At 67.3% G+C, this 225,547-nt stretch carries 213 protein-coding genes, 1 tRNA gene and 1 other RNA gene (1 of these 215 cut by a window edge); 89 read left to right on the top strand and 126 right to left on the bottom strand.

All coding sequences use genetic code 11. The annotated features are described in order from the left end of the window. The 4 genes from ACFVWG_RS30085 to ACFVWG_RS30070 all read left to right on the top strand — a co-directional run. A protein-coding gene (locus ACFVWG_RS30085; protein ID WP_391546805.1) for a sulfite oxidase crosses the window boundary here: on the top strand, window positions 1–809 show its 3' portion. The gene continues 289 nt to the left of window position 1, outside the view; 809 of the gene's 1,098 nt are visible here — the last part of the coding sequence; its start codon lies off the left edge, out of view; its stop codon occupies window positions 807–809. A gap of 79 nt (window positions 810–888) precedes the next feature. Further along, the gene (locus ACFVWG_RS30080) at window positions 889–1,107 is read left to right on the top strand and encodes a hypothetical protein (protein ID WP_391546803.1); all 219 of its coding nucleotides are present in this window, start codon (window positions 889–891) and stop codon (window positions 1,105–1,107) included. A gap of 67 nt (window positions 1,108–1,174) precedes the next feature. Beyond that, window positions 1,175–1,780 carry a winged helix-turn-helix domain-containing protein gene (locus ACFVWG_RS30075; RefSeq protein ID WP_391546802.1) on the top strand — a complete coding sequence of 202 codons (606 nt, stop codon included), beginning with the start codon at window positions 1,175–1,177 and terminating at the stop codon, window positions 1,778–1,780. Between the two features lie 9 nt (window positions 1,781–1,789). After that, window positions 1,790–3,016 carry an MFS transporter gene (locus ACFVWG_RS30070; RefSeq protein ID WP_391546801.1) on the top strand — a complete coding sequence of 409 codons (1,227 nt, stop codon included), beginning with the start codon at window positions 1,790–1,792 and terminating at the stop codon, window positions 3,014–3,016. Here the strand turns inward: ACFVWG_RS30070 and ACFVWG_RS30065 are convergent. From ACFVWG_RS30065 to ACFVWG_RS30025, 9 genes are all read right to left on the bottom strand, one after another. After that, entirely contained in the window at window positions 2,998–4,377 is a 1,380-nt protein-coding gene (locus ACFVWG_RS30065; RefSeq protein WP_391546800.1) for a multicopper oxidase family protein, read from the bottom strand. The genes ACFVWG_RS30070 and ACFVWG_RS30065 overlap by 19 nt on opposite strands. Window positions 4,378–4,411: 34 nt before the next feature. After that, the gene (locus ACFVWG_RS30060; RefSeq protein WP_391546799.1) at window positions 4,412–4,825 is read right to left on the bottom strand and encodes a DUF6220 domain-containing protein; all 414 of its coding nucleotides are present in this window, start codon (window positions 4,823–4,825) and stop codon (window positions 4,412–4,414) included. Then, window positions 4,822–5,232, bottom strand: a complete 411-nt coding sequence (locus tag ACFVWG_RS30055; protein ID WP_391546798.1) for a DUF1707 domain-containing protein — start codon at window positions 5,230–5,232, stop codon at window positions 4,822–4,824. The genes ACFVWG_RS30060 and ACFVWG_RS30055 overlap by 4 nt, the downstream gene beginning before the upstream one ends. Before the next feature lie 352 nt (window positions 5,233–5,584). After that, complete coding sequence (locus tag ACFVWG_RS30050; protein WP_391546797.1) at window positions 5,585–6,940, bottom strand: ABC transporter substrate-binding protein; 1,356 nt, start codon at window positions 6,938–6,940, stop codon at window positions 5,585–5,587. Beyond that, complete coding sequence (locus tag ACFVWG_RS30045; protein WP_391546796.1) at window positions 6,940–7,839, bottom strand: carbohydrate ABC transporter permease; 900 nt, start codon at window positions 7,837–7,839, stop codon at window positions 6,940–6,942. The genes ACFVWG_RS30050 and ACFVWG_RS30045 overlap by 1 nt, the downstream gene beginning before the upstream one ends. Continuing rightward, on the bottom strand, window positions 7,836–8,777 hold the full coding sequence (locus tag ACFVWG_RS30040) for a carbohydrate ABC transporter permease (RefSeq protein WP_391546795.1): 942 nt from the start codon (window positions 8,775–8,777) through the stop codon (window positions 7,836–7,838). The genes ACFVWG_RS30045 and ACFVWG_RS30040 overlap by 4 nt, the downstream gene beginning before the upstream one ends. A gap of 33 nt (window positions 8,778–8,810) precedes the next feature. Continuing rightward, window positions 8,811–10,928, bottom strand: a complete 2,118-nt coding sequence (locus ACFVWG_RS30035; protein ID WP_391546794.1) for an alpha-galactosidase — start codon at window positions 10,926–10,928, stop codon at window positions 8,811–8,813. A gap of 127 nt (window positions 10,929–11,055) precedes the next feature. Continuing rightward, entirely contained in the window at window positions 11,056–11,313 is a 258-nt protein-coding gene (locus ACFVWG_RS30030) for a hypothetical protein (protein ID WP_391546793.1), read from the bottom strand. Window positions 11,314–11,348: 35 nt separating this feature from the next. Next, window positions 11,349–12,266: a DNA polymerase beta superfamily protein gene (locus ACFVWG_RS30025; protein ID WP_391546792.1), complete on the bottom strand. Its 918-nt coding sequence runs from the start codon at window positions 12,264–12,266 to the stop codon at window positions 11,349–11,351. 179 nt (window positions 12,267–12,445) lie between these two features. Here ACFVWG_RS30025 and ACFVWG_RS30020 point away from each other — a divergent pair, with 179 nt between their 5' ends. From ACFVWG_RS30020 to ACFVWG_RS30005, 4 genes are all read left to right on the top strand, one after another. Further along, on the top strand, window positions 12,446–13,000 hold the full coding sequence (locus ACFVWG_RS30020; protein WP_391546791.1) for an ArsR/SmtB family transcription factor: 555 nt from the start codon (window positions 12,446–12,448) through the stop codon (window positions 12,998–13,000). Window positions 13,001–13,055: 55 nt separating this feature from the next. Beyond that, a complete protein-coding gene (locus ACFVWG_RS30015; RefSeq protein WP_391546790.1) occupies window positions 13,056–13,739 on the top strand; it encodes a hypothetical protein in 684 nt (227 codons plus the stop codon). Between the two features lie 100 nt (window positions 13,740–13,839). After that, complete coding sequence (locus ACFVWG_RS30010) at window positions 13,840–15,042, top strand: hypothetical protein (protein WP_391546789.1); 1,203 nt, start codon at window positions 13,840–13,842, stop codon at window positions 15,040–15,042. A gap of 142 nt (window positions 15,043–15,184) precedes the next feature. Further along, complete coding sequence (locus tag ACFVWG_RS30005) at window positions 15,185–17,062, top strand: FHA domain-containing protein (RefSeq protein ID WP_391546788.1); 1,878 nt, start codon at window positions 15,185–15,187, stop codon at window positions 17,060–17,062. On the opposite strand, the gene ACFVWG_RS30000 is transcribed toward ACFVWG_RS30005, so the two are convergent. After that, window positions 17,059–17,466 (bottom strand): MarR family winged helix-turn-helix transcriptional regulator, encoded by a 408-nt coding sequence (locus tag ACFVWG_RS30000; protein WP_391546787.1) that lies wholly within the window; start codon window positions 17,464–17,466, stop codon window positions 17,059–17,061. The genes ACFVWG_RS30005 and ACFVWG_RS30000 overlap by 4 nt on opposite strands. A gap of 82 nt (window positions 17,467–17,548) precedes the next feature. On the opposite strand from ACFVWG_RS30000, the gene ACFVWG_RS29995 reads away from it, so the two are divergent. From ACFVWG_RS29995 to ACFVWG_RS29980, 4 genes are all read left to right on the top strand, one after another. Continuing rightward, window positions 17,549–18,367: an MBL fold metallo-hydrolase gene (locus tag ACFVWG_RS29995; protein WP_391546786.1), complete on the top strand. Its 819-nt coding sequence runs from the start codon at window positions 17,549–17,551 to the stop codon at window positions 18,365–18,367. A 54-nt stretch (window positions 18,368–18,421) separates the two neighbouring features. Continuing rightward, entirely contained in the window at window positions 18,422–18,853 is a 432-nt protein-coding gene (locus ACFVWG_RS29990) for a MarR family winged helix-turn-helix transcriptional regulator (protein WP_391546785.1), read from the top strand. Between the two features lie 7 nt (window positions 18,854–18,860). Then, window positions 18,861–20,054 carry an epoxide hydrolase family protein gene (locus tag ACFVWG_RS29985; RefSeq protein ID WP_391546784.1) on the top strand — a complete coding sequence of 398 codons (1,194 nt, stop codon included), beginning with the start codon at window positions 18,861–18,863 and terminating at the stop codon, window positions 20,052–20,054. Window positions 20,055–20,158: 104 nt separating this feature from the next. After that, a complete protein-coding gene (locus ACFVWG_RS29980) occupies window positions 20,159–20,737 on the top strand; it encodes a Uma2 family endonuclease (protein ID WP_391546783.1) in 579 nt (192 codons plus the stop codon). Window positions 20,738–20,751: 14 nt separating this feature from the next. Here the strand turns inward: ACFVWG_RS29980 and ACFVWG_RS29975 are convergent, their stop codons facing one another. Continuing rightward, window positions 20,752–21,489, bottom strand: a complete 738-nt coding sequence (locus ACFVWG_RS29975) for a hypothetical protein (protein ID WP_391546782.1) — start codon at window positions 21,487–21,489, stop codon at window positions 20,752–20,754. Window positions 21,490–21,579: 90 nt separating this feature from the next. On the opposite strand from ACFVWG_RS29975, the gene ACFVWG_RS29970 reads away from it, so the two are divergent. Beyond that, on the top strand, window positions 21,580–22,998 hold the full coding sequence (locus ACFVWG_RS29970; protein WP_391546781.1) for an FGGY-family carbohydrate kinase: 1,419 nt from the start codon (window positions 21,580–21,582) through the stop codon (window positions 22,996–22,998). A gap of 62 nt (window positions 22,999–23,060) precedes the next feature. Continuing rightward, a complete protein-coding gene (locus ACFVWG_RS29965; RefSeq protein WP_391546780.1) occupies window positions 23,061–24,215 on the top strand; it encodes a serine hydrolase domain-containing protein in 1,155 nt (384 codons plus the stop codon). A gap of 538 nt (window positions 24,216–24,753) precedes the next feature. Here the strand turns inward: ACFVWG_RS29965 and ssrA are convergent. From ssrA to ftsE, 6 genes are all read right to left on the bottom strand, one after another. Continuing rightward, window positions 24,754–25,134: a transfer-messenger RNA gene (gene ssrA / locus ACFVWG_RS29960) on the bottom strand. Window positions 25,135–25,220: 86 nt separating this feature from the next. Then, window positions 25,221–25,781: a DUF1707 and DUF4870 domain-containing protein gene (locus ACFVWG_RS29955; protein ID WP_391546779.1), complete on the bottom strand. Its 561-nt coding sequence runs from the start codon at window positions 25,779–25,781 to the stop codon at window positions 25,221–25,223. 350 nt (window positions 25,782–26,131) lie between these two features. Then, window positions 26,132–26,611 (bottom strand): SsrA-binding protein SmpB, encoded by a 480-nt coding sequence (gene smpB / locus ACFVWG_RS29950; protein WP_391546778.1) that lies wholly within the window; start codon window positions 26,609–26,611, stop codon window positions 26,132–26,134. A gap of 21 nt (window positions 26,612–26,632) precedes the next feature. After that, window positions 26,633–27,967 (bottom strand): peptidoglycan DD-metalloendopeptidase family protein, encoded by a 1,335-nt coding sequence (locus tag ACFVWG_RS29945; RefSeq protein ID WP_391546777.1) that lies wholly within the window; start codon window positions 27,965–27,967, stop codon window positions 26,633–26,635. A 168-nt stretch (window positions 27,968–28,135) separates the two neighbouring features. Continuing rightward, complete coding sequence (gene ftsX / locus ACFVWG_RS29940; RefSeq protein ID WP_391546776.1) at window positions 28,136–29,047, bottom strand: permease-like cell division protein FtsX; 912 nt, start codon at window positions 29,045–29,047, stop codon at window positions 28,136–28,138. A gap of 30 nt (window positions 29,048–29,077) precedes the next feature. Continuing rightward, window positions 29,078–29,767, bottom strand: coding sequence for a cell division ATP-binding protein FtsE (gene ftsE, locus ACFVWG_RS29935; protein ID WP_132407842.1), 690 nt, complete (start codon window positions 29,765–29,767; stop codon window positions 29,078–29,080). A 208-nt stretch (window positions 29,768–29,975) separates the two neighbouring features. Here ftsE and ACFVWG_RS29930 point away from each other — a divergent pair, with 208 nt between their 5' ends. Further along, entirely contained in the window at window positions 29,976–30,185 is a 210-nt protein-coding gene (locus tag ACFVWG_RS29930; RefSeq protein ID WP_391546775.1) for a type II toxin-antitoxin system VapB family antitoxin, read from the top strand. Beyond that, on the top strand, window positions 30,182–30,619 hold the full coding sequence (locus ACFVWG_RS29925) for a PIN domain nuclease (RefSeq protein WP_391546774.1): 438 nt from the start codon (window positions 30,182–30,184) through the stop codon (window positions 30,617–30,619). The genes ACFVWG_RS29930 and ACFVWG_RS29925 overlap by 4 nt, the downstream gene beginning before the upstream one ends. Window positions 30,620–30,779: 160 nt before the next feature. On the opposite strand, the gene ACFVWG_RS29920 is transcribed toward ACFVWG_RS29925, so the two are convergent. Next, window positions 30,780–31,160, bottom strand: a complete 381-nt coding sequence (locus ACFVWG_RS29920) for a hypothetical protein (protein ID WP_391546773.1) — start codon at window positions 31,158–31,160, stop codon at window positions 30,780–30,782. Between the two features lie 124 nt (window positions 31,161–31,284). On the opposite strand from ACFVWG_RS29920, the gene ACFVWG_RS29915 reads away from it, so the two are divergent. From ACFVWG_RS29915 to ACFVWG_RS29905, 3 genes are all read left to right on the top strand, one after another. Then, entirely contained in the window at window positions 31,285–32,355 is a 1,071-nt protein-coding gene (locus ACFVWG_RS29915) for a carbohydrate kinase family protein (protein WP_391546772.1), read from the top strand. A 124-nt stretch (window positions 32,356–32,479) separates the two neighbouring features. Further along, window positions 32,480–33,748: an ABC transporter substrate-binding protein gene (locus ACFVWG_RS29910; protein ID WP_391546771.1), complete on the top strand. Its 1,269-nt coding sequence runs from the start codon at window positions 32,480–32,482 to the stop codon at window positions 33,746–33,748. Then, on the top strand, window positions 33,748–34,152 hold the full coding sequence (locus tag ACFVWG_RS29905; RefSeq protein WP_391546770.1) for a cytidine deaminase family protein: 405 nt from the start codon (window positions 33,748–33,750) through the stop codon (window positions 34,150–34,152). The genes ACFVWG_RS29910 and ACFVWG_RS29905 overlap by 1 nt, the downstream gene beginning before the upstream one ends. Before the next feature lie 2 nt (window positions 34,153–34,154). Here ACFVWG_RS29905 and ACFVWG_RS29900 read toward each other — a convergent pair whose 3' ends face one another. The 14 genes from ACFVWG_RS29900 to ACFVWG_RS29835 all read right to left on the bottom strand — a co-directional run bounded on the left by ACFVWG_RS29900 (window position 34,155) and on the right by ACFVWG_RS29835 (window position 53,225). After that, entirely contained in the window at window positions 34,155–34,484 is a 330-nt protein-coding gene (locus ACFVWG_RS29900; protein ID WP_391546769.1) for a helix-turn-helix domain-containing protein, read from the bottom strand. A 1-nt stretch (window position 34,485) separates the two neighbouring features. Then, window positions 34,486–34,854 carry a type II toxin-antitoxin system RelE/ParE family toxin gene (locus ACFVWG_RS29895; RefSeq protein ID WP_391546768.1) on the bottom strand — a complete coding sequence of 123 codons (369 nt, stop codon included), beginning with the start codon at window positions 34,852–34,854 and terminating at the stop codon, window positions 34,486–34,488. Window positions 34,855–34,896: 42 nt separating this feature from the next. Beyond that, the gene (locus ACFVWG_RS29890; protein ID WP_391546767.1) at window positions 34,897–35,892 is read right to left on the bottom strand and encodes a TIGR03842 family LLM class F420-dependent oxidoreductase; all 996 of its coding nucleotides are present in this window, start codon (window positions 35,890–35,892) and stop codon (window positions 34,897–34,899) included. A gap of 10 nt (window positions 35,893–35,902) precedes the next feature. Beyond that, window positions 35,903–37,309 carry a dihydropyrimidinase gene (gene hydA, locus ACFVWG_RS29885; RefSeq protein WP_391546766.1) on the bottom strand — a complete coding sequence of 469 codons (1,407 nt, stop codon included), beginning with the start codon at window positions 37,307–37,309 and terminating at the stop codon, window positions 35,903–35,905. Window positions 37,310–37,320: 11 nt separating this feature from the next. Next, a complete protein-coding gene (locus ACFVWG_RS29880) occupies window positions 37,321–38,163 on the bottom strand; it encodes a nitrilase-related carbon-nitrogen hydrolase (protein ID WP_391546764.1) in 843 nt (280 codons plus the stop codon). A gap of 166 nt (window positions 38,164–38,329) precedes the next feature. Further along, on the bottom strand, window positions 38,330–38,956 hold the full coding sequence (locus ACFVWG_RS29875; protein WP_391546763.1) for a hypothetical protein: 627 nt from the start codon (window positions 38,954–38,956) through the stop codon (window positions 38,330–38,332). A 68-nt stretch (window positions 38,957–39,024) separates the two neighbouring features. Continuing rightward, complete coding sequence (locus ACFVWG_RS29870) at window positions 39,025–39,213, bottom strand: hypothetical protein (protein ID WP_391546762.1); 189 nt, start codon at window positions 39,211–39,213, stop codon at window positions 39,025–39,027. Window positions 39,214–39,338: 125 nt separating this feature from the next. After that, on the bottom strand, window positions 39,339–39,671 hold the full coding sequence (locus tag ACFVWG_RS29865) for a hypothetical protein (protein ID WP_391546761.1): 333 nt from the start codon (window positions 39,669–39,671) through the stop codon (window positions 39,339–39,341). 17 nt (window positions 39,672–39,688) lie between these two features. After that, on the bottom strand, window positions 39,689–40,567 hold the full coding sequence (locus tag ACFVWG_RS29860) for a hypothetical protein (RefSeq protein ID WP_391546760.1): 879 nt from the start codon (window positions 40,565–40,567) through the stop codon (window positions 39,689–39,691). Beyond that, entirely contained in the window at window positions 40,564–47,238 is a 6,675-nt protein-coding gene (locus tag ACFVWG_RS29855) for a polymorphic toxin-type HINT domain-containing protein (protein WP_391546759.1), read from the bottom strand. The genes ACFVWG_RS29860 and ACFVWG_RS29855 overlap by 4 nt, the downstream gene beginning before the upstream one ends. Beyond that, window positions 47,238–50,723, bottom strand: a complete 3,486-nt coding sequence (locus tag ACFVWG_RS29850) for a LamG-like jellyroll fold domain-containing protein (RefSeq protein WP_391546758.1) — start codon at window positions 50,721–50,723, stop codon at window positions 47,238–47,240. The genes ACFVWG_RS29855 and ACFVWG_RS29850 overlap by 1 nt, the downstream gene beginning before the upstream one ends. 273 nt (window positions 50,724–50,996) lie before the next feature. Further along, window positions 50,997–51,668, bottom strand: coding sequence for a PhzF family phenazine biosynthesis protein (locus ACFVWG_RS29845; RefSeq protein WP_391546757.1), 672 nt, complete (start codon window positions 51,666–51,668; stop codon window positions 50,997–50,999). Window positions 51,669–51,671: 3 nt separating this feature from the next. Beyond that, a complete protein-coding gene (locus tag ACFVWG_RS29840) occupies window positions 51,672–51,851 on the bottom strand; it encodes a hypothetical protein (protein ID WP_391546756.1) in 180 nt (59 codons plus the stop codon). A gap of 243 nt (window positions 51,852–52,094) precedes the next feature. After that, window positions 52,095–53,225, bottom strand: coding sequence for a serpin family protein (locus tag ACFVWG_RS29835; protein WP_391546755.1), 1,131 nt, complete (start codon window positions 53,223–53,225; stop codon window positions 52,095–52,097). A 128-nt stretch (window positions 53,226–53,353) separates the two neighbouring features. Here ACFVWG_RS29835 and ACFVWG_RS29830 point away from each other — a divergent pair, with 128 nt between their 5' ends. The 3 genes from ACFVWG_RS29830 to ACFVWG_RS29820 are packed head-to-tail and all read left to right on the top strand — an operon-like array spanning window position 53,354 to window position 55,744. Beyond that, a complete protein-coding gene (locus tag ACFVWG_RS29830; RefSeq protein ID WP_391546754.1) occupies window positions 53,354–54,364 on the top strand; it encodes a permease in 1,011 nt (336 codons plus the stop codon). Continuing rightward, a complete protein-coding gene (locus ACFVWG_RS29825) occupies window positions 54,361–55,074 on the top strand; it encodes a TIGR03943 family putative permease subunit (RefSeq protein WP_391546753.1) in 714 nt (237 codons plus the stop codon). The genes ACFVWG_RS29830 and ACFVWG_RS29825 overlap by 4 nt, the downstream gene beginning before the upstream one ends. 37 nt (window positions 55,075–55,111) lie before the next feature. Further along, on the top strand, window positions 55,112–55,744 hold the full coding sequence (locus tag ACFVWG_RS29820) for a flavin reductase family protein (RefSeq protein ID WP_391546752.1): 633 nt from the start codon (window positions 55,112–55,114) through the stop codon (window positions 55,742–55,744). Here the strand turns inward: ACFVWG_RS29820 and ACFVWG_RS29815 are convergent. Further along, the gene (locus tag ACFVWG_RS29815) at window positions 55,656–56,582 is read right to left on the bottom strand and encodes an EamA family transporter (RefSeq protein ID WP_391546751.1); all 927 of its coding nucleotides are present in this window, start codon (window positions 56,580–56,582) and stop codon (window positions 55,656–55,658) included. The two genes, ACFVWG_RS29820 and ACFVWG_RS29815, sit on opposite strands and share 89 nt — an antisense overlap. Before the next feature lie 73 nt (window positions 56,583–56,655). Here ACFVWG_RS29815 and ACFVWG_RS29810 point away from each other — a divergent pair, with 73 nt between their 5' ends. Together ACFVWG_RS29810 and ACFVWG_RS29805 are read left to right on the top strand one after the other, a co-directional pair. Further along, on the top strand, window positions 56,656–57,564 hold the full coding sequence (locus ACFVWG_RS29810; protein ID WP_391546750.1) for a LysR family transcriptional regulator: 909 nt from the start codon (window positions 56,656–56,658) through the stop codon (window positions 57,562–57,564). 134 nt (window positions 57,565–57,698) lie between these two features. Next, window positions 57,699–59,615 (top strand): cellulase family glycosylhydrolase, encoded by a 1,917-nt coding sequence (locus ACFVWG_RS29805; RefSeq protein ID WP_391546749.1) that lies wholly within the window; start codon window positions 57,699–57,701, stop codon window positions 59,613–59,615. Here the strand turns inward: ACFVWG_RS29805 and ACFVWG_RS29800 are convergent. Then, window positions 59,608–60,522: a helix-turn-helix transcriptional regulator gene (locus ACFVWG_RS29800; protein WP_391546748.1), complete on the bottom strand. Its 915-nt coding sequence runs from the start codon at window positions 60,520–60,522 to the stop codon at window positions 59,608–59,610. The genes ACFVWG_RS29805 and ACFVWG_RS29800 overlap by 8 nt on opposite strands. 102 nt (window positions 60,523–60,624) lie before the next feature. Here ACFVWG_RS29800 and ACFVWG_RS29795 point away from each other — a divergent pair, with 102 nt between their 5' ends. Further along, the gene (locus ACFVWG_RS29795) at window positions 60,625–62,043 is read left to right on the top strand and encodes an MFS transporter (RefSeq protein ID WP_391546747.1); all 1,419 of its coding nucleotides are present in this window, start codon (window positions 60,625–60,627) and stop codon (window positions 62,041–62,043) included. Between the two features lie 179 nt (window positions 62,044–62,222). On the opposite strand, the gene ACFVWG_RS29790 is transcribed toward ACFVWG_RS29795, so the two are convergent. The 3 genes from ACFVWG_RS29790 to ACFVWG_RS29780 are packed head-to-tail and all read right to left on the bottom strand — an operon-like array spanning window position 62,223 to window position 64,746. After that, window positions 62,223–63,005: a pentapeptide repeat-containing protein gene (locus ACFVWG_RS29790; protein ID WP_391546746.1), complete on the bottom strand. Its 783-nt coding sequence runs from the start codon at window positions 63,003–63,005 to the stop codon at window positions 62,223–62,225. Beyond that, the gene (gene prfB / locus ACFVWG_RS29785; RefSeq protein WP_391546745.1) at window positions 62,989–64,110 is read right to left on the bottom strand and encodes a peptide chain release factor 2; all 1,122 of its coding nucleotides are present in this window, start codon (window positions 64,108–64,110) and stop codon (window positions 62,989–62,991) included. The genes ACFVWG_RS29790 and prfB overlap by 17 nt, the downstream gene beginning before the upstream one ends. Before the next feature lie 18 nt (window positions 64,111–64,128). Next, a complete protein-coding gene (locus tag ACFVWG_RS29780) occupies window positions 64,129–64,746 on the bottom strand; it encodes a TetR/AcrR family transcriptional regulator (RefSeq protein WP_391546744.1) in 618 nt (205 codons plus the stop codon). 70 nt (window positions 64,747–64,816) lie between these two features. Between ACFVWG_RS29780 and ACFVWG_RS29775 the strand changes: the two genes are divergently transcribed. Further along, entirely contained in the window at window positions 64,817–65,617 is an 801-nt protein-coding gene (locus tag ACFVWG_RS29775) for an SDR family oxidoreductase (protein WP_391546743.1), read from the top strand. Between the two features lie 106 nt (window positions 65,618–65,723). Here ACFVWG_RS29775 and ACFVWG_RS29770 read toward each other — a convergent pair whose 3' ends face one another. After that, window positions 65,724–67,010, bottom strand: a complete 1,287-nt coding sequence (locus ACFVWG_RS29770; protein ID WP_391546742.1) for a carbohydrate-binding protein — start codon at window positions 67,008–67,010, stop codon at window positions 65,724–65,726. Between the two features lie 170 nt (window positions 67,011–67,180). Here ACFVWG_RS29770 and ACFVWG_RS29765 point away from each other — a divergent pair, with 170 nt between their 5' ends. Both ACFVWG_RS29765 and ACFVWG_RS29760 read left to right on the top strand, forming a co-directional pair. Then, the gene (locus ACFVWG_RS29765) at window positions 67,181–67,741 is read left to right on the top strand and encodes a dihydrofolate reductase family protein (protein WP_391546741.1); all 561 of its coding nucleotides are present in this window, start codon (window positions 67,181–67,183) and stop codon (window positions 67,739–67,741) included. Window positions 67,742–67,838: 97 nt separating this feature from the next. Further along, the gene (locus tag ACFVWG_RS29760) at window positions 67,839–69,332 is read left to right on the top strand and encodes an MFS transporter (RefSeq protein ID WP_391546740.1); all 1,494 of its coding nucleotides are present in this window, start codon (window positions 67,839–67,841) and stop codon (window positions 69,330–69,332) included. A gap of 4 nt (window positions 69,333–69,336) precedes the next feature. Here ACFVWG_RS29760 and ACFVWG_RS29755 read toward each other — a convergent pair whose 3' ends face one another. From ACFVWG_RS29755 to ACFVWG_RS29720, 8 genes are all read right to left on the bottom strand, one after another. Continuing rightward, complete coding sequence (locus ACFVWG_RS29755; RefSeq protein ID WP_391546739.1) at window positions 69,337–69,735, bottom strand: pilus assembly protein TadG-related protein; 399 nt, start codon at window positions 69,733–69,735, stop codon at window positions 69,337–69,339. 35 nt (window positions 69,736–69,770) lie between these two features. Then, window positions 69,771–70,214 (bottom strand): hypothetical protein, encoded by a 444-nt coding sequence (locus tag ACFVWG_RS29750; RefSeq protein WP_391546738.1) that lies wholly within the window; start codon window positions 70,212–70,214, stop codon window positions 69,771–69,773. Then, on the bottom strand, window positions 70,211–70,561 hold the full coding sequence (locus tag ACFVWG_RS29745; RefSeq protein WP_391546737.1) for a TadE/TadG family type IV pilus assembly protein: 351 nt from the start codon (window positions 70,559–70,561) through the stop codon (window positions 70,211–70,213). Before ACFVWG_RS29745 ends, ACFVWG_RS29750 begins: the two co-directional genes overlap by 4 nt. 41 nt (window positions 70,562–70,602) lie before the next feature. After that, window positions 70,603–70,797 (bottom strand): hypothetical protein, encoded by a 195-nt coding sequence (locus ACFVWG_RS29740; RefSeq protein WP_391546736.1) that lies wholly within the window; start codon window positions 70,795–70,797, stop codon window positions 70,603–70,605. A 14-nt stretch (window positions 70,798–70,811) separates the two neighbouring features. Beyond that, window positions 70,812–71,750, bottom strand: a complete 939-nt coding sequence (locus tag ACFVWG_RS29735) for a type II secretion system F family protein (RefSeq protein ID WP_391546735.1) — start codon at window positions 71,748–71,750, stop codon at window positions 70,812–70,814. Then, complete coding sequence (locus tag ACFVWG_RS29730; protein ID WP_391546734.1) at window positions 71,747–72,607, bottom strand: type II secretion system F family protein; 861 nt, start codon at window positions 72,605–72,607, stop codon at window positions 71,747–71,749. Before ACFVWG_RS29730 ends, ACFVWG_RS29735 begins: the two co-directional genes overlap by 4 nt. Next, window positions 72,607–73,884, bottom strand: a complete 1,278-nt coding sequence (locus ACFVWG_RS29725; RefSeq protein WP_391546733.1) for a CpaF family protein — start codon at window positions 73,882–73,884, stop codon at window positions 72,607–72,609. The genes ACFVWG_RS29730 and ACFVWG_RS29725 overlap by 1 nt, the downstream gene beginning before the upstream one ends. A 196-nt stretch (window positions 73,885–74,080) precedes the next feature. Continuing rightward, window positions 74,081–74,824 carry a GntR family transcriptional regulator gene (locus ACFVWG_RS29720; protein ID WP_391546732.1) on the bottom strand — a complete coding sequence of 248 codons (744 nt, stop codon included), beginning with the start codon at window positions 74,822–74,824 and terminating at the stop codon, window positions 74,081–74,083. A gap of 258 nt (window positions 74,825–75,082) precedes the next feature. Here ACFVWG_RS29720 and ACFVWG_RS29715 point away from each other — a divergent pair, with 258 nt between their 5' ends. After that, window positions 75,083–76,078 (top strand): Gfo/Idh/MocA family protein, encoded by a 996-nt coding sequence (locus ACFVWG_RS29715; RefSeq protein WP_391546731.1) that lies wholly within the window; start codon window positions 75,083–75,085, stop codon window positions 76,076–76,078. Here ACFVWG_RS29715 and ACFVWG_RS29710 read toward each other — a convergent pair. Beyond that, entirely contained in the window at window positions 76,075–76,770 is a 696-nt protein-coding gene (locus ACFVWG_RS29710) for a hypothetical protein (protein ID WP_391546730.1), read from the bottom strand. The two genes, ACFVWG_RS29715 and ACFVWG_RS29710, sit on opposite strands and share 4 nt — an antisense overlap. 75 nt (window positions 76,771–76,845) lie before the next feature. Here ACFVWG_RS29710 and ACFVWG_RS29705 point away from each other — a divergent pair, with 75 nt between their 5' ends. Next, entirely contained in the window at window positions 76,846–77,721 is an 876-nt protein-coding gene (locus ACFVWG_RS29705; protein ID WP_391546729.1) for a LysR family transcriptional regulator, read from the top strand. 42 nt (window positions 77,722–77,763) lie between these two features. Here ACFVWG_RS29705 and ACFVWG_RS29700 read toward each other — a convergent pair whose 3' ends face one another. The 12 genes from ACFVWG_RS29700 to ACFVWG_RS29645 form a co-directional block, all read right to left on the bottom strand. Continuing rightward, entirely contained in the window at window positions 77,764–79,266 is a 1,503-nt protein-coding gene (locus ACFVWG_RS29700; RefSeq protein WP_391546728.1) for a CoA-acylating methylmalonate-semialdehyde dehydrogenase, read from the bottom strand. Between the two features lie 30 nt (window positions 79,267–79,296). Next, window positions 79,297–80,316, bottom strand: a complete 1,020-nt coding sequence (locus ACFVWG_RS29695) for a Gfo/Idh/MocA family protein (protein ID WP_391546727.1) — start codon at window positions 80,314–80,316, stop codon at window positions 79,297–79,299. Next, window positions 80,316–81,173, bottom strand: coding sequence for an ATP-binding cassette domain-containing protein (locus tag ACFVWG_RS29690; RefSeq protein ID WP_391546726.1), 858 nt, complete (start codon window positions 81,171–81,173; stop codon window positions 80,316–80,318). The genes ACFVWG_RS29695 and ACFVWG_RS29690 overlap by 1 nt, the downstream gene beginning before the upstream one ends. Beyond that, the gene (locus ACFVWG_RS29685; RefSeq protein ID WP_391546725.1) at window positions 81,170–82,216 is read right to left on the bottom strand and encodes an ABC transporter permease; all 1,047 of its coding nucleotides are present in this window, start codon (window positions 82,214–82,216) and stop codon (window positions 81,170–81,172) included. The genes ACFVWG_RS29690 and ACFVWG_RS29685 overlap by 4 nt, the downstream gene beginning before the upstream one ends. A gap of 9 nt (window positions 82,217–82,225) precedes the next feature. Continuing rightward, window positions 82,226–83,221 (bottom strand): substrate-binding domain-containing protein, encoded by a 996-nt coding sequence (locus tag ACFVWG_RS29680; RefSeq protein ID WP_391546724.1) that lies wholly within the window; start codon window positions 83,219–83,221, stop codon window positions 82,226–82,228. A gap of 85 nt (window positions 83,222–83,306) precedes the next feature. Then, a complete protein-coding gene (locus ACFVWG_RS29675; RefSeq protein WP_391546723.1) occupies window positions 83,307–84,200 on the bottom strand; it encodes a sugar phosphate isomerase/epimerase family protein in 894 nt (297 codons plus the stop codon). A gap of 3 nt (window positions 84,201–84,203) precedes the next feature. Next, complete coding sequence (gene iolD / locus ACFVWG_RS29670) at window positions 84,204–86,114, bottom strand: 3D-(3,5/4)-trihydroxycyclohexane-1,2-dione acylhydrolase (decyclizing) (RefSeq protein WP_391546722.1); 1,911 nt, start codon at window positions 86,112–86,114, stop codon at window positions 84,204–84,206. After that, complete coding sequence (gene iolB, locus ACFVWG_RS29665; protein WP_391546721.1) at window positions 86,111–87,022, bottom strand: 5-deoxy-glucuronate isomerase; 912 nt, start codon at window positions 87,020–87,022, stop codon at window positions 86,111–86,113. The genes iolD and iolB overlap by 4 nt, the downstream gene beginning before the upstream one ends. Then, complete coding sequence (locus ACFVWG_RS29660) at window positions 87,019–87,903, bottom strand: deoxyribose-phosphate aldolase (RefSeq protein WP_391546845.1); 885 nt, start codon at window positions 87,901–87,903, stop codon at window positions 87,019–87,021. Before ACFVWG_RS29660 ends, iolB begins: the two co-directional genes overlap by 4 nt. Before the next feature lie 986 nt (window positions 87,904–88,889). Then, window positions 88,890–89,831, bottom strand: coding sequence for a 5-dehydro-2-deoxygluconokinase (gene iolC, locus ACFVWG_RS29655; protein WP_391546720.1), 942 nt, complete (start codon window positions 89,829–89,831; stop codon window positions 88,890–88,892). 34 nt (window positions 89,832–89,865) lie between these two features. Continuing rightward, window positions 89,866–90,750, bottom strand: coding sequence for a sugar phosphate isomerase/epimerase family protein (locus ACFVWG_RS29650; RefSeq protein WP_391546719.1), 885 nt, complete (start codon window positions 90,748–90,750; stop codon window positions 89,866–89,868). A gap of 38 nt (window positions 90,751–90,788) precedes the next feature. Continuing rightward, window positions 90,789–91,775, bottom strand: coding sequence for a Gfo/Idh/MocA family oxidoreductase (locus ACFVWG_RS29645; RefSeq protein WP_391546718.1), 987 nt, complete (start codon window positions 91,773–91,775; stop codon window positions 90,789–90,791). Window positions 91,776–91,924: 149 nt separating this feature from the next. On the opposite strand from ACFVWG_RS29645, the gene ACFVWG_RS29640 reads away from it, so the two are divergent. Continuing rightward, window positions 91,925–92,662 (top strand): GntR family transcriptional regulator, encoded by a 738-nt coding sequence (locus ACFVWG_RS29640; protein ID WP_391546717.1) that lies wholly within the window; start codon window positions 91,925–91,927, stop codon window positions 92,660–92,662. Between the two features lie 7 nt (window positions 92,663–92,669). Here the strand turns inward: ACFVWG_RS29640 and ACFVWG_RS29635 are convergent, their stop codons facing one another. The 11 genes from ACFVWG_RS29635 to ACFVWG_RS29585 form a co-directional block, all read right to left on the bottom strand. Beyond that, a complete protein-coding gene (locus ACFVWG_RS29635; protein ID WP_391546716.1) occupies window positions 92,670–93,410 on the bottom strand; it encodes a hypothetical protein in 741 nt (246 codons plus the stop codon). Window positions 93,411–93,432: 22 nt separating this feature from the next. Then, a complete protein-coding gene (locus ACFVWG_RS29630; RefSeq protein WP_391546715.1) occupies window positions 93,433–99,750 on the bottom strand; it encodes an RHS repeat-associated core domain-containing protein in 6,318 nt (2,105 codons plus the stop codon). A gap of 84 nt (window positions 99,751–99,834) precedes the next feature. Next, a complete protein-coding gene (locus ACFVWG_RS29625; protein WP_391546714.1) occupies window positions 99,835–100,434 on the bottom strand; it encodes a TetR/AcrR family transcriptional regulator in 600 nt (199 codons plus the stop codon). After that, the gene (locus tag ACFVWG_RS29620; protein WP_391546713.1) at window positions 100,404–101,900 is read right to left on the bottom strand and encodes an FAD-dependent monooxygenase; all 1,497 of its coding nucleotides are present in this window, start codon (window positions 101,898–101,900) and stop codon (window positions 100,404–100,406) included. The genes ACFVWG_RS29625 and ACFVWG_RS29620 overlap by 31 nt, the downstream gene beginning before the upstream one ends. A 422-nt stretch (window positions 101,901–102,322) precedes the next feature. Further along, the gene (locus tag ACFVWG_RS29615) at window positions 102,323–107,182 is read right to left on the bottom strand and encodes an NAD-glutamate dehydrogenase (RefSeq protein WP_391546712.1); all 4,860 of its coding nucleotides are present in this window, start codon (window positions 107,180–107,182) and stop codon (window positions 102,323–102,325) included. Window positions 107,183–107,309: 127 nt separating this feature from the next. Beyond that, the gene (locus ACFVWG_RS29610; RefSeq protein WP_391546711.1) at window positions 107,310–107,519 is read right to left on the bottom strand and encodes a ferredoxin; all 210 of its coding nucleotides are present in this window, start codon (window positions 107,517–107,519) and stop codon (window positions 107,310–107,312) included. Beyond that, on the bottom strand, window positions 107,512–108,705 hold the full coding sequence (locus ACFVWG_RS29605; RefSeq protein ID WP_391546710.1) for an NADH-ubiquinone oxidoreductase-F iron-sulfur binding region domain-containing protein: 1,194 nt from the start codon (window positions 108,703–108,705) through the stop codon (window positions 107,512–107,514). The genes ACFVWG_RS29610 and ACFVWG_RS29605 overlap by 8 nt, the downstream gene beginning before the upstream one ends. Next, the gene (locus ACFVWG_RS29600) at window positions 108,702–109,259 is read right to left on the bottom strand and encodes a hypothetical protein (RefSeq protein WP_391546709.1); all 558 of its coding nucleotides are present in this window, start codon (window positions 109,257–109,259) and stop codon (window positions 108,702–108,704) included. The genes ACFVWG_RS29605 and ACFVWG_RS29600 overlap by 4 nt, the downstream gene beginning before the upstream one ends. Next, window positions 109,259–110,167, bottom strand: a complete 909-nt coding sequence (locus tag ACFVWG_RS29595) for an FAD:protein FMN transferase (protein WP_391546708.1) — start codon at window positions 110,165–110,167, stop codon at window positions 109,259–109,261. The genes ACFVWG_RS29600 and ACFVWG_RS29595 overlap by 1 nt, the downstream gene beginning before the upstream one ends. Beyond that, window positions 110,164–110,490, bottom strand: coding sequence for a hypothetical protein (locus tag ACFVWG_RS29590; RefSeq protein WP_391546707.1), 327 nt, complete (start codon window positions 110,488–110,490; stop codon window positions 110,164–110,166). Before ACFVWG_RS29590 ends, ACFVWG_RS29595 begins: the two co-directional genes overlap by 4 nt. Before the next feature lie 97 nt (window positions 110,491–110,587). Then, the gene (locus ACFVWG_RS29585; protein WP_391546706.1) at window positions 110,588–111,079 is read right to left on the bottom strand and encodes a MarR family winged helix-turn-helix transcriptional regulator; all 492 of its coding nucleotides are present in this window, start codon (window positions 111,077–111,079) and stop codon (window positions 110,588–110,590) included. 94 nt (window positions 111,080–111,173) lie between these two features. On the opposite strand from ACFVWG_RS29585, the gene ACFVWG_RS29580 reads away from it, so the two are divergent. Beyond that, a complete protein-coding gene (locus ACFVWG_RS29580; RefSeq protein ID WP_391546705.1) occupies window positions 111,174–112,151 on the top strand; it encodes an NmrA/HSCARG family protein in 978 nt (325 codons plus the stop codon). Between the two features lie 3 nt (window positions 112,152–112,154). Then, complete coding sequence (locus tag ACFVWG_RS29575; RefSeq protein ID WP_391546704.1) at window positions 112,155–112,337, top strand: hypothetical protein; 183 nt, start codon at window positions 112,155–112,157, stop codon at window positions 112,335–112,337. A 40-nt stretch (window positions 112,338–112,377) separates the two neighbouring features. On the opposite strand, the gene ACFVWG_RS29570 is transcribed toward ACFVWG_RS29575, so the two are convergent. Further along, entirely contained in the window at window positions 112,378–112,902 is a 525-nt protein-coding gene (locus tag ACFVWG_RS29570) for a flavoprotein (protein WP_391546703.1), read from the bottom strand. Beyond that, complete coding sequence (locus ACFVWG_RS29565) at window positions 112,899–114,119, bottom strand: helix-turn-helix domain-containing protein (RefSeq protein ID WP_391546702.1); 1,221 nt, start codon at window positions 114,117–114,119, stop codon at window positions 112,899–112,901. The genes ACFVWG_RS29570 and ACFVWG_RS29565 overlap by 4 nt, the downstream gene beginning before the upstream one ends. 195 nt (window positions 114,120–114,314) lie before the next feature. On the opposite strand from ACFVWG_RS29565, the gene ACFVWG_RS29560 reads away from it, so the two are divergent. The 6 genes from ACFVWG_RS29560 (at window position 114,315) to ACFVWG_RS29535 (ending at window position 117,831) form a co-directional block, all read left to right on the top strand. Then, a complete protein-coding gene (locus tag ACFVWG_RS29560) occupies window positions 114,315–114,473 on the top strand; it encodes a hypothetical protein (protein ID WP_391546701.1) in 159 nt (52 codons plus the stop codon). Window positions 114,474–114,560: 87 nt separating this feature from the next. Further along, a complete protein-coding gene (locus ACFVWG_RS29555) occupies window positions 114,561–114,836 on the top strand; it encodes a hypothetical protein (protein WP_391546700.1) in 276 nt (91 codons plus the stop codon). Window positions 114,837–115,154: 318 nt separating this feature from the next. Further along, a complete protein-coding gene (locus ACFVWG_RS29550; RefSeq protein WP_391546699.1) occupies window positions 115,155–115,415 on the top strand; it encodes a hypothetical protein in 261 nt (86 codons plus the stop codon). 74 nt (window positions 115,416–115,489) lie between these two features. After that, window positions 115,490–116,128, top strand: coding sequence for a DddA-like double-stranded DNA deaminase toxin (locus tag ACFVWG_RS29545; RefSeq protein ID WP_391546698.1), 639 nt, complete (start codon window positions 115,490–115,492; stop codon window positions 116,126–116,128). Further along, window positions 116,125–116,556, top strand: a complete 432-nt coding sequence (locus ACFVWG_RS29540; RefSeq protein ID WP_391546697.1) for an Imm1 family immunity protein — start codon at window positions 116,125–116,127, stop codon at window positions 116,554–116,556. Before ACFVWG_RS29545 ends, ACFVWG_RS29540 begins: the two co-directional genes overlap by 4 nt. Before the next feature lie 228 nt (window positions 116,557–116,784). Continuing rightward, entirely contained in the window at window positions 116,785–117,831 is a 1,047-nt protein-coding gene (locus ACFVWG_RS29535) for a hypothetical protein (protein WP_391546696.1), read from the top strand. Window positions 117,832–118,561: 730 nt separating this feature from the next. Here the strand turns inward: ACFVWG_RS29535 and ACFVWG_RS29530 are convergent. After that, window positions 118,562–118,665: transfer RNA gene (locus ACFVWG_RS29530), tRNA-Arg, on the bottom strand. Between the two features lie 309 nt (window positions 118,666–118,974). Between ACFVWG_RS29530 and ACFVWG_RS29525 the strand changes: the two genes are divergently transcribed. Then, window positions 118,975–121,161: a M4 family metallopeptidase gene (locus tag ACFVWG_RS29525; RefSeq protein ID WP_391546695.1), complete on the top strand. Its 2,187-nt coding sequence runs from the start codon at window positions 118,975–118,977 to the stop codon at window positions 121,159–121,161. Window positions 121,162–121,219: 58 nt separating this feature from the next. On the opposite strand, the gene ACFVWG_RS29520 is transcribed toward ACFVWG_RS29525, so the two are convergent. Continuing rightward, entirely contained in the window at window positions 121,220–122,203 is a 984-nt protein-coding gene (locus ACFVWG_RS29520; RefSeq protein WP_391546844.1) for a LuxR C-terminal-related transcriptional regulator, read from the bottom strand. Window positions 122,204–122,340: 137 nt separating this feature from the next. Here ACFVWG_RS29520 and ACFVWG_RS29515 point away from each other — a divergent pair, with 137 nt between their 5' ends. Then, window positions 122,341–123,246 carry a serine hydrolase domain-containing protein gene (locus ACFVWG_RS29515; protein WP_391546694.1) on the top strand — a complete coding sequence of 302 codons (906 nt, stop codon included), beginning with the start codon at window positions 122,341–122,343 and terminating at the stop codon, window positions 123,244–123,246. Here the strand turns inward: ACFVWG_RS29515 and ACFVWG_RS29510 are convergent. Further along, entirely contained in the window at window positions 123,235–123,684 is a 450-nt protein-coding gene (locus tag ACFVWG_RS29510) for an Lrp/AsnC family transcriptional regulator (protein WP_391546693.1), read from the bottom strand. The genes ACFVWG_RS29515 and ACFVWG_RS29510 overlap by 12 nt on opposite strands. A 79-nt stretch (window positions 123,685–123,763) precedes the next feature. Between ACFVWG_RS29510 and ACFVWG_RS29505 the strand changes: the two genes are divergently transcribed. Continuing rightward, window positions 123,764–124,171, top strand: coding sequence for a DUF2000 domain-containing protein (locus ACFVWG_RS29505; RefSeq protein ID WP_391546692.1), 408 nt, complete (start codon window positions 123,764–123,766; stop codon window positions 124,169–124,171). 44 nt (window positions 124,172–124,215) lie between these two features. Here the strand turns inward: ACFVWG_RS29505 and ACFVWG_RS29500 are convergent, their stop codons facing one another. Further along, window positions 124,216–124,791 (bottom strand): hypothetical protein, encoded by a 576-nt coding sequence (locus ACFVWG_RS29500; protein ID WP_391546691.1) that lies wholly within the window; start codon window positions 124,789–124,791, stop codon window positions 124,216–124,218. Next, window positions 124,788–125,312, bottom strand: a complete 525-nt coding sequence (locus ACFVWG_RS29495; RefSeq protein ID WP_391546690.1) for an RNA polymerase sigma factor — start codon at window positions 125,310–125,312, stop codon at window positions 124,788–124,790. The genes ACFVWG_RS29500 and ACFVWG_RS29495 overlap by 4 nt, the downstream gene beginning before the upstream one ends. Before the next feature lie 89 nt (window positions 125,313–125,401). Between ACFVWG_RS29495 and ACFVWG_RS29490 the strand changes: the two genes are divergently transcribed. Further along, window positions 125,402–125,656, top strand: coding sequence for an RNA polymerase sigma factor (locus ACFVWG_RS29490; protein WP_391546689.1), 255 nt, complete (start codon window positions 125,402–125,404; stop codon window positions 125,654–125,656). A gap of 279 nt (window positions 125,657–125,935) precedes the next feature. On the opposite strand, the gene ACFVWG_RS29485 is transcribed toward ACFVWG_RS29490, so the two are convergent. Continuing rightward, window positions 125,936–128,422 (bottom strand): X2-like carbohydrate binding domain-containing protein, encoded by a 2,487-nt coding sequence (locus tag ACFVWG_RS29485; RefSeq protein ID WP_391546688.1) that lies wholly within the window; start codon window positions 128,420–128,422, stop codon window positions 125,936–125,938. A gap of 103 nt (window positions 128,423–128,525) precedes the next feature. Then, window positions 128,526–129,122 (bottom strand): DJ-1/PfpI family protein, encoded by a 597-nt coding sequence (locus ACFVWG_RS29480; protein WP_391546687.1) that lies wholly within the window; start codon window positions 129,120–129,122, stop codon window positions 128,526–128,528. A gap of 63 nt (window positions 129,123–129,185) precedes the next feature. On the opposite strand from ACFVWG_RS29480, the gene ACFVWG_RS29475 reads away from it, so the two are divergent. The 4 genes from ACFVWG_RS29475 (at window position 129,186) to ACFVWG_RS29460 (ending at window position 132,685) form a co-directional block, all read left to right on the top strand. Next, window positions 129,186–130,517: a PLP-dependent aminotransferase family protein gene (locus ACFVWG_RS29475; RefSeq protein ID WP_391546686.1), complete on the top strand. Its 1,332-nt coding sequence runs from the start codon at window positions 129,186–129,188 to the stop codon at window positions 130,515–130,517. An 83-nt stretch (window positions 130,518–130,600) separates the two neighbouring features. Beyond that, a complete protein-coding gene (locus ACFVWG_RS29470; RefSeq protein WP_391546685.1) occupies window positions 130,601–131,266 on the top strand; it encodes a fasciclin domain-containing protein in 666 nt (221 codons plus the stop codon). Window positions 131,267–131,363: 97 nt separating this feature from the next. Continuing rightward, on the top strand, window positions 131,364–131,969 hold the full coding sequence (locus ACFVWG_RS29465) for a sigma-70 family RNA polymerase sigma factor (RefSeq protein WP_391546684.1): 606 nt from the start codon (window positions 131,364–131,366) through the stop codon (window positions 131,967–131,969). Continuing rightward, window positions 131,966–132,685, top strand: a complete 720-nt coding sequence (locus ACFVWG_RS29460) for an anti-sigma factor domain-containing protein (protein WP_391546683.1) — start codon at window positions 131,966–131,968, stop codon at window positions 132,683–132,685. The genes ACFVWG_RS29465 and ACFVWG_RS29460 overlap by 4 nt, the downstream gene beginning before the upstream one ends. Window positions 132,686–132,720: 35 nt before the next feature. Here the strand turns inward: ACFVWG_RS29460 and ACFVWG_RS29455 are convergent, their stop codons facing one another. Both ACFVWG_RS29455 and ACFVWG_RS29450 read right to left on the bottom strand, forming a co-directional pair. Next, on the bottom strand, window positions 132,721–134,022 hold the full coding sequence (locus tag ACFVWG_RS29455; protein ID WP_391546682.1) for a sensor histidine kinase: 1,302 nt from the start codon (window positions 134,020–134,022) through the stop codon (window positions 132,721–132,723). A gap of 1 nt (window position 134,023) precedes the next feature. After that, entirely contained in the window at window positions 134,024–134,707 is a 684-nt protein-coding gene (locus tag ACFVWG_RS29450) for a response regulator transcription factor (RefSeq protein WP_391546681.1), read from the bottom strand. 144 nt (window positions 134,708–134,851) lie between these two features. Between ACFVWG_RS29450 and ACFVWG_RS29445 the strand changes: the two genes are divergently transcribed. Next, window positions 134,852–135,013: a hypothetical protein gene (locus ACFVWG_RS29445; RefSeq protein WP_391546680.1), complete on the top strand. Its 162-nt coding sequence runs from the start codon at window positions 134,852–134,854 to the stop codon at window positions 135,011–135,013. A 1,220-nt stretch (window positions 135,014–136,233) separates the two neighbouring features. Here ACFVWG_RS29445 and ACFVWG_RS29440 read toward each other — a convergent pair. Both ACFVWG_RS29440 and ACFVWG_RS29435 read right to left on the bottom strand, forming a co-directional pair. After that, a complete protein-coding gene (locus ACFVWG_RS29440) occupies window positions 136,234–136,845 on the bottom strand; it encodes a hypothetical protein (RefSeq protein ID WP_391546679.1) in 612 nt (203 codons plus the stop codon). Between the two features lie 11 nt (window positions 136,846–136,856). Continuing rightward, entirely contained in the window at window positions 136,857–137,675 is an 819-nt protein-coding gene (locus ACFVWG_RS29435) for a tryptophan 2,3-dioxygenase (RefSeq protein WP_391546678.1), read from the bottom strand. Between the two features lie 83 nt (window positions 137,676–137,758). Between ACFVWG_RS29435 and ACFVWG_RS29430 the strand changes: the two genes are divergently transcribed. The 7 genes from ACFVWG_RS29430 (at window position 137,759) to ACFVWG_RS29400 (ending at window position 145,868) form a co-directional block, all read left to right on the top strand. Further along, window positions 137,759–138,223, top strand: a complete 465-nt coding sequence (locus ACFVWG_RS29430; RefSeq protein ID WP_391546677.1) for a hypothetical protein — start codon at window positions 137,759–137,761, stop codon at window positions 138,221–138,223. Window positions 138,224–138,315: 92 nt separating this feature from the next. Continuing rightward, window positions 138,316–139,773: a glycoside hydrolase family 76 protein gene (locus tag ACFVWG_RS29425; RefSeq protein WP_391546676.1), complete on the top strand. Its 1,458-nt coding sequence runs from the start codon at window positions 138,316–138,318 to the stop codon at window positions 139,771–139,773. A gap of 13 nt (window positions 139,774–139,786) precedes the next feature. Next, window positions 139,787–140,200, top strand: a complete 414-nt coding sequence (locus tag ACFVWG_RS29420) for a hypothetical protein (protein ID WP_391546675.1) — start codon at window positions 139,787–139,789, stop codon at window positions 140,198–140,200. Window positions 140,201–140,231: 31 nt separating this feature from the next. Then, the gene (locus ACFVWG_RS29415) at window positions 140,232–141,470 is read left to right on the top strand and encodes an ROK family protein (protein ID WP_391546674.1); all 1,239 of its coding nucleotides are present in this window, start codon (window positions 140,232–140,234) and stop codon (window positions 141,468–141,470) included. A 71-nt stretch (window positions 141,471–141,541) separates the two neighbouring features. Then, window positions 141,542–145,051, top strand: coding sequence for a glycoside hydrolase domain-containing protein (locus ACFVWG_RS29410; protein ID WP_391546673.1), 3,510 nt, complete (start codon window positions 141,542–141,544; stop codon window positions 145,049–145,051). 54 nt (window positions 145,052–145,105) lie between these two features. Beyond that, window positions 145,106–145,594 (top strand): DUF2505 domain-containing protein, encoded by a 489-nt coding sequence (locus tag ACFVWG_RS29405; protein ID WP_391546672.1) that lies wholly within the window; start codon window positions 145,106–145,108, stop codon window positions 145,592–145,594. An 88-nt stretch (window positions 145,595–145,682) separates the two neighbouring features. Further along, on the top strand, window positions 145,683–145,868 hold the full coding sequence (locus tag ACFVWG_RS29400; protein WP_391546671.1) for a hypothetical protein: 186 nt from the start codon (window positions 145,683–145,685) through the stop codon (window positions 145,866–145,868). A gap of 3 nt (window positions 145,869–145,871) precedes the next feature. On the opposite strand, the gene ACFVWG_RS29395 is transcribed toward ACFVWG_RS29400, so the two are convergent. Further along, window positions 145,872–146,687: an esterase/lipase family protein gene (locus tag ACFVWG_RS29395; protein ID WP_391546670.1), complete on the bottom strand. Its 816-nt coding sequence runs from the start codon at window positions 146,685–146,687 to the stop codon at window positions 145,872–145,874. A gap of 190 nt (window positions 146,688–146,877) precedes the next feature. Here ACFVWG_RS29395 and ACFVWG_RS29390 point away from each other — a divergent pair, with 190 nt between their 5' ends. After that, window positions 146,878–147,510 carry a TetR/AcrR family transcriptional regulator gene (locus ACFVWG_RS29390; RefSeq protein ID WP_391546669.1) on the top strand — a complete coding sequence of 211 codons (633 nt, stop codon included), beginning with the start codon at window positions 146,878–146,880 and terminating at the stop codon, window positions 147,508–147,510. Window positions 147,511–147,552: 42 nt separating this feature from the next. On the opposite strand, the gene ACFVWG_RS29385 is transcribed toward ACFVWG_RS29390, so the two are convergent. Beyond that, window positions 147,553–148,611: a hypothetical protein gene (locus tag ACFVWG_RS29385; RefSeq protein WP_391546668.1), complete on the bottom strand. Its 1,059-nt coding sequence runs from the start codon at window positions 148,609–148,611 to the stop codon at window positions 147,553–147,555. Between the two features lie 96 nt (window positions 148,612–148,707). Continuing rightward, entirely contained in the window at window positions 148,708–150,336 is a 1,629-nt protein-coding gene (gene pruA, locus ACFVWG_RS29380) for an L-glutamate gamma-semialdehyde dehydrogenase (RefSeq protein WP_391546667.1), read from the bottom strand. Window positions 150,337–150,426: 90 nt separating this feature from the next. On the opposite strand from pruA, the gene ACFVWG_RS29375 reads away from it, so the two are divergent. Then, the gene (locus tag ACFVWG_RS29375) at window positions 150,427–151,320 is read left to right on the top strand and encodes an alpha/beta fold hydrolase (RefSeq protein WP_391546666.1); all 894 of its coding nucleotides are present in this window, start codon (window positions 150,427–150,429) and stop codon (window positions 151,318–151,320) included. 38 nt (window positions 151,321–151,358) lie between these two features. Here the strand turns inward: ACFVWG_RS29375 and ACFVWG_RS29370 are convergent, their stop codons facing one another. The 7 genes from ACFVWG_RS29370 to ACFVWG_RS29340 form a co-directional block, all read right to left on the bottom strand. Continuing rightward, window positions 151,359–151,853: a hypothetical protein gene (locus tag ACFVWG_RS29370; protein ID WP_391546665.1), complete on the bottom strand. Its 495-nt coding sequence runs from the start codon at window positions 151,851–151,853 to the stop codon at window positions 151,359–151,361. Between the two features lie 455 nt (window positions 151,854–152,308). Next, on the bottom strand, window positions 152,309–152,530 hold the full coding sequence (locus ACFVWG_RS29365) for a hypothetical protein (RefSeq protein WP_391546664.1): 222 nt from the start codon (window positions 152,528–152,530) through the stop codon (window positions 152,309–152,311). A gap of 2 nt (window positions 152,531–152,532) precedes the next feature. After that, window positions 152,533–152,985, bottom strand: coding sequence for a VOC family protein (locus tag ACFVWG_RS29360; RefSeq protein WP_391546663.1), 453 nt, complete (start codon window positions 152,983–152,985; stop codon window positions 152,533–152,535). 11 nt (window positions 152,986–152,996) lie between these two features. Beyond that, window positions 152,997–154,277 (bottom strand): ATP-binding protein, encoded by a 1,281-nt coding sequence (locus ACFVWG_RS29355; protein WP_391546662.1) that lies wholly within the window; start codon window positions 154,275–154,277, stop codon window positions 152,997–152,999. A gap of 119 nt (window positions 154,278–154,396) precedes the next feature. Continuing rightward, entirely contained in the window at window positions 154,397–155,323 is a 927-nt protein-coding gene (locus ACFVWG_RS29350) for a Ku protein (RefSeq protein WP_391546661.1), read from the bottom strand. A gap of 13 nt (window positions 155,324–155,336) precedes the next feature. After that, the gene (locus ACFVWG_RS29345) at window positions 155,337–155,855 is read right to left on the bottom strand and encodes a DUF6912 family protein (RefSeq protein ID WP_391546660.1); all 519 of its coding nucleotides are present in this window, start codon (window positions 155,853–155,855) and stop codon (window positions 155,337–155,339) included. After that, entirely contained in the window at window positions 155,852–157,318 is a 1,467-nt protein-coding gene (locus ACFVWG_RS29340) for a wax ester/triacylglycerol synthase family O-acyltransferase (protein ID WP_391546659.1), read from the bottom strand. The genes ACFVWG_RS29345 and ACFVWG_RS29340 overlap by 4 nt, the downstream gene beginning before the upstream one ends. A 187-nt stretch (window positions 157,319–157,505) precedes the next feature. Between ACFVWG_RS29340 and ACFVWG_RS29335 the strand changes: the two genes are divergently transcribed. After that, window positions 157,506–157,994, top strand: coding sequence for a cupredoxin domain-containing protein (locus tag ACFVWG_RS29335; RefSeq protein ID WP_391546658.1), 489 nt, complete (start codon window positions 157,506–157,508; stop codon window positions 157,992–157,994). Beyond that, on the top strand, window positions 157,991–159,319 hold the full coding sequence (locus tag ACFVWG_RS29330) for a hypothetical protein (RefSeq protein ID WP_391546657.1): 1,329 nt from the start codon (window positions 157,991–157,993) through the stop codon (window positions 159,317–159,319). The genes ACFVWG_RS29335 and ACFVWG_RS29330 overlap by 4 nt, the downstream gene beginning before the upstream one ends. Here the strand turns inward: ACFVWG_RS29330 and ACFVWG_RS29325 are convergent. The 5 genes from ACFVWG_RS29325 to ACFVWG_RS29305 all read right to left on the bottom strand — a co-directional run bounded on the left by ACFVWG_RS29325 (window position 159,316) and on the right by ACFVWG_RS29305 (window position 164,050). After that, entirely contained in the window at window positions 159,316–160,533 is a 1,218-nt protein-coding gene (locus ACFVWG_RS29325) for a glycosyltransferase 87 family protein (protein WP_391546656.1), read from the bottom strand. The two genes, ACFVWG_RS29330 and ACFVWG_RS29325, sit on opposite strands and share 4 nt — an antisense overlap. Beyond that, window positions 160,530–161,189, bottom strand: a complete 660-nt coding sequence (locus ACFVWG_RS29320; protein WP_391546655.1) for an HAD family hydrolase — start codon at window positions 161,187–161,189, stop codon at window positions 160,530–160,532. The genes ACFVWG_RS29325 and ACFVWG_RS29320 overlap by 4 nt, the downstream gene beginning before the upstream one ends. 58 nt (window positions 161,190–161,247) lie before the next feature. Next, window positions 161,248–162,015, bottom strand: a complete 768-nt coding sequence (locus tag ACFVWG_RS29315; protein WP_391546654.1) for a DUF4097 domain-containing protein — start codon at window positions 162,013–162,015, stop codon at window positions 161,248–161,250. 107 nt (window positions 162,016–162,122) lie between these two features. Then, on the bottom strand, window positions 162,123–163,391 hold the full coding sequence (locus tag ACFVWG_RS29310; RefSeq protein ID WP_391546653.1) for a CpaE family protein: 1,269 nt from the start codon (window positions 163,389–163,391) through the stop codon (window positions 162,123–162,125). Then, window positions 163,391–164,050, bottom strand: coding sequence for an SAF domain-containing protein (locus tag ACFVWG_RS29305; protein ID WP_391546652.1), 660 nt, complete (start codon window positions 164,048–164,050; stop codon window positions 163,391–163,393). The genes ACFVWG_RS29310 and ACFVWG_RS29305 overlap by 1 nt, the downstream gene beginning before the upstream one ends. Before the next feature lie 165 nt (window positions 164,051–164,215). Here ACFVWG_RS29305 and ACFVWG_RS29300 point away from each other — a divergent pair, with 165 nt between their 5' ends. Continuing rightward, a complete protein-coding gene (locus ACFVWG_RS29300) occupies window positions 164,216–164,464 on the top strand; it encodes a helix-turn-helix domain-containing protein (protein WP_391546651.1) in 249 nt (82 codons plus the stop codon). Here the strand turns inward: ACFVWG_RS29300 and ACFVWG_RS29295 are convergent. Then, complete coding sequence (locus tag ACFVWG_RS29295) at window positions 164,461–165,003, bottom strand: hypothetical protein (protein ID WP_391546650.1); 543 nt, start codon at window positions 165,001–165,003, stop codon at window positions 164,461–164,463. The two genes, ACFVWG_RS29300 and ACFVWG_RS29295, sit on opposite strands and share 4 nt — an antisense overlap. 130 nt (window positions 165,004–165,133) lie before the next feature. Between ACFVWG_RS29295 and ACFVWG_RS29290 the strand changes: the two genes are divergently transcribed. The 7 genes from ACFVWG_RS29290 (at window position 165,134) to ACFVWG_RS29260 (ending at window position 171,003) form a co-directional block, all read left to right on the top strand. Next, a complete protein-coding gene (locus ACFVWG_RS29290) occupies window positions 165,134–166,027 on the top strand; it encodes a LysM peptidoglycan-binding domain-containing protein (protein ID WP_391546649.1) in 894 nt (297 codons plus the stop codon). A 1-nt stretch (window position 166,028) separates the two neighbouring features. Then, window positions 166,029–166,457 (top strand): Rv3235 family protein, encoded by a 429-nt coding sequence (locus tag ACFVWG_RS29285; RefSeq protein ID WP_391546648.1) that lies wholly within the window; start codon window positions 166,029–166,031, stop codon window positions 166,455–166,457. 206 nt (window positions 166,458–166,663) lie between these two features. Continuing rightward, window positions 166,664–167,590, top strand: coding sequence for a VanW family protein (locus tag ACFVWG_RS29280; RefSeq protein WP_391546647.1), 927 nt, complete (start codon window positions 166,664–166,666; stop codon window positions 167,588–167,590). Window positions 167,591–167,616: 26 nt separating this feature from the next. Continuing rightward, entirely contained in the window at window positions 167,617–168,696 is a 1,080-nt protein-coding gene (locus tag ACFVWG_RS29275; protein WP_391546646.1) for a hypothetical protein, read from the top strand. Between the two features lie 591 nt (window positions 168,697–169,287). Continuing rightward, a complete protein-coding gene (locus ACFVWG_RS29270; RefSeq protein WP_391546645.1) occupies window positions 169,288–169,989 on the top strand; it encodes a helix-turn-helix domain-containing protein in 702 nt (233 codons plus the stop codon). Beyond that, window positions 169,986–170,459, top strand: coding sequence for a hypothetical protein (locus ACFVWG_RS29265; protein ID WP_391546644.1), 474 nt, complete (start codon window positions 169,986–169,988; stop codon window positions 170,457–170,459). Before ACFVWG_RS29270 ends, ACFVWG_RS29265 begins: the two co-directional genes overlap by 4 nt. After that, complete coding sequence (locus tag ACFVWG_RS29260) at window positions 170,434–171,003, top strand: hypothetical protein (RefSeq protein WP_391546643.1); 570 nt, start codon at window positions 170,434–170,436, stop codon at window positions 171,001–171,003. Before ACFVWG_RS29265 ends, ACFVWG_RS29260 begins: the two co-directional genes overlap by 26 nt. Here the strand turns inward: ACFVWG_RS29260 and ACFVWG_RS29255 are convergent. The 6 genes from ACFVWG_RS29255 to ACFVWG_RS29230 are packed head-to-tail and all read right to left on the bottom strand — an operon-like array spanning window position 170,996 to window position 177,998. Further along, window positions 170,996–172,888 carry a hypothetical protein gene (locus ACFVWG_RS29255; RefSeq protein ID WP_391546642.1) on the bottom strand — a complete coding sequence of 631 codons (1,893 nt, stop codon included), beginning with the start codon at window positions 172,886–172,888 and terminating at the stop codon, window positions 170,996–170,998. The two genes, ACFVWG_RS29260 and ACFVWG_RS29255, sit on opposite strands and share 8 nt — an antisense overlap. Beyond that, window positions 172,885–173,943 (bottom strand): glycosidase, encoded by a 1,059-nt coding sequence (locus tag ACFVWG_RS29250; protein WP_391546641.1) that lies wholly within the window; start codon window positions 173,941–173,943, stop codon window positions 172,885–172,887. Before ACFVWG_RS29250 ends, ACFVWG_RS29255 begins: the two co-directional genes overlap by 4 nt. Window positions 173,944–173,968: 25 nt before the next feature. Beyond that, the gene (locus ACFVWG_RS29245) at window positions 173,969–174,787 is read right to left on the bottom strand and encodes a carbohydrate ABC transporter permease (RefSeq protein WP_391546640.1); all 819 of its coding nucleotides are present in this window, start codon (window positions 174,785–174,787) and stop codon (window positions 173,969–173,971) included. Beyond that, the gene (locus tag ACFVWG_RS29240) at window positions 174,784–175,674 is read right to left on the bottom strand and encodes a carbohydrate ABC transporter permease (protein ID WP_391546639.1); all 891 of its coding nucleotides are present in this window, start codon (window positions 175,672–175,674) and stop codon (window positions 174,784–174,786) included. Before ACFVWG_RS29240 ends, ACFVWG_RS29245 begins: the two co-directional genes overlap by 4 nt. Further along, on the bottom strand, window positions 175,671–176,957 hold the full coding sequence (locus ACFVWG_RS29235) for an extracellular solute-binding protein (protein WP_391546638.1): 1,287 nt from the start codon (window positions 176,955–176,957) through the stop codon (window positions 175,671–175,673). Before ACFVWG_RS29235 ends, ACFVWG_RS29240 begins: the two co-directional genes overlap by 4 nt. Window positions 176,958–176,972: 15 nt before the next feature. After that, window positions 176,973–177,998 carry a LacI family DNA-binding transcriptional regulator gene (locus tag ACFVWG_RS29230; RefSeq protein WP_391546637.1) on the bottom strand — a complete coding sequence of 342 codons (1,026 nt, stop codon included), beginning with the start codon at window positions 177,996–177,998 and terminating at the stop codon, window positions 176,973–176,975. A 283-nt stretch (window positions 177,999–178,281) separates the two neighbouring features. On the opposite strand from ACFVWG_RS29230, the gene ACFVWG_RS29225 reads away from it, so the two are divergent. Genes ACFVWG_RS29225 through ACFVWG_RS29200 form a run of 6 tightly spaced genes read left to right on the top strand, consistent with a single transcriptional unit; the run spans window position 178,282 to window position 184,394 of the window. After that, a complete protein-coding gene (locus ACFVWG_RS29225) occupies window positions 178,282–179,103 on the top strand; it encodes an endo alpha-1,4 polygalactosaminidase (RefSeq protein ID WP_391546636.1) in 822 nt (273 codons plus the stop codon). Between the two features lie 35 nt (window positions 179,104–179,138). Continuing rightward, window positions 179,139–180,431 (top strand): ABC transporter substrate-binding protein, encoded by a 1,293-nt coding sequence (locus tag ACFVWG_RS29220; RefSeq protein WP_391546635.1) that lies wholly within the window; start codon window positions 179,139–179,141, stop codon window positions 180,429–180,431. Continuing rightward, window positions 180,431–181,354, top strand: a complete 924-nt coding sequence (locus ACFVWG_RS29215; protein ID WP_391546634.1) for a carbohydrate ABC transporter permease — start codon at window positions 180,431–180,433, stop codon at window positions 181,352–181,354. The genes ACFVWG_RS29220 and ACFVWG_RS29215 overlap by 1 nt, the downstream gene beginning before the upstream one ends. Further along, window positions 181,351–182,163: a carbohydrate ABC transporter permease gene (locus ACFVWG_RS29210; RefSeq protein ID WP_391546633.1), complete on the top strand. Its 813-nt coding sequence runs from the start codon at window positions 181,351–181,353 to the stop codon at window positions 182,161–182,163. The genes ACFVWG_RS29215 and ACFVWG_RS29210 overlap by 4 nt, the downstream gene beginning before the upstream one ends. 6 nt (window positions 182,164–182,169) lie before the next feature. After that, window positions 182,170–183,096, top strand: coding sequence for a carbohydrate kinase family protein (locus ACFVWG_RS29205; RefSeq protein ID WP_391546632.1), 927 nt, complete (start codon window positions 182,170–182,172; stop codon window positions 183,094–183,096). Beyond that, window positions 183,093–184,394, top strand: a complete 1,302-nt coding sequence (locus tag ACFVWG_RS29200) for an alpha-glucosidase/alpha-galactosidase (RefSeq protein WP_391546631.1) — start codon at window positions 183,093–183,095, stop codon at window positions 184,392–184,394. The genes ACFVWG_RS29205 and ACFVWG_RS29200 overlap by 4 nt, the downstream gene beginning before the upstream one ends. Here the strand turns inward: ACFVWG_RS29200 and ACFVWG_RS29195 are convergent. Beyond that, complete coding sequence (locus ACFVWG_RS29195; protein WP_391546630.1) at window positions 184,358–185,314, bottom strand: NAD(P)H-dependent flavin oxidoreductase; 957 nt, start codon at window positions 185,312–185,314, stop codon at window positions 184,358–184,360. The genes ACFVWG_RS29200 and ACFVWG_RS29195 overlap by 37 nt on opposite strands. Before the next feature lie 1,189 nt (window positions 185,315–186,503). Here ACFVWG_RS29195 and ACFVWG_RS29190 point away from each other — a divergent pair. Continuing rightward, window positions 186,504–186,944 carry a nitroreductase family deazaflavin-dependent oxidoreductase gene (locus ACFVWG_RS29190; protein ID WP_391546629.1) on the top strand — a complete coding sequence of 147 codons (441 nt, stop codon included), beginning with the start codon at window positions 186,504–186,506 and terminating at the stop codon, window positions 186,942–186,944. 66 nt (window positions 186,945–187,010) lie between these two features. On the opposite strand, the gene secA is transcribed toward ACFVWG_RS29190, so the two are convergent. The 4 genes from secA to ACFVWG_RS29170 form a co-directional block, all read right to left on the bottom strand. Then, entirely contained in the window at window positions 187,011–189,941 is a 2,931-nt protein-coding gene (gene secA, locus ACFVWG_RS29185; protein WP_391546628.1) for a preprotein translocase subunit SecA, read from the bottom strand. A 184-nt stretch (window positions 189,942–190,125) separates the two neighbouring features. Further along, window positions 190,126–191,322, bottom strand: a complete 1,197-nt coding sequence (locus ACFVWG_RS29180) for a winged helix-turn-helix domain-containing protein (RefSeq protein WP_391546843.1) — start codon at window positions 191,320–191,322, stop codon at window positions 190,126–190,128. Between the two features lie 61 nt (window positions 191,323–191,383). Then, entirely contained in the window at window positions 191,384–192,892 is a 1,509-nt protein-coding gene (locus ACFVWG_RS29175) for a BTAD domain-containing putative transcriptional regulator (protein WP_391546627.1), read from the bottom strand. Beyond that, entirely contained in the window at window positions 192,889–194,250 is a 1,362-nt protein-coding gene (locus ACFVWG_RS29170) for a BTAD domain-containing putative transcriptional regulator (protein ID WP_391546626.1), read from the bottom strand. The genes ACFVWG_RS29175 and ACFVWG_RS29170 overlap by 4 nt, the downstream gene beginning before the upstream one ends. Before the next feature lie 196 nt (window positions 194,251–194,446). Between ACFVWG_RS29170 and ACFVWG_RS29165 the strand changes: the two genes are divergently transcribed. Next, the gene (locus ACFVWG_RS29165; RefSeq protein WP_391546625.1) at window positions 194,447–195,229 is read left to right on the top strand and encodes a hypothetical protein; all 783 of its coding nucleotides are present in this window, start codon (window positions 194,447–194,449) and stop codon (window positions 195,227–195,229) included. 116 nt (window positions 195,230–195,345) lie between these two features. Further along, complete coding sequence (locus tag ACFVWG_RS29160; protein ID WP_391546624.1) at window positions 195,346–196,152, top strand: S1 family peptidase; 807 nt, start codon at window positions 195,346–195,348, stop codon at window positions 196,150–196,152. Window positions 196,153–196,225: 73 nt separating this feature from the next. On the opposite strand, the gene hpf is transcribed toward ACFVWG_RS29160, so the two are convergent. The 5 genes from hpf to mtrA form a co-directional block, all read right to left on the bottom strand. After that, on the bottom strand, window positions 196,226–196,849 hold the full coding sequence (gene hpf / locus ACFVWG_RS29155) for a ribosome hibernation-promoting factor, HPF/YfiA family (RefSeq protein ID WP_391546623.1): 624 nt from the start codon (window positions 196,847–196,849) through the stop codon (window positions 196,226–196,228). Between the two features lie 248 nt (window positions 196,850–197,097). Beyond that, the gene (locus tag ACFVWG_RS29150; protein ID WP_391546622.1) at window positions 197,098–197,781 is read right to left on the bottom strand and encodes a ComF family protein; all 684 of its coding nucleotides are present in this window, start codon (window positions 197,779–197,781) and stop codon (window positions 197,098–197,100) included. Between the two features lie 69 nt (window positions 197,782–197,850). Beyond that, window positions 197,851–199,638 carry an LpqB family beta-propeller domain-containing protein gene (locus ACFVWG_RS29145; protein WP_391546621.1) on the bottom strand — a complete coding sequence of 596 codons (1,788 nt, stop codon included), beginning with the start codon at window positions 199,636–199,638 and terminating at the stop codon, window positions 197,851–197,853. After that, the gene (gene mtrB / locus ACFVWG_RS29140) at window positions 199,635–201,317 is read right to left on the bottom strand and encodes an MtrAB system histidine kinase MtrB (RefSeq protein ID WP_391546620.1); all 1,683 of its coding nucleotides are present in this window, start codon (window positions 201,315–201,317) and stop codon (window positions 199,635–199,637) included. The genes ACFVWG_RS29145 and mtrB overlap by 4 nt, the downstream gene beginning before the upstream one ends. Window positions 201,318–201,406: 89 nt before the next feature. Further along, window positions 201,407–202,084: an MtrAB system response regulator MtrA gene (gene mtrA / locus ACFVWG_RS29135; RefSeq protein WP_141859693.1), complete on the bottom strand. Its 678-nt coding sequence runs from the start codon at window positions 202,082–202,084 to the stop codon at window positions 201,407–201,409. Window positions 202,085–202,296: 212 nt separating this feature from the next. On the opposite strand from mtrA, the gene ACFVWG_RS29130 reads away from it, so the two are divergent. The 5 genes from ACFVWG_RS29130 (at window position 202,297) to ACFVWG_RS29110 (ending at window position 207,463) form a co-directional block, all read left to right on the top strand. Beyond that, the gene (locus ACFVWG_RS29130; RefSeq protein ID WP_391546619.1) at window positions 202,297–203,313 is read left to right on the top strand and encodes a hypothetical protein; all 1,017 of its coding nucleotides are present in this window, start codon (window positions 202,297–202,299) and stop codon (window positions 203,311–203,313) included. Continuing rightward, window positions 203,310–203,942: a DUF4129 domain-containing protein gene (locus ACFVWG_RS29125; RefSeq protein ID WP_391546618.1), complete on the top strand. Its 633-nt coding sequence runs from the start codon at window positions 203,310–203,312 to the stop codon at window positions 203,940–203,942. Before ACFVWG_RS29130 ends, ACFVWG_RS29125 begins: the two co-directional genes overlap by 4 nt. Further along, complete coding sequence (locus ACFVWG_RS29120) at window positions 203,939–205,087, top strand: DUF4350 domain-containing protein (RefSeq protein ID WP_391546617.1); 1,149 nt, start codon at window positions 203,939–203,941, stop codon at window positions 205,085–205,087. The genes ACFVWG_RS29125 and ACFVWG_RS29120 overlap by 4 nt, the downstream gene beginning before the upstream one ends. A gap of 112 nt (window positions 205,088–205,199) precedes the next feature. After that, complete coding sequence (locus ACFVWG_RS29115; protein ID WP_391546616.1) at window positions 205,200–206,171, top strand: AAA family ATPase; 972 nt, start codon at window positions 205,200–205,202, stop codon at window positions 206,169–206,171. Further along, on the top strand, window positions 206,171–207,463 hold the full coding sequence (locus ACFVWG_RS29110; protein ID WP_391546615.1) for a DUF58 domain-containing protein: 1,293 nt from the start codon (window positions 206,171–206,173) through the stop codon (window positions 207,461–207,463). The genes ACFVWG_RS29115 and ACFVWG_RS29110 overlap by 1 nt, the downstream gene beginning before the upstream one ends. Window positions 207,464–207,610: 147 nt before the next feature. Here ACFVWG_RS29110 and ACFVWG_RS29105 read toward each other — a convergent pair whose 3' ends face one another. From ACFVWG_RS29105 to ACFVWG_RS29095, 3 genes are read right to left on the bottom strand one after another with little or no spacing between them, the layout of a single operon-like run. Beyond that, window positions 207,611–208,294 carry a phosphotransferase gene (locus tag ACFVWG_RS29105; protein WP_391546614.1) on the bottom strand — a complete coding sequence of 228 codons (684 nt, stop codon included), beginning with the start codon at window positions 208,292–208,294 and terminating at the stop codon, window positions 207,611–207,613. Beyond that, window positions 208,295–209,095 carry a VOC family protein gene (locus ACFVWG_RS29100; protein ID WP_391546613.1) on the bottom strand — a complete coding sequence of 267 codons (801 nt, stop codon included), beginning with the start codon at window positions 209,093–209,095 and terminating at the stop codon, window positions 208,295–208,297. Next, window positions 209,092–209,418, bottom strand: coding sequence for an ArsR/SmtB family transcription factor (locus tag ACFVWG_RS29095; RefSeq protein WP_391546612.1), 327 nt, complete (start codon window positions 209,416–209,418; stop codon window positions 209,092–209,094). The genes ACFVWG_RS29100 and ACFVWG_RS29095 overlap by 4 nt, the downstream gene beginning before the upstream one ends. Window positions 209,419–209,491: 73 nt before the next feature. Between ACFVWG_RS29095 and ACFVWG_RS29090 the strand changes: the two genes are divergently transcribed. Continuing rightward, the gene (locus ACFVWG_RS29090; RefSeq protein ID WP_391546611.1) at window positions 209,492–209,743 is read left to right on the top strand and encodes an amphi-Trp domain-containing protein; all 252 of its coding nucleotides are present in this window, start codon (window positions 209,492–209,494) and stop codon (window positions 209,741–209,743) included. 184 nt (window positions 209,744–209,927) lie between these two features. Here ACFVWG_RS29090 and ACFVWG_RS29085 read toward each other — a convergent pair whose 3' ends face one another. From ACFVWG_RS29085 to ACFVWG_RS29065, 5 genes are read right to left on the bottom strand one after another with little or no spacing between them, the layout of a single operon-like run. Then, window positions 209,928–210,863: an ABC transporter ATP-binding protein gene (locus tag ACFVWG_RS29085; RefSeq protein ID WP_391546610.1), complete on the bottom strand. Its 936-nt coding sequence runs from the start codon at window positions 210,861–210,863 to the stop codon at window positions 209,928–209,930. Beyond that, on the bottom strand, window positions 210,857–211,807 hold the full coding sequence (locus ACFVWG_RS29080; RefSeq protein ID WP_391546609.1) for an ABC transporter ATP-binding protein: 951 nt from the start codon (window positions 211,805–211,807) through the stop codon (window positions 210,857–210,859). Before ACFVWG_RS29080 ends, ACFVWG_RS29085 begins: the two co-directional genes overlap by 7 nt. Then, window positions 211,807–212,691, bottom strand: a complete 885-nt coding sequence (locus ACFVWG_RS29075; protein ID WP_391546608.1) for an ABC transporter permease — start codon at window positions 212,689–212,691, stop codon at window positions 211,807–211,809. Before ACFVWG_RS29075 ends, ACFVWG_RS29080 begins: the two co-directional genes overlap by 1 nt. Next, entirely contained in the window at window positions 212,688–213,707 is a 1,020-nt protein-coding gene (locus tag ACFVWG_RS29070) for an ABC transporter permease (protein WP_391546607.1), read from the bottom strand. The genes ACFVWG_RS29075 and ACFVWG_RS29070 overlap by 4 nt, the downstream gene beginning before the upstream one ends. Beyond that, window positions 213,704–215,494 (bottom strand): ABC transporter substrate-binding protein, encoded by a 1,791-nt coding sequence (locus ACFVWG_RS29065; protein ID WP_391546606.1) that lies wholly within the window; start codon window positions 215,492–215,494, stop codon window positions 213,704–213,706. The genes ACFVWG_RS29070 and ACFVWG_RS29065 overlap by 4 nt, the downstream gene beginning before the upstream one ends. A 165-nt stretch (window positions 215,495–215,659) precedes the next feature. Between ACFVWG_RS29065 and ACFVWG_RS29060 the strand changes: the two genes are divergently transcribed. Genes ACFVWG_RS29060 through ACFVWG_RS29050 form a run of 3 tightly spaced genes read left to right on the top strand, consistent with a single transcriptional unit; the run spans window position 215,660 to window position 218,729 of the window. After that, the gene (locus tag ACFVWG_RS29060) at window positions 215,660–216,253 is read left to right on the top strand and encodes a TetR/AcrR family transcriptional regulator (protein WP_391546605.1); all 594 of its coding nucleotides are present in this window, start codon (window positions 215,660–215,662) and stop codon (window positions 216,251–216,253) included. Next, window positions 216,253–217,152 carry an ATP-binding cassette domain-containing protein gene (locus ACFVWG_RS29055; RefSeq protein ID WP_391546604.1) on the top strand — a complete coding sequence of 300 codons (900 nt, stop codon included), beginning with the start codon at window positions 216,253–216,255 and terminating at the stop codon, window positions 217,150–217,152. Before ACFVWG_RS29060 ends, ACFVWG_RS29055 begins: the two co-directional genes overlap by 1 nt. Further along, window positions 217,149–218,729 (top strand): ABC transporter permease, encoded by a 1,581-nt coding sequence (locus ACFVWG_RS29050; RefSeq protein ID WP_391546603.1) that lies wholly within the window; start codon window positions 217,149–217,151, stop codon window positions 218,727–218,729. The genes ACFVWG_RS29055 and ACFVWG_RS29050 overlap by 4 nt, the downstream gene beginning before the upstream one ends. Before the next feature lie 228 nt (window positions 218,730–218,957). Here the strand turns inward: ACFVWG_RS29050 and ACFVWG_RS29045 are convergent, their stop codons facing one another. Continuing rightward, complete coding sequence (locus ACFVWG_RS29045) at window positions 218,958–219,725, bottom strand: DUF1206 domain-containing protein (RefSeq protein ID WP_391546602.1); 768 nt, start codon at window positions 219,723–219,725, stop codon at window positions 218,958–218,960. Between the two features lie 56 nt (window positions 219,726–219,781). Further along, the gene (locus tag ACFVWG_RS29040; RefSeq protein WP_391546601.1) at window positions 219,782–220,774 is read right to left on the bottom strand and encodes a stage II sporulation protein M; all 993 of its coding nucleotides are present in this window, start codon (window positions 220,772–220,774) and stop codon (window positions 219,782–219,784) included. Between the two features lie 247 nt (window positions 220,775–221,021). Here ACFVWG_RS29040 and ACFVWG_RS29035 point away from each other — a divergent pair, with 247 nt between their 5' ends. The 3 genes from ACFVWG_RS29035 to ACFVWG_RS29025 are packed head-to-tail and all read left to right on the top strand — an operon-like array spanning window position 221,022 to window position 223,421. After that, a complete protein-coding gene (locus tag ACFVWG_RS29035; RefSeq protein WP_391546600.1) occupies window positions 221,022–221,984 on the top strand; it encodes an RDD family protein in 963 nt (320 codons plus the stop codon). A gap of 19 nt (window positions 221,985–222,003) precedes the next feature. Next, window positions 222,004–222,753, top strand: a complete 750-nt coding sequence (locus tag ACFVWG_RS29030; protein ID WP_391546599.1) for a class I SAM-dependent methyltransferase — start codon at window positions 222,004–222,006, stop codon at window positions 222,751–222,753. Between the two features lie 56 nt (window positions 222,754–222,809). Next, the gene (locus ACFVWG_RS29025; protein WP_391546598.1) at window positions 222,810–223,421 is read left to right on the top strand and encodes a hypothetical protein; all 612 of its coding nucleotides are present in this window, start codon (window positions 222,810–222,812) and stop codon (window positions 223,419–223,421) included. Between the two features lie 49 nt (window positions 223,422–223,470). On the opposite strand, the gene ahcY is transcribed toward ACFVWG_RS29025, so the two are convergent. Next, a complete protein-coding gene (gene ahcY, locus ACFVWG_RS29020) occupies window positions 223,471–224,907 on the bottom strand; it encodes an adenosylhomocysteinase (protein WP_391546597.1) in 1,437 nt (478 codons plus the stop codon). Window positions 224,908–225,024: 117 nt separating this feature from the next. Between ahcY and ACFVWG_RS29015 the strand changes: the two genes are divergently transcribed. Further along, on the top strand, window positions 225,025–225,384 hold the full coding sequence (locus ACFVWG_RS29015; protein WP_391546596.1) for a MerR family transcriptional regulator: 360 nt from the start codon (window positions 225,025–225,027) through the stop codon (window positions 225,382–225,384). Window positions 225,385–225,547 lie beyond the last annotated feature (163 nt).

The following is a 225,547-nucleotide window of genomic DNA, read 5'->3' as shown; positions in this document are numbered from 1 at the left end:
GCGCCGGCAACGGCCGGGCGTCGTTGCACCCGCGGCCTATCAGCCAGCCTTGGCTGAACGAGGCGGTCGGTACGGCGGAATGGACCGGCGTGCTGTTGTCCGACCTGCTGCACAACGCGGGGGTCCGGAAGGACGCGGTCGATGTCGTCTTCACCGGCGCGGACCACGGGATCGAGCGCGGGGTCGAGCAGGACTATCAGCGGGGACTGTCGCTCGGCGAAGCGATGGAGTCGGGTGCGATCGTCGCCTGGGAGATGAACGGCGATCCGCTGCCGCCGCAACACGGGTACCCGCTGCGCCTCGTCGTACCGGGCTGGTACGGGATGGCCAGCGTCAAGTGGTTGCGGTCGATCGAGCTGATCGACCACGAGTTCGACGGCTTCCAGAACGCGGTGGCCTACCGGATGCGCCAGGAGGCTGACGAACTCGGGACCGCGATCACCAAGATCGCACCGCGGGCACTGCTGATCCCGCCGGGCTTTCCGGACTTCATGAGCCGGCACCGATTCGTTGCCGCAGGCACCGTTGTGCTCGAGGGCAAGGCCTGGTCGGGCTGGGCGCCGATCGAACGCGTCGAGGTCAGTACCGACGCCGGCGTCACCTGGCACCCCGCCAAACTCGATGCCGCTGGCAACGATGAACTCGCCTGGCGTTCCTTCACCTACGACTGGGACGCGGCGCCCGGCGAGCACGTGATCACCGTCCGCGCGGTCGACGGCAGTGGCCGTGAGCAACCAGTTGAAGCGCCCTGGAACCGCGGCGGTTTCGCGAACAACAGCGCCCAACGGATCACTGTCTTCGTTACCTGACCGCGTGTCGTTGGGGGATTCCGCCGTACCGGCGTCACATCCTGGAATTCGGACACAGTTCTCCTCCAGGGGTGACGCGGTGAACGAGTCGGATACGCAACTGCACCTGCACGCACGGATCTTCCGGACGGCGGACGAGTGGTACGCCGACATCGACGACGGACTGTTCCCGCAGCCCGACAACCCGCTGTGGTGCGGCTCCTACGTCAGCCAGCGGGCCGCCATCGACGCCGCCTGCAGCCGGATCGCCGCCATGCACCGGCGCGAATCTGCCGCCCGGGACGACCAGGCCTCCTGAACCGCACCCGCAGAACTTCCGCCTGAATGCTATTGCAACACCTCTTTCGAAAGAGTACTTTCGATGCGTGGACGAGACGAGGCAACGCAAGATCAGTGACGCCCGGACGCTGCGGGCCGTCGCGCATCCGGTGCGGATCGCGATCCTGGAGCAGGTGACCATCAACGGCGCGATGACGGCGACCCAGCTCGGTGACCGCCTCGACGAGTCCCCGGCGAACTGTTCGTGGCACCTACGCAAGCTCGCGGAGTACGGGTTCGTGGAGGAGGCGCCGGGTGGTGTCGGCCGGCAGCGGCCATGGCAGGCGACCCACCTCGGGATGAGCTGGGGCGATGAGGAGGGCGGCCCGCTGGAGACGGACTTCCAGCTGGCCGGGCGCGCGCTGACCGAGGTACTGGTGACGCGGGAGGTCGACCGGCTGCTCGAGAGCCAGCTCCGTATCTCCGACGAGCCGGCCGAGTGGCGCAGCGCCGCGACGTCCACGCAATCGATGATGTGGCTGACCGCCGACGAGCTCGAGGTAGCGAACGCCGTTGTCCGCGAGGCACTGATGAAGCATTTCGACCGGCACCAGGATCCGGCGCTCCGCCCGCCCGGGTCGCGCTTGTGTGCCTTCATGTCCTGGGGCGTCCCGACCTACGGCATCGCCGATCCGACGCCGTCACCTGAGTGAGGTTTTCCGATGCGCGCAATGTTCTCGCAGCCCGCCTTCCGGCGGTTGTTCGCCGGGATGACCACGTCGATGTTCGGCGACTCGGTCATGCTGCTCGTGCTGAGCATGTGGGTGAAGAGCCTGACCGGCTCGAACGCCAAGGCCGGCCTGACGTTCTTCTGGATGGTGGTGCCGGCCCTGGTCGCACCCCTCTTCGGCCTGTACGTCGATCGGCTGCCGCCGCGCCGCGTTCTGGCTTGGGGCAGTCTCGCCTCGGCGATCGCCGTCCTCCCGCTCACGCTGGTCCGCGACGCGGGTGACGTGTGGATCGTCTGGGGCGTCGCGTTCCTCTACGGCATCTCGATGATCATCCTGCCGGCCGCGCTGAACGGGCTGCTCAAGGAGATCGTCAGCGACGCGCAACTGGTCACGGCGAACTCGTCACTGCAGACCGTTAAGGAGGGCTTCCGGCTGATCGGCCCGATCATCGGTGCCGGCCTGTTCGCCCTGGTCGGCGGCTGGGCCGTCGCTCTCGTCGACGCCGCGACCTTCCTGGCGGCCGCGATCATCATCGGGACGATGACGCTCCCCGATCGCAAGCCCGAGCGCTCCGAAGGCAACTGGCTGACCGAGATGAGCGGCGGTATCAAACACCTGTGGTCCGACCGCATCCTGCGGCACACCCTGGTCGGCCTCGGTCTGCTCCTGCTCGTCCTCGGCTTCACCGAGGCCTCGATCTACGCGATCGTCGACGTCTTCGACAAGCCGGTCGAGTTCGTCAGCGTGATCGTCACCATCCAAGGCGTCGGCGCCATCGCCGGCGGTCTGACCGCGACCTGGTGGGTCCGCCGCCTCGGCGAGGTCGGCACCTTCGCCGTCGGTGCCCTCGCCATGGCCGCCTCGATCGCCGTCATCGCCGCCACCGAGAGCCTGCCGGTCCTGCTCTTCGACTTCCCCTTGCTCGGCTACTCGATCCCCTTGATCATCATCGCCTTCATGACGCTCATCCAGCGCCGCACGCCGCTGCGCCTGATGGGCAGGGTCTCCACCGCCTCCGAGGTCGTCATGGGCAGCCCCCAAGCCATCAGCCTGGCGCTGGGCGCCACCCTCGTCTCGTTGATCAGCTATCACGTCATCTTCATGATCATGGCGATCGTCATCACCAGCTCGGTCCTCTACCTGGCCGTCACCCTGCGCGGCCAGGTCATCCGCCCGGTCCCCGCAGTGGTGGACGAGGCTCACTCCGGGGTGTTGTGAGTCGTACCGCCGATACGGAACGGCGTTGCGTAACCGGCGTACATGAGATGGGTCATCAGTCCCTCGGAGGCGTGCGGGAGGTTGTGGCAGTGATCCATCCAGATACCCGGGTTGTCGGCGACGAAGGCGATCTCGTAGGTCTCGTTGTTGCCGACCTCGACGGTGTCCGTCCACCAAGGTGAGCCTGTCGACGCGACGCCGTTGCGGCTCAGGACAACCGCGTGATGGCCGTGCAGGTGCATCGGATGTGCTTGCCCGCTGGTGTTGCTGATGGTCATCCGGACAATGTCACCCTCGGCAACCATGTACATCGGGACGTCGGGAAACTTGTGCCCGTTGATCGTCCACCACAGACCCGGTATGCCGTCCAGGAAGCCGATCCGCCGGCCGATCCGGTACTCGAACCGCCGGTCCGCCTTGGCCGGGTCGAACCCGATCGCCTTCGGGGTGCCGTAGGTCAGCAGGTCGACGGTCTCGGCCGGCAGCTCGGCGGTCGGCGGATCAACCGGTCCGATGCCGAGCGAGAGCGCCGTCGTACCGGCGACGAACCTGAGGCCTGCTGGTGGCACGACCGCCTCGAGGTCGACGCGTCCGCCTGCTGCGAGTGCGTAGGCCTTGGTGGTCGGCGTCGGACCGTTCACCTCGCGCCCGTCGACCGCCAGCACCTTGTACGGCGTCCCGGTGAGGCCGATGCGGAGGATCGCGTTGTCGGTGTTGATCACGCGCAGGCGCGCCGTCGTACCGGCAGTAAGTTCGTGGCGCTGACTCCCGGTAAGTCCGTTGATCGTCCGCTTGCCGTCGTACGTGTGGATCGTGGCCAGCACCTCACCTGGAGTCTTCGGCGCGATCACGATCGGCCCGAACAGCCCGCCCTTCACCTGATCGCTCGAGACCTGATGCGAGTGGTACCAATACGTCCCGGCGTCCTCCGCCCGGAAGCGATAGACGTGCTGCCCACCCACCGGTACGGCGTCCTGGGTCACTCCCGCGACGCCGTCCTCGGCATTCGGTACGTCGATCCCGTGCCAGTGCAGGGTTGCACCGTCCGGGACCGACTCGTTGATCAACGTCACCTGGACGAGATCACCGCTCTCGGCTCGGATCAGTGGTCCCGGCGAGCTCCCGTTCAGCGTGTACCCGGCCAGACCCTTCTTCTCCTTGCGGGCAACGAGTGTGACGGCCACATCCGGCGTACCGGTCTTCGGTCCGGTCAGATCCGCGATGCTCATCTCGTGGTGCATGTGCTCGTGCCCGCCGGCCGGACCGCCGCCGTAGTCGGCGTACCCCATGTCTGCTGCGTTGTAGGTGCCCGGGACGAGGCTGGTCGCCCAGAGATACCCCAACGGCACCAACACCGCCATGAGGATCCCCAGGGCGACCAACCGCCCGCGTCTCTTACGCACTGGTCGCGAACTGGCGCGGCGCAGCGGCCCGTCCAGCAGCAGTGCCGCCCAGCGCACCGATCGCCAGCCCGTTCAGACCGTGCAGCACACCCAACGCCGGCAACCCGAACGACACCGTCGCCAGCACGAACTGCAGCGCCACCAAACCGACGATGACTCCAGCCAGCACTCGACCACGCGGCACATCGGTCAGGAACGAGACCACCAGCAGAATCAGGGCCAGCAGGCCGATCACCATCCCCTCCACGCTGTGGAAGCTCTGCCCGAAGTTGGTGTAGTCGGCGCCGATCGCCGCGCCGTCGTTCGCATCCTTGGCCACGGTGAACCCGGACAGCGCGATCGACGCCACCTGCAGCCCGACCGCGATCGACATCAGGATCGCGGTCACCCGATAGACGTTCCTCATGCCGTCCGCCGCTTGCGGTAGATGACTACCCCGGCCATGATCGCCGCGATCAGCAACACCGGCGGATGCGGGTGCCCGCCACCCCACGCGTGCGGATGCGAATGTCCACCATCCACGGCACACGCAACCGACGCCAGCACCGCGACAATCCCCAGCGCCACCAGCAGCGGCCGCGGAAGCTTCCCGAACGGCGAACCTACCGGCCGGGCCTTGCGTGGCGCCTCGGCCTGCTCCTCGAACGGCAGGTCGGTGAAGACCGCACCCAACTCACTCTTCGTCTTGGCCCGCAGCGCCGCCTCGACTCGCTCCGAGTGCTCGTCTGCCGTCAGCCGGCCGGACTCGTAGTGCTCACCCAGCCGCCGGACCGCCTCCTCGCGCTCGGCGTCCCCAATCCGCATGTCGTCCATGACACTCCTCGGTGCTCGCAGTTCTTCGACTGCACCGATCGTGTCGCGACCACCCCCTGCACCGCGTCGCCCAGGCGGCGGCACCTCACCTACCCCCGCAGGCGCACCCCACCCCGTACGACGCAGGGCGCCGTACTCCCCGTGGAGTACGGCGCCCCTGGGTGAACCCCCAACGTCCGAAGGATCGGAGGGCCCGTCTCCGGATCTTCGGACGTTACGACGACCCCTGCACTAACGTCCGAAGGACCGGAGGGCCCGTCTCCGGATCTTCGGACGTTACGACGACCCCTGCACTAACGTCCGAAGGACCGGAGGGCCCGTCTCCGGACGTTCGGACGTTAGCGAGAGAGGGTTAGGCGCTGGCGGCGAGGATTTTGTTGACGTCGTCGTTCGCCTTGGCGAGTGACGACGGTGGGGAGTCGAAGGACAGCACGGAGTCCATCGCCGGGGTCATGATGGCGCTGACGTCGGCCGCGTTCGGGTTGGCCGGGTACGGGAAGACGTCACCTGCCTCGACGGTCTCGAGGAACGGCGTGACGTCCCACCCGTTGGCCGCGAACTTCTCCTTGGCCGCCGGCAGGCTCGCCGACACCGCCGGGAACACCACGCCGGCCTTGGCGACGATGTCCTGCGCGGTCTGCGACCCCAGGAACTTCACCCAGGCCCAGGACGCCTCGCGCCGGGTGGTCCCGGCCCAGATGGTGTCCGCGAGCCCGTTCATCATCGACATCCGCTTGCCGATCGGGCCGATCGGAAGCCGGGCCAGCTTGGTCTTCACGCCCTTCAGCGTCTGATAGGTACCGAGCATCCACGACCCGTTCGGGGTCATCCCGTACTTCCCCGCACCGAACGAGGTCGTCACGTCGACGCCGGACTTCGCCTGCGCGTACGTCGGCATGTACCCCTTGGTGATGAGGCCGCGCCACCACCCGATCGTGTCGGTGAACTTCGGGTCGCCGTAGAAGAACTTGGTTCCCCACGGTTCACCCTCGGAGTACTTCCACCCGTTCGAGGCGGCGTACCAGCTCCAACTCGTCTGACCGTCGGACCCGCCGGCATCGCCGTACCCGAGTCCGAAGACCTTGATGTTGTTCTTGTCGAAGCCGGGCTGGTCACCGCGGCGGCCCTTGGAGTCGACGGTGAGCCGCCGGACGATCTGCTCGAAGGTGCCGCCGTCCTGCGGGTTCCACGTCATCGAGTTGAGCTGCTCGGGGGTGATCCCGGCCGCCTCGGTGAACGCGCTGTTGTAGAAGTAGACCTCGGAGTCGAAGTCCTTCGGCAGTCCGTAACGCTTGCCGTCGGCACCGATCCAGCGATCCGCCAGACCCTTCTGATAGATGCTCAGATCAACGGCGTCCTTGGTGACGAACTCGTCGATCGCGAGCACCTGCCCCTTGTCCGCGAACAGCGGGTACTTCGCGGAGTGCGAGGTGAACACGTCCGGTGCGGTCTCGGAGATGAAGCCGGTCACGAGTTTGGACCAGTAGTCGTTCCAGCCGTACTGCTCGATCGTGACCGTGTACTGCGGGTTCTGTTCGTGGAAGACCTTCGCGGCCTCGGTGTACATCGGCAACTGGGCGGAGTCCCAGAGCCAGTAGATGACCTCGCCCGGTCCGCGGGCCGCCGCGCCGTTGTTGCAGGCGGCAAGCGACGGTACGGCGAGCGCCGCGAGCCCGGCCTTGAGCAAGGTCCTGCGGGATACGTTCATCATTTGATCCCCGAGAAGCCGATGGAGTTGGTGATCCGCTTGGCGAAGGCCAGGAACAGGATGATCATCGGCAGCGCCGCGATCAGCGTGGCTGCCATCAGACCGGCCCAGTCGGGTCCGCCTTGGGGGGTCTGCGAGCGGAAGACGCCGAGGGCGACGGTGAGCACGCGGACGTTCTCCTGCTGACCGACGAGCAGCGGCCAGAAGTAGTCGTTCCAGGAGTTGATGTAGGTCAGGATCGCCAGGGTGGTGATCGGCGCGGCGCTCATCGGGATGATCATTCCGAAGAAGATCCGCCGGTGCCCGGCACCGTCGATCATCGCCGCCTCCTCCAGTTCGCGGCTGATGCCGAGGAAGAACTGGCGCAGGAAGAAGATCGCGAACGGCGTCATGAACGCCCCCGGCAGGATGATGCCGGCGAAGCTGTTCAGCAGGCCGAGGTTCTTGATCAGCACGAAGTTCGGCAGCGTGGTGAAGATCGGCGGCACCATCAGCGCGGCCAGGAAGACCGCGAACACCTTGTCCCGGCCGGGCCAGCGCAGCCGGGCGAACGCGTACGCCGCCATCGCGCTGAAGAAGACCTGGCAGACCGTGGTGATCGTTGCCACCACCAACGAGTTGCGCAGGTACAGCCAGAAGTTGACCGAGGCGCCGGAACCGCCCTGGGCCTGGGCCTCCTCGATCGTCGACAACCCGAGCACGCGCTTGAAGGCACCGAGCGTGGTCTCCACCGGCAGCAGCGAATTCGGGTGCGCGGCCAACTGCGTGTTGTTGGAGAGCGCCGTACGGAGCATCCAGTAGAAGGGGAACAACGTCAGGATCAGCAGGATGATCAGGAACGCCCAAGCAAGGATCCGGCCGAGGTTCAGAGGGCGTCTCGAATTCGACACCAGGCTCATGCGAGATCACTCTCCTTGGCGCGGAGCAGCCGCAACTGCAGCAGCGAGACGACCGCCAGGATCGCGAACAGCACCATCGCCATCGCGGACGCGTAGCCGAAGTCGAACCGGGTAAAGGCCCGCTCGAAGATGTAGTAGTAGATGACCCGCGTGGAGTTGATCGGGCCACCCTGAGTCGTGACCGCCACAGTGTCGAAGATCTGGAACGAGCCGATCATGGTGACCACCAGGACCATCACCAGAACGGGACGCAGCAGCGGCAGTGTGATCCGCCAGAACGTCTTCATCTCGCCGGCGCCGTCTACCTCCGCCGCCTCATAGACGTACGACGGGATCGTCTGCAGGCCCGCGAACACCAGGAGCGCGGTGTAGCCCATGTGCCGCCAGACGTTGATCCCGGCCACCGTCGGGATCGCCCAGTTGGAGTCGCCGAAGAAGGCGACCGGATCGACGCCGATCCAGGTCAGGCCCTGGTTCACGATGCCGACCTGGAAGTCGAGCATCCAGTACCAGACCAGGGCGACCACGACGTTCGCGACCAGGTAGGGCAGCAGGATCGCGGCCCGGACGGTGATCGACTTGGTCAGCCGGTACATCACCATCGCGATACCGATGGCAAGGACCGTCTGGACCCCGATGTTGATCACGACGTACTCGACAGTGACGCCGAGCGCGTTCCAGAAGAAGCTGTCGTGGATCATCCGGTCGTAGTTGTCGAGGCCGTTGAACTTCGGTGCCTCGAGCAAGCTGTATTCGGTGAAGCTCAGGTAGGCGCCGCGCAGGGTGGGCCAGATGTAGAAGACCACGAACCCGAGCGTCGCCGGGAGGAGGAAGATCATCGCGACCTTGAGGTCTCCCAGCCGTCGGCGCTTCCTCTGCGCCGGCGGCTGCTCCCCGTGACTTCGCTGATCCGGTGGTGCGTTCGTTACGGCAGTCACAGGGGGATCTCCTTTGATAGATCGACTGCGGGGTCAGTCGATCGCGGTCACGTCCAGCAAGAGGGCGTTCTCGGGCCACTGCGCCGGGAGCAGGACGCCGGCCGCGGCGAGCGCGGCACCGTTCAGCTCGACGGGCTCGGTCCACGTGAGCTGCCAGCGCGATGCGGGGCCGGGCGTCGCGATCCGGCTGACGCGGTAGGTGCGCTGCGGGTCGAGGCCCGGCAGCCGGACCCGGCCGACGGCCGAGGTGACGGATTGCGTCAACTGGACAGCGGCGTACACGGCACGGGAGCTGTCCTGGGCAACCACCCCGTGCAGCAGGAAGTCGTCCGGACCACGGTCGGCGCGAACCACCCGGCCAGTGTGCAGCAGCGGCCGCAGTTCCTTGTGCAGCGCCACCCATCCGGCGAGTTCGGTGCGCTCCTCCTCGGAGGCGAGCGTGATGTCCCACTCGATGCCGAAGTGACCGAACAGCGCGGTGATCGCGCGGAACGAGAGCGCCTGGGTGCGGCCGGTGGTGTGTGCCTTCGGCGGGCCGACGTGGGATCCGATCAGCTCCGGCGGCAGCAGCAGTTGCGTGTACCGCTGGATGGTCTGGCGCTCGAGCGCGTCGTTGCTGTCGCTGCCCCAGACCCGGTCGGTGCGCTCCAGGATGCCGAGGTCGACGCGGGCGCCACCGGACGAGCACGACTCGATCTCCAGGCCGGGGTGGCGGCGCTTCAGTTCGTCGATCAGCCGGTAGACGGCCAGCGTCTGCTCGTGAATGCCCGCCGTACCGGTCAGTTGGTTGCCGCCGTCAACGAAGTCGCGGTTGTGGTCCCACTTCAGGTACGCGATGTCGTACTCGGTCAGGATGCTGTCGAGCCGCTCGAGGATGTACTCGTAAGCAGCCGGTACGCCGAGGTTCAGGCCCTGCTGGTGACGAGCGGTCGGCGGGAAACGGTGGCCGGTGGCAAGGATCCAGTCCGGGTGCTCGCGGGCCAGATCCGAGTCGGGGTTGACCATCTCCGGCTCGACCCACAGACCGAACTGCAGACCGAGACCGCGGACGTGGTCGACCAGCGGGTGCAGACCCTTCGGCCAGATGCCTTCGTCGACGTACCAGTCACCAAGGCCGGCGTGGTCGTCGCGGCGGCCGCGGAACCAGCCGTCATCCAGCACGAACCGCTCGGCACCGACCTCGGCGGCCGCGTTCGCGAGGCTCTTCAGCTTGTCCAGGTCGAGGTCGAAGTAGACGGCCTCCCAGGTGTTCATCACGACCGGCCGGTCGGTCTGCGGGTGGTGCTCGCGGGACCGCAGGTACTCGTGGAAGCGAGTCGAGGTCTGGTCGAGACCGACGCCGTACGTGCCGTAGAGCCAGGGGGTGCTGTAGGTGCCCTGCGGGGCCACCCGACCTTCGCCCGGGAGGAGGAGCTCGCCGCCGCCGATGACGGCGTACCCGCTCATGCCGCGCTCGGCGTACGAGCGGTGGTTGCCGCTCCAGGCGGTGTGCACGCCCCAGATCTCGCCGTCTTGGAAGTTGAAGCCCGGCGTACCCGCGAGGAGCAGCAGGGTCGCGTCGGCACCAGTGCGCCCACGGCGGTTGTCGCGGATGTGCGCGCCCTGCGTGAACGCGTGCCGCTGCGGGTGCCGCTCACCGATGTGCCGACCGGTCAGGTCGAGCAGCTCGGTCGCCTCGGTCGGCACCGGCAGCGCCAGGGTCAAGCCGTCGACCGTGTACGTCGTCGCACCGGTGTTGGTCAGATCCGCCTTCGCGCGCACCAGCCCGGAGTCGGTCAGCTCGATGGTCAGGCGAATCGTCAGCCCGGCTTCAGTATCAGCTGCATCGACAACCACCGAGTTGTCGGCCTGCGCGACGTCGACGATCCGGAAGTTCGCCGAGAAGTCCTGTCCGTCACGGTGCCCATTGAGCCCCGGCAGCCCGAACCAGCCGGCCGAGTACTCCGGCACGATCGCCACCGGCTGGTTCTCGTCCAGGCCGTTTCCGTCCTGGACCGCCCCCGCCCCACGCCGCAGCTCCAGCAGAGCGCGCTCACCCAGCTCGCCGAGATCCGCACCCCAATGCAGCACGGAAGGCAACGCCGGTCCCGAGCAGTCCAGCACCAAACTGACCCCAGCAGCCCGCAGCTGCAGCACCTCGATGTTCGACACTGTTGATTCACTCAGCTTTCTGATTGATTTCAGGACGGAACTATTTACCTCGCCAGCTCTGTTGTCAATGCTTCACGAAGTTAAGTAAGTACCCTACGGCTCCGCTCGGGTCCCTACAACGCTGCAATCACCGGGAAAGCCGGACCCGGATCAACAGATCGTTCAGCTCCGGCTCCGCAGCAGCGCTCTCGGGCAACCGGCTCGCCGCCTCGGCCGCGTCCAGCGCCGCCTGAAGACGCTCGACATCAGCGGTCAATATCTCGACCGACGGACCCTCCAAGGCGCCGTGCTCAGCCTCCGCCTTCGCCGCCATCAACTCCGGCAGGTACGACGGCGCCTCGTCGAGCAACTCCCGAAGATCCGCCTGTACGACGCCGGTGCGCATGATCGCGCAGCTCGGCAAAGTCGAGCTCCCGCATGTCACGCGTCATTGATGCTCCTCCTCCGGACGGACCGCAGCCAATCGTCCACCCGGGCGACGTCCGGTGTCGCCGGCAATACCGTCCGACCGAGTGCGTCGTCCAGCTCGGCATGCAGGCTGAGGCGCCACTTCTCCACCTCATCCCAGGGCAGCTCCCCACGCTTCACCGCAAGCAGGCGCTCCCGGTAGGGGCCGACGTCAACGATCAACCGGGCCTCGAGCAACAGAGAGCGGGCCGACAGCAACAAGCGGATCAGATGCATGACGTGCTTCCACTTCGGCGCACCATCACGCCGGAAGTCCGCCTCCAGCTTCTTGAACTGGCTCAGCACATAACCGGAGTACGTCTGATAGGCGAGCTGCGACAGGAACGCCTCTCGGAGGTCGACGAGCTCTTGGCCGAGTGCAGTCTGCTGGACGACCAGCGGTGAGTGCAGGACCTCGAGCAGGTTCGGGTTCGCCTTCAGCGCGAGCTCACAGAACCGCTCGACCTCCCACGAGAACCACTCCGGCTCCGGCCCGTCCACATGCGCCGGCGGCTTCGCCAGCGACCAGAACGACTCCGTCGGCGCGACGTAAACCCCGCGAGTGTCGGTATCCGACGCATCCGTGTCGAGCCCGAACGCCCGCGACCCCACCACGACCGCATAGATCGTGTGTTCCCGCACCAACAGATCGCCATCCGGCTGAGTCAGCTCAAGCGCCTCATCCTGGTACGCCGTCCGCAGGCTCAACTGGTCCCGCCGAGCGACCGTCTCCCGGCCATCCACCAACCGGACCGCATACCGCCCGTCCCCGGTGATCCCGGCAACCCGCCCGGTCGCCCCACGCTGCGCCGTACCGCCCTGGTCATCCGGCCCGGCAACTCGCAGCACCACCTGAGTCCCCACCGGCAACTGCGGCCCCTCAACTGACATGCCGCCATCCTCCCCCACCGCAGGGCGCCGTACAGAAGGACTGTGAGTACGTCACCCCCACCAACCACCGCCAGGCTCAACAATCCGCTCCCAACGACGGCGCACCACTCCCTCTACCAGTTCGTCGGTACACCACGGCCTATTGACAGATTTTCCTGTCAAGTGACAGATTTGGGCTCATGCTGGTCGAGGAGCCGGAGAAGGCGCGGGTGGCGTTGTCGCCGATCCGCCGGCAGTTGCTGGAACTGCTGCGCGAGCCCTCGTCGGCGACTCAGTTGGCCGCGGCGCTCGAGTTGCCGCGCCAGCGGGTGGGCTACCACTTGCGTGAACTGGAGAAGGCCGGGCTGGTGGAGCTGGTCGAGGAGCGGCAGCGACGCGGGTTCACCGAGCGGATCTTCCGCGCCGCGACCCTGGTGATCGACCCCGCCGTGATGGGTCAGGCGTTCACCGGGATCCAGGACCAGTACGCCGCCGAGCATCTGATCGAGGTCGCCGCCGGCACTGTTCGGGATGTGGCGCGGATGCAGAGTGCGGCCGACGGCAAGCGACTGCTCACGTTCACGCTCGAGGCTGAGGTGCGGTTCGCTGAGCCGGGCGATGTGCACCGCTTCACCGATGCACTGACCGAGGCCGTTCGCCAGGTGGTCGAGCAGTTCGATGCCGAGGGCGGACGGCCCTATCGCCTGGTCGCCGGCGGCCACCCGGCACCCCGTCGTACCGAAGGAGAGTCATGACTGTGCACATTGCCACGGGCGCTCCCTCCGTTCCTCAGTCCAGAAAGGGGGCCTCGTGACCAGGATCGTGGTGACCGTGGCGGCACCGGTGGAAGCCGTGTGGAACGCGCTGCGGGACAAGGAGAAGATCCGGCACTGGCACGGCTGGGAGTACGCCGGGCCGCAGGGCGGTCTCGAGGAGGAGATCGACCAGATCTACTTCACCGAGGTCGCCGAGGACGGGACGACGCTGACGCTGGGGAACGGTGACGAGTTCGTCGTCGAGCCGGTCGAGGGCGGCAGCCGGATCACGTTGACCCGGGCGCCGTTCGGCACGAACCCCGAGTGGGACGCGTACTACGACGACGTCACCGACGGGTGGATCACCTTCCTGCACCAACTGCAGTTCGCGATCGAACACCACCCGGGCGAACCGCGCCGTACCTTGTTCTACTCGGGTACCGGCACCACGAACCCGATCACCGAGCTCGGCATCCCGGCCGACGAACTCGACCTCCCGGACGGGCACGTCAAGGCTTCCGTGCTCTACACCTCCGAACACCAGGTCGGCGTCGTAGTAGATGCCTGGGGCAACGGTCTCCTGGTGCTCAGCCACCTCCCGCCCGGCGACCGGAAGCCCGAGGGCGCGACGATGGCCGTCCTTTCCCTGTACGGCGACACCGACCGCGACGAGGTCGATGCGCACTGGCGCACGTGGTGGTCGGAGCGCTACCCGCAGGAGCTCGATCTCTTCGCCTGACACGATGCTGACAGTTTGCAAAGATGTCAGCACTCTGGGTCTGTTCTTCACCGGTTACCTGTGAGTACATAGGGGTCCCTCCAGCAAGAGAGGTCCCCCGGTGAAGACTCCGCCCCGTTCACTCCGGCTCGCCCTGATCCTTGCGCTCTCCATGACCGGGCTCTGCCTGGTCGCCGCCCCCGCTCAAGCCGACGGCCCCGGCACCGGCACCCCGTACGTCGTCACCCTCGGCGACTCCTACATCTCGGGCGAGGCCGGCCGCTGGGCCGGCAGCTCGAACGACTCCGAGACACCGGCCGACGCACTCGGCGCGCATGCCTACCACGACAACGCGAGCGGTACCGCGGAAGCGATCCCGAAGTGTCACCGCAGCCGCTCGGCCGAGGCGTTCATCGGTGGCGGCGTCGGCGGCCTCAACCTCTCGTGTTCCGGCGCGCGCACCACGACCGGTACCGGCGACGACTTCAAGCCAGGTATCGACTTCTACGACGACGGCGCCGGCAAGCTCGGCCAGGCGAAGGCGCTGCAGCAGTTCGCCGCCAGCCACAACGTTCGGCAGGTCGCCGTCTCCATCGGCGGCAACGACTTCAACTTCGCCGGGATCGTCACGCAGTGCGTGCAGGACTTCCTGCTGTCGCCGTCATGGAACCCGGACTACTGCCGGGACGACTCGTCGGTCGTCGCGAACTTCACCGCCGCGAACGTGACCGCCGTCCGCGGCAAGATCGCGACCGCGCTGCAGAACGTCCGGACCGCGATGCGCAATGCCGGGTACGGCGATACCGCGTGGACGCTCGTCGTACAGACCTATCCCTCACCGATCCCGAACGCGAGCGGCTTCCGCTACGGCCAAACCGGCTTCACGCGACAGAGCGTCGGCGGCTGCGGCTTCTGGAACGCCGACGCCGACTGGGCCAACAGCACCGCGCTGGTCACCATCAACAACACCGTCCGCGCCGCCATCACCCAGTCCGGCATCGCGAACACGCGCCTGCTGGAACTCCAGTCCGCGTTCAACGGCCGGCGCCTCTGCGAGAAGACGGTCGGCCTGTACGAAGAAGTCGGCCTCTCCTCCTGGACACAAGCCACGGCCGTCGACAAAACCGAGTGGGTCAACCAGATCCGCACGGTCACCACGGTCGGCTCGAATTACTTCATCCAGGAATCCCTGCACCCCAACTACTGGGCCCAGCTCGCTCTCCGCTCCTGCCTGCGCCAGACCTACACCGCCGACCGCGGCGGCACCTGCACGATCGCGGGCACCGGCCTCGCGAACGGCGAACCCCGCATGACACTCGGTTAATTTCAGACTGCACAGTCTCGGTACGGCGGCCTCGCCCTGGTGCACTAGTGTTTGGAGTCTCATCAGGGTGGGGGCCCTGGACCGGATACCGGTGGGACAGGCAGAATCGCGCCGACGGGGTCGGCTGCCGGGTGGGGTGTTGGTGGAAACGGAATTCGCGCTGTCGATCGGCACGCAGCGCTGGCCCCTGCCCGCCGGCGCCGAGGAGATCACCATCGGGCGCGCCGCGAACGCCGACGTCCGTCTCCCCGCCGAGGATCAGATCTCCCGCATCCACGCGCGCCTCACCCGCACCGGCGCCTCCTGGACCCTGCACGACGCGTCCCGCAACGGCACCGGCCTCAACGGTCGCCGCCTCACCGCGCCCACTCCCCTCACCGACGGCGACCAGGTCCACATCGGCCGCTCGGTCCTGACGTTCCACGCGACCCCAGCCGCGCCCGCCGGACCCACTGCAGCCGCGCCGCCCAGCTCTGTCGGTACGACGCCCTCCGCGCCGGCCGCTCCACCGCCCACGGCGCCGGTCCCGTCCACTCCTGCCGCTCCTCCTCCCGCCGCGGCACCTGCGCCGGGCGCAGGCCTTCCGCCCACGCCCAGCGCGCCCGCTTCGACGCCGCCCGGCACGACACCACCCGCGCCGGCGGACCCGGCGCCTTCCGCGACGCCACCGGCGGCCCCTTCCGCGACACCGCCTGCCGCTGCTCTGGCCGCGCCCGGCCAGGAGGACGGGGCCAGCACCGAGGGCGCTCGCGAGGGCGAATGGAGGGGCAGTGCGGACTCACCTGAGGATTCGGGCCTGCTAACTCCTGCATCCACCACGCCACCGCCCCCAGCGCCACCCAGAACGCTCACTCCGCGCCCGGCCCCCACGAACCACCAGCCTCCCAACTCACCCGCACCCGGCCGCGCTCCCTACGGCGCAGCGCCATCCGCTGCGGGCCCGTCCGGCCCGCCCCCATCCGGCCCATCCACCGCCGGCCCGGCCCCAGCCGATGCGCCGACCGACTCCCCGTTCGCGCCAACTGAGGGCACGCGGCGCAATGAGCCGTACCCGGCCGACCGCGCGAGCGTCAGCCAGCCCAATCCGGCCGACGCGAGCAACAGTGCATCCTGGCCCGGCTACCCCTCGGCGGACTATCTCGAGTCGGCCCGCTCGCCCTGGTCGAACGGTGAGCGCGCCCAGATCGTCCAGCCCGATACACCCCCACACCCTGCGTGGCCCGACCGCGCGGACTATCCCGAGCCCGACGACCCGACCCCCACCCGTCCCACCCGCCCCGCCTCCAGGCCGGCGAAACGCCCAGAACGCCGTACCAGCGAATCGCCATCCATCGCCGAGGTCGGCCAGGTCCGCCTCGCCCGGGTGCTCGCGATCGCGGGCGCGATGCTGGCGGTCGGTCTCGTCATCAACATGATCGCCACGTTCCTCGCGGCCGGCCCCGGCGGAATGCTCCGCTGGCTGATCGCACCCACGCTCGCGCTCCTCGGCGCGATGACGTTCGCCATCCTGGACGCCGTCAGCCCCACCGAACGCGCGCCCAGCCGCCTGGACGTCTCCGTGATCGTCGCCATCGGCGCGGTCCTCGTCGGCGTCGGTGTCGGCGGCTTCGCGATCACGGCCGGCGCCGAGTACACCGCCGGCTACCTCAGCGGTAACGAGAACGGCGAGGACCGGCTGATCAAACCGGTCGGCAAAACCGCCGACGGCCTCACGATCACGGTCGACAACGTCACGAATACCAGCCACTTCACCCGGATCCGGATCACCATCACCAACAAAGGCACGGACTCGGTCAGCCTCCCGCTCGACGACAACGCGATCTTCACCAGCGCCGAAGGCAACTCGATCCGCGCCGACGACTCCCGCAGCGACTGGCCCAAGCAGTTCCCGGCCGGCCAGGTCGAGAAGGGCACGATCATCTTCAAGGGCCACCTGCCCCAGGGCCAGAAGACCGCGACCCTCATGCTCCGCGGCGGCGACACCCCGATCATCCTCGGCGGCATACCCCTGAGCAGCTAGCTCTTGCGGACGGCTCGATCCAGCAGCTTCTGCAACTGAGCCTGCTCATCGCCGGACAAAGCGCCCAGCGGCGATTCCTCGGCCAAGAGCTCCAGCAACTCCGCGCGCAACGCGGTGCCCCGGGGCGTCAGCACGAGGTGACGAGCGCGCCGATCGGTCGGATGCGGCCGCCGCTCAATCAGCCCCTGGTTCTCCAGCTTGTCCGCCACGTACGTCGCGTTGGACGGCTCGCAGCTCATCCGCTCCGCGAGCTCGCCCATCGTCATCGGTCCGGTCAGCTCCCGCAGCGCGGTCGCCTGCGGGGCGGTCAGGCCGAGCTTCAGCGCACGCCGCCGGACGTGCTCGCCGATCTGACCGGCCAGCCCGTTGATCAGCCCGCACAGCTCGCGCTCCGACGACGTCATACCCCGGAGCCTAGCGCACTTACATCAAGCCAGAATATTTAGAGCTTGAACCTTTCAAGCTGAAACAGCTATCGTCCCCCACATGACCGCAGCCCTCCGCCGCCCGGCCACCCGCCGCTCCCTCGACCTCGGCGACCTCCGCGTCACCTACATCCCCGACGGTGCCGTTCAGCTGGTCCCAGACCGCTGGTTCCCGACCACGACGGCCGCCACCTGGAGCGAACACAGCCAGTACGTCGATGCCTCGGGCCACCTGGTCGCGAGCATCGGCGGCCTCCTCATCGAGTCCGGCGATCGCGCGCTCCTGATCGACGCCGGATTCGGCCCGCAGACCTGGCCGGCCGCCCCTGACGCCCCGATCGGCGTGGTTCAAGGCGGCACGCTCCTCGACAATCTGGGCCGCGACCCGCGCGACATCGAGGCGGTTGCCTTCACCCATTTGCATGTCGACCACGTCGGCTGGGCCTCAGCCTTCCCTGCAGCGACCTACCTCATCGCCGAACCAGAATGGGCCGAACGCCACCACGCCGTTGCCAACGGCATCGACCAGCAGACCTTGGACACGCTCCAGGACCGCACCAAAACTGTCGCCGACGGCAACGAGATCTTTCCCGGCGTCACCGTCAGCCTCTTCCCCGGTCACACCGCCGGCCACGCCGCGTACGTCGTACAGTCGGGCTCCCAGCGATTGATCGCGTTCGGCGACGCGATGCACTCGTCGCTCCAAGTCACGCACCCGGAGTGGTGGGCTGCACCCGATCACGATCGCGAGCAGGCAATGACCCAACGTCGGCGCCTGATCGACGAGCTCCGCCAGCCCGGCACCATCGGCTTCGGTATCCACTTCGCCGACGTCCAGTTCGGCCGCGTCGCCGCGGAGTCAACCTGGGAAGCCCTCTAGAAACATCGAGGATCGATCTGGTTGAACTAGATCGATCCTTGATATGTTCGATCCATGACCGAGGTCGATGTCGAACGCTTGACCCGGGTGATCGTCGACTTCAACACGATCTTCATCCGGCTGCCGTCCGTCCGGCGGTTCAACTTCTCCACCCTGTCGGTGCTGCACACACTGTCCCGCAGCGGCCCGCTGCGGCTCACCGACCTCCTCGCCACCGAGCAGCTCAAACAACCCGCCCTGACGAGCCTGGTCGCGAAGCTCGAAGAAGACGGCCTGGTACGACGCCGCCCGGACCCGACCGACGGTCGCGCGATGCTCCTCTCGCTGACCCCGGCCGGTCGCCGGGTGGTCCGGTCCCGGCACACCAACCGCGTCACCAAACTGACCGAGCTGGTCGACCAACTCACCGACGCGGAACGCACCGTACTGGCTGAATCCGTTGACGTTCTGTCCCGTCTGACCGACATCGCCGCAGAAGAGGCCTGAGGCAACTATGAACCTGGAACCGACTCCGATCCATGTCCCCGACGAGGTGCTCGACGACCTGCGCCGCCGTCTCCGCGCGACCAAGTGGCCACGCGATGCGGGGAACGACGACGGCTTCTACGGCGTACGTCGTACCGACCTGCAAGCTCTCGTCGAGTACTGGGCCGACGGCTACGACTGGCGTGCCGCCGAGCGCGCGATGAATGCCTATGACAACTACCGCGTCGACGTCAGCGGCGTACCGGTGCATTTCCTGCACAAGCCCGGCGTCGGACCCGCGCCGATCCCGCTGATCCTGAGCCACGGCTGGCCGTGGACGTTCTGGCACTGGTCGAAGGTGATCGACCAACTGGCCGACCCGGCCGCGTACGGCGGCGATCCGGCCGACGCCTTCGACGTGATCGTGCCGTCCCTGCCGGGCTTCGGATTCTCCACGCCGACGAACCCGGACATGAACTTCTGGAAGATCGCCGACGTCTGGCACGAGCTCATGACCGACGTCCTCGGCCACCAGAAGTACGCCGCTGGCGGGTGCGACGTCGGCGCGCTGGTGACCGGCCAACTCGGACACAAGTACGCCGACGAGCTGTACGGGATCCACATCGGTTCCGGTCTGAAGTTGTCGTTCTTCACCGGCGACCGCGCCTGGGACCTCACCGGCGGGAATCCCCTGCCGGACAACCTCCCGCCCGACATCTACGACGGCATCATCGCGTTCGAACGACGGTTCGCCGGCCACCTCGCCGCCCACGTTCTGCACCCGAGCACCCTCGGCTTCGGCCTCGCCGACTCGCCCGCCGGCCTGCTCGCCTGGATCCTCGAACGCTGGCAGAGCTGGTCCGACGGCAACCCCTTCACCCCCGACGACATCCTCACCCACGCCACCATCTACTGGGCCGGCAACGCCATCGACACCTCGATCCGCACCTACGCCAACAACAACCGCTACCCCTGGACCCCGTCCCACGACCGCCACCCCGCCGTCGAAGCCCCCACCGGATTCACCTTCGTCGGCTACGAGAACCCACCCGGCATCACGACCCCGGACGCCCGCATCAACCACTTCCTCACCAGCGACCGAGCCCCCTGGTACAACCACACCAACCTCACCGCCCACCCCACCGGCGGCCACTTCATCCCCTGGGAACTCCCCACCGAATGGACCACCGACCTCCGAACAACCTTCCGCCCCCTCAGGTGATCTCCAGTGGCTGCGGCACACTCCAGATCAGGCGTGTCACCCCGGATCGGCGCTCGAGCCACAGGTCCATGGAAGAATGGACGCCCGGAGATGAGGAGGAGATGATGACAGCAGTCCCGCTGCCGCCTGCCCATCTACTCACCGTCGGTGAGTACGCCGACCTCGGCGAGGACGACTCGGGCAGGTCCGAGCTGATGGAAGGCAATCTCGTGAGGTCGCCGAGCCCAAGCCCGGATCACAACATGGCCGCGCTCCGGATCGCCCTGCAGCTGATGCCGCAACTGTCGCCGGATCTCGAGGTCATCACCGATGTCGACATCGATCTCGGGCTCGCCCCGGCCGACCAGCCGGGCTTCTCCCGCAGGCCCGACGTCATCGTCGTACGACGCTCCGCCCGCCCGCGAGTCCGGTCCGAGGGCGGTCTGATCCGGGCGTCCGAGGTGCTTATCGTGGTCGAGATCGTCTCGCCCGGATCACGCCGTACCGACAATGTCGTCAAGCGGGCCGAATACGCCGACGCCGGGATTCCGCACTACTGGATCGTCGACATCCAGGACCCCGTGTCCCTGCTGGCCTGCCATCTGACCGACAAGTTCGGCTATCTCGACGACCAGGTCGTCGGCGGCACCTTCGCCAGCAGCAGCCCGATGACCGTGACGCTCGATCTGACTGACCTTCGCTAGGTGCGGCGGCTGATTCAGCCGTTTTTCTTGGCGGCTTCGGCGAGGAAGGCGTTGAGGGGAGCGAGTACGGCGGTGAGGGCGGCCGTGGCTTGTTCGAGGGTCTGGCCGGCGGCGATGGCGTCGTCGAAGGCTTTGTGGGCGGCGGCGCGTTCGTCGACGGTCTGGGTGGCGTAGCGCAGCATCCAGAACGACTGCCCGCGTACCTCCTGACGGGTCACGGCGCCTTGGGTCTTGATCTCCTTCATCAGCGCGTCGTACTGGGCCGCTGTGAAGGGTTCTCTCCAGAGCGGGTGGGCCTTCTCCCACTGCTCGAAGGTCACGCCGACCCAGGTGCGCGGTCCGTCGTCCCTGCCGTTCGAGGCGAGGCCGTTGAGGCCGTTGCGGTAGTCGGTGACCTGGTCGCGGGCAGCGGGCGACAGGTCCGGATCGCCGACCGCGATCGCGTGGGTGTGCCACGGCCAGTCCGCCTGGGACGGATCGCGGATCCACGCCGCGAATCCGACCTGCCGGGCCGCGTTGCGGATGCGTTCCCGCCGGACCTTCGGGAACAGCTCTCCCGACTTGGCGTCCTTCAGCGAGATGTCGACGGCACCGCCGCCGTCGTGGGTTCCTCCTGACGCCCCGACGCCGCCCGGGTTGTAGGAACCCTGGGTCAGCACGAACGTCAGGCCGCTGACGAACTCGGCGGCCTCGATCATGTTGATGGTGCGCTGATTGAGGCGCACCCCTCGATATCTGATGATCGTCTGCATCTGCTGACCTCACTTCTTCGGTACTCCCAGCTAACAGCACGCGGGGATCATCGGCACTTCGAGTGTGTCGGTCACAGTACGGTCGGCGGTGTGGATCAGTTCATGCTCGGGATCGATATCGGTACGACGGCAGTCAAGGTGATCCTCTTCGGGCCGACCGGCGAGCCCGTTCGGGCACACGCGACGCCGTACGGGATCCAGCGACCGCAGCCTGGATGGGCCGAGCAGGATCCACTCGACTGGTGGCAGGGCTGCCAGGACGGGATCGGCGCCGTACTGGACGGCGTACCGGCTGGTGCGGTGCGCTCGACCGGGGTGGTCAGCCAGGTGAACACCCATGTCTTCGTGGACGAGCAGCTCGCGCCGCTGGGGCCCGCGATCATCTGGCAGGACCAGCGCTGCGCCGCCGTCGCACGCGAGCTCGACGGTCAGCTCACTCCGGCGGACAAGCGACGGATCTGGGGCGGCCCGGTCGTGCTGGACGCTTCCTTCGCCGGAGCGCGGGCCGTGTGGTTCGCGCGCGCCGAGCCGGAGAAGTGGGCTCGGACGCGATGGGTGCTCAGTCCGAAGGACTTCGTCCTGGCGAAGCTGACCGGTCAGATCGCGACCGACATGATGTCCGGCACCCGGATCAGTGGCCCCGACGGCTATCTGGCCGAGGCCGTCGCGCTCGCCGACGGGCTGGCCGAGCGGCTGCCGCCGATCCTCGCGCCGGAGGCCGTGCTGACCTCGACGGAAGGCCTGGGGACGGTCGTGGTCGGCACGATGGACGCGTACGGCGCTGTCTTCGGCAGCCGTACCACCGAGCCCGGACGCGGAATGATCTCCTGCGGTACGTCGCTCGTCGTCGCCGGCGCCTCGCGCGAGTCGTCGCCCTCGGCAGGGATCGTCACGTTCCCACCACGCAACGGTTTGTCGGTCCACGCCGGCCCGACCCAAGCGGCCGGTGACGCGGTTCGCTGGTGGAGCAGGGTGTCCGGGCTGTCCGTCGAGGACGTCTTCGCCTCGGCAGGGGATGGCAGGACCGGCCCGGTATTCACGCCGTACCTGGCCGGCGAACGCGCTCCCCTGTGGGATCCCGACGTCCGCGCGAGCTTCCTCGGCCTCACCTCGGGTACGACGCAGGCCGACCTCTCCCGCGCCGTACTCGAAGGTGTCGCCCTCTCCGGCCGGCACGTCCTCGAGGCCGTCGAGCAAGCCTGCGGCAGCACCTTGTCGACAGTCACTCTCTCCGGCGGCGGCGCCCGCGACGACCTCTGGTCCCAGCTGTACGCCGATGCTCTCGGCCGACGAATCGACCGGCTACTCGTCCCCGACAGCGCCGCCCTCGGCGCCGCGCTATTAGGGGCCGTAGGCAACGGAACGTTTCCGGACGTCGAGACCGCCGCCGCTGCCACCGTCCAGGTCGACCGCACCTTCACCCCGACCGCCGACCTCGACCTGCAGTACGAGGTCTACCGCATGTCCTACGGCGCCCTACGCGAGATCCACGACCGCCTGGCTCGTTAGCCCGCCGACCATGTCAGGGCCGTGTCAGTACGGCGTCTGCCGGGCTCGCGATCGTTGCTGACATGACCAGTCGAGTGAAGAAGTTCCTCCGGCGTACCGGAGTAGTCGCAGTAGCGGTGGCCCTACTGGCGGCGCCGAGCACAGCGACCGCCGTACCGAAGGAGCGGCCGGAAGTTGAGGCCGCCATGCAGGCTTTTGTCGATGCCGGGTTCGGTGGGATCCAGGTGCGCGTGCACGACGAGCAGGGTGATTGGGTCGGCAGTGCCGGCGTGCGGAAGGTCGGATCACCTGCCAAACCGCCGACGAACGGTTCGTTCTGGGTCGGCAGCGTCACCAAGACCTTCACGGCGACCGTCGTCCTGCAACTCGTCGCCGAGGGCAAGCTCAAGCTGGACGATCCGGTCGCGGGCTACCTGTCGCGCCTCGGCCTGGACCGGCGGATCACCACCCGGATGCTGCTGCAGCACACCAGCGGCCTGTTCAACTACACCGGCGAGTACTACGACGATGGCACGATCGTCCCCGGCATCCCCGCCACCGGCCACGAATGGGTCGAGAACCGCTTCCGCAGCTACACCCCGGAAGAACTCGTCCGCTTCGCCCTCTCCAAGCCGCCGCGCTTTGCGCCCGGCACCGACCAGAACTACTCCAACACCAACTACACCCTCGCCCTGCTCCTGATCGAGAAGGTCACCGGCCATTCGTACGCCGACGAGGTACGGCGCCGGATCCTCCGCCCACTCGATCTCCGCGGCACCGTCGTACCGGGTAACCGCACCAACCTCCCCGGCCCACACGCCCACGGCTACTACATCGACAACGGCCAGCTCATCGACGTCACCCGCCAGAACATGTCCCTGCTGGCCGGCGCCGGCGACATGATCTCCACGACCAAGGACCTGCGCACCTTCATCTCCGCCCTGATGAGCGGCAACCTCCTGCCCGCCCCACTCCTCGCCCAGATGCGCGACCCGCACGGCAAGCTGGGGTACGGCTTCGGCCTCTTCGTCCAGGACCTGGGCCCCACCTGCGGCGGCACCGTCTACCAGCACAACGGCAGCCCGCCCGCCGGCTACGGCGCCATGATGTACAGCTCCCCCGACGGCACCAAAACCCTCACCGCCTCCGTCACCATGGGCTCGCGCGACATCAACCCCGTCACCGAGTTCCCCAAAGCCCTGGGCCCCCTCCTCACCGCAGTCTTCTGCACCAAGTAGCAGCGACGCATCCCCACCGCGTGGATTCCGGCCCGACCCTCCGTCGGCCCGGAATCCGTCGTACCCGCACGAGTCTCAGCTCACCGCCTCGTTCACTGGACGCGACGGCGACCCTCGACGGAGCCGAATCCAGTCGACTGCTGTACGGCGAACTGGCGCGCGACGTCGGCATCTGATGGGTTAACCCATCAGGTTGTGGGTTCTCCACCCGCATGCGGGTCCATAACCCACCATCTGATGGGTCCACCCATGAGGTGGTTAGTTGGCGGACCTCAGCCGGCGTCAACCAGCGAGTCACTACGTTGACGTCCGGAGAATCCGTCAGCGTGGTCGGCGTGTTGTCGAACACCCGTCCCGGCTCGTGGTCTATCCCCGATCGCTTGCGCTACCGGTGACTTTTTCGGGTCCAGACGCCGAAAACTCACCCATAGCGAAGCTGCCGAGCGGCAGCTCATGCGTCACGGTCAGTGACCGGGTGCAGTCCGGGCGCAGGGGAGAAAGTAAAAGGCCGGCCCCTGGTGGGGCCGGCCTTTTCAAGGGGTGGAGGTGGCGGGAATCGAACCCGCGTCCTTCAGCGTCGCCTCAAGTCTTCTCCGAGCGCAGTCTGTTAAATCGCTTTTCTTAGCCCCAGTGCTCTTACAGACACGTCACTGACAGGCTCAGTCACTGTAAATGTCCCGTGTTAACCCCGTGACCGGGTTAACAAAGCAAGCTTCCTAGCTGAGGCCAGGAACCGGGTCGGAAGCACCCCCGGGCTGACCGCTTCTTTAGTGCTCAGGCCGTCAGGCGGCGAGAGCGAAGCTGCTGCGCGCGTTAGCGTTGGCAGTTATTGTTTTCCAGAGATCGTTTACGAGATAACCCTGGATCCTCGGCTCGCTTCACTTGAAACTAACGTCCAAAGTCGAAACCGTTCACCCCCTGTTGAGTTTTCAAACTCCCACCCCGAACTGCAGGTGGAAGGTCCACACTACCAAGTCCAGCAAGCTGCCCGCACCTGGGATTCCCCTACTTCACCATGCGGAGCGTGAAGGGGTAGCGGAAGTTGGAGCCGGCCGCGGTCGCGATGCCGCCCACGCCGGTCAGGACGAACCACATGATGCCGAGGATCGGGAACAGGAAGCCGATCCAGCTGCCGACCAGGCCGGTCGCGATACCGACGGCGGCGAAGGCCAGCGCCGCGGTCAGCTGGAAGTTCAGCGCCTCGACGGCATGACGTCGTACGGCGGGGTTCTGCTTGCCGGCGGTCGCGGCGACCAGCGCGGGGCCGACGAAGAAGGTCGGGTACCCGAGCCAGTGGGCGACCGTGCCCATGCCGCGGCCGTCGCTGTTGTAGCGCTGGAGCGGCGCCGGACGGCTGAAGGCGGCCGGAACGTACGTCGGGACCGGGCGCGCCACGAGGCCGTCGAACGTGCTGTTCAGCTCGGCGCGGGTGCGCGCCTTGAGCGCCAGCTCGACCCGGGTGTCGAACTCGAACTTGTCGACGCGACCGTCGGCGTACATCTCTTGCAGGATCTCGACGGCGCGATCCCGCTGTTCGTGGGTCACCAGCAGCTGTGAAGTGGACATGTACCCACTGTCTCCGCCGAAACCCGCTCACCCCATCGGGTGCGCCCCGGACCCACCCCTGACCCGACCCGGAAGCATGTCCTTGACTTCAAGCGCTTGAAGTTTGCCAGGCTGAGGACATGTTCACCACTCAGCCTCCGCTGCTCGCGCTCTGACCCCGGCGAAAGCGGACCTGCATCACCCACCAAGTCGCTCATCAGCCACGCAAGCCGCACGCCCTGAGCGTGAACCAGGTGACCCGCGCAGAGTTGGACGGTGATGGCGGTCCGCCAGACGCTGCGGAACAGCACAATGGCCACACTCGGAGGCAACGCTCGGAGTGTGGCCACGCGGGCCGGCTCAGCTGGGATCTAGTCGCGGCGGCGGGTTCGGTCGGAGAGGGCTCGCTGGGCTTCGCGGCCGGCCTGGCGCTCGGCGAGGGCGTGGCGTTTGTCGTAGTCCTTCTTGCCGCGGCCGGTGGCGAGCTCGATCTTGGCGTAGCCGTCCTTGAAGTAGAGCGACAGCGGGATCAGGGAGACGCCCTGCTGTTCGACGGCCTTGACGAGTTTGGCCATCTCGTCCTTGTGCAGCAGGAGTTTGCGGGTACGGCGGGGCTCGTGGTTGGTCCACGTGCCGTGGGTGTACTCCGGGATGTGCATGCCCTGCAGCCAGAGCTCGTTACCCCGGACAGCGGCGAACGCGTCGACGAGGGAGGCCCTGCCCTGCCGCAGGGACTTCACCTCGGTCCCCGTCAGTACCAGGCCGGCCTCCACGACGTCCTCGATGTGGTAGTCGTGTCGCGCCTTCCGGTTCTGCGCGATCGGCTTCTGCTGGCCGGTCTGTTTCACCATCCGACCAGTATCTCAGACTGTCTACAACCACTTCATGGGATTAACCACGTGGCCGTCCTGGTAGACCATGAAGTGCAGGTGACAGCCCGTGGAGTACCCCGTCGTACCGACGTACCCGATGATCTCGCCGCGGGTGACGTGCTCGCCGACGCGGGCCTTGTAGCGGGACAGGTGGTTATAGACGGTGGTGATGGACGAGCCGTCGATCACTCCGTGTGAAACGAAGAGCCGGTTCCCGTAACCGCCGTTGTAGTACTTGTCGGTCACGCGACCACTCGCCGCCGCGCGGATCGGCGTACCGCAGCCGGCGCCGAAGTCGGTGCCGTCGTGCAGTTTCCAGACATGCAGGATCGGGTGGAACCGCATCCCGAACGGCGAGGTGATGTAGGTGTCGATCGGCTTGCTCAGCCGGCCGTCACCGTCGCCGGGGTCGTTCGGGACCGGGCGCGGCGGCCTGCCCTCGCGGCGGGCCTTGTCGCGCTCGGCCTTCTCCCGGGCCGCCTTGCGACGTGCAGCCGCGGCCTTCTCGGCACGAGCGCGGGCGATCAGGATCTGCTCGACCCGGTTACGCTCGGCAAGCAGCGAGTTGTACTCGGTCTGCTCGGAGATCTTCTCGCGCTCGGCGCGCTTGTAGAGGATCTGCTTCTGCGTCGTCACCGCTTGTGCTTCGGCCTTGTCGGCCGCGACCTGCTTGGTCAGCTCGGTGACCTGCTTGACCGTCCGGGCCGCCTCCGCGCGTGCGGCCGCGGCGGACTGCTCGGCGGCGGTCAGCTTGGCCTGCTTGCTGGCGAGCTGCGCCTGCGCGTTGTTCAGGTTCGTGATCGCGTTGCTCTGGATGCCGAACACGTTCCGCTGCACCTGCAGCCCGGTGGCGACATCGGACGGTGCCGCGCCCTGCAGCGCGATACTCAGCCCGACCAGCGAGTTCTGTTGCTGGTACGCCGATCGCACCGCCCTGCCCGCCGCTGCGCGTTTCTCGACGATCTGCTGCTGCCCGGCCTCGACCTCGGACACGGCGTCCCGCAGCGACCGTTCGGCGGCCGCGAGCTTGCCCGCGGCAACGGCATCGGCGGCCTTCGCCGCGGCGAGCCGACCCTGGGCCGCGGCGTAGCGGACCTCGACGACCTTGAGCTTGGCATCGGCGTCGGTGTACGCGGCGACGGCCGAACCGAGCTGATCGGCGGCCTCGGCCAGTTCGGCCTTGGACTTGCCGATCTGGGTGTCGAGTTCCTTCTTCTTCTGGGCTGGATCGGGCGGATCCGCCTGCGCAGACGGGACCGCCGCCAGGACTCCGGCGGACAGGGACAGGACAAGGCAGCATGCGGCAACGACCGTCTGCCGCCCCTGCGATCTCATGCGGGAACGCGGGCGCGGTACGGCGGAGGTGCCGGTGCTGTCGTCTCGCTGGATGCTCGCCCGCTCACGCGGGTCTGCACCGGGGAAGTGCGGGACCACAGGTCGACCCCTAGCTCTGGGTTGAGTTGTCGTGCAATGAGACTTCTCTTGCACGATAAGTCACTCAGCTCAGACTTTGAGGTATTTCCGTGTTGTCAGGAATGTCGGGACCACGGCCAGGATGATGCCGACGACAACCATGATGAGCGTGGCACGGAAGGTTTCACTGGCCCCGACCCACTGCCAGACCTTGAAAGTCTCCTGGGCGCGCCGCATCACGACGAAGTACAGGCCGAGCCACAAGGTGCCGCAGGCAAGCACCGCACCGATCAGCGCGGCCAGGATCGCCTCCAGCAGGAACGGCAGCTGGATGTAGAAGTTCGAGGCGCCGACCAGCCTCATGATCCCGATCTCCCGGCGTCTGGCATACGCCGCCAGCCGGATCGTGTTCGAGATCTGCATCAACGCGGCGATCAGCAGCAGCGCAGCACAGATGTAGGCGCCCCATTGCACGCCTTCAAGTGCCTTGAAGAGTGGATCGAGGTACTGCCGCAGGTCCTGCACGTTGTCGACGCCGGGCAGGCCGGCCACGGCGCTGACCAGGTTCTGGTACTGCTTCGGGTCACGGAGCTTGACCCGGAAGGACTGCTGCATCTGGTCCTCGGTGACCGTCGAGATGATCGGCGAGTCCTTGTACAGCTTCTTGAACTGCGCGAACGCTTCCTGCTTCGACTCGCCGAACACGCCGTCGGCGGCGGTGTCGGGGTTCGACTCGATCACCTGGCGGATCCGGTTCTTCTGGTCCTGCGTCACCTCGGCACCCGAGCAGCCGCGCCCGGTGGTGTCCTTGGTGCACATGAAGACCGAGATCTGGATCTTCCCGTACCAGTTGCCCTTCATCAGCCCGACCTGCTCGTTGGCCAGCAGGGCGCTGCCGAACAGGGCCAGCGAGACCCAGATGGTGACGACGACCGCGATCGTCATCGACAGGTTCCGCTTCAGGCCGATACCGAGGTCGGAGAGGATGTAGTTCAAACGCATTGTTCAGTCAGTCCCTGTACTCGGCAGCGGTCAGTGCTGGTAGCCGTAGACGCCACGCGACTCGTCGCGGACGACATGACCGTTCTCCAGCTCGATCACGCGCTTGCGCATCTGGTTGACGATCGACACGTCGTGGGTGGCCATCACGACGGTGGTCCCGGTCCGGTTGATCCGGTCGAGCAGCTTCATGATGCCCTCCGACGTGGCCGGGTCCAGGTTTCCGGTCGGCTCGTCGGCGATCAGGATCATCGGCCGGTTCACGAACGCCCGGGCGATCGCGACCCGCTGCTGCTCACCACCGGACAGCTCGTCGGGCAGCCGGTCCTGCTTGCCCTCCAGGCCGACCAGCTCCAGTACCTCCGGAACGGTCTTGCGGATGTGCGAGCGCGGCTTGCCGATCACCTGCAGCGCGAAGGCGACGTTCTCGGCGACCGTCTTGTTCGGCAGCAGCCGGAAGTCCTGGAAGACCGTCCCGATCTGGCGGCGCATCTGCGGGATCCGCCAGCTCGCCAGCCGGTTCAGGTCCTTACCGGCCACCATGATGTGGCCCTTGGACGTCCGGTGCTCACGCAGGACCAGGCGCAGGAACGTCGACTTGCCGGACCCGGAGGTACCGACCAGGAAGACGAACTCGCCTTTCTCGATCTCGACGTTGACGTTCAGCAGAGCGGCCTTGGTCTGGCCCTCGTACGTCTTGGAAACATTCTCGAAGCGGATCACGGGTTCATCCGGCCGTGGTCGGGAACAGGGAGCGACGTAGCGGTAACCACGTGGTGCACCGTACGCCACCGAAGCGGCCGCGCTCAGCCTAGCCCGTCCCCGGCGTGCCGCCGACCACCTGGACCCATCTCCGTGGTCTGCAACGATTCGGTCAATTTGTATATCCCGGGGTAGCAGCGTATATATACACAGACATACTGTCGTGCGCATGAAGACGGTGATCGATCTGAACGACCATGCACTGGAGTTGGCTGCGAAGGAGTTGGGGACCGTGACGAAGAAGGACACCGTCAACGCCGCACTGGAGTTCGTGGCCCGGCGACGACAACGCATCGAAGCCCTTCTCGACGACCCGTACGGAATCGGCGTCGGCGGGGACATCGACGACCCGGAGATCATGCGCGGTGCCCGCCGTTGAGCACTGTCACCACCGTCGGCAAGTTGTACTTGATCGACACCTCAGCACTAGCGCGCAGCAAGCATGAATCGGTCCGCACCGTCATCGCGGGCCTGATCGTTGACCGTGCCGCGGCAACGTGCGGCACCGTCGACCTCGAGGTCGGCTACTCGGGGCGCACCCATGACGAGCACACCCGCACAGCGGAACGACGAAGATCCCTGTACGTCACGCTGCCGATGACTCAGGCGGTTGTGGAGCGAGCGCAGGATGTGCAGTCGCGGATGTCGTCCCGAGGTCAACTACGAGCCGCCGGCATCGTCGACCTTCTGACGGCAGCCGTGGCCGAGCAGCACGGAGCCGTCGTACTCCACTACGACGCCGATTTCGAGCACATCGCCGCAGTGACTGGTCAGCCGCAGTTGTGGATTGCTCCGCGTGGCAGCCTGAACTGAACGTCAGGCCGGGGCGGGGGTCGCGCCGGTGCCGGGGGCTGGGCGGGCGCCGGCTATGCGGGCCACGGCGGCGTCGGGTTTGCGGCCCGCGCGACGGGCGGCTTCGACGTGTAGGCGCGCTAGCTCTACGGCTTGGCGGGAGACCTTTACGGTCTTCTTCTCAGCCATGCTCACCGTCTCCCTCGACGACCTCGATCTCGGCGTCTGCAATCTCAGCGTACGCGGCCGGGCCGACGCGGTCGATCGCCACGGCGGCGGTCAGCGCGGCGACCAGGTCGTAGTCCTCCGGTTGTAACAGCTCCGACCGCATCAGTGAGCGGAGCGTGACGACTCCGGCGTCCGTGCCGGCTTCGTCGTCGTCGAGGATCTGCTCGACCGCCCACCGGACCATCCGCATCGTCTCCTCGCGGTGCCGCCAGGTGTCGAGCTCGCGCTCGGACTTGCGCGACAGGTAGGCACCGAGCGCGACCCCACCGAGCGCCAGCAGCGGGCTGAGGGCCGTCACCACCACCCCGACGATCGCCATCCAGTTCGGAATCACCGACACACCCCCCAACCCATCGGGTTGCCTCCCCTGTTTCGCACCGTTGACCGGTCGATGATGTTACGTAGGAGCATTCCACCCCGCACCGACAGAACGCGCGCCCCTCGCAGTCGGACTCAGAATGACAAGGAACGAGGTCACCGTGATCGACGAGCCCGAGGCGTACGACGTCTTCGTCCAGGGCACGGTGTTCCTGGACATCGTGCTCACCGGATTGGAGTCCGCCCCGACCACCGGGACCGAGATCTTCGCCGAGGGGATGGGGTCGTGCCCGGGCGGGGTCGCGAACTTCGCGATCGCCGCCAGCCGGCTCGGGCTGCGCAGCGGTTTAGCCGCGGTCTTCGGTGATGACGTGTACGCCGATTTCTGCTGGCGGACCCTGGCCGACCAGGAGGGCGTCGATCTCTCGCACTCGCGCCGGATCGGTCACTGGCACTCCCCGGTCACCGTGTCGATGTCGATCGACCGGGACCGCGCGATGGTCACGCACGCCCACGAGGCTCCCGGTGATCCGAGCAAGCTGGTCGGTCCCGGGCTCAAGACGCGGTCCGCGATCGTCCCGGTCGCCGACGATCTGCCCGACTGGGTTCAGCAGGCCAAGCAGTCCGGTGCGCTGCTGTTCGGTGATGTCGGTTGGGACCCGACCGACGAGTGGTCTCCAGCGGTGCTCGACGTACTGGAGGGTTTTCACGCGTTCACCCCCAATGCGGCCGAAGCGATGGCCTACACCCGCACTGACACCCCGCAGGACGCGCTGCACAAGCTGGCCGAGCGGGTACCCCTGGCCGTGGTCACGAACGGCGCTGACGGCGTACTGGCGATCGACTCCGCGACCGGTGAAGAGGAGCACATCCCGGCCCTGCCGGTTCGTTCGTACGACCCCACCGGCGCCGGTGACGTGTTCCTCGCGTCGCTCGTGCTCGGCACGCTCCGCGGGTGGCCGCTCGCGCACCGGCTCGCGTTCGGCAACCTGTGCGCCGGTCTGTCGGTTCAGCACTTCGGCGGTTCGCTGGCCGCACCGGGCTGGGGCGACATCATCGACTGGGTCCGCGACCACAGCCGGCACCGCCCGGGCGACGTCGATCCCGACATCCTCCGGCACTACACGTTCATCGGCGACGTCCTCCCCGCCGGCCCGGTCCCGATCGTCCGCCGCGCCTCCGCCACGATCGCGCGCCTCTCCGACGCCTGACCGAACTGACGCTGACCGAACTGACGCTGATCGAGCTGGCACTTGACCGAGCTGTGGAAATCCCCGCCGTACGAGCCCTGATGGTCGTAGGGTCGGGGAACCATAGGCTTCTGGAGGCGGCGTGATGGGTGGGTTCAGCAGGCGGCAGGTGCTGGGGCTTGGCGGCGGGCTGGCGGCGGTCGCCGTGGCCAGCTGCGGGTCTAACTCGGGACGGCCGAGCACCGGCGGCGACGGCTCCAAGCCGGCGCTCTCGCAGTGGTACCACCAGTACGGCGAAGCTGGCACACAGCAGGCGGTCGAGCGGTACGCGAAGGAGTACCCGGATGCGACCGTGACCGTCCAGTGGTCGCCGGGTGAGTACGACAAGAAGGTGTCGACCACCCTGCTCACCGACCAGGGTCCGGACGTGTTCGAGTACGGCAACGGTCCGACGATCGACATGATCAAAGGCGGTCAGGTGGCCGACCTGAGCGACGTACCGGGTGATGCCGCAGCCGATTTCACGCCGTCGCTGATCAAGCGCATGTCCTACCAGGGGAAGCTGTACGCGATCCCGCAGGTCGCGGACATGCAACTGCTCGTCTACCGCAAGAGCCTGCTCAGCGCGGCCGGCGTGCAGCCGCCGCAGACCGTCGACGAGCTGCTCGAGGCGGCGAAGAAGCTCACCAACGACAAGGTGAAGGGTCTGTTCGTCGGCAACGACGGCGGCGTCGGCATCCTCGGCGGACCCGCGCTGTGGTCGGCGGGGCTCGACTACCTGACCGAGGACGGCAAGTTCGGCTTCGACGACCCGCTCGCCGCCGAGTCCCTGAAGAAGCTCCGCGAGCTGTTCACGTCGAAGACGCTGCTGCTCGGCGCCCCCACCGACTGGTCCGACCCGTCGGCGTTCACGCAGGGCCTGACCGCGATGCAGTTCACCGGCCTGTGGACCCTGCCAGCCATCGAGAAGGCGTTCAAGGACGACTTCGGCGTACTCCCCTGGCCCAAGCTCAACGCGACCACCGGCGCGCCGAGCGTCCCGGTCGGCGCCTATGGCTCCTGCGTCAGCACGAAGTCGAAGAACGTCGACGCAGCGAAGAAGTTCGTCAAGTGGCTGTGGGTCGACCAGACCGACAAGCAGCTCGACTTCGCCCAGGCATACGGCTTCCACATCCCGGCCCGCAAGTCGCTCGCCGACAAGGCCGACAAGCTCAAGTCGGGCCCGGCCGCCGACGCCGCCAAGTTCGTCAACGAGAACGGCCACGCCCAGACCCCGCTCCTCTGGTCCCCCAAATCCGGTACGGCGTACTCCGACGCCCTGAACCGGGTCATCCGCACCGGCTCCGACCCGGCCACCGAGATCAAGGCGGTCAAGGCCGTCGTCGAGGCCGAACTGAAGCGGATCGGCGGCTGATGGACCTGCAGCCCCTCACCGCCGACGACCACGAGCTGATCGAGCTGGCCCGCCGTACCGTCGACGACAACACCGACGGCCCCGACGGTGTCTACACGATGGGCGCCGCGGTCCGCGGCGCCGACGGCCGTATGTTCGCCGGCATCAACCTCTACCACTTCACCGGCGGCCCCTGCGCCGAACTAGTTGCCCTAGGCCACGCCCGCGCCTCCGGCGCCCGCGACCTGGTGTCAATCGTGGCTGTAGGCAACGAAAACCGCGGCATCTTCGCCCCCTGCGGCCGCGATCGCCAAGTATTGCTGGACTATCACCCGGACATCCGCGTGATCCTCCCAGGCCCCGACGGTCCCGGCTGGGCCACCATCAACGACCTACTCCCAGCCGGCTACCGCTGGGAGCCGTGAGGTCAGGCGACCTTCCAGGTGCGCTCACCAATGGTCGCCAGCACCTCGACGGTGCCGCCCAGAGCAGTCACGTAGGCGCGGACGATGTCGATCCCCGAGACTTCACCGCTCTCGATCTTCGAGATCCGCGCCTGCGAGACCTGAAGTAACTCGGCCAGCCGGACCTGGGTGATCCCAGCAGCCTTGCGCATCTCCGCAAGCTGGTGCCCGCGCACGTACGCCTCGGTCCGCTCGTGCGCAGCCTGCTTCCCCGCCGCACGCTCCCCAGGCGCCCGCGGATCAACCGCCCGCGCCTTCGCCTTGACGTCATCCCAATTGGAGTATGTATTCATTTCACTCCTCCACTTTCAGTTCGATCAGATGCTCGGCAAACCGCTCGTCCGCCAGCGGAACTGCCACGCCATACCAACTGTCCCATCGACCCGACTTGTCGCCGGCCACCAGAATGATGGCCTCGCGCATCGGGTCGAAGGCGAAGAGCATCCGGATCTCACTCTGCCCCGATGATGCGGGACGCAGTTCTTTCATGTTGTGAAACCGACTGCTTTTCACCCGGTCGACCAGTGGTCGACCAATTGCCGGTCCCTCATGAGCCAGCAGGTCAACCGCCCTTTCGATCAGGTCGGCTGACTCCGGGTCATCTTCACAGAGCTCCAGGTACCACGCCTCGACCGCGGAATGAAGTCTGATCGTCCAGCTCATGCCACCAGACTATAACCTATTCATCATACCCATGAGAGACGCTCAGGAGAAGGTGGGGATGATGCGCTTGCCGTAGGCAGCCAACGTTTCTTCTTTGGCGTCGTGCTGGAGGTAGAGGGCGAACTGGTCGACGCCGAGGGCTTCGAGCTCTTCGAGGCGGGCGAGGTGGTTCTCGATGGGGCCGAGGATGCAGAAACGGTCTACGACCTCGTCGGGGACGAAGTCCGTGTGGGTGTTGCCGGCGCGGCCGTGCTGGCTGTAGTCGTAGCCCTTGCGGCCCTCGATGTAGTCGGTCAGCGCCTTCGGTACGCCGCCGCCATCGCCGTACCGGGCCACGATGTCGGCCACATGGTTGCCGACCATGCCGCCGAACCAGCGGGTCTGATCGCGCTGGTGCTGCAGGTCGTCGCCGACGTATGCCGGGGCGGCCACGCAGAACTTGATCGCGTCCGGATCCCGACCGGCCTCCTCCGCGGCACGCCGTACCGACGTGATCATCCACTTCGCGATGTCCGGGTCGGCCAGTTGCAGGATGTATCCGTCGCCGACCTGGCCGGTCGCCGCCAGCGCCCTCGGCCCGTACGCCGCCACCCACACCTCGAGCGCGCCGTCCTTGACCCAGCCGAGCTTCAGCTCCTGACCGCGATGGTTGACCGTCTCCCCGCGTGCGAGCCCGCGCACCACCTCGACGCACTGCTTCATGTCGGCGATCGTGCCGGGCTGCGCGCCGAGCGTGCGCAGCGCCGAGTCCCCACGGCCGATCCCGCAGATCGTGCGGTTGCCGAACATCTCGTTCAGCGTGGCGAACTGGGACGCGATCACGCTCCAGTCGCGGGTCCCCGGGTTCGTCACCATCGGGCCGACGATCACTCGCCGCGTGGCCGCCAGGATCTGGCTGTAGATGACGAACGGCTCCTGCCACAGCAGATGCGAGTCGAACGTCCACACGTAGTCGAACCCGGCGTCCTCCGCCTTGACCGCCAGCTCCACGACCGCGGACGCCGGCGGATCACACTGGAACACCACTCCGAAGTCCACAGCCCACCCCTTAGACCAAGTACGACGACAGGCCGCGCTTCAGGTACCGGCCGCGACCCTTCCGGCCATGGTAGTTGCCGTCAGCCACGATCACCTCGCCGCGCGAGATGACTGTGCCCACCCGGCCCTGGATCTCGACCCCTTCGTACGCCGAATAGTCCATGTTCATGTGATGCGTCTCGACCCCGATCCGCGTCGTACCGTTCGGGTCGTAGATGACCAGGTCGGCATCCGACCCCGGCGCGATGATCCCCTTCTGCGGGTACAGCCCGAACATCCGGGCCGGCGTGGTCGCGATCGTCTCCACCCAGCGCTCCAGCGACAGCTGCCCGTCGACGACACCTTGGTAGATCAGGTCGACGCGGTGCTCCACCCCGCCGATCCCGTTCGGGATCTTGGAGAAGTCACCGACGCCGAGCTCCTTCTGATCCTTCATGCAGAACGGGCAGTGGTCGGTCGACACCACCGCGAGGTCGTTGCTCCGCAGGCCTTTCCACAGATCCTTCGCATGCGACTCGTGCTTGCTGCGCAGCGGGGTGGAACAAACCCACTTCGCCCCTTCGAACCCCGGTGCGCCGAGCTGATCCTCGAGGGTCAGATACAGGTACTGCGGGCAGGTCTCGGCGAAAACGTTGCGTCCGGCATCTCGTGCGTGGGCGACTGCTTCGAGAGCCCCGCTCGCGCTCAGGTGAACGATGTAGAGCGGGCAGTCCTTGGCGACCTCGGCCAGTGTGATCGCCCTGCTCGTCGCCTCAGTCTCCAGGGCCGCCGGCCGCGTGATCCCGTGATAGATCGGATCGGTCTCGCCGCGCGCCAGCGCCTGCTGCACCAGTACGTCGATGGCGATGCCGTTCTCCGCATGCATCATGACCATCGCGCCGTTCTCCCGCGCGGTCTGCATCGCCCGCAGGATCTGGCCGTCGTCGGAGTAGAACACCCCGGGATAGGCCATGAACAGCTTGAAACTCGTGATCCCCTCGTCCCTCACGAGCGAATCCATCGCCTTCAACGAGTCGCCGTCGACCCCGCCGAGAATCATGTGGAACGCATAGTCGATATGACAGTTCCCCTCGGCCTTGGCATGCCAGGCGGCCAGGCCATCCTGTACGACGTCGCCCGTCTTCTGTACGGCGAAGTCGATGATCGTCGTGGTCCCGCCGTACGCCGCTGCCCGGGTCCCGGTGTCGAAGGTGTCACTGGCCGCCGTACCACCGAAGGGCAGCTCCATGTGCGTGTGCGCGTCGATCCCGCCCGGAATCACATACTTGCCGGTGGCATCGACCACCTCGTCCGGCGTGATCGTTGCACTGAACAACGGATCCAGCAGGGCAACGATCTTCTCCCCCTGCACGAGGACATCGGCCTGTTGTGACCCGGACGGCCCGATGACCGTCCCGCCCTTGACCAGCAACGTCATTCCGGCTCCCCCTACGGCTTCGTCAGATCCCCGTAGGCGTCCGGGCGGCGATCCCGGTAGAACTGCCACCGGTCCCGGACCGTGTCGAGGAGATTCAGATCCAGATCCCGGATGATCAGTTCGGGGTCATGGTCGTGCCCGACCTCCCCCACGAACTTCCCCTCCGGATCCACGAAGTACGACGTACCGTAGAAGTCGTTGTCCCCGTAGTCGGACTCGATCCCCACCCGGTTGATCGCCCCGATGAAGTACTCGTTGGCCACCGCGCTCGCCGGCTGCTCCAGCTGCCACAAGTACGCCGACAACCCGCGACTCGTCGCTGACGGGTTGAACACGATCTTCGCCCCCGCCAACCCGAGCGCCCGCCACCCCTCCGGGAAGTGCCGGTCGTAACAGATGTACACGCCGATCCGCCCCACCGCGGTGTCGAACACAGGGTAGCCGAGGTTGCCGGGCCGGAAGTAGAACTTCTCCCAGAACCCCTTCACCTGCGGAATATGGTTCTTCCGGTACTTCCCCAAGTACTTGCCGTCAGCATCGATCACCGCAGCCGTGTTGTACAACACCCCCGGCTGCTCCTGCTCATACATCGGCAGCACCATCACCATGCCCAGCTCAGCTGCCAACGCCTGGAACCGCTCGGTCGTAGGCCCCGGCACACTCTCGGCGTACTCGTAGAACTTGGGATCCTGCAACTGACAGAAGTAGGGCCCGTAGAACAGCTCCTGAAAACAGATGACCTTGGCCCCGGCCTCCGCGGCCTGCCGCGCATACTCCTCATGCGCCTTGATCATCGACTCCTTGTCACCAGTCCAAGAAGTCTGCACCAACGCCGCCCGCACAACCTCCGCCACCAAAACCTCCCGAGTCGCCGAGCACTCATCCTGCATCCGCACCCCCACAGAGTCAACGGATCTCGTCCGTTGCAAGGAGCTCGTCCACCGTGCGGTTCAGCGCCTCCACCTCTTCGCCACGAGGCGGAACCCACGGAGCACCCCTGGCGCCTGCTTGGTCCGCAGATCACCAATGTACGGCGCCGTCATGTTTCAGCAGGTCGAGCAGCCCTCCACACGCCTCGCCCTCACTCAGGAAGACGGTCTCACCGACCCGATTGCCCCGCTCGCTGTAGTACAAGTGCCAGCGTTCCTGCTCCGGCACCAGGCAATACGACTCGGTTCTGTCTGCACCGACGCTGTAGACATCGGCAGGCACACCCCACGCCTGCAGCCGGTCGGCAAGCTCCGCGGTCGTCATCTCACCCGCGTCCAGGAAGCCCAGCCAATCTGCCACCTGCCTCGTATCGAAACCCGTCATCGGGAACCGCATGAGGGCCGCCCGCAAGAGCCGCGCCGACTCTTCCCTGGTCAGCGGCCGCAACTCGTCGTACTCGTCCTCAGTTAAGTGGATGGGAAACCGACCGACTGTCTCTCCCCTCAGGAAGACGATTGCATTGCACCGCAGCATCGCTACCGGGTTAGGCCCGATCGCCACGAGATACACCGACTCCATCGACCGAAAGTGATCAGCAACCCACTGCGGCCGCCCGTCCGCGCCCAGCCCGTCACTCGCGCGTCGCTCAGCGACCGCGACGAGCTCCGCGGCCGTCATCTCCTTCACCTGCCACGGCAGGCCGAAGCCGTCCCACACCGCCTCACCCCGCCACCCGTACCTGCGGCGAAGCCGACGCCAAGTACGCCTACTCAACCTGGCCCGCATCAGCGCACCTCCGATCTCACGAATTCCAGCATCTTCGAGAGCGCTCTCCATACCGCGTCGGCATCGAGGTCCTGAAAGTGCGTGGGCGGCAGCATCTCCCCGTCTACCGCCTTGTCAAGCTCCGCTTCGCCGCTCACCAACAGCGTGAACTGAGCCATCCGACCCGCCCCGTCCAGCTGAACCGACACCGCCGGCTTCTCGGTCCACCCCGACCGATCCACCCGCAGGGTCGAGCCCCACCAGCCACCCAGCGTAGGCCCCGATCCACTCATCTACCACGGCCAACAGCGACTCGGCGTCGTCCTACGACGGCTCAGTCATCCCAGACTCGAAACACCATCTCCGGATCGAGGCCGGCCGCGCGCAGGGCGAGTCGCACCTTCTCGACGTACGACGTCACGCAGGCCTCGACCTCGCGCCACGGAACCGGCGTACTGGCACCTCCCGGCTCGAACACCGGCCCGAATACCCAACTCGCCTCCTCACGCGAGATCGACAGCACGCCCACTTCCTCGTACGACATCGAGTCGGACACGAAGTCCCACTCGCGATCCCACATCATCAGCCGCCACGCGAGCTCCAGGATGTCCTTCACCGGCACACCATCAGCCGCCGGCAGGACGATCCGGACCCACGGTAACGGCATTTAGATCGCGACCTGGGTCAGCCCTGCCGAGCAGCAATATTCTGCTTTATTTCCTCGGCACTCGGGCGATAATGTTTCCGGTTCATCATGCGGAAATCTCGAAGGAGTGGCAGCTCAGCGATGGGGCTCAGGTCGCCATCAGTGAATCTCGTTGTGTCATACAAGTAGAGATCCAGCAGTTTCTTCAGGCCGCGCAAGGGTTCAGCACTCGGAAACTCTGCACCTTCACTGAGATTCAAAAATGTCAAATCAGCACACAAAGCAACGTCGTCCATCGTGGCGATTTTCCGGCATGTCTGGAGCTGCAATTCTTGCAGTCCGGGCGCCAGCCTCAGCGCTCCGGTGTCTGTCAGCTTGCTCGCCCGATATATCTCGAGTTGCTGAATATCCGAAAGATCACCGAGCCCGTCCAGCGATCGCAGACTGGGTCGGTCCTTCATGACGATGAACTGGAGCCCCGTGGCAACTGTCAGCGGCTCCAGCGTTGCCTCGGTGTACTTCCCCGCATACAGGCGGCGCAAGCCGACGGCACCCGCGAAAGACTTCTTGATCTGCCCCCAGTTGCAGGCGAGCTCCGTCAAGTGCGGCAGCCGCTCGAGGTCGAGCATCAGCGACCCGTCGACCTCGAGTGACAACGACTCCAAGGTAGGCGCAAGGTCATAGATCGGCTCCAAGGACGGGAGCCGCCGATCAAGAATCGTCAACTGCCGCACCGCCAACCCGCGCACGAATTCAAGATCTGTCTCATCGAACCCATGCGCATAGTTCAGCACCAGCGACTCAGCCGACGCCGCCCCGAACGCAGCCCCCGCCTCAGCGGACCACGGACCCTTGACGAACATCTCTATCTTACCGTCCATCGGCCGCGGCCCGACCGCGAAACCTTGCCTGGTCATCGTGAATAACCCGGCCCCATCAAACCGATTCGTCCATCACCGATGGGATTCACTTCGTTCAGCAAGTTGCGCTTCCCGCCTGCCATGTCGATCATCAACTGCTCGGCAATCTCTCGATCGGTCTTGCTTCCAGGAACGCAGTAACGAACGGCATTGTCAACTTCTGCCTGGGTGAATTTATTCTTCGCTACGTGCTGAGCAAGCCGTTTTGAGATGTTCTTGGATTGCCCGACATAGACACCCTTTGCCGTGTTGACGATGTAGATACCAGCCTTGCATGCGTTGTGGACCAGAATCGCACGGTCACCGACGTGGTAGGTGTGGATCCCCTGGACGCTGAGATTGTAGGCCAAGGTCTCGCGCTGGGTGCCCGCCTTCAGGCCGGACACTGTCAGCTTGCGACCGTCGGCGCCGAGGACCTGTTCGCCCGTGCCGAGGGCGTCCGCGCGTTCGAAGCGCTGGTCGGTGACTGACCAGAACGGGTGGTCCTCAGTCGTGGTGATGGTCTCGCCGTCGACCACAAGGTCTTGGACGGTGTCGTCGTGGACGAAGACGTGCTCGACCGTCTTCGCGGCCTGTTCGCCAGTTTCGGGGTCGGTGGCCACGACCTTGTCACCGACGCGAACCTCCGCGATCGGCTTGTGACTGCCATCAGCCATGAGAACGGTGGTGGTTCCGGAGAACGAGCATGCGGTGGCCGCTGTCTTTGCGATCACCCTGCCGACTGCCGGCGCAGCCTTGGCGACCAGAGCCTTGCCTATCGCGCCGACGCCGGCTCCCGCGGCACCGCCAATGGCTCCTGATGCGCCTCCGAGGGCGACCTGTTTGGCGAGATCGGCAGTACTGAAGGTCTTGTTGTCGTCCAGAGCGACTTCAGCACCGTAGCCGAGGCCGGCACCCGCAGCTCCGGCGATCGCCCCCGCAATGACCACGCATCCGACGCCTGCCGTGCCTACGCAGAAGGCAGCGGCGCCGACAACGGCCACGCCGATGGCGATGCCCGTCCCGATCTCCGACGCGTGGTCCTTCGCCCATTCGTGGGCTTCGTCGACCTTGTCTTCGACGTCGTTGACGCGGTCCTTGATCCAGCCGCCGAAGCTGTGCTTCTTCTTGTGGTGGTTGGTGCCGCCGTCGTGGTTTTCGTAGCCGTAGCCGCCGTAGCCGGCGTTGGGGCCGTTGGGGTTGGGGTTGTCGTTGGCGCAGCCGGGGCAGTACTGCGTGTCGACGTCGTCGTCGGTGTATCCGCCGCCGGCGCTGTCCTCGCGGTTCAGGAGACCGGTGGGGTCGGAGCCGGAGATGGGGTTGTCGTTGGCGTAGGTGTAGCCGAGCATCTGCTGGGGATCGTTGGCGTCCAGCAGGGGGTCGACGCTGATGAAGCGGCCGATGGTGGGGTCGTATTCGCGGGCACCAAGGGTCGTGAGGCCGGTGTCCTTGTCCTCGGGTTTGCCGAGGAAGCCGTGATCGTCAGGCCAGGCGACGGTTGGGCCTCGGGGGTCGCCGAAGGGTTTGGCGTAGCGCTTGGTGGCAACCATGGTGTCGGCGTCGACTGCTACCTGCGAGGTTCCGTGGTAGTCGGGGACCAGCCAGGACATGTCGGAGGTTGCGGTGCCGTTGGCGGAGCGGACACCAATGGTCTGGCCGGCGAACTCGTACTGGCGCTTGCCGGTGACCTTGCGGGTGGCCTTGTCCAGGGTCAGCTCGAGCTCGCCCAGGAATAGGGTCGTTTCGGTCTGGCTACGGCGGACCAGCAGGGCACCTTCGGCGTCGTAGACGTAGTTGGTGTCGCCAGCGGAGCTGGTGAGTTTCTCCAGCGCGCCTTGGGGATTCCAGTTCAGGGTTTGGCCGGGGCGGACCGTGGTGTTGCCGCGAGTGTCGTAGTCGTAGGTCTTGGTCGGGGCGCCGGTCTGGGTGACATTGGCCAGAGTGTGGGGCTGGTCGGTGTTGTAGTTGAACGTGCTGGTGACGTCGCCCGCAGTGGAGTGGTCGACCTGGGTTTTGCGTAAGCCGATGGGGGTGTAGGTCCAGGACTGCCAGTACGGCGCCACTCCGCCGAGCCCAAGTGAGCTCGGGGCTTGGGTGCAGTCGGCGTTGGCGGGCGTCCAAGCTTGAGTGACGCGCTGCTGGCCGTCGTACTGGAAGCACTGGGCGTCACCGCCGGCGGCGCTGTCGACCAGGTTCTGATCCTTGAGGACGTTGCCGGTCGGGTCGTAGGTGTAGGCGTGATCGGCGAAGATGTTGGTCTTGCCGGCCGTGGTGCGGGCCAGACGGCGGGTGCCGTCCTCGTAGATGTTGTTGATCTCCATGTCGGAGGCCGAGCCGAGCAGGAGCTTGGTGACGTCCCCGAACGGGTTGTACTCGGTGTCGTGCGTGTAGATCCGGTCGCTGTGCAGCCCGATCGGCAGGCCGAGGGCGTTGTAGTCGTAGTACATGTCCTCGGCGCCAAGGCCACCGCCCGCCGACAGTGACGTCATCTCGAGCGTCTTGGCGTCCGGCTTGTAGTCGTAATTGGTCCAGTAGCTGCCGTCGAGCTCGATGCCTTCGGCGTTCGGGATCACCCGGGTCACCTGAGTCGGCTTGTAGAGCACGTTGCGACTGTTGATCAGCGTCCGGTACGCCGGTCCCGCCTTGCCGTCGGTGTAACTCGCGGACTCGGCCACCTGGCCGAGCAGATCCGTCTTGTCGTACTTCCAGTCAGCCAGGAGGTTCTCCGGCGCGACGCTGGTCTTGTAGAGGCCGGTCTTGCGATCGAGAGCGTCGTACGTCGTGACGACCGTATTGTTCGCCGAGTCGGTGGTCGAGATCAGCCGGTCGCCCTCGTCATAGGCCGAGGTGGTCTTGCCGGCGTCGGGATCGGTACTCTCGATCTTGCGGCCGCGGAGGTCGTACTTGTACGTCCAGGCCGCGCCCGCACCGTCCATCCGGGTCATCCGGCCGGCGACGTCGAACGTGTACTTGGTGACGTCCGGCGTACCGGTTGCGGTGTTGCCCTTGAACTCGCGTCGTTCGATGACCTGGCCCTGGGCGTCGGTCACCGTCGCCGCGGCGGGGCTTCCTGCGGGCGGCAGGACCGTGGTCGTGTCGCCACCGTAGATGGTGGTGGTCGACCACTTGGGCTGCAGCATGCTCATGAAGGTCGACTTCACGGTGCGCCCGGAACCGTCGTACTCGATGAAGGTCTGGTTCGGCACGGAGGCGTTCGGGATGTCGACGAGGGTGGCTGCCGGTGCTGCCGAGTTGTAGACGTCGCTGTTCTGGTAGATGGCCAGGCCGCGTGAGTCGTATCGGGTCTCGCTGATGACCCGCCCGCCATCGGCGCCAGGTGACTGACTCTGGCGGTCCCGCAGCAGGGAGTCGAACAGCTGGTACGACGTGTTGTAGCCGGTCGCCTGGATGTTGAGGGAATCGGTGCGGATCGTCGAGGGCGCGGTGTTCGAGATCGTGTAGGTGTACTTGGTGTTCGCGAGCTTCGTCGCTGCCGGTGCCTGGCTCGGGAGCCACACGCCAGTCAGTCGGCCAAGCCCGTCGTACGCCATCTCGGTGACCTTGCCGTTCACGTCCGTCGTCTTGGACGGCAAGCCCCATTCGGCCTTGTACGTCGTCGTCGTGGCGAAGTTGACCGGCGTACCGCTGTAGTTGTTGACCGTCGGCTGCTTGATCACGGTCTGCGTGAGCGGACCGGTCAGCGCCGGCGTGTAGGCGGTGGTGGTGATCCGTCCGAGCGCGTCGCCGGAGGAGATCGCCCGGCCAAGGGCGTCGTACGTCTTGGTCGCCGCGTTCTGGTAGACCGGCGCATTGTCTGTGTAGTGGTGCAGGCGCTGGACCAGGGTTGCGTCGCCGAGGGTCGCGACGCCGTAGGCCTTGCTGTCGTAGAAGGTCCGGACGTCGGTCAGGACACGGCTCTCCGGCGGATTCGGTGAGACCGAGTCGCAGGCACCGGAAGACGTGACGATCCGGATCGGCAAGCCCAGCAGCCAGGTTGCGGTGTTCTTCAGGTAGTTGGTGATCGTGCAGGTCTGGTCGTCGGTCTTCGACGCATCGCCGAAGTCGGTGACCTTGGTCGGAAGGTTGTTGTCCGGGTCGTACGTCGTTGCCGTTGTCGTGACCTGGTCCGGGCGGCCGCCGTCGCGGGCGATGCGGTTCTGCGTCGCGGAGGTGCCGACGAAGGTCGACTTGAGGGTGCCGCCAGGAACTGCGTACGACGCCTTCTGGGTGATGATGTAGTCGGTGATCTGGCCGGAGACCTCGGCGTTGGAGGTCGCGTCCTGATAGGTGACCTGCTCACGCGGACTACCGGCCAACGCCTCGGCGTCAGCCCGTACGCCGCCTGCCGTGTCGGTGACATCGACGTTCTTGACGGCGGTCGTGTTCTCCAGCTTGTCGCCGTCCATGCCGCGGAAGTACTTGGTGACCGAGCGGCTGCGCGGACGGGTGTTGTCGCCCGGGTCACCGCTGTACGTAGTGACGGTGCTGTAGCCGCGCCATTCCGACCAGGTCTTGTCGTCGTCCTTCAGCATCGGCGATTCCTGGTAGTGCCAGGCGCCGCCGCCGGAGTACGCGTACTGGGTGACCATCGTGGCGCCGTTGCCGGTCTGGTCCGACGTCACGACGTTGTCGACCACGTACTTGTTGAACCAGTCCTCGCGCTCGACCTCGCGCTGTGGCTTCCATTTCACTGGGTAGCAGCGTTTGGTGTTGGTGTCCTTGGCCGGGCGCTCGCCGGACACGCACTCCTTGCCGGCGTAGTTGACCATGATCTTGGCGCCGGTCTCGGTGTTGATCTCGCCGACCCGGTAGCGGACCAGGCCCGGGAGACCGTCGGTGCGGGTGTCGACCCGGTTGGCCAGACCGACGGGCTTGAAGGTCACGTCGGGCATGCTGATCGCCGTACCGACCTTGCCGCTGTGTGAGATGCCGTTCAGCCACATCGGCTTGCCGTCGGCAACGTCACCGGGTGTCGGGAAGGTCAGGTTGGTCTGCCAGAAGTCGACTGGCTGGTACGTCGTTCCGTTCAGAACCTGCGTCGTGATCTGGTACAGACGCTTGCGGGTGAAGAAGGTCGGCGAAACCTTATTGGTGCAGGCCGTCGTTCCTTCGCAGACCTGGTCGAACGGAACGTCCGGCCAGTTGCCCTTGGTCGTTGCGTTGAGCACCGAACAGTTCGCGAGGCAGCGCTCGGCCGTTGTGAAGACGACCTGCTGCGGCGCCTTGGTGGTGTCCGACAGGGTGTCGTCACGCAGGCCGTAGTCGATCCGGTTCAGATAGCCGCCACGCACGTATGACGTACCGGGCGAAGCGACACCGTTCTTGGCGTAGTTGTTGAGTTCCTTGGTGTACCAGTACGACATCGCGTTGCCGTGCAGGTCGACCACGTAGTCGAGGTTCCAGCGCCAGCCCAGGTCGCAACCTGCAGCCGACGTGTGACAGGGCTCTCCGACGTCGTCGCCGTAGACCGGAGCGGTGAAGACCGAGTTCGTCACGGCGGTCAGGCCAGGCTTCAGCTTGTTCTTGCCGAAGTAGTACTGCGTGCCGTCGGTGGTCGTGACCTTCCAGTACTCCTTGAGGGCATCGCCGTTCACGTCGGTGCCGATGATCTTCTCGACCTTCGACCCGTCGTCGTTCTTCAGCTTCCAGGTGCTGGCACCGATGTCGGCCCCGGAGGAACGCACGAGCTCGTTGGACTTGCCGTTCAGCGTCAGCGTGGCGTTGTCGTACTTCCAGCACTGGTCGTACTTGCCGACCTGGCCGTCCTCGTCACAGCTGGTGTACTTGCGCTCGACGAAGGATTCCGTCAGGTCAAACCCTTCACCGACCCAGGACACCTGGTTGTTCGTGGCCGAGGTCCGGCCGTCGACCGACTGCGCGGAGTACGAGAAGGCCAGGCTCGGCGTCGGACCAGCAGCCGCAGGGGGCACGCGGAGCGGGTACGACCAGGTGAAGTCACCGCTGGATCCACCGGCCGACCAGCTCGAGGACGCCGACAGGCTCGTCGCCGAGTAGTCGCCCGCGCTCGAGTCCGAACCGGCGGTGACGGCGAAGACCGACTGCTGTGCACTCAACGGTGCGGTGGTGGTGACGGTCTTCGCAGCCGGATCATTCGTAGACTTCAGCGGCGTACTGGTCGAACAGCCAGCAGCCTTGGGCGTCGTAAGAACGCAGGCCGGAAGAGCGACGACTTCCAGCCGCGTTCCGAAGTCGCCGCCATACGCGTTCTCGTAGCCTGAGTAGTCGAAAGACAGCTGTACGTCGGACTTCGCCGCCGTACTCGCTTTGACCAGTACGCCGCTGATGCCGGCGCGCTCGCTTGCTGCCTGGTCGAGGAAGTCGAGGTCGACCGTGGCCGGCGCCGTACGTTTCGCGGATCGTACGGCGACCGGCCCGGCCGGCTTGCCCGCCGCGTTGACCGCGACGCTCTGGTGCCCGGGAGCCGGCCAGCGGACCGGTCGGCTCGCGAACTCGGCGGTCTTGTCGACCGCCTTCTTCAGGTCCGCCGATTCGGCCGGAGCCGCGATCGGCGGGACGTCCTTGACCTTGACGCTCTTGGTCTTGACCGGCTTCGGCCGGTTCGGGCTACCGGCCTCGGCCGAGCTGGTCGGCCCGACGACCGCCACTGTCGCGGTCAGCGACAGGGCGAGCAGGACCGGGAGGGCGCGGGTCCGCAACTTGAGCTTCATCAGGAGCACTCCGTCGGGTCGTCGCTGAACTCGACGCACAGCTGGTGCTGCGGTACGACGCCTGTGTAGACACGAAGGTCATCCAGGGACGCGTTCAGCGGTGCGTACGTCGTGTCCGTGTCGTCCTGCCTGGCCACGATCATCGCGCTGCCCTGGACCGGCGTCAGGAAAGTGTCGACACCGCCGTCACCGGACCGGTCCGTGATCAGCAGGGTCATCTGGTCGGTCGCCGCGTTGTACTCGGCCGCGAGTGCCGTCCACTCCCCCGCGGTCGTCTGGTTGGTCGGTTGGGTGACCTCGACGTACTGACCGGTGGAGGTGTCGTTCGTGGCCCGGCTGAACACCCACTGAGCCTCGTCGTCCACGCCCGGCCGGTACTCGATGCGCCAGGGGTCCTTGTTGGCACCGATCTGCCGCACGATGACCTGCTTCTTGGTCGGGTCCTGGATCTTCACCCAGAGCGTCGTCGTGAAGCTTCCGGTCGAGTCGACCAGCGGCCGGTTGACCGCGAGGAGCTCAGAGGCGGCTCCGGTGGTGGTCAGTACGTTGCCGCGCTCGGGGTCCTCCACGATCGCGGAGGACTGGTCCGCCGTACTGCCGAAACCGGAGACTGCCAGGCCCTGGTCGTACACGGTGTCGTCGGTGACCCACACACCGTTCGGACGAGCTGCGATGCTGTCGAACGGGAACTTCGCGGCCAGTGAGGCAACCGGCTCGTCGCTTCCGGACGGCCCGGTACGCGGGTCGGCAACCTTGTTCGCCTCGGTCGCCGACATGACGCGGGGGTAGATCTTCACGTCGTCGATCGCACCGCTGAAGACACCGATGCCGGTGCCGACGCGGTAGGAGCCGACCTCGACCGTGCCGTTCGCCTTCCAGGGAACGTGGGTGAAGGACGCGGTCGCCTGGATCCGGCCGTTGACATAGAGCTGGATCGTCTTGTCGGTCACGTTGAAGACACCCAGCAGATGCGTCCAGGCGTTCAGGACCGGCGGGGCCAGCGAATCCACCCGGGCCTGAGCAGCCGTGCTGGAGTCGGAGACGTTCTGGATGAAGGCCCAGCGGTTGTTCGCGGCGGAGTAGCGCAGCAGACCGCCGTAGGCCTGCGTGCCGTTGACCGCGACGACACCCGAGTCCTTGACCGCGGTCGGGCGGACCCAGGCCGAGATGGTGAAGTTCTGCGAAGTGTCGACGACGCTCGCGGCACCGGACACAGTGGCCTGGTTCCCGTTGGCGTTGTCGCCGTCGAAGGTCAGCGATCCGCCGACGCGGCCGGCGTCGTCGAACTGTGCCCCGGTCACGGCCAGCGGGTGCCCCTTACCGGATGAGTCGGCGGCCGTCGTACCGGATCCTTCGTCGAAGTCCCAGGAGCCGGACGGCGGTAGACCCGGTCCGACGTTGATCCGGTGGTACTTCGTCGTACTGGTGTGGTCGGGGGCGTCGTGGCTGACGGCGCCCAGGGTCATCAGGGTCTGTCCGGGAGTGAGCAGGTCGACCGTGACGGAGCGGCCGGTGACGCGGGTCAGCTTGCCGTTGAAGCCGTAGCTGAGCGCCGCGACATCGGTGCTGGTCGAAGAGATCGTGTATCGCACCTTGGCGCCGAACGGCACCGAGATCGGGCAGACGTCAGGGGTCGAGGTGGTCAGGCAGTCCTGGAGCGGCTGGCCGTTGTAGCTCGCGGTGATCGTCGGGGCCGGCGGTGGTGTCGTGTCGACCCTGAAGTAGCACAACCCCGTCCAGGCGGAGTACAGCGTTCCGCCGGGGATCGCGTAGCCCGTTCGGGCCTTGTAGTTGTACGTCACGTTGGTGCCCAGCGCAGCCAACGGCTTGCCCTTGACCAGGACGCCCGGCGCCACAGTCGGGCTGTTGAAGGTCCACTGTGACCCCGATGGGCTCAGGATCTGCCACTGAACGAAGATCCGGGCCGAGGTGTCACCGGCGCCGACGCGTCCCTTGCCGGAGATCTGCGGCAAGGTGGAGGCCACGACCGTCGGGGCGGTCGACGGCGCACAGCCGCTCGGGAGGTCGGTGTTGGTGGCCGCGCCGAGCTCGTACGCCGGGAGCGGGTACGCGACGTACTCGATGTCGAGCTTGCCGGTGCTGTCGAACTGCTTCCAGGCGATGCCGTCGGTCTCACTGGTGGCGCGGAGGCGGAAGGTCGCGGTCTTGCCGTTCGCCGTCGCGGTGTACTGGACCGAGTTCGTGACATTGAACTCGACGGCGGCCGCCGGACAGGAGGAGTTGTAGCCGTGGGCAACGTTCGCGGTCGCGACGTCGGCCTGGCCACCGGGCGCGTTGTTCCAGGTCGTGGCCGATCCGACGGCCGCGGTGCGCGACACGGTGATCCCGCGGGCGGAGCAGCTGGCGGAATGGATCTCGTAGGTGCGCAGCGACGCGCCGATGATCTTCTTGCCGGTGAAGGCCGCCACGTCGAACTGGAAGTAGGTCCGGACGATCTTGTGCTGCTCGAAGTCCTCGAAACCGACGCCCAGACTGTGGGTGGTCTTCCAGAACGACGTGGTCGGGTAGAGCTGCCAGATAGCGGTCCAGCCGTTGCGGTCGCGGGTCACGTTCATGGTCGGGTCGATGACGACCGGGAACGTCGTGTCGGCCGCGGTCAGCAACTTCTGGTCCGGCGTGATCGTCAGACCCTGCTTGCTGCCGGCGAAGCCCATGAGGGCGCGCTTCGACTTGCCGGACGGCCCTTGCTCGACGGCTGCGCCGGCGGCGATCTTCGTCTTGGCGGTCGAGGCTCCACCGGTGTCCCACATCAGTGGCTCACCGACGGTGAGCACCTGGCGGCCGGACGAGTCGACGTACGACGGACGCCCGGGCTGAGTGGTACGAAGGGAGAGGTTCTTGGTGGTGACCGGGAAGGTCAGGCTGCGGAGCGCCGGGTTGGCGGCGGCTTCGCGGTTCTGTACGACGAGGTTGTAGCTGAAGCTGCTGTCCGTGGCCTCGACGACGAGGTCCACGCCGGGCAGCACCGCGGCGTACGTCGCCTTCGAACCGGACAAGGTAGGTGCCGGGAGCAACCAAGGTGACTTCAGCTCGAAGACGCCGTCGGCGCGAGTGACCCGAGCGAGCGGGCCGCTTCCTCCGGCGGAGAAGGCAATGTCGGTCGTCGACACCTTGGGCGCGATGAGCCCGTCGGGGCGCGCCGCGAGACTGGTGTCGATCGCGGTCCAAGCGCCGTTCTTCTGGACCCGGACCGGCTCGTTCGAGATCTCGGCCTTCAGCGTGCCCTGCGGAGTGGCGACGGTCCGTGTGTACGGCGTCGTCTTCTCTTCCACCTCCACCGAGGTGTTGAACTTGGCCGCCAGTCGCGAGGCGTCGGCCACGGTCCGCGCCGACGACGGCGCGACCTCCGGTTTCGCCTGCGCGACCATCGGAACCGCTGCGAGACCCGCAGCCAGCACCGATGTGATCGAAAGGACGCTGATCGGGCGCACGAACGCGCGCAGAGACCACCGATTGGAAGACATGCCTCACCCCTGGAACTCAGACCGCCGAAACCGCGAAACCTCCCCCGAGGTGCGCCGCTCGGAGGTCGGCCGAGGGCGGACTCAGGGTGGCCCGGAGCCACCGCTCCGGTCAACGAAATTGCAGGTAGTGACAGACCTTGCGAATGTGCCTGGTCAAACTCGCCTCAAGAGGCTTTTCGCAGGTCAGAGCCCGGTTTGACCCATACAACCCGTCGGCGGTGACGGCCTCGGCCGACCACCATTCGGTCTGCGCAGCTCGCGCCCAGGGCCGCCTCAGAGGGTGACGGCGCGGGAGGCCTCAGCCACTACTCGGCCGCCGACTGTTGCGTGGGTGGGCGGGAGGTACGTCGTGTGGAGGTGGGAGCCGCGGCCTTGGATGATGTGGAGGTTGCGGGCCAAGAGGGCGGTTAGTTGGGTGGCGGCGGAGCCGGTGGCTTCGTCTTCGGGGGCGCCCATGGCGGGGGCGAAGGCTCGGGAGCGGATGACGCCGTCCGGCTCGGAGACCCACGACCAGAGATAGGTGTGACCGGCCGGATAGGCGGCAGGGTCTGCAGCCAGTACGTCGGCGGGGGTGCCCAGCTCGATCCAGTCCCAGGTGCTGCCCCAGGTGGTGTTGGCGCGAACGGAGACCAGGTCGCCGTCGAAGCTGACGGGGATCTCGCCGGCCGGGCAGTTCAACACCGGGACAGAAATGCCTTGCGAGCGGAGCCACCAGGCGACGCCGACGGTGGGGTGGCCGGCGAAGGGCATTTCGCCGGTAGCGGTGTAGATGCGGATGGTGCCGGTCGACGGATCGTCGACGTACACGGTCTCGCTGTAGCCGAGGTGGGCGGCCAGGGCTTGCCGGTCGGCAGGCGGCACGAGGTGACCGGAGACGATGCCCAAGGGGTTGCCGAAGCGGCCGTCGGGGTCGGTGAAGACCCGGACGACGTCAACCGGGAGCACTCGTCAGAGCACTGCGATGAGCACGACGACGATGACCAGCAGGACTGCGGCCACTGCGACGGCGACGATGCGGCCGTTGAACTTGGGTTCGGCCGCGGGCTGGGTCTCGTTGACGAAGGCCTTGAACATCTGGGTGTTCGCGCCCGGGTCCAACTCGTTCTCGGGGACGTTCTGGTCTGCCATGGCTCCTGACCATACCTGTACGGCGGACCTGGAGCACTCACCAACTCCCGAAAGGGCATGTACCATTTGGTACATGCGATTCGATCACGCGGTCACTCTGCATCAAAGCCGGCATCCCCGAAGCTGAGGCCCCGAGCTACGCGCGACTAGGCCTGGCAGCATCACGCGGATTGCTGTTCGACCTGCTCCTCACCGGCGACGCTCAAGGCGTCGACGAGGCGTCCAACCTGCTCAACCGCCTGTTCAGCCTGCCTCGGTAGGCGATTCGATCCAGCCGGCGACGATCGGCAGCCGCGACTCCCGCAGTACAGCGGCAAAGGCAAAAGGCTGATCCAGTACGACGTCCAGCCGCCGTTCCTGGCGCGTCACCATCGCGGCCCGCGTCATCGCCATCGACGTCACCGCCGCCGCCTCGAACCCGGTCGCGAAGAACCGCGCGAGCACCTCCTGCTTGGCCTGCCCGATCGCCAGCGGCGCCGGGCTGATCGCACTGAAATGACCCTGCGAACCAGAGCTCACCGCCGACAACCCGAACAACTCCGCAGACTCCAACAGATCATGCGATGCCGAGACCTCGAACGACGGCAGCGACAACCGCACATCCGGCCGCGAAGCCGTCGTCTTCCCCAGCCTCACACCCGGCGCGACGACATCCGACCCGTCGATCAACGCACTACCCGGTACGCCGTCGCGCGGGCGGGCCGCCGCGTCCAGCAATCCCTCGACTCCAGCACCAATCCCCAGCAGTACGTCGACATCCGCGTCCCCGCGCACCGTGATCACGGTCAGATCGTCATACCGGCGTACCGAATCGAGGTCGGTGTCAGTCCGCTCGAGCCAGTGCCATGAACCGGCCCACGCACCAGACCCCACATGCTTGACCTGCTCGGTGAACGGCCGGGCCCAAGTAGTGCGGAGGCAGAGCGCGGACGCGAGCACGAGCATCACGTCCGGGCTGATCTCGACAGGCATCTGCCGGATCAAACCGTCGGTGTGCTCAGCGGCCCACGCGTCCAACCGAGGCTTGTCGACTGCGGACTGCCCGGTCAGCATCCCGACCACCGGAGCCGGTACGACGTCGCTGAAAGACTCGGCCAGTTTCAGCTGCTCGCTCACCCAGACACCAAGCGCCGCATGCAGATCCGCCGACGAGTCCAGAGCCGAGATCAGCTCCGCAGCAAGCCGCGAACCGTCGGCCGCGGACACGTCGGCGGCGGCCGCGAGCTCGGCGCGGCCCGGTTCGTCGGCGGCCGTGGCGAGGATCGCCAGCAGCGGCCACAGGCCGAGCCCGGACACGACGGAGTTGCCGGGCGCCAGGCTGCGGACCCAGCGGCCGGTGAGATCGTTCACTGCACGCACGACATCGGCATCCATACCTCCACCCTGCCATGTCAAGCCCAATCCGGGGCAGGACCAGTATTTGCCGTAACGACGCTGATTTTCATTATGCAGGTGCAGCGAGTCCTCGTTCGAACGCGCTGCGTTGTGTCAGGATTCCGCCCATGAGTGCGCCCGCGGACGTCGCCGAAAAGGCCGAGAAGCCGCCGAAAGAACCGGCTGGATCGTCGATCGCGTTCACCGCGACGCTGGTCCTGCTGGTCGGTCTGGCGTTGTTCGGGCGGCGGATCTTCGCCGGAGCCTTCACCGACGAGGGCGTCCGCACCTGGGCGACCATGTTCGTCGGCGTAACCGTGCAGGCGCTGCCGTTCCTGGTCCTCGGCGTGCTGCTCTCGGCTGCGCTGACAGCGTTCGTGCCGGCCTCGTTCTTCGCGAAGGCGCTCCCCAAGCACCCGGCGTTCGCCGTACCGGTCGCGAGTGCGTCCGGCGTCATCCTGCCCGGCTGTGAGTGCGCCTCGGTGCCGGTGTCGGCCGCGTTGATGGCTCGCGGCGTCACGCCGGCCGCGGCGATCGCGTTCCTGCTGTCCGCGCCCGCGATCAACCCGGTCGTGCTCGCGTCCACCGCGGTCGCGTTCCCCGGACAGCCGAAGGTGGTGGTGGCCCGCGCGGTCACCTCGCTCGCGGTCTCGATGATCCTCGGCTGGCTGTTCTTGCTGACGGGCAAGGGCGCCTCCTGGCTGAAGATGCCGACGAACCGGCACGCCGAGGGCACCCCCAAGTTCGAGGTGTTCCGCTCCTCGATGCTGCACGACTTCCTGCACGCCGGCGGGTTCCTGGTGGTCGGTGCCGCCGCGGCCGCCACGCTGAACGTCGTCGTACCGCGCGCCTGGCTCGACCATGTGGCCGGCAACCTGCTGCTGTCCGTCCTCATCCTCGGCGTGCTGGCCGTCGTACTGGCGATCTGCTCGGAGGCGGACGCGTTCGTCGCCGCGAGCCTGACGCAGTTCTCGCTGACCGCGCGGCTCGCGTTCATGGTGGTCGGGCCGATCGTGGACGTGAAGCTGATCGCGCTGCAGGCCGGAACGTTCGGTCCGAAGTTCGCCGTCCGGTTCGCGCCGGCCACGTTCGTGGTCGCCGTACTGGCCAGTCTCGGAGTGGGGTGGTGGTTGCTGTGAAGCGCAATGTGGCCGGACTCGTGATCGTCTTCGTCGGAGCCGCGGTGGTTCAGCTCGCGGTCTCGAACACCTACCTGCGGTACGTGAAGCCCGGCATGCGCTGGATGCTGCTCGCGGCCGGCGTGATCCTGATCGTGCTCGCCGTCGCCGACGTCCTCGCCGACACCCGCAAGGACAAGGAACACGATCATGCGGATGACGGCCACGGCCACCACGGGCTGCCGCGCGCGGCCTGGTTACTCCTGATCCCGATCTTCGCGCTGCTGGTCGTCGACCCGCCGGCGCTCGGTGCGGCCGCGGCCGCACGCCAATCACCGGTGGCCTCGAAGCCGATCCAGCCGAAGAGCAACTCCTGGCTGGCCGACAACCCACAAGGCGGGCCGGTCAACCTCGCCGTACGGGACTATGCCGTCTGGGCGGTGTGGGAGAAGGAGAGCATGAAGGGTCGCGCCTTCTCACTCACCGGCTTCGTCACCCCGACCAAGGACGGCAAGTGGTACGTGACCCGGATGGGCCTCACGTGCTGCGTCGCCGACGCCACCGCCTTCATGGTCGAGGCCCGCGGTGACCAGGTCGCCCCGCCCAAGAACCAGTGGGTCACGGTCACCGGCGAGTGGGCCGAGCCGGGCAAACGCGTCGACGGCGATGTCGCCGCTCTCACGGTCGACAGCATCAAGTCGGTCACCGCGCCCGCCAACCCCTACGAGTAGGCCCTCACACTTTCGAGGCCTCCAACGTTCCATGGGCATGAAGCGCACAGTCGAGCCCAAGGTCCTCTACTTCGGTACGCCGGTTGTCCTGATCAGCACGCGTAATCCGGACGGCTCCACCAACCTCGCCCCGATGTCCTCCGCCTGGTGGCTCGGATACCACGCCATGCTCGGGATGGGCACGAGCGCGCAGACCGTCAAGAACCTGGTCGACCGGCCCGAGATCGCCCTCAACCTGGTCGACCCGGCCATGGTCGCCGCCCTGGACCGGATCGCCCTGCTGACCGGTTCGGAGGAGATGTCGGACGCCAAGCGCGCCCGCGGCTACCGCTACGAACCGGACAAGTTCGCAGCGGCAGGACTCTCCCGTACGACGGGTGCTCTGACCGGGCTGGACCTGGTCGCGGAGAGCCCGATCACGATGGAGGGCCGGGTCGAGGCCATCCATCAGATCGGCGATGCCGACAATCACCTGTGTGCACTGGCGATGAAGGTCGAGCAGGTGCAGGTCGAGGAGGAGTTGATGATGAGCAACGACCGCTACATCGACCCGCTCGCCTGGGACCCGCTGATCATGAAGTTCACCGAGTACTTCGCTGGTGGAGCTCCGGCGTACGAGTCTTCACTGGCTCGGGGCTGGGAGATGCCGAAGATGAACGTCGCCGGATAACAGTGCAGGCCATCCCGCCGATCACCAGCGCGGCCGCGATCGCCTGCTGGAGACCGACCGTCTCACCGCGCAGCAACCACGCCGCGGCCATCCCGACGATCGGTACCAGCAGCGAGAACGGCGCCACGGTGCTCGCGTCGTACTGGCGGAGCAGGTAGCCCCAGACACCGAAGCCGAACAGCGTGGCCACGAAGGCCAGGTACGCCAGCGCGCCGACCCCGGTGACGTCGATCCCCCGCAGTGCATCGAGGTCGGCGCGCGGCCCTTCGGTCAGCAGCGACAACAGCGTCAGCGGTACGACGGCGACCGCGCTCACCCAGACCATGAACCGCAGCGTGTCCGGCGGCTTCGCGTACCGGGTGATCGTGTTCGAGACACCCCAGCAAGCCCCGGCCAGGATCACCAGCGCGAGCGCACCGAGCGGCGCCGACAGGCCGTGGTCGAACACGATCAGCAGCATCCCGCCACAGGCGATCGCGATCCCGGCCACCTGCGCCGGGCGGGGCCGCTCCCGCAGCACGGTGATGGCGAAGACCACGGTGAAGATCACCTGGCATTGCAGCACCAAGGACGCCAGACCGGCCGGAACTCCGCGATCCATGGCAATGAAGAGCAGCCCGAACTTCGCGACGCCGAGCGCCAACCCGACCCCGATCACATAACGCCACGCGACCCGTGGCCGGCCGAGAAAGAAGATGGCCGGTACGGCGGCCAGAAGAAAGCGCAAGGCGGAGAACAACAGCGGCGGGAAATCCTCGAGCCCGACCTCGATCACGACGAAGTTGACGCCCCAGGCGACCACGACGGCGAGGGCAAGCAGGAGGTCACGAGGTTTCATGCAGCCAGTCTGGGGCCGGACTAGACTTAAGGACCAGCACCGATTGCTACCGTCCTCGATGTAGGAGTGCTACATGATCGATCTCGGCCGCCTGCGCGCTCTGTACGCCGTCGCCCAGTACGGATCGGTCAATCGGGCCGCCGAGACCCTTGGCTACACACCGAGCGCGGTGTCGCAGCAGCTGGCCAAGCTCGAGCGCGAGACCAGGACCACGCTGATCGAGCGGCAAGGTCGTGGCATCGTGCTCACGGATGCCGCGCTCCAGCTCGCGGCCACGGCGGAGCGCATCCTTGAGCTGGTCGAGGATGCCGAGCTGACGCTCGAAGAGCAGCGTGGGCAGGCGATCGGGACCCTGCGGATCGCCGCGTTCCCGACCGCGGCGCGCGGGTTGTTGCCAACGGCATTGAGCCGGTTGATCGACGAGCACCCGGCGCTCGACGTACGGGTCAGTGAGACCGATCCGTATGAAGCTGTTGCCGCGGTCAACCGTGGCGAAGTGCACGTGGCAGTCGTGCACGACTGGCACAACACACCGCTCACGCTGCCCGAGGGGTTGTCCCGGGTGAAGCTCGGTTCGGACCCGGCCGACGTACTGGTACCTGCGGCGCATCGCCTGGCAGGCAAGGAGTCCGTCCGCGCCGAGGATCTGATCGGTGAGCGATGGATCTGCCAGCCGCCGGGATCGATCTGCCACGAATGGCTGGTCCGCACGATGCGCCGGGCGGGCGCCGAGCCGGACTTCGCCTATTCAGTGGCTGAGTACCAGACCCAGCTCGCGATGCTTGCCCAGGGCATCGGCATCGGCCTGGTCCCGCGGCTGGGCCGGGGTCCGCTGCCTGACGGCGTGGTCGTCGTACCGCTCCAGCCGGAGCTGAGCCGACGGGTCTATGCCGTCTGGCGGAACGTCACTTCGCGGCGGCCGGCGATCGTGGTCACGCTCTCAGCTCTCAAGCGGGCTTGGCCGGAACGCGCCACCGCCTGATCGAAAGTGATCACATCGCGCGATCCGTTGACAACGCTCCGCGCCGATATTAGGTTCCGTTGAACTATCAGGAAACTTTCCTATTAGTTAGGTAACTACCTCCCCCGCCCCCATGTATTAGGAGGCAGTCAATGATGCGTTCCCTGACGGCCGGAGTTCTCCTCACCGCGGCCGCCTTGTTTCCCACCCTCCCAGCCAGCGCCGCACCGGCAGCACCGGCAGCCGACACCCCGGTCTCCCGCAACGGTCAGCTTCATGTCTGTGGCCTGAAGCTCTGCAACCAGAACAACCAGCCCGTGCAGCTGCGTGGCATGAGCACGCACGGCATCCAGTGGTACGCCAACTGCATCAAGACCGCGTCCCTGGACGCGCTGGCCACCGACTGGAAGGCCGACATCCTCCGGGTCTCGATGTACGTGGCCAAGAAAGAGGACGGCTACGAGACCAACCCGCGCAAGTTCACCGACCTCGTGCACGGCTACATCGAGGAAGCCACCAAGCGCGGCATGTACGTCCTGGTCGACTGGCACCAACTCGATCCCGGCGACCCGAACCTCTATACGGAGAAGGCCAAGACCTTCTTCGCGGAGATCGCGAGCCGGCACAAGAACAAGAACAACATCATCTACGACATCGCCAACGAGCCGAACGGCGTCAGCTGGGCGCAGATCAAGTCGTACGCCGAGAAGGTCATCCCGACCATCCGCGCCAACGACCCGGACGGCGTCGTCTTCGTCGGTACCAAGGGCTGGTCGTCACTCGGGGTGTCCGAGGAGAGCGACGAGAAGGATGTGGTGAACAACCCGATCAACGCCACCAACATCATGTACACGTTCCACTTCTACGCCGCGTCGCACCACCAGGAGTACTTCGACGCACTCTCCCGGGCATCGTCGAAGATTCCGCTCTTCATCACCGAGTTCGGCACCCAGAACTACGAGGGCGAAGGCGCGAACGACTTCACCTGGTCGAAGAAGTACCTGGACTTCCTGGCCGGCAAGCAGATCGGCTGGACCAACTGGAACTTCTCCGACGACGAGCGCTCCGGCGCCGTCTTCAAGGAAGGGACCTGCGCCGGCAACAAGTTCACCGGTACGGCGAACCTGAAGGAAGCCGGCGTGTGGATCCGGGACAAGATCCGCAACCGCGGAGTCGCTCCCGAGGCCGAGCCGCAGGCGAGCATCAACGTCAGCACCGCCGCCCAGCTCAAGACCGCGCTGACCGATGCCAAGCCCGGTGACACCATCAAACTTGCCGACGGCATCTACACCGGCAACTTCAAGACAACGGTCAAGGGCACGTCGTCCGCGCCGATCACGCTGACCGGGTCGAAGAACGCCGTACTGAAGGCAAGCGGCGGGTACGGCCTGCACCTGAACGGCGCCAGCTACTGGAACGTCAACGGCATCAGCATCACCGGCGGTCAGAAGGGCATCATGATCGACACCGCCACTCACGTGACGATCGACGGTGTCACGGTCTACGGGCTCGACATGGAAGGTGTGCACTTCCGCAACAGCAGCACGTACGGCGTGATCAAGAACTCGCGCATCTACGACACCGGCAACGACGGCCGGGGCATGGGCGAGGGCGTGTACGTCGGCAGCGCGGGCGGCACGTCGGACAAGTCGGACAACGTGCAGATCCTGGACAACGTCATCGGGCCGGATGTCGGCGGCGAGGCGGTCGACCTGAAGGAAGGCACCACCGGCGGCCGGGTCGCCGGGAACTCCTTCGACGGCAAGGGCCTGACCGGCGCGAACTACGACGACAGCTGGATCGATGTCAAGGGCAACAACTACGTCATCGAGAACAACACCGGCAAGAACACCACGAACAACGGCTTCGAGACACACACGCAGCAGTCCGGCTGGGGTTGCGGGACGGTGTTCCGCGGCAACAAGTCCGACCTGACCGGCGCCACTGGTGACGGCCGGTACGCCTTCAACATCACCAACTACAACGCGTCCAGCTGCAAGGTCACGATCGACCGGAGCAACACCGTCACCGGCGGCCGCGGCCTGACCAACCCGGGCATCCCGATCAGCTGAACACCTGCTCGCGTGGTCCTTGTCCCGGGCTCACGCGAGCACCCGCCGGCCGCACCGCCCCGCGGCCGGCGGGGACCGTCTCGCCCGTCAGGATCTCGAACTTCGCCTCCGTGTCGTCGTCCGCCGCGGTGTAGACGTTCACCCGGAACTGACCGCCCTGCGTGATCCACAGCAGCGCCGGCTCCACCCGCAGCAGACCGACCTCCGGATGATCGACAAGCTTGATCCTGGTGCTGGGCGCGGCGACGTCGTACCGCTCCCAGTAGGTCGCGAACTCCGGCGACCGGGCGAGCAGCACTTGGGTCAGCTCCTGCCACACGGGCTCGGTGAGGTGGTTGGCCATGGCCGCGCGGTAGGCGGCGACCATATGTAGCCGGATCGACTCTCCGTCGACGAAGTAACAGTGCCACTGGTCGCAGACGAAGTTCAGCCAGAGCATGTTCCGCTCCTCGACCGGGATCTGCCGCAGGTCCAGCACCACCTGGCAGTACGCGTCGTTGAACGCGAGGATGTCCCACCGCTCGTTCATCACGATCGCCGGGTACGGCGAGACCGCGTCCAGCGTCCTCTGGACGGCTGGTGGCAGCACGCTGCACTCCCCCGAGGCCGGGCCCACCCGTAGACCGGCGAGGGTGAAGAGGTGGTTGTTTTCGAGCCGCTCCAGCTGGAGCGCCCTGGCGATCGCCTCGAGCACCTGCGCGGAGACGTTGATGTCCCGGCCCTGCTCCAGCCAGGTGTACCAGGTCACCCCGACCCCGGCCAGCAGTGCGACCTCCTCGCGCCGCAGACCCGGCGTACGGCGTCTGAGTCCCGGAGCGAACCCGACTTCCTCGGGCTGGATCCGTTCCCGCCGGGTACGCAGGAAGAGGCCCAGCTCCCGTCGGCGTGCGTCCTGGCTGGCTGTCATGTTCTTATGGTGCCTCGCCGCGCAACCTGGTGCCAGGTGGTGTCAGTAATAGGATAGCCAGGCACTCACCACCAGGATCCAGTCGCGCGCAGCCTGGTACTCATGACTGCCCAACTCACCGCCACCCGACCGCCGGCGACCTCGCTGGCACCGGCGGCGCTCACTGCACTTCTCTTCGGTTCCCTGTTGCCGATGCTCTCGTTCTTCATGGTCAACGTCTCGCTCCCCGCGATCGGTGCCAACCTGCACGCCAGCGCCGGGTCGCTGCAGCTCGTCGTCGGCGCCTACGGCATCGCGGCCGCGACACTGCTCGTCGTCGGCGGCCGGCTCGGTGACGGCTTTGGCCGCCGCCGTCTGTTGCTGCTCGGTCTCACCGGGTTCGCCATCGCCTCACTGGTCTGCGCGATCGCGCCGTCCGTGGCGGTGCTACTGCTCGCCCGGATCGTCCAGGGTGCGTCGGCTGCTGCGGTCACGCCGCAGGTGCTGGCATCGATCACCAGCCTGATGACCGGCGAGCACCGTACTCGCGGGATGGCGCTGTTCGGCGTGGCCAACGGCATCTCGGCCGCACTGGGCCAGATCCTCGGCGGCGTCCTGACCGACGCGAACCCCTTCGGCCTCGGCTGGCGTTCGGTGTTCGTCGTCCTCGCACTCGGTGCACTCGTGGCGCTGATCGCGATCGCCGCCACGGTCCCAGACACCAAGGCGGTCCAGGCACACCGCGTGGACCTCGTGGGCGCCGGACTGCTCGCTCTCACCCTGGTACTCCTCCTGCTGCCCCTCACCGAGGGCCGTGCACTGCACTGGCCGCTCTGGACGTGGCTCAGCCTGGCGGCCGTCGTACCGGCTGTAGGTCTACTCGCACTGCACCAGCACCGGGCTGAGCGGTCCGGGCACGCGCCACTAATCCCACCATCGGTACTGCGGCATCGGGCGATGCGAATCGGCCTGCTGATGGCGGTCGGGTTCTTCACCAGCTTCGGCGGCTTCATGTTCGTCTTCGCCATCGCCACCCAGGCAGGCGCTCACATGTCAGCCCTGGAAGGCGGTCTGAGTCTGCTCCCCCTCGCCATCGGCTTCTTGATCACCTGCATCTGGGGCCCCGCCCTCCAACGCCGGTACGGCGTCGCCATGATCATCGCGGGCTGGATCATCAACGCGGTTGGCTATGTACTGCTGGCGATCGCCGCACTCGTACTCTGGCCGGACGTGACGGTTCTGAAGCTCGCACTGCCCATGCTGGTCGCCGGCATCGGCAGCGGACTCGTCATGATCCCCATGATCGGCGTCGTCGTCAGCCAGGTCCCACCAGCCCAAGCAGGCCTGGGCAGCGGCATCCTCCTCACCAGCCAGCAAACCTGCCTAGCCCTAGGCGCCGCCACCGTAGGCACCGTCTTCCTGTCCCTCACCACCACCTCCTGGGGCTTCCGCGGCGCCCTAGCCGCAGTAGCCCTAGGCCTAGCCGCCATCGCCATCCTCATGGCCCCCATCACCAACCAACTCCGCCGCGCTGGTGCCTGACCCCACTTTGAGCACCGTTCAGTCATCCGCCCGCCCAAATTTCGGTCGACCGGTGCTCAAGGTCAACCCCCACCGCGACCTTGTGCACGGCTCAACCACCGCGCGGCCTCGAAAATGGTTGGTGGGTGCTCAAGGTGTGCGGCGACCTCGGGCCAGCCGCGCGTAGCGAAGGCGGCGGTCTACCAGTGCGACGGGCGAGTGACTGCTGGGGGGAGCTTTGTTGCGCTGTCGCCGTGGGCGGCGGTGATTTGGGACTGGGTGAGGAAGAGGGCGCCGGTGAGGTCGGCGCCCTGGAGGTTGGCGTCGCGGAGGTCGGCGCCGATCAGGTCGGCCTGGCGGAGGTTCGCGTTCGTCAGGTCGGCGGCGATCAGGTAGGCGCCGCGGAGGTTGGCGTTCGACAGGTCGGCGCCGCGGAGGCGCTTGCCCATCAGGTCGGCGCCGCGGCGTTCCTTGGACTTGGGTTGTTTGCCGCGGACGAGCTTGCTGGTCTTGAGGAGCAGTTCGTTGACGACGGATCGCTCGGCCATCACGTCGACCGCGGCCAGGTCCGTCGTACGGCTGACCTCCTCGACGCGGGCGAACGCCGTACGGAGGTCGGCGTGGAGGGGCGCGATCGCCTTGTAGGTAAGGGCTTCGGTGAGATACCAGAGCAGCTCGTGCAGCTGGCGGAGGATCGGGAGGGCCGCGAACATGTCGGCCCCCGGCTGCTCGCGCCAGCTCTTGCCTGCGCGGCGGGAGATCTCCTGGCCGGCACCGAAGCAGTCGTACACCGTGCAGCCCTGGAACCCCTGAGGGCGCAGTTCGGTATGGATCCGGCACCGGAACGCGTCATCGAGATTCCGGCACGCTTCGCCTGCCGGCTTGTCGATCGCGAAGTCGGCGGACTTGCTGAACGTCAGCGCGACGCAGCAGAGGCCGAAGCAGCTGCTGCAGTCAGCGCGGAGATCAGTTTTGGTCGGCAACCGTCTGGCCGGTACGGCGCCAGCGGATGCCGGCCTCGACGAACTCGTCGATCTCGCCGTCGAAGACACCCGAGGTGTTGCCGGACTCGTACTGCGTGCGGAGGTCCTTCACCATCTGGTACGGGTGCAGGACGTAGGAGCGCATCTGGTCGCCCCATGAGCCCTGGACGTCGCCGCGCAGCGAGTCGATCTGGGCCCGCTCCTCGGCCTTCTTCAGGGCGAGCAGCTTGGCCTTCAGGATGACCATCGCCGAAGCCTTGTTCTGCAGCTGGGACTTCTCGTTCTGACACGTCACGACGGTGCCGGTCGGGATGTGCGTGAGCCGCACCGCGGAGTCGGTCGTGTTGACGCTCTGACCACCCGGACCGGACGACCGGTACACGTCGATCCGGATCTCTTCGTCCGGTACGTCGATCTCGTCGGTCTGCTCGAGCACCGGGACGACCTCGACCGCGGCGAACGACGTCTGCCGGCGGCCCTGGTTGTCGAACGGCGAGATCCGGACCAGCCGGTGCGTCCCGGACTCCACGCTCAGCGTGCCGTACACGTACGGCGCTTTGACGGCGAAGGTGGTCGACTTGATCCCGGCCTCTTCGGCGTACGACGTGTCGTAGACCTCGGTCGGGTATCCGTGCCGCTCGGCCCAGCGCAGGTACATCCGCTGCAGCATCTCGGCGAAGTCCGCCGCGTCGACACCACCGGCGCCGGAACGGATCGTGACCAGCGCCTCGCGCTCGTCGTACTCACCGGAGAGCAGTGTGCGGACCTCGAGGGACTGGATCGCCTTCGCGACCGAGGCGAGCTCCTTCTCCGCCTCGGCGACGCTGTCGGGGTCGTTCTCCTCGCGGGCCAGCTCGATCAGCACGCCGACGTCCTCGACCCGTGCCCGCAGGCTGGTCACCCGCTCGACATCGGCTTCCAGCCTGGACAGTCGCGACGTCACCTTCTGCGCGTTCGCCTGGTCGTCCCACAGGTCCGGCGCGGCGACCTTCTCGCCCAGCTCGGCGATCTCCGCGCGCAGGGCAGGGAGATCGAGCACCTTCTCGATCGAGGTCAGCGTCGCGTCGAGCTGCTTGAGCTCAGCGTCAAAATCCAGTCCAGCCACAACAATGCAGCGTACCCGCTAACCCCTAGCGGCCGTTAAACCGTTTCTGAGGATGCTGAACACCTCGGCGACCACCTGCTCCAGCTGTTCCTGCGCCTGCACGAGCTCGGCGGCCGACGCGTCATCCGGCAGGATCCGCATCAGCTCCTCCTCGCACACCTGCTGGGCAGCGGCGTACTGCGCCGCGAGCAGGCGGTGACGCAGCCGGTCGTCCGATCGCTCGTCGAGCGCCGCTACGATCGTCTGCACCAGTTCGTCGATCTGAATCCGCCGCCGGGCCAGCAACGCCGGACTGCCCTCGATCGTCCGGACGAACTGCTTCCAGGTCGCCAGGTGCCCAACCTCGAGCCGCTCCCGGATCGACGCCAGGTAGTGCGCCTCGAGCGCCTCCAGCGGATCACCGGCCGACTCCCGCACCGCACGCGCCGGGCCGCGCCACCACCCCTCCTCGTCGAAGAACAGATCCTCCTTCGTCGGGAAGTGATTGAAGACCGTCTGTACGGCGACATCCGCGGCCCGCGCGACCTCGGCCACGGTCACCGCGTCGAAGCCGCGCTCGAGGAACATCCACGTCGCGACCTCCGAGATCGCAGCCTTCGTCTGCTGCTTCTTGCGTTCCCGCCGACCGAGCTCCATTGGACAACCGTAGAGCACACTGCTTTACTGAGACCAATCTTGTAGTCACTACATATTTGGAGTTCTTCCAATGACTATTCTCGTCACCGGCGGTCGCGGAGCGATCGCCCGCGCCATCACCACCGGCCTGATCGCCGCCGGCCAGGACGTCCGCGTCGGCAGCAAGGACCCGTCCGACCTCCCCGGCGCCGTCGCCTACGACGCCACCAACCCAGCTCCCGCCCTCGAAGGCGTCACCCAGGTATTCCTGTACTCCGACCGCTCCGCCCCCGGCGCGTTCGTCGCCGCCGCCGAAGCGGCCGGCGTGAAGCAGGTCGTGCTGCTCTCTTCGCTGTCCGCGCTCGACGGCCCGCAGGACCCACACGCCAAAGCCGAGCAGGCCGTCACCGTCGGCTCATACGCAACCACCCGCCTGCAGCCAGGCGCCTTCATGAGCAACGCGAAGTTCTGGTCGTACCAAGTCCGCGCGACCGGCCAGATCCGCCTTCCCTACCTCGACGCCGAGGAGGCGCCGATCCACGAGCAGGACATCGCGGACGCCGCCCTTCGCATCCTGCTCGACGGCCCGGGCAACGGCCACGACGGCCGCGGCTACCCACTCACCGGCCCCGAGTCGATGACCCGGCGCGATCAAATCGCGCGGATCACCGAGAGCACCGGCGTACCGATCGAAGCCGTCGACCTAACCCCCGACGAGGCACGCGCCGAAATGCGCATGCCCGACGAAGGTCAGCGCGAAACCCTCCTCGCCTACTGGGCCTCGCGCGTCGGCTCACCCCACCCGATCGAGCCCGGCGTAGAACTCCTGACCAACCACACCGCCCGCACCTGGCAAACCTGGCTAACAGACCACCCAGGCCTCTTCAGCTGAGATCAGCTGAGATCAGCTGAGCCGAGCGGCGGCGGCCGCAATGATCGCCTTTGTGGAAACTTCTGTGCGCTGGCGGGCTTTTTCTTTCCACTGATCGCCCGTACGGTCAGCGGCCTTGGAGCGACTTGACGTTGTCGGCGAAGGTCCAGTTCTTTGAACCGTCCCAGTTGATGGACCAGGTCATCAGGCCCTTGAGTTGGCCGTTGAAGCTGTTCCAGGACTGGGACACCAGGGACGGTGACATGTAGCCGCCGCCGGCGCCGTTCTGGGCGGGGAGGCCGGGGACCTGCTTGTCGTAGGGGACTCGGATCGTCACGCCCTGGATGGTCAGGCCGTTGTTCAGGCAAGTCGTCTGGGCAACGAAGCCCTGGACGGTGCCCGCGGAGTACGAGTCGCCGGAGCAGCCGTACATGCTGCCGTTGTAGTACTGCATGTTGAGCCACCACAGCCGGCCGTTGTCGGCGTACTTCTTGATGATCGGTAGGTACGAGCCCCAGATCGAACCGTAGGTGACGCTGCCACCGGTCACGTACGCCGTCTCGGGAGCCATCGTCAGCCCGAAGTTCGACGGCATCTGCGCCAGGACGCCGTCGATGATCCGGATCAGGTTGGCCTGTGACGTCGAGAGCTGGCTGATGTTCCCGCTACCAGTGAGGCCGGTCTCGATGTCGATGTCGATGCCGTCGAAGTTGTACTGCTTCAGGATCGGTACGACGGTCGCTACGAACCGGTCAGCGACAGTGGACGAGCTGAGGTCGATCCCGGCGGCCGCACCACCGATCGACAGCAGGATGGTCTGGCCGGCCGCCTTCGCCGCGCACATCTCGGCCGGGGTGGCGACCTTCACGGTCGCGTCCATGCCGTCCTCCCACTTCACGGTGCCGTCGGACAGGATCACCGGGAAGGCTGCGTTCATCACGTTGTAGCCGTGCTGACTGATCCGCGAGTCGGTGATCGGAGTCCAGCCGAACGGCGGATGGACGCCGTTCGAGGAGCCGTCCCAGTTCTCCCAGTAGCCGTGCAGCACCTTGCCGGCCGGACGGGATTTCACCGCGCAGGTCGCACTGCCGGGCGGCGGCGTGGTGGGAGGCGTAGTCGGCGGATCGGTGGGCGGCGCGCTGTCACATGCGCCGAGGTCGAGCCAGAGCGACGGGGCTGCGATCGGGTTCCAGCCGGATCCGGGCGGCGCAGTGTGCGCCGAGCGGGCTTGGTACGTCCGGCTCTGGTAGCTCACCTTCGCACCCGCGGCGTAGGCAACTCCCTCAGCCCAAGCGGGCGCCGTACAGGCTGCTTGCACGGACGTTCCGCCGGCCTGGGCGACCAGCCCGGCCGTTGCGAAGAGGAGCCCAGCCGCGAAAGCACTCGCAAGAACAACGCCGACTCGTCGTTTCATGGCGACTCCCCTGATTCCAGTCAACACCGCAGATATGCAGCGACCTTTCGTTTACCGTAAGGCGCTACTCCCCCGATCGCCACGACATGTCGGAAACCCGCCACGTGCGGATGTCAAAGGCCTCCGATCGGCTCCGACCAGCCGGTGACACCACACCGAGGGAGCAGATCATGCGCAAGATCATCTACTGGGTCCACAGCTCGATCGACGGATTCATCGACGGCCCGAACGGCGAGTTCGACTGGCCGGTGATGGGGCCGGAGCTGTCGGCGTACTCCGAAGGCCTGGACAAGACTGTGGACACGCTGCTGTTCGGCCGCCCGGTCTGGGAGATGATGGTCGGCTTCTGGCCGAACGCCGAATCCATGACCGACGATCCGCACGTCGCTGCGTTCGCACCGTTCTGGCGGGCGACGCCGAAGATCGTGTTCTCGCGCAGCTACGCGGGTGACGACTGGACGAGCCAGGTCGTCAACGGTGATCTGGCGGCTGAGGTCGGCAAGCTCAAGGCCGCACCGGGCGGCGACCTCCTGCTCACCGGTGGCTCAGCGCTCGCCGGGAGGCTGGCCGAGCTCGGGCTTATCGACGAGTTCCACATCGCCGTCCATCCGGTGGTACTCGGCGGCGGCCGTCCGCTGTTCGCGCACCCGGACCAGCGCCGCGGTCTCCGTCTCGTGGACACCGCGGCCGTCGACGGCCAGGTCGTGGTCTCGCAGTACCGACCGGCCTGACCCCCTCAAAAGAAATGCCCCCAGGGCATGTCAAAAACCGGGATGCTGATCCGACGCATGGGTGAACAGAGAAACGGTCCACCCGAGAGGAACCACCATGACGACCTCCATCACGGAGCCCACCGGGCGGCGGGGGCGGACTCGCAGCCCGCGGCTCGCGCTGGCGTTGCTGGCCCTGCCCTCGCTGCTGATCGCTATCGACATCAGTGTGCTCGGAGTGGCGCTGCCCCGGATGTCCGCCGACCTGCAGCCGTCGCCGAGCGAACTGCTGTGGATGAACGATATCTACGGGTTCATGGTCGGCGGCACGATGATCACGATGGGCGCGATCGGCGACCGGATCGGGCGCCGCCGGCTGATCGTGATCTGCGCTGCCGTGTTCGCCCTGGCCTCGGCCGTGGCCGCGTTCTCGACCGCGCCCTGGATGATCATCGCGACCCGTGCGGTGATGGGGCTCGCCGGTGCGGCGATCATGCCGGCGTCGATGGCGCTGATCGGCCAGATCTTCCCGGACCCGAAGGCCCGCGTGTCCGCCATGGGCGCCTACATGACCTGCTTCCTCGGCGGGATGGCGGTCGCGCCGATCATCGGCGGCGTGATGCTGCAGTACTGGTGGTGGGGCTCGGTGTTCCTGCTCGGCGTACCGGTGATGGTGCTGACGCTGATCGCCGCACCCCGGCTGCTGCCGGAATCGCAGCCCCAGCCCGATACCCCGCTGGATCTGCGCAGCGCCGCGCTCTGCCTGGTCTCGATCCTCAGCCTCGTTGCCACGCTCAAGTGGGCCGTCAACGGCACCGAGCTCTGGAAGGTCATCGGTCTCGGCGTGATCGGCCTCGTCCTCGGCGTCATCTTCGTACGGCGGCAGCACACTCTCGAGCACCCGTTGGTCGATCTGTCGCTGCTGCGTCGTCCCGGAGTCGCCCGCGCGATGTGGGTGCTGTTCCTGACCGCACTGCTCATGGGCGGTACATCGATCTTCGTCGGCTTCTACCTGCAGTCGGTGCGTGGGCTGGAGCCCCTGACGGCTGCGCTCTGCCTGATCCCCTCGACGATCGCGATGATCGTCGCTTCGAACCTCGGTCCGTGGCTGGGGCACCGGTTCCCGCCGAAGCACATCGTCATCGGCGGACTGGTGATGATGGCCGCGGGATTCGTGCCGTTCGCGCTGCTCCCAGAGGGCCCGGCCGGTATCGCGGTGGCCATCGTCGGCGCCGTTCTCACGACAGCCGGGATCGGCGGCGCGTTCCCGTTCCTGATGAACGACATCATCTCGCACGCACCGCAGGAGCGCGCCGGTTCGGCGGCCTCGCTGGCGCAGACGGCCAACGAGATCGGGATCGCGACCGGCCTGGTGATCCTCGGCAGCCTCGCGACCGTCGTCTACCGCGCCCAGTTGTCCAGCCGCGCTGGGCATGCGGAAGGTTCCTGGGTCGACGGCTTCGAGCAGGCGGCCAGCCGGTCCGACGGCGTCCTCCTCGGGCAGGTCAAGACCGCCTTCGTCAACGGCTATCACTCGGTTGGACTCTTCGCCGTCGTGCTCATGCTGGTCGTCCTGGTCTTGTATGTGCTCCCGTCCCGTCGTACGAAGTGAAGCATCAACGAATCGGTACGACGGCCGACGCCTCGGTGGCGATATCGGCCGAACCCGGGAAGCCGGGCGGCTGGAACGGCAGGTCGACGGACGACGTGAGCTGCACGGTGACCGTCGTACCGGTGACGTCGGCGGACCAGTCGAGACCGTCGAAACGGTTGCTCGCGGCAACTTGATCGAGGTACTCGGCGGTCAGCCGGCGGGCCTCGTCGGGATCGAGCTCGGCATTACCGTCGGCGGCGGGCTGGGTGTAGATCGCGGCCAGCCCGTTGGCGGCGGCCAGGACGGCGCCGTCGGCAGTGGCGTCCAGGTCGCGCCGGACCAGGAACACCTTGGAGATGTCGGTCACCACCACGATCATCAGCAGGATCACGAAGGTGAAGCCGATGATGAGCACGGTCATCTGGCCCTGTTCATCACGCTGTCGGCGCGGGCGGCTCATCCGTCACCCTTCGCCTCGCGGTAGTCGCCGTACGGCTCGGTGTGCGAAGAACTGATCTGTACGGCGGGTGGCTCTCCCCCGAGCGCGTCGGGGATCAGCGGCAGCGGGACACTCGTGTTCAGCGTGACGGTCACCGTCGAACCGGGCTGCAGGCAAGCGGGGTTGCAACTGATCGTGAGCTGGCCCGGAGACAGCTCCATCCCTTGGTCCTGCATCGCCAGGCGAGCCGCCTCGAAGGCTCGCTCGCGGGCCTCGTCCTCGGACAGGCCGGCCGGCACGATGATGAACGCTCGCCCGGCCGCCCGGGTCGCCGCGGTCGCGCCGTACGAGGCTCTCTGCACGTCGAAGACACCGAGCATCACGTAGATCAACGGAACCATCAGCAGCAGCGCGAGCCAGGAGAACTCGACGACCGCGCTACCGCGTTCGTCCTTCGTCATTCGCCGGTCTCCTTGACTGCGTGACCGGCGACGCTGAAGTCGACCGACGGTCCCCAGAGTCCCAGCGACGGCATGTGCGCCTGTACGACGACCTCTACTCCGGGCTGGCCGTCGATATCGGTCGCACTCGCCTCGACCGAGTCGACCAGGCGCTCGTTCACCACTCCGCTGATCAGCTCACGCGTCCGCGCCTGCCCGTCGCCGGGCGACCTGTTCAGTACGGCGGCGTAGTGGGCGCCCTCGGAGGCCGCGGCGGTCACGGTGTTGCGGACATAAAGGTAGAGGCCGACCTGGAGGATGCCCAGGAACAACGGCACCACGAGCATCGAGACCAGCACGAAGTCCACGACCGCGGATCCACGGTCGCCCCTTGGCCGGCGTACCAGCTTCACTTGTTGGAGACGGAGTCCAGTGCGTTCTTCAGCATCTGGGCCAGCTGCGGACCCGCGACCGCCCAGATCGCGACGACCAGACCGGCCGTCATCACAGTGATGAGCACCCAGCCCGGGACATCGCCGCGCTCCTTCCGCGCGGGCCGCGGCGTCAGCAACGCCACGTACAGTCTCGTCATCAGTGGGGACATGACCTCTCCTCGATTCATCCGGCGATCAGCCGGATTCCGACAGCGCCCGGGTAGAAGGCGAAAGCGATAGTGACCGGCAGGATCAGGAAGATCACCGGGACCATCATGGCGACCTCACGGCGCGCACCCGACTCGATCAGCTCACGCCGACCGGCCTCACGAATGTCACCGGCCTGCGCCCGCAGTACGTCGGCCAGCGGCGTACCGCGTTCGAGCGCGACTGCCAGTCCGTCGGCGAAACGGGACAAGGCCAGCAGGCCTGTTCGCTCCGCCAACGCGTCCAGTGCCTTGACCAGGGTGTCGCCGGCGCGAGTCTCGGCGAGCACTCGCTTCAGCTCGTCGGCGAGATCGCCCCGGCACGAGCGTGCGACTCGGTCGAGCGCGGCGGCCGGACCTTCGCCGGCTGCGACCGACAACGCCAGCAACTCCGCGACCGTGGGCAGTTCGGTGAGCAACCGGCGTTCACGGTTGCGGACCTGAGTGCTGAGATAGGTGTCGCGGGCAAGCACTCCGATCACGCCGAGCACTGCGCAGAGGACGAGCAATCCGATCGGGTTGCCGATCCCGGCCGCCACTGCGATCAGCGCGCCGACCAGCCCGATGCCGAAGGCCGCGGTCCCCCACAGCAACTGCTCGATCCGGAACTCCTCGACCGTCCGCTCCAGCCCGGCGCGAGCCAGCCGGCGACGGATCGAGTTCGCACCGCCGAGGATCCGCTCCAACCGCCGGGCACCCGCGCGAAGCGACGGCCCGAACAGTCTGAGGATCGCGTAGAACGGCGAGTTCGACGCGGTCGCCCCGAGGAACACCTCGGAGCCGTCGATATCCCGCAGGTACGGCGCGATCCGGTCGTCCGGCGCGGGTTTGCGCAGGAACGGCATCCGCCGTACGACGATGATCAGGCCGGCGCCGAACATCGCACCGAGCAGGCCGCCAAGCACCCAGGGACTCATCGCAGCACCCGCTCAGGCTCGGGCAGCCGGCCGATCCGCAACATCAGCCGGTACGCGAAGACACAGATCACCGCGCCGACGCCGATGACGATCGCACCGACCGGTGAGTTGTAGCGCTGGATCACATCGCCTTGGAAGGACAGCATCGCCAGCACCAGCCACGGTGCCGCGACCGCGACCCGGGCGCCGTTGACCGACCACGACTGGCGCGATTCAAGCTCGGACCTGGTCCGCGCATCGTCGCGCAGGAATGTCGACAGGGAACGCAGCAGCCGACCGAGGTCACCACCACCGACCTCGCGCGCGATTCGCAACGCCTCCACGACGCGGTCACCGACCGGGTCGGCGAGCCGAGCCTTCAAGCGGTCCAGCGATTCCGCGAACCGCCCGGTCGACGCGTAGTCGGCGCCGAACCGCCGGAACGGCTCGCGCAACGGCAGCGGACCACGCTCGCCCACCTGGGCCAGTGCCTCCGACAACGACAGTCCGGCCCGAACGGCGGACGCGATGTTGTCGACGACATCCGGCCAGAGCTCACGGAACTCGGCCAGCCGCCGCCGGGCGCGACTCCGCACCAAGGCGATCGGCGCACCACCCGCCATCAGGCCGAACACGACGCCGACCGGCCAGGCACCGGAGACCGCGAACATCACCACGAGCCCGATCAGGCCGGTGATCAGACAGGCACCGATGAAGGCTGCCGGGGTCACGCCCTCGACGCCGGCGCTGGCCAGCAGGTCCCGGCTCCGCGTGATCAGGCGGCCGTCCTTCGCTTCGCGGACCTCGGCCGGCGCCACGAACGTCGCGATGATCAGCAGCACGCCGACCCCGAAGAACAATCCGAGCAGAAGCCCCATCAGCCGGCACCCTGCGGCAACTCGGTGAGCAGACCGGACACGTTGTACCCCGCCTGCTGGAACCGCTCAGGGTGCGGCAGATGCCCTTCGGCCCGCCGCAACCGCCCGTCCACGGTGCCGAACAGCGTCTCGGTCTCGATCGCCTGGTCCTCGATCCGGCCGCTCACCGCCAGAATCTCCCGCACCCGGCGGCGTCCATCGGCAGCGATCCCCAGGTGTACGACGAGGTCGACACAACCCGCCACGGTCGGCAGCACGAACCGGGAGCCGATGTTCTCGCCGGCCAGCAGCGGCAGTGTGCACATCTTGGTCAGGGCCTCGCGCGCCGAGTTCGCGTGGATCGTGCACATGCCTGGTAGTCCAGAGTTCAAAGCCAGCAAGAGATCCAGGCACTCCTCGCCGCGCACCTCGCCGACGATGACGCGGGACGGCCGCATCCGCAGCGACTCCTTGACCAGGTCGCGCAGCCGGACCTCGCCGGTGCCCTCCAGACCGGACTGGCGGGTCTGCATCGACACCCAGTCGGGGATCGGCAGCTTGATCTCGAAGACCTCTTCACAGCTGATCACGCGTTCGCTGGCGGGGATCGACCCGGCCAGTGCGTTCAGCATCGTGGTCTTGCCGGCCTGCGTTCCACCCGAGACCAGGATGTTCAGCCCACATGCCACCGACGCGTCCAGCACCGCCGCAGCGTGCGGGGTCATCGAACCGAGCTGAACGAGATCGTTCAGCCGGGTCGCGCGGACGGTGAACTTCCGGATGTTGATGGCTGCGTAGCGTTGGGTGATTCCACCGAGAACGATGTGCACGCGGCTGCCGTCGGGCAGGCGGGCATCGGTGAACGGCTGCGAGACGTCGACCCGGCGGCCGGTCGTCTTCAGCATCCGCTCGACCAGGTCACTGACCTCTTCCTCGGTCAGCACCGTGGTGGTCAGCTCGTGCCGGCCCTCGCGGGCGATGAACACCCGGCTCGGTTCGTTGATCCAGATCTCCTCGACCGACGGGTCGTCCAGATAGCGCTGCAGCGGGCCGAACCCGGCGACGCGGTCGTGGACCTCGCGGCTGACCGCCTCGATGTCGCCGATCGGCGGGACCACGCCGGTCAGGCTGCGCTCGTCGTACTCCCGGACGACCGTGGCGACGATCGCGTTCACGGCGCCCGGGTCGCGGAGCGGGTCGATGCCCTCGCGGCGGACGACATCACGGACCTGAGCGTCGATGAGCTCCACAGCGCCGTCCCAGCCCGGCCGGCGCGCGGCAAGTCTGTCGACTGTCATCGCTCTCCCCGTTGCGTCCCGTCTGGCGACCCCACGGTCACCATCCGCGACCATCCTTTCAACCCGGGGGCACCCGGCGCCACTCGATCACTGCGGCCTGTGGATAACCGTGCCACGCCAAAGGTTCACTGAGCGTATCCACGCCGCAGCTAGGCGTCCACAAAGTTGCACCTTGTTGCAAGGGCCTCGCGATTGTTCAGCGGTGGATCAGGGTGTGCTCGAAGGAGTAGCGGCTGGCGCGGTAGAGGTGTGAACCGAATTCGACCGGCTGACCGTGGTCGTCGTACGTGATCCGGGTGGTGGCCAGCAGCGGGTACCCGGGCTCCTCGGCGAGCAGTCGAGCCTGCTCCGGAGTCGCCGGTACGGCGGAGATGGTCTGGTGCGCCACCTTCAGCCGAACGCCCTCAGCGCGCAGCAGCTGGTAGAGCCCACGCTCGGCCAGCGTGGTCGGGTCGGTCTCCAGCAGGTCCGGCGGCAGCCAGTTACGCATCAGGGCGAGCGGTTCGCCATCTGCCCGGCGTAGGCGCTCCAGTCGCAGGACACGGTCCCCGACCTCACATTGGAGAGCGGTCGCGACCTCTGGCGTGGCGGGCGCGATTCCGAGCCGCAGTACCTCGGTCTCCGGCTTACGGTGCGCTGCGGCCAGGTCGTCGTACAGGCTGGTGAGCTCGAGGGAACGCCGTACCTGGCCGGAGTTGCCGACCACCTGCGTCCCGACACCGCGCTTGCGGACCAGCAGTCCCTGGTCGACCAGCCGGGCGATCGCCTGCCGCACGGTGGGCCGACTCAGCCCGTATGCCTCCGCGAGGTCCACCTCGTTGCTCAGCCGGGACCCGACCGGGAGCTCGCCACCCTGGATCGCCGCCTCGAGCTGCTGGGCCAATTGCACATGCAAAGGCGTTCGACTGCTCCGATCAACCTGGACCTGCACGGTACTCATGGGCACATCCTGAAGCCTCCACCCTGATCAGTCGACCCACCACGGTGATTTGATCAGATCCCTTCCGATTACCCAGCGTGTGCACAGCGGCGTGAACGGGAGATGAACGTGCCCGGATCCGGGTCCGGATGGCGGGCTGGGGATGTCTGCCGGAGCGTTCGTGGGGGAGGATGTCGCCTTCTGGATCATCCGCCGGCCCACTCGGGGGCTGCGCTGGCTGCTGTACGGCTGAGATGTACGGATGAGATGAGGAGAAGCATGGAACCCCTGCGTATCGGGATCCTTGGAGCCGCCCGGATCGCCGGCCGGGCGATCGCCGAACCGGCCCGGCTGACCGGCGCCCGGCTGGTCGCCGTCGCTGCCCGGGACCGGGACCGGGCCGAGGCCTTCGCGGCCGAACACGGAGTCGAACGCGTTCATGCGACGTACGACGACGTGATCGCCGACCCGGAGGTCGAGGCGATCTACAACCCGCTGGCGAACGCGTTGCACGGCCCCTGGAACCTCAAGGCGATTGCCGCCGGCAAGCACGTGCTGACGGAGAAACCCTCGGCCAGCAACGCAACCGAGGCAGCGTTGGTGCGCGACGCTGCCGCGGAGCGCGGTGTCGCCGTCATGGAAGGCTTCCACTACCTCTTCCACCCGGTGACGCGTCGACTGCACGAACTGCTCGCCAAGGGTGAGCTGGGCGAACTGCAGCACGTGGAGACCACCATGGTGATGCCTCCTCCTGCGGAGGACGACCCGCGCTGGTCCCTGGCGCTGGCAGGCGGCGCGTTAATGGACGTCGGCTGCTACGCCTTGCACGCACAGCGCTCCATCGCCCCCTGGGCCGGCGGTGCACCTCGCCTGGTCAGCGCTCGCGCCGGCGAGCGCAAGCGGGTGCCCGGGGTCGACGAGTGGCTGAACGCCGACCTGGAGTTCCCGAGCGGCGCCACCGGCGCAGTGCGGACCAGCATGGGTGCGGAGACTCTCGACTTCAGCATCAAGCTCGTCGGTACCCGCGGCGAGGCCTTCGCACCAAGCTTCGTGCTCCCCCACAACGACGACCGCGTCATCGTCACCACGAAGGAAGACCACTGGGTCGAGCACCTCGGCCGCAAGTCGTCGTACGCCTATCAGCTCGAAGCCTTCGCCGCCCACCTGCGCAACGGCACCGCACTCCCGACCGACGCCGACGACGCGGTCGCCACCATGCAACTCATCGACGAGGCCTACCTCGCCGCTGGGCTGACACCGCGGCCCTCGCTCTAGCTCTTGCAAGCTGCGCGGGCGAAGGCCTCGATCAGTGCATGTGGTCGAGTGCCGTCGCCCGCCAGCTCCGGCTGGAACAGCGTGGCCAAGAAGAACGGGTGCTCGGGCAGCTCCGCGATCCGCGGGTCGCCCGCGTCGTCGTACGCGCTGAAGACCATGCCTTGCTCGCGCAGGGCGTCCAGCCGGCTGCTATCGAGCCCATAGGCACAGTGGTAACGCTCGGTCGATCGCTCGACACCCAGTACGTCGGCCGCCCGGGTTCCCGGCGTCACATGGATCACGCCCTCGTGGCCGACGAGTGAACAGGCCAGCTCGACGATCAGCTGGTCCTCGGCCTCCGGATGGTTCTCACCATGCTGTACGGAGGTCTGACCGCAAACGTTGCGGGCGAACTCCAGCATCGCGTGCTGGAAACCACCACAGGTCCCGAAGAACGCGATCCCGTTCTCCCGCGCGATCCGGACCGCTGTGATCGCCCCGGCCTCGTCGCGATACGGGCTGCCGGGCAGCAGCCAGATCCCGTCGAACCCCTTGAGCGACGTGTCGACCTCGTCGGTCGGAACCCAGTACACATCGAGATCGAGGTTGTCGCGTTCGCGGAGCCGGTCCAGCAGACCAGGCACCCGCGCGTGCGACCTCACGTGCGGCGAGCGATCGCCGACCAGGGCGATCCGTGCGGAGTAAGCGTTCATGACTTCATCCTGCGGCGCCCGACCGCATCAGCGCCAACGATGATCCCTGCATCCAGTATCAGCGATACTTATGTCGTGGATCCGCACCTGCTGCGAACCTTCGTCACGGTGGCCGAGCTCGGCTCGTTCTCCGCCGCGGCGTCCCAGCTCGGCTACACCCAGTCGGCGGTGTCTCAGCACATCGCCGTACTGGAATCGGACCTCGGTACGCCGCTGCTGCACCGGCGGCCGGTGAGCCCGACGCCCGCTGGTGAGCGCCTGCTCGAACACGCGGGCGCGATCCTGCTCCGTCTCGCCGCTGCTCGCGCGGACGTCAATCGCGCGGTCGGCGATCCGCCGGGCGCCCTGACCATTGCCGCTTCAGCGCTGGCCGCCGCCGGTGGTCGACTCGCCACGGCACTCACCGCCGTACGACGTTCGCACCCGGGAACCGTGGTCACGCTGACGGTCTGTGGTCGCGCCGAGGTCGCGCATGGTGTCGCGGCCGGCGAGTATCACCTCGGCCTGATCGACGGCGTCGCTGCGCCGACCGACCCACTCCTGCTCGTCGATGCCGGGAACCTACGCACCAGCGCGGTAGCGCACGACACCCTGGTCGTTGCCCTGGCCAACAATCATCCGCTGGTCAACCGTCGCCGAATCGCCCTGCTCGACTTGATCGATGCCCGTTGGATCGACGCACCGGACGTCGCCGCACCCCTGGCCGCCCTTCGAGCCGCCACGGACTCCGACGGCTTCCGCCCGGCCCTTACCTACACCGGCACCGACCTCACGACGCTGCTCGACCTGGTCGGCGCAGGCCACGGCCTCGCCGTCCTCCCGGCGAACCTCGCCGTGACCGTCGCCACCGTCCCTCTCGCCACACCCCGCCTCCAGCACCGCACCGACCTGCTCCACGGCCACCTCCCCGGCACCGCCGCAGACGCACTCGCCACTGCCCTGGCGGGTTGAGTCCCTGGCCTGCATCGGCCAGGGACGCTGCCCTGCTGCCTGTCAATCGCCCGTCGGGAAGCCGAGGTTGATGCCGCCGTGGCTGGGGTCGAGCCAGCGGGAGGTGACGACCTTGGTGCGGGTGAAGAAGTGCACGCCGTCCATGCCGTGGGCGTGGGTGTCGCCGAACAGGGAGTTCTTCCAGCCGCCGAACGAGTAGTACGCCATCGGGACCGGGATCGGGACGTTGATCCCGACCATGCCGACCTCGACCTCGTTCTGGAAGCGACGGGCGGCGCCGCCGTCGTTGGTGAAGATCGCGGTGCCGTTGCCGTACGGGTTGGAGTTCACCAGGTCGAGCGCCGCGTCGTACGACGGGAGCCGGAGCACCGACAGCACCGGGCCGAAGATCTCGTCGGTGTAGATCGACATCTCCGGGGTGACCTTGTCGAACAGGGTCGGGCCGAGCCAGAACCCGTCGGAACCACCGTCGAAGTCACCCTCGCGACCGTCGACGACCAGCTCCGCGCCCTCGTCGACACCGGCCGACACATAGCCGGAGACCTTGTCGCGGTGCGGGCCGGTGACGAGCGGGCCCATGTCGGCCGAGCGGGTACCGTCGCCGGTCTTGAGCTTGCCCATCCGCTCGGTGATCTTCGCGATCAGCTCGTCCGCGATCGGCTCGACCGCGACGAGCGCCGAGATCGCCATACAACGCTCACCGGCCGATCCGAAGCCGGCGTTCACCGCGGCGTCCGCGGCCAGGTCGAGATCGGCGTCGGGCAGCACGATCATGTGGTTCTTCGCGCCGCCGAGCGCCTGCACCCGCTTGCCGTTCTTGGTGCCGTTCTCGTAGACGTACTTCGCGATCGGCGTCGAGCCGACGAACGAGACCGACTTGATGTCCGGGTGCTCGAGCAGCCGGTCGACGGCCTCCTTGTCGCCGTGCAGCACGTTGACCACACCGTCCGGCAGGCCGGCCTCCTTCCAGAGCTCGGCCATCGCGTTCGCCGCCGACGGGTCCTTCTCGGACGGCTTGATGACCACACTGTTGCCACAGGCAACCGCCAGCGGGACGAACCACATCGGCACCATGGCCGGGAAGTTGAACGGCGAGATGACCGCGCTGACGCCGAGCGGCTGGCGGATCGAGTACACGTCGACCTTGGTCGAGACGCCCTCGCTGAAGCCGCCCTTGAGCAGATGCGGGATACCGCAGGCGAACTCGATCACCTCGAGACCCCGGGTGACCTCGCCGAGGGCGTCGGACAGCACCTTGCCGTGCTCGGCCGTGATCAGCGCGGCGATCTGCTCCTTGCGCTCGTTCACCAGCTCGCGGTACGCGAACAGGACCTGCGTGCGCTTGGTCAGCGAGGTCTGCCCCCACGCCTTCGACGCGTCGTGGGCGACCTTCACCACCTCGTCGACGGTCGCGGCCGAGGCCAGGTCGAGCTCTCCGGTGACGTCGCCGGTGGCCGGGTTGTAGACCTTGCTGGTCCGCTCGGCGACCCCGGTCCACGGGCTGCCGCCGACCAGGTGGGTGATGCGCTTGATCTCAGTACTCACAACGATTCCTCTCAGCTTCGAGCTTCGGCCTCAGCCGAGGACTGCTTGACGGTCGGCAAGGTCGACGGTGACGGGCTGACCGGTGCTCAGCGAGGCGACTCCGGCCTCACAGACGGCGGCCGCGGCGTAGCCGTCCCACGCGCTCGGGCCATCGATCTCGCCGCGGCCCACGGCCTCGACCCAGCGCTGGACCTCGATGTCGTACGCGCGGTCGAACCGGATCCGGAAATCGGCCGGCATCGCGCCGCCCCACTGTCCGGCGGCTCGGGTGATGACACCTTGACCGAGCCCGATCGTCGCGCTCCCACGCTCGGCAACAGCTTCACAGCGCACTTCGTAGCCGACCTGGAAGTTCACGAAGACCTCGACGTCGGCCATCGCCCCGTTCGCCATCTCGAAGACAGCGAACTGCGGATCCAGCACACCCTCCGGTACGGCGCTGGTCGGCTTCGGTGCGTGCACCGTGATCTTGCTGATCTCGGAGTCGAACAGCCAGCGCGCGACGTCGGCCTCGTGCACCATCGAGTCGCGCACGATCATCTCGCTGCGGAACCCGGGACCGTTGGCCTTGTTGCGGTGCACGTTGTGCAGCAGCAGCGGGCGACCGAGCTCCCCCGAGTCGAGCAGCTGCTTCAGAGCGGCGTACTCGGGGTCGAAGCGCCGCATGAAGCCGACCTGGATGAGCTGCCGGCCGAGTTTGTGCTCGGCCTCGACGACCTGCAACGAGGACGCCGCATCCATGGTCAGCGGCTTCTCGCAGAGCACCGGCTTGCCGTGCTCGAGGCAGGCGAACAACTGCTCCGCGTGCGCGAACCCCGGTGACGCCAGGATGACCGCGTCGACCTCCCGGGCACCGATCAACGCCAGCGGGTCCTCGATCACCCGCACGGCGTCCTGGCCGGAAAGCCGAGTGGCCAGCTCCTCGGCCCGCGCGGTGTCGGGATCCGACACCGCGACCAACCGCGCACCCGAGGTGTGCCGCACGATCCGCTCGGCGTGGTCGGCGCCCATCGCGCCCACCCCGACGATGCCGATCCGCAGGTCGCTCATTACTTCTCCTTGTCCTGTACGACGTCGTCCGGCCTCGGATCCGGCGTCAGGTCGCGCAGCTCGTGGCTGAGCGCCTCGAGCTCGGACCCGCCGGCCATCTCCGTGGTCAGCTGCTCCAGCGTGATGTCGGCCCGGTGAGTGTCCAGCGCGACCCGGCCGAGCTTGAGCACCACGAAGTGGTTGCCGACCAGGTACGCGTGGTGCGGGTTGTGGGTGATGAAGATGACGCCGATCCCGGCGTCACGCGCCTTCACGACGTACTTGAGCACGACGCCGGACTGGTTCACACCCAGCGCCGCGGTCGGCTCGTCCAGGATCAGCACCTTGGCACCGAAGTGGATGGCGCGCGCGATCGCCACGCACTGCCGCTGACCACCCGACAGCTTGCCGACCGGCTGTTCCAGATCGGGGACCGAGATCCCCATCTTCGTCAGCTCCTCCTGCGCGATCCGCTTCATCGCCCGCTCGTCGAGCTGCCGGAACGGGCCGTGGGTGAGCTCGTTGCCGAGGAAGAAGTTCCGCCAGACCGACATCAGCGGCGCGAGGGCGAGGTCCTGGTAGACGGTCGCGATCCCGCTGTCCAGCGACTCCCGCGGTGAGGAGAAGTGCCGCTCCTCACCGTTCACCGACATCTTGCCGGAGGTGTAGTCGTGCAGACCGGCGATGATCTTGATCAGCGTCGACTTGCCGGCGCCGTTGTCACCGAGCACACAGGTGATCTCGCCCTGGCGCACCGCCAGCGAAACCCCGCGCAGCGCGTGGATGTTCCCGTAGCTCTTGCCGACGTCCTCCAGCAGGACGATCGGTGTCGTCGGGCTGCTGGCAGCCTCCGACGCGAAGCTCTCGGTCGTGGTCATCGTGCCTCCGCCCGGTTCTTGACGATCAGGTTGACGATCGTGGCCAGCAGCAACATCGTCCCGAGGAAGGCCTTGAACCAGTCCGGGTTCCAGCCGGCGTACACGACGCCGAGCTGCACCATGCCGAAGATCAGCGCACCGACCGCACCACCGACCACCGACCCGTAGCCACCGGTGAGCAGGCAGCCACCGACCACCGCGGCGATGATGTAGAGAAACTCCTTGCCGACGCCCTCACCGGACTGCACCACGCCGTTCTGCACGAACAGCAACTGCATCCCGGCGAACCAGGCGAAGAACCCGACCGCCATGAACAACCCGATCTTCACCTTCTTCACCGGGACGCCGACCGCGCGGGCGGCCGCGGCGTCGCCGCCGACCGCGAAGATCCAGTTGCCGATCTGGGTCTTGAGCAGCACCCAGGCGGCGATCGCGACGAACACGATCCACCAGACGACGATGATCTTGATCGTGACGCCGCCCAGCTTGAACTCGGAGGCGAACACCTGCTGGGCGGACTTGAAGCCGTCCATGTCGCTGATCGAGTTCGAGGCGACCGCACCCGATGTCAGCCGGGTGACGGCGATGTTCAGGCCCTGCAGGATGAAGAAGGTGCCCAGTGTCACCAGGAAGCTGGGCAGCCCGGTCCGCATCAGCAGCCAGCCGTTGAAGGCTCCGACCGCCAGCGAGACGACCAGCGCGAGCAGGATGCCGACCCAGATGTTGAGGCTGAGCTGGTAGGCGAACAGGCCGGCGGTCAGGCCGGAGGTCGTGACGGCGACCCCGGCCGACAGGTCGAACTCGCCGCCGATCATCAGCAGCGCCACCGGCACCGCCATCACGCCGATCAGCGCAGCTTGGTAGAGGATCGTGCCGGTGTTGTTGATGTCGCGGAACGGCGGTGCGGCGACCAGGAAGAACACCAGGATGACCGCTGCGCCGACCAGCGATCCGATCTCGGGCCGGCTGAGCAGCCGCGCCCCGACCGACCGGGCCGAGACCCGGTCGTCGGCCGAGGCCGGTGCGGTGATGGTTGATGCCATGGCGCTACCTCAGCGAGTTCCGGCCGTGGCGTACTTGGCGACGGCCTCGATGTTCGTCTTGTCGATGAAGGCCGGACCGGTCAGGGTCGCCTCGCCACCGCCGATGGTGTCGCCGTTGGTCTTGTTCAGCCAGATCGCGTCCACCGCGAGGTAGCCCTGCAGGTACGGCTGCTGGTCGACCGCGAACTGCACGGTGCCGTCCTGGACCGCCTTGGCCATCTCCTTGCTCATGTCGAAGCTGGCGATCTTGGCCGCGGAGCCCGCGGTCTTGGCCGCCGTCGCCGCGGTCAGGGCGACTCCGGCGTTCAGCGCGACCACGTAGTCGGCCGTCTTGTCCTGCTGGAGCTTCGCGGTCAGCGTCGCCTGCGTGCCCGGCTGGTCGGAGCCCGTCACGTTCACGTTCTCGACGGCGCCGAACTTGTCCTTGATGCCCTGGCAGCGCGCCTCCAGGCTGACGTTGCCCTGCTCGTGGATGACGCAGATGACCTTCTTCGCGCCGAGCTCCTTGAGCTTCTCCCCCGTCGCCTGACCGGCGATCCGCTCGTCCTGGCCGAAGTACCCGATCGCGCCGCTGCTCTTCCAGGTGTCCAGGCCACCGTTCAGCACGGTCACCGGGATCCCGGCCGCGATCGCCTTCTTCACGTTCGGGATCACCGCGTCGGGCTTGTTCAGCGTCACCGCGATGCCGTCGACCTTGGCGTCGATCGCCGTCTGGACCAGGTTGGCCTGGGCCGCACCGTCCGGGTCGCTGGAGTACTGCAGCTCGATGTTGTCCTTGTCCGCGGCGGCCTGGGCACCCCGCCGGACGATGTCCCAGAAGGTGTCACCGGCCCCCGAGTGGGTGATCAGCGCAACCTTCATCCGCGGCGTGTTCGCGACGTTGCCGCTACCGCCGCTCGAGCCCTGCTCCTCCTGCTTGCCCCCGGAGGAACTGCACGCGGCTAGTGCCGCGGCGAGCACGAACGCCGCGCCCGCGGCCACTGCCTTCTTGTGCCACCGAACCATGACTCCAACCAGCCTTTCAGATGTTCCGCGAACCAGCCGCGGAGAAATTGCGTTGGGACCAGCGAGTTTCACACTCTGCTGGCCATCACACCGATCCGCCACCCCCGTGGGATCTCAGATAGGCCAACGTCCGGGCCGCGATCGGCAGCGGCACGTCCGGCGGGCAGGGATACATGTCCTGCTCCACGATCGCGAACAGCTCCACGTCCCGCCCGGCCAACTCCGCCAGCAACGGCGGAAACTCCGGTACGCCGGTGGGCGGCTCGGCCATCACACCACGCTCGATCGCCTGGTCGAAACTGAGCCCCTGGCCGTCGATCGCGGCCAGGACCTCGGGATTCACCTGCTTGAGGTGCAGGTAACCGATGCGGTCGGGATACTTCCGGACGAGCTCGAGGTTGTCTCCGCCGCAGTAGCTGATGTGACCGGTGTCGAGACACAGCCCCACCTGCTCCGGGTCGGTCTCCTCGAGGAAACGCTCGACGGTGGCTTGGTTGTCGACGTGACCATCGGCGTGCGGGTGGTACTGCAACCGCACACCGAACTCCTCCGCGACCCGGCGGCCGAGCTCGGTCACCTCCTTGCCGTGCGCGGCTTGGCCTGCATGGTCGAGACGCTCCTCGACGATGCTGCCGTCCGCGTCCCGCCACATCGACGGCATCACGACGAGATGCTTTGCGCCCATCGCCGCGGCCAGCTCGGCCGTCGGCGCGACATCACGCCAGGTCGTCTGCCAGCCATCGGGCCGGTGCAACTGCTCGAACGTCGTACCGGCTGTCATGGTGAGGCCACGCTGGTCGAGCTCGGCCTTCAGCTGCGCGGGGTCGGTCGGCAGGTAGCCGTACGGCCCGAGCTCGATCCGCGTATACCCGGCTTCGACGACCTCGTCGAGGAACCGCGTCCACGGAGTCTGCTGCGGGTCGTTGGCGAACCAGACTCCCCACGAGTCCGGCGCCGTACCGACGTTGATCGGTGCCATGGGTCAGTCGCCTTCTACCGGTGCCAGGTAGGAGTGCTGCGCCTTCTTGCTTTCTTCGTACGACGCCGCGGCGGCCTGCGTGGACTGCAACTCGGAGACCTCACTCACCGGCACGTCCCACCAGGCCTCGCTGTCCGGCGCACCGATCAGCGGGTCGGTGGTGACGTGGATCGCGATCGGTCCGGTCGCCGCCTTCGCGGTGTGAATCGCCTTCTCCAGCTCGTCGCGGCTGTGCACGTCGAGCACCTCGATGCCGAAGCTGCGGACATTCGCCGCGAGGTCGACCGGCAGGTAGTCGCCGTCCAGCCGGCCGTCGCCGGTGCGCTTGCGGTACGCCGTGCCGAAGCGCTGCGAACCGAGTGACTCCGAGAGGGCGCCGATCGACGCGAAACCGTGGTTCTGCACGAGGACCACGATGATCTTCAGGTTCTCCTGGACCGCGGTGGCCAGCTCACTCGACATCATCAGGTACGACCCGTCGCCGACCATGACGAAGACGTCGCGCTCGGGCGCGCCGAGCCGGACACCCAGACCGCCGGCGATCTCGTAACCCATGCAGGAGAAGCCATATTCGACGTGGTATCCCTTCGGGTCGCGGGTCCGCCAGAGTTTGTGCAGGTCGCCCGGCATCGAACCGGCCGCGCAGACGACTACATCAGACGGCGCCGACAATTCGTTGACGGCACCGAGAACCTGGCCCTGGGTGAGCAGTCCTTCCGCGAGCTTTCCGGTCACCTCGTCCGAGGGACTGTAATGTGCCGAGACAATGCCGTCCCAGTTCCTTGAGAGTTCCGTGGCCGTCGCGGTGTACTTGGTGTCAACGGACCAGTCACCGAGCGCGGATCCCAACGAAACAAGGGCTTCCCGCGCATCCGCGACGAGAGGAAGACCGGCATGTTTACCACTGTCGAAGCGCGCCACGTTGATGTTCACGAACCGCACCGCCGGGTTGGCGAAGGCGGTCCGGGAGGCTGTCGTGAAGTCGCTGTAGCGAGTGCCGATGCCGATCACCAGGTCGGCCTCGCGGGCCAGCGCGTTCGCTGCCGTCGTACCGGTCGAGCCGACCGCACCCATCGACTGCGGGTGATCGTAGACCAGAGATCCCTTACCTGCTTGGGTTTCCGCCACCGGGATTCCGGTCGTCTCCGCGAAGGCCCGCAGTGCATCCTCGGCACCGGAGTAGTGCACGCCGCCGCCGGCGACGATCAGCGGTCGCTGCGCGGACCGTAGGAGATCTACCGCTTTGTCGACAATTGATGCCTCCGGCAACGGGCGCGCCACGTACCAGGTGCGCTCGGCGAAGAGCTCCTCGGGCCAGTCGTAGGCCTCGGCCTGCACGTCCTGCGGCAGCGCCAGTGTCACCGCGCCGGTCTCGACCGGATCGGTCAGCACGCGCATGGCGTTCAGCAGCGCCGACGGCAGTTGCTCGGGGCGCCAGACGCGGTCGAAGTACTTCGAGACGGGGCGGAAGGCATCGTTGACCGACACGTCGCCGGCGCCGAAGTTCTCCAACTCCTGCAGCACGGGGGTCGCCACCCGGGTTGCGAACACATCCGAAGGGAGGATCAAGACCGGGAGGCGGTTGATCGTGGCCAGAGCTGCGCCGGTCACCATGTTGGTCGAACCCGGGCCGACGCTTGCTGTGCAGGCATAGGTCTGGAGCCGGTCTCGGGTCCGGGCGAAGGCCGCCGCTGTGTGCACCATGGCCTGCTCGTTGCGGGACAGGATGTACGGCAGGGCGGTCGGGTCCTGGAGCTCGGCCTGCAGCAGTGCCTGGCCGACGCCGGCGACGTTCCCGTGGCCGAAGATGCCCAGGGTGCCGGCGATGAGCCGCTGCCGGACCCCGTCACGCTCCGAGTACTGGACGCTCAGGAATCGCACCAACGCCTGCGCGACCGTGAGACGCACCGTCATGACTCTTCTCCTCCGAGAGATTCTTCCTGCTCGAACGGCAGGCGTGGGTCGATCTGCTGGGTGGCCCAGAGCTCACGCACCCAGCCGTGCTGCGGATCGTCGGTGATCAGCCACTCGCGTTCCGTGCCCGGGCCGGCCATCACATTCAGGTAGTACATGTCGTAGCCAGGAGGCGCCATCGCCGGACCATGCCATCCGTGAGGCACCAGGACCAGATCGCCGTTGCGGACCTCCGCGAGCACGTCGATCGGCCGGTCCGCCGTGCCGTAGACCCGCTGGTAGCCGATCGGGTCGTTGCCCTTGACACCTTCCGGGGCGGCGTCGGAGAGCTGCAGCTCGAAGTAGTAGATCTCTTCGAGCACGCTTTCCTTACCAGGCTTGTGCTCGTCGTGCTTGTGCGGCGGGTACGACGACCAGTTCCCTGCCGGGGTGAGAACCTCGCAGGCGATGATCGAGTCCGCCTCGAGCACACCCGGCGTACCGAAGTTGCGGACCTGCCGGGAGGAGACTCCCGCACCCCGCAGTTCGGTCTCCACGTTCTCGACACCGATGCGGCGGAACGGGTAGTCGTTCGCGGCCTTCGCATGCGGGAAGGCGATGCGGGCGCCGCCTGCGCTGGTGACAGCGACAGTGGTTCCCCGCGGGACGTAGGCGAGGTCGGTCGGTCCGGCGAAGACGTCGGCCCGCCCACCGAGCGGGACGGTCTCACCGTCGACGATCACCTCAGCCGATCCGCTGAGCGGTAGCACGAGGTATTCACAGTCGTTGGTGTCGAATTCGATCGACTGCCCGGGACGGAGCGTGGCGACGTACAGGCCGCTGTACTCCCAGTCCTTGTCCCCGGGAGTCACCGCGACGTCGAAGGCGCCCCACGCCGTACTGCCTGCCGGCTTGAACCACTCCGTCATGCAACACCTCCATGGACGAGGGCGGCTGCTTGGTCTACGGCGTAGGCGACGTTGCCGTCCGGTGGGAAGAGAAGCGCTCGTCCAACGACCAGACCGCGAACTGAAGGGAGGGCCAGTGCTTTGCCCCAGCGTGCATAGGTTTCTTCGGGAGCGACTGTCGGGTCGCCGCCGAGCAGGAGAGTCGGCAGGGTGGTGGCGTCCATGACGCGTTCGAGGTTGTCGACGACCGGGAGCTTGAGCCAGGTGTAGGCGCTGGTGGCACCAAGGCCGGCGGCGATGTGGACGGACTTGATCACCGAGTCGGCGTCGAGGACGTTCGTGACGCGACCGTCCTTGCGGGTCGACCAGAACGGTTCGACCATCGCCATCAGCTTGTGTTCGGCGAGCTCGGTGACGGCCTTCGCACTCGCCTCCAGCGTCGCGACCGTGCCGGGGTCGGCGAGGTCGATCCGAGTCAGCATCTTGCCGCCGTCAAGCCGGCGGGACGCAATGTCCGCCGCCGAACCGTAGGCAGTGAAGCGGTCATCGAGTTCGAAGGAGGAGCCTTGCAGACCACCACGGTTCATCGAGCCGATGACAACCTTGCCCTCGAGCGCGCCGAGCAGCAGGAGGTCTTCCAGCACGTCCGGAGTGGCCAGTACGCCGTCAACTCCGGGTCGCTCAAGCGCCGTCACCAGTCGCTCGATCAGGCCGGGCCGGCTTCCCATCGCGAAATGGTCATCACGTACGCCGAGTGCACCGCGCGCCGGGTGGTCAGCCGCGACGATCAGCAGTCGACCGTCTGTACCCACCAACTCGCGAGTCCGCCGGCGCTGCCAGGCCTCAGCAATTCGCTCCGGGTGGCGTACCCGGATCTCCGTCAACTCGTTCAACCGCAACAAGAGATCGTCGCGGCCACCTCGCTCCGGCACTCCCTCGGACCGCCCCACCGGCTCCACAGCCGGACGCGGTCGTCCACCTTCCGTCGCCGGATGCCAAGAATCCACCACCGGCACCGCCCGAGCCGGCCCGTCAGCACTCGCGTCCCCCGCACCCTCAAGCGCTGCTTCCTCAACGCCAGCAGCCGGATCACCAGCCGGGTAGGAAACCCCCGGCGCAGCCGCCACCACACTCGGCAGCGGAGGTGCCGCGGGAGCGGCGGGCTGCGGTGCACTCGTTGGCACCACGACCGTCGGGTCGTCCGCGCCCGCGTAAGCCGCACCGTGAGCATTCGCCTGCGCGACGACGGTGGGGTCGTCCGCCCCGGTGTAAGCGGTGCCATGAGCATTCGCCGGGGCGATCACGGTGGGGTCGTCGGCACCCTGGTAAGCGGCGCCGTTCCCCGGGGCGTCGGTGGTCGGGGGCGTCGGGGCCGGGGGCGTCGGGGCCGGAGAGGTTGTTGGGACGACCATCGTCGGGTCGTTTGCGGCTACCACCATGGTGGGCTCGCCAGCGGGGTTCGTCGGGACGACCGTTGTTGGGTCGTCGGCGCCGGGCAGTTCGACTCGCGCCACGATCGTCGGATCGTTCGGCAGACCGGCCTGCCGTCGCGCCCGTGCCGCCTGCACGGACTGCACGACGGTCGGGTCCGTGGAGCTCACGCCTTGCGAGTGGGATGGGGCGGGGCGACGCTGGACGACGGTTGGGTCCGTCGGACTTACCTCACCTTGCTGCGCTCCGCGCGACTGCGCAGGAGCCGACTCAGAGGGTCGGCCCTGGACAACAGTCGGGTCCGTCGGGCTCACACCTCGCGAGTGCGCTGGGGCAGCAGCGTCGGGGCGGCGTTGTACGACGGTGGGGTCGGTGGGGCTTACTTCGTCGTTGGAGACGGGGATGGTGGGGTCCTCGGGGGTGGGTTGACGCAGCGGGATGGGGCGACGGGAGTCGGTCATGCGGGCTCCCCCATCGTGGTCAGGACCTCGGCGGTGGTGGGCATGGCGGTGGAGCATTCGAGGCGGGAGGCGACGATCGCGCCGGCGGTGTTGGCGAAGCGGATGACCTTCTCGAGGGGCCAGCCGGCCAGCAGGCCGTGGCAGAGGGCGCCGCCGAAGCCGTCGCCGGCTCCGAGGCCGTTGACGACCTCGACCGGGTGCGGTGGGACCTCGACGCGTTCGTCGCGGGTGCGCGCAAGGGTGCCCTTCGGGCCTTGTTTGACGACGGCCAGTTCGAGTCCGCGATCCAGCAATGCCTGAGCCGCCTTGTCAGGATCGGTCTCGCCGACCGCGACCTCACACTCCTCGCGGTTGCCAACGGCAACTGTGCAGTACTCGAGCGCCCGGCTCACCTGCGAGTGCGCTTCGCTCGGATCGGCCCAGAACATCGGCCGGTAGTCCAGGTCGAGCACGGTGATCGGCCGACGCCCGCGCGCTTCCCACGCGGCGAAGTGCGCCGACCGCGACGGCTCGGCCGACAGGCCGGTCACGGTCGACCAGTAGATGGAGGCGTCCCGGATCGCGTCGAGGTCGAGTTCGGACGGGTTGATGACAAGGTCCGGCGCCTTCGGGAACCGGTAGAAGTACAACGGGAAGTTGTCCGGCGGGAAGATCTCGCAGAACGTGATCGGCGTCGGCAACCCGTCCACCGGCGTGACAAACCGGTCGTCGACCCCGAGTTCACGCAACGACGAGTGGATGAACGTCCCGAACGGATCGTTCCCCGTCCGGCTGATCACCGCGGACTTCCGCCCATGCCGAGCCGCGGCGACAGCAACGTTCGTGGCGCTCCCACCGAGGAACTTCCCGAACGAGGTCACGTCCTCCAGATGCGTCCCGATCTGCAACGGATACAGGTCGACACCGATCCGCCCGATCGTCAGTACGTCGTCCGCCATCAATCTCCCCGTCTCACAGCAGCGAAACCACAACTCATCGCACAGCCTCGGCGATCGCCTGTAGGTGCGCGATGCTGACCCGGACGTCGACCACCGGGCCCTCGTCATCCGGGCGGTCGGTGAGGATCGTGTCCTGCTCCAGCACGTACCAGCCGTCGTACCCGGACTGCTCGAGCGTGCTCACGATCGCACCCAGGTCGATGTCGCCGTGACCGAGCGGCCGGTACATCCCGTCCCGGACCGCATCCGTGTACGTCACCTGACCCGACTGCACCTTCGCGGCCCACGCAGCGTCGACGTCCTTCAGATGCGCGTGCTTGATCCGATCGGTGTGAGCCAGTGTCAACGCAACCGGGTCCACCCCACCAATCAGCAGGTGACCGGTGTCCAACGTCAGCCCGATCGACGAACCAGACAGCACCCGCTCAACATCAGCAGCGTTCTCGACCATGGTCCCGACATGCGGGTGGATCGTCGCCAGTACGCCGCTGTCTGCGGCGAGCGCCGCGAGCTTGTCCAGGTTGCCGACGAGCGTGCTCCACCCGGCGTCATCGAGAACCGGCCGATCGTCGTACCCCTCGCTACCAGTCGCTGCCGCCAGCACCAGCGTGGTCGCGCCAGCAGCAACGAAACCCTCCAGCGCCGCAGCAACCTCAGGCGCCGGGTCGTGCGCCGGATCATGCAGTACGACGGGAACGAACCCACCGACCGCACGTAGTCCGACGTCGGCCAGTCGCTTCGCCTTCTCGGCCGGATCCTCGGGCAGGAACCCGTCCGGCCCGAACTCGGTCGCGGCGAGCCCGACGGCCCGCATCTCGGCCAGCACGGTCTCGGCGTCGTACTGATAGCCCCAGCCGGGAACTTCGCAGACACCCCACGAGATCGGAGCACCCGCGATCCGGGCAGCCAGGTCAGTCATCGAGCACAGTCTCCTCTATCGCAACAATGGAAGGTGAATCAGACAGTGACGACACGGTTCTCGTGCCGGGACAGCTCGCAGGCATCGGCGATCCGGAACGCGGCCAGCGCGTCGCGGACAGTGCACGGCACGTCACGCGTACCGGCGGCCACCTCGGTGAAGGCGGTCAGCTCAGCCACGTAGGCCGACTGGAATCGATCCATGAAGGTCAGATGCGGCGGACCGGCCGGAAAGTTCACTCCGGGTTCGGCCGACCGCAGCGCAGTGTGCTCATCGAGCCCGACGGCGATCGATCCCAGGCTGCCCTGCAGTTCCATCCGCACGTCGTGACCAGCGCCGTTGTACCGGGTGCCGCTCACCATGGCGAAGGTGCCGTCGTCCAGTGTGAGCAGCGCTGCCGCGGAGTCCACGTCGCCGTACTCACCGAAGAAGGCCTCGCCGCGGTTGGCACCCGTCGCGTACACGCTGACGATCTCGCGGCCAGTCACGTACCGGATGATGTCGAAGTCGTGCACCGTGCAGTCCCGGAAGAAACCGCCGCTCTGCGGGATGTACTCGCGGTGCGGCGGGGACGCGTCGTTCGTGTTCGCCCGGATGTGGTGAACGAACCCCAGCTCACCAGACTCGACCGCAGCCCGTGCAGCCTGATACCCGGCATCAAAGCGACGCTGGAAGCCGATGTGCACCGGCACCCCACCAGCCTCGACCAACTCGACCACCCGCTGCGTCTCCGCCAGGTCGAGCGCCACCGGCTTCTCACAGAACGTCGGTACGCCGGCCGCCACGCCCGCGGCGATCAGCTCCGCGTGCGCGCCCGTGGCAGCGGCAATGACAAACCCGTCGAGTCCCGCAGCGAGCAGACTCGGAACATCCGGGGCGAACGAGAGACCGAGCTCCTTGGCGACCGTCTCGGCCCGGCTGGGATCGGCATCGGCGACGACCACCTGGTCCACCGCCGGTAACCCCTTGAGCGTCGCGGCGTGGAACCCACCGATCCGCCCGACCCCGACCAACCCGATCCGCATCCGCTGCCCTCTTCCGTCGTCGCACGGCAGCCGGCCGGCACCGGAACCACCGCCGCCAGCTTTCCTGGCCGCGCCGGAGGTGTCAATAGTTTGTCAACACATTCGAACGTGCAGACATGACATGCCCCACACAGGTAATATCCCGCCTCATGGCGACCCTCCCGATCAGCATCGATCGGACGAGCCCGGTGCCGCTCTACCACCAGCTCGCCGAGCAGCTCACCGCTGCCATCAGCGGCGGCACGCTGCGCCCCGGTGACCCGTTCGAGAACGAGATCGCCATGTCGGACCGGCTCGGCCTGTCCCGGCCGACCGTGCGCCGGGCGATCTCCGAGCTGGTCAACAAGGGCCTGCTGGTCCGCCGCCGCGGCATCGGCACCACGGTCGCGAACCGGATGGTGCACCGCAAAGCCGAGCTGACCAGCCTGTACGACGACCTCGTCCGCGAGGGCCGGACCCCGCGCACCGACGTCCTGTCACTCACCACCGACGCGCACGACGACCGCGCCGCCGAGATGCTCGGCCTCCCGGCCGGCACTCCCCTGGTCTCGATCGTCCGCCTCCGCTACGCCGGCGACCAACCCCTCGCGATCCTGCGCAACTGGTTGCCTCCGGCCCTCAACGACCTGACCGTCGCCGACCTCGAACGCGACGGCCTGTACGCCGTCCTCCGCGCCCGCGGTATCCGCCCCACCGTCGCCCGTCAACGCATCGGCGCCCGCAACGCCAGCGCCGAAGAACGCCGTACCCTGCACATGTCCAAAGCCGAGCCCCTGGTCACCATGACCCGCTCCGCCTACGACGCCGACGGCGCCCCCGTCGAGTACGGCAGCCACTGCTACCGCGCCGACCAGTACTCCGTCGACGTCCTCGTCTCCGATCGCTAACCGGACGCTAACCGCGGATCTGGTCAGCGACCCCCGGGACGATGCCCCAGTAGTGCTGGGTGTCGGCGAGGGACATCGACTGCCCCTTGCGCGGCACCTTCTGCCGGCTCTCGACCAGGACGCCCCGGCCGGCGTAGAAGGTCTCGTCGAACGGTCGCACCCCGAGCGCGGCGGCATACTCGGCGAGCATCTCCGACGTGAACTTCTCCCGCACGGTCCGGGCCTGGTAGCGATCAGGCTGCTCGAACGCCTGCACCGTGCCGTCCGCCTCGAACCGCCACCGGCTTCCGTCGTGGGACGCCGAGATCGTCCGGACGTAGTTGAGGAAATCGGTCTGCAGCGGACCGAACAGCTCGAACTGCACCGCGCCGTACCGCCCCGGTGTCTCCAGTCCGGTGCCGAGGGTGTGCGGCGTCGAGTCGATGGCCAGCCCCTGGCACTTCAACTGCTCAGCCAGATACCCGACCGTGCTGACCGCATCCGTGCCCTGGAATCCGCAGTCGAAGTACGCCGTCCAGCGGTCCCCCGCCGTACCGACGAGCAGCTCGCGCGGCCGCACACCACCTGTCAGTGGTGGCAGCCGCTCGAGCATCTCCGCCAAGGTCCCGCCGACCGCTACCGCCTTCGCCCGTCCGTGCAGCTTCTGCCGCCACGCCCGCAGCCCCTCGGCCGCCACGTCGAGCGGCACTTCGAGAAACCCGAAGCGCGACGTGGTCGGCGCGAACCGGTCGGACAGCAGCGTGATCACTCCTGCATTCTCCTTACTGTCCTTACGGAACTTCCAGCAGGTGCACCTTGGCCGTCGGGTCGTTGGCGATGATCCGGATCTTGTGCCCCAGCGCACGGCTCGAGGGCGGTACGTCGTACTCCGTGTAGTGCCGCCGGCCGTTCAGAGTGTATTGGAGGTCAGGACGGTTGACGCCGACCCGGTCGCCGTTGATGTTCACCTGCTGCTGATTGACGCGCATGTCGGTGGCACCACGGGCCCGGAGGCCCTGGATGTCGTTCTGTAGCTGGGCATTCTGGGTCGGACTGTTCCCGATCGGGCGCCGCAGTGACCTGGCGGCCGGCGCCAGCGGTTTGGCCGCGATATCTCGCGCGGTGCGTGGCGCGACCCTGCCGGTCGCCTGCCGGGCGACCGCGGCGACCTTGCCCGCAGTCTTTCCACCGGCGGTCTTGATCGCACCGGTGGCGGCTTTCGCGACACCCGACACAGCCTGTCCGGCCGCGGAATTGGCGACCGAGCTCCCGACCTTGCTGGCGGCTGCGGTCACCGCCTTGCCCGCGGTTGTGTTGGCCAGCGCTCTGGCTCCGGCACCAAGGCCCGCGCCGATCCCGGCGGTCAGACCACCGACCGCCGCCCCGACACCGACTTCGGTGGCCAGGCCACCCCAGGAGAAGTCCTTCTTCCCCTCGGCGACATCGACGCCGTACCCGGCTGCCGCACCGGCTGCGCCAGCCGCGATTCCCGCGGCGATCACGCATCCGACGCCAGTCGCGCAGACAGCACCGATGGCGATTCCGACGCCGATACCGACGGCGATGTTGGTGATCAGGCCCTTGTGCTCGTCGACCCAGTCGACCGCCTTGCTGACACCGCTCTTCACCGCGTTCCAGGCACCCGACAGACTCCACAGACCGGTCGGGTCGACGTACGTGATCGGGTTGTTCTCGGCGTACGAGTACGGGTTCGCCGCCTGGGCGGACGATCCGTCGGTCGCCGGGTCGGCCGACAGGAACCGGCCCAGGGTCGCGTCGTAGTACCGCGCACCGAGCGCACTCAGCCCGGTGGTCGGATCCTTGATCTTCCCCAGCCAGCCGTGCTCCGACGGCAGCGCCGGCAGCAGGTTGCGGATCTCGCCGTACGGCGCGTAATAGGTGCGGGCCGCGATACCGGTGCCGTCGGCAACCGAAATCTGCGCCGAGCCCTGCTGGTCGTTGAGCTGCCAGACCACGTTGCCGAGGGTCTGGCGGACAGCGATCGAGACGCCCGACTGGTCGTAGAACCGGCTGGATGCCTTGAGCACACCGGCGACGATCGTGAGCTCCTGGCCGTCGATGTACAGGGTCGCGGCCACACCCAGCGGATCGACCCGGGCCGTCCGCGTCCCGTCCGGCAGGTAGACGAACTGGGTCTGGCTGACCAGCGTGCTGGTCTCGGACTCGAGCCGCTGCTGGGCGTCCCAGTCGAGCTTGGTCGGGACGAGCCCGCCGAGCAGGCCGGGCCGCTCGGTCATCGCGCCGTTCTCGTCGTAGCCGAATCCGGCCGATCCCGCCTTCGTCACTGCGTGCGGATGCGCCTTGTCGCCGTACGTGTAGTTCTTCGCCAGGCCGAGCGTCTTCTCCGACAGCAGGTTGCCGTCCGGCGAGTAGCTCCACGACTGGTTGTAGCCGGCCGGTCCGTCGTGAACGGTCTGCGACGAGCCGTCCGAACAACCGGTCTGGTACGTCGTCCAGCTGTGACCGAGCCGGTTGAGTCCGTCGTAGTCGAAACAGGTCGCGACCGGCTTCGGACCCGCGACGTCGGTGATCTGCTGGATGTTCCCGGCCGCGTCCCAGCTGTAGCTGTCGTCCTGGGCGGCCGTCTTGTCACCGGTCAGCGGGTCGCCGATCAGCGTCTGGACCCGGGACATCCGCTGGGTCGTCGGCTCATAGGCGTACGCGCGCTGCAGCGAGTGGTGTGCGTTCGCGTACTCGCGCCCGGCCAGCTTGCCGTCCGCCGCGTAGCCGGTCGACGTGACGTACGACTCCGTGTGGGTGTTGCCGGTCAGCGGATCCGTGAGCTCACCCGACAGCGTCGTCGGGTTCCCCAGGTCGTCGTACCCGGTGGTGACCGTCTCCTTCGGGTTGCCGAGCGCCGGGTCCTGGTACGTCGTGGAGATCTCGTGGTCGGCCTCGTCGTACCCGTAGTTCACCGTGTACGACGAGCCGTGCAGCAGACCGCCCACACCCTGCGGGAAGGTCCACGTACGACCGGTGATCCGGCCGCGGGCGTCGTACCCGTTCGCGGCCCGGGTGAACTCCTTGCCCTTCCAGTACGTCGTCTGTGCCGCCCCGGCCCCGATGCCGTTGGGGATCTCGGTCGAGTCGTACGTCCAGCCGGCGACCTTCTCGCCGGTTCCGGCCGGACCGGCGTACCGGGCGGTCGGCCGGTCGAGTGCGTCGTACTGCGTGGACAGCGTCGGGCCCGGCCGTCCGGACGCCAGCGTCTTCGCGTCCCAGGTCGCGACGACGTTCCCCTCGCCGTCGTACTCGGTGCGGCTCCGGCCGGAGTCGGCGTCGACGGTCTCGGTCCTGCGGTCGAGCAGGTCATAGCTGTACGACGACTTGTGGCCGCCCGGATCCGTCGTCCCGGCGAGCTGGCCGGACGGGTAGTAGGTGTACGTCGTGGCCGCGATCGACGATCCCGTCCCGTCCTCGGTCCTGACCTGGCGACCGCGGACGTCGACCCACGACGTCTTCACCACCCCACCTGGGGGCGGCGTGGTCCGGGTGTGATCGCCGAAGAACGCAGTGGCCGAGCTCCACAACTCCTTGCCCTGGGCAAAGTGCGCGGCCTTGACGTTCCGCCCGAGGGCGTCATAGGTGTAGCGCGTCTCGACCACCTGGTCGCCCGGCACCGCCTGGAGCGAACCGCCGGCGGCACCGTCCACGACCACCGGCAGCGCCTCGGCCGCGACGTGACCGGCGTCGTCGTACCGGGTGTCGGTGATGATGCTCTTCGGCTTCTCCGCGGTCGACGCCGGCGAGACCTCCTGCGTCTGGCGTTCGCGACCGATCGAGTCCAGGAAGGACCATGAGGTCACGTACTTCGTCCCGGACTGCAGCTCCTTGGTGGTCACCAACGGAGGCTGCTTGTGGTCCTGGTCGAGCTGGTAGCTGAACACCTTGGCCGCCGGCGCGTCCGCGGCCTGACCAGGCAGGCGGACCGTGGCCAGCCGCCCGAGCGGGTCATAGGTCTCGGAGGTGACCTGGTTGTTGGCGTCCTTGACCGTCGAGGGCTGCTGGCGATCGGGGTCCATCGTCGTGCTCTCGACCTGGCCGAGGGCGTTGGTCTCGGTGATTGTGACGGGTCGACCGGTCGCCGGTGTGTAGGCGGTGGTATTCGTGTGCCCGTTCGCGTCGGTCTCGGTGAGCGCACGACCATAGGCATCGAAGGTGGCCGCCGTGGTGGTGGTCTTGGTGATGTCGTTCGGACCGCCCGCGGTCACCGCGGAGATCGTCTTGGTGACGTCGCCCTTGCTCACCGGACCGCCGACGGTACCCGACCCGTCGTAGTACTGGTCCTTGGCCGAGAGCAGGCTCTTCGGTGCGGCGCAGGCGCCCTCGTACGTGCGGATCCGGTAGGGGAACGCCAGCATCCAGTCCCGGATCGTGGCGTCGTCGCGCGCGTAACTGGTCCGCGTGCAACGGACGTCGGCGCCGGCCGTGTCGACGACCTCGGTCGCCTGACCGTAGTCGTCGTACGTCGTGGTCAGCTTCGTGGTCCGGATGCTGTTCGTGCCGCCGGGCTCGGCGACGACGGTCTCCCGCTTGACCGAGTCGCTCTCGACCACCAGGTGGGCGTCGTCGTCCGGATCGGTCTTGCCTGCATCGACCGGGGTCGTGTGCGCCGAGACGTAGCTGTGCAGCGATCCACCGAGCTCGTACGACGCGTTGCCGGCGGCGTCCAGCTCGAATTGCTGGGTCTCGCGTTCCTTACCGCGCAGCCAGGGCGAGTCCTTGACCGAACCGCCGGTCGAGTCGGTCACGTCGACGGATTTCGTGCCGCCGTTCGCGAGCCGGTCGCCGTCCATCCCCTGGAAGAACAGGTTCCTGGTGACCTCCAGCGGCTTCGCGGCCTGGGACAGCTTGACCACGTCGACCGAGCCGTACCCGCGCCAGTCGCTCCACGTCTTCCGCTTGACCGGCGTGACGTCGTCATCGTCGTAGTGCCAGGAGGGCTTGCCGCGGTAGCGGTACTCGTTCACCTGCGGCGGCGCACCACCGGCCTGGTCGACCACGGTGACCTTGCTGACCAGGTACCGGTGCCACCAGCCGAAGCCGGAACTGTCCCCGTTCGATCGCCAGCCCGGGAAGCAGGTCTGTGCGTTGGTGTCGGCCTTGCCCTCGGGGAGGTTGTCGATCGTGCATCCGTCCGGCTGACCGTAGCCGACCTCGACCCGGCGGCCGAGTTCGTCAGTGACCGTGGTGACGCGCAGCTTCTCCAGCTTCGGTACGCCGCTGCCGGGCGCGGCGTCGACCCGGTTGGGCGACTCGCGTCCCGCGATCACGACCGGCGGCAGCTTCTCCGTGCCGGAGCCGCCGAGGCCGACCTGCTGGAACTTCTCCAGCCACAACGACGCGCTGGTCCCGTCGGACGGCTTCGGGAACGAATATGTGAAGTCCACCCGGTCGACGTCGACGAAGTCGGTGCCCTCGTTGCGCTGCGCCGTGACCGAGCGCAGCAACTGGTTCGTGAAGAAGCTCGGCGACTTCTGCTCGTCGCCGGTGCAACTGCCGGTGCACACCTGGTCCAGCGGTACGTCGGGGTACGACGACGCGTGGTCCTTGTCGAACGCGGGACAGCTGCCGGATCCGCCGGCCGCCTCGATACACCGCAGGTCGGTGCTGAAGTGCAGTCGCGCGGGTGCCGTCGTACCCTCGTCGCCAGAACGCTGTGCGTAGACGATGTCGCGGACGTGACCGCCGCGGACGTACTCGGTCGACTTCCCGGACTCGCCGTTGCGGGCGTACTTGTTCTTCTCGACGTCGTAGAAGTACGTCGTACTGTTGCCGTGGGCATCGACCGCGCCGTCGAGGTTCCAGCGCCAGGCCTGGGTACACCAGGAGTCCTCGACGCTGCTCTTGTGACAGGGCTCGCCGTCGTCATCGCCGAAGACGGGAACCGTGAAGACCGAGTTGGTCGCCGTGCCGGTGGTCGCCTGCTTGCCGCGACCGAAGGTGAACGTCATCCCCTGCGGGGTCTGGACGGTCCAGTACTCACCGTCGTTGTCGCCGTTGTCGGCGTCCTTCTTGCGTTCCACCCGCCAGCCCGGATCCTGCTTGGCCCGCCAGACGTCGCCGCCGGCCGCCTTGTCCTTGACGAGCTCGGAGGAGGTGCCTTCGAGGGACAGCATCAGCTGGTCGCCGGCCCAGCACAGGTCGCCGGTATCGCCACCGTCGTCGGAGCAACCGTTGTAGCGACGCTCCAGGTACGGCGTGTCAAGGTTCCAGCCGAGTCCCGCCCAGGAGGGCTGCGCGTTCTCGGACGCGGTCATCCCGTCGACGGACTGCGACGAGTAGGACAGGTCCAGGTCGGGTGCCTGGCCGGAGATCGCGGCGACCTTCGGGATCGGGTAGCTCCAGTTGAAGTCACCCGACTGCAGGCCGACGGACCACTTGCTCGAGGACAAGAGTTTGGTCGCCGTATAGGAACCGGCTTCACCGTTCGGGGCCGCCGCGACGACGTACACCATGCCCTGCTGAGCTGCGGGCAAGGTGGCGGTGAGTGTGTGGTTGACGAGGTCGATCTTGCTCGGCACCGGCCGGCTGGTCGCGCACGCGGCCGCGGTCGGAGTCGTGAGAGCGCAAGCAGGCTTGGCGATCAGCCGGAGCCGGGACTCGAAGTTCCCGCCGTACGCGCCGGCGAAGCCGCCGACATCAACACTGACGCCGACCGGCGCGGCGCGGCGGCTGCCGTCGGCGCGGGTGAGCTTCAGCGCAAGGCCGTGGCCGCCGAGCTTCTCGGCGACCGTGTGGTCGTAGGTCGCGACGGTGACCTGGTCCGGACCGCCGGTGACCGGTCGCAACGAAACGGCCCCAGCGCTGCGGGAGCGGCTGGAGCCGGAGAGTTTGACGGTGGTGGTGCCGGTGGTGGGCCAGACGACCTTCGACGGCGTTGCCTGCGGCCTCGCCGTACCGGCGGTGGACGGATCGAGTTGCGTCGGCACCGTCCGGGCCGATACGGCGATGACCGAATTGTCGGCCGACACCGCCTCGGGCTGCTTCGGATCGGCCGCCGCGGCCGGTGGTCCTTGCAGACCGGTGACCGCTACGGCGAGTGCTACGACACCTGCAGTGATGGCTTTCGGGCGGGACGAAACCATGCCTCACTCCCCCAGAGTTTTGGCGTCTCGTCGTGCAGGGCGTAGCACGACGCAGTCAAACCTCTCCGAAGGTTCCGTCTGCTGTCAAGATGTTTGATCAGGCTGATAACCCATGTGCTGCAAGAGAATCCGCACGCGTTGCTTGATCTCGGCCGCTGTCATTTCGTCGGGGTGGAGGAGGACGAAGGCCATCGCGCTGGAGATAGCGTCCTGTACGGCGGTCGGGTCGGTGTCGCGAGTGAACTGGCCGGCGGCGATTGCCTGCTGTGCGATCTGGGCAACCGCTGTGGTGCGAGGCTCGAGGTGGCGTTTGCGGTAGGCCTGGACGAGTTCGGGATGGTCGACCGAAGCACCGATCACTCGAGCCATCAATGCACGGAATCGGGGTTGGCTCAGTAGTTCGGCGGTTCGGTCGACGAGGTCGTCGATCGTCGAGGGCGGTGCTTCGTCGACTGACTCACGGGAGTGTTCGAGGGCCGCGATCAGGAGTTCTTCTTTGGACTGCCAGCGGCGGTAGACAGTCAGTTTCGCGACGCCGGCCTGGCGCGCGATCGCCTCGATGCTGGCGCCGGCGGCGCCGCGCTTGATGAACAGGTCGAGCGCGGCGTCCAGGATCGCGGCGTCGTTCCCGGGGTTGCGCGGGCGGCCGCGGTCTACGCGGGCCACAGAACCTGGTTCAGCCATGCCGACAGCATCTCCGGTCCGCCCCGACCACGCCAAGCCAGGTGCCCGTCCGGACGGATCAGCAGTACGTCGGACTGCGCCGTACCGACTGGGGTGAGCCCACGAACCAGGTCGGGGCCGAGCGCGGCGACGTACGGGGTGGGGTCTTTGGCGAGCACGACCCAGCGGCCACCGCTCGCCGCGTGGAGGGTGGATTCGGTCCCGTCGATCCGCCGGCAGGGCAGGTCGGGGACACGGTCACCCGGACGCGGACGGCGGCTCCACGGTGCGGATGAGGCAGCGAGCGGACCACCTCGGTAGGAGACGGTGAGCTGGGAGGCCGCCAGCCACAGGCGGCGTTGGACAACTCGGAGGCGCAGGATCGGCATCACGACCTGATCGCGGAGGAACCGGCCCCAGCGCGTGCTCGGGAGCATGACGTCGGTGGCGGAACTGGTTGCCGCCAGCACCTTTTTGGCCAGTGGGCGGCGTTCGCCTTCGTAGGTGTCGAGCAGGCGGGCGTCGGCGCGGCCGGTTGCGACCAGAGCCAGCTTCCAGCCCAGGTTCTCCGCGTCACCGAGGCCGGTGTTCTGGCCCTGACCGCCGGACGGGCTTTGGATGTGGGCGGCGTCGCCGGCCAGGAAGACGCGCCCGCGCCGGTAGGTGTCGGCGAGCCGACGATGCAACCGGAACTCCGAGGCCCACCGCACTGAACCCACTGTGTCGAGACTCGTCCCGCTCCGGCGAGAGAACTCCTCGAGCACCCGTGAGGTGATCTCGGCCTCCGACAACACCTCCGGCAGACCTGGCGGCGGTTCGCTGAAGACGCGCCAGACGTTGTCCGGCATCGCAGTCACCGAGAGCATGCTGCCGGCCGACATCCACGTCGTACTGCCGTTCGCGTCGTACGGCCAGTCAGCCTCGACGTCGACCATCAGCAGCCGCTCGATCAGCTTGCGCCCCGGGAAGCCGATACCCGCCAGCTTGCGCACCACGCTGTGCGCGCCGTCGCAGCCCACCAACCAGTCCGCGTCCAATCGTTCCGCCGTACCGTCGGCCAACTCAACGGTCGCGGCCACGCGCTCGGCTGTCTGGTCGCAACCGATGAGGCGCGTCGACCACTCGACCTTGCCGCCGAGCTCGGCGAACCGCCGGCGCAGCTCACCCTCCACCTCGGCCTGCGACACCAGCAGCGCTTGCTTCTCCAGGCCGACCGCAGCCCGGCCGACCGGCAACTGCAGCAGGAGTCGCTGACCGTCGAGATAGTTGATGGTCAGCATCGCCTTCGAGCGCTGCGGCAGCTCCCCCAGCGCCCCGATCCGCTCCAGCACCTCGGCCCCGCGCGGCTGCAGCCCGAGCGCGCGAGACGTCGACGCCGGCCCCTCCGCACCATCGATCACCCGCACCCCCACACCCCGCAGCGCCAGACAAACCGCCAGCGCCAACCCCGTCGGCCCCGCTCCCACCACCAGCACAGTCTCCGTCATTTAATAAACGGTACGGTACCGATTACTAATTGCCAAGCACCTTGAGCACCCCTCGACCACCCGACGCCCGCCGAAGCGGTCGAACCGTGCTCAAGGTCAGACGGCCCGACCCACCTTGAGCACGGTTCAACCACTTTTGAGCCGGAGAAATGGCTGAGCCGTGCTCAACGTCGTACCGGCGCACGCAGCGACCCCCGGCCCACCTGCGTTGGGGCGACCCTCCAACTCAGGGGGCAACCCACCACATCGGCGCCCGCGAAGCGATGGCCACCCTGTCCGGCCCACGCGGAATTTGAACGGCTATCCCCTCAGGTTGACGGTTCTCCCCTCAAAATATGAGGGGAGAACCGTCGACGTGGAGGGAGATCCGTTGAAATGGCGGGCGAGCCGAGCCGGTCGGGGAGGTGAGGGTGGTTCGGGGGTTAGGCCTGGTTGGCTAGGAGGGTGCGGACCAGGCGGAGGCCTACTGAGAGGTGGGCCAGCTCGGGGCCTTCGGTGTCGACGATCTCCTCGAGCATGGTGGCGGCTCGGGACAGGGCCGTGGCGTTCTGGTCCTGCCAGGCGATGACCCGGGTCTCGGGGTCTTCGCCGGCGTCCGTGGTGGCGAGGACCTGGCGGGTGAGGCGGGCGTGGACGGCGTGCAGGTCGTCGCGCAGGGCGGCCCGGGCCATCGTCTGCCAGCGGTCGGTCCGCGGGAGGCCGATGATGCGTTCGAGGAACAGTCCGAGCTGGAGGCGTTCGGCCAGCGCGAAGTGGACCTTGGCGACCTCGAGGATGTCGAGGTCGTCGGCCGTGGCCGTCTCCACGATCCCCAGACCTCCGTACGCCGGGGGCAGGACCGCGATGCTGGTCGCGAAGTCGGCGGAGACGCCCTTCTCGACCAACGCCTCGCGACGCTGCTCGAACAACGCCAGCTCGCGACCACGCAGCAGATCCGGCAGGGCTGTCGTCAGCTTCGCGATACCCGGTGCGAAGTTGTCGATCAGGTCCTGGATGTCGACCGGCGGCCGGTGGTTGCTCACCAGCCATCGCGTCGCGCGCTCGACGAGCGTGCGGGTCTCCAGCCGCATGTGCGTCTGGGTCGCCGCGTCGACCACGTTGTCCAGTGCGGCATTGGCCGACAGCAGATCCGGCTGTGCAAAGATCCGCGATGCTGCCAGGTTCGCCCGTACGACGTCCTCCACCGAACCGCCGGTCTCCAGCGAGAGCCGGTGGTACGCCGTGATGCCGGACGTGTTCACGAACTCGTTCACCACCTGGGTGGTGATGATCTCGCGCCGCAGCTGGTGAGCCTGGATCTGGTCGCCGAACCGGTCCTGCATCGCCTTCGGGAAGTACGACGCCAGCTTGTGCTGAAGGAACGCGTCGTCAGGCAGCGAAGTCTTCAGCAACTCCGCCTCCATCACGATCTTCGTGTAGGCGATCAGCACCGACAGCTCGGGCGAGGTCAGCCCACGCCCGTCGGCCTTGCGGCGCTTGAACTCCGCGACACTCGGCAGGAACTCCAGCTCGCGGTTCAGCAGCTTCTGCTTCTCCAGCCGCCGTACCCAGTCCTGGTGGACGTGCAGCAACGCCGCGGCCTGCGCTGCCGCGTTGGCCAGCGCGATGTTCTGCCGGTAGTTGCTCTTCAGAACCAGGCTGCCGACCTCGTCGGTCATCGACGCGATGATGTCGTTGCGCTGCTTCTCGGTCAGATCGCCGTCGGCGACCACCTTGTCGAGCAGGATCTTGATGTTGACCTCGTGGTCGGAGGTGTCCACGCCGGCCACGTTGTCGATGAAGTCGGTGTTGATCCGCCCGCCGGCCGCGGCGTACTCGATCCGGCCCAGCTGGGTGAAGCCCAGGTTGCCGCCTTCACCGACGGCCTTGGCGCGCAGGTCGGCGCCGTTGATCCGGATCGTGTCGTTCGCCTTGTCACCGACATCGCCGTGCGACTCGGCGGTCGCCTTCACATACGTGCCGATGCCGCCGTTCCAGAACAGGTCGACCGGCGCCTTCAGGATCGCGTTCATCAGCTCGGCCGGCGTCAGCGTCGGCCGCGAGCCCTCGATCCCCAGCGCCTCGCGAATCTCGGCCGAGACCGGGATCGCCTTGTCGGTCCGCGGGAAGACACCGCCACCAGCCGAGATCAGCGCCGCGTCGTAGTCCGCCCACGACGAGCGCGGCAGCTCGAACAACCGGCGCCGCTCAGCGAACGACGTCGCCGCATCCGGCGTCGGGTCGAGGAAGATGTGCCGATGGTCGAAAGCGGCGACCAGCTGAATGTGCTCCGACAGCAACATCCCGTTGCCGAACACATCACCGGACATGTCGCCCACACCGACCACAGTGAACGGCTCGTTCTGGCAGTCGTGACCCATCTCGCGGAAGTGCCGCTTGACCGACTCCCACGCACCACGCGCAGTGATGCCCATCGCCTTGTGGTCGTAGCCCACCGAACCACCGGACGCGAACGCGTCACCGAGCCAGAAGCCGTACTGCTTGGCGACTCCGTTCGCGATGTCGGAGAACGTCGCCGTGCCCTTGTCCGCGGCAACGACCAGATAAGCGTCATCGCCGTCGTACCGGACCACCTCGCGCGGCGGAACGATGTCACCGGCAACGATGTTGTCGGTGATGTCCAGCAGTCCGGAGATGAACGTCTTGTACGACGCGATCCCCTCCGCCAGCCAGGCATCACGATCGACCGACGGATCCGGCAGCTGCTTGGCGTAGAACCCGCCCTTCGCGCCGACCGGCACGATCACCGAGTTCTTCACCATCTGCGCCTTGACCAGACCCAGCACCTCGGTCCGGAAGTCCTCACGCCGGTCCGACCAGCGCAGACCACCACGCGCGACCGCACCGAACCGCAGGTGCACACCCTCGACCTGCGGAGAGTACACAAAGATCTCGTACGCCGGCCGCGGCTGCGGGAGGTCTGGAATCGCCTTCGGCTCGAGCTTCAGCGAGATGTACGTCCGCGGCTGCCCGTCGGCGTCCGGCTGGAAGTAGTTCGTCCGCAGCGTCGCCTTCATGACCGTCAGGTACGACCGCAGGATCCGGTCCTCGTCCAGCGACTGCACGGTGTCCAGCGCCGCGAGAATCTCCTTCTCCAGCAGGTCGCACTGCGCGACCCGGTCCGGGTCGTCGGCGTCCCCACGCGAGGGGTCGAAGCTGGTCTCGAACAGTTGCACCAGCAGCCCGGCCACGTCCACGTGGTTCAGGAAGGTGTTCTCGATGTAGGACTGACTGAACGGCGTACCGCCCTGGCGGATGTAGCGCTGGTACGCGCGCAGGATCGACACCTGCCGCCAGCTCAGCCCACCACGCAGTACCAGTGCGTTGAGGTCGTCGGACTCGGCCTTGCCCTGCCAGACCGCCTGGAAGGTGTCGGAGAACAGCTGTCGGAGCTCCTCGCGCTCCTCGGACTTCGGCGGCGCCTTGAGCCCGAAGTCGTAGACGTAGACGGTGCCGTTGTCACGACGGATCTCGTACGGCCGCTCGTCGATCACCTCGACGCCCATGTGGGTCAGCAACGGCAGCACCTGGGACAGCGACAGCGCCGAGCCGGTCCGGAACACCTTGAACCGGCGCTCCCCCGCCCACTCCTCGTCGATCGGGCTGTAGAGGGACATGGCCAGGCCGTTGTCGGTAGGCAGCCCCTCCAGCACCGCGACGTCGTTCACTGCGACGCGGGCGTCGAAGTCCTCCTTGTAGGCCTCCGGGAACGCATCGCCGTACCGGCGGGCCAGCTGAGCAACAGCCCCGTCGCCACCCTTGGCATGCAGGGCTGCGGTGAAGTCGTCTTCCCAGGCCCGAGTGGCCTCGATGATGCGCTGCTCGAGCAGATCCTGGTCGAAGTCGCCGACCGTCGTACCGTGCTTCATCCGTACGACGAAGTGGACGCGGGCGAGCACGGACTCGGTCACATACGCCGCGTAGGTGACCGACTCGGCCCCGATGGCCTCCTTGAGGATGTCCTGCATCTTCAGCCGGACCGCAGTCGTGTAGCGGTCCCGAGGCAGGTACACCAGGCACGACAGGTACCGGTTGTACACATCCCGCCGTACGAAGAGCTTGACCGCGCGACGCTCCTGCAGGTGCAGCACCGACTGCACGATCGGCAGCAGGTCCTCGACCGGGGCCTGCAGCAGCTCGTCACGCGGGTAGGTCTCGAGTACGTCGAGCAGTCCCTTGCCACTGTGGCTGTTGGGGTCGAAGCCGGTCAGCCGGAACAGCTCCAGCGCCTTGCGCCGCAGTACCGGGACCTGCATGACGCTCTCGGTGTACGCCGTCGACGAGAGCAGCCCGATGAAGCGGCACTCGCGGACCGGGTCGCCGTTCTCGTCGAACCGCTTGATGCCGACATAGTCCAGGTACGACGAGCGGTGCACGGTGGACCGCGAGTTCGCCTTGGTCAGGATCATCAGCTTGCGCTCACGGGCCTTGGCGCTCACCTCGGGCGGGAGCTTGCCGACGCCGGGCTTCGGGTCCGGCCGCAGGATGCCCAGGCCGGTGCCGGGGACGCCGCGCAGGATTCCCTGCTCGCCCTCCATGGTGAAGTCGTACTCGCGGTAGCCGAGGAAGGTGAAGTGCTCGTCGGCGAGCCACTCCAGCAACTCCTTGGCCTCTTCGACCTCGTTCTCCCCGACGGGCAGGTCGGCGGCGCTCAGCGAGTTGGCGATACTGACGGCCTTCTCGTGCATCTTCGGCCAGTCCTCGACCGCCTCGCGGACGTCGTGCAGCGCCTGCTGCAGGGCCGCCTCCAGGTCCCGGTGCTGCGCCACGTCGGCGATCCGCTCGACCTCGAGGTGCATCCAGCTCTCGCGGACCAGGTCGTGCGCGTCCGAGGCGGCGGTGTCGTCCAGCACCTCCTCGAGGGTGCCGGCGACGTCGCGGCGGACGACGAACTGCGGGTGGATCAGCAGCTGGATCTCGAGGTCGCGCTGGGTGATGACCATCGAGGCGCTGTCGACCAGGAACGGCATGTCGTCGATGACGATCTCCACGACGGTCCGCCCGTTCGCGGTCCAGCCGTGCTCCTCCAGGGTCGGCGTGAAGACGTGCACCTTCGCCGTGCCCTGCGGGCGGGAGACCGCGCTCTTGTAGTGGTGCCGAGCCGCGCCCAGGCAGTCGGCCGGCTGGCGCTCGGCCACGTCCTCGGCGGCGACATACCGGTAGTAGCGCTCCAGGAAGGTCTTCAGCTTGCCGGGGTCGGCCGACTTGTCGTGACCATGTGTTCCAGCTGCCACCGCCTTGGCGAGCACATCCGCCTTCTGGACGTCCAGCTTGCTCTGCATTCCCCACCGTCTCCACACGTGACTTTCGGTGCTGCCAGCACCGGCCGCACGCCGTTGTGCGGTCTCTCAGAGATTAGTCCACCTTTGTCACTGGTGTGATGTTGGGACGGCCCTGTCCGACGACTGGTCAGTAACGCTTAACAGACTTCTCGAGACGCAACGCGAGGGCCGGACAGGCCAGTACGGCGCGGCGCGTGTCCGGCAGCTCACCGGCCGTGATCTCACGGCCCTTCAGGACCGGAAAACCCCACTCGTCGAGAGTTACGTCACCCCCGAGCAGGGTGGCGCAGAGGCCGTGTCCGTCGCAGCGGGTCCAGTCGATTTCCAGCCTAGCCATGGTTGACCTCCAGTACGCCGAGAACCGGGCGACCGCATCCACGCGCTTCGCCGAGATGACGTTGCAGGTCGTCGCCGAACGCCTCGAGTGCCGAGGCCAGGAACCGGGCGGCTCCATCCGGATGCGCACACGCACCTCGGCCCGGGACCAGGCCCAGGTGCCGCTGGGCGTCGTACCAGCCGGAGACGTCGCCACGGACGATCCGGTCGAAGTCGTCGACCAGTCCGGCGAGACCGAAGACGCAGGGTCCGCACTGGCCGGCGGACTGGCTCGCGAGCCACTGGGCGACCCGGTGCACCTCTCCGAGCGGGCAGGTCTCGGTGCCGAGTGCGACCACGATGCCCACGCCTTCCAGCGTCACTCCGGTCGGCTGCGGGACCCAGCGGCCGTGATACCCACCAAGCAGTACCGGTCCGGCGTCAGCACCGGCGTACTGGAGCACTGTCTCCAGCGGTACGCCGGTCGGCGTCTCGATCACGCCAGGTCGCCGTACTGCACCAGCGATCGTCAGCAACTGAGTGCCCGGCTCGGTGATGATGCCGGTGCTGCTGAAGCGCCGAGCACCGAGTCGAGCCAGTACGGCGAGTTGGGCGAACGTCTCGACATTCGACAGGAACGTCGGGCGCCGGTGGTAACCCTGCCGGGTGGGCAGCACCTTCCGCCCGGGCGGAACGGCCGGACCGCCCTCCAGAACGCTCAGGACTGCACGAGCCTCACCGGCGACGAAGCGACCAGGGGTCTCGGTCACCTCGATCGCCAGTCGGTCGTCGCGCTCAAGGATCGCCTCCCGGATCGACAGCGCGGCCTCAGCATCGTGGACGGCGATCAGTACATGCGGAGCGCCCAGTGCATGAGCCAGGCCGGTAGCGCCGTCCAGAACCAGATGAGGTGAACGGGTGAGCAGCAGGCGGTCCTTGCGACTGACAGGCTCGCTCTCCGAACCGTTGACGACCACCGCCTCGATTCCGCGCGCCGGGAGGCTGGCCAGCTTGCGGGCAACCGGGAAGGCGGCACCACCGCGTCCCTTGAGGCCGACCGCTTCACAGAGCTCCGTGTACGCCGCTCGGGTCAGCTCGGGCTGCGCACCGTGCGCCCAGAGATGACCCTGCCGATCCAGCCGGCCATGGTCGAGTCCCGCGAGGAGACGGGCGTCTCCGATCACACTGGTCGCTTGCAAAGTCTTCATCGGGCTCTCCCGGCACGGACGAGGTTGGGTGGCGCATAGGTGTGCGCGCGGTAGAAGCCGGCGCCGACCACAGCGAGCAGACAGCTGAGGGTGATGGCGAGCATCCACGGCGTACTGCGGTCAGTTCCGGCCAAGAGGCCATGCCCGACGGACAGCGCCCAGCCGACCGCGGCGGAGATGTGGATCGTCCGCCAGTACCTGCTGAAGGTGGCGTACCGTGCCAGCCGACCACGGGCTGCCCCGGCGATCGTCGCGAGGACAAGGCCGTACAGGGCGAGCACTCCGAGCGTCACGGCGAACGGCCGGTAGCCGGAGCCGAACGGCCAGACCAGGACGGTCGCACTGATCGCCACGTTGCTGTCGGCGATCACTGCGATCACGTGAGCCACCAGAAGGACCAGTCCGGTGACGGCCGCTGAGCGGTGCACGTACTGGAACCAGAAACGGCGGTCCGGTCGGCGACTGCCCGAACTGACGATGCCGAGGGCGGCTGCGAGGGTGAACATGATCATGGCGACCACGCCAGCCGCACGGGCGACGTACCAGAGAGTCATCAGGCCGCCTGGGTCGATGCGGGCCAGCCGGCCAGTTCGGTGACCTCACCGTCGTTGGCGACGATCCGGGCCGGGTGACCGGCCAGAGTCAGTCGGCCGACAGCCGCCTCGCCGGTGGCGATGAGCGCCGTACTGAAGGTGTTGGCCCGTACGGCGGTCGGCGCCCAGACGGATGCGGTTCGCCACGGACCGTCGGCCGGTCGGCCGGTCCGCGGGTCGATGATGTGATGCCCGTTCTCCCAGCAGCGCGAAGTCCGCGTTGAGGTCGTCAGACCGCCATGCGCGAGTGTGACAAGCACTCCGGGGTCACCGGCTCGCTCAGCCACCGTGATGACCCAGGGCTCGTCTGGCTGACCGGCTGCACACAGGTCCCCACCGATCTCGACCAGTACGGCGCAGCCGTAGCGCTTGCTCAGGATGAGGGCTGCCCGATCGGCGGTCCACGCCTTGGCGGTCGCACCGAGGTCGAGAACAGCACCCTCCGGTACGCCGAGCAGCGCGAGCTTGCGGTTGAGCTGCACCTGCTGCCAGCCAGGAACCGTCGCCGTCAGTGCGACCGGCTGGGCGACCGGCTGGGCGAGGCGACGCCGTACCGTCTCGATGTCGTCGTCGTAGCCGGCGGCGATCACCGCCGTACCGACCGTGGGGTCGACTGCGCCGCCACTGATCGAGGCGGCCATCAGACTGACATCGACGAGGTCGACGAGCAGCCGGGAGACCGGGACCATCGCACCGCTGCGCTGGTTGACGATCGACAGCTCCGAGTCCGAGCGGAAGCGGCTGGCGGCCTTGTCGACGCGATCCATCAGCGCCTTCAGCTCACCGCAGGCCGCGCCGAGGACGGCGGGGTCGTCGACGGTCACGCGGACCGTGCAGCTCCAGGCGGTCCAGGTACGGGACGCGCTCATGATCCGTTGCTCCCGCCCTGCGGAACAGACTCGGAGGGAGCCGTGCCGAGACCGCTCGACCCGCTGTCGTCGGACGAGCTACCTGAGGAGCTGCCGCCCGAGTCGTCAGTGGAGGCTGCCGGTCCGGAGCCTGTGGAACCCGTAGAGCCCGTAGTGCCGGTCGAGCCGGTTGCTGGGGTGGCATGCCGGGCGGAGACGACGGCGACGGAGAGGCCCGCCGTGCCGATGCCCAGTACGGCGGTGGCTGCCGCGGCCACGGAGGCCCGGCGCAACCAGCGCCGCCGCCGGTCGGAGGAATCGTCGAACGCTGCTGTGGTGACCATGACCGACAGCCTGGTCGCGCGCCCCTCAGGCCCACTCCAAGAGACCCTCAAGCGAGCGTCAAGTTCTGCTGAGAACTACCTGAGTAAAGCTTTCAGGTCAGCAGGTACCGCGGACCTCCGGCGGGCAGTCCGAAGCCTCGTGCTTGCGGATGGTGTCGACGACCTCCTCCGAGGCCTCACCCAGCGCGGCCAGCCGCTCCGGGCCGAACACGTCGACGAAGAACTTCCGGATCCGGGCGGCATGCTCCGGAGCACAGGCCTCGATCGCGGCCCGCCCCTCGTCGGTGATCGCGACCTCGGGATACCGCGAGTCGCACGACTCACGCCGTACCAGCCCGCGCTTCTCCATCCGCGTCAGATGGTGCGACATCCGGCTCTTCTCCCACTGCGTCGCCTGCCCGAGCTCGAACGCGCGCATCCGGCCGGTCTCCGCCTCGGACAGATTCACCAGGATCTCGAAGTCGGACTTGGACAGGCCGAACTCGCGCTGGAGGTGCCGCTCCATGTGCGTCTCCAGCGTTTTGTGCATCAGCAGATAGCTCCGCCATGCCTTCTGCTCGTCATCGTCGAGCCACGGTCCGGTACCCACGATCACCATCCTACCCGACCTGGTTGACACATCAACCCAGCGAGCTACGATGGTTCCGAGTTGACACATCAACCTCACCAGGGAGTGAACGAATATGACCGAGCGCAAGCTGATCGCCGTCGTCGGAGCCACCGGCTCACAGGGCGGCGGACTGGTCCGCGCCATCCTCGACGACGCCGCCGGCGCCTACGCCGTCCGTGCGCTGACCCGCAGTGCACAGTCGCAGTCGGCGAAGGAGCTCGCCGCCCAGGGCGCCGAGGTGGTCGAGGCCGACCTCGACGACGAGGCGAGCCTGCGCGCCGCCTTCGACGGCGTGTACGGCGCCTTCGTCGTGACGAACTACTGGGTCGACCGCACACCGGCCGAAGAGGCCGCCCGCACCCGCGCCGAGATGGAACTGGAGCAAGCCGGCAACGCCGCCCGTGCCGCCAAGGCCGCCGGCGTCACCCACCTCGTCTGGTCCACCCTCGAGGACACCCGCACCTTCTTCGGCGACCGCGACGACGTCCCGAGCCTGGACGACGGCCGCTACAAGGTCCCGCACTTCGACGCCAAGGGCGAGGCCGATGAGGTCTTCCGCACCGCCGGCGTCCCCACCACCTACCTCCGCACCACCTTCTACTTCGATGCCTTCCTGCACGGCATGGAGCCGAAGCGCAACGCCGACGGCGCCATCACCATCGCCTTCCCGATGTCCGACAAGCCCCTGTCCGGCGTCGCCTCCGACGACATCGGCCGCACCGCCCTCGAGATCCTCAAGCGCCCCGACCTCATCGGCGAAACCATCAGCATCGCCGGCGACCACCTCACCGGCCACCAGTACGCCGACCACCTGGCCGCCGTACTGGGCGAACCCGTCACCTACCAACCGCCCACCTGGGACGAGTTCCGCGCCTACGGCTTCCCCATGGCCGTCGAAATGGCCAACATGTTTCAGTACTACGCCGAGAACCACGAGGAGTTCACCGGCGACCGCGAGCTGGACGCCGTACGGGAGTTGAACCCGCACCTGCAGTCCTTCGAAACCTGGCTCAACCTGCACAAAGACGACCTCAAGGCCGTCGTGAAGTGATACGTGGCGCAGGCCGGCAAGGCCTTCGCGAAGGCCTTGCCGATCGCCAAGCTCGACCGCCTCGAAGCCCAAGTCGCCGAACTCCGCCAGATTCACGTAGCGCTGTCCGAGGCATTCACGCACTGTCGATGCACGATGTCCAACCAGGCACCTGACCTGCCCGAACCGCCTAACGACAGTGACTAAGGACGGCGTCGGCTCCATCGCACAATCAACAACACCCGCACTAGGAGGCAGCGCGCAGCGCGAGGCTCCAGGGGAAGGAAGCCAACGCCGACCCACCCGTCCGAGGCGGATGCGGCTCAAACTCTCCCGGCCCGAACAGGACCCGAACCCCAGCGGCTCGCAGGCTCTCGACGCTCCGGAGGAACACCGCATTCGCAGCCAGCGCCTGGTTCACAAAAGGAACTGCGACGATGCGCACGCCGGCTCCCGTCAACTCGGCGAGCTGGCTCAGCGCATAGTTGTCGGCTGCTCCTGCCGCCCACTTGTTGATCGTGTTGTAGGTCGCTGGCGCGACGATCACTGCATCGGCAGGCGGCACCGGCTCGTCGCCCTCGACACGATAGGTAGTTCGGACCTGATGCCCGGAGACCTTTCGGAGCTCCCCGAGATCGACGAAGTGTTCAGCCGCGGCCTGGGTCACGATGCAGTACGTGTCCCAGCCGTCCTGTCGCGCCAGATCGACCAGGTCCGCGACACGCTCCGCAGGACCAGCGCCGCAAACAATCAGATGCAGAACACGACTCACGCCTCGACTCCTGCCCGCAGTGCCATGGTTCGAACGGAGCTGGCCAGCGCCCCGCTGGTGTTGCTCAGCAGCGCCCGTAGCAGGCCATGAGCCAGTGGTCGGCACTGCACTTCCTGTGGAGCGAGACGTTCCGCCTCGGTCAGAGAGAACGTCGCCGCCTGGTAGTTGCCGGCTCGTGTGTGCGCCGAGGTCAGGTCGAGGAGGTAGTTCGCACGCCGCTCCGGAGGCAGCGCGGCCATCACGGCCGGATCGATTGTTGCCGCATGCTCAAGCGCCCGCCCGAATTCTCGTAGGCGGACAAGGGCAGCCAGCCGATGAGCGGCTACGTTAGCCGATCCGAATACCGTGTAGTGGGAGCGGTGCTCAGGACCGAGACGCACGGCGACCGCTTCGGCCTCCTCGTGCATCATCAACGCCGTCGAGTGATCGTCGATCTTGGCAGCAGCAATCGAAGCCGCCAAGAAGAGCATCCCGAACAGCGGCAGTTGATCCTGATCGCCAGCTGTCATATCCGATCTCATCCGGTCAGCCATGCTCGTGAGTGCCACGATCGCGTCCGGCTCTTGCCCTGAGCTTGTCATTGCTCGCGCGACGCTTCTGGTCGCCCGCGCGAGCGCCACATTGTCGTCCGACGGCAGCGCAATCTGCATCGCGCGGTCTGCGGCAAGCCACGCGACCTGATTGGCCTCGAACTTCAACAGCATCGATGACGCCAGCCGATACGACATGATGAGCGCCCGCCGCGCACTGCGAACGTCCTCATCGCCGGTGACTGTTGCTGCGAGCACCTGCGCATCGTGGATGAGCGCTGGAAGGTGTTGGGCAACTGCCGTGAAGTTCGAGGAGATCCAGGCCTGTCCGAGGTAGTTCAACTGCCTCCCGACGTCGCCGATCGCGGGCGGCTTCGCGCCAACTGAACGCGACAGCGAGGGGTACTGGCCCAGCGCGGAGCGGATCGCCTGGACCTCGGCCGCGTCGACGCACCCCGCCGCTTGCCGAGCCTTGGGACCGTCGGTCAGCACCTCTGGCGCGACGCTGAGCACCTCGGCGACTTGCTCAAGCATCGGGAGCCGTAAGAGGCTCCGCTCGCCCTTCTCGACCTTGTCCACCCACGAGGTCGAACGGCCGACCATGTCGGCGAATCGCTGCCGATCGATGCCACGACGCTGACGCCAGTACCGCACACGCTGGCCAACAGCGCGAGCCTGCTCGTCCATGGGCGGATCCCATCCGGTTGCTGAGGCCACAAGTCTAGCTAGCTCTCAGTCACACATTTTGTACAACCCGTGCGTCTCCACCGGCCATAGCTTCGACATCAGCCCAGGCCAAGCCAGTCGATAGGCGCGGGACGGGCCGATCGTCATCAGCCAGGAGGGGAAATCGAAATGCCGCTGGGGACACGAAGAGTGCAGGTGTGGTTCGGCGTTACCGCGATCGCCGACTACATCGCACCGCAGGAGCAGGCCGAGCAGTACCAGGACGCGATGGCCCGCCGGTTCGGCGGTCTGCGGATCACCAACGAGCCGTTCCCCGATCTCCCGAAGACCTCGGACACACCGCCCCTGAACTAGCGCTCACAACCTGCACCGCCAGCAACTCTGAACGGGGAAACGATGGGTACACACCTTGCCTGCGGCTATCTCAGGAAAGGATTCCTGATGTCAGCCACCGAGGTCGACTCTCTACGCCAGCAGATCGCGAGATGCGCGGCGGCCAGAGGGATCGAGGTCGACGCGATCTACGAGGAAGAACTCGACCGCGCCTCAGCCCAGCTCGTGGCCTGCATCGACGCCCTGTTAGAGGCCGACGAGCCGTACCTCATCGTGCCCAGCCTCCTCCATTTCGCCGGATTCAACAATCCGCTCGAAGTTCGCCGCGATCTCCTGAGCCGAGGAATCGAGGTGCTAATCGCCCAGGACACAACGTCCGGGTGACATTCGGGCCGACTCTGCAATGCAGGTGGCCCAACCAAGCAGGCGGAGCGGGCGCGCTGGCCAATTCTCTCCTCAGCCGTCTCCTCACGGACGGTGGCATCTCTCCACGCCCGTTCCGCCGTTCCACGGACCACCCGATCTAGGTGCGAGTAGCCCCGAGGCTGCCTACGTCGGGTGGTTCCGTCCGATGCTGTGCCCGCTCGGCAACGTCGTACCGCCCGGAGCTCTCTGGCGGAGATCTCCGAGCGCAGCCGACCGGGCACAGCAGAGGGCCAGTTCGAGCCGTCAGAAGGTTCCGCCCGACCGAAAGAGACTCCGATGTCACAGATCCAACAGCTGAAAGCCCAGCTTCACCAGGTTGCCACCGAGGCGACTCAAGGAGCAGCGAGCCTGGGCACCTACAAGCAACGGTTCTCCCAGAGCAGCGCGCACGTACTGGCCTTGATTCAAGGCTCAGCCACGAAGGCGGACGCCGACATCAGCCAGCTGCTCGACGCCGCCGGCATGGCCGTCGAGCAAGCCACTGAGGCTCTGCAGATCGCCGCACATGGCTGCAAGAGTTACGCGGATCAGATCTAGCCGACGTCGTCATGCCCTCGGAGTTGCAGCGGGTTGCTTCGGAGCTACTCGCGTGCGTCGATCGCATCCCGGACATGACGAACTACCTCTTGCGCACAGCTGGGCAATGCAGAGAGCAGGCCGCATATCTGGCTGCCTTCGGGTCGAGCAACCCTGCTGCCCGGACGGCAGCACTACAGCTCGATGCGGCAGCCCGGGCATGCGAGGAGGCAGCCGAGTACGCCGGACGCGTCCCGCCACGCGCTCGCAGTTGGGTCGAGCAGATGGTGACCGGCGAGCGCACCGCAACACCGAGACCTACCGTGCCGATCGGCGGCAACCCACCGTCCCAGCGCGATCCAGTGCTCTGGAAGCGTGTCCCGATCCGAAACGATGGTGATCCGACGACAGGTATCGGCGTCGACGACGACGGCAGCGAGGTCACGATCGTCAGTGGGTACGACGACATGCGCGACCGCGCCCGCGAGTTGTGCCGCGAGAAAGGCTGGCCAGACTTCAAGCGAAGTCACCACGTCGAAATCAAGTTCGCCATGAAAATGCGTAGCCGCAGACTGAGCCACGCAACCCTGTATATCAACAAGAAACCGTGCGACGAGGTCAACTGGAGCTGCGATAAACTGCTCCCCCGGTTCCTGCCACCGGGGTCGACGTTGAGGGTCTTCGGTCCGGACGGCTACGAGAAACTGTTCAAGGCTAGGGAGCCAGAGTCATGACCTACGAATACACCATCACGGCGAACTACAAGCCCGGCGAGCCCGTCCAGATCACCGACGACCAGACCGCCTCCGCCTTCCTCGACGACCTCCTCCAGGAAGCAACCCGCTCCGCCGACTCGACCGCCGCGATGCTCTACATCAACGAGCGCCCCAAGGACGCCGACGGCCTCGCCGACCACGAACTCTGCATCGGCGTAGACCCCAAGACCAAAACCGGCAGCCTCGCCTACACCGACCGCGACGGACAGTTCTACGCAGTCGGCCGAGCCAGCGCCCGTGACCAGGTCGTCTACTTCTGCCAGGGCTACGACGAGTACTTCCCACAAGACTCCGAGGTAGACCTCCCCGAGATCCTGTCCGCCCTCCAGGACATGCTCCGCGCCGGAGAGCGCCCCCAGAACTTTGTCTGGGCCCCTATTCCCTGACAAAGCTCGGCTTGCCACACCTGCGGCGTGTGCGAAACCCCACAAGGCGGCAGAACTACCCCGGCTGACGCAGATCGATTTGGGCCGCGGAGGACCTGCGCGTCACTCAGCTCCTTCGGATCGGCTCGGTAGCGACTGCCCACGTTCATAGCGCTCAACCTGCCGAGTACCGAGATTCCACAGCGCCGACGGGACAAAGTCCAGGAATGGCGGACTTACAATCGCGGTATGCCAGCCCGCACCAACGACTTTCAGGCCATTGTCTATTTCGTGAAGAAGCACATCGCCGCCGACGCCGTTGTGAGAGAGTCGGCGATCCTGGCCGACCGCATCACCGGGGAGCCGCGTGAAGTCGACGTACTGATCACCGGCACCGTCGCAGGACAGGAACTGACGATCGGCATCGAGGCTCGGGAACACAAACGCCGGCAGGGCGTCGAATGGGTGGAGCAGGCGGCAAACAAGCACAGCCGACTGCCGATTCACCAGACGGTGTTGGTCTCGGCCAGCGGCTTCACAGAGAGCGCAGAGAGGCTCGCAGCCAAGCTCGGAGTCGAACTAGTGACTCCTGGGCAGGAGATCTCCGCGACAGGGCCGCTTGCAGATCTCGGACTTCAGGCGGAGGCACGAGAAGTCACCTGGACCGGCGAGGTTGACGTGCGCGCGCAATGCCGCGTTGAGAATGGTGAGCTCTTCGAGATCGAACTTGGTCACGAGACACTCTTGTTTGCCAGCGATGGGGCACAGCTGTGCACAGTCGAGACGCTTGCGCGCGAACTCCACCAATTCCTCGACCCCGCAACGCTCGGATCGGCGACGGTACTTGCAGGAGAGGACTCGAACTGGCTGCGTGTCCAGCTTGAACCTGTGCTCGCAAGACATCCCCGTACAGGACACCAGACGACAGTGCATCTGATGCCGAACGGACCGCCCGCCGCAGCCGAGCTACCGCGGATCGCCACGGTTCAGATTGCCTACGCCGCCCAGCTACGGGTGATCCCGATGCCTCTGTCGTGGCACAAACTGCAGGAAGTCGACTATGCAGTCGCAAAGGCCACAGTCCTGGACCAGGAGGCCATGATCGTTGTTAGCCAGGGGGCCAGCCACCCCACGACCTCTATACGAATGACCGACAGCGACCGGAAGGTCACCGACCTCGACGACACCAACGTGACCCGCGTCCAACTCACGGAAGAACAGGCCCGACAAGCCCGGCAGCGGGCCGGCCATCCTATCCATATCGCGGATGAAGACTTGCCGACGTCCCGCGCGTGATGACGGCGCCAAAGCAGCCTCAAGAATGTGGCCTAGTCTAATTCGAGAGCCCGCCTCAGCAGGCTCTCTCCAGCTAGTCGATGAAGTCGGCAATGCTCCACTCCGACACAAGTCGACGCCACGCCTGTGACGGCGATGGTGGACCGAACTGGACGCGGTGATGGATGACCGCCCGCCCGGCACGTCGCGAGATGATTGAACCATTGGCGCAGCCGCCCGCCCGTGGCAGACTAGCCGCGCCGTTGTAGAAGCAGTCATGAATCAAGCCTTCCGCGGAAGGACATTCATGAACTGTATGCAGGTGTTGTTTTGGGAGCGTCCAGTGGACGCGGCGGTAATGATGATGCTTGTGCTGGCGATGCCCATCACGATCATCGTCGTTGTCGGTTGTGCGATCGCGTGGCGGTCGCTCACCCTCCCCCCCGTCTGACCAAGATCATGCACGTAAGTTGATCCGGCTGTTCGGCCAGATCATCAAAGATCTGGTTGGCAGGGGCAGTCGACAGCCCTGACACGTAGGAAGCCTCGGGCAGGCAACTGTCGGCCCCGGGGCCTTCTCGTTATCGCAGGCTCCCCGAGGACCAATCCCTTCGTCGCCGCCAGCAACTCGCACTCCTGCTCGGCGCAACGAGGGGCGACATGCAACGCGCAGCTTGCCGAGCGCCGGTTTGATCAGCGAGTTCCAGTACTACGCCGAGAACCACGAAGCCTTCACCGGCAACCGCGAGCTGGACGCCGTGCGGGAGTTGAACCCGCACCTGCAGTCGTTCGAAACCTGGCTCAACCTGCACAAGGAAGAGCTCAAAGCGGCTGTGAGCTGAGCCGCGCAGCGCCGGGGCGTACCGACGGACGGGTAGTGGTTCGATCAGCGGTGAGTCGCCCCGCGTGCCGGGCAGTCCTTGACGGAAATCCGGGGACTACTACCCGTTACTCGGTACGCCGGCGCCCACACTCGCCTCGGTGCCTTTGGCAACGGTGTCGTAAATCGGCGGTGCCGATCTCGGCCACGACGACGCCTTCCGCTGATCGACGGGGATCCACAAACTCGGAGCACCCCAAGCGCCTGTCGTTGTCGAGGCCTCCCCCAGAGGCGGCGGGCGCGCATCAGGTCGGCAGATCGTCGACCCCGCCTAAGGAGCAGTTGTGGATCGAAAGAAGAGCAGGTTGACCGCCGCAGGCGGTCTCCTGGTGGTTGGAGCGGTGGTGTCGTCGGCGCTCGTCGGCGGCGGCGTCAGCCAGGCCTCGGAATCGTTGGTTGCCACTGAGCAGGCGCACGCCCCGGCGAGCGCGTCGGAGCTCGGGCTGGCCGCGGGTGAGACGTTGACGGTCAAGTCGGTCATCGAGGATGCCGACGGTGGGACGCACGTGCGGTACGAGCGGAAGCTGGACGGGCTGCGTGTCATCGGTGGTGACCTCGTTGCCCACAAGGACGCGAAGGGCGGGGTCGAGGAGGTTACCTACAACCTCGGCCGGAAGAGCATCGCTCCGGCGTCGCGGACCGCGAAGATCTCCAAGGCGGCGGCCCAGGCCAAGGGAGTCGCTGCGGCTCAGGCCACCAAGGACGAGAAGACCGCGGGCAACGAACTGGTCGTCTTCGTCACCGACCAGGGGCCGAAGCTCGCGTACGACGTACTGACCACCGGTATTCGCGCCAACCAGGTTCCGACCCGGCTGCACACGTACGTCGACGCCGCTACCGGCGCCGTACTGTCGAGCGACGACGAGATCAAGACCGGTACCGGCGACGGGCTCTTCTCCGGCAACGTCACCATCGCTACTTCCGCCAAGTCCGGTGGTGGTTACGAGATGCGGGACACGACGGGCAACACGGCCACCGACGTGCACAACCAAGGCGATCCCAACACCGGTGAGGGCCCCGACGGCGACCTCTTCACCGACGCCGACGACAACTGGGGCACCGGGGCGAACTCCGACCGCGCGTCCGCTGCTGTCGACGCGCTCTACGGCGCGCAGAAGACGTTCGACTACTACAAGACCCAGCTCGGCCGGAACGGCATCTGGAACGACGGCCGCGGTGCGCGTTCGCGCGTCCACTTCGCCAACGCGATGGTCAACGCGTTCTGGGACGGCACGCAGATGTCGTACGGCGACGGTGCGGGCAACAACGCTCCGCTCACCGAACTGGATGTCGCCGCGCACGAGATGAGCCACGGTGTCACCGAGAACACCGCGGGACTCGTGTACACCGGCGAGGCCGGCGGCCTCAACGAGGCGAACTCCGACATCTTCGGTACCGCTGTCGAGTTCTACGTGAACAACCCCAACGACGTACCGGACTACTTCATCGGTGAACTGATCAACATCCACGGCAACGGCACACCGCTGCGCTACATGGACAAGCCGAGCAAGGACGGTTCGTCGAAGGACTGCTGGTCCTCGACGCTGGGCAGCCTCGACCCGCACTACTCCTCGGGCCCGCTCAACCACTGGTACTACCTGCTGTCCGAGGGCTCGGGCGCCAAGACGATCAACGGGAAGAGCTACGACTCCCCCACCTGTTCCGGCGCCGCAGCCGTGACCGGCATCACCCACGCGAAGGCCGAGAAGATCTGGTACCGCACACTGGCGACGTACCTCACGTCGTCGGCCAAGTACGCCGACGCCCGCACCGGTGCGATCAAGTCCGCCAAGGACCTGTACGGCCAGGGCTCGGCAGAATGCCAAGCGGTCGAGAAGGCGTTCACGGCCATCGCGGTCGCGGCGACGAGCGAGACCTGTGGCGCGGGAAACCCCGACCCGGGCTCCCCGACGGTCACCAACCCGGGCTCGCAGACGAGCACGGCAGGGACCGCTGACACGCTGCAGCTCGCAGCGACCGGCGGCAGCACGCCGTACTCGTGGTCGGCGACGGGTCTCCCGGCCGGTCTCACGGTCAACGCCTCGACCGGTCTCATCTCCGGTACCCCGACCACCGCGGCCACCTCTTCGGTGACGGCGAAGGTCACGGACTCCGCGGGCAAGACGGCCAGCGTGTCGTTCTCGTGGGTCGTCTCCGCCGTCGGCGGTGGCGGGTCGTGCGTCGGCGACCTCAAGTACAGCGGCACCCTCACCGCGGGCGGCAGCAAGACGTTCGCCGCCTTCAGCGACAGCGATGCGGGTCAGCTCAAGGTCTGCCTCGACGGGCCGACCGGCGCCGACTTCGACGTCTACCTGCAGAAGCAGTCCGGATTCTCCTGGGTGACCGTTGCCCAGGGCATCACCCCGAACCCGGACGAGTCGTTCACCTACAACAACACGGCGGGCAACTACCGCCTCGTGGTGAAGGCCGACTCCGGATCCGGCGCATTCACCGCTTCCGTGTCTGAGTGATCGCGGCAGTGGCACCTCCTCGATCCCACGGGGCTCGACGAGGTGCCACTGCGGCTGCTCAGATCCAGTCCCGACGGCTCGCCTGGACGGCCAACTGGAAGCGGCTGTGGGCGCCGAGCACCTCTTCAAGCCGGGCGATCCGCCGGCCGACGGTGCGGGCGCTCACACCCAGATCGCGGGCGATCGCCTCGTCGGTGAGGCCGGCGGCGAGGTAGGACAGCAACTGCTGCTCCTCAGGCCCCGGACCATCCAGCGCGTCGACCACCTGGGACTCCGCCGACAACGGCACGCCCATCTGCCAGAAGACGTCGAAGAGGCTGACCAACGAGTCGAGGAGGCCGGACTCATGAACGACGATTGCTGACCGCCGCGCGCCTTTCTGGCCCGGAACCGTGATGAAGGCACGCTTGTCGTCGAACAGCATCAGGTTCAGCGGCACCTGCGCGAAGACGCGCGCCTGCTCGCCGGCCGCGATGCACTGGTGGACGGCGGCAAGGCCTTCGAAGTCCTCGAGAACCGACACGCCGTACAGCCCGCGCCCCCGGACGCCGCGCTCCATGGCCTCGAGGAATCCGACCGCCACCCTGGGCCGCGGGATCGTCATCCCGGGTTGCAGTTTCCGCGGCGACACCGGGCCGATACACAGACCGTCGACGGTCGAGGCCGTGTCATCCATCAGCTTGGCCTCGACGGCGTTGATCCGCGCCTCGTCGGCGATCACCTCGACGAAGTTCAGCCGGTCGCCGGCCTCACTCCAGATCTCGGCGAAGACCGAGGCGAGCCCGCGAGCGGCATCAGCAGCTTTCGCATGCTCGGCCGCGACCTGCTCCAACGGCATCCGGGGAGCCACTGCTTCGATCGCCCCGTCCCGCACGTCGAGCAGACCGATGGCAGCCAACTGTTCCACCTCGTGCGCAGCCGTGGCGCGGTCGACTCCGGCGCGTTCGGCCAGGTCCTCGAGAGTCGTTCTCCCACTCACGACCGCGGCCCGGTAGAGCGGCTCCGCGGCGGCCGAGAGGATGGGGGCTGAGGACAACTTCATCTGCACGTACTACCACCTCCAACCCCCGCTGCGCGAGGGTCACGGCGCTCAGCCTCACCAGGCGAGCAGCGCGCTCACCCAACCCACACGCGTCGTCACGCCCCGTCGTCCGCCGCTGCGCGCGATACCCTCCGGGCGTGACCGCCGAACTTCTGGACGACTTTCTGCAGGCGAACCGTGACGACGAGCTCGGTCTGTACGGGATCTGTGTTCACCAGGACGGATCGCCGCTGATCGAGGCGCGGACGCGGTCCGATGACCGGGTGAATCTGTACTCGGTCTCGAAGACGTTCACGTCGGTCGCGTTGGGGATGGCGGCGGCCGAGGGGCGGTTGAGCCTGGACGATCGGCTGCTGGATCACTTCCCCGAGTTGCGGGCGATCGCGGCAGACGGGGTCGAGGGCGTGACCCTGCGCCAGCTGACCACGATGACGAGCGGGACGAGTCACGAGTGGTTCGCCGACGTGCGGATCGACGCGGCCGACCTGCTGCACGAGATCGTTGCCGCCCCGCTCAGCGCACCTCCCGGTACGGCGTTCTCCTACACGGGATCGGGTCCGTACGCCGTGGGTCGTGTCATCGCCCGCGTCACTGGCGCCGACGTGCGCGCCTACCTGATGCCGCGGCTGTTCGCACCCCTCGACCTGCACAACCCGGCCTGGCACACCTGCCCGAACGGATACCCGTTCGCCGAGAGCGACCTCTTCCTGCGCACTCACGAGCTCGCGCGCTTCGCCCAACTCCTGTTGCAGAACGGCGAATGGGAAGGCCGCCAACTCGTCCCCGCAGACTATGTACGCCGGATGACCGCCGAAGCAGTCGACACCAGCGACCTCGACTACGGCGGGCGCTGGACACACGGCTACGGACTCGGTGTCTGGATCGACGAAGGCGACACCTACCGGATGGACGGCCGCTACGGCCAGTACGCGTTGATCAGCCCCTCGGCGCGTGCCGCCATCACCGTGACAGCACACGTCGAAGACGACCGAAAGCTCCTGGAAGCCCTGCACCGCCTGGTTCTGAACCGCCTAGAGGGGTAGGACCGTGGTGCGGTGGTGGTGGTCGAAGACGATCGAGCTGCGGATGTCGGCGATCTCTTGGCGTTTGGCCAGGTCGAGGACCAGGTCACGAAGGGCCTCGGTGTCCTTGACCGCCACGTGGGCCAGGAAGTCGGAGGCGCCGGAGACCATGAACATGGCCAGGGTCTGCGGGAGTTGCATCACGTAGTCCTGGAAGGCGGTGGCGACGGCCATCGCCTGGGGACGCAATTTGATCGAGATGATCGCCTGGGTGGCGCGATCGATGGCCTTCAGGTCGACAGCGGCGTGGTAGCCGCTGATCACGCCGCGGTCGCGGAGTGATCGGACGCGCTCGAGGCAGGTCGACGGCGCGATGCCGAGGGCGGCGGCGAGATCGCGGTTCGTCCGGCGCGCGTCCTGCTGCAGGAGCCGGAGGAGCGCCGTATCAAGTTCGTCCATGGACACCAGTTTCGCAGATCTGCCGAACGATGTTCGGTCCTCTGCGAAATCGGCCGGACGAACGGATACCTTGCCCGGCATGACAGAGAAGCTGGTCGTGGTGATCTCGACCGACACCCCGGTCGGGGTCGCCCTCAACACCGCCGCGCTGCTCGGGGTGGCCCTCGGCCACGGACACGACGAGATCGTCGGCCCGGACACGGTCGATGCCGCAGGCAACCAGCACACCGGCATGTGTACCCGTCCGATTCCGGTACTGCGGGCCTCCGGCGAGCGGTTGCACGAACTGCGCGATCAGGCCGCCGCTCGCCCGGAGGTCGTCGTACACGAGATGCACCAGGTCGCCCAGCAGGCCCGCACGTACGCACAGATGGCCGACACCCTGGCCGGCACCAAGCCGGACGACATCGAGTACCTCGGCCTCGGGCTGCACGGGCCCAAGAAGGCGATCGACTCCCTGGTCGGCGCCCTACCGCTCTATCGGTGACAGTTGGTGCCAGTGCGGCAAACGCTCGTCCAGAAGGAAAGGACTCAGTAGGCCTGTTCGTAGAGGTGACGGAGGTCGGGGTCGCTGGGACCGCTGTGGCCGCAGGTGCTGACCTGGCCGTTGCTGGCGGCAACGAGATAGCTGTCGCCGACGGTGAAGTCGACGCCGAGCAGGGTGGCGACGTCTTCGGGCATCGATTGGACCTCGACGGTTTCGGCTGGGCCGCCGCGGTACCAGTGGGCCACCTTCAGCGTGACCAGGTCGCCCTTGATGGCGGTGACCTGGCCTTCGAAGGCGACCGGTAGGTCCTTGAAGTCGGCTACCTCCGGGGCGCGGCACTTGCCGGCGGCGCCGCCGGCCAGCGTCAGTTTCACCGCAGGGACGGGGGTCGCGGCGGTCGGCGGGTGGTCGTTCGGCGCCAGGCCCCAGACGAGGGCAGCGGCAGCGATCAGAGCGACCGCGGCGGCGGCCGGGATCCAGCGGCGGCGGGTGGTCGTGCTGGGCCGGGTTTCGGTATCGGTGGTCATCGTGGTCTCCAGGAGGCGATCGAGGTCGGGTCGGGGAGCACGCGATGCCGGGTCGGCGGCCTGCAGCCGGGCCAGCAGTTCGTCGTCGTTCACAGCTCACTCCCTCTCTTGACCTGTTCCTGTCCGGCCGTGCCGCCGTTCTTTCGTTCTAGCTCGGCGGCGAGCTTTTTCTTTGCCCGATGCAACCGAATGCTCACCGCGTTCGCCGTCAGGCCGGTCACCTCGGCGATCCCCTGCGGCGCCAGCCCCTCCCACGCCCACAACTGCACGACCTCGCGATCGAGCTCACCGAGGGTGCGCAACGCGTCGTACAGCTGGTCATGTTCGGCGGGCGCGGAGGCTGGCGTTGTCCGCGCGAGTTTGTCGACCAGCCGCAGCCGGCGCTTCTCGGCCCGGCGAGCGTTCGCGAGACAGCCGCGGGCGACGCCGTAGCACCACGGCAGCACTTCCTCCAGCTGCGGTACGTCGTCGATCCGTCGCCAGAGGACGAGCATGGTCTCGGCCAGTACGTCGTCGACCGCGGCAGGGTCGGCCCGTCGTACCAGATAGCGGTGCAACGGCTCGCCGACCGCACGCACCAGCGCCTCGAAGCGGGCCTCACGCAGGGAAGTCACGTCTCCCCCTGTCCGGCACGTCGTCGATTCTTTCAAAGTTTCGCACCCGGATCGGGAACCTCGTCGCGAATCCCGACACAGAGGGGGCCATGGGCAGGCAGGATGGACTGATCATGACGGCGGGCGACCGGGAGTTGTGGGAACGGGCCGCGGCCGGGAGTTCGGAGGCCTTCGGGCAGCTGTACGACCGGCATGCGCGCGCGATCTACAACTTTCTGTACCGGCGCACCGCCTCGCGGAGTGATGCCGAGGACCTGACCTCGGCGGTCTTCCTGCACGCCTGGCGCCGGCGCGCGGGCGTCCGAACAACCGCAGCACGTGGTCGGCGTGTTCGCGGACGTTAGCCGCTCTGACCGCGGTCAGGGCTCCGGCCACCACTGGTGGCCGGAGACAGGAAGTTGGGGCTCGAGACTTCAAGCAACAGGTCTCCAGCAACGACAAGGTGTCTCACGCCACCACTGGTGGCGCGGGCGCGTGCACCTGGGCGGCGCACGGTATTCCGGCCATGGCTGGGATCCACCGAACGTCCGAAGACACGCTGACCATGCGCTGCATACCTTCGGACGCTAGGCAGGCGAACGCCGGGAGCAGCGTGGGCTGGTCCCGGCGTTCGAGGGGGTGGGTTACTTGATGGTGTAGGTGAAGGTGTCGTGGCGGAGGGCTTCGCCGGAGACCTTCACGATCTTGAGGGTGTGCTGGGTGTTCGCCAGGTTGGTGGCGGTGAAGACCTGGCGGTTGGTGACTCGGGCGTCGCCGTGCAGGTTGACGCGGCGGACGACCTTGCCGTCGAGGTACACGTCGGCTTCACCCTGGTCGGGGGCCAGGGCGGTGGACCAGTCGACCGACGTACCGGTGAAGGTGAAGGAGGCTGAGGCGCCGTTCGCCGTGGTGGCGTGGACGTCGTTCAGGTAGTCGCCGCGGAAGCGGAAGTCGAGGGCCAGTGCGCCGACGGCCTGCTTCGCGAGGTACTCCTTCTTGATGGTGACGGTGCGGCCGGTGACGGTGTAGTCGGTGCCCTTCACGAGAGCGCCGATGCCGGCCAGTTCACTGGGGTCGCGGCTGATCTCGATGCTGACGTCGGCCGGTGCTGCCTTGTTGAAGGTGGCCTTGTCGGGGTTGAGCAGGCTTTCCTGGCGGATGTTCAGCTTGTCGACCAGCATGAACTGGCCGGACTTCTTCACACCGCGGATGGTGTGGGCGCCGTTCGGCAGGTCGGAGATGCTGTAGACGACCTGCTGCGCACCACGGCCATCGGCCTGGTAGGTGTTGACGGTCTGCTTGAGCTGGCCGTCGATGTAGATGTCCACCTCGCCTTGCGAGTTGTGCGTCTCGGTCACGTAGTCGACGCCGTTCCCGACGAAGCTGTACGAGAACGAGTCACCGTTGGTCTCGGAGTACTGGACGTCGTCCTGGTAGTCGCCGAGCCCGCGACCCGAACTGCGGCTCCATGAACCCGTGTAGACGATCTGCGAGTTGTCGTTGTTGACCTCGAGCGTCCGAGTGCCCGCGTTGGCCGCACCCGCGGCGCTGGTGCCGGCGGTGTCGGAGATGGTGACGTTCAGCGGCTCGGTGGTGGCAGGCACCTCGTAGTTGCCGTTGCGCTGCCAGGCGCCGTCGTACGAGACGCGCAGGTCGTCGTCGTTGACCTTGATCGTGGAGTTCTTCTGCGGCGTCACCTTGAACAGCCGCGTGCCATGGATCGGTACGTCGTTCGCCGTGAAGCTGCCGTTGAACGTGCCGAGGTCCTTCTTGGCCCACAGGTCCCGGACCTTCGCGGAGCCGGTCAGCCCGAGGTCGGCGAAGGCCGCGGTCATGTTCGCGTCGGTCTGGCCGAGGTTGAACAGGGCCACGGTGTAGCTGTTGTCGGCGTTCAGCGCGTACCAGACCTGCCGGTTCGACGTGGTGGCGACCGGGTGTGCCGGACGGCCGGCCTGGTTGACCGCGATGACCTCGCGGTTCGTCAGCAAGTCGAGTCCGTACTGGTCGAGCCGCGTCATGTCATTGCCCGTGTACATCGGGGCGGCCGACACGGCCCACAACGTTGCCGCCGTACGGCGCTCATCCTTCGTCATGCCGTCCATCTGGCCGTTGCCGACGTCGAGCGAATCGAGGTCGTTCCAGCCGCCGGGGCCGGCGTGCCGCCACCAGTCGGCGAGCTTCGGGAAGAGCCGGCTGATGTTCGGCCAGGCCGTCAGCGCGACGCCTTCGCAGTAGCACTCGACGTCCCAGTCGATCCGCCAGCCGTTCGCGTACTGCTTCCAGTAGTCGGCGTAGTTGATGTCGAGCGCCCAGGACAGCTCGAGCCAGATCTTGTGCTTGGCGAGCGCGGTCGACCAGGCCTTGACGTCGTCGCGCGCGTCCAGCGTGAGGTTGCTGACGCCCGAGCCCGGGGTCACGCTGTCGAACTTGACGAAGTCGACGCCCCAGGAGGCGAGCAGGTCCGCGATCGAGTCGATGTACTTCTGTCCACAGGGCTTGGAGAAGTCGATCTTGTAGCCGATCCCCCAGTAGTCGGCCTGCTGCAACGGCCGGACCGGAAGGTCACCGGTCTTGCACTCAGGCGCGCCGTACACGGGCAGGTTCGCGTCGATCACCTGCTGGCCGATGCCGGGGATCGCGTAGATCCCGATCTTCTGGCCCTGCTTGTGGATGTAGTCGATCAGGGTCTGGAAGCCGCTCGGGAAGTTCTTCGCGCTCGGGGTCGGCCGGCCGTAGGCGTCGATCCCGTCGTTCCAGGCGGCGTCGATGTTGATCCGGTTGTAGCCGTACGGCTGCAGCTTGGCGTGCATCGCGTCGGACTGCGCCTTGATCTGCTTCTCGTTGATCCAGGTACCGCCGTTCCCGGCGTACACCTGCATGCTGTAGCTGCTCCAGCCCATGTACGGCTTGTCCGCCTGCGCGCCCGCTGGCCCACCAGGAACCACCGTGACGTTGGACGGAAGAGGAGCCTGCGGTACGGCGCCCTGCTGCGAAGCGGCCTTGGGCACGGCTCCGGGGCCTGGCAGCGGAGCCGCGGACGACGTCACTGCCGAACCGGCTGGAATGAGTGCGGCGATGACGAGCGTGGCGACCACGCCTCGTAATGCCTTGGCGCGTATGGATCTGGTCATCAGCGGCGACCTTCTGCCTGGCGGATCGGATAGGATATGGGAATCTTGATCGGGTTAAGTAAGTCCGTCAAGATCCGATAGGAAATCCGATGACCTCAGTTTCTCAGAGCAGGTACGGCGTGACGTTCCGCAGTGCTCTGGTCACGTAGTCGTCCTTTTCGCTCACCGGAGCCACATAGTCCATCGCTTCCGTGGCCGCATCCAGACCGTAGAGCCGGGCGATCGTCCACGTGGCCAGATAGGTCGATGCCAGACAACCGCCTGCAGTCGCCAGGTTGCCGCGCGCGAAGAACGGCTGATTGAGAACCTCAACACCGGCCGCGACGGCCCAGGGCTTGGTGGTCACGTCGGTACACGCCGGTACGTCGTCCAGCAGGCCGAGCTTGGCCAGGACGAGTGCGCCGGAGCATTGCGCCGCCAGCAGGTGACGCTCAGGGTCGAGCCCCTTCAGAATGGCCATGATCTCCGGATCCTCGACCACCTCACGGGTCTTGCGACCACTGCCGATGATCACGGCGTCCGCCGTACAGGCTTCTTCGAGACCGATCGCCGCGTCGATGGTGACGCCGTTCATCGAGGTCACCCGCGGGGTCGGGCTCGCGATGGAGACGCGCGCGCCGGGGACCCGATTCAGGACGCCCAGAGCGATCAGGGAGTCGAGTTCGTTGTAGCCGTCGAAGGTCAGGATCGCGGTGTGCATGGCTCGGACGGTACGCCGATCGATCCATGACGATCCACAAATTGTCCTGCATACAATGCGAGGATGCGGACACCGAAGTACAAGGGGCTGGTCGACGCGCTGGCGGCCGAGATCCGCAGCGGACACCGGCCCGCCGGATCGCGCCTGCCCACGCATCGGGAGCTGGCCGCGGCTGAGGGGATCGCACTAGTGACCGCGTCCCGCGTGTACGCCGAGTTGGCCGCGATGGGGCTGGTGAGCAACGAGCAGGGCCGGGGCACGTTCGTGCGTGATCTGGCGACCGTTGACGAATTCGATCAGCGGTCGGTGGCTGTCGATGCGATCGATCTGAGCTTCAACTCGCCCTCGGTACCGGGGCAGGCGGATCTGCTGCGGCAGGCATTGCGAGAGCTCGCCGCGGCCGGGGATCTCGATGCGCTGCTGCGGTACCAGCCGCATCGAGGGCGCACGCAGGATCGGGAGGCGGTGGCACAGCATGTACGGCGGCGTGGGCTGACCGTTGGTCGGGAGCGGGTCCTGATCGTGAACGGCGCCCAGCACGGGTTGGCGGTCTCGGCGATGGCCATGTTCCAGCCGGGTGATGTGATCGCGGTAGATGCGATCTCCTATCCAGGGTTCATCGTGCTGGCCCGGACGCTCGGGCTGGAGCTTGCGCCGCTGCCCGCTTCGACGAGCGGGATCGATCTCGATGCGCTCGATGAGTTGTGCCGTCGGCGACGCGTGCGCGGGCTGTATGCGATGCCCACACTGCACAATCCGCTCGGTTGGGTGCTCCCCGGTGAAGCGCGTGAACGGCTGGTTGCAATCGCTCGGCGCTATGAGTTGGCCGTGATCGAGGACGCGTCGTACGCGTTTCTGGCCGAGGACGCGCCGCCACCGCTGGCGATGCTCGCGCCCGAACTGACGGTCTATGTGTCGGGCTTGTCGAAGAGCGTCGCGACCGGACTGCGGATCGGGTACGTCGTTGCGCCCAGCGGACTCGTGTCGGCGATCGAACGCGTGATCATGGCGACGACCTGGCAGACGCCGGGTGTGACCGCGGCCATCGCGTGCCGGTGGTTGGAGGACGGCACGGTCGATCGGCTTGAGGTTCAGAAGCGGGCGGACGCTCAGGAGCGGCAGGCGATCACGCTGGCGGCGCTGGGTGACCTGCCGTCGATCGGGCACCCGTCGTCGTACGTCCGATGGTTGCCCTTGCCACCTAATACCCGGCCGGACCGCATCGTGGCCGCACTGGCCGGGCGCCGCGTCGCGGTCTCCACGGCAGCACCGTTCGCCACCACGCCCGTCGTACCGCAGGCACTCCGGTTGGCGATCGGGTCGGTCCCGCTCGACCAGCTGGAGCACGCCGTACAAGCGGTTCGGGAAGAAGTCGCAAAAGACGCTGCGCACTGACACCCATCCGGAGCCTGAGCAGTCTCGAAGAGCAGATGTGAGCGGCACCGTTCACACTCCCTCAGCTCAGGAAAGAGATCGTCATGTCTCGTAAGATCGTCCGCGCCGGCCTCGCCGCGTCTGCTCTGGCCCTTGTTCTGGCGACCGCTGCGTGTGGCAGTGACGACAACAAGGCCACCGACACCCCCGCTGCGTCGCAGCCGACCTCCGCGCCGACCAGCGCACCGTCCAGCGAAGCCTCGATGGACAACGCCGCCGGCCTCGTCGGCCCGGGCTGCGAGGCCTACGCCAAGGCCAACCCGACCGGCGCCGGCTCGGTCGACGGCATGGCCGCCGTACCGGTCGCCAACGCTGCCGCCGGTAACCCGCTGCTGACCACGCTCGTGGCCGCCGTCTCCGGCAAGCTCAACCCGAAGGTCAACCTGGTCTCGACGCTGAACGGCGGCGACTTCACCGTCTTCGCGCCGGTCGACGACGCCTTCAAGAAGATCGACGCCAAGACCATCAACACCCTCAAGACCAACGACGCCCTGCTCACCAAGATCCTGACCTACCACGTCGTGGCCGGCCAGCTCGACCCCACCGCGGTCGTCGGCAAGCACATGACCGCTGAGAAGCAGGAGCTCACCGTTACCGGTTCGGGTCAGAGCCTGAAGGTCAACAACGCGAACGTGATCTGCGGCGGCGTGAAGACCGCCAACGCGACCGTGTACCTGATCGACTCGGTCCTGATGCCCCCGGCCGCCTGACCAGCAACCCCCGTAGTACGCCGGACCGGTGTCCCGTGCAGTTGCCGTGGGCACCGGTCCGGGACCACCATGAGGGTCGAACAGAGGAAACAACAGCGTGAGCGAACCGACCGCACTCCCCTGGCCGGGCAACGGGTCCCGGCCAGGCGTCACCGACGCCGATCTGCTGGCCCGCACCGCCGGTGGTGACACCGCGGCGTTCAGCACGCTCTACGACCGGATCAGCCCTTGGGTCTACGGACTCGTCCGGCGGGTCCTGCGCAACCCGGCCCAGTCGGAGGAGGTGACGCAGGAAGTGATGATCGACATCTGGCGGACCGCCAGCCGGTTCGACGCCGCCCGCGGTTCGGCGCATTCCTGGATCCTCACCATCGCCCATCGCCGGGCGGTCGACCGGGTCCGCTCCGAACAGGCCGCGAGCGATCGCACCGACCTGGTCGGGGCCCGCAGTATGGAGGTCGACTTCGACCAGGTCTCCGACACCGTCACCACCCGGCTCGAGGCCGAGCAGGTCCGGCGCTGTCTCGGCACCCTGACCGAGTTGCAACGGGAATCGATCGCGCTCGCCTACTACAACGGCTACACCTATCTCGAAGTAGCCCAGCAACTCGACGCCAAACTGCCAACCGTCAAAGCCCGAATGCGCGACGGTCTGATCCGGCTCCGTGACTGCCTCGGAACCACCAAGGGGGGTACGCCATGACCGAACCAGACGTGCACACTCTCACCGGTCCCTACGTCCTGGACGCACTGCCCGAGGACGAGCGGACCCGCTTCGAGGCCCACCTGGCCGAGTGCCAGTTCTGCACCGCCGAGGTGTCCGAGCTGCGCGAGACCGCGATCAAGCTCGCGACTCAGGTCGAGACGGTCCCGCCGCCGCACCTGAAGGTCAACGTGATGCAGGCGATCGAGAACGTCCGCCAACTGCCCCCAGTGGTCGCCGGTACGACGGATGTCGTCGCAGCCAAGCGCTATAGCCGCCGGTCGGTGTTCGCCCTGGCCGCAGCAGCGCTGGTGATCGCGGGGGCCGGCGGAGTTGCTGTCGACCAGTACCGGGACAAGAACGCGGCGGTGCAGGCCAACAAGCAGATGGCTGCGGTTCTCGCCCAGCCGGATGCGAAGACCTCGCATGGCTCCGTCAAGGGCGGTGGGGAAGCGACCGTGGTGATGTCCGCCCGCGCCGACGCGGTGGTCGTCGTACTGCATGAACTGCACAAGCCGCCCAGTGGCAAGGTCTGGCAGATGTGGCTGATGGACGCCGCGCAGAACGCTCGTTCGATCGGGCTCACGTCGGGTGATGTCGCGACCGTGATCCAGGGTGGTGTCGTCGGACAGACCACATTCGGTCTGACCGAGGAGCCTTCGGGTGGTTCCGCTGCACCGACGACGACTCCGGTGGCCGCGGTCGAGATGACCTGATCCTCCGACGTGGACTGGGCTCGGGTCTATAGCCGTTAGGGAACTGCCAACGTCAGGACCACCTCATTGCGGCGGATGGTGAGGTGGCCCCCGGTGGCCTCGGCATAGCGGCGGGCTATGTCGAGGCCGAGGCCGGACGAACCGCGGTCGCTGCGACCACGCTCCCCCGCACCCAGCGGGATCCCCGGGCCCTCGTCCGCGATAGTGATCCGTACGGCGTTTTCTATGCGCAGCAAGGTGATCCGGGCCGGTGTGCCGTCGGGGGTGTGTGCGACGACGTTCTCGACGAGGGCGTCCAGAGCTGCGGCCAGATCCTCAGGTGCAGACCGGACCATCGCGGGTGGATCCGGGAGGTTGAGGGTGAGGTCGCGGCCTTGGTCCTCGAAGAGCGGTTCCCAGAACGCGGCGCGGTCGCGGGTCACCTGGACTGCGTCGCAATGCGGTACGCGTCCTTCGCGCTGCGGTCGTCGTGCGGCGCTGATGACTGCGGTCAGGGTGCGTTCGAGGCTGGTGACTTGGGTGTTGAGCTCCTCGGCTCTTTCGCGATCCGGGAGTGCCTCGACCTGAAGTCTGAGCGCGGTCAGGGGTGTGCGGAGCCGGTGAGAGAGATCGGCCACGGATTCGCGTTCGACGGCGATGACCTCGTCGATGCGATCCGCAAGGCGATTGAGGGCAGCACCTACCTTGGCCACTTCCGCCGGCCCGGTGACCGGGGCTCGCGCCTCGAGATCACCGCCGGCCAGGCGTTCCGCCGTACCGGCTGTTTCTTCCAGCGGGCGGGCGAGGCGGCGGGAGACGAATTCGGCGCCGACGATGCTGAGGAGCAGGACGAGTAGGCCAGCTCCGGCTACGACGAGCACGCGCGGCATCAGGCCGGCGTGGAGTTGATCGCCGGTGAGGTACAGGCAGACCGAGGCGGGACCTTGCTGGGTGCCGACGTCGATCTCGACGGCCAGGCCGCCGTTGATGTTGCGATAGTCGGCGTCCCCGATCTTCGGCGGGCCCTTGTGGTCGTCATCATCGCCGTCGCCGACCGGTGCGTCCTTTGGCGGCGAGACGCCGCCGGGCGGGGCCTGGCCGAGCGTCGTACCGTCGTTGAGCCGTACCGAGATCCGGCCGGGACCGTCGTTGGCGACGCCCTGGATGTAGGCCGCGATGTCGTCCTTGGTGTGGTCCTTGTCGCCGACGTAGTACGCGACCGCCTCGGCGCGGTAGCGGGCCTTCTCCTTGGACTCGGTCGCCGTCGTACTGCGCAGGAGCAGAATCAGCGGTACGGCGAACCCGATCACGACGAGCGTGGTCAGTCCAACCGAGAGCAGCAGAATCCGGCGGCGCACTTCAGGTCTCCAGTACGGCGAGCTTCACGCCCACGCCGCGGACGCTATGCAGGAGTCGCGGCGCTGCGGCAGTCTCGCCAAGCTTGCGTCGCAACCAGGAGAGGTGAACGTCGACGGTCCGGTCTCCGCCGCCCCACGGGAGGCCCCACACCTCGGCCAGCAACTCGCGCTTGCTCACGACCGCCCCTGGTCGTCTCGAGAGCGCCAGCAGGAGGTCGAACTCCTTGCGAGTCAGGTCTACCGGTTGCCCGTCAAGGGTGACCTCGCGGCTCCGCGGGTCGATCTTCAGCGGACCGACATCGACCGTCACGTCCTGTTGGTCGGTGCCTAGTCGTCTCAGGACCGCTCTGATGCGAGCGTCGATCTGGGCCGAGCTGTAGGGCTTGATCACATAGTCGTCAGCACCGGCGTCCAGGAGCTTCACCACGCTCGCGTCATCATCCCGCGCGGTCGCCACAATCACCGGCACATCACTCACCGACCGAACCATCGCCAGCACGTCGCGCCCGTCCAGATCCGGCAACCCCAGATCCAGCAAAACCACCTCAGGCCGCTCCCGCGCCACCCCCGCCACACCCTCAGCCCCACCCGCCACCGCCGTCACCACATGGCCCACCGCGGTCAGAGACTTCGTCAACGACGTACGAATCGCATCGTCGTCCTCAACCAACAACACCCGAGCCATACCCCGAGCGTATCCAGTCCGCCCCCAATTCCCTGCCTGAGCACCCAAATCGGCGGTTCCCCCCAACCACACGGCCCAGCCCGCAGGGTGACGGGTGGAGCTCGCCTCCCCCTAACGTCCGAAGCATCCGAGTACACAGTCGGCGTGTCTTCGGACGTTGCGGGGTTCGACGGGGCCGCCGACGCCGCCGCCGTACCGGACGCGGTCGCCGCGGCCCGCCGTATCGGACGCGGTCGCCGCCGCGGCCGCCGCGGTAGTTGCCGGCCGCGGCTCAGGTCCCTCGCCATTTGGCGGGATATCCGTTGAAACCGCCCCTTCTCCCCTCAAATTTTGAGGGGAGAACCAGCACATTGAACAGATATCCCCTGATTTAGCGCAGCAACCAAAACCCGTCAGCCGCAGCCAACGCTTACGCCGCGGAGCGTCTTTCCCGAACCGCAACCAAAGCCCGTCGCCCCGAGCAACGCGCAACCCGCGGAGCGCCTATCCCGAACCGCATCCGAGCCCGTCGCCCCAGGCAACGCTTAACCCGCGGGGCGTCTTTCCCGGACCGCAACCAAAGCCCGTCAGCCCAAGGCAAACGTGTACCTCGGTCGCCGACCGAACCATCCCCCTCAGCCACCGCATCGCCCAGCCACCCCGTCTTTCAATCGGCCGAAGCCAACCTCAATCACAGCGCGACGTGGCCGGCCGAGTCGCGTACCTGGCCCGCCGCGCAGCCCGACCGCCTCCGGCGGTCGACTGAAGCCTTCGGGCGCACCAAGCACATGGCTGAGGGGGATGGCGAGGTCAGCGACCGAACTGCACGTTGCCAGGGCTTCCGGGCTGTGGCTGATGTACGAGACGCCCGAAGTTCGCGCTATCGGTGAGTTTTTCGGGTCCAGACGACGAAAAACTCACCCATAACGCAGCCAACAACCCCAGACGAGTCACCTTGAGCACGCACCAACCACTTTCGCGCCGGTCACATGGCTGAGCCGCGCACAACGTCGTACCGGCTCACCTTGAGCACCCCTCAACCACGCGATACCCGCCGAAGTGGTTGAACCGTGCTCAAGGTCGAACGCCCCGCCCACCTTGAGCACCCGCCAACCACTTTCGGGGCGGCGAAATGGCTGAGCCGTGCTCAACGTCGTACCGGCTCGAGCGGAGCGCCCTCGTCATCCGCACGCGAAGGTCCCCGAGCCCGGCACAACCCTCCAGCTCAGGGGATACCCGTTCACCTGATGGGTTGCCCACTGAGATTTCGTGCGGGCAACCCACCAACTGAAGGGATAACCCTTCGGATCGAGGGTTGCCCCTCGACGTGCGGGGTTGCCCACTGGGGTGGGGGGTTGCCCATTGGGATTTTGGCCGGGCAACCCACCAGGTGGAGGGATAACCCCTTGGGTCGGGGGTTGCCCAGTGAAGTTGGGGGGTTGCCCACCGGGGTGGGGGGGTTGCCCACTGGGAGGTGGTGGGGCAACCCCCTGGGTCGGGGGCTATCCACTCGGGTGGGGGTGGCGCTTGGCGGCGGGGTGGGTGGGTTAGGTGGGTGGGGGTGGTTTTAGGCCGGTGGTGCGGAGTTCGAGGGTGGCTAGTTGGCGGATGACGGCGGAGTCGCCGGAGCGCCAGGCGGTGACTGGGTCGTCGGAGATTCGGGCGAGTTTGTGCATGGGCTGGTTGGCCATGGCGCGGAGGGCGAAGAGGTCCAGGTCGGCGGCGTTGTCGATGAAGCGTTGGGCGGCGTTGGCGCGGCGGATGAAGCGGAGGCGGCGCGGGAGCCAGATCAGGAGGGCGAACAAGATCGGGAGGGTGATGGTGACGGCGGCGAGGACGTAGGCGAGTTGTTCGACGGCGTGGGCCTGGTCGCGGCCGGCTTGGGCCAGGCGGGCGGCGGCTGCGGCGGCGCCGTCGACTGGTGAGCGGAGGTCGTCGCCGACGACGGGGACTTTGCCGATCGGGTCGGAGAGGCGGCGGAGGTCTTCAGCGAGGCCGTCGCCGGCTTCGGCGGTTTTGCGGCCGGGGGTACCGAGGGCGTTGGTGATGCGGAAGACCAGCAGGCCGACCTTCACACACACGTAGATCCAGCCGACCAGCAGCAGGTCGCCGAAGAGCTGCCAGAACCGCTGTCCGCCGACTTGCGAGTAGAGCCTCATGGGGCCCGACGTTAGAGGCTGGAGCGGAGATCCCACAGCAACGGGTAGTAACGAAGATCGAGACGGCTGCGCAGGTACGTCGCTCCGGACGATCCACCGGTGCCGGGCTTGGTACCGATCATCCGTTCGACCATGACGACGTGCCGCGCGCGCCAAGCGGCCGCGAGCTCGTCATGCTGGACGAGGGCCTCGGCGAGCTCCCAGACAGCGCCGTAGTGGGCGCGATCACCGGCCACCTTCCGCAGCGCGTCGCTGATCGACTCATCGGAGTCGGTAGCAAAGCCGGCTTTCTCCAGTACGACGAGGAACGCGTCCCACAGGCTGGGTTCGTCGAGCCGGAGTTCCAGGCGGGCGGTTTCAGCATCGGTCAGCCCGCGGAATCGCCGTACGAAGGACGGGTCCTTGGCCGCGGACAGGAACTCGATCTCGCGGAACTGCACCGACTGGAACCCGCTGGCCGGTGACAAGCGGTGCCGGAACTCGCCGAAGTCCTGCGGGGTCATCGTCTCGAGGATGTCGACCTGCTGGGTGAGGGTGCGCTCGATCGTGTGCACGCGGCGGAGCAGGTGCTGGGCGAGCCACAGTTCGTCGTTCAGCATCGCGTTCCGGGAAGCGGTCAGCTCGTGCAGCACCTGCTTGAACCAGAGCTCGTAGACCTGGTGGATCGTGATGAACAGCAACTCGTCGTGAGCCGGCGGATTCGACTCCAGCCGTTGCTGGTCGAGCAGTTGCGGCAACCGTAGGTAACTGCCGTAGGTCAGCCGGCCACCCTCCTCGCCGAAGTTGACCTCGACCCCACCCCAACGCCCCGCAACAACCTCATCAGCCATGGCCCAGACGATAACTCAGGCGGTTCGTGACCGGTCAGGGATTGGCTCGTTGGACCTGGGGTACGCCGAAACGAGGAGTTGCATTGACCGCGACGGTTGAGACACCGCTGGTCCCCGGACCCGTCCAGGGCCCGACGCGGGAAGAGCCGATGGTCGAGGCGCTGCTGCTGGACGACTACCGGTCGCTGGCCCGCCTGGCCTATATGATCCTGCCGCCGTCGATCAGCCGGGCGCGGCGGATCGCGGCCGCGCACCGCGTCGTACAGAGTGCTTTGCCGCCCGGCCTGCCGCTGCCGGAGCGTGACCCGCGCGGGTTCCTGCGGCGGCGCGTCGTTCAGGAGGCCAGCCTGCAGGCGGCCGACCGGTCGGTTCTCGAGCGACTGGGCAGTGTGTTCGCTCCCGCTGACCCCGCGGACTTCGATCCGTGCGCGATCGACCTCGACCGTACGGCGATCGTCCGGCGCTGCCGGCGTGGTCGCCGGGTCGCCCTGGCCGGTACCGGGGTGCTCACCCTGTGCGTGCTGACGGCCTTGCTGCTGCTGTCCTGACCACAGTCATGGCGTCATGATCTTGACGCCGCGAGAGCAGCCACTTACTTTCGGTTCACCGCACACCCCCTACCGCCCCAGGGAGTTTCGTGATGTTGGTTGGAATCGTTTCCAGTATCAGTCTGCTCATCACCCCACTCGGTGCACCACTGCCCGCGCCCGCGACCCCGGAGGTCCCCTTGGCGCCGCAAGCGACGATCTGCAACAAGTACTGCGATGCTCGCGACCCGGCGCTGTCCCCCGGCGACCGCTCCCCCGTGACGTCGACCCTGTTCGGCCGCACCTTCCGGCTGCACTTCGACGACGACGATGCGATGGGCTGGGGGTCGATCGAGAACGGCAGCCCCGGTGACGAGGTCTGGCTGGACCGCTCGATGGACGGCGGCCGCAGCTGGAGCGGCGGCAGCAAGCTCGGCGCCACCTCGATCCCGAGCGGTCAGACCAGTTGGCGGACGCAGATGTACAACGTCGACGACTGGGGCGCCCTCGGCGTCGGCGCGCTCCGCGTCTGCGGCAAGGCCGGCGACCGCGCCGACATCACCTGCTCCCCCTGGGCCCGGACGACGTGGAACGCGTGGGATCGCCGTACGGCGGCCGCGACCGCGTTGATGCAGGACTACAGCCTGTCCACCGGGCTGTTCAGCACGACCGGCTGGTGGAACAACGCCAACGCCCTGAACGCGCTGATCGACAACATCCGCGTCAGCGGGATGAACAGCTACCGGTACGCGATCGGCAAGACCTATGACCTCAACCTCAACGCGCAGCAGGGCCAGTTCCGCAACGACTACATCGACGACACCGGCTGGTGGGGTCTGACCTGGATCGCGGCGTACGACCTGACGGGTGAAGCGCGTTACCTGCAGACGGCTCGGGCCGACGCCGACCACATGGCGGCGTACTGGGACAACGTCTGCGGTGGTGGCGTGTGGTGGAGCCAGGCGAAGACCTACAAGAACGCGATCACCAACGCGCTCTACATCCAGCTCAGTGCGGCTCTGCACAACCGGATCGCGGGTGACACGACGTACCTGCAGCGGGCGCAGAGCGGCTGGACCTGGTTCCAGCAGACCGGGATGATCAACAGCTCGAACCTGGTCAACGACGGCATCAGCCTGTCCACCTGCAAGAACAACGGCGACACCACCTGGACCTACAACCAGGGCGTGCCGATCGCGGCGCTGGTCGAGTTGTCGAAGGCAACGAACAACTCGACGTACCTGACGACCGCACGTCAACTCGCGAACGCCTCGACGACCGCGGCCGGGTTGCACACCGCGGACGGCATCCTGCGCGAACCCTGCGAGAGCGGCGATTGCGGTGGGGACGGCCCGTCGTTCAAGGGCATCTACGCACGGGCGCTGACCAAGCTGAACACGGCACTGTCCGATCACCCCTACTCGGCGTACCTGAAGCGGCAGGCGGATCGCGCGTACGCCGCCGACCGGACACCAATGGATCACTACGGACTGCGTTGGTACGGGCCGGTCGACAAGCTGGATGGAGCGCGCCAGCAGTCGGCCCTGGACCTGCTCAATGCTCCGGTCTGACAGCATTCGCCCGGTGAAGATCGAGGAGTACGGCTCGCAGTGGCGCGCGACGCTGCTGCGAGTGCACCGGGAGTCGGACTGCATCTTCAAGTTGACGCTGGTGATCGACCCGGAGCGTGGAGCGAAGGGGATCATCTTCACCGAGTTCTACGACTACGGTCCGCTCGGTGACGACCCAGGCCGTGAGTACGGCTACAGCGTGCAAGCCCCGTACGCCGTCCTCGACGGGCTGGCCGACGCCTACTCACCAGGAATCGCCGGGCCGGCGCGGGAGCGACTGGCCGGTGGCTTGGCGACACTCGTCGATGATGGCGTGCTGGGTGATGGGCTGGCACTGAAGGGGAACCAGGAGAAGGTCCTGGCCGGGTTCCTGGCTGCTGGGGTGCCGGCGACAACGGATGTCTGGTTCTGGATGAACTCCGACTGATTTGAGCCGGTCTCCGGCATAATTCGGCTGCATGAGTGCCGGGACAGATTTGGGCGGGCTGCGGCGGATCAACGAGCTGGCGATCCTGACCGCGGTCCGCGCCGGTGCGGACACGCTGGCCGAGGTCGTCCGGGAGACCGGGCTGGCGCGCGCCTCGGTCGGCGAGGTGACGCGTGATCTGGTCGCCAGCGGCTGGCTGAGCGAGGCGGCGCCGGTGGTCCGCGGGCGCGGGCGACCGGCCGTGCGGTACGTGTACCGGGCTGGGGCCGGCGTGCTGATCGGCGCGGACATCGGCGCCTTCAATCTGCGGGTCGCGCTCTCCGATCTGACTGGTCGGCCATTGGCACAGAACCGACGCTTCACCACGCCCGAGCTCGATGCCCGCGGACGGCTGCGGATCCTGGACGCGGCGATCGACGAGTGCCTGCGCGATGCCGGCCGTGACGAAGGCGAGGTCTGGGGTGCCGTTCTCGGCACGACCGGCCGGGTGGGTGGCGGTCGAGTGCTGCTCTCCGCCGCGATCCCGGACTGGACAGGTGTGGACCTGTCCGGTCACCTGAGCAAACGCCTGCCCGCCTGCCTGATCGGCGTCGAGAACGACAGCCGGCTGGCCGCAGTCGCCGAGCAGAAACTCGGCGGCACCAAGCTCCCGGCCACACTCGCCAGTCAAGAGCCGCAGGCTGTCGACGGCTCGGTTTGGCCGTCGGCGCTGGCTGCGGGGCGACCGCAGAGCCTGGTGTTGTTGCAGGCTGGGCGGCGGACGGGGCTTGGGTTGATCGTCAATGGGCGGCCGCACGCCGGGTTCGGAGGGGTCGCCGGGGACCTCAGCCGTTTCCCCGCGCTGAAGTGGGAAGGCGCGATGGAGTACCTGCAGCAGAGCGGGGTCGCGCCCACCTCCGGCCCGACCTCCGATCCGGTGGCCGACACGCTGAACGCCGCGATCGAGGGCTCCCCCGCGGCGCTGGCCGCCGTCCGGCGCTACATCCGGATGCTCGCCACCACCGCGGGCGCGGTCGTCTCGATCCTCGATCCGGAGGTACTCGTGCTCGGCGGTTCACTCGCGGCGTACGGCGATCTGCTCCTGCCGCTGCTCGCCTCCGAGCTCGAACTGCTCTGCCTGCGGACCCCGCGACTGGAGGCATCCACGCTCGGCGCGGAGGGCGCCGTACTGGGTGCTCTGTGCGCGGCCGCTGAGCTGGTCGACGACGCTCTGATCGGCTCCGGCCCGGGTCCACTGCCGGTGCATGCACGACCGATCATTTCCACCTGAATCGAAGAGTGGTTGCCAGGCTTCGACGGACCCTTTATATCTAAGGAGTCCGTCATAAATAAGGAGCCTTGATGTCCGACACCGCCCCGCGTCGTTCCACCTCCGCTCACCCCAGCCTGGTCGGCAGGCGCCAACTCCTCGGCTGGATGGGAGCGGGCGCGGTCGTCGCCGGAGTCCCCCTGGCATCCCAGACCGCGGCCGCGACCGGGCTCGGCACCGCAGCAGCACCGCTGACCGTCTGGCTGCCGTCCCCCGCCGACAAGATCAAGCGCGACCGCCGCGTCGGGCCGTCGACGGACACCATCCGCCTCCAGGCCGCCCGGAACGAGTACGAATCCGGCCAGGTGATCATCCGGACCACGAGCGGCAGCACCGGCATCAACGTCACCGCGGGCGAACTCACCGGCCCCGGCGGCGCCAAGCTCACCGGGATCGAGGTCTTCGAGCAGTCCTACATCTCCGTCAACCAGTCGGACACCGGCCCCTGGGGCCCAGGCACCTACCCGGACGCACTCGTCCCGCTCTCGCCCACCCGCACGCTCACCGCGAGCAGCGACGCCAACCTCGGCGTCTGGTTCACCGTCAACATCCCCAAGGCCGCCCCCGCCGGCCACTACACCGGCTCGCTCACCATCACCGGCGGTACGGCGCCCGTCGTCGTACCGATAGATCTCGAGGTCTGGAACTTCGAGCTTCCCGACGCCTGGAGCACCGCGACCGCCGTGTCGATCTGGTACCAGCAGGTCGCCCGCGCGCACAACGTCCCGTACGGCGATCCGCGGCACGAGCCGTTGATGCGCAAGTACTACGAGTTCCAGCTGAAGAACAAGATGTTCGGGGCCGACATCCCGGTCCCGATGAAGCCGAAACTCCAGCACCCCAACACCTCTGACGGCCTCCTCACCCCCGGTCCCGGTCAGGACCCCGAGCCGGCCGAGTTCCTGGCCCGGGCGGACCAGTACCTGAACGATCCGCGGGTGATCAAGTTCCGGATCCCGCTCTACACCAGCGGCGACAACGCCACCGGCTTCACCACCGACACCGTCAAGCTCCGCCAGATCGTCGAGGGCCTGCGCGCCAAGGGCGTGATCGACCGCGGCTACTTCTATTACGCGGACGAGCCGCAAGGAGATGTGGCCTACGCGAATGTGCGCAAGCTCTTCGAGACCGTGAAGGCGATCGCCCCCGAAGTACCGCACGTCCTCACACTGGAGCACCTGCCCGAGCAGAAGCTGCTCGACTTCGTCCACGCCTGGTGTTTCGTGATCACCGTGCCCAAGCCCGAGCTGCCAGGAATCGTTGCCCAGCTCAAGGAACGCGGCGACCTGGTCTGGTGGTACACGGCCGTCGGCCACCATTACCCATTGCCTGGCGTCTTCATCGCCGACAGCGGCGTCGGGCACCGCTTGCTCCCCTGGATCCAGTACGACCTCGGCGTCGAGGGCTACCTGTTCTGGTCGAGCTCAGTCTTCGGCCACTGGACCGGCGACGGCTATGAGCCCGCGAACCGCTGGGCCGACCCGTGGGCCCTGGGGACCGAGGCCGGCGACGGCTTCCTGATGTATCCCGGCAACGCGGTCGGCATCGACGGCCCGGTCGGGACCGTGCGCCTGGAGTGGATGCGCGAAGGGTTCGAGGATCTCGAGTACCTCGCTCTCTACGACCGGAAGGCGACTGCCCTCGCGGCGAGCTGGGGCGTACCAAAACCCGAGCGGGGGCTGGGTTCCTACCACGACATCCTGCACGACTGGCTGGCGCCGTACCGGGATGATCCGGCCTTGTTCCACAAGGTTCGCGCCCAGGTCGGCGCCGAGGTCGCACAGCTCTTCGGTACAACGCCCGCCCTCGTGCGGATCGACCAGCCGACCGCCGGACACGTCGTGGTCGAGCTGATCACCCTGAAGGATGCGGCCGTGCGAATCAACGGCACCACCAGTACGGCGGTCTCCGTGCAAGGCCCGTCGGCGACGCATCGCGTGGTGCTCAACCTCCCGGCCGGTGAGCAGACAGTCCTGTTGAACGTTGCCAACAGCAACTTCGAGCGCACCGTCAAGGTCGCGGCCGTCGCCACCCCGCACGAGATCGTGATCAACTCCTTCGAGACCGAGGCGGATGTCGCGCGGCTGACCACCCAAGAGGCCAGTGCCACCTGGAGCGACCAGCACCCGACAACCGGCGGCCACACCGCGAAGCTCGTCTTCAACGCGAACGTCGCCGACCCGAAGTGGGCCGGGGTCTACCTGTACACGCTCAAGGAGAACCACCCCGAGCAGTCGATCGGACGCAACGACTGGTCCCAGCTCGATGCGGTCGCCTTCGATCTCTACAACGACTCCGACGACCTGATCGCGATGTACTGCGACTTCCACGACCCGGTCAACCTGGACGCCGGCAACCCGTTCTATCTCGCTCCGCGCAAGCAGCAGCGCGTCGTCGTACCGCTGACGAATCTGATCAGCGACCTGCCACGGATCACGTCCATCCACCTGCGCGTCGACAAGCGGTCCAACCCGCTGACCGTCTACCTCGACAACGTGCGGTTCCTGCGCAGCAAGACCGGACTGCCGACGCCTGGCACGTGGTCGCGACAGGACGCCGAGCGGCGAGTGACAGTTCAGACCGTTCGCCAGGACGGGACGATCGGCTACGTCCGAGAGAACGGCGCTGCCTGGAACGTCACGAGCGTCTCGGCCGGTGTGACCGGCACAGTGGCCGGTGCGGTCGACCCAGCCGCCCGGATGAACCTGATCGGCCTCACCACGAGCGGCCAGCTCAAGTGGAGCCGCCTCGACGGCACGTGGACGCACACTGTCGTCGACACCCAAACAACGCTGACCGGTACGCCGACCGCCGTACTGGATGCTCTTGGTCGTCTGACCTATTTCGTCCGCACCACTGACGGGAACCTGGTCCGTGGCCGGCAGACCGCGCCCGGGGCAACCACCTGGACGACGGCGTACGTGCTCGACGGTGGCGGCGCGAAGCTGCGCGTCGGCGGCGATCCGGCCAGTGTGCAAGACCCCTCCGGCAAGCTGACCTACTTCGTGCGCAGTGCGACCGGAGAACTCGTCCATGGCTGGGAAACCGCGCCTGGCAACGACCAGTGGAGCATCGACCTCATCCGGTACAACGGAAACGGGGCAGTCGCCGTCGTCGACGGACGTCCGGCAGTGTCGCAAGACATCTCCGGGCGCCTCACCTTCCACGCCCGTACGGCGGCCGGTGGCGTCATCACCGGCTGGCAGGACACTCCCGGCAACGGGCCGTGGCGCTACGACACGCTGCCGACGACTGTCACCGTTGCGGGTGATCCCGTCAGCGCACTGGATGCCTCCGGCAAGCTGGTGTACTTCGCACGCACCACTGACAACCGCATCCTCCATGGCTGGCAGCGGACCCCCGGCAACGGCCCATGGGACAGCACAGTGATCGACGGCCTCGCTGCTGACGGCACGGTGACGCAGTCCGCCGACGGACGGCTGCACTACTTCGCCCGTCTGACCTCAGGCGGCCTGGGGCACTGGTGGCAGGACGCCCCGGGCGTGGGCCCGTGGCACAGCACCGAGATCGCGGGCGGGTGATCCGGTCATGCCCGCAGCTAGTTGGTGACCGATGGGTAATGCCATGATGGCCCGATGGAACTGAAGCTGTCCGCGTCGTACGACGCCACGCCCGAGGAAGTGTTCGCAGTCGTCACGGACAAGACGTTTCGTGAGCAAGCCTGCGAGAAGACCAACGCGTTGTCGTACGACGTCCAGGTGACCCAGTCCGGTGCCGACACGATCGTCAAGGTGACCCGCGAGATGGCGTCGGACGACGTACCGGATATCGCGCGCAAGTTCGTCGGCCAGACACTGACCGTCGTACAGACCGAGACCTGGCATGCCGCGGCCGCCGACGGCTCGCGGAAGGCCGACGTGGCCGGGGAGATCACCAACACCCCGGTCACGCTGAAGGGCACCGCCGACATCACCCCGGGTGGAGCTCAGACCACCCAGGGCATCACGCTCGACGTGAAGGTCGCCGTACCGCTGATCGGCAAGAGGATCGAGCCGTTCGTGGTCGACGCCGTCCGCAAGGGCCTGGTGAAGGAGCACGAGCTCGGCCAGGACTGGACCAACTGATCCCACGCCATCCAGCCGTGTCGCTGCCGGGTCAACCGATCCGGCGGTGGCACGCTGTGAAGTGAGTGCTCCCTGGAGGTGAGCCTGGATGCGGAAGTTACAGCTGTACGCCGACACCGCCCAGTACTGCGTGATCTGCGCGGGCACGATGCCGTTCGAGCGTGTCGACGCCGTTGATCACGACCACGACGAAACGGCCGAGCTGATCTGCGTGGCCTGCGGGTACGCACTGCTCGTCGACCCACCACTGCAGGAGCTCAGCCGCTCCGCTTAGCGCTTACAGCGGCGGACCGAACGCGCACACCACGCTCTTGGCGTGTGCCGGGTCCAGTGCGTTCGCCACCAGTTGGGCAACCGTCGGATCGAAGGCCAGTCCGACGTGCCCGACCGGGTCGAGTGCGCAGGTGTCCTGGACGAACTTGTTGGTGACACCGGGCTCACGGATGAACGATGTCTCGTGCGGTGTGACCAGGGCGTCGAAACGACTGGCGATCACCGTGTACTTGACGCCGGGCTGAGCGATCGGGCCGGCCGTCAGCTTCGCGATGGCGGAGCCGCCGACGATCAGCTCGTCACACGCCGGGCAGCCGAACTCCCGCAGTACCTGATCAACCGCCGTACGCAGGCCCAGGTAGTCTCCGACGCTCACCAGACCGCCGAAGGTCGTGCCGTGGGTCGGCGGTGCCAACGCGACCACCTTGCCCACCTGACCGGCGTACCCGAGGATCTTGGGCCCGTAGATGCTCTGCAGAGCGCCCTCGGAGTGGCCGACGATGTCGACCTTGGCGGAGCCGGTGGCCGTCCGGACGCGTTGCACGAAGGCCTTGATCTGGGCGGCCGACTCGTCGATCGGGATGGTGCCGCCGACCGGGATGACCGGGCTGGCCTGGCCATAGGTCAAGGTGAACGCGCAGTAGCCCTTCCCAGCCAGGTACGGACCGAGGTAGGAGTAGTTCCCAGGACCGTTGCCGCCCAGACCGTGCAGCAGGATCAGCGGGTCGGGATGCGCGGCCGACGGCTTGCAGGACCAGTTGTCGAACCCTGCGGTCGGTGCAGCGTTGGCGGGCGTCGTGGTAACCAGGGCGGTTGTCACCACAGCGCCCGCCAGAAGAGCCGTCAGAGCTCTTCGAAGGCGATTGGACATTGGAGGCTCCCCGTGACGTATCGTTCGGTAACCGGCGGGTAACCCAGAGTTGAGCATGACTTCGGGTTATTAACAAGAGTTCGTGTTCAAAACCGGTTCACTTGGTTACCGAACCTGGAGCGGGGGTAACGTCCAGCGCATGAGTCGGACCATTCGGGGACTGGACGCCGAACAGCGGCGGGCCGAGCGGCGCGAGCAGCTGCTCGACGCCGCGCTCAAGCTGTTCGCGGCCAACGGATATCTCGCGACGTCGATCGAGCAGATCTGTACGACGGCGTACATCGGCACCAAGAGCTTCTACGAGCTGTTCACGAGCCGCGAGGAGTGTTACGTCGCCGTACTGCGACGGACCTCCGACCGCCTCGAGGAGCAGATGGTGGAGGCCGCCCGGCAGGCCACGGGCAACGAGCGGCAGGAGGCGCCGCGGCTCCTCGCGACCTTCGTGCACGCCCTGGTCGACGATCCGCGGGTCACCCGCGTCACCTTCGGGATGGCGTCCGGGATCTCGGAGAGCGTCGAGCGCGAACGCCGCGCCAACCGCCGCTGGGCGGCCGGCTTCCTCGAGAAGCTCTGGGACGCGTACGACGGACCGCCGGCCGAGGAGCTCCGCGTCGTCCGGCATGGGGTGGCGATCGGCCTGGTCGGCGGCATGTTCGACCTGATCTCCGACTGGCTGCTGGACGCCGACCTCGACAACCAGCAGCAGATCGAGTCCCTCATCGACGACCTGACGACCTTCTACATCACCGTCCGCCGCGGCCTCACCAAATAGCGTCCGAAGAACCGCCGTACGTGGTCGGCGTGTTTTCGGACGTTACTCGAAGACGAGTGTGCGGAGGGCGACGTGGCCTTCCTCGTCGATGACGTAGTGGGCGTGGCCCTCGTGGTCGACCGCGACGCCTTCGACGCGGCGGATATCGCCGAAGTGGTGCAGGACCTTCGTATCGACCGGGCCTTCGTCGTACAGGGTGAAGCGGATGTGCTCGGAGTCGGCGACCGCGCCTTCGGGGTGGTCGGCGAGCACGGTGGCGGACTTGCCGATCGCATCCAGGTCGCCGATGATCGCGTCGAACTCCACCCCGTCACGGGTGTCGAGTGCGCGCAGACCGGCCGGGGCATCCGCCGTACCGACGTCGTTGAGGACCCAGACTCGTTGGCATCGCGGTACGGCGTTCGGGTCGGCGAACAGCTCGTCGACGTTCTCGAGCTCGACCACGATCGGGTGGCCGTCCGCGGTGACCGGGTAGCGCAGGCCGAGCAGCAGCCGGCCGTCGGCGGCGAACTCGGCCGCCTCGATGTTGACCGGGTGATCCGTCGGGGCGATGGTCCCGCTCCAGGTCTTCCCCTTCAGCTCTCCTGCCGCGATCGTCGCATCGACGTACGACGCCTGTCCGAGCGGGCCGAGCGGAATCAGGTCGAGGCCCTCGAGCGCGTCGTTGATCGCGCGGTGCAGGCCGAAGCGCATCCGGACCACCTCGAGCTCGGCCGGCGTACCGTCGTCGAGCGCTTTCGCGATGGACGCCTCACTGACGCGCGCGATCCAGGATCGCTTGGCGGAGAGCGGTCCGCGCTTCTTCCCGAACTGGGAGCCGACCAGGTACACGTACCCGTCGCGGGACGCGCAGGCCTCCGCGTCCTCAGTGCGGCCGTTGTGCACCCCGGCGTCGGCCGGTATCCGGACCGCCGTCCACCCCTCGTCGAGCGGCGCACCCGCGGCGTGCGCGAGCAGGGCGATCGCGTTCTCCGCGGTCGCCTCGTCCAGGACGGTCACGAAGGCTCGCTCCCAACCCCGCCGTACCAGCTCGTCGGGGCCGAAGACGCGGCACAGGTCGGAGGCTTCGTTGGGGTCGAGGTGCAGATCGGTCTCATGCATATCCGGTAGACGCTCCGTCAGCCTGTGTTGATCCCCGCGGACAGCAATCCCCGGGACATCCCTGAGCAACTCCAGGGTGTCCCGGGTCTTCTGGGATCAGCCCTGGTGCGGGTAGCGGTAGTCGGTCGGCGGGGCGAAGGTCTCCTTCATCGACCGCGGGGAGGCCCAGCGGATCAGGTTCCACATCGAGCCGGCCTTGTCGTTCGTACCGGAGGCGCGGGCGCCACCGAACGGCTGCTGGCCGACGACCGCACCGGTCGGCTTGTCGTTGACGTAGAAGTTGCCCGCCGCGAACCGCAGGTAGTCCGCCGCCTCGGCGACCGCGTGCCGGTCCTGCGCGATGATCGCACCGGTCAGCCCGTACGGCGCGGAGTGCTCCATGCCCTTCATCACGGCCGCGTAGTCGGCGTCGTCGTACACGTGCACGCCGAGGATCGGACCGAAGTACTCGGTGGTGAAGATCTCGTCGGTCGGGTCGTCGGAGACGATCAGCGTCGGCCGGACGAAGTAGCCCTCGGAGTCGTCATAGGTGCCACCGGCAACGACCTGCAGCGCGTCGGTCGCCGCGGCCCGGTCCAGCGCGGCCTTGTGCTTGGTGAAGGCGCGGTCGTCGATCACGGCGCCGATGAAGTTCGACAGGTCGCTGACGTCGCCCATGGTCAGGGACTCGGTCTCGGCGACGATGTCGTCCTTGATCAGGTTCCAGACCGAGCGCGGCACGTAGGACCGGCTGGCGGCCGAGCACTTCTGGCCCTGGTACTCGAACGCACCACGCACCATCGCGGTCTTCAGTACGGCGGGGTCGGCCGACGGGTGCGCGAGGATGAAGTCCTTGCCGCCGGTCTCACCGACGAGCCGGGGATAGGTCTTGTACGACGCGATGTTCGTGCCGACCGTCCCCCACAGCGACTGGAAGGTCTTGGTCGAACCGGTGAAGTGGATCCCGGCCAGATCCGGGTGGGTCAGCGCAGCCTTGCTGACCTCGATGCCGTCACCGGTGACCAGGTTGATCACGCCGGCCGGCAGGCCCGCGGCCTCGAACAGCCGCATCGTCCAGTGCGCCGCGAACTGCTGCGTCGGCGACGGCTTCCACACGACCGTGTTGCCCATCAGCGCCGGGGCGGTCGGCAGGTTGCCGGCGATCGCGGTGAAGTTGAACGGCGTGATCGCGTAGACGAAGCCCTCGAGCGGCCGGTAGTCGACCCGGTTCCAGATCCCCGGGCTCGAGATCGGCTGATCGTTGATGATGTTGCGCGCGAACGCGACGTTGAAGCGCAGGAAGTCGATGAACTCACAGGCGGCGTCGATCTCGGCCTGCTGCACCGTCTTCGACTGCCCCAGCATGGTCGCCGCGTTCAGCGTGTCCCGCCACGGCCCGGCCAGCAGGTCGGCCGCCTTCAGGAAGATCGCCGCCCGGTCGTCGAAGCTCAGCGCCCGCCAGCTCGGCGCCGCCGCCAGCGCCGCGTCCACCGCAGCCTTGCCGTCGGCCTCGGTCGCGTTGCCCAGATTGCCAAGAACGTGGGCATGCTTGTGCGGCTGCACGACCTCGATCGAGGCGCCACCGCCGAGCCGCTGCTCGCCACCGATCGTGCAGGTCAGATCGATCGCGCCCGCGGCGTTGAACTCCTTGAGCTTCGCCTCCAGACTCACCCGCTCCGCCGAACCGGGCGCATAGCCCTTCACCGGCTCGTTCACAGGGGTCGGGACTGCGGTGACGGCATCCATCGGGTACGGCGCTCCTCGGTCGGCTCTACTGGATCACAGCTGGCCACTTCATGGTGCCATGCCCAACGGAGGACCACGAACCTGACAGGTATGACGTGGAGTACGTTCGTCTGCGTGACCGGCGTAGGACATTTCACAAGCGCGCAAGCCCAGTCGTCGTACCTCTCCTTGTACGACGCGGCGATGGCCGCGATCCCGGGTGAACGCGAGACGCGCGACGTGGCAACGACGTACGGGCAGGTCCGCGTCTACCGCTTCGGCTCTGCGTCCGGCGTCCCCTTCGTGCTGCTCCACGGCCGCGGCGCCACCTCCGCCATGTGGGAGCCGAACATTCCAGCTCTCGCGGCCCACCACACCGTCTACGCCATCGACTCCCTCGGCGAGCCCGGCCGCAGCATCCAGACCCTGCCCATCCGGTCCTCCGCCGACCAGGCCGCTTGGCTGACCGAGGCCTTCGACGTACTGGGCATCGAGCGCGCCCACCTCGCCGGTGTCTCCGGAGGCGGCTGGCTCACCTTCAACCAAGCCCTCCACACCCCCTCCCGCGTAGCCACCGCCGCCCTCATCGAACCGGCGCATGTATTGGCCCGCTTCTCCAAGAAGTTCCTCCTCGGCGGCTTCTCCCTACTCCCCGGCCTCCCGGACAGTTTCGGCAACCGGTTCCTCGGCTGGGTCTCCGGCAACCCCGACATGACCCAACCCATCGCGCAGTTGCTCACCACCGGCATGCGCACCTACCGGATGGCCCTCCCGCTGCCCGAATACGGCCGCGATGAGTTGCTCCGCGCCCTCCAGGTCCCAGTGCTGGCCCTCCTAGGCGGCCGCAGCGTCGTCCACAACCCCCTCGAAGCCGCCCGCCGAGCGCAGAGTTTGATCCCGCACAACGAAACCGAACTCTGGCCCGAAGCCACCCACGCCTTGTCAGGCGAGTACCCAGCCCAACTAAACGCCCGCCTACTGAAGTTCGCCGACCAGGCTTCTTAGCGAATCCCGCGAGAAAACGCTCGAACTTGGCGTGAGCATCAACTCAGTTTGAAGTCTCCGAAGTCGACTTCAACCGAATAGTAGCCGGGCTTGGCCACAAGCACCGACTCCAGCCAGGATGGAAGGCCCGGACCAAAAAACTCCGTCCCTCCCGATCGGTTGAAGCCGATGGTGACATCCGGACAAAACGGATTCCGCGGATCGGACTCATCGACTTCGAGCCCGCTTTCTCGAAGCCTCTGCAGCAGGACATCCGGAGGCGTCTGAAAGATGTCTATCCCGTTCCAGGTGACCGAGGCAGGCGATTTGCCGAGCGGCCTCCATATCTCGACGGCCGTCAGCACTGAATCGCTCTCGAAATGCGCAAAGACATCAAACGAAAGCTGCGCGTCTCTCACTCTAAGTCCCGGCGTCAGCCCACCCGTGACATCTTCTGGCGACCCCCAGATCGCCATAGCCTGCCGCGCTTCCGCGAGCCCCATCCCCATCATGAGAGGCCCCGCACCCCTCGGAGGATCCAATTCGAAGTGCATCACACCTCCAACTTGGAACAGCCGGACGCTGCCCCCAAGCCGCCTTCAACCATTCATTATAGATCAAGCATTTCAGCTCGGAACCACTCCCGCTCTCGCAACCAGTCCGCGTATCGCGCAAATATCCTCAGATGGCCATCATCTCGCCGCCGAGCCTCCAGGAATTCGTCAAGCAGAGCGAGGAGGAACTCAGTATCCCGCAGATCGTGAGGACCAATCGATCCGACGCCACTGGAGCGCGCGCGTTGAACCAAGCCTGACCAAGTCAGATTATTCCCTCCACCAACCTTGACAACCAGCCATTCACGGAACCCTAGAAGAAACTCGCCGCAACTGCCGACATCGCATCCCTGGAAGAACGAGACAAGCGAGCTGTACGACTCATCCAACCCATACAATGCTGGCCTAGCACGGACATCTCTCACTAATTCGCGGTAATTCATCACTCCCAACTCTCAGAACGGGAAATCGCTGGGGTCGAGATCCCTCCAAAGGTCCGCGAGCGCGATGTTGTCGCCGTTGGCCGTCAGGATGAGCGAGCGGCCTTTGCCGTCGACGAGCCAGGCGATCTCGTCCAGGTGGGGCCACTCCAGGGCCTGGACGAGGTCGTCGAAGGTCTCGTGGACGTCTAGCCAGCCGTCGTCGTCGATGAGGACGAAGGGTGGGGATGGTTGCACGCTTAGGGGCGCCAGGGCATGTGTTGGAGGGCCCAGGTGTTGCCGTCGGGGTCGGCGAACCAGGCGTAGAAGACGCCGCCCAGATCTTCGATGGCGCTGACCTCGACGCCGCGGTCGACTAGTTGCTGGCGGGCTGCCTCGAGGTCTTTGACGACCAGGTGCAGGCCGCGCTGGGAGCCGACCGGCATGTCCACCTGGGGTAGGCCGGTGGAGAGGAGGATCGAGCAGTAGGAGCCCGGCGGGGTGAACTGGACTATGCGGACGCCGTCGGCTGGGGTGATGTCCACGTCGCAGACCCAACCGAGCTGGTCACCGTAGAACGCCTTGGCTCGGTCGACGTCGGACACAGGCATCGGGAGGAGCTCCAGCAGAAACGCACCCGGCGCGACGAGCGGGTGCGCCGGGTCCACCGGAATCTCCGGGATGTCCTTCGGAATCTCTGTACGTTCAGTCATGGCCATGCCTTTCAGTTGAGCCCAGGTGTCCAGAGGACGTCGATCGGCATCACATGCAGACGCTCTTCCGGGGTGTAGGACCGCGGACCCGCACAGAGCACGACTCCAGCGATCATGCGGTCGCCCAACGCATCGCGCAACGCCCGGAGGCCCTTGAGGTCGCTTCCTGAGACCCGCTCGTTCGCCTTGACCTCGAAAGCCAACACACGTCCGTCGTCGAACTCGATCACGAAGTCGACCTCGGCACCGTCGCTCGTGCGCCAGTGGCCGGTCGTGACCTGTTCGTCGAGCCACGAGACCTGTTTTCGGAGCTCGCCCGCGACGAAGGTTTCGAGCAGATTCCCGAACTCTGTCTGAGTCGTCGGGTCGAGCGTCGCAAATTTGGCTTCACTGACACCCATCAGCCGCGCCGCCAGTCCGGAGTCGATCACGTGAACCTTTGGCTGTGCGGTCACCCGTGACCGCAGTGTCTTCCCCCACGCCGGTAGGCGCTGGACGAGAAACAGATCCTCCAGCAACCGGGTGTACTCCTCGATCGTCGTCCGGTCAACGGCCAACCCCTGTGAGGCTTGGGTCAGATTCAGTATCTGTCCCGTCCTTCCGGCCAGCCGGCCGAGCAGCTCACGAAGCACTTGGCGTTGCCGCACCCGGGCCAGCTCCAGCGCATCTCGCTCGATCGACTGTCTGACATAGCCGTCGAACCAGCGATTGCGCGCGGCTCCGGTTCTGCGGAGTGCGAGCGGAAAACCGCCCGCACACACGCGAGCGACGTACTCCTCGCGCGTACTCCTCGACGACGGACGACTGGCCACGGTGGCGACCGGATCATTCCTGAGATCGGTGACCAGTGTCTCGAAAGTCCCGTTCAACTCACCTTGGGACAACGGCCAGATCGTCATGATGTGCAGTCGCCCGGTCAAGGCCTGTGCCGTTCTGGGCAGCGCGTCTTGGCGCGTGGAGCCAGTCAGCACTGCAGTTCCCGGCAGCGTGCCTTCCCGATTGAGGCGGGCCTTGATCGCGTCCAGTAGATCTGGGGCCCGCTGGTATTCGTCCAGACATACCGGAGTGTGCTGGCTGACGGCCAACGTGGGATTGGCAAGAACGGCGTCGCGCACCGCCGCGTCGTCGAGATCGATCACCGGGACGCCGTGTACCCCCGCGAACTCTCGCAGCAGAGTCGACTTCCCAACCGACCGCGGACCATGGAGCGCAATCACCGGTTCCTCAGCCGCCAATGCTTTCAGCAGGCCGGAGAGTCGACGTTCGGCGATCCCGTGCAGCGGTTCAACCATGGGTCGAAAATATCATGGTCCAGCCTTGGAATCCCAAAACACGAGGGGTCTGAATCCCAAAACAGGAGGGCCTCAGACCCCAAAACAGGAGCCGGTTGAGCTACGGGACCTCCCCCCGCTTACGCGGACTTCTTGGTGGCCTTCTTGGCCGCGGTCTTCTTCGCTGCTGTTTTCTTGGCGGCGGTCTTCTTGGGCTCGGCGGCCGCCTTCTTGGCCGGGGACTTCGCCGCGGTCTTCTTGGCGGGGGCGTCGCCGCCGCCGGCGCGGCGGGCTTTGGCGGCTTCTACGGAGGCTCGGAGGGCGGCGACCAGGTCGACGACCTCGGCGCCTTCGGTCTCTTCGTCTTCGGAGTCGGCGGGGAGGGGGACGCCGGCGGCCTTGGCTTCGACGACCTGTTCCAGGGCGGTGCGGTATTCGTCGTGGTACTGCTCGGGGTCGAACTCGCCGCGCAGCGTGTCGATGTACGACGACGCCATCGCCTTCTCCTGGGAGCGGATCTCGACGTCCTCGGGTGGGGCGGCGAAGGCGGCGTCGCGGATCTCGTCGGGCCAGAGCATGACCTGCAGGATCAGGATGTTGTCGACGGTGCGGAGCAGGCCGAGGCTCTCGCGGGAGCGGAGGGCGACCTTGACCAGGGCGTAGAGCTCGGAGCCCTCGAGGGCGTCGCGGAGCAGCACGTAGGGCTTGGCGCCGGGGCCGCCGTCGGCCTGCAGGTAGTAGGACTTGCCCAGGTAGAGCGGGTCGACCTGGTCGGCGGGGACGAACTCAAGGACGTCGATGACCTTCTTGCTGGTCAGCGGCAGGTCGGCGAAGTCGTCCGGCTCGAGCACGATCATCCGGCCGTCGGGCATCTCGTAGCCCTTGCCGATGTCGGAGTACGGCACCTCTTCACCGTCGATCGAGCAGATCCGCTTGTACCGGATCCGGCCGCCGTCGGCCACGTGCACCTGGCGGAACGAGATGTCCTTCTCCTCGGTCGCCGAGAACACCTTGATCGGGATCGTCACCATGCCGAAGGAGATGGCACCCTTCCAGATGGCCTGCATGAACACCAGCTCCCTAGAGTTTGCCGCGCGGACCTTCCGCGGCCAGCAGATCGGGGATCTCCTGGGTCGCGTACCACATCAGATCCTCACCCTCGCACGAGTCGAGGGCAAAGATCGCGTCGTCGTCGCCGTTCTGCGCCGCCGCCCACAATTCTGCGGCTTTTCCGACCGTTGCGGCAGCGTCGGCGGCATCAAGATGAGCTGCGGCGACAGCGCGCCACGGGATGACTACGTGCAGCTCCAGCCGGGCGTCCCCCAGCTCGGCGGCACCGTCGGCCGGCGGGATCGCGCTGACTTCGGCGGAGACGACCACCCGGCGGCGCGCCGTACCGGGGTCGTCGGCGAGCAGGCCGACCGAGGCGCGGGCCGCCTGCGCCATCGCGGCGTACTCGAGCTCCTCGTCGTCGCCCTCGGCATACCACTCGCGCAGGGCGGGAGTGACGGCGTACACGGTGAGCGGTTGCGGGCCGAACTCGCCGGCGTGGCAGGCGTCGTCGAGCAGCCGCAGCGTGGATGGGATGTAGACCCTCATGAACCTGCCTTCTTGGTCGTGCCGCGCGGCTTCTTCCGCCCCCGCGACGCCCGGTTCCGGCTGCCCTTGGTGGTGTCGACCAGTTCGTCGAGGGCATCGGTCACGCATTGGGCGAAAACGGCCAGGTCGGGCATCGCGGTGCGGTCCGCGTTCAGCCCGTAGAACACCTTCCCGTCGTACGACGTGACGCCTACCGACAGGCCCTGACCCGGCATCAACGGCACGACCGGGTACGACGCGAGCATCGGGGCGCCCTGTGCGTAGAGCGGGAACTGCGGTCCGGGCACGTTCGTGATCACCACGTCGTCGATCGGGCGGACCGTCGTCGTGGCCACCCGGGCGGCGAGCGCGTGCAGCGTGGTCGGCGCGAACCCGGCGATCCCGACCAGCGAGCGGGCACTGACCGCGCGACCGGTGTCCTTGTGCACCTTGGTCTGGTACGAGATCTGGTGCAGCCGCATGACCGGGGAGTTCTCCCCCACCGGGAGGGAGACCGCCGAGGCGATCACCCGGGAACCGAGCGAGGTCGGCTCCTCGTCATCGTCGTCCCGGATGCTGACCGGGACCACCGCACGCACGTGCCGGGTCGGGCCGACGCCTTCACCACGCGTCATCATCCAGGCCCGTACGGCGCCTGCGACCACCGCGAGGATGACGTCGTTGACCGTGCCTCCGTGCATCGCGCGGACGGTCCGGTAGTCCTCGAGGTTGGTCTCGACCGTGGTGAACCGGCGCTGCCCGGAGGTCTTGACGTGCAGCGAGCTCTCCTGCGCGTGCTGCCGCGCGGCCAGCGAGCCGACCACGTTGCCGAGGACCTCGCGGACCGAGGTCGACCCGGTCAGGCTGGCCATCTCGGCCCGCGCAAGCTCCAGTGCGGCAGTCGGGGTCTTCGTCGCATCCGTGAACACGCCGACCAGCAGCTCGAGCGCGGATGGGGGGTGCTCCGGCTGCCAGGTGTCGATCGGGGTCTCCTTCGGCTGGGCGGTCGCGTCGAGCACGACCTGGCCGATGTCGACCGTGCTGTTGCCGTCGACAAGCGCTTGGTGCGACTTGGCGATGATCGCGAACCGGTCGCCCTGCAGACCCTCAACCAGATACATCTCCCACAGCGGCCGGGCCCGGTCGAGCCGGCGGGACATGATCCGCGCGACCAGCTCCAACAGCTGGGCGTGGGTCCCCGGTCGCGGCAGGGCCGAACGTCGTACATGGAAGGTGATGTCGAAGTCTTCGTCGTCCACCCAGACCGGCCCGGCGAACCGGCCGGGCACCTGCTGCACGCGCTGCCGGTACCGCGGCACGAACGCGATCCGGTCCCGGATCAGCGCGACCAGGCTCTCGTAGTCGAACTCGTCGTCACCGTGCACCGGCGGCTCGAAGATGTCGACCGTGCCGACATGCATCGGGGTGGCCGGCGACTCGGTCCGGAGAAAGGTGAGATCCAGCGATGACAGCCGGTCGGGCATACGAGTCACCTTCCTCTCTGGCGGATAGCTTTCCGTCACCCTAGCCGTCCCCACGGACAGTGGGCTGCGACACTGGCCCGGAAGAGAAAACACCGCCGGGAACACTGAGTCTTCGGTGTTCGTCAGGCAAGAGGGCGCGTCCCGCGCTCCGAGAACTGAACAGACCCTTTGAAAGGCCCCTCGACCCATGCGTTCGAAGATCGCTCGCGGCACCGCCACCGCTCTCCTGCCCGCTCTGGCCGTGTTCGTCCTGGCCGCCTGTGGCAACGACTCCAACACCTCCGGTGGTTCGCCCAGCACTCCGACGACCGCTCCGACGACGGCACCGTCCGACGTACCGACGAACACGCCGACCCCGGGCAAGCCGAACTCCTCCACGCCGTCGAACACCACCGACCCGTCGGGTGACCAGGCCGACGTGACGATCGCGGTCACCGTTGCCAACGGCAAGGTCAACCCGAGCGGCGCGACGATCAAGGTGAAGGCCGGCCAGACCGTCCTGGTCACCGCGGTCAGCGACGCCGCCGAGGAGCTGCACATCCACGGCTACGACAAGGAGCTGGAACTCACCCCGGGCAAGACCGCCCAGGTGACGTTCAAGGCCGACATGAAGGGCACTTTCGAGGTCGAGACGCACAAGAGCGGCAAGCTGGTCGCGAAGCTCGTAGTCTCTTGATCGGGCTGCTGCTCCCCCTGCACGGGATCGGCGGCAGACAGGACCTCCCCGTACCGTTCGGCCTCGCGGTCGGCGGTGCGGCGGTCGCTGTCGCGGTCTCGTTCGTCGTTCTCGGGCTCGCCTGGCGGACACCGAAGTACCGGGGTAACGAGTCCGGGAAGCCGTTGCCGAGTGCAATCACCCGGACGGTCGACGCGGGCTGGTTCCGCTGGGTGGTCCGGCTGGTCGGGCTGGCGGTCTTCCTCTACGCGATGGTCTCGCTCGTCTTCGGCGTGGACCGGCTGACGAACCCGATCTTCGGCTTCATCTACATCCTGCTCTGGGTCGGCCTGGTCCCGATCTCGATCTTCCTCGGCCCGGTCTGGCGGACGCTGAACCCGCTGCGGACGCTGCACCTCCTGCTCAGCAAGCTGCTGCGTCAGCCACCGTCGAAGGGTCTACTCCAGTTGTCCCCGCGGCTCGGGCTCTGGCCGGCCGCGCTGGGCATCTTCGCGTTCACCTGGCTGGAGCTGGTCGCACCGGACCGGGCCACCATCCCGGTGCTGCAGGCGTGGATCGCGCTCTACGTGGTGATCACGATGTTCGGGGCGATCCTGTTCGGCGACCGCTGGTTCGCGACCGGGGATCCGTTCGAGGTCTACGCGTCGCTGATGTCCCGCCTGTCGCCGTGGGGTCGCCGTACCGACGGCGCTCTGGTGGTACGGCGTCCGCTGGAGAACCTGGATGGTCTGAAGGCGCAGCCGGGACTCGTGGGCATGGTCGCCGCGCTCCTGGGCTCGACGGCGTACGACGGCTTCTCGAACTCGTCGGCGTGGATCGGCTGGGCGCAGAACCAGGACATCTCGATGACCTGGCTCGGTACGGCGGCCCTGATCGTGTTCATCCTCTTCGTGCTCGTCACGTACTCCGGTGCCACGCTCCTGGCGGGCCGACTGTCAGACAGCTCCCGTACGACGTTACCCGGGCTCTTCGCGCATTCCGTCGTACCGATTGCGCTGGGCTACGTGATCGCGCACTACCTGACGCTGTTCATCCTGGAAGGGCAGCGGACACTCATCTACCTGAGTGACCCGCTCAGCAACGGCGCCAACGTGTTCGGTACCGGACTGCTCGCGGTGAACACCGGAATCACCAACCACAGCACGGCAATCTCGGTCATCCAGGTACTGGCGGTCGTCGGCGGGCACCTGCTCGGCGTCATCTCCGCCCACGACCGTGCGGTCGCACTGTTCCCCCGCCACAAGGCCCTGGCCGGTCAGCTCCCCCTGCTGATCGTCATGGTCGGCTACACCGCAGGCGGTCTACTCCTGCTCTTCTCCAGCTAGGTGGTTTCGGGGGTGCGGGTCAGGCCTCGGCTGGTGATGGCGAGGACGATGAAGGCGATCAGTCCGAGGATCAGGTGCGAGTTGCCCGGGATCGACTGCCAGAAGGTCCAGTCGAGCTCGCGGTCGTTGCGGTACGGGACCCACCAGATCGAGCGCAGCACGAACAGGCCGTACCAGAGCACGCCGGTGACGACGGCCGGGTTCAGACCCCAGACGCGGTTGACGCCGCGGATCAGGCTGATTCCGAGCGGCACGATCCAGACCCAGTGGTGGCTCCACGAGATCGGCGAGGCGTAGAGGACGGCCAGCGCCATCACGGCGATCGCGGTGACGCGCTCGTCGGCCAGCCAGTACTTGCGGGCCAGCCACAGGACGGCCAGGCCGACGATGACCGAGGCGACGAACCACGTCGGCTGCACCCAGCTCGCCGTGTTGCCGAGGCGGTGCAGGAAGCCGTTCAGGGACTGGTTGCCAGAGTAGGCGATGCCACCGACCCGGTTCGCGTCGAAGACGACCTCGGTCCAGTACCGCCAGGACTGCTTCGGCGCGAACGCGAAGCCGACCGCGATCGTGGCCAGCAGGCCGAAGATCGCGTTCCGCAGCGCCTTCCACTGCTTGGTGACCACGAGCAGCGCGAGGAACGGCACCGGGGTCAGCTTGATGCCGATCGTCACGCCCAGCCAGAAACCGCGCAGCCGCGCGTCGTTCGGCCGGATCAGGTCCAGCAGGATCATTGCCACCAGCATCAAGTTGATCTGGCCGAAGTCGATCGTGGCCCAGACCGGCTCGAGCACCAGCGACAGGATGGTCAGCGCGACCAGCACCACGGTCCGCTTGCGCAGGGTGACGAAGGACCAGAAGGTCTTCGGCAGGCTCGCACGCCAGATCAGCGTGAGGCAGAGCACGGACGCCGTGGTCCAGACGACCAGCGCGACACCCCACGGCACGATCGCCAGCGGCACCATCGCGATCGCCGCGAACGGCGGGTAGGTGAACGGGAGCCCGATCCCCGGCAGCTTCGCGTCGTACAGGGCCGGTCCGTGCAGCAGGGCGTCGCCGCCGAGCCGGTAGACGCGCAGGTCGATCATGCCGTGGTACTTGCCACCGATCCACGCGCCGAGCGCGACCAGGGCCGCGGCGGCGAGGATCCAGAGCAGGGTCCGGCGCCGATCGAGCGGCCGGGGTGCGGGGGTGCTGGTGGTCGTCGTGCTCACGTCAGGTCTACTCCGAACAGGGACTCCAGCTCGCGCCGGGTCTCGTCGTACGAGGTGTGCAGGATGCCGGTCATGCCGAGGGCACGGGCGCCGTCGACGTTCACTTCCAGGTCGTCAACAAAGACGCACTCCGCGGGCTGAAGGTTCACCCGGCGCGCCGCCAGCAGGAAGATCTCCGGCTCGGGTTTGCGCAGTCCCACCTCACCGGAGATGACGATGTCGTCGAACATGCCGTCCCAGGTGTCGCGCGGGTAGGTGTTGCCCCACGAGTTCGACAGCAGGGCGGTGCGGATGCCGTGCCCCTTGGCCCGGCGGACCAGCGCGTTCATCGCCGGCACGTGCTCGAAGTGCGCGAACATCCGCTCGATCAGGCCCTCGGCCGGCACCTGGGTACCGTCCGGGCGGACCAGGATCGTGGCGAGTTTGCGCTCGAAATCCGGTACGGCGATCTGGCCGCGCTCGAGCGCGTGGACCGGGTTGATCTCAGCCTCCGCGGCGGTCTCGACCGGCAGCCAGGCCATCACGGCCTTGACGTACGCGTCGAAGTCGAACCCGTCCAGCTCGGCCCAGCGCCGCAACGCGGTGTCCAGCCCCGAGGTCAGCACGCCACCCCAGTCCACCAGCAACCCACGGGGTACCGCGTCCACCTCTGCCATGCCGGTCAGCCTACTCAGGACAAGGTCGGGCTCACTGACGTGGTCCCAGTGATCACCGTCAGTGGTCGTAGGAGATGCTGACGTCGCCGGAGGAGGTTTTCACCGTGATGCTGCGGGTCGAGGCAGGGTCGAGCTTCACATTCCGCTCGTTGTCGCCGGACGAGGTCTCGGCCTCGACCTTGTAGGTCTCGTCACCTGTGGGCAGGGCGATCGACACGTCGCCCGAGCTGGCCTTCGAGTCGACCGACTGCGGCGCCATCGAGAACTCCAGAACGGTGTCGCCGGAGCTGCTCTTGGTCGTCACGGCGCCCGTGCTAAGCCCGTCGCCCTCGATGCTGCCGGAGCTGGACTCCATCCGGAGCGATCCGCCCAGGCCCTGGACGGCGATGTCACCCGAGTTCGTCTTCAGCTCGGTCTCGCCGGTCATCCCGGAGACCTTGATCGGGCCGCTGTTGTTCTTCACCGTCAGCTTGACGTCGCGCGGCACGGTCAGCACATACAGCGTCTTGCAGTTGAAGGAGAGGAACCCGCAGTTGGTGTCCTTGAGCTCGAGCTTGCCGTCCTCGAACGTGTCGGTGGGGTCGGAGCCGAACGCGTTGCGCTCGAACTGCCGGTCCACCTTCAGCTCGGTCCCGTCACCCGGCCGGATCTCGACGCTGGTCGAGCCGCCCTCGACGACCAGCGAGCGGTCGTCCAGCTTGTACGACGTCTGGCCGCTGTGGTTGCCCTCGGTCAGTCCGGTGAGCGCCCAGTAGAGCCCACCCAGGATGAGCGCGACCGAGATCGCGATCCCGTAGCGGCGCTCGGCGCTCATGGTGCTGGCCATGGGTCTCCTCTCCTCCACCCCAGCAGCCTGACAGATCGCCGGGCCGCTGTCGGTGGGGTTAACCCCCATATCCCCCTGGCCTGAACCCTGGCTACCGAACCCTGGGCCTACCGGACGAACGTCTGGTCGATCGAGGTCGCTAGCTGCTGCAGAGATTTGCGTAGCTTGCTGGACTTCGCGGCCTCGGCCAGGCTGCGGCCGTGCGCCATCGCCGCGTCCACCGCGTTCAGGTCGTAGGGAAGCAGGGCCGACGGCTGGATCCCGGCGTACTGACCAAGCGCGTCGGCGACGGCATCGGACGGCGAGCTGCCGAGCGAACCCGAGCGGATCCGGTTCACCACGACCCGGAGGGTGACCGAGGGGACGAGCCCGCGCACCTCGTGGATCGCGCGGATCAGCCGGGTCAGGCCGACCGGGTCGGCCGAGCCGACGACGATCACCTCATCGGCCTCCTCGAGGGTCGCGACCGTCGCGCCGTTGCGGCGCGGGGCGAGCGAGTCGAACGAGATCTCCTCGTCGGTCTCGATGCAGAACCCGAGATCGACGATCGTGCAGGGTGACAGGAGCCGCGCCGACGACCAGATCGACTCGACCGCGGCCGGGCGCAGCTCCGTCCACCGGTCCGCCCGGCTTAGGCCGGTCAGCACCATCAGGTGCTTCTCGACCTGGCGGGCGTGCTTGGCCAGCGTCATCATGTCCAGCGTCCCGCTCGACGCGGAGCGTGCCGCGGCGGCCAGGCCGGACGTCTCGTCGAGCATCCCGAGCAGCTGGGCGACAGTGCCGCCGTACACATCGCAGTCGGCGAGCAGGGTGGGCATGCCGCGGGTTGCGAGCTCAGAGGCGAGGCCGACTGCGACCGTCGTCCGGCCGGGTGCGCCCGTCGGGCCCCAGACGGCGTAGATCCGGCCGGTGCCGGCGGCGTACTCGGGTGGTTCCGTCCGCAGGTCGGGCTCCCCCGGCCTCGGTACGAACCCGCCGGCGAAGTGCGACAACGCGATCGGCGGGCCGGCGTCGACCGCGTCACTGATCGCACGGCCGAGGTCCTCCGGGCTGACGTCGGCCGGCAGGATCCGCTCGATCCCCATCCGGCTGAGCCGGTCCTCAGGCCCGAACGCTTCACCGGTCTCACTCGGATCAACCAGAGCCAGTACGGCGATGCCGCGGGCGTGCAGCGCGGACACCGCATCGGAGGTCAGCCGGGACAGGTCATCGGCGAGCAGTACGGCCCGGGCCTGACCACTGGCGGCAGCGGCCATCACATCGGCGATGTCCACACACCGCCGTACGACGCGGATGCCGGGTGCCCGCTCGGTCCGCCGTACGACGTCTGCCTCCCACGGTGCCCCGGTCACCGCGAGCAGGACCGGAATCGCCATCAGGCCGCCCGCCGGACCAGAGTCGGCTCACCCTGACTCATGGCGGTCAGCGCGGCCGGGAGCTTCTGCAGGTCCTTCGGTGTGAGCGCGACCAGCACCTGCCGTCGAGCCGATCCACCGGCGACGCCCTTGACCGCATCGATCTGCAGGACGCGGATGTTGCTCCAGAGGAGCTTGGCCGCTTGCCCCTCGTCCTTCGGGACCACCCAGATGTCGACCTTGTCGCCGTCGGCGGTGTCGGAGGGCAGCTTGCCGGTCGCCACTGAGAGTGGGAGCTCGGTGCGGTCGTTCTGAGCCTGCGGTACGGCGGCGTCGCGCGGAACGAACTCACCAGCGTCGACCGCGCGGGCCACGACCAGTCCCTTGAGCTCCGCGTCAGCAGCGACGTACTGCTCGGCGTCCTGGCCGCTCGTGAAGCGGACGCGGACTGTGGTGAGGTCGTCGCCGGTCAGCTTGGTCCCCGCGGGCAGGTCGCGCTTGGCCGCCCAGATCGTGGTGGTGTCGTCGGCGGACGAAAGCAGCTTCGCACCGGCCAGAGCGGTGATGGCGACCAGCAGCACGCCCAGCACGAGCCGGCCGTCCTTCCAGCGCGCCCGCCGGTTGCGCTGCGCCGGGATCGAGGGTGCCCCGAACCCACCTCGCCCTGCTGTCTCCACCACGTCGGCTCCCCAGTCACTCGATCGTTGCTGCCAGCATTCTGCCGTGCCGCCCAGTCCCCGGTGAGCAGATATCCACAGGCTGTCACAGGCTGGGGACAAACTTGATCATCCTCGGGTGAACCATGGCAAACTGATGAAACCCGCTACTACCGAAGGAGTACTGCGATGCCGGCACCGCGTTTCCTCCAGCTCGCCGACGTCGCCGAGGTCCTGAACATCTCCGCCAACCAGGTCTATGCGCTGGTGCGCCGCGGTGACATCCCCGCGGTCAAGATCGGCGGCCGCGGCCAGTGGCGGGTCGAGTCGACCGAGCTCGAGAAGTACATCGAGCGCCTCTACACCGAGACCAAGCAGTTCATCGACACGCACCCGTTCGGCGAAGAGGCAGACGCCACGGAAGACGCGCAGCTCTAGCGCCGTCGTACTGCCTGAAGGGCTTGCGTCGGGATCAGCCTGACGTTGTAGACCTCTGAGCGGCGGCGAGGCGCGTCCAGCGGGTGCTCGGCGACCTCGAGGAAGTCTGCTCCCACCCGGTCGATCGTGCCGGTGACAGGGATCCCGCCGCAGAAGACCGTGACCGGTGAGCGGTCCCGGGCGATGCCCCGGAGCAGGTGCGCCAGGCCGAGCTTCCCCGCGACCGCACCCACGGCGGGCTCCGCCCACGGGCCGAGCCGGTGTACCGCGACCAGCGCGCCGACCGGTACCAGCCACTCCTCGCGGCCGGCCTCGATCAGCAGGCAGTCCTTGCCCACCCGGGTGAGCAGCCCCTGGAGCGGTTCGGTGCCGGCCAGCTCGATCCGGACGACCGTATCCACGGCACCGCGCAGGCGGTCGAGCACCGTGATCTTCCCGACCTCGGTCCGGATCCGGTCGGCGACCTCGCCGTACAGGTCGCCCTCCTGGAGCGCCTCGAACTGCGATTCCAGGTCCTCGAACAGCGCATCCCACTGCATACGGGTCAACCTACCGCGCACGCTGGGTGACGTATCCACTTGCAAACTGCCACTAGTTCCAGTCTATAGTGGTCAAGCCAACGCAAACTAAAGCAAACTCACAGGTCGGAGGCGAAGTGAGGTGAACGGGATGATTCGAGGAGCAAAGAGCCTGCTGTCGGTCGGGGCCCTGGTGGGCGTCGGGCTGGCCCTGCGCTGGATGACCACGGGCAGGCTCACCGCGATGAACACCCACGACCTGGACTCACTGACCGTGCTCGCCGTCGGCGCGGTCGCCTGGGTCGCCTACGCCTGGCTGGTGCTCGCGGTCCTCGCGACTGCGCTCGAGCAACTCCCCGGCGCGATCGGTACGGCGGCCGGTGTGGTCGCCACCCGGATCACCTCGACCACCTCCCGTGCCCTGCTCCGCTCCGCCCTCGGAGTCGCGGCAGTCACCCCGCTCACGGTCGGCGTCGCCCACGCCGCGTCCCCGCACACCTGGACGGCACCCCAAGCCGGTACGACGCAGTCCGGTGCGGCGTGGCGCGCAACCGAGCCGCGCTCCACGGTGCAGCTCTCCGGCGACACCTGGCGCGCCACTGAACGGAAGTCGGCCGTCGAGATCGGCGGCAACGACTGGCGGGCTACTGAACCGCGGTCGACCATCCAGCCCGGTGCGGAGCGTGTGCAGGACCTGCCGCCGCGGAACGCCGTACGGACTGGTCTCCCGAAGGCCCGGCCAGCACAGCAAGCTGCTGGCGGCATCAAGGTGCCGGACCGGCCGGAGAGCGGTGCTGCGACGCGCTACACGGACCTGCACTCCGGACGTGGTGTGCAGGTGACGGTCAAGGCCGGCGACACCCTGTGGGACCTAGCGGCCCGAGAGCTCGGTCCGCACGCGACGAACGAGCAGATCGCTGAGCGGTGGCCGCACTGGTACGCCGCGAACCGTCAGGTGATCGGCACTGACCCGAACCGCATTCTCCCCGGCCAGGTACTGCGAGCCCCGGCTCAGGCCACGCCGCCCACGAACCAGGAGCAGTGACATGACCAGTGCTTACCAGGAGATCAGCGAGTCGATTCAGCAACAGCGCGTCCGGCTGGGCGTTGTACCGGCCATTGCGGTAACCCGGCCGGGTCTGCCGGAGGCACGGGCCTGGGGTGGCCGGCTGGCCCAGGCGGTATCGGAAGTTTTGGCGGGAGATCGTCCGGTAGCGCAGCTGGTCCGGTTCACCGATGAGGACGTGTTCGTCGAGCTCAATCGGCGCGTGCGACTGCTGGGGCTGACCACGACGGCCAACGGCCGCGGCACGCACGAGCGGTGCGCACTGCGATCGGTGCGGGTCTGCCGGCCGAGCTCGGGCGTCGCAGAGATCGCAGCGCACGTCCGGCACGGTGGCCGGTCGCGTGCGATCGCCCTGCGGATGGAGGTCCGCCGCAACCGCTGGGTGTGCACCGCGCTCGAGGTCGGCTGAAATTCGATCGGGTTCCGATCGAACAAACGGCGTACCGCCGGAGTCCTTAGAGCGCAACGTGATCGTGTGGTTGTCGTCATGCGACCGTCGGAGCTCGCCAATAGAGTTGCCGGGCGGTCGCCAGGCCGAAGTCGTTCGGGGGAACGAAAATGCGTGAAAGCAATATCAAGGTGGGGCAGGTTGCACGGCCGACGTCCACTGGGGTGATGCCGGCTGGTGAACCTGCCGACCCCGGTGAGGTGGCCTTCGCCTGGCGAATCGGCCTCGACGAACTGAGCGCGGCAGAACGCGCCCGGGTCGCTCCGGGAGTGCGGCGGCGCCGCTGGTCCGAACGCGTGCCCGCGCTGTACCCGCTGGCCATCCGCTATCACCGCGCCCGCAAACGCATCGAGTGGCTGCGAGCCAGTACGGCGTACGCACAGGAGCGGCAGCCGGCTGACCTGCCGGTGCGAGTCAAGCGGCACAAGTCGTTGCTGCTGCGTCAGCTCGGTGAGACCGAGATGTGGATGCAGCACAACAAGGTGACCAACCTGCGGCTCGCCTGCGAGCAGGTCGACGGTCTGGTCATCCGGCCGGGTGAGACCTTCTCCTTCAACCAGGTGGTCGGAAACGCGACGCGCCGCAAGGGCTACCTCAAGGGCATGCGGCTGTCGAACGGTCAGGCACGCCCGGGGATCGGCGGCGGTATCTGCCAGCTCGCGAACCTGCTGCACTGGATGGTGCTGCACTCGCCGATGACGGTGACGCAGCGATCCACCCACAGCTTCGACCCGTTCCCGGACAACGGCCGCGTGCTGCCGTGGGGCGTCGGCTGCAGCATCGTCTACAACTACGTGGACCTGCAGTTCCGCAACGACACCGACCAGACGTTCCAGCTCCGGGTCGGGGTCAGCGATCGGTACCTCGAGGGTGAGATTCTCGCCGACGTACCGGCCGCGACGTCGTACCGGGTCTTCGCCCAGGGCGAGCGTTTCCTGCGCGCCGGCACGGATTACTTCCGGCGCAACGAGATCTGGCGATCGGTGATCGATCGCCGTACCGGACAGACCACCGCCGAGGAGCTCGTCCGCGAGAACGTTGCCTTGGTCAAGTATGTGCCGTCGGGCGTGACCGTGTACGACGTGGTGGACTGACACCGGGAGACGATAAGTTCGGGCACATGTCGTCGTACGGTCCGCCAGGTGGCCAGCAGTACCCGCCACCGCAGTACGAGACGCTCCAGTACGGCGGCCCGCCGCCTCCCCCGCGGCGTGGACCGTCGCCGTGGCTGATCGGCGGGATCATCGGCGGCGTGGTGGTGGCGGTGGTGATCGCGGGTCTCGTGGTCAACAGCCCCGTGCGCAGTGAACCATCGAAGGAAGGCCGACAGCCGCTCACCATCGGGTCCCCGGCGGACGGCGGCCAGGTGAAGCAACTCACCACCGCGCTGACCGCAGCGAAGATGGAGTGCTCGACCCGGTTCACCACCGCGGGCAGCGGGCAGGCCGGATGCTTCCAGTGGACCGACCGTGGCCGCACCCAGAGCGCCATCCGGTTCCAGTACGACGACACTGGTGCCGTGACGGCGATCAACGCCCAGTCGGACAAGGCGGCCGCCCTCAAGCCGCTGATCGCGGCGACGGCAGGAGTGGTGTTCGCGGCTGACCAGGACGCGGTCAACCAGGCGGTGGGAACCGACCGCGGCAAGTTCGACGGCAGCTGGGGCAGCTACAACGCCAGCACCGGCGCCATCACCCGGTTCGTCGCCGGCAAGTCCGGTACGTCGCCGATCCTCCCGCCGCAAGTCAACGCGGACACCACGTCGAGCGAAGTCGGCACCGCCCTCGAGGCCAAGGGCTTCACCTGCGGCGACGACAAGGAAGACTGCAAGAGCACCTTCACCGGCTACAACAGCCACAAGGGTGACCTCGCCATCCGCACCAGCGGCATCGGCTCGGGCGGCATCTCCTACCTCTTGGCCTCAGTCGCCGACACCTCGAAGGACGCCACCGAACAGGCCAACTACGACGCCTTCGCCGGCCTGATCGAAACCGCCTTCGGGGCAGTCGAAGGACCCGGCACCGCCGAGGTCCGCGCTTGGATCATCAAACACACCGACGGGGAGTCCCACACCGCCTACGTCAACGGCTGGCGCGTCGAACTGGTGACGAACTACGGCTCCCCCAGCGAGCCCAACCTCCCCGGCTACCTGCGCGCCACCATGTTCACCGACTCGCTCTGGACCACCCCCGACCAGTAGCTCCGCGTGCTCCCCGCCCCGGGACCCACAACGTCCGAAGACTCGCGGTACGTCGTCGGCGTGTTTTCGGACGTAGTGATCTGTGCGGCCACAACATCCGAAGACTCGCGGTACGTCGTCGGCGTGTTTTCGGACGTAGTGATCTGTGGTGGCCACAACGCGCCCGCGGGTTCACTGGGTGCTGGTGGTTGGGGCGGACCTGCATCACCGACCATGCCCGGCGCTGAGCCGTCCGGCAGAGCGCGCTGAGCGTGAACCAGGCGCGCCGCGCAGAGTTGGACGGTGGTGGCGGTCCGCCACCACCGTCATTGGGTGGCCCATCGGCACGGTGGCTTCGGTCGGCGGCCACCACCAGCAGCCCCGCCTCGACTGTCGCGAGATTGCCGCCGGTAAACGATGCAGAGGGGCACAGACAGCACACTCGCCGTCCACAGGGGCCCATGCCACCCGGCCGGCTGGTCCACGCAGCATTTAACGTCCGAAGACACGCGGTGCATGGTCGGCGTGTTTTCGGACGTTGTGATCTGTGCGGGCGCAGCGTCCGAGGACTTGCGGTGCGCGGATGTCGGTGGGTGGTTGCAGACTGGTGGTGTGACTGCCGAGGCCTACCGGGAACGTCCCGCACTGCTGCCTGGGGCCACGGTGTGGACGCGGACCGCGCCGGGCGGGGACTACCTGATCTTGCCGGACGGCTGCATGGACCTGCTGCTGATGGACGACGACCTGGTTGTCGCCGGTCCCGACTCGCGTGCGTGGACCGGCACCTCGGCGGCAGGTGGGCGGTATGTGGGACTGCGGTTCGCGCCGGGTGATGCGCCGACGTTCCTCGGCGTACCGGCTAATGCGCTTCTGAACGACCGGGTGCCTTTGAGTGAGCTGTGGTCGCGGAGCAGGAGCCGCAAGCTGTTCGACCGGATCCGGGCCGCGGCCGATCCGGCAGGAGGCTTGGATCGGGCTGTCGCCGAATTGCTGGACGCACCGGCGGATCGCTTGGCTCAAGAGGTCTTCCGCCGCGTCCGCTCCGACATGCTGCGCGGACCAGGTGGGGTGGTGGATCTCGCTCGGGTGCTCAGCCTGTCTGAGCGGCAGCTGCATCGGCGGTGCTTGGGTGCCTTCGGGTACGGCGCGAAGACGCTGGACCGGGTGCTGCGGATGAATGCGGCGCTGGATCGAGCACGGACGGGCCAGGGCCTGGCGGAGGTCGCTGTGGTGAGCGGGTACGCGGACCAGGCGCACCTGAGCCGTGAGGTGAAGGCGCTGACCGGGCTACCACCGACGACACTGTTGCGATGACGGTTCCTGGGATAACGGTGCTTCGGCACAATCCGCTGAACGCCGTGACGGAGACGGTGGAGCGGCTGACCTATGCCGACGGGCGGACTGCCATTCGGAAGCGGCTGCGGCGGCCGGTCGAGGTGAGTGGGGATCCGTGGGCGGCCTCGGTGGATCCGCGGCACTGGAACTACTGGCGCCGCGAGGTCGAGGTCTACCGGGACGAGGAGTTGCGGGCGGAGCTGGCGATTGCCGGGCTGCTGTTGCCGGGAGCTGAGGTGGTGGAGGACGAAGGCGGGGCTGTGTTGGTGATGGAGGATGTCATCGGCCTGGCTGCCACGGCCTTTGGCCTGGCGGAGCATGAAGCGTTGGCGCGGGCCTGCGGGCGGTGGCAAGCGCGGCCACCTCAGGATCGGGAGTGGACATCGCAGGGGTTCCTGCGGGGACTACTCGACGACGCGTGTAGTGCCGTGGGAGCTGGTAGACGATGACGACGCATGGCAGCAGCCGCTGATCGCGGAGACGTGGCCGGCTGGGCTTCGGGCGGCGTGGCACGAACTGCTGGCCAACCGGGAGGAGCTGCTGCGGCTGGTGGAGAGTTCGCCGCGGGCGCGTTGTCATCTCGACCTGTGGGTCTCCAACGTGATCCAGCGCCCGAGTGGCGAATTCGCCTTGCTGGACTGGGCATTCACCGGTGACGGGGCCCGCGGGGAGGACATTGGCAACCACATCCCGGACGCCGTCTTCGATCTGTTCTGGCCGGCTGAGCAGCACGCTGAGCTGGCCGACGCCTGTCTGACCGGCTACCTCGCCGGGCTCGACGAAGCGGGGTGGCGCGGCGACAGCGACGTCGTACGGCGGGCTGTGCTGGCGTCCGGCGTCAAGTACGCGTGGTTGCTGCCGCATCTCCTGGGACGCGCTTCGCTGCCAGCGCACCAGGCGTACCACCAGGAGGCGGACAGCCGGCACCTGTACCACCAGCGTGGCCAGGCGCTCGCCTTCGTTGCCGACTGGTGCGCGCAAGCCCTCAGCTGAGCAGGATAGCGAAGCCTCCAGCCGGTACGACGTTGCGCGGGCCGGTGGAGAGTCGGCCGGATGCTGTGTAGCAGTAGGTGGTCCGACCCTGGACGCACTGAGGTTGTGGGCTGACGTTAGTGATGAGCGTTGCTGGGCCGGCGTGCATGGTGCTGAGTTGTGGGAGGAGCAGCAGTACGTCGATCTGGGCGGGGCCGGTCGCTGTGGCGGTCAGATGAGTGGCGGCGGCTGGTAGGGGTCTCGGCAGGGTGACTGGTTGGAGGACGCCCGGTGCGGCTGAGATGCCTTGTGCACCTGCGGTGCCATGGTCGATCGTCCCGAGTGAGCCCCAGGTGGTGCGGCCGGCCGTTGGGTCGTCGACCAGGTTGACCACTGGGAGGACGTAGCGCGGCTGAGAGGCCGCCGGGATGGCCCAAGTGGCGGACTGGCCTTCAGAGAGTTGCAGGTAGGCGTTGTTGCTCCACTGGGACTCTCCGGTCCAGGCTGACGGCGGAGTGACCACCTGGCCGCCGGTTGCCGTCTCCGCCTCGACTAGCTGGAGACCGTCGTACGTTGGCTTGGTTAGGCGTTGGGCTAGTCGTGCGACGGCCGGTGCGGCATCCAGGGCGAGCATGGAGAGTTGGCCGTGGATGGTGGACTCGGCACCGGAGTTGCGATTGACGGTGCCGTCACCGGCGAGACCGTCGTACGTGCGGCCGGTGGAGGCGTCGTACATGGGGGTTCCGGCGCGGTTGGCGCCGAAGTACCAGCCTGCGACGAAGGCGGCGAGCTGTGTGGTGCCGGGGCGGTCGACGGCGAGCAGGCCCTGGAGGCGGGCGTCGACGCCGTACGCGATCTGGGTGCGGTCGATTGGTGCAGGCAGCCAGCCGTTGTCGGGGCCGCCTGCGGTGAGGAGCAGTGGGGTGAATCCGGCAGTGTCACCGATCGCAGGTTCCAGTAACTGTCGAGAGCCCAGTACGGCGGACGCTGCGGCCAGCGCGGAGGGCATCTGCGCGCCCCAGGCGTGCCACATCGCGATGGTCTCGGCTGAGGGTAGTAGCGCGCGGAACGGCCATTGTCGCGTCGACCCGGAGCTCAGTGCGGCGATGCCTTCGGCGAACTGCGTGAGCGCGCGGCGGGCCTTGGTGGACCCACCAGCTCGGACGTAGGCGGCCAGGCCGAGGACCGCCTCGGAGGTGGCGTCGGCGCCGTTCACGATCAGCCAGGCGGGCAGGCGGCGGCCGTCGACGAGGTTCCAGCGGCCATAGCGGACGAGGACCTGGCGTTCGAGCGCAGCGATCGCGCGGTCGAGGCGGGTCTTGAGGAAGGCAGCGAAACCGCGGTCCAGATGCTTGAAGACCTCATAGCCCTCCCCCAGCGCCCAGACCGTCCGAGCGAGCCAGAAGGACGGGCCGGAATCGGACGGGTCAGGGAGCTCGACTGGGTCCGCGCTGGGGTTGAGAGTCCCGTCCGGCTGCATCCAGAGCACCACGTTGCCGTTGGCCGACTGCAGGTAGGTCAGGGCGCGCAGGAGGTCCCGGGCGGTGGTCAGCGAGGAGCCGAAGAGGCGGTGGTGGCGCAGATAGACGACGGCGGCCCGGGCGATGTCATCCGCGTTGTAGGCGCCTTGGCCGTAGGTGTCTGTCGCACCGTCGTAGGTGCCACCGCCGATCCGGCGATACGAGCCGTCGGCCTGGCGATCGGCGTACGTCCAGAGGACACCGATCGGCCCGGAGCCGTAGGTGCTGTGTCCGGGCGTCCGCGGTGGAGTGACCGTCGTACGGAGGAAGTCGAGGTGGGCGAGATTGGCCAACCTGGTCGGGCTGCCGGCTACGGCTGGTGGGAGGGCGGCGCTGCCGACGGCAACGGCTGCCGCGGCGAGGACGGTACGCCGGGTGGGTCTCATGAGAGCCGGTCCAGACGGGCGACGCCGATGGCTGCGTCGGCCATGCCGTAGAAGACGTACCGGACGCCGTCGATCTCTTCGATCGCGGTCGGGAACACGACGTTGCCGACCGTCCCGATCTTCTCCTGCTCCGTCTCCGGGACGAGGATCGGTTCGCTGGTCCGGGCGATCACGCGGGTGACGTCGTCGGGATCGAGCAGCAGCGCACCGGCCGCGTAGCAGACCTTCTGGGTGGTCGGGTCGAATCCTTCGGGCTGCTCGCCGGTGACACCGTGGTGGATCACCAGCCAGCCTTCGGGTACCCGAAGCGGTGCCGGCCCGGCGCCGATCTTCAGCTCTTCGAACGGATACTCCGACATGGCCACCAGCCGGTGATCGCGCAGGTGGACAAGGTTGCGAATGTCTTCTGCCACCGCGGCCACGGGCACAAAAGACACCCAGATTCCCGGCCGCTCGTCGGTCACGCCGGCCGGCAGGTGGACGCCCTCTCCGGGCCGGAACCAGCCGAGGTCCCACATCGGGCGGTGCAGCATCGCGTACGACGGTTCGCCATCCGGACCGCGAACGGGCTCAGGGAAGAAGACCGTGTCCTTGTTGGGGAACAGGTTCAGATCCGTGTCGAGTGCCGGTTGGTACTCGAAGTGCAGCGGACCCAACCGCCGCCACTCCCGCAGGTCCGACGACACCGCCAGCGCCGGCTTCGGGCCGAGCGGCCCATACGCGACGTACGTCATCACGTGCAGGCCGAGCGACGGCACGAACGTGACCCGCGGATCCTCCACCCCGGCGTTGTTCAGGCCGCGCTCCCAGCCTTCGTCCGGCGCCAGTACGACGCCTTCTCGCCGCACGCTCGTCGGGACACCGCCAACGAGCTCGACAGCAGCTAGGCCGACGCGCGATACGTTGCCCTCTGCAACCAAACGGGGCAGGAGGTAGAGCTGCCCGTCGGGCGTGTGACCGGTGGCCGGGTTGAGCACCCCGCCGGCCTCCAGCTCGTTACCGGGCTCGGCCGTCATCAGCACGCCGACACGGGTGAGGGTATAGGGAACAGTCACAGCAAAGCCTTTCAGGGAAGGAGAATCAGCCCTTGACGCCGGACTCGAGGTTCGACGCGATGAACCGGCGCTGGAAGATCAGGAACAAGGTCACCGCCGGCGCGGCCAGCACACAGGCCCCGGCCAGTACGGCGCCGAACGGGTTCGCGGCTCGCGACGCCACCGTGGTCAGGTAGTTGGACAACGACACCGCGAGCGGCTGCAGGTCCTGTTGCTTGGTGATCAGGAACGGCCAGAGGAACTCGTTCCACGGACCGATGAACGTCAGCAGCACACCGGTCAGCAGCGCCGGCCGAACCAGCGGTACGGCGACCCGCCACAGGATGTTCAGCTCGGACGCACCGTCGATCCGGGCCGCGTCGAACAGCTCGACCGGTAGTTGCAGGAAGTACTGCCGGAACACGAAGACCGCGGTCGAGTTGATCAGGAACGGCAGGATCATGCCGAGGTACGAGTCGGCCAATCCATAACTGCGGACGATCAACACATACAGGGGAATCGTCAGCAGCTGGAACGGCACCACCTGGATCAGCAGCATCAGGTTGAAGACGAGCCCGCGGCCCCGGAACTGCAGCCGGGCCAGCGCGTACCCGGCCAGCACGCCGAAGACCAGCGTTCCGAGGATCACCCCGCCGGTGAAGATGCCGGAGTTGATCAGCGAACCGGCGAGATTGATCGCCTTGTCGATCTCGGCGTAGTTGTGCAGCGTCAGGTTCCCCGGCGCGGGGAACGCGCCGCCCACCGACGGGTCCGGCTCGGTCTGGAGGCTGCCGATCAGCATGTAGTAGAAGGGAAACAGGAAGACGAAGGAACCGATCAGCAGGATGACGAAACGTCTCTTCATCGGTCCTCCCTCGCAACGAAGCGGCGTTCGATCAGAGCGAGCAGCAGCACGCCGATCACCAGCAGGACTCCGATCGCGGACGCGGTGTCCGGGTTGCCCTGCTCGATCCCGCGCTGATACATCACCAGCACCGGTGAGGCCGAGGCGCCGTCCGGGCCGCCACCGCCGGTCAGCAGGTAGGGCTCGGTGAACAGGTTCGCCCCGGTCACCGTGGCCAGCAGGACCACCAGCGTGGTCGCCGGCCGAACGCCCGGCACGGTCACATTCAGGAACGATTTCCAGCGGCTGGCGCCGTCCATGGATGCGGCCTCGTACAGATCCTTGGACACGTTCTGCAGGGCCGCCAGGTAGAGGAGGATGAAGAAGCCGAGCTGTTTCCAGGTCACGTAGATCGCCACCGTCGGCATCGCCAGCCCGGAGTTCACCAGCCAGGACGGGTCCGGCGCCAGCGGTCCGAGGACCGAGTTGACCAGCCCGTTGGAGTTGAACAGGAACAGCCACACCCCGACCACAGCCACGCTCGCCGTCACATACGGGACGTAGTAACTCACCCGGAAGAACGTCCGCCACCGGATCGCCGCGTTCAGCGCCGTCGCCAGTCCGAGCGCGAGAATCACGGTCAGCGGCACGTTGATCACCAGGAACACGAGGACGTTGCCGAAGGCCCGCCGTACCGCGGGATCGCCGAGCACCGCCGCGTAGTTGGCGAACCCGACGAACGGCCGGTCCACGATCGCCCCGGGCGCCGCGAAGAAGTAGTCGTGGAAGGACATGTACACCGCGAACCCGAGCGGGTACGCGAACACGGCCGCGATGAAAACGACGTACGGGGTGACGAACGCCGTCCCGATCGGGTGCTCACCCAGGAGCCGAAGCCGCCGGCTCATGATTGTTTGACGAGCTCGTCGACCTTCTGCGCGGCGCCGTCGAGGGCGGTGCCGGGGTCTTCCTGGCCGAAGATCACGGACTTGGAGTAGGCGTCGCGGAAGGTCTGCCAGATGGTGATCGAGTTCGCGACGTTGGGCACCTCGACCGTGCGGGCCGCCTGGTCGGCGAACACCTTGTAGTCCGGGTTCTTGGTGAAGTAGTCCGGGTACGCGGCGGCGACGTCCTTGCGCAGCGGCATCTGGCCGGTCGCCGTCAGGAACTTGCCGTCCTGCTCCTGGCTGGTGGCGAACTTCAGCACGTCCCACGCGGTGCCACGGTTCTTGCAGGCCGAGTACATCGCGACGTTCTTCGCGTCACTGAAGGTGTGGATCTCATTGGCCGGCTTGGCGCTGGAGGTCGGCACCGGGACGACGCCCCAGTCGACCTTGCCCTTGTACGTCGCGATCGCCCACGGACCGACGACAGCCATCGCAGCTGTGCCGTCAACGAACGCGTCGCCGGTGTACTTCTCCTGTGAGGCCAACTTGTCGGCGTAGACCGTCCGCCAGAACGCGGCGACCTTCTTGCCCTCCTCGGAGGTGAACTGAGCCTTGCCGTCAGCAACCAACTGCTTGCCGCCGGACTCGGCCGCGAAGAAGGGGTAGAAGTCGAACCAGGACTGGTAGAACTCGTTGCTCGGCGCCGGGTAGATCGCGACCTTCGCCGCCTTGGCCGCGACCACCTTGCGGGCCGTCGCGAGGAATTCGTCGTACGTCGCCAGTGGCGGCCTGGCGGCGTCGATCCCCGCCTTGGCGAACACCTTCTTGTTGTAGAAGATCATCACCGGGTTCGACTTCCACGGCAGCTGGTAGTACTTGCCGTCGGCCGACTTGTACTGCTGAGCGACGTCACCGGACCGGTCCTCGACGTACTGCTTGCCGTCGGGGAAGCTGTCCAGCGCGACCAGGCCGCCCTGCTTCTGGAACTGCGAGACCGAGGCCGGCGAGGTGTTGAAGATCAGGCAGGGCGCGTTGCCCGCGGTGATCGCGGCGCCGATGACCTCCTCGGAGCTCTTCCCGGCCGGGACCTCCTGCGCGTTCACCTTCTCGTCCGGGTGCGCCGTGTTCCAGGCGGCGACCATCTGCTTGCCCCAGGCCACTTCTTCGGCGTTGTTCGAGTACCAGATGTCGATCGGTCCGCGGGCCTTGGCCGCAGCGTCGGCGTCACCAGCGCCGCCGCTACCACCACAGGCTACAAGCGAACCGGCCAGTACCAAGGCCAGCGCTGTGGTTTGCAACTTCATGGTTCCTCCAAGGGACTACTCAGGGGGTGGTGCGGTGGAACGTCGTACGACGAGTTGTGCCGGCGGCAGCTCGACATCGGGTACGCCGGAATTGCCGTCGACGACCTGGTTGAGGGCCTCCGCGGCGGCGACGCCGAACCGGAACGGATCGGCGCGGACCGTGGTCAGGCCTGGGTGCACGTGTTCGGACAGCTCGCTGTCGTCGAAGCCGGCGATGCTGAGGTCGTCCGGGACCGTCAGCCCGGCCGCCTGGGCGGCGCTGAGACCAGCGATCGCCATCCGGTCGTTCGCGTAGACGATCGCGGTCGGCGGCTGCGGTAGCGCGAGCAGCCGGCGGGTGGCCGTGATCCCGCCCGCGGCGCTGAAGTCACCAGCCTCGATCGCGACCGGCTCCAGACCGGCCGCGGCCAAGGTCTCCACCAGGGCTACGGATCTGGCGGTTGCATGAACGAAGGTCGAAGGGCCTGCCACGTGGGCGATCCGGGTGTGGCCCAGCTCCAGGAGGTGCTTGACCACGGCCACGGTGCCAGGCCGGTCGTCCAGCACGACCGCGGGGAACGGCGAATCGCCGTCCGGCCGGTTCAGGGTGACGGCAGGCAGACCCAGCTCGCCAAGCAGACCGATCCGGGGATCGTCGTGCCGAAGGTCGGACAGGATCACCCCGTCGACCCGCCCGTCCTGCGCGAGTCGCCGGTACCCGGCCTCCTCCTCCGGACCGCCGGTGACGACCTGCAGCACCAGTGCCTGCCCACGTGTCGACAGCACGCTCTCAACGCCCGCGATGAAGGCGGGGAAGAACGGGTCGGACGACAGGACGGCAGGGTCCCGGGTGATCACCAGACCGAGCGCGAAGGCCTTCGAGACCGACAGCGATCGAGCCCGGTTGCTCGGGCGCCAGCCCAGGTCGTCGGCGGCCGCGAGGATCTTGTCGACGGTCGCCTGGGCCAGGCCGGGCCGGCCGTTCAGCGCGAACGAGACGGACCCCTTCGACACCCCGGCCCGTGCGGCCACATCGGCGATCGTCGGCCGTTCTTTGGTCATGGGACCTCTCTTTGAACCGGTTTAACGCGACATTAAACCGGTTTAAACGCTACCGTCAAGGGTTCGCGGCGATGCGCAATACCGCAATCTGCAGCCACTTCCGCGCACTCGTTTGCATTCAATCCCTTGACGCCGGGCGCGCGGCGTGGCTTAACTAGGTCGGCAGTGACGCACCCAGCCGGTAGCGGATCGATGATCCGGAGTCCGGTTTTCAGGCGCCAGGGCGGCCAGGACTGTGGCCCACCCGAGGCGGGGTAGCGTCCCCGGGACCGATGGAGCAATCGTGTCCGAATCTCGCTCAGTCATCCACCGCGTGCTCCTGGCCACTCTGGCCTCCGCCCTCGCGGCAACCGCTGTCTACTCCGCCCTCAACCTCAGCCCCGAAGCCGACGCGGCCGCGACGCTGCCGCCCACCCACGCGAAGTTCGACTACCAGATCGGCGGGGCCTACACACCGCCGTCCGGCGTCCAGGTCGTCACCCGGGACCGGACCGCCTCCCCCGCTGCCGGGCTCTACAACATCTGCTACGTCAACGCCTTCCAGGTACAGCCGGGCGAGCAAGGCTCGTGGGCTTCCGACCTGCTGCTGCGTGATGCCCAGGGCAACTTGGTTATCGACGAGGACTGGGGTGAGCCGCTGCTCGACCTGCGCACCGCCGACAAGCGCACCCGCGTCGCCGCAAAGGTGAACGGCTGGATCGACGAGTGCGCAGCCAAGGGCTACAAGGCGATCGAGCCCGACAACTACGACAGCTACGAGCGCTCCAAGGGCCTGCTCACCACGACGCAGGCCAAGGCCTACCTGACATTGCTGGCAACGCATGCCCACGGCAAGAACCTCGCCATCGCGCAGAAGAACACCGTCGATCTGGCTGGTTCGCGAACCTCGGTCGGCCTCGACTTCGCGGTCGCCGAGGAGTGCGGTCAGTACGACGAGTGCGGTGACTATGTCGCTGCCTTCGGCAACAACGTGATCGTGATCGAGTACACGAACGGCGGCCGCACGAAGGCCTGTTCGGCGTACGGAACCAGGCTCACGATCGTCCAGCGTGACGTGGACGTCTCGACGCCGGGGTCCTCCGGCTACGTCCGCAAGACCTGCTGACACCCCTTCATTTCACCCCGTTACTGGAGACCGCTATGTCTCAGCATGGTCCTGTCCTGTCCCGCCGCGGCATCCTTCGCGCCGCCGCGGCCGTCACCGCCACCGGTGCCCTCGCGTCCTGTGGCAAGAACGACGACCAGGCCGCCGGCGGCGTCGTCGAGGTCGAGCTCTGGCACGGCCAGGTCGACACCGGCAAAGCCGCGATCGATGCCCTGATCAACGAGTTCAACCGCACGCACCCGGCGATCCGGGTGAACGGCGGTGGCGGCGGGGTCACCGCGGACAGCATGCTGCAGAAGGTCACCGCCGGTCTGGCGGCGGGGTCCTACCCGGATATCGCGTATATCTTCGGGTCGGACCTCGCCAGCCTGACCCGCAGTCCGAAGGTCGCCGACCTGTCCGGCACCCTGCACCTCGACGACTACTGGCCGGCCGCGCGCGAGGCCGTCACGGTGAAGGAAAAGATCCGAGCAGCACCTGCCTTGCTCGACTCACTGTGTCTTGTCTACAACAAGAAACTCTTCGCCACCGCTGGGCTCCCCGCACCCAAACCCGGCTGGACCTGGGACGACTTCATCAGTACGGCGAAAGCGCTGACCAACCCAGGCAAGGGCGTCTTCGGCACCGGCTGGCCGGGCGTCGGCGACGAGGACACGGTCTGGCGGCTCTGGCCGATGATCTGGGACCTCGGCGGCGACGTCGCGTCCGCCGATGGCAAGAAGGTCGCGTTCGATCAGGTCGGCGCCCAAGCACTCGGCACCCTCGACCGCCTGCGCACCGACAGATCCCTGTACGTCGACCCCAAGCCCGGCAGCGAACAGCTCTACCAGGTGTTCCTGGGCGGGCGGATGGGAATGGTTGCCACCGGCCCCTGGCAGCTTCCCGACCTCGCCGCCAAGGGACTCGAGTACGGCGTCGTCCCGCTCCCGTCGTACTCGGGAAAGCCGGTGACGATCTCGGGGCCGGACACCTGGACGGTCTTCGACAACGGCAAGGCCAAGGTCAAGGCCGCGAGTGAGTTCGTGAACTGGCTGATCCAGCCGCAGCAGGACATCAAGTGGGATGTCCAGGGCGGGAGTCTGCCGCTCAGCAAGGGGACTGCCGCTACCCCCGCCTGGACGAAGCACGCGACCGACACAGCTGGGCTCAAGGTATTCGTCGACGCGCTGGACTCGGCTCGGGTGCGTCCCACCATCACGGCGTACCCGAAGATCTCGCAGTTCCTCGGCGAGGCGATCGTGTCGGTCCTGCTCGGCAAGAAGAGCCCGGACGACGCGATCAAACAGGCCGTCGACGCATCGAACGCCGTACTGGCGGTGCCGAGCTGATGGCCAGCGTCGTCGGAACGTTCACGCTCGATCCACGGGCGAAGAAGGCCGCCAAGCGGCGGATGCGCGGCGAAGGTGCGACCGGGTGGGCGTTCGTCAGCCCGTCGGTGGTGATCATCCTTGGGCTCAGTGTCGTACCGGTCGTGTGGTCGCTGCTGCTGTCGTTCCAGGTCAGCGACCTGGTGTCGCCGAGCGAGTGGATCGGGCTGGCCAACTACAAGGCGCTGATCGCGGACCCGACTTTCGGTGCAGCGGTCAAGCACACGCTGATCTACACCGTGCTTTATGTGCCGCTGAGTGTTGTCGCCGGTCTCGCGATCGCGATCGCGCTGGACCGGAAGATCAAGTTCATCGGGCTCTATCGGACGCTCGTTTTCGTGCCGTTCGTCGTGTCCGCAGCGGCGCAGGGGGTGTTGTTCTCGTTCGTGCTCGACCCGGAGTTCGGGGTCGCGAATTCCCTGCTGCACAAGGTCGGGCTGCCCACCCAGGGCTTCTTCAGTGATCCCGGTCAGGCGCTTCCGCTGCTCGTTGTGATCTCACTCTGGAGCGGTACGGGCTTCTGCGTGATCGTCTATCTGGCCGGCCTGCAAGGGGTCTCGGCCGAGCTGGTCGAGGCCGCGCGGATCGACGGTGCAGGGCGATTCGGCGTCCTGCGGCATGTCGTCCTGCCTGCACTGTCTCCGGTGACGGTGTTCCTGCTGCTGTTCCAGATCATCGGTGCGTTGCAGCTGTTCGACCTCGTCTTCGTCACCACCAAGGGTGGGCCGCTCGGATCGACGACGGTGATCGTGTACTTCATCTGGGAGAAGGCATTCAAGAGCTTCACCGCCGGCTACAGCGCAGCGGCGGCCTATGCGCTGGCCGTTGCCTTGCTGGTGGTCGGCATTGGTCTGCAGATCTCGCGGCGGAGGGCAGCCCGATGAAGCGGCCTAGCGGCTGGCATCTGATGCTGGCGCCGATGGCGTTGTTGTTCGCGCTGCCACTGTTGTGGCTGCTGGTCAGCTCCGTGATGAGCAACGCGGAGATCAACCGCTTTCCACCGGCGCTGATCCCTTCACATATCGATCTGGGCGGCTATCGGTACGTCCTCGGCAACGCGCTGTTCCCGCGCTGGTTCGTGAACTCGATGATCGTCTCTGCGGTCGCGGTGACGGCGAACCTCGTCTTCGGCACGCTCGGCGGGTACGCGTTCGCGCGGATCCGGTTCACCGGGTCGAAAGTCGTCCTCGGGCTGATGCTGGCCACAATGGTGATCCCGTTCCAGCTGACGATGATCCCGACGTTCCTGGTGATGAAGAGCCTCGGACTGATCGACACCCTCGGCGCCCTGATCATCCCGTCGCTGGTGACGCCGCTGGCGGTGTTCCTCTTCCGCCAGTTCTTTGTCAGCCTGCCGCGGGAGCTCGAGGAGGCAGCCTGGATCGACGGTTGCGGGCGGCTACGGATCCTGGTGTCGATCGTGCTGCCGCTGGCCCGGCCGGCGCTGAGCACCGTCGCCGTACTGACTTTCCTGAGCACCTGGAACGACCTGACCTGGCCGCTGATCGCGATCAACAGCGACTCCAACTACACCCTCCAGCTCGGACTGACCACCTTCCAAGGCCAGCACCACACCCAGTGGGCCGCCGTGACGGCGGGCAACGTCATCACCGTGCTGCCGGTGCTGCTCGGGTTCCTGCTGGCGCAGAAGGCGTTCATCCGTTCGCTGGCTTCAACTGGACTCAAAGGCTGACCCTCGATGAAATATGACTTGTTAGTGATCGGCGACGCGAATCCCGACGTGGTCGTCGGGCCCGTCGAGCAACCGATCCTGTTCGGCCAACGGGAACGCTTGGTTCCGTCCGGCGCTTTATTGCTTGGTGGTTCGGCCGCGATCATGGCGTGTGGCGCGGCCCGGCTCGGGCTGCGCGTCGCCTTCGCCGGGCGCGTCGGTGACGATGCCGCCGGCAACTTTGTCCGTACGGCGTTCGCCGAGCGCGGAGTGGATGTGTCCGCGGTGATCGTGGACCCTTCGTTGCCGACGGCACTCACCACGGTGCTGACGTCCGGCGACGATCGCGCGATGATCACGTCGCTGGGCTGTCTCCCGGTCACCAGCGCGAACGACGTACCGACTGCTTTGTTGCGATCGGTGCGGCATGTGCACGCGTCGTCGTTCTACCTGATGCCTGAACTGGCTGCGGGGCTCGCTGGGTTGTTCAAAGAGGCCAAGGCTGCGAAGGCGACGACGTCGCTGGATCCGAACGACGATCCGTCGGGGCGTTGGGACCGAATGATCCTCGACCCGGTGCTGCGCGTGACGGACTACTTCCTGCCGAACGCCTCTGAGGCTCAGTCACTGACCGGGCATCCGTCGCCGCAGGACGCGGCGGGCATCTTGGCTCGGCGTGGTCCGCTCGTTGTCGTGAAGGACGGCGCGGCCGGTGCGCTTGCGCATGACGGCAGCAAGGTTTTGAGCGCACCCGCCTTGAAGGTGACGCCGGTGGATGCGGTCGGGGCTGGTGACAGTTTCGATGCCGGTTTCGTGGCCGCCCGGCTGAACGGATTCAGCCGGGTACGCGCATTGGCGGTTGCTGCTGCCTGCGGTTCGTTGTCGACGCGCGCCGCTGGGGGCACCGCTGCCCAGGCCGATTGGGATCTAGCGCTGGGGAGCGTGACCGCATGACTCTGACGAAGATTGCTTTCGTAGGCGCCGGCAGCGTGGTGTTCACACAGGGACTGTTGGCGGACCTGTTCGCGCTCGACCTCGGGCCAGTGCACATCGCCTTGCACGACATCGATCCGGAGCGGCTCGACACGGCGGCCGGGGCGGCGGCGTACATCGCTCGTGAACGTGGGGTGACGCCGCAGATCACCGCCCATCTTGACCGGCGGGCGGCGCTCGAGGGCGCGGACTTCGTGATCAACATCGTCCAGGTCGGAATGAATGCGGCGACGCGAATCGATTTCGAGATCCCGGCCCGGTACGGCGTGCGGCAGACGATCGGGGACACGCTCGGAGTCGGTGGGGTGTTCCGGGCGCTGCGGACATTCCCGGTGCTGAAGGCGCTGGCTGCTGATATTGCCGAGGTCTGCCCGGATGCGTGGCTGCTCAATTACACGAACCCGATGGTGATGAACGTCTGGTACCTGCAGGCGCTGGGCTTGCGGAAGGTTGTCGGGCTCTGCCATTCGGTGTACTGGACGATCCACGATCTGTCGGCGTTGATCGGCGTACCGTTCGATGAGGTCAGCTACCTCGCGGCTGGGGTGAACCACCAAGCGTGGGTGCTGCGGTTTGAGCACAAGGGTGTGAATCTGTATGACCGGCTGGACGCTGCCATCGATGCGGATCCGGAACTGCAGCGGCGAGTGCGGGTAGATATGTACAAGCGTCTCGGGTTCTATCCGACCGAGACGAGTGAGCACTCGTCCGAGTATGTGCCGTGGTACCTCCAGCATGAATCCGAGGTTGAGCGGCTGCGGCTGCCGGTTGGTGACTATCTCGGGATCGTCGAGGAGAACCTCGCGGCGTACGAGAAGACTCGCGATGCCTTGAAGGCTGGTACGCCGTTGGCGGTTGAGGGGACGATGGAGTACGCACCGCAGGTGATCCACAGCATCGTCACGGGGACACCGCGGACGATCTATGGGAACGTGCCGAACACCGGGCTGATCAGCAACCTGCCATCCGGCGCGGTCGTTGAAGTTCCTTGCCTGGTTGACAGTTTGGGAGTGCAGCCGACGGCGGTTGGCTCACTGCCTGCTCAACTCGCGGCTTTGAACCGGTCGTACTTGAGTGTGGCCGAGCTGGTGGTGCGGGCGGCGATCGAGGAGGATCCGCGGTCGATCCGGCAGGCCGTGATGGCCGACCCGGCGACCGCGGCGGCGCTACCGGTAGAACAGATCTGGGCGTTGTGCGATGAACTGGTCGATGCTCACAGCAACTACTTGGCACCGCCGTTGAGGGCTGCGCTCAGATAGGTGCGGTAGCCCGCGAAGCCGTCGAGGACCTCGGCGGCCGTGGGCCTTCCGGTAATGGCACCGACGCCTTCGCCGGCGTAGATCGAGGCGCGGGTGGTGTCGGCGGCCTTCGTACCTTCGACGTACTCGGTGTGGGCGAGGTCGTCGGTCTTGAGCTCCCGCTCGCGACCTTCCCACTGGTCGAAGTATGCGTTGCGCAAGGCTCGGCCGCCGAACTCGTCGGGCCAGCCTGCCCTCGATGCCGCGTCGAAGACGGTGCCGTACACGGTGTCTGTCTCGTCGGCCTCGATCACGCGCTGGGCGACTGCTTCTTTGGTGAGACCCTCGACGCAGGTGAGGAACGCCGTACCGATCCAGCCGCCGGCGGCGCCAGCAGCCAGTACGGCGGCCAGTCCGCGGGCACCGGAGATACCGCCGCCCGCGAGTACCGGGAGGTCGGTCAGGTCGAGGATCGCCTGGAGAAGTGGCAGCGTGCCGACGGCGTTGCGTCCATGGCCGCCTGCTTCGGCACCGCGGGCGACGATGATGTCCACGTTGGCGTCGATCGCCTCGCGGGCGTCCGCGACAGTGCCGGCTTGGGTGGCGACTGCGATGCCCTCGGCTTGCAGTGGGGCGACATACGGGGCGTAGTTGCCGAAGCTGAGCGAGACGAGGGCTGGTTTGAGCTCCAGGACCGCCTCGAGGTGTTCCGGGCGCTCGTCGACCGACCAGGCCATCAGGCCGACGCCGTACGGCTTGCCGGCAGCGGCCGCGATCGCACCTTCGGTGCGGATCCAGTCGGCGGTCACCGCGGAGCCGGCGCCAAGCATGCCGAGCCCACCGGCCGCCGAGATCGCAGCGGTGAGCTTCCCGCCACTCACGTTGGCCATCGGTGCGCCAATCACCGGAACCGTCAGTCCGAACTTCTCCTGCAGCCACATGGTTCTAGAGCACCACACTGCCCTTTCCCGCCGCCATGTCCCACACCACATCCCCCGCCACCCGACCTTGAGCACGGCCCAACCACTCCGGCAGGCGTCACGTGGTTGAGGGGTGCACAAGGTGACCCCGCCACCCGACCTTGAGCACGCCTCAACCACTCCGACCGGCCTCAAGCGGTTGAGGGGTGCACAAGGTGGCTTACGGGGTGGGGGTGGCGGTCCGGCGATCGTTGCGTTCGCTGGGTGGGAGTGAGTGCGGTTGTCGGGTGCGGTTGTCGGGTGCGGTTGTCGTCGGCTGGACCCGAAAAACTCACCGATAGCGCGAGCTCCGGGCATCACGTACCTCAGCCACAGCCCGTCAGCCCTAGGCAACGTGTGCTTCGGTCGCCGACCTCGCCATCTCCCTCAGCCGTCTGCTGGGCGCGCGCGAAGCTTTCAGTCGACCGCCGGAGGCGGTCGGGTCGCGCGGCGGGCCAGGTGAGCGACTCGGCCGGCCACGTCGGGTTGTGGGCTGAGGTTGGCGTCGGCCGATCAAAAGACGGGGTGGCTGGGCGATGCGGTGGCTGAGGGGGATGGTGCGGTCGGTGACCGCGCTCACCGTTGCCTGGGGCTGACGGGCTTTGGTTGCGGTCGGAAAAGAAGTCTCGCGGGTAACCGTTGCTGGCTGGCTGGCTGTGGTTGCGGTCCGGGAACGACGCCGGCGGGTTCGCAGTTGCTTGGGGTGGACGGGCCTTGGGGTCCGCGAAATAGGGCGCTTCGGTGATCGGGCTGTACAGACCGACTGTTGGTAGGCGAACGGAGCGGGCGTGCTGCAGGGTGACGGAGGCGCCGAAAAGGGGTGCTGGTAGGCGTAGTAACAGTCGGTGTGTACGCAACCGGCGGATCCCACTCAGGCGCCGGAGCGGCCGCAGCCCCGGCAACGCCGGGTCACCCACACATCGAGCAGGAGAGCCGAAAATGAGGGGACCTCCCCTCACGTTGCCGGTTCTCCCCTCAAAATTTCAGGGGAGAACCGGCAACTTGAGCGGATATCCGGTCAAATTTCGACGGGCGAGGGCCGCCGTAGTGAGGGTGGTGGGTGTTGGCGGTTCGCTGCGGGGGTGGTGGATGCCGCCACGCCTGGCCGGGCCGGTTCGACCGCAGTTGGCTAGGGTCGAATGGTCTGCAAACGAGGGTGGGGGTGACCGCGGTGCCTCTTGAGGGTGAGTACGCGCCTAGTCCGGTGCAGTGGGTGCGCGAGCAGGCTGAGTTGTACGAGAGTTCGGACGGCACACAGGCGGCGACGCTGTGGGACACGGGACTGCCAATCGTATTGCTCACGACCCGCGGTGCGAAGAGCGGCAAGATCCGCAAGATTCCGCTGATGCGCGTGGAGCACGAGGGACGCTATGCGGCCGTGGCGTCGAACGGCGGGTTCCCGCGTCACCCGGTCTGGTACTTCGACCTCAAGACCGGTCCGAAGGTGGAACTTCAGGACGGCCCAGCACGCCACGAGATGACGGCTCGCGAGCTCGACGGCGACGAGAAAGCCGCCTGGTGGGACCGTGCGGTCGCCGCGTATCCGCCGTACGCCGAGTACCAGCAAGCGACCGACCGCGTGATCCCCGTCTTCGTGCTGGAACCCCTGTAGGGACACCGGAGCGGGGGAAGACGAAAGGCCGGCCCCCTCAGGGGACCGGCCTTCGTTGGTAGTGAGTTAGAACTTGTAGGCGTCCGAGGCGGGGTCGCCGTGGCAGCGCTTGTACTTCTTGCCGGATCCACACGGGCACGCGACGTTGCGCGGCGTACCGGCGTACATCAGCGAACCCTCGTCGACCGCGTCGCCCATCACGGAGACCTCGTCGTCACCGTCGATCGTCGGCGCCGAGTAGGTCAGTCGCTGGGGCTTCTTGTCGCCGGTGAGGCCCTTGGCGCGCAGCCGCGGGGTGTCGCGCGGGCGTTCCTCGTCCTGGACGCGGCCGGGGAACTCCGCCACGGGGGCACCCGGGGTGAGGATGTCCTCGACGCGGCGGCCCTCGAGGCCGGCGCCGTTGAGGTCGAGGTTGACGCCGGCTGCTTCCGCCTGCGCCGCGGACTCCATCTCGGCGCGCATGGCCTCGATGTCGACCTCGACGTTGAAGATGAAGGCGACCGACTCTTCCTTGATCGACTCCATCATCGCGGCGAACATGTCGTAGCCCTCGCGCTGGTACTCGACCAGTGGGTCGCGCTGCGCCATCGCGCGCAGGCCGATGCCCTCGCGCAGGTAGTCCATCTCGTAGAGGTGCTCGCGCCACTTGCGGTCGAGGACGCTCAGTACGACGCGTCGCTCGAGCTCGCGCATCGCGTCCTCGCCGAGCAGCTCCTCGCGGCGCTCGTAGGCCTCGTGGGCGTCGCCGATGAAGCGCTCGACCAGGAAGTCCTGGGTCAGGCCGGACTTGTCGCCGCCGGCCTCCTCGATCAGGTCCTCTTCGGTGATCTCGGTCGAGTACAGCGTCTTCAGCGCAGTGAACAGGGCGTCCAGGTCCCAGTCCTCGGCGAAACCGTCGGCGGTCGCGCCCTGGACGTAGCCGGTGACGGTCTCCTCGAGCATGTCCGACACCTGCTCGCGCAGGTCGGCGCCCTCGAGCACGCGGCGGCGCTCGTCGTACACGACGTGCCGCTGGCGGTTCATCACGTCGTCGTACTTGAGGATGTTCTTCCGGGTCTCGAAGTTCTGCGACTCGACCTGGGACTGTGCGGACGCGATCGCCTTGGTGACGATCTTGTTCTCCAGCGGCTGGCTGTCGTCGTCGTTGCGCGACATCGCCCAGTCGACCATCTCGCGCTTGAACAGGCGCATCAGGTCGTCCTCGAGGGACAGGTAGAACCGGGACTTGCCCGGGTCGCCCTGACGGCCGGCGCGACCGCGCAGCTGGTTGTCGATCCGGCGGGACTCGTGGCGCTCGGTGCCCAGCACGTACAGACCGCCGGCCTCGCGGACCTCGACCTGCTCGTCCTTGACCTGCTTCTCGAACTGCTCGAGAACGCTCGGGTACTCCTCTTCGTACTGCTCCGGGAACTCGGCCGGGTCGATCCCGCGGGCCCGCAGGTCCTTGTCGGCCAGGTGCTCCGGGTTGCCGCCGAGGATGATGTCGGTACCACGGCCGGCCATGTTGGTGGCCACCGTGACGGCGCCCTTGCGGCCCGCCTCGGCGACGATCGCGGCCTCACGCGCGTGCTGCTTCGCGTTCAGCACCTCGTGCGCGATGTTCTCCTTGCGGAGCTGCGCGGACAGCCGCTCGGACTTCTCGACGCTGGTCGTACCGACCAGGATCGGCTGCCCGGTCTCGTGCACCTCGACGATGTCCTTGACGACGGCCTCGAACTTGGCGTCCTCGGTGCGGTAGATCAGGTCCCGCTCCTCGACCCGGATCATCGGCTTGTTGGTCGGGATCGGGACGACGCCGAGCTTGTAGACCTTGGAGAACTCGGCCGCCTCGGTCATCGCCGTACCGGTCATGCCGGCCAGCTTGTCGTAGAGGCGGAAGTAGTTCTGCAGCGTGATCGTCGCGAGGGTCTGGTACTCCTCCTTGATCTCGACCTCCTCCTTGGCCTCGATCGCCTGGTGGAGACCCTCGTTGTAGCGACGGCCGTGCAGCGTGCGGCCGGTGTGCTCGTCGACGATCAGCACCTCGTTGTCGACGACCACGTAGTCCTTGTCCTTGCGGAACAGGTCCTTGGCCTTCAGCGCGTTGTTCAGGTAGCTGATCAGCGGGGTGTTGGCCGACTCGTACAGGTTGTCGATGCCGAGCCGGTCCTCGACCTTCTCGATGCCGCGCTCGAGGATGGCCACGGTGCGCTTCTTCTCGTCGACCTCGTAGTCGGCGACCGGGCGCTGCTCCTCGGGGATCTTGTCGTCGGCGATCCGCGGCTTCAGCACGCCGGCGATCTTGGCCATCTCGACGTACCAGCGCTGGGAGTCCTCGGCCGGTCCGGAGATGATCAGCGGGGTCCGGGCCTCGTCGACCAGGATCGAGTCCACCTCGTCCACGATCGCGTAGTTGTGCTCACGCTGGACGCAGTCCTCGATGCTGGACGCCATGTTGTCGCGCAGGTAGTCGAAGCCGAACTCGTTGTTCGTGCCGTAGGTGATGTCCTTGGCGTAGGCCACCCGGCGCTCGGCCGGCGACATGTCGGGGAGGATCACGCCGTAGTCGAGGCCGAGGAAGTGGTACACCCGGCCCATCCACTCCGCCTGGTACTTCGCCAGGTAGTCGTTCACCGTGACCACGTGCACGCCGCGGCCGGACAGCGCGTTCAGGTACGTCGGCAGCGTGCCGACCAGCGTCTTGCCCTCACCGGTCTTCATCTCGGCGATGTTGCCCAGGTGCAGCGCCGCGCCGCCCATGATCTGGACGTCGTAGTGACGCTGGTGCAGGGTCCGCTTGGCGGCCTCCCGGACCACGGCGAACGCCTCCGGGAGCAGCGCGTCCAGCGACTCACCGTTGCTGTGACGTTCCTTGAACTCCGCGGTCTGGCTCCGCAACTCCTCGTCGGTCATGCCGACGAAGTCGTCCTCGATGGAGTTGACCACTTTCGCGATGCCCTGGAGCTGACGCAGGATCTTGCCTTCGCCGATCCGCAGGACCTTGTCGATCACCTTCATGGTGGGGAGTTCTCTCCTTGCTGCTGTCGCCTGGTTGCGGCCGATCGATACAGTCGGGCACGGCCCGCTGGAACGGCGTGCGACCCCCATCGTACGGGGCGAGGTGTGCCAAGCCACGCCCGCAGCGTGCCCTTGCCCGTAACACACCCACGCTCAGGCGTGCCCGAAAGTTCCCGTTGCCGCGTCAAGAACCTCGCAGGGCGTCACTGAGCGCTGGCGAAAGGTCACCGCCGCCAGTGACATGGACCTGGTCCAGCCCCATCCAGCCCGCCATCTGCACCAGCTCCGCGGCCAACTCCTCCGCGGTCTCCAAAGGCGCCTTCGGCTCCGAGTGCGCCGACTGGACGAGCAGGACGCCGGCTGCCCGATCCGCCTTCAGGTCGACCCGGGCCACCAGCTTGTCCCCGAGCAGGAACGGCAGCACGTAGTACCCGTGGATGCGTTTCTCGGCCGGGACGTAGATCTCGATCCGGTAGTGGAAGCCGAACAGGACCTCGGTCCGGGTCCGCTCGAACACCAGCGAGTCGAACGGGCTGACCAGCGCCCGTGTGTTCACCCGCCGCGGCAGTCGCGCGTCCCGATGCAGGTACGCCGGCCGCCTCCACCCCTCGATCTGGACCGGCAACAGCTCCCCCTCCTCCACCAGCTCCGCAATCGCCTGCGCGGTCGGAGCGGGCGACGTACGGAAGTAGTCCTTGAGGCACTGTGCAGTCGCCACCCCATGCGCCCGCGCCGCGATCGACACCAACCCACGGTGCGCCTCGTCCAGCGTCGGCGTCGGGGTGTCCACGACCTCACGCGGCAGAACACGCTCCGGTACGTCGTACTCCCGCTCGAACTGCTGGTTCCGCCGAGCGACGGTGACCTCGCCGGCGAAGAACAGGAACTCCAGCGCTCGTTTCACGTCGGACCAGTTCCAGCCCCAGTTCTCCTTCGACCGTTCCACGTCGTCATCGATCTGCCGCGCCGTCAGCGGTCCGTGCTCCCGGACATCCGCCAGCACCTGCTTGACCAGATCCGGACGCTCCTGAGCGATCGACCGCGGACCGCCCCACGCCTCGGTGGTCACCCGCGCCATCCGCCATCGCATCAGCGGGTGCGTCTCGACCGGGATCAGCGAAGCCTCGTGCGCCCAGTACTCCACCAGCCGCCGCGGCGACTTGCCGGACGCCTTGTCGAGCAGGGTCCGGGGGTACGGGCCGAGTCGTGAGTACAGCGGCAGGTACTGCGCGCGGCTCAGCACATTCACCGAGTCAATCTGTATCAACCCGATCCGGCCCAGCACCCGACCGAGCGCCCGAGCGTCGGGAACGCCCTTCGGACGGGGGTCCATGAACCCCTGGGCAGCCAGCGCCACCCGCCTGGCTTGGGCCGTCGACATCACCTGGGTATTCACGTCACGGATTCTGCCTGGGCCCACCGACAGAATGGTGGACCGGGCGCTATGCAGGCGGCAGGAGCACCAGGTACGTCGCGACGGCCGGTGGCAGCGGTGCTGGGAAGAGCCCGCGGTCGGTGAGGTCGTCGAGGGTTTCGAAACGGCCGTGGTGTTCGCGGCTGTTGACGATCAGGGCTGCATGCTGGGCAGTGACTCCGGGGATGCGGGTCAGGACACCGGCGGGGACCTCGTTCGGGTCGATCAGGCCGCCGTCCTCGTACTCACGCTGCAGGTGCGGGCGGCCGATGCCGAGCGTGCGGGCGAACCCGGGGTCGCGCTCGAGCACCTGTCGGGCCCGGTTGCGCTGGTCCAGCGCGGCCAGCCCGCGGATCCGCCGTACCGACACTGGGGCGATGGTGACGCCGACGTGGATCGCACTGGCGACGAGGACGAGGAGCAGCAGGAAGAGACCGAGGTAGTTGGCGACGCTGACGCGCTCCGCCTCGCCAGTGATCGCGAGCACCGCACCGGCCAGCCACGCGACCAGGTAGGCCGCCGCAACCCGAGCGAGAAAGCGGCTGTGGCGTAGGTAGGCGACAACGGCCAGCAGTACGCCGCCGCCGAAGCCGAAGGTGACCACAGTGATCAGTACGGCGACAGTCTTCATCAGCGCGCGCCCGAGCAGCGGGCGTTGCGGCGGGATCAGGTCGGTCATGCTGACCGGCCAGCCGCGTCCCAGCGACCAGTCACGTCCACCACGGCGCAGGACCTGAGTAGTAGTCGTCGCCGACCGCTGCTCCCCCGGGATCAGCGACGGGTCATTGCTCGAGATGCGCGCTTGCAGTTGCTGCAGCTCGGGTCCGGGCTCTACGCCGTACTCCTCGACCAGGCGCTCCTGCAGATCCCGGTACGCCGCCAGTGCGTCGCCAGACCGCCCAGACCGGTGCAAGGCCAGCATCTGTACGCCGCGCAGTCGTTCGCGCAGCGGGAAGGCCTGGGCCAACGCAGGGAGCTCTTGGGCCAGCGGGAGGTAGTTGCCGAGCTCCAGCTCGATCTCGGCGCGGTCCTCGATCGCACCCGCACGCAGCTCGGTCAGATGGCGACGGGCCTCGTCGAAGATCGGACCGGTGAGTCCTTCGAACGGTTCACCACGCCAGAGGCTCAACGCCTGCTGGAGTTGCTGTGAGGCCTCCGCCAGCTGACCGGACTGCCGGAGCGCGCGAGCCGACTGGACCTGCGCCTCGAAGTCGTCGGCATCCGAACCACCTGTGCCGACAGCCACTCGGTAGCCACCGGGCTCCAGTACGAGCAGCTCACCGGAGCTCCGGGGTGCCCGATCCGGTTCCAGCACGCGGCGCAGTCCTGCGACGTACTTCTGAACGACGTTGGTGCCGTTGACGGGTGGCTCGTCGGCCCAGACCGCGGCGATGATCCGCGCGGTGGGCACCACCTGGTTCGGTGCGGCCAGCAGGGTCGCGAGCACCGCCTGCTGTTTGGCGGGACCCAGCGGCAGCTCTTCCTGCTCACGGGTCACTCGCAAAGGTCCGAGAATCTCGAACCGGACTGCACTCACCGGCGCTCCTCCTTGGGGGCGTCCTGGACTGGGATCACCAGGACGACGTCAGCGATCTGCCGCGGCACCGGCGAGGGGAACATACCGCGTGCGACCGCATCCTCCAGCGACCGGAACGGTCCCCGCGCGTTGCGCTCGGCAATGATCAGTACGGCGTGCATCGGCGGAATCCCTGGCAGGGTACGCAGAACCTGCTCCGGAGCGCTGTTCAGATCGACCATCACGCGCGGCTGCGCCGTACCGGTGGTTCGGGCAGGGACGAGCCATGCCGCCTGAAGACCGGCCAGCACTGTGCTCAGCAGCAACCCGGTCATCGCCACCGCGTCGATCAGCACGAAGTCCTCGGTGTCCACCCGCTTGTCGGCGATGGTGAAGAACACGATGGACGACACGAGATAGCCCAACGCCGCCAGGCCCAGCTTCCAGCTGCGACGCCGGATGGCCAGCCCACCGATCAGCGGAGCGGCGGCGATGCCCATGGTCGCCGACGGCAGCAGCCCTGCCGCCACCTTGAGAGTCCAGCCCTTCCAGCCCAGCGGAGCAGACGCCGGCTCCGGCCAGTAGTGGGTCAGCACCGGTTCGGCGTCGACAACGGGCGCGGGCGGCGGCCGATCGTTCTGCAAGATCTGACGGTAGGCCGCTTCCAGCTCAGGACTCGGCCGACCACCAACGAGTTGCAGTGCCTGCTGGTACGACGTGAGCGCGTCGGCCTGCCGACCGGTCCGGTAGAGCGCGAGCAGGTGCACTGCCCGGAGACGCTGGCGTCGTGGGTACTCCGCAATCAGTCGGGAGAGCTCGGGAAGCAGCGCCTGTTCCCTGCCCTGCTCGAGCTCCAGCTCCGCCCACTCCTCCAGAGCCGCAGCACGGTCACCGGCCAACTGAGCGCGGGTCGCGTCGAAGTAACCACCGGTGAGACCGGCCAGCGGCTCGGACCGCCACAGCCCTAGACCAGTCCGGAGCTCAGCGGTCGCCTCGGCGCGGCAACCAAGCGCACGCAGCCGACGGGCCTCCCCGACGTGGGCGGTGAACACATCGAGGTCTGAGCCGCCCGGAGCCACAGACAGCTGATAACCCGCCGGAGTGAGCGTGAGCAACTGCCCGGCCGCACGCGGGAGCCGGTCCGGCTCCAGAACCCGCCGCAGCCCGGCGATGTACTTCTGTACGACGTTGGCGCCGTTCGCCGGCGGCTCGTCACCCCAGACCTGATCGACGATCTCACTCGCCGGTACGGCGTGGTTCGCGGCGAGCAGCAGTGTCGCCAGGACCGCCTGCTGTCGAGCCGGGCCCAGCTCGAGCTCCTGGCGGCCGCGATACGCCCGCAACGGTCCGAGCAGCTCGAACCGGACGGAGTCCTCCACCGGCGCATTCTATCCAGGCAGCAGGGGCCGACCAGACCGGAATCAGGAGCCTCTGCGGTACGACGGCAGTGCGAGCGCAGTGGAACGGCAGCGGTGCGCAGTGAAACCGCAGCAGCCCGGAGTCCGCCGTACCGCATAGTTCGAACCAGACGCCGGCCGATCGGGCCGCCGTACGGAGAGAAAGCCCACCGCCATCATGTCCTTCCCCTGGATCCGCACCATCGCCACGACCGCTCTGCTCGCCGCGGCCACGACCGCCTGCGGCCCGGCCAAGCAGCCGGTCAGCCAGCCCTCGTCGACGCCGCTCACCACCACCAAGGCCGACGTGACCACGCCGACCCCGACCCCGACGCCCACCGGTGTCGCCGGCCTGGACGCCAAGGCTCTGTTCGCCAAGTCCAAGGCGGCCATCCTCGCGGCCGACAGCGTCCGGCTGCGCGGCTCGTTCGTGGACGAGGGTGCGAAGACCGCCATCGACGTCAACCTGACCAAGACCGGCGGGCAGGGCACCTTCACGGTCGACGGCAGCCCGATCGGGATCACCGTCATCGGCAAGACCGCCTACCTGCAGCTCAGCGAGAAGTACCTCCGGGCCCAGGGCAAGGCGGAGAAGGACAAGCCCGCCGAGATCAACGCGACCGTCGCGATCCTCAAGGGCCGCTGGATCAAGCTGACCAAGAAGGACGGCGACTTCCAGGACTTGATCGACCTGGTCACCCGGGACACCTTCGTCGCCGGGACCTTCCAGCCGTCCGGAGCACTGACCAAGAAGCCGCAGAAGACCGTCGACGGCGTCCCGTCGATCGGGCTGAACGACGGCGAGGGCACGCTCTGGGTGGACAGCACCACCGCCCGGCCGGTCCGGATCGAACTGGGCACCGACGGCGAGTCCTTCGGGTTCAGCGACTACAACAAGATCAAGGCCCCGACGGCGCCGGCGAAGGACAGCGTGATCGACGGGAAGCAGATGGGCCTCTGAGGGGTCATAACTCCGGTGTTACCGCAAGTGAGAGGTGTGCTACCTCAGGTAATCGGGAGAGGGTCGTCGAGGAAGCCGTGCCGCCCGCACGGCTCCTGACCCCTGGAGTGTGAGGCATGACAGCAAGACTGCAGCTGGTACGCGCCCTTCTCGCCGCCGGAGCCCTGAGCGCGGCGTCCCTGGGCGCGGTCGCGGCCACCGCGACCGCAGCACCGGCCCCGGACGGCCCCAAGACCCGCATCGTCGGCGGCACCATCGCCCACACCGCGGACACCCCGTGGGCCATCCAGCTCTCCAACAGCGGCTCACCGGCCTCAACCGGTGAATGGTGCGGATCCACGCTGGTGAAGGCGAACAAGATCGTCACCGCCGCACACTGCTCCCAGGAAGCCGCCAGCACCTACACCGCGATCCAGGGCCGGGACGTCCTCACCGACAAGTCGACTGGTAAGGAATCGAAGATCAGCAGCATCTGGGTGGACCCGGAGTACGGCAAGCAGCCCGGCCACGACGTCGCGGTGATGACGCTGGCGACCCCGTTCGACGGCGTACCGACGCTGGCGCTGGAGACCGACAAGGCCGCCGACGCTGTCGGCGCCGCCTCGGTCGTCTACGGCTGGGGCGGCACCGAGGGCACCGGACCGGAGGACACCTTCCAGAAGGTGGACGCGCCCGTCCTGGGTGACGCGTACTGCGAGGACGTCTACGCGAGCCAGGGCTACACGGCCGAGGGCGAGATCTGCGGCGGCTTCAAGGAGGGCGGCAAGGACTCCTGCCAGGGCGACTCCGGCGGCCCGCTCGTCCTGAACGGCCGCCTGTTCGGCGTCGTCTCCTGGGGCATCGGCTGCGCCGACGCCGGCAACCCGGGCGTCTACGCGGAGGTGGCGACCTACGCCACCGAGCTGCAGGGCCAGATCGGCTAACACAGAGAGACCTTCACAGGGGAAGGCGAAAGGGCCCGGATTCCGCGAGGAACCCGGGCCCTTTCTGTGGCTTCTAGACCGCCAGGCGGATCACGCCGTAGTCGTAGCCGCGCCGCCGGTAGACGACGCTGGGCTGGTTGTCGTCGGCGTCGACGAACAGGTAGAAGTCGTGCCCGACCAGTTCCAGCTCGTAGAGGGCCTGGTCAAGGGACATCGGCTTGGCGGTGTGCGTCTTCTCGCGCATCACCAGGGGACCGTCCCCGGTGACGGTCAGCGAGCCGACCTTGTACGTCGCCACTTCGTCCTCGGCGACGGTGTCCTCCACCACCGGGTCGTTGCCGTTCACCGGCTGCTTGGCGTTCAGGTGCCGCAGGCCCTCGGGCGTGCGCCCGCCGTGCACGCGGCGACGGTCGGCCGCCTTGCGGACCTGGGAGCTGAGCCTGTCCAGGCAGACGTCGAAGGCTGCCTGCTTGGTCTCACCGCACGCTTCCGCGCGGACCACCGGACCCTTGGTGTACATCGTGAGCTCGACACGCATCGCCCGGTCGTGCTGTCGCGGGTTCTTCTCCTGGCTGACTTCCACCTCGCACCGCAGTACCCGGTGGTCGACCTTCTCGATTCGCTCGAGTTTTTCCTCGACGTACTGCCGGAAGCGGTCACTGACCTCGCAGTGATGACCCTTGACAACGACGTCCACGGAAACCTCCATCGATCGGCGACTTCTTCTTACGTCTCCGGACCCCCGACGGTTCGGAATTCCTCTCCTTGCTGAGGACTACAGGTGCTGGGGAGCCCGAAACGAAAGACACCCGTCGTGGAGCCGGTCGGAGTCCGCGGCCAGGAATCCGGCTGATCCGGTCCTGCGCCACTCGACTGCTCGACAAGCCCAAGCGGGTGTCATGCACCAACGCTAGTCGGCTTCGGCGAAAACCGGTAGAGAAGTTCTCATGAACCAGACGGTAAACGTCTCGGGGTCGCGGCGACCACGGCACAGCCGAGCACCGGAATTCCCTGTGATTCCAGGGCTCGGCACGCCTCGGCAAGCGTGGAGCCGGTGGTGATCACATCGTCCACGACTACGATCGGTTGATCCGTCAGCAGTTCAGCCCAGCGCGAACGGAGGCCGAAAGCCCCGGCCAGGTTGGCGGTACGGCGTTCCGCGGACAGGCCCGCCTGGTCGTCAGGACGTCGTACCAGCCGTAGTGCCGGAGCGAGCCGGGCCTCGATCCCCTGTGCACGCAGGGCCCGTACGGCGGCCCGGGTGATCCGCCGCAGCGGGTCGTGGCCGCGCTGGCGAACCGTTGCCCCTGCTGACGGAACCGGCACCAGCCACACACCGCCATGCTCCCCAAGAGCAGCCTGTACGGCGGTCGCCAGCGCTGCACCGAGCGGATGAGCCAACGGGTACCGGGCGTTCTCCTTGTGCGCGATGACGAGCCGGCGGATCTCTTCGCCGTACGGCGCGGCCGCGGTCGGCGGCGCCAGTCCGCTCGGCGGCGGATCCGGCCAAGCACGGAACGGAGTCAACCTGCTCAGGAGCCCCCGGCAACCATCACACAACGTCACGCCCGGCCGTCCGCAGCCGGCGCAGTCGCCTCCGAGCAGCAGGTCGACCGCGGCACCCCACACCCCACCACCTTGACCACTCCACCAGGCGTCCACAAGCGGCTCCCGGCCGCCTGTGGAAAACCCTGCGATTCAGCCGGGGTAGGTGGGGACCAGGTCGGCGAGCTTGTCGTCGCCCTCCGGGGTCACCCACTCGAGGTCGCGGGTCTGCCAGTGCACGTGCCCCTGGGGGTCCTCGAAGACCGGCAGGATGTTCGGGTTCGCGTTGGAGGCGATGGTCTCGATCCCGAACGGCGGGGTGCTGCCGGGCAGCGGCTGCGGGTTCGAGCCGTCCGCGTTCACGAACCACGGCTGGGCGAGGGTGCCCGAGGCCGACCGGCCGGCGACCAGGATGCCCTTCTTGGACCAGGCCGCGTCGGTGATCGCGACCAGCGGCACCTGAAGGTCGCGGATCTGTCCGAGCATCAGGCCCTTGCCGTTCGGGGCCGGCTGCACAGTGGCGGTCTGCACCGTGTTCTGGTGTGTCTTGGCGGACTTCAGCACCAGCAGCGCGCGGACTCCGTCCGGCGCCATCCGCAGCACCTGCGGCACGTCGCCGTGGAAGTCCACCGACAACGTCTCCACGACGCCGTCGCGGGTCCGGACCCGGAGTCGCGGCGCCGAACTGTCGGCCCGGTCCAGGATCCACAGATTGTCCAGGTTGTCGTAGGTGGGCCGCAGTACCCGGCCGTCGACGCCGACCAGCTTGGGCTTGGGTTCGTCCTTGGCGTTCTCGCCCGGGTCGAGTTTCGCGACGGCGACCACGTGCTTGCCGCCGTCCATGGTGACGATCGCGCCCGAGTCACCGCGCAGATTCACCGCGAACGACTCCGCGTCGTAGGGGTAGAGCTGGCTCGAGTTGAGCTCACGGACGGTCTGTTCGGAGGCGCCGTCGAGTCCGTCGACGCGCTGCACCTTGCCGCGCAGCAGGCCGTACGGGACGGTCGACGCGGCGGTGGGGGCGGCCGGATCGTTGTCGGTGAACGTCGAGAACTGGATCACACCCGGGTCTTCCGGCAGCAGCGGTGCGCCGTTCACGGTGATCTTGACCTTCAGGCTGATCTGGTTCAGCGTCCAGACGATCTGGGCCGCCAACCGGTGTCTGTCGTCGTCCAGCAACTGCCCGGCGACGTCGTTGAGCGCCACGGTCGCCTCACCGAGCTCGACCGGAACCGACACCTGGATGGCGGTTCCCGGCGGCGCGATCGAGATGGCGCCGTTGCCCAGCCGCTTGGTCGGGCCCCGCAGCAGCTCCTGGACCAGCTGGGTCGCGGCCTGCCCCGGGGACAGGTTGTTCTGCGCCAGGTAGACCGTGTCCGGGACCAGGGTCTTGCGGTCCCGGGAGAAGAAGTACAGGTCGCGCGGTGCGAGCTTGATCGCGAGCTGGTTGCTGCCCAGCAGCACCCCGGACGGGACCGAGTCGACCCGCCACTGCTCGTTCACCTTGACCATCTTGAAGGTGAACTTGATGTTCTTGTCGGCCGGTGCGGCCGGCGACCACTCGCCCCGGTCGTCGATGGTGGAGATCCTGGTCGCGGTCAGGAGGAAGTCGTCGTCGTCCGGAGTCACCTTGTCGTCGCCCTGGTCGTACACGATGGTGCGGACCTCGGGCTTCCACTTCGCCGCGGCCTGCGGGGTCATGTAGAGCCGGGCCTGCTCGAATCCGTTCCTGGAGTCCGACATGGCCTCCAGGAACCCGGCCACGATCGCGTCCGGCTTGGCATCCGCGCGCGGCGCTTTGGCCTGTACACCGACACCACCGGCGTCGAGGGCCAGGCCCTCCCGGTTGCTGTTCCGGATCGCGCCCTTGGTCGGCACCGTCGCGCAGCCCGACACCAGAAGCAGTCCGGCCAGCAGCACCACGAGCAAGCGGCGCCTCACAGCTCCTCACCGCCCGTCAGCTTCTGGTACGGCGCTCCGACGTCGACCAGCGACTTCTCCGTGATCACCCGTACGGCGTCCGCCGGGCGGGCCGGAAGCGGTGAGCCGGCCAGTGCGACATCGGGCCGGCGCGGCAGCGTGAGCCGGAAGTACGCGCCCTCACCCGGTGAGCCCCAGGCGTCGAGCCGGCCGCCGTGCAGCCGGGCGTCCTCCAGGGCGATCGACAGACCGAGACCCGTGCCACCGGTGGTTCGCGCCCGGGCCGGGTCGGCCCGCCAGAACCGGCTGAACACCATCTCGGCCTCCTCGGCGCGGAAGCCCACACCGTGGTCCCGGACCGCGACCGCGGCCGCGTCGTCGTCGTTCGCCGTACTGATCAGGATCGGCAGACCCTCGCTGTGCTCGATCGCGTTGCCGATCAGGTTCCGCAGGATGCGCTCGATCCGGCGGGCGTCGACCTGGGCGCGGCACTGCTCCGGCATGTTGAGCTGTACCTCGCAGCCCTTGGCCTGCAGCAGGGTCTCGTAGTTCTCCAGCACCCGGTTGACGATGTCGCGCAGGTCCACGTCCTCGAGGTCGAGCGCGGCCGCACCGGCGTCGAACCTGCTGATCTCCAGCAGGTCGGCGAGCAGCTCCTCGAACCGGTTGAGCTCGTTCTGCAGGAGCTCGACCGACCGGCGGCTCATCGGGTCGAACTCGTCGCGGGTCTCGTGCAGCAGGTCCGCGGCCATCCGGACCGTGGTCAGTGGCGTGCGCAGCTCGTGGGACACGTCGGAGACGAACCGGCGCTGCAGCCGGGACAGGTCCTCCAGCCGGCGGATCTGCCGCTGCAGGTTGCTCGCCATCTTGTTGAACGAGACCGCCAGCCGAGCCAGGTCGTCGGTACCGCGGACCTGCATCCGCTCCTCGAGCTTGCCGGCCGCGAGCCGCTCCGCGATCCGGCGTGCCATCCGGACCGGCGTGACCACCTGCCGGGTGACCAGCCAGGCCACTGCGCCGAGCAGGACGACCAGCAGCAGCCCAGCAGTGATCAGAGCCTGCTGTACGACGTCCAGCGTGTCCTGCTGCGCAGTGAGCGGGAACAGGAAGTAGACGGCGTACCGGTCCTGGGTGCTGGTGATGCGCAGCTGGGAGCCGATGACCAGACCGGGCGCGCTGGTGTTGTCGCTGTACTTGATGACCGTGTAGGTGTCCCACAGCTTGGAGTCGTTGCTGTTCACCGACGAGACCAAAGCCTGCGGGAGCGAGTCGCTGTCGACCAGTCCGGTGTAGCGGATCGCGTTCGAGCCGGTGTTGCCGATCGGGACGAGCAGCACGTCGTACAGGCCGGGGCGGTTGGCGCCGAGCACCAGCTCGGAGAGCCGCTGGTTGATCGTCGTCGGGTCGGCCGCATTCAGCTGGGAGGTCAGTGACGTCAGCTGCGCGACCGCTTCGGCCTGGGCACTGTCCCGACGGGACTCCAGCACACCGTCCGTGACCTGGCTCATCATCACCCAGCCGACCAGCAGCAGCACGACGGTCGACATCAGCAGGGTGCCGGTGACGATCCGGGCCTGGATGGAGCGCCGCCAGATGTCCGGCCAGTACTTCGGGTGCGTGCGCCAGAGCGGTTGTGGGTAGGCATGCCACTCAGCCGCGGCGGACGTCAGCTCCAGCTCGGTACCGCGCGGCTCGGCCACCTCCTGCTCGGGCGGGGCCGACTGATCCGGCCCCACCGGCGCGGCGGGGTCGGAGACAGCCTGCGACTCGTGGTCGCGTCCGTACTCGATCAGTCCGCACCAGCCTTGTAACCGACACCGCGGACCGTCACGACGATCTCCGGGTGCTCAGGGTCCTTCTCGATCTTGGAGCGCAGCCGCTGGACGTGCACGTTGACCAGGCGGGTGTCGGCGGCGTGCCGGTAACCCCAGACCTGCTCCAGCAGCACCTCGCGGGTGAAGACCTGCCAGGGCTTGGAGGCCAGGCAGACCAGCAGGTCGAACTCCAGCGGCGTCAGCTGGATGGTCTCCCCGGCCCGCTTCACCGAGTGGCCGGCCACGTCGATGGTCAGGTCGCCGATCGTCAGCGACTCCGGGCCGGGCTCGTCCATCCGGCGCAGGCGGGCCCGGATCCGGGCCACCAGCTCCTTCGGCTTGAACGGCTTGACCACGTAGTCGTCGGCCCCGGACTCCAGGCCGAGCACCACGTCCACGGTGTCGCTCTTCGCGGTCAGCATCACGATCGGTACGCCGGACTCGGCCCGGATCGCCCGGCAGACGTCGATCCCGTCCATCCCGGGCAACATCAGGTCGAGCAGCAACAGGTCGGGCTTGAACTCCCGGAACGCCGGTACCGCCTTGTCACCGGTCGCGCACAGATAGGTGTCGTACCCCTCGTTGCGCAGCACGATGCTGAGCATCTCCGACAACGCAGTGTCGTCGTCGACGATGAGAATGCGACCCCGCATCGTCCGGTTACCATCTGCCACGCGCTGCTCCTTGCCGTCCGACTCGTCGTGCGCCCGGTGCATGCTGTCCGTCCGCACTACGGATAGTGTCCCATTCCCTGGGTAGTGCACACGCCGGATCGCCGATTGACCCCGGTTTGGGCTGTGATCATGGTGCACGGCCCGGCGACGCGACAACTCGGGGTGCACCCACAGGCGGAGGGGAGGCGGACGTGAGCGACGACATCAGGCTGCATGAGGACCCTGCGGCCGAGCCGCTGCGCCCCTGGCTGCCGGCCGATCTGCTCGACAACGCGGCCCGGACGATCTCGGACAACAAGACGATCATGCTGGGCCTCCCGGTGCTCGCCGCGGTCGCGCTGCTGGCGGTCCAGGCCGTGCTGACGGAGGTCGCCGTACCGGGTGGGCTCAGTGGGTTCTTCGGTGCTGATGACCCGTTCGAGCAGGCCGGTGGTGCTTTGCTGCTGACGTACGGCGTTCAGCTGGTGCTGTTCGCGGTGGTGTCCAGCACGCTGGCCGGGATCATCGCTCTGGCCGCTGTGCGCAGCCAGCTGGGTCATCGGGTCAGCGCACGCGAGCTACTCCGGCTGGTGCGGCCGGCGCTGCCTGCACTGGCGGCTGTGGGGCTGCTGCAGTCGCTGTCGTTCCTGGTCCTGATCGGCGGCTGGATGCTGGCCGTGTTCGGCATCGGGGCGGGAGCGGAGTCGGCGATCTCAGGTGCGGTGGCCGGCGCGGTCGCCGTCGTACTGATGATGCTCGGCGGACTGCTGGTGCTGATCTTCGGTGTGCGGCTGGTGCTCGCCGGAACCGTCGTACTGATGGAAGGCAAGCACGCGCCGGACATCGGGCTGCACATCCCCGCCCGGGTCGGCATCTGGGGTTCACTGCGGCGTTCGTGGCAGCTGGTGAAGGGCAAGTTCTGGCGGGTGTTCGGCATCCTGATCTTCGGCAGCGTGGTGGTCAACATCGTCAGCTACGCCCTGCAGTTCGGTGTCACCACGCTGGTGATCACGGTCGGCTCCTGGGCCGACTCCAGTGACAGCACCGGCGGCACGGTGATCGCCATCGTGGTCGGAGCGGCGGCCGGTACCGCGACCGTGCTGACCCTGATCGCCAGTCTGGCCTTCATGTCCGCCGTACAGGCTCTTGTCTACCTGGACCTGCGGATCCGGCGTGAGGGCCTCGATCTGTGGATGCGCCCGTCCCTGCGCTCGGGAGGTACCGCGTGATCTTCGCCGAACCGCCGGTCGACGTCCTGCGTGACCAGGCCGCCCGTGAGGCCGCGGAGGAGCTGTCGAAGTCCGCCTACCGGCAGTCTGGTGGTTCGCTGATCGAGCGCGCCCTCAACAAGCTGATCGAGTGGATCGCCGACCTGCTGAGCAACGTCACCGGCACCTCCCCCAACGGCCACCTCGGACTGATCCTGCTGGTCGCACTGATCGCGCTGATCATCGTCGTGGTGCTCTGGCGGGCCGGAGTGCTGCGGACTTCGAAGAGCAGCAAGAAGCAGGCTGTGTTCGACACGGCCAGGCCGCGGAATGCCGCGGAGTACCGGGCCCAGGCGGAGCGGGAGGCCTCGTCGGGCGACTACGCGCACGCGATCCGCAGCCGGTTCCGGGCCTGTGTAGCCGAGCTGGTCGAGCGGACTGTCCTTGACGACCGCGCTGGGCGGACGGCGTACGAGGTGGTCGCGGATGCGGGCCGTGCGGTGCCGACGCTGCGCGACTCGCTGCAGCCGGCCGCACTGGCCTTCACCGAGGTTGTCTACGGCAACCGTCCGGGAACGCCCGAGCGGTACGCCGTGGTCGTGACCGCCGACAACGCGGCCCGGAGTGCTCGGTTGACGGTGAGCGGATGAGCACGAGCGTTCCGGTCGGACGGGGAGCCGCCGAGAGCTGGCGTGCGCTCCGGAAGCCGCTGCTGATCACTGGGATCATCGTGCTGGTGTCGATCGTCGTACTGATCGCCACGACAGCCAGTACGTCGGGACCGTTCAGCCCGGACTCGACCGAGCGGGACGGCGCACGGGCGCTGGCGAACCTGCTGAAGAAGCACGGCGTCAATGTGAAGGGGACGGAGTTCCTGAGCGACGCCACCGCGTCTGGGGCAGGCAAGGCCCTGCTGATCGGGCCCAACGGCGCACTGGACCGCGACGACTGGCAGCGGATCGACGACGCCGGCTGGAGTCACCTGATTCTGATCCGGCCCAGCTCTCGTGAGCTGGCAGTGCTCGCACCTGGGGTGAAGGACGCCAGTCAGGTGCTCAGCTCGTCCAGCCGCGAACCGGAGTGCGATCTGGACGCCGCAGTGAAGGCCGGCACCGTCACAGTCGGCGGTACGACGTACTCCGCGCCGACGGGCGCTCAGACTTGCTATGGCGACGGAATCAACCACACCGTCGTCCGGATCGTCTCCGGTGGCCGCACGGTCGATGTCGTCGGCACGTCGCGTTCTTTCACCAACGACGAGCTTGCGGACGACGGCAACGCCGCACTGGCGCTCAACCTGATCGGTACGCACAAAGACCTCACCTGGTACCTCCCCCAGTTTGAGAGCGACGGCGTGGACGACGCTGGTGACGACGGTCCCCCGTTGGTCCCGCCGGATGTCCGCTACATCGGCTGGGCGCTCGCGTTCGCCGTACTGGTGGTTGCGCTGTGGCGGGGGCGGCGGCTCGGCCCTGTGGTCGTAGAGCGGCTGCCGGTGATCGTGCACGCGGCCGAGACCACCGAGGGCCGTGCGCGGCTCTACCGGCGGTCACGGGCTCGCGACCGGGCTGCGGCGGCGCTCCGCGAGTCGGCGCTCGCCCAGCTCTACAAGGCGCACGGCATCCCGCGACGGGCCGAGCCGAGTGCAGTGGTTGCCACTCTGGCCGCCCGCACCGGTTGGGACCCAGTCACCTTGTACGAGGCCCTCTACGGCATGCCACCGCTTGATGACGCCGCTCTGTTGAACTTGTCCGACGTACTAGACGTACTCATGCAGGAGGTACGACACCCGTGACGGTACCCATGCCACGCTCCGCGCGGCGGCCACGGGGCTCAACCTCCAGTCCTTCCCTCGTCGCTCCAGTCGCTTCGCTCCCTTCACTCCTCAGTCCAGGCCAGGAGGCCCCGTGACCACGACAGAAGTCAGCGCCGACCAGGCCAGGCAGGCGCTGGTGGCGCTGCGGACCGAGATCGGCAAGGCGGTCGTCGGGCAGGAGACCGCGGTCACCGCGCTGGTGCTGGCGCTGCTCTGCCGTGGCCACGTGCTGCTGGAAGGCGTGCCGGGTACGGCGAAGACGCTGATGGTGCGGGCGCTGTCGATGGCGATGCGACTGGAGACCAAGCGGGTGCAGTTCACTCCGGACCTGATGCCGGGTGACGTGACCGGTTCGCTCGTGTACGACGCGAAGACGAGCGAGTTCGAGTTCCGGCCGGGTCCTGTCTTCACCAACATCATGCTGGCGGACGAGATCAACCGGACGCCCCCGAAGACGCAGGCCGCGTTGCTGGAGGCGATGGAGGAGCGGCAGGTCACTGTCGACGGTGTCTCCCGGAAGTTGCCGGTGCCGTTCGTGGTCGCTGCGACACAGAACCCGATCGAGTACGAGGGCACCTACCCGCTGCCGGAGGCGCAGCTGGACCGGTTCCTGCTCAAGGTGACGCTCGACATGCCGCCGCGAGACGCCGAGATCGCCGTACTGGCTCGGCATGCGCAGGGCTTCGATCCGCGTGACCTCGAGGCGGCCGGACTGCGGCCGGTGGCCGGGCCGGAAGACCTGCTGGCCGGACAGAACGCCGTACGGCGGGTGGCTGTGCGGGAGGACGTTCTGGCGTACGTCGTGGACCTGTGCCGGGCGACTCGGCAGTCGCCGTCGTTGCAGCTCGGGGTGTCGCCGCGTGGTGCTACTGCGCTGCTAGCGGTGTCGCGGGCGTGGGCCTGGCTGTCTGGTCGCGACTACGTGATTCCGGATGACGTGAAGGCCATGGCGCGCCCTTGCCTGCGGCATCGAGTGCAGGTGCGCCCGGAGGCCGAGCTCGAAGGCGTCAGCGCGGATGCGGTGCTGGAGAGCGTCCTCGCGACTGTGCCTGTCCCACGCTGATGGTTCTCACGGGCAGGGCCGGGCTGCTGGCTGGTCTTGGGGTGGTGTTCGTCGCCCTGGTGATGCCGAGCTGGTCCGGCGTCGGCGTGGTCATCGGTGTGGTCTTTTTGGTCTGCCTGGTCGACCTGTTGCTGGCTGGGTCCCCGCGACGGCTGCAGTTCACCCGCGAGGGCGATACCGCCGTACGGCTGGGTGAACAGGCTGCTGTGCAACTGCTGGTGACCAACCCGGGCCGGCGAGTGCGCGGGCTGCTGCGAGACGCGTGGCCGCCGTCGGCCGGCGTACTGGATCCTCCGCACAAGCTGGACCTGCCCAACGGCGAGCGGCGTCGGTTGACGACGCATCTGGTACCGACACGGCGTGGGGATCGGCATGCGGATCGGGTGACGGTCCGCTCGATCGGTCCGCTCGGTTTTGCCGGTCGGCAGGGTGGGCATCAGGTGGCGTGGACTGTGCGTGCGTTGCCGCCGTTCAACAGTCGCAAGCACCTGCCGTCGCGGCTGGCGCGGTTGCGTGAGCTGGATGGTCGTACGGCGCTGCTGGTGCGTGGGCAGGGGACGGAGTTCGACTCACTGCGGGACTACGTGCCTGGTGACGATGTGCGAAGCATCGACTGGCGGGCGACGGCTCGGCGCGGCAACGTCGTACTGCGAACTTGGCGGCCCGAGCGCGATCGCCAGGTCGCCATCGTCATCGACTCCGGCCGCATGTCCGCCGGCCGCGTCGGCGACGCCCCGCGACTCGACCACGCCATGGATGCGGCCCTACTGCTGGCCGCACTGGCCACGCGTGCGGGTGACCGGGTCTCCTTGCTGGCTTGCGATTCCGCAGTGCGGGCCGACGTACGACGCCCTGCGCCTGAGGACGTGCTGCCCTCCTTCGTGAACGCACTGGCCAACGTGGACGCCGAGTTGGTGCAGACGGACTTCCGGGTGGTTGTGTCGCAGGTGCTGGAACGACTCGGTCAACGGTCATTGGTCGTTCTCCTCACTGGCCTGGACCCCGCCGTCATCGAGGAGTCCCTCCTCCCTGTCATCGGCCCCCTCCTGAAGCGCCACGTCATCGTGCTGGCCTCCGTGGCCGACCCGCGCCTCACCGAGCTCGAGTCCACCCGCACCGACCTCATCGACGTCTACAACGCCGCCTCCGCCGCCCGAACCCGCCTCGACCGAGACCGCGTCACCGCAGTCCTCACCCGAGCCGGCGTCACCGTGGTGGACGAGAACCCGGACCAGATCGCCCCCGCCCTCGCCGACACCTACCTGGCCCTCAAAAAAGCCGGCCGCCTGTAACCCCCCACGCACCCGTCCGCCCGCCCCGCCGGCCCCCGCCGCAATTTCGGCGGATATCCGTCGAGGTTGCCCCTTCTCCCCTGAAGTTTTGAGGGGAGAAGGGGCACATTGAGGGGATATCCGTCCAAGTCCACAGGGGTGGGTGGGTCAGCGGAGGTGGGACTCGAAGGTACGGCGGTTGGTGGTGGTGAAGTCGTGTTCCTGGCGAGACCAGGTGATGCGGTCGGTGCGTTGTTGGGGTGTTGCTGCGGCGGGGGTTTCGGTCCAGAAGCGGACGTTGCGGGACTGGCGCTCGAGGATGGCGTCGACGAGGGCCTCGCGTTGGGGCTGGGTCGCGCCGTAGGCGTCGGCCAGGACTCGCACTTGGGCGGCCTGGCGTTCCACGTCGTTGTGTTTGGAGGCTATGCACCAGGTCCAGGCTGCGTAGCCGAGGTCTTCTAGGGGACTGCCGGGCTCCGCTGTGTCGAAGTCGATCAGGGCGACCGGCAGATCACCACGGAAGACCGTGTTGTTCGGTCCGGGATCGTGGTGACAGATCACGTCGTACCGGCCGGCGAGGGCGCTGCCGCGCGTCGCGTCGTGGAACCGCCGCAGGAGTGCGCCGATCGCCGCGACCTGCTCGTCCGACCAGATCTGGAACCGGGCGGGGACCCAGCCCTCCAGGTAGCTGAGCACATCCCGCCCTTCGTCGTCCTGGCCCAGGTAGCGGGGCGCCCCCGTGAAGCCGCGGGCTTCCAATAGCCGGAGCACATCCGCAGTCCCCGGCGACGCCGGGCGTCGTACGGTGTTGCCGATGCGTACGACGCCTGGCGTGATGCGACCGGGCTGCATCTACTGGGTGGGGCGGGCCTGGGCGAAGGTCCAGTGGTGGCCTTCGAGGTCTTCGGTCTCGTAGCAGCGGTAGCCGTGCTGGTGGATCTCGCTGAGGATCTTGGCGCCGGACTCCTGCGTGTGGGCGAAGTGGGCGTCGAGGTCGTCGACATAGATCCAGGTGCTGTGGTCGTGCTGGGGTGAGCGGTCGCCGGAGCGGCGGAAGAGCATGACGCTGCGGTCTCCGACGTTCAGCTCGACCCAGGACGGGGCGGTACCTTCGGCAGGGATGCTGGTCCACGAGTCGAGGCCGAAGACGGTGTGCAGCCAACGCGCCGCGGCGGCGGGATCCTCGTAGTACAAGGCGATCGCCAGCCGGTCGAGTTCGCGCGGCGTACTGGGGGCAGAGTCGCGGCGGGCGACCCATTGGGGGACCCACTTGATGACGTTCTTCCAGAAGTAGAAGGCCTTCTCGCCACCGGCGATCAGAGCCTGTACGACGGTGACGCGGGTACCGTCGCTGGCCGGCTCGAAGGTGATGCGGGTTTCGGTGTCGTCGACCGAACTGCGGTAGGCGAACAGCTCGCCGGGCTCCCAGTCGGTGATCCGGCCGAGTTCGAGCACGTCGTCCGGTGGCGTGTAGACCTCGAGGATGCGGCCGCCGACACCTGGCTCGATCTGCATCGCGGTGGCGCGGGCGGCGTCGAAGAAGTTGATCGGGCCGCGCACCCACCACAGGTCGATCTCTTCGGTGAAGATCCGGAAGGTAGTCGCCGGGTCGGCCGCGACCTCCACGGTCGCTGTCGCTGATTGTTCGGTCATGACTTCTCCACGTGTCGTTTGAAGGCGCCCAACTGCTCGCGCCAGTGCGCCTGCACTTGGTCGAGCCAGGCCTGTACGGCGACCACGGGCTCGGGGTTCAGCCGGAAGAGGCGGACGCGGGCGTCATCGGCCACCCGCTCGTCGGCGACCAGGCCGGCCTGCAACAAGATCCGCAGGTGCCGGCTCATCGCCGGTGACGACGAACCGGTCGCGACCGCGAGCTGACCAGCCCGCTGCGGACCCTCACCCAGCAACTGAACGACCTGCCGCCGGGTCGGATCGGCGAGTACCTCGAAGAACCGATCGACCTGATCTTCCACCATGCCGCAATAGTTCTACCAGATGTTAACTATTGTCAACCGCTCGAAGGACCCTGGAGTTGGTTGGATGGTCCCCATGAGTGAGAGAGATGTCGAGAAGGACTACACCGTCGCCGAGTTCGCCGCCAAGCTGCGCCGGCTGGCCGATGCCCTGGAGGCGGGCAAGCCGTTCCGGATCCAGATCGCCGGCGAGCGCTTCACCGTCCCCCAGAACGCGCGGATCAGCGTCGAGCACGAGCGCTCCGAGGACGAGGAAGAGGTCGAGTTCCAGCTGAAGTGGTCCCTCGCCGACGCCGACGAGGACCCCGAGGACGACGACGCGGTCTGAGACATTTGGCCGGATATCCCTTCAAGTGCACCCTTCTCCCCTGAAATTTCGAGGGGAGAAGGGTCCACTTGTGGGGAGATCCCCTGAAATGCGCGGCCGGTACGACGGGGCGGTGGCTGGCGGCGGCGGTCCTGGCTGACGGTCGGCCGGTACGGCGGGTCGGTGGCTGGCGTCGGCGGTCCGGTTAGCGGTCGGCTGGTACGGCGGTTGCTAGGTGGCAGGAGACTTGGGGGGCTGTTGTGGTCGGGAGGATGGAGAGCGGGGTTGTCGTGCAGGCGTCCACTCCGTTGCCGGCGGCTACCAACTGGCAGCGCGGGTGGAAGCGGCAGCCGCTCGGGATGTGGGTCGGGTCCGGTGGTTCGCCGGTGAGGATGATCCGGGCGGGCGATTCGGGGAGAACTGAGAGCAGGGCTTGGGTGTAGGGGTGCTGCGGGTTGGTGAGGACGTCTTCGGTGGGGCCGGACTCGACGATCCGGCCGAGGTACATGACGGCGACCCGGTCGGCGATGTTCCAGGCAAGACCCAAGTCGTGGGTGACGACGAGAGCGCCGGGGCCGAGGTCGTCGCGCAGCCGCAGGAGCAGCGCGAGGATCTCACCGCGGATCGAGGCGTCCAGGGAGGCGACGGGTTCGTCGGCGATCAGGATCTTGGGGTCGAGCGCGAGTGCACCGGCGATGACGACGCGCTGGCGCTGACCGCCGGAGAGTTCGTGCGGGTATCGGAGGAAGAAGCGTTCGGGCGGTCGCAGACCGGCCCGGGCGAGCGCTGACGCGACGACCGCCTCTTCATCGGGCAGCTTGTGGATTCGCGGACCCTCAGCAACGGCCTCATAGACGGTCTGCCGGGGATTGAGCGCGCCGGTGGGGTCCTGGAGGACGAGCTGGACCTGGCGCCGGAAGGCACGGAGCGCACGGCCGGAGTAGCCGAGTGGGCTGCCTTCATAGGAGACCGTCCCGGCGGCCGGGCGCACGAGGCCGAGCAGGGTGCGGGCGAGCGTGGTCTTACCGCACCCGGACTCGCCGACCAGCGCGACGATCTCGCCGGGAGCGATGGACAGATTGACGCCGTCGACGGCGCGCGCCCGGCCGAACTCGACCACCACATTGGTTGCCTCTAGCACGTTTCCTCCACCAGAACACAGGCAGCCAGCCGATCGTCCCCGGCAGGCCGAAGCTCGACCGGCGACGTCCCGCACGATTCCAGCGCCACCGGGCACCGCGGATGGAACGAGCAACCTCCCGGCAACTCGGCCGGATCCGGCGGATCACCGGCCAGCCCGCGCGGAGCCAGTCGCGACGCCGGGTCGCCGACCGTCGGGAAGGCGGCGGACAGCGCCTGGCTATAGGGATGCTTGAAGCCCGACGCCGCCGGCCCGGTCTCGACGAGTCGACCGGCATACATGACGGCGAGGCGGTCGCAGACGTCCGCGAGCACTGACAGATCGTGCGAAATCATCAGCAGGGCAATGCCTTCCGAGGCGATCAGGTGCCTGATCAGGGTCAGCACCTGCGCCTGCACCATCAGGTCGAGCGCGGTCGTCGGCTCATCCGCGATGATCAGCTGCGGTGAACACGCCAGCGCCATCGCGATCATTACTCGTTGCCGTTGGCCACCACTCAGTTCATGCGGATAGCTCCGTGCTCTCCAAGCCGGCAACCCAACCTGCTCCAACAGCTCCCGGACCCGGACCGCAGCCTGGGAAGCCGAGGCCAGCCGGTGCACCAGCAACGGCTCCGCGATCTGGTCGCCAATTCGCCGTACCGGATTGAGGCCGTGCTGCGCACCCTGGAACACGATCGACGCCGCCGACCATCGGACCGCACGCAGGCGGCCCCAGTTCATCGCGACGACATCCTCGCCATCCAGCAGGATCCGCCCATCGATCTGCGCCGTCCGCGGCAGCAGCCGCAGGATCGAGAGCGCGACCGTCGACTTGCCCGACCCCGACTCCCCCGCCAGCCCGACAGCCTCACCGGCCGCAATCGACAACGACACGCCCCGTACGGCGGGAACGTCGCCGCTCGCCAGCCGGTACGTCACCGACAACCCATCGAGTTCCAGCATCAGGCCGCCCGGGTTCGCAGTCGTGGATTGAGCACAGTCTCCAAAGCCCTTCCACACAAGGTGAAAGCCATCACCACGATCACGATGCACAGACCCGGGATGAGGATGTACCACCAGGCGCCGGCGGTGGCCGCACCCCAGTCGTACGAACCGCGCAGCATCGTTCCCCACGAGGTCTTGTTCGCACTCACACCGAGGAACGCCAGTGTCGACTCGGTGACAATCGCGCTCGCCACCTCCAGCGTCGTACTTGCCAGCAGCAACGGTGCGACGTTCGGCAACACGTGCCGGGTGGTGATGTGCCAGTGCCCGGCGCCGAGCGCGAGCGACCGTTCGATGTACGGACGGGCCTCAACCGCGAGGGTTTGCGCGCGAATCAGCCGAGCGGTCGACGGCCAGGAGGTCACGCCGATCGCGACGACGATGGTCGCCGTACTGCCACCGAGGATGGCCGCCAGCACCAGCGCGGTCACCAGCGACGGCAGTACCAGGAACCAGTCGGTCACCCGCAGCACGATCGAGCCGGCCCAGCCCCGGAAGTGCCCGGCCGCGATACCGAGCACGGTCCCGATCACCATGCTCAGCAGGGCCGCGAGGAATCCGATCAGCAATGACGTCCGCGAACCCCACCAGATCATCAGCAGCACCGACCGCCCGGACTCATCGGTCCCGAGCGGATAGTCGAGACTCGGCGGCGCCATCTTCGCGCCCGTCCCGCTGACCACGTTCGTGACACCCGCGTCGATGAACAGCGGCGCGATCAACGCGAGCACAACCGCCACCACCAGTACGCCGAGCCCGACCATGCCGGCTCGCCGCGTCCGGAAATCCCGCCAAAACCTCTGCACAGAACGCTGCCGCCGTACCCAGGTCACGTTAGTCATACCGACCTCACCCGCGGATCGAGTACGTGGTAAATCACGTCGGCCAACGTGTTCATCAGGATCACCGACACCGTGATCAGCAGGAACGTGCCCTGCATCAGCGTGAAGTCCGGTACCCGGATCGCCTGATAGAACAGCTGCCCGAGCCCCGGCCAGCTGAAGATCGCCTCGACCGTCACCGCACCGCCGACGACGAACCCGATCCGCATGAACACGAGCGTCACCGTCGGCAGCAAAGCATTCGGCACGGCGTGCTTCCGGCGAATGTCGTCGTCCTTCAAACCCTTCGCCCGGGCGGTCGTGATGTAGTCCTGCTCGACCTCGTCCAGCACCGACGACCGCATCACCAGCAAGTACTGCGCATAGACCACGGCAACCAACGTCAAGCACGGCAACACCATGTGCTGCGCCACATCAAGCACGTAGCCAAAACCAGAAGGCGCATCGACGCTGGAGATCCCGCGCGTCGGGAAGAGCCCCGGGATCGGACCGATGCCGGCGGCAAATACCATCAGCAGCAACAGCCCGAGCCAGAACGTCGGCACCGACCACAGCACCAACGACACTGCAGTGGAAAAACGATCGAACCGCGAACCTGGCTTCCACCCGGCCCGCGCCCCCTGCCAAATCCCGAGGCTGACCGCCATCACCAGCGCAGTCCCGGTGAGTAACAGCGTCGGCCCGATCCGTTCACCGATCAGATCGAGCACCGGCCGCTTGTACTCGTACGACGTCCCCAGGTCGAACCGCAGTGTCTGCCCGACGAAGTGCACGAACTGCTCGGGAATCGACTTGTCCAACCCGAGCCGCGCACGCTCCAGATCCAGCTGTTCCGGCGTCATGTTGCGCCCCTGCGCCAGCGCGCGGACCGGATCGCCCGGCAGCATCCGGAACAGGAAGAACGTTGCCACGACCACCATCGCGATACTCAGCAACGCCCCGCCCACCTTGGTCGCCGCATACCGCAGCAACCCGTGGCGGGCGGGGGCCGCCGCGACCTCGGCGACGACCGTCATTCGCGCTCGTCGGCAACGCCGCGCCGCCGCCGCGCCAGGAAGAACCCGCCCAGAGCCAGTACGACGACCGCTCCCGCGACCCCCGCGATGAGTCCGGTGTTCGAGCCGCCGCTGTCCGTCGTACCGGTGTTCGTCACCGCGTCGACGGTGTAGAACGGCCAGTAGCCGCTGCCGCCGTACAGGATGCCCTTGTCCTCGGGGATCGGCGTGATGCTCGCGATCCGGTCCTTGCGGTACCCCTCGAGGTCGTTCGGGTAGTAGAGGGCGATCACCGGCGCGTCGACGTACAGGCGCTCTTCCATCTTCTTGATCAGCTCGGCGCGCTTCGGCCGGTCGAGCTCCTTCTGCTGCTGCTTGTAGAGGTCTTCGTACTGCGGGTCGCAGTAGAACGACTCGGTGCCGCCGCCCTCGCCGGACGCGGTCGGGCGCCGGCTGCAGAGGTGCGTGCCGAGGACCTCTTCGGGATCGGGGTTGACCGACCACCCGCTGATCGCGATGTCGAACAGCGCCGTCGTACCGGTCTCCTCGGTGAACTTGCTGGAGTCGAGCCGGCGCGCGGTCAGGCCGATGCCGATCTCCTTGAACCAGCCGGTCAGGTACTCGGCCAGCTTCTCCTCGCTCGGCGCATCGGTGTGAATGCTGAAGCGGAACTGGAGTTTCCGCGATCCGTCCGGCATGGTTCGGATGCCGTCGGCACCTTTCTTGTAGCCGGCGCCGTCGAGGATCTTGTTGGCCTTGGCAACGTCATAGGTGATCTTCTCCGCGCCCGAGGCCTGCCAGAAGAAGTCCTTGTACAGCGGCGGCACGATCGAGCCGTCGGCGACCCGCGCCAGCCCACTCTGGGTCTCGTCGACCAGCTTCTGCTTGTCGATCGCGTAGTGCAGCGCCTGCCGCACCCGCGGGTCCTTCAGCGCCGGATGACCGTCGCCGATCGGCTTGTTGTCGCTGGTGGTCGCGCCGTGATTGATCTGCAGGTACGTCGCCCGCCTGCCCTCGGCGTTCCACTGGACGATGTTGTCGTCGCCCTTCAGCGACTCGAAGTCCGGCGGTGCGAGCCGGCCGATCAGGTCGATGTCGCCCTTCTTCAGCCCGACGATCGAGGCGGCCGGGTTGTCGTAGAAGATCATCTGCAGCTCGTCGATCTTCGGCGCCCCACGCCAGTAGTCCTTGTTGGCCTCGAGCCGGACGAACTGGTCCTTCTTGTACTCGACCGCGACGTACGGACCGCTGCCCACGGTCGGGTACTGGTCGGCCTCGTACTTGCCGATGTCCGTCACCTTCTCCCAGACGTGCTTGGGCAGGATCGGCACCGGGTTGTCGAGCATCGACGCCTGCGGCGCCTTCAGCTTGATGGTCAGGTCCTGGCCGCTCGCGGTGACACTGGCGAAGTTCTCGACCGCCGGGCCGTTACCGGCCTTGGCCGCGTCGTCGGTGATCATCTTGTTGAAGGTCCAGGCCGCGTCGTCGGCGGTGATCGGCTGGCCGTCGGACCACTTCGCCGTACGGATCTTGAACGTCCAGGTCAGACCGTCGGGTGACGTCGTCCAGGACTCGGCCAGGTCCGGGCTGGGCTGCAGGGTCTTGGAATCGGGCACGGTCAGGAAGCTGTACATCCAGCGCTGCAACGAACCCGACACCAGCCGGACGGCCAGGAACGGGTTCATCGAGTCGACCGCCTGGGTCACCCCGACCTTGATCACCTTCCGCCCCGGCTCAGCGGCATACGCCGTACCGGGCAGGCACAGCAACGCGATCACTCCGAGCATCGCGAGACATTTCCTGATCATCCCCACGCACCTTCCGGTCACCGGCGTTTGGGAAGACACCACACCAGCAAGCACCGGCTCGGTCAATGAAGTACCAATCTTTGTCACACATACGTCATCAACTTTCGACTTGACTACACGAGCGTGTAGCTGTCTACTCGACTGTGTAGCCAAGGAGGACTTCGCATGAATGACGACCTGACCGCGCGGGCCCGGATCCGGGACGCCGCGATCAAGCTCTTCACCGAGCGCGGGATCGAGGGCGCCTCGATCCGCGACATCGCCACCGAGGCCGGCGTCTCGTCCGGCTTGGTCCGGCACCACTTCGGGTCGAAGGAGGCGCTCCGCGACGCCTGCGACGAATACGCGCTCGGCCGGATGTTCGAGCTCGGCCGCGAACTCGTCGACGAGCAGGGCCTGGAGAACGTCAGCGTCGCGACGGTGCAACCCGTCGCGTTCCCACTGCAGACGTATCTGGTCCGCTCGATGATGGACGGCTCGGAGACCGCTTCCGCGATGTTCCTGCAGACGGTCGAGTACGGCGAGGCGTGGGCCAAGACGCACGACGTGAAGACCGACGACTTCCGGGCCTGGTCCGCCGTGATCACGGTGATGAAACTCGGCGTCTACGTGCTCCGCGAACAGCTCGAACTCGCGCTCGGCGAGGACATCGCGTCCGCGTCCGGCTACGCCCGGATGAACCGGGCCTTCGTCGACATCTTCGCCGAACCCCTGCTCACCCCCGAGCAGGCCGCGAACCTTCGAAAGGACAACCACTGATGTCCGCTGCGGCGATCCACACGGAGGGTCTGGTCAAGACCTTCGGCCGCACCCACGCCCTGGACGGTCTCGATCTGACCGTCCGCACCGGCGAGGTGCACGGCTTCCTCGGCCCGAACGGCGCCGGGAAGACCACCACGATCCGGATCCTGCTCGGGATGACCCGGCGCTCCGCTGGGACCGCGCGGCTGCTCGGCGGCGATCCGTGGTCGGACGCGACCGCTCTCCATCGGCGGCTCGCGTACGTCCCCGGCGACGTGACGTTGTGGCCGAACTTGTCCGGCGGCGAGGCGATCGACCTGCTCGGCCGGATGCGCGGCGGTCTCGACAAGGTGCGCAAGGCCGAACTGCTGGAGCGCTTCGATCTCGATCCGCGGAAGAAGGCACGGACGTACTCGAAGGGCAACCGGCAGAAGGTCGCCCTGGTCGCGGCGTTCGCCTCGGATGTCGAACTCCTCCTCCTCGACGAGCCCACTTCGGGGTTGGACCCGCTGATGGAGGAGGTTTTCCGCGAGGTCGTCCAGGAGATCAGCTCCGGCGAAGGCAAGACCGTGCTGCTGTCCAGCCACATCCTGTCCGAGGTCGAGGCGTTGTGTGAGCGCGTCACGATCATCCGGGCCGGCCGTGCGGTCGAGAGCGGCACGCTGTCGAGCCTGCGGCACCTGACCCGGACGTCGATCACGGCCGAGCTGGCCGGAGCTCCGAACGGCCTGGCTTCGCTGAACGGCGTACACGATCTGCGCGTCGAGGACGGCCTGGTGCGCTTCGACGTCGACACGGAGGAAATCAACGCCGTACTGCGTCAGCTGGTTGAGGTCGGCGTCCACAGCCTGGTCAGCCAGCCGCCGACGCTCGAGGAGCTCTTCCTGCGCCTCTACGAACCGGAGGCCGCGCGATGACTGGCGCCTTTGGATTGGTGCGGCTGATCCTGCGCCGAGACCGCATCGTGCTGCCGCTGTGGATCGTGTTCCTGGCCGTCATCCCGATCAGCTTCGTCTCGTCGTACGGCGACCTGTTCCCGACGCCGGAATCGCGGCAGAGCTACGCGAACAACGCCGGCTTCATCACCTTGTACGGCGAGTTGGGCGGAACGTCACTGGGTGAGTTCGTCACCTGGCGACTCGGCTTCGTGCCGTTGATCGTCGGGCTGATCGGACTGCTCACGGTGATCCGGCATACTCGGGTCGAGGAGGAGACCGGGCGTTCCGAGCTGCTCGGATCGAGTGTTGTCGGGCGGCACGCGGGGCTCGCAGCCGCCCTGCTGACATCCTTCGGCGCCAACCTGGTGCTCGGCGTACTGATTGCTCTAGGCATGCAAAGTCAGGACCAGCCGCTGGCCGGATCCGTTGCCCTCGGCCTCGAATTCGCCAGCACCGGCGGGCTTTTCGCGGCAGTCGGTGCGGTCGCCGCGCAGCTGACCGCGAACTCCGGTACGGCGCGCGGGATCGCGATCGGGGTGCTCGGCGCATCGTTCGTACTGCGAGCGGGCGGAGACACGAGCGCTCACACCGACGGTCCACTCGCCTGGCTGTCCTGGCTGTCGCCGGTCGGTTGGGCCCAACGTATCCACCCGTACGGCGCCAACCAGTGGTGGCTGGGTGGACTGATGCTCGCGGCAACCGTCGTACTGGTGGTGGCAGCTGTTCAGCTCGCGGTACGACGTGATGTCGGGTCGGGGTTGTTGCCCGCACGGCTCGGACCTGCCGAGGGCCGGTTGGGGTCGCCGCTCGGTTTGGCCTGGCGACTGCACCGTGGACTGCTGGCCGCATGGACGATCGCTTTCGCCTTGCTGGGCTTGCTGTTCGGCGGCGTGGCCGAAGGTGTCGGCGACATGATGCGCGACGATCCGCAGATCCAGAAGATCTTCGAGCGACTCGGCGGTGCGGGTGCGCTGATCGACTCGTTCCTGGTCGGCGTCATGACGATCACCGGACTGATCGCATCGGCGTACGCGGTCCAAGCGACCCTGCGGTTGCGCGCCGAAGAGAGCAGCGGTCGCGCCGAACCAGTCCTAGCCACCGCAACCAGCCGCCTGCACTGGGCCGCCAGCCACCTCGTCTTCACACTCCTCGGCCCAGCCATCGCCCTGCTAGCGTCCGGCGTCGCCGCTGGCTTGGCCTACGGCTCGGCGGTTGGCGATGTCGACGGACAGCTCCCACGTCTGATCGGCTCCGCCCTCATCCAACTCCCCGCCGTCTGGCTCCTGGGTGCCCTCACCCTCGCGCTCTTCGGCCTCATCCCCCGAGCCTCCCAAGCCGCCTGGGCCGGCCCCAGCATCTGCCTCCTGATCGGCCTACTCGGCGCGGGCGTCCAACTGGCCCCCTGGATCAAAGACATCTCCCCCTACACCCACCTCCCCCAACTCCCCGGCGGCACTGTCTCCGCCGTACCCCTGGTGGTGCTCTTGGCCATCACCACGGCCCTCACCGCCCTGGGGCTGACCTCCCTCCGCCACCGAGACCTCCCCACCAGCTGAGCCCATCTCCTGGGTTACCCCGTGAGCTTGCGGGATCTGCACCCGCATGAGAGTCCAGAACCCACAACCTGATGGGTGAACCCACGCCATGACGACCTTGAGCACGGCTCAACCATTTCGGCGGGCGCCACGTGGTTGACGGGTGCACAAAGTGAGCCGGGCGCTCGACCTTGAGCACGGTTCAACCATTTCAGCGGGCGCCACGTGGATGGGTGCACAAAGTGAGCTCTAGACCTTCGCGTTGCGGGACCAGACGAAGCAGTAGGCGCCGAACGCGGCAATGCCGAGGGCCAGGATCGTCAGCAGGATCGAGCCGAAGGGCTGTTCCTTGATCGTGCGAAGAGCGGCGTCCAGGCCACCGGCCTTGTCGGGTTCGTAGCTGATCGCGGCCCAGCCGAACAGCACCCCGACCACCGCGAACGCGACACCCTTGGCGGCGTACCCGAGCCGGCCGAGCAGGATCGTCTTCTCGGAGACCCCGCCCACCAGGTCCTCGGTGAACTTCTTGGTCACCGCCTTGTAGATCTGCCGGGCCCCGACCCCGATGATGACGAGACCGACCACGACGACGAGCGCCCGGCCGAAGCCGTGCTCCATCATCCGGGCGGTCATCGTCTTCTGCTGGTTACTGCTCGAACTCCCGGCGCCGATCGCGACCTTCACCGCGCTGACGCCGAGCACGAGATAGACGACAGCACGCCCGGCCGACGAAACCCGCTTCTCGGTGTCGAGATCGCCGTACGCGAGATCGAGCGCACGCCAGATCACCAGCGCGAAGAGCCCGACCGCGACGATCCAGAGCAGGACACCGCCGAGCGGCTTGCTCGCCAGTTCCTGCAGTGCGCCTTGCTGGGACGCCTCCTGTGACGACTTTCCCCAGGCCAGTTGGAGGGCGATCCAGGCGATCAACAGATACACGACGCCGTACGCGATCAAACCGACCGTGACAGCGGTGCCGTACCACTGACTGTGTCTGACTTCCTGGGCGGATCTCATGGTGATCCAGTGCCCAACAGGAAACGGTGACGGGGGTGGTGGGGCGGGGAAGCTAACTAGCCAGTTGCGATGGGAGCGGCGGCGTCGGCTTCTTCGACGTCACCGGTCTCACCGAGGCGCGCGGCCCGGCGACCGAGGATGAACACGTAGAGGAAGAAGCCGATCTCGACCAGGATGCCGATGCTGATCCGCACCGGTCCCGGCAGGAACGGCGTCACGAACGCCTCGATCACGCCGGTCAGCAGCAGGATCGCGGCCAGTCCGATCGCCATCCCCATCGTGGCGCGGCCGGTCTGCGCGAGCGCCTGCATGCGCGTCCGAGCCCCGGGAACGATCCATGACCACCCCAGCCGCAGCCCAGCCGCCGTACCGATGAAAACGGCAGTGAGCTCGAGCAGGCCGTGTGGGGTGATCAGGCTGAAGAACAGGCCGCCCTTGTCGTGCCCGATCATCAGACCGGCGCTCACCCCCAGGTTGAGCGCGTTGTCCCAGAGGATGAAGATCGACGGGATCAACAGGATGCCCAGCGCCAGTACGGCGGCCGTCAGCGTCGCGTTGTTGAGCCAGACCTGCAGGGCGAAGTCCTGGGCCGGGTTGTTCGAGTAGTACGCCTCGAAGTCGTGGTCGACCAACTGCTGGATCTGGGCCGGCGCTGCGATCGAGTCGATCACCTCGGGGTGCGCCAGGACCCGCCACGCGGACCAGGCCGCCACCAGGTAGAAGAGCAGGCCGATGGTCAGCCACCAGCGTCTGGAGACGTAGAGCGACGCTGGGAAGGTCACCAGGAAGTACCTGGAGATGTCTCGCCACACAGGTGCCTGTGCGCCGGTCACAGCGCCTCTGGCGTCAGCGATCAGGCCGGAGAGCCTGCCGATCGACACTGGGTCCGCACCGGCCGCTCTGAGCGCGGACAGGTGCGTACCGACGCGCTGGTAGAGCGTGACGAGCTCCTCGGCCTCAGCACCGGTCAACCGCCGCTGCCGCCGGGTCAGGTAGGCCAGACGATCCCACTGCGGCTGATGCACCGAAACGAACGCCTCGACGTCCATGACCCACCTCCTCCCCCAACTGGCTCCTTGCGCTGGCAGACAGTGTGTCGCATTGGAGGGGCGGTGCGTAGCTGCGGTGTCCAGGGGTGTGCATCGCAAGGCGGAGGGGAGGCCTCGATGCGGGGTTCATCGTGGCCTTTCCTCCAACGCCGCGAGGTGCGCCTCTGGGCGCTGCAGATGCGTGCCGAACCTTCGATGCGACACACTGGGCCGGACTGAGTGTCTATGCAGGAGGGGGGACGGCAGCGTGTCTCAGTTGGTCACCGGGGAGGCGGTCGTCCTCCAGGTACGGATCGCGCGGATGCCGACCCGGGCGCTGGCCTGTGCGATCGACGTGATCATCCAGGGGATGACGTTGAGCGGCATCATCGGTCTGCTGTTCGGATTCCTGATCAGCGAGCAGTCGAGTGAGGCTTTGGCGGTCGCGCTGGTGATCATCGTCGTACTGCTCGTGGTGGTCGGCTACCGGCTGGTGATGGAGACGCTCACCCGCGGGCGGACGGTCGGCAAGATGGTCCTCGGGCTCAAGGTGGTCCGCGACGACGGCTCCTCGATCCGGTTCCGGCACGCGCTGGTGCGGACGCTGATGTGGTTCTTCGTCGACTTCGCGCCGTGGTTCGCGGCCAGCCCGGGCATCGTGGCGAGCCTGATGAACAAGCAGGGCAAGCGGATCGGCGACATGGTCGCGGGCACGGTCGTGATCCGCGAACGCCAGCAGGCGATGGCGTCGCCGCCCCTGTTCGTCCCCGCCCACCTCGTGGCGTGGGCGCAGTCGCTCGAGCTCTCCCAGCTCCCCGACGAACTCGCGAACACGGCCCGTGACTACCTGGCCCGCTTCACCGAACTCCAGCCCGCCGCCCGCGCCGCCCTGGGCGAGACCCTCGCCCACCGCATCGCGCTGGTCACCGCCCCCGCACCGCCGACTCCGATGATCGCGCCGGCCTTCCTCTCCGCCGTCCTGGCCGAACGCCGCCGCCGCGAACTCATCCGCCTGGCCGTCGTCCGCCCCGTCACCACCGGCCCGTTCGCCCCCACGAACCCGTACGCCGTCCCCGCCGGCCCCTTCGCCCCACCCAGCCCGTACGGCGTCCTCCTGCCCACCCCCGTACCGGTGTTCGCCCCACCCCCACCCACCGCGGCATCCACACCCGCCACCCACAACGCCCAGGGTTGGGCCACCCCCGGCAGCAACTCCTCCGGCTGGACCTGACGGGGTTAGTGTTGCGACTATGTCGCAGCTGGTGGAGTGGAAGACGTGGTCGGAGCGGTGGGATGTCCAGCAGGCTGGATACCTGCCGGATCGGGACGAGCAGTTCGCGCAGATGCTGACGGTCGTCGAGCGTCTGGCCGGTACGCCGACGCGTTTCGTGGACCTGGCGTGTGGACCGGGATCGATCTCGGCGCGGGCTGTTGAGCGCTTCCCCGGAACGGAGATCATCGGGGTCGACCTGGACCCGTTCCTGCTGGAGATCGCCCGGCAGACGGTCGACGGCGCGCGGTTCGCCGAGGCGGACCTGCGGGCAGACGGTTGGGACGCCGTACTGGGTGAGGATCCGGTCGACGCGGTGTGTTCGGCGACTGCGTTGCACTGGCTGGACCCGGCCGACCTGGAGAGGCTCGCGCAGACCATGGCGCGGCGGATCCGGCCCGGCGGAGTCTTCCTCAACGCGGACACCATGCGGCTCGGGCCCTCCGAAGTACCTCGGCTGGACGCGGTCGCCGTCGAGCTCCGGGACGAGATCTGGGCAGCGTCGCACGCATCCGGTGTCGAGGACTGGGCGACCTGGTGGGCGGCTGCCGCGGCTGAGCCGGCCTTCGCTGAGCTGCTGGCCGAGCGCGACCTCCGGTTCGCGGACCGCGGTAAGTCGCGGGAGATCACCATCACCGACACGCTCGAGTCGTTCCGGAAGGCCGGGTTCGCGGAGGTCGGCGTACTGGGTCAGGTCGCGGACAAGCACCTCTTCACCGCCATCCGCTGAGGCAGCTTGCTGCCAGCCGATCAGCAGCCGGTACGACGGCCTCTAGCGTCAAAGGTATGAGCCTGTGCCTGGAAGTTTTCGCCGTCCAACTGGACATGCTGCACAACGCCGTCGGCTCCCGGGACGACGAGTTGTTCCGGGGAGTCAGCAGGTACTTCGCTGAGCAGTGGCCGCAGGACGACGACAACTACTTCTGGGACGACGACCTCACCAGCAGCACGGCCGCGCGGGCCGTGATCGACGGCGGACCGTTCGACGCGGAGTACGGCCACCACTATCGGGCGGCGTACCTGAACATCTGCGAGTTCCTGTTTACCGACTACCGGTTGAACAACGAGTACTTCAGCGGATTCCGCAGCGGTTGGCTCGATGCCGTCGGCAAGGCGCTCCAGCAGCTCGGGATGACCGCGACGCCACTGGACGATCTCACCTACATGGGAGGGCCTGCACAGCTGCCGGTCTCCGACGGTACGCAGCACGGCGAGTGGGATCTCGCCCGCTGCCGGGCCGGGCTCGAGCAATGGCATGCGACCACGCCGGAGCAGCGCACCGAACTGCACCCCGAGGTGCTCGGCGCGGTCGTGAACTGTGTCGGCTGGATGGCCGAGGCGGTCGCCCTGAGCGACCAGCTTCCGGAGAAGTTCGGCATCGTCGCGTTCTTGGTCTGACAAGCGAAAGCGCCCCACCGAGACGGTGAGGCGCTTCGCTGTGGGGGGATCAGTAGCGGTAGTGCTCGGCCTTGTACGGGCCTTCGACCGGGACGCCGAGGTAGGCGGCCTGCTCCTTGGAGAGCTCGGTCAGCTTGACGCCGAGGGCCTCGAGGTGGAGCCGGGCGACCATCTCGTCGAGGTGCTTGGGGAGCACGTAGACGTCGGTCGGGTAGTCGGCGGTCCGCACGAAGAGCTCGATCTGCGCCAGCACCTGGTTGGTGAACGAGTTCGACATCACGAACGACGGGTGCCCGGTCGCGTTGCCCAGGTTCAGCAGCCGGCCCTCGGACAGCACGATGATCGTGTGGCCGTCTTCGAAGCGGAACTCGTCGACCTGCGGCTTGATGTTGACCCGCTCGATACCGGCCGTCTTGTACAGGCCGGCCATGTCGATCTCGTTGTCGAAGTGACCGATGTTGCCGACGATCGCCTGGTGCTTCATCTTCGCCATGTGGTCGGCGGTGATGACGTCCTTGTTGCCGGTCGTGGTGACGAAGATGTCGGCGATCCCGACGACCTCGTCGAGCGTGGTGACCTGGTAGCCGTCCATCGCCGCCTGCAGCGCGCAGATCGGGTCGATCTCGGTGACGATGACGCGCGCACCCTGCCCGCGCAGCGACTCCGCACAGCCCTTGCCGACGTCGCCGTACCCGGCCACGACCGCGACCTTGCCGCCGATCAGGACGTCGGTGGCGCGGTTGATGCCGTCGATCAGCGAGTGCCGGCAGCCGTACTTGTTGTCGAACTTCGACTTGGTGACCGAGTCGTTGACGTTGATCGCCGGGAACAGCAGCGCGCCGGCCTTGTGCATCTCGTAGAGCCGGTGCACCCCGGTGGTGGTCTCCTCGGTGACACCCTTGATGCCCTGGCCGATACCGGTCCACAGCTGCGGGTCCTCGGTCAGCGTCCGGGTCAGCACCGACAGGACGACGGCGTACTCCTCGGAATCCGCGGTCGACGGGTCCGGGACCGCGCCGGCCTTCTCGAACTCGGTGCCCTTGTGGACGAGCATGGTGGCGTCGCCGCCGTCGTCCAGGATCATGTTCGGGCCCTCAGAGCCCGGCCACTTCAGCGCCTGCTCGGTGCACCACCAGTACTCTTCGAGCGTCTCGCCCTTCCAGGCGAAGACCGGTACGCCGGTGGGGTTGTCGACCGTACCGTCCGGGCCGACGACGATCGCGGCGGCGGCGTGGTCCTGGGTGGAGAAGATGTTGCAGGAGACCCAGCGGACCTCGGCACCGAGCGCGGTCAGCGTCTCGATCAGTACGGCGGTCTGGATCGTCATGTGCAGCGAACCCATGATCCGCGCACCGGCGAGCGGCTTGCTCTCGCCGTACTGGGCGCGCATCGCCATCAGACCGGGCATCTCGTGCTCGGCCAGCCGGATCTCCTTGCGGCCGAACTCGGCCAGCCCGAGGTCCGCCACCTTGTAGTCGAACGTCATACCGCTCCCCTGAAGACTTTTGTGAGTGCTTCCTGCCTAGGTGAGCCTAGAGCGCTCAGCCTGCGGGTTTGATCGCCTGACGGGCGTTTTTGACACCGAAATGTCAGGATTGGTGTCATGCGCATCACCGAAGCCGCGAAACGCCTGGGCACGACCCCCCGGATGCTGCGCTACCGGGAGGCCCTCGGCCTGCTCCCGCATTCGCGCTCGGGCCAGACCGCCCAGCGCCAGTACGACGACCGCGACCTCGCCGCCGTCCAGCTCGCCCTCGACCTCGAACGCCGGTACGACGTCACGCCGGCCGCGCTCGCCTTCGCCCTCCGGGCCCTCGCCGAGCCGTCGGTCGCCGCCGACCTCCGCAACCTCGGCTACCGCACCGGCAAACTCACCACCCCACCCACCCAGTCCCAAATCGACCGGGACCGCGCCCTCCGCTGGCTGGGCCGCTCCGGCGTCCTGCCACCGAAGCCGCGTTGACCATCTCGTGGGTTAACCCACCAGCGCGCTGACCATCTCTCGTGGGTTAACCCACCAGCGCGCTGACCGGGCCCTGACCCTGTTTCTTGGACACGCTGATTCCAGCATGGGCTGGAGAAGCGAGATGATTGCGAACTATGGCCCGCAAGAATTACTCCGAGGA

Source organism: Kribbella sp. NPDC058245, assembly GCF_042882005.1.
In the GTDB taxonomy this organism is placed as follows: domain Bacteria; phylum Actinomycetota; class Actinomycetes; order Propionibacteriales; family Kribbellaceae; genus Kribbella.
The sequence above is the reverse complement of the archived record's forward strand: the minus strand, read 5'-3'. Positions and strand labels throughout refer to the sequence as shown.

What these genes read in the sequence shown, in the direction of transcription:
- ACFVWG_RS30070 (WP_391546801.1), top strand. Translation starts at nt 1,790, where the DNA reads ATGCGCGCAATGTTCTCGCAGCCCGCCTTCCGGCGGTTGTTCGCCGGG.
- ACFVWG_RS30065 (WP_391546800.1), bottom strand. Translation starts at nt 4,377, where the DNA reads ATGGCGGTGTTGGTGCCGTTGGGGTATCTCTGGGCGACCAGCCTCGTC.
- ACFVWG_RS30060 (WP_391546799.1), bottom strand. Translation starts at nt 4,825, where the DNA reads ATGAGGAACGTCTATCGGGTGACCGCGATCCTGATGTCGATCGCGGTC.
- ACFVWG_RS30055 (WP_391546798.1), bottom strand. Translation starts at nt 5,232, where the DNA reads ATGGACGACATGCGGATTGGGGACGCCGAGCGCGAGGAGGCGGTCCGG.
- ACFVWG_RS30050 (WP_391546797.1), bottom strand. Translation starts at nt 6,940, where the DNA reads ATGAACGTATCCCGCAGGACCTTGCTCAAGGCCGGGCTCGCGGCGCTC.
- ACFVWG_RS30045 (WP_391546796.1), bottom strand. Translation starts at nt 7,839, where the DNA reads ATGAGCCTGGTGTCGAATTCGAGACGCCCTCTGAACCTCGGCCGGATC.
- ACFVWG_RS30030 (WP_391546793.1), bottom strand. Translation starts at nt 11,313, where the DNA reads ATGCGCACCGGCGTCGTACAGGCGGATCTTCGGGAGTTGCTCGACGAG.
- ACFVWG_RS30025 (WP_391546792.1), bottom strand. Translation starts at nt 12,266, where the DNA reads ATGTCAGTTGAGGGGCCGCAGTTGCCGGTGGGGACTCAGGTGGTGCTG.
- ACFVWG_RS30020 (WP_391546791.1), top strand. Translation starts at nt 12,446, where the DNA reads ATGCTGGTCGAGGAGCCGGAGAAGGCGCGGGTGGCGTTGTCGCCGATC.
- ACFVWG_RS30000 (WP_391546787.1), bottom strand. Translation starts at nt 17,466, where the DNA reads ATGACGTCGTCGGAGCGCGAGCTGTGCGGGCTGATCAACGGGCTGGCC.
- ACFVWG_RS29995 (WP_391546786.1), top strand. Translation starts at nt 17,549, where the DNA reads ATGACCGCAGCCCTCCGCCGCCCGGCCACCCGCCGCTCCCTCGACCTC.
- ACFVWG_RS29990 (WP_391546785.1), top strand. Translation starts at nt 18,422, where the DNA reads ATGACCGAGGTCGATGTCGAACGCTTGACCCGGGTGATCGTCGACTTC.
- ACFVWG_RS29985 (WP_391546784.1), top strand. Translation starts at nt 18,861, where the DNA reads ATGAACCTGGAACCGACTCCGATCCATGTCCCCGACGAGGTGCTCGAC.
- ACFVWG_RS29980 (WP_391546783.1), top strand. Translation starts at nt 20,159, where the DNA reads ATGACAGCAGTCCCGCTGCCGCCTGCCCATCTACTCACCGTCGGTGAG.
- ACFVWG_RS29975 (WP_391546782.1), bottom strand. Translation starts at nt 21,489, where the DNA reads ATGCAGACGATCATCAGATATCGAGGGGTGCGCCTCAATCAGCGCACC.
- ACFVWG_RS29965 (WP_391546780.1), top strand. Translation starts at nt 23,061, where the DNA reads ATGACCAGTCGAGTGAAGAAGTTCCTCCGGCGTACCGGAGTAGTCGCA.
- ACFVWG_RS29955 (WP_391546779.1), bottom strand. Translation starts at nt 25,781, where the DNA reads ATGTCCACTTCACAGCTGCTGGTGACCCACGAACAGCGGGATCGCGCC.
- smpB (WP_391546778.1), bottom strand. Translation starts at nt 26,611, where the DNA reads ATGGTGAAACAGACCGGCCAGCAGAAGCCGATCGCGCAGAACCGGAAG.
- ACFVWG_RS29945 (WP_391546777.1), bottom strand. Translation starts at nt 27,967, where the DNA reads ATGAGATCGCAGGGGCGGCAGACGGTCGTTGCCGCATGCTGCCTTGTC.
- ftsX (WP_391546776.1), bottom strand. Translation starts at nt 29,047, where the DNA reads ATGCGTTTGAACTACATCCTCTCCGACCTCGGTATCGGCCTGAAGCGG.
- ACFVWG_RS29930 (WP_391546775.1), top strand. Translation starts at nt 29,976, where the DNA reads ATGAAGACGGTGATCGATCTGAACGACCATGCACTGGAGTTGGCTGCG.
- ACFVWG_RS29915 (WP_391546772.1), top strand. Translation starts at nt 31,285, where the DNA reads ATGACAAGGAACGAGGTCACCGTGATCGACGAGCCCGAGGCGTACGAC.
- ACFVWG_RS29910 (WP_391546771.1), top strand. Translation starts at nt 32,480, where the DNA reads ATGGGTGGGTTCAGCAGGCGGCAGGTGCTGGGGCTTGGCGGCGGGCTG.
- ACFVWG_RS29905 (WP_391546770.1), top strand. Translation starts at nt 33,748, where the DNA reads ATGGACCTGCAGCCCCTCACCGCCGACGACCACGAGCTGATCGAGCTG.
- ACFVWG_RS29900 (WP_391546769.1), bottom strand. Translation starts at nt 34,484, where the DNA reads ATGAATACATACTCCAATTGGGATGACGTCAAGGCGAAGGCGCGGGCG.
- ACFVWG_RS29895 (WP_391546768.1), bottom strand. Translation starts at nt 34,854, where the DNA reads ATGAGCTGGACGATCAGACTTCATTCCGCGGTCGAGGCGTGGTACCTG.
- hydA (WP_391546766.1), bottom strand. Translation starts at nt 37,309, where the DNA reads ATGACGTTGCTGGTCAAGGGCGGGACGGTCATCGGGCCGTCCGGGTCA.
- ACFVWG_RS29865 (WP_391546761.1), bottom strand. Translation starts at nt 39,671, where the DNA reads ATGCCGTTACCGTGGGTCCGGATCGTCCTGCCGGCGGCTGATGGTGTG.
- ACFVWG_RS29860 (WP_391546760.1), bottom strand. Translation starts at nt 40,567, where the DNA reads ATGACCAGGCAAGGTTTCGCGGTCGGGCCGCGGCCGATGGACGGTAAG.
- ACFVWG_RS29855 (WP_391546759.1), bottom strand. Translation starts at nt 47,238, where the DNA reads ATGAAGCTCAAGTTGCGGACCCGCGCCCTCCCGGTCCTGCTCGCCCTG.
- ACFVWG_RS29850 (WP_391546758.1), bottom strand. Translation starts at nt 50,723, where the DNA reads ATGTCTTCCAATCGGTGGTCTCTGCGCGCGTTCGTGCGCCCGATCAGC.
- ACFVWG_RS29840 (WP_391546756.1), bottom strand. Translation starts at nt 51,851, where the DNA reads ATGGCAGACCAGAACGTCCCCGAGAACGAGTTGGACCCGGGCGCGAAC.
- ACFVWG_RS29835 (WP_391546755.1), bottom strand. Translation starts at nt 53,225, where the DNA reads ATGGATGCCGATGTCGTGCGTGCAGTGAACGATCTCACCGGCCGCTGG.
- ACFVWG_RS29830 (WP_391546754.1), top strand. Translation starts at nt 53,354, where the DNA reads ATGAGTGCGCCCGCGGACGTCGCCGAAAAGGCCGAGAAGCCGCCGAAA.
- ACFVWG_RS29820 (WP_391546752.1), top strand. Translation starts at nt 55,112, where the DNA reads ATGAAGCGCACAGTCGAGCCCAAGGTCCTCTACTTCGGTACGCCGGTT.
- ACFVWG_RS29815 (WP_391546751.1), bottom strand. Translation starts at nt 56,582, where the DNA reads ATGAAACCTCGTGACCTCCTGCTTGCCCTCGCCGTCGTGGTCGCCTGG.
- ACFVWG_RS29810 (WP_391546750.1), top strand. Translation starts at nt 56,656, where the DNA reads ATGATCGATCTCGGCCGCCTGCGCGCTCTGTACGCCGTCGCCCAGTAC.
- ACFVWG_RS29805 (WP_391546749.1), top strand. Translation starts at nt 57,699, where the DNA reads ATGCGTTCCCTGACGGCCGGAGTTCTCCTCACCGCGGCCGCCTTGTTT.
- ACFVWG_RS29800 (WP_391546748.1), bottom strand. Translation starts at nt 60,522, where the DNA reads ATGACAGCCAGCCAGGACGCACGCCGACGGGAGCTGGGCCTCTTCCTG.
- ACFVWG_RS29795 (WP_391546747.1), top strand. Translation starts at nt 60,625, where the DNA reads ATGACTGCCCAACTCACCGCCACCCGACCGCCGGCGACCTCGCTGGCA.
- ACFVWG_RS29780 (WP_391546744.1), bottom strand. Translation starts at nt 64,746, where the DNA reads ATGGAGCTCGGTCGGCGGGAACGCAAGAAGCAGCAGACGAAGGCTGCG.
- ACFVWG_RS29775 (WP_391546743.1), top strand. Translation starts at nt 64,817, where the DNA reads ATGACTATTCTCGTCACCGGCGGTCGCGGAGCGATCGCCCGCGCCATC.
- ACFVWG_RS29770 (WP_391546742.1), bottom strand. Translation starts at nt 67,010, where the DNA reads ATGAAACGACGAGTCGGCGTTGTTCTTGCGAGTGCTTTCGCGGCTGGG.
- ACFVWG_RS29765 (WP_391546741.1), top strand. Translation starts at nt 67,181, where the DNA reads ATGCGCAAGATCATCTACTGGGTCCACAGCTCGATCGACGGATTCATC.
- ACFVWG_RS29760 (WP_391546740.1), top strand. Translation starts at nt 67,839, where the DNA reads ATGACGACCTCCATCACGGAGCCCACCGGGCGGCGGGGGCGGACTCGC.
- ACFVWG_RS29755 (WP_391546739.1), bottom strand. Translation starts at nt 69,735, where the DNA reads ATGACCGTGCTCATCATCGGCTTCACCTTCGTGATCCTGCTGATGATC.
- ACFVWG_RS29750 (WP_391546738.1), bottom strand. Translation starts at nt 70,214, where the DNA reads ATGACGAAGGACGAACGCGGTAGCGCGGTCGTCGAGTTCTCCTGGCTC.
- ACFVWG_RS29740 (WP_391546736.1), bottom strand. Translation starts at nt 70,797, where the DNA reads ATGTCCCCACTGATGACGAGACTGTACGTGGCGTTGCTGACGCCGCGG.
- ACFVWG_RS29735 (WP_391546735.1), bottom strand. Translation starts at nt 71,750, where the DNA reads ATGAGTCCCTGGGTGCTTGGCGGCCTGCTCGGTGCGATGTTCGGCGCC.
- ACFVWG_RS29730 (WP_391546734.1), bottom strand. Translation starts at nt 72,607, where the DNA reads ATGGGGCTTCTGCTCGGATTGTTCTTCGGGGTCGGCGTGCTGCTGATC.
- ACFVWG_RS29725 (WP_391546733.1), bottom strand. Translation starts at nt 73,884, where the DNA reads ATGACAGTCGACAGACTTGCCGCGCGCCGGCCGGGCTGGGACGGCGCT.
- ACFVWG_RS29720 (WP_391546732.1), bottom strand. Translation starts at nt 74,824, where the DNA reads ATGAGTACCGTGCAGGTCCAGGTTGATCGGAGCAGTCGAACGCCTTTG.
- ACFVWG_RS29715 (WP_391546731.1), top strand. Translation starts at nt 75,083, where the DNA reads ATGGAACCCCTGCGTATCGGGATCCTTGGAGCCGCCCGGATCGCCGGC.
- ACFVWG_RS29710 (WP_391546730.1), bottom strand. Translation starts at nt 76,770, where the DNA reads ATGAACGCTTACTCCGCACGGATCGCCCTGGTCGGCGATCGCTCGCCG.
- ACFVWG_RS29695 (WP_391546727.1), bottom strand. Translation starts at nt 80,316, where the DNA reads ATGAGCGACCTGCGGATCGGCATCGTCGGGGTGGGCGCGATGGGCGCC.
- ACFVWG_RS29690 (WP_391546726.1), bottom strand. Translation starts at nt 81,173, where the DNA reads ATGACCACGACCGAGAGCTTCGCGTCGGAGGCTGCCAGCAGCCCGACG.
- ACFVWG_RS29685 (WP_391546725.1), bottom strand. Translation starts at nt 82,216, where the DNA reads ATGGCATCAACCATCACCGCACCGGCCTCGGCCGACGACCGGGTCTCG.
- ACFVWG_RS29680 (WP_391546724.1), bottom strand. Translation starts at nt 83,221, where the DNA reads ATGGTTCGGTGGCACAAGAAGGCAGTGGCCGCGGGCGCGGCGTTCGTG.
- ACFVWG_RS29675 (WP_391546723.1), bottom strand. Translation starts at nt 84,200, where the DNA reads ATGGCACCGATCAACGTCGGTACGGCGCCGGACTCGTGGGGAGTCTGG.
- iolD (WP_391546722.1), bottom strand. Translation starts at nt 86,114, where the DNA reads ATGACGGTGCGTCTCACGGTCGCGCAGGCGTTGGTGCGATTCCTGAGC.
- iolB (WP_391546721.1), bottom strand. Translation starts at nt 87,022, where the DNA reads ATGACGGAGTGGTTCAAGCCGGCAGGCAGTACGGCGTGGGGCGCCTTC.
- iolC (WP_391546720.1), bottom strand. Translation starts at nt 89,831, where the DNA reads ATGGCGGACGACGTACTGACGATCGGGCGGATCGGTGTCGACCTGTAT.
- ACFVWG_RS29650 (WP_391546719.1), bottom strand. Translation starts at nt 90,750, where the DNA reads ATGACTGACCTGGCTGCCCGGATCGCGGGTGCTCCGATCTCGTGGGGT.
- ACFVWG_RS29645 (WP_391546718.1), bottom strand. Translation starts at nt 91,775, where the DNA reads ATGCGGATCGGGTTGGTCGGGGTCGGGCGGATCGGTGGGTTCCACGCC.
- ACFVWG_RS29640 (WP_391546717.1), top strand. Translation starts at nt 91,925, where the DNA reads ATGGCGACCCTCCCGATCAGCATCGATCGGACGAGCCCGGTGCCGCTC.
- ACFVWG_RS29630 (WP_391546715.1), bottom strand. Translation starts at nt 99,750, where the DNA reads ATGGTTTCGTCCCGCCCGAAAGCCATCACTGCAGGTGTCGTAGCACTC.
- ACFVWG_RS29625 (WP_391546714.1), bottom strand. Translation starts at nt 100,434, where the DNA reads ATGGCTGAACCAGGTTCTGTGGCCCGCGTAGACCGCGGCCGCCCGCGC.
- ACFVWG_RS29620 (WP_391546713.1), bottom strand. Translation starts at nt 101,900, where the DNA reads ATGACGGAGACTGTGCTGGTGGTGGGAGCGGGGCCGACGGGGTTGGCG.
- ACFVWG_RS29615 (WP_391546712.1), bottom strand. Translation starts at nt 107,182, where the DNA reads ATGCAGAGCAAGCTGGACGTCCAGAAGGCGGATGTGCTCGCCAAGGCG.
- ACFVWG_RS29610 (WP_391546711.1), bottom strand. Translation starts at nt 107,519, where the DNA reads ATGGCTAGGCTGGAAATCGACTGGACCCGCTGCGACGGACACGGCCTC.
- ACFVWG_RS29605 (WP_391546710.1), bottom strand. Translation starts at nt 108,705, where the DNA reads ATGAAGACTTTGCAAGCGACCAGTGTGATCGGAGACGCCCGTCTCCTC.
- ACFVWG_RS29600 (WP_391546709.1), bottom strand. Translation starts at nt 109,259, where the DNA reads ATGACTCTCTGGTACGTCGCCCGTGCGGCTGGCGTGGTCGCCATGATC.
- ACFVWG_RS29595 (WP_391546708.1), bottom strand. Translation starts at nt 110,167, where the DNA reads ATGAGCGCGTCCCGTACCTGGACCGCCTGGAGCTGCACGGTCCGCGTG.
- ACFVWG_RS29590 (WP_391546707.1), bottom strand. Translation starts at nt 110,490, where the DNA reads ATGGTCACCACAGCAGCGTTCGACGATTCCTCCGACCGGCGGCGGCGC.
- ACFVWG_RS29580 (WP_391546705.1), top strand. Translation starts at nt 111,174, where the DNA reads ATGACCGAGCGCAAGCTGATCGCCGTCGTCGGAGCCACCGGCTCACAG.
- ACFVWG_RS29565 (WP_391546702.1), bottom strand. Translation starts at nt 114,119, where the DNA reads ATGGACGAGCAGGCTCGCGCTGTTGGCCAGCGTGTGCGGTACTGGCGT.
- ACFVWG_RS29555 (WP_391546700.1), top strand. Translation starts at nt 114,561, where the DNA reads ATGTCAGCCACCGAGGTCGACTCTCTACGCCAGCAGATCGCGAGATGC.
- ACFVWG_RS29550 (WP_391546699.1), top strand. Translation starts at nt 115,155, where the DNA reads ATGTCACAGATCCAACAGCTGAAAGCCCAGCTTCACCAGGTTGCCACC.
- ACFVWG_RS29545 (WP_391546698.1), top strand. Translation starts at nt 115,490, where the DNA reads ATGACGAACTACCTCTTGCGCACAGCTGGGCAATGCAGAGAGCAGGCC.
- ACFVWG_RS29540 (WP_391546697.1), top strand. Translation starts at nt 116,125, where the DNA reads ATGACCTACGAATACACCATCACGGCGAACTACAAGCCCGGCGAGCCC.
- ACFVWG_RS29535 (WP_391546696.1), top strand. Translation starts at nt 116,785, where the DNA reads ATGCCAGCCCGCACCAACGACTTTCAGGCCATTGTCTATTTCGTGAAG.
- ACFVWG_RS29520 (WP_391546844.1), bottom strand. Translation starts at nt 122,203, where the DNA reads ATGAAGTTGTCCTCAGCCCCCATCCTCTCGGCCGCCGCGGAGCCGCTC.
- ACFVWG_RS29510 (WP_391546693.1), bottom strand. Translation starts at nt 123,684, where the DNA reads ATGGACGAACTTGATACGGCGCTCCTCCGGCTCCTGCAGCAGGACGCG.
- ACFVWG_RS29505 (WP_391546692.1), top strand. Translation starts at nt 123,764, where the DNA reads ATGACAGAGAAGCTGGTCGTGGTGATCTCGACCGACACCCCGGTCGGG.
- ACFVWG_RS29490 (WP_391546689.1), top strand. Translation starts at nt 125,402, where the DNA reads ATGGGCAGGCAGGATGGACTGATCATGACGGCGGGCGACCGGGAGTTG.
- ACFVWG_RS29485 (WP_391546688.1), bottom strand. Translation starts at nt 128,422, where the DNA reads ATGACCAGATCCATACGCGCCAAGGCATTACGAGGCGTGGTCGCCACG.
- ACFVWG_RS29480 (WP_391546687.1), bottom strand. Translation starts at nt 129,122, where the DNA reads ATGCACACCGCGATCCTGACCTTCGACGGCTACAACGAACTCGACTCC.
- ACFVWG_RS29475 (WP_391546686.1), top strand. Translation starts at nt 129,186, where the DNA reads ATGCGGACACCGAAGTACAAGGGGCTGGTCGACGCGCTGGCGGCCGAG.
- ACFVWG_RS29470 (WP_391546685.1), top strand. Translation starts at nt 130,601, where the DNA reads ATGTCTCGTAAGATCGTCCGCGCCGGCCTCGCCGCGTCTGCTCTGGCC.
- ACFVWG_RS29460 (WP_391546683.1), top strand. Translation starts at nt 131,966, where the DNA reads ATGACCGAACCAGACGTGCACACTCTCACCGGTCCCTACGTCCTGGAC.
- ACFVWG_RS29450 (WP_391546681.1), bottom strand. Translation starts at nt 134,707, where the DNA reads ATGGCTCGGGTGTTGTTGGTTGAGGACGACGATGCGATTCGTACGTCG.
- ACFVWG_RS29440 (WP_391546679.1), bottom strand. Translation starts at nt 136,845, where the DNA reads ATGAGGCTCTACTCGCAAGTCGGCGGACAGCGGTTCTGGCAGCTCTTC.
- ACFVWG_RS29435 (WP_391546678.1), bottom strand. Translation starts at nt 137,675, where the DNA reads ATGGCTGATGAGGTTGTTGCGGGGCGTTGGGGTGGGGTCGAGGTCAAC.
- ACFVWG_RS29425 (WP_391546676.1), top strand. Translation starts at nt 138,316, where the DNA reads ATGTTGGTTGGAATCGTTTCCAGTATCAGTCTGCTCATCACCCCACTC.
- ACFVWG_RS29415 (WP_391546674.1), top strand. Translation starts at nt 140,232, where the DNA reads ATGAGTGCCGGGACAGATTTGGGCGGGCTGCGGCGGATCAACGAGCTG.
- ACFVWG_RS29410 (WP_391546673.1), top strand. Translation starts at nt 141,542, where the DNA reads ATGTCCGACACCGCCCCGCGTCGTTCCACCTCCGCTCACCCCAGCCTG.
- ACFVWG_RS29405 (WP_391546672.1), top strand. Translation starts at nt 145,106, where the DNA reads ATGGAACTGAAGCTGTCCGCGTCGTACGACGCCACGCCCGAGGAAGTG.
- ACFVWG_RS29400 (WP_391546671.1), top strand. Translation starts at nt 145,683, where the DNA reads ATGCGGAAGTTACAGCTGTACGCCGACACCGCCCAGTACTGCGTGATC.
- ACFVWG_RS29390 (WP_391546669.1), top strand. Translation starts at nt 146,878, where the DNA reads ATGAGTCGGACCATTCGGGGACTGGACGCCGAACAGCGGCGGGCCGAG.
- ACFVWG_RS29385 (WP_391546668.1), bottom strand. Translation starts at nt 148,611, where the DNA reads ATGCATGAGACCGATCTGCACCTCGACCCCAACGAAGCCTCCGACCTG.
- pruA (WP_391546667.1), bottom strand. Translation starts at nt 150,336, where the DNA reads ATGGATGCCGTCACCGCAGTCCCGACCCCTGTGAACGAGCCGGTGAAG.
- ACFVWG_RS29375 (WP_391546666.1), top strand. Translation starts at nt 150,427, where the DNA reads ATGACGTGGAGTACGTTCGTCTGCGTGACCGGCGTAGGACATTTCACA.
- ACFVWG_RS29370 (WP_391546665.1), bottom strand. Translation starts at nt 151,853, where the DNA reads ATGCACTTCGAATTGGATCCTCCGAGGGGTGCGGGGCCTCTCATGATG.
- ACFVWG_RS29360 (WP_391546663.1), bottom strand. Translation starts at nt 152,985, where the DNA reads ATGACTGAACGTACAGAGATTCCGAAGGACATCCCGGAGATTCCGGTG.
- ACFVWG_RS29355 (WP_391546662.1), bottom strand. Translation starts at nt 154,277, where the DNA reads ATGGTTGAACCGCTGCACGGGATCGCCGAACGTCGACTCTCCGGCCTG.
- ACFVWG_RS29350 (WP_391546661.1), bottom strand. Translation starts at nt 155,323, where the DNA reads ATGCAGGCCATCTGGAAGGGTGCCATCTCCTTCGGCATGGTGACGATC.
- ACFVWG_RS29345 (WP_391546660.1), bottom strand. Translation starts at nt 155,855, where the DNA reads ATGAGGGTCTACATCCCATCCACGCTGCGGCTGCTCGACGACGCCTGC.
- ACFVWG_RS29340 (WP_391546659.1), bottom strand. Translation starts at nt 157,318, where the DNA reads ATGCCCGACCGGCTGTCATCGCTGGATCTCACCTTTCTCCGGACCGAG.
- ACFVWG_RS29335 (WP_391546658.1), top strand. Translation starts at nt 157,506, where the DNA reads ATGCGTTCGAAGATCGCTCGCGGCACCGCCACCGCTCTCCTGCCCGCT.
- ACFVWG_RS29320 (WP_391546655.1), bottom strand. Translation starts at nt 161,189, where the DNA reads ATGGCAGAGGTGGACGCGGTACCCCGTGGGTTGCTGGTGGACTGGGGT.
- ACFVWG_RS29315 (WP_391546654.1), bottom strand. Translation starts at nt 162,015, where the DNA reads ATGGCCAGCACCATGAGCGCCGAGCGCCGCTACGGGATCGCGATCTCG.
- ACFVWG_RS29310 (WP_391546653.1), bottom strand. Translation starts at nt 163,391, where the DNA reads ATGGCGATTCCGGTCCTGCTCGCGGTGACCGGGGCACCGTGGGAGGCA.
- ACFVWG_RS29300 (WP_391546651.1), top strand. Translation starts at nt 164,216, where the DNA reads ATGCCGGCACCGCGTTTCCTCCAGCTCGCCGACGTCGCCGAGGTCCTG.
- ACFVWG_RS29295 (WP_391546650.1), bottom strand. Translation starts at nt 165,003, where the DNA reads ATGCAGTGGGATGCGCTGTTCGAGGACCTGGAATCGCAGTTCGAGGCG.
- ACFVWG_RS29290 (WP_391546649.1), top strand. Translation starts at nt 165,134, where the DNA reads ATGATTCGAGGAGCAAAGAGCCTGCTGTCGGTCGGGGCCCTGGTGGGC.
- ACFVWG_RS29285 (WP_391546648.1), top strand. Translation starts at nt 166,029, where the DNA reads ATGACCAGTGCTTACCAGGAGATCAGCGAGTCGATTCAGCAACAGCGC.
- ACFVWG_RS29280 (WP_391546647.1), top strand. Translation starts at nt 166,664, where the DNA reads ATGCCGGCTGGTGAACCTGCCGACCCCGGTGAGGTGGCCTTCGCCTGG.
- ACFVWG_RS29275 (WP_391546646.1), top strand. Translation starts at nt 167,617, where the DNA reads ATGTCGTCGTACGGTCCGCCAGGTGGCCAGCAGTACCCGCCACCGCAG.
- ACFVWG_RS29265 (WP_391546644.1), top strand. Translation starts at nt 169,986, where the DNA reads ATGACGGTTCCTGGGATAACGGTGCTTCGGCACAATCCGCTGAACGCC.
- ACFVWG_RS29255 (WP_391546642.1), bottom strand. Translation starts at nt 172,888, where the DNA reads ATGAGACCCACCCGGCGTACCGTCCTCGCCGCGGCAGCCGTTGCCGTC.
- ACFVWG_RS29245 (WP_391546640.1), bottom strand. Translation starts at nt 174,787, where the DNA reads ATGAAGAGACGTTTCGTCATCCTGCTGATCGGTTCCTTCGTCTTCCTG.
- ACFVWG_RS29240 (WP_391546639.1), bottom strand. Translation starts at nt 175,674, where the DNA reads ATGAGCCGGCGGCTTCGGCTCCTGGGTGAGCACCCGATCGGGACGGCG.
- ACFVWG_RS29235 (WP_391546638.1), bottom strand. Translation starts at nt 176,957, where the DNA reads ATGAAGTTGCAAACCACAGCGCTGGCCTTGGTACTGGCCGGTTCGCTT.
- ACFVWG_RS29230 (WP_391546637.1), bottom strand. Translation starts at nt 177,998, where the DNA reads ATGACCAAAGAACGGCCGACGATCGCCGATGTGGCCGCACGGGCCGGG.
- ACFVWG_RS29220 (WP_391546635.1), top strand. Translation starts at nt 179,139, where the DNA reads ATGTCTCAGCATGGTCCTGTCCTGTCCCGCCGCGGCATCCTTCGCGCC.
- ACFVWG_RS29215 (WP_391546634.1), top strand. Translation starts at nt 180,431, where the DNA reads ATGGCCAGCGTCGTCGGAACGTTCACGCTCGATCCACGGGCGAAGAAG.
- ACFVWG_RS29210 (WP_391546633.1), top strand. Translation starts at nt 181,351, where the DNA reads ATGAAGCGGCCTAGCGGCTGGCATCTGATGCTGGCGCCGATGGCGTTG.
- ACFVWG_RS29205 (WP_391546632.1), top strand. Translation starts at nt 182,170, where the DNA reads ATGAAATATGACTTGTTAGTGATCGGCGACGCGAATCCCGACGTGGTC.
- ACFVWG_RS29200 (WP_391546631.1), top strand. Translation starts at nt 183,093, where the DNA reads ATGACTCTGACGAAGATTGCTTTCGTAGGCGCCGGCAGCGTGGTGTTC.
- ACFVWG_RS29195 (WP_391546630.1), bottom strand. Translation starts at nt 185,314, where the DNA reads ATGTGGCTGCAGGAGAAGTTCGGACTGACGGTTCCGGTGATTGGCGCA.
- secA (WP_391546628.1), bottom strand. Translation starts at nt 189,941, where the DNA reads ATGAAGGTGATCGACAAGGTCCTGCGGATCGGCGAAGGCAAGATCCTG.
- ACFVWG_RS29180 (WP_391546843.1), bottom strand. Translation starts at nt 191,322, where the DNA reads ATGTCGACGGCCCAAGCCAGGCGGGTGGCGCTGGCTGCCCAGGGGTTC.
- ACFVWG_RS29165 (WP_391546625.1), top strand. Translation starts at nt 194,447, where the DNA reads ATGTCCTTCCCCTGGATCCGCACCATCGCCACGACCGCTCTGCTCGCC.
- ACFVWG_RS29160 (WP_391546624.1), top strand. Translation starts at nt 195,346, where the DNA reads ATGACAGCAAGACTGCAGCTGGTACGCGCCCTTCTCGCCGCCGGAGCC.
- mtrA (WP_141859693.1), bottom strand. Translation starts at nt 202,084, where the DNA reads ATGCGGGGTCGCATTCTCATCGTCGACGACGACACTGCGTTGTCGGAG.
- ACFVWG_RS29120 (WP_391546617.1), top strand. Translation starts at nt 203,939, where the DNA reads ATGAGCACGAGCGTTCCGGTCGGACGGGGAGCCGCCGAGAGCTGGCGT.
- ACFVWG_RS29110 (WP_391546615.1), top strand. Translation starts at nt 206,171, where the DNA reads ATGGTTCTCACGGGCAGGGCCGGGCTGCTGGCTGGTCTTGGGGTGGTG.
- ACFVWG_RS29105 (WP_391546614.1), bottom strand. Translation starts at nt 208,294, where the DNA reads ATGCAGCCCGGTCGCATCACGCCAGGCGTCGTACGCATCGGCAACACC.
- ACFVWG_RS29100 (WP_391546613.1), bottom strand. Translation starts at nt 209,095, where the DNA reads ATGACCGAACAATCAGCGACAGCGACCGTGGAGGTCGCGGCCGACCCG.
- ACFVWG_RS29095 (WP_391546612.1), bottom strand. Translation starts at nt 209,418, where the DNA reads ATGGTGGAAGATCAGGTCGATCGGTTCTTCGAGGTACTCGCCGATCCG.
- ACFVWG_RS29090 (WP_391546611.1), top strand. Translation starts at nt 209,492, where the DNA reads ATGAGTGAGAGAGATGTCGAGAAGGACTACACCGTCGCCGAGTTCGCC.
- ACFVWG_RS29080 (WP_391546609.1), bottom strand. Translation starts at nt 211,807, where the DNA reads ATGCTGGAACTCGATGGGTTGTCGGTGACGTACCGGCTGGCGAGCGGC.
- ACFVWG_RS29075 (WP_391546608.1), bottom strand. Translation starts at nt 212,691, where the DNA reads ATGACTAACGTGACCTGGGTACGGCGGCAGCGTTCTGTGCAGAGGTTT.
- ACFVWG_RS29070 (WP_391546607.1), bottom strand. Translation starts at nt 213,707, where the DNA reads ATGACGGTCGTCGCCGAGGTCGCGGCGGCCCCCGCCCGCCACGGGTTG.
- ACFVWG_RS29065 (WP_391546606.1), bottom strand. Translation starts at nt 215,494, where the DNA reads ATGATCAGGAAATGTCTCGCGATGCTCGGAGTGATCGCGTTGCTGTGC.
- ACFVWG_RS29060 (WP_391546605.1), top strand. Translation starts at nt 215,660, where the DNA reads ATGAATGACGACCTGACCGCGCGGGCCCGGATCCGGGACGCCGCGATC.
- ACFVWG_RS29055 (WP_391546604.1), top strand. Translation starts at nt 216,253, where the DNA reads ATGTCCGCTGCGGCGATCCACACGGAGGGTCTGGTCAAGACCTTCGGC.
- ACFVWG_RS29050 (WP_391546603.1), top strand. Translation starts at nt 217,149, where the DNA reads ATGACTGGCGCCTTTGGATTGGTGCGGCTGATCCTGCGCCGAGACCGC.
- ACFVWG_RS29045 (WP_391546602.1), bottom strand. Translation starts at nt 219,725, where the DNA reads ATGAGATCCGCCCAGGAAGTCAGACACAGTCAGTGGTACGGCACCGCT.
- ACFVWG_RS29040 (WP_391546601.1), bottom strand. Translation starts at nt 220,774, where the DNA reads ATGGACGTCGAGGCGTTCGTTTCGGTGCATCAGCCGCAGTGGGATCGT.
- ACFVWG_RS29030 (WP_391546599.1), top strand. Translation starts at nt 222,004, where the DNA reads ATGTCGCAGCTGGTGGAGTGGAAGACGTGGTCGGAGCGGTGGGATGTC.
- ACFVWG_RS29025 (WP_391546598.1), top strand. Translation starts at nt 222,810, where the DNA reads ATGAGCCTGTGCCTGGAAGTTTTCGCCGTCCAACTGGACATGCTGCAC.
- ahcY (WP_391546597.1), bottom strand. Translation starts at nt 224,907, where the DNA reads ATGACGTTCGACTACAAGGTGGCGGACCTCGGGCTGGCCGAGTTCGGC.
- ACFVWG_RS29015 (WP_391546596.1), top strand. Translation starts at nt 225,025, where the DNA reads ATGCGCATCACCGAAGCCGCGAAACGCCTGGGCACGACCCCCCGGATG.